This is a genomic window from Haloterrigena sp. KLK7 (assembly GCF_037914945.1).
GTDB lineage: Archaea > Halobacteriota > Halobacteria > Halobacteriales > Natrialbaceae > Haloterrigena > Haloterrigena salinisoli.
On sequence record NZ_CP149787.1, the window covers coordinates 1,740,865 to 1,964,489 of the forward strand.

230 protein-coding genes, 1 tRNA gene and 1 pseudogene (2 of these 232 only partly in view) are annotated in these 223,625 nt (G+C 66.7%); 100 read left to right on the forward strand and 132 right to left on the reverse strand.

Going from position 1 to position 223,625, the window contains the following annotated elements:
• The 4 genes from WD430_RS08545 to WD430_RS08560 all read right to left on the reverse strand — a co-directional run.
• Positions 1–639: the 5' portion of a DUF58 domain-containing protein gene (locus WD430_RS08545; protein WP_339105595.1), read on the reverse strand. Its footprint begins 474 nt before the window's first position; 639 of the gene's 1,113 nt are visible here — the first part of the coding sequence; it begins with the start codon at positions 637–639; the stop codon falls past the left edge of the window.
• Between the two features lie 2 nt (positions 640–641).
• The gene (locus tag WD430_RS08550) at positions 642–1,616 is read right to left on the reverse strand and encodes an AAA family ATPase (RefSeq protein WP_339105596.1); all 975 of its coding nucleotides are present in this window, start codon (positions 1,614–1,616) and stop codon (positions 642–644) included.
• A gap of 229 nt (positions 1,617–1,845) precedes the next feature.
• Positions 1,846–2,040: a cold-shock protein gene (locus WD430_RS08555; protein ID WP_008893525.1), complete on the reverse strand. Its 195-nt coding sequence runs from the start codon at positions 2,038–2,040 to the stop codon at positions 1,846–1,848.
• A gap of 106 nt (positions 2,041–2,146) precedes the next feature.
• On the reverse strand, positions 2,147–2,521 hold the full coding sequence (locus WD430_RS08560; RefSeq protein ID WP_339105597.1) for a hypothetical protein: 375 nt from the start codon (positions 2,519–2,521) through the stop codon (positions 2,147–2,149).
• Positions 2,522–2,652: 131 nt separating this feature from the next.
• Here WD430_RS08560 and WD430_RS08565 point away from each other — a divergent pair, with 131 nt between their 5' ends.
• The gene (locus WD430_RS08565; protein ID WP_339105598.1) at positions 2,653–2,847 is read left to right on the forward strand and encodes a hypothetical protein; all 195 of its coding nucleotides are present in this window, start codon (positions 2,653–2,655) and stop codon (positions 2,845–2,847) included.
• A gap of 26 nt (positions 2,848–2,873) precedes the next feature.
• Here the strand turns inward: WD430_RS08565 and WD430_RS08570 are convergent, their stop codons facing one another.
• From WD430_RS08570 to WD430_RS08605, 8 genes are all read right to left on the reverse strand, one after another.
• Entirely contained in the window at positions 2,874–3,902 is a 1,029-nt protein-coding gene (locus tag WD430_RS08570) for a 5,10-methylenetetrahydromethanopterin reductase (RefSeq protein WP_339105599.1), read from the reverse strand.
• A 159-nt stretch (positions 3,903–4,061) separates the two neighbouring features.
• Positions 4,062–4,910: a methyltransferase domain-containing protein gene (locus WD430_RS08575; RefSeq protein ID WP_339105600.1), complete on the reverse strand. Its 849-nt coding sequence runs from the start codon at positions 4,908–4,910 to the stop codon at positions 4,062–4,064.
• A 100-nt stretch (positions 4,911–5,010) separates the two neighbouring features.
• Complete coding sequence (locus tag WD430_RS08580; RefSeq protein ID WP_339105601.1) at positions 5,011–5,781, reverse strand: coenzyme F420-0:L-glutamate ligase; 771 nt, start codon at positions 5,779–5,781, stop codon at positions 5,011–5,013.
• 66 nt (positions 5,782–5,847) lie between these two features.
• Positions 5,848–7,563, reverse strand: coding sequence for a hydantoinase B/oxoprolinase family protein (locus WD430_RS08585; RefSeq protein ID WP_339105602.1), 1,716 nt, complete (start codon positions 7,561–7,563; stop codon positions 5,848–5,850).
• Entirely contained in the window at positions 7,560–9,689 is a 2,130-nt protein-coding gene (locus tag WD430_RS08590; protein ID WP_339105603.1) for a hydantoinase/oxoprolinase family protein, read from the reverse strand. Before WD430_RS08590 ends, WD430_RS08585 begins: the two co-directional genes overlap by 4 nt.
• 4 nt (positions 9,690–9,693) lie before the next feature.
• Entirely contained in the window at positions 9,694–10,899 is a 1,206-nt protein-coding gene (locus tag WD430_RS08595) for an Nramp family divalent metal transporter (protein ID WP_339105605.1), read from the reverse strand.
• 154 nt (positions 10,900–11,053) lie between these two features.
• Positions 11,054–11,596 carry a ribbon-helix-helix protein, CopG family gene (locus WD430_RS08600; RefSeq protein WP_339105606.1) on the reverse strand — a complete coding sequence of 181 codons (543 nt, stop codon included), beginning with the start codon at positions 11,594–11,596 and terminating at the stop codon, positions 11,054–11,056.
• 110 nt (positions 11,597–11,706) lie between these two features.
• The gene (locus tag WD430_RS08605) at positions 11,707–12,261 is read right to left on the reverse strand and encodes a metallophosphoesterase family protein (protein WP_339105607.1); all 555 of its coding nucleotides are present in this window, start codon (positions 12,259–12,261) and stop codon (positions 11,707–11,709) included.
• Between the two features lie 61 nt (positions 12,262–12,322).
• On the opposite strand from WD430_RS08605, the gene WD430_RS08610 reads away from it, so the two are divergent.
• Entirely contained in the window at positions 12,323–13,774 is a 1,452-nt protein-coding gene (locus WD430_RS08610) for an NUDIX domain-containing protein (RefSeq protein WP_339105608.1), read from the forward strand.
• A gap of 222 nt (positions 13,775–13,996) precedes the next feature.
• Positions 13,997–14,926 carry a D-2-hydroxyacid dehydrogenase gene (gene ddh / locus WD430_RS08615; RefSeq protein ID WP_339105609.1) on the forward strand — a complete coding sequence of 310 codons (930 nt, stop codon included), beginning with the start codon at positions 13,997–13,999 and terminating at the stop codon, positions 14,924–14,926.
• 21 nt (positions 14,927–14,947) lie between these two features.
• On the opposite strand, the gene WD430_RS08620 is transcribed toward ddh, so the two are convergent.
• Positions 14,948–16,132 (reverse strand): polysaccharide deacetylase family protein, encoded by a 1,185-nt coding sequence (locus tag WD430_RS08620; protein ID WP_339105610.1) that lies wholly within the window; start codon positions 16,130–16,132, stop codon positions 14,948–14,950.
• A 197-nt stretch (positions 16,133–16,329) separates the two neighbouring features.
• Here WD430_RS08620 and WD430_RS08625 point away from each other — a divergent pair, with 197 nt between their 5' ends.
• The gene (locus WD430_RS08625) at positions 16,330–16,845 is read left to right on the forward strand and encodes a GNAT family N-acetyltransferase (protein WP_339105611.1); all 516 of its coding nucleotides are present in this window, start codon (positions 16,330–16,332) and stop codon (positions 16,843–16,845) included.
• Positions 16,846–17,125: 280 nt separating this feature from the next.
• On the opposite strand, the gene engB is transcribed toward WD430_RS08625, so the two are convergent.
• Together engB and WD430_RS08635 are read right to left on the reverse strand one after the other, a co-directional pair.
• Positions 17,126–17,743: a GTP-binding protein EngB gene (gene engB / locus WD430_RS08630; RefSeq protein WP_339105612.1), complete on the reverse strand. Its 618-nt coding sequence runs from the start codon at positions 17,741–17,743 to the stop codon at positions 17,126–17,128.
• A 51-nt stretch (positions 17,744–17,794) separates the two neighbouring features.
• Positions 17,795–18,268 carry a hypothetical protein gene (locus tag WD430_RS08635; protein WP_339105613.1) on the reverse strand — a complete coding sequence of 158 codons (474 nt, stop codon included), beginning with the start codon at positions 18,266–18,268 and terminating at the stop codon, positions 17,795–17,797.
• 143 nt (positions 18,269–18,411) lie between these two features.
• Between WD430_RS08635 and WD430_RS08640 the strand changes: the two genes are divergently transcribed.
• A complete protein-coding gene (locus WD430_RS08640; protein ID WP_339105614.1) occupies positions 18,412–19,704 on the forward strand; it encodes a TIGR00341 family protein in 1,293 nt (430 codons plus the stop codon).
• 121 nt (positions 19,705–19,825) lie between these two features.
• On the forward strand, positions 19,826–20,590 hold the full coding sequence (locus WD430_RS08645) for a flagellin (protein ID WP_339105615.1): 765 nt from the start codon (positions 19,826–19,828) through the stop codon (positions 20,588–20,590).
• A 60-nt stretch (positions 20,591–20,650) separates the two neighbouring features.
• Here the strand turns inward: WD430_RS08645 and WD430_RS08650 are convergent, their stop codons facing one another.
• On the reverse strand, positions 20,651–21,010 hold the full coding sequence (locus tag WD430_RS08650) for a hypothetical protein (protein ID WP_339105616.1): 360 nt from the start codon (positions 21,008–21,010) through the stop codon (positions 20,651–20,653).
• Positions 21,011–21,034: 24 nt separating this feature from the next.
• On the reverse strand, positions 21,035–22,024 hold the full coding sequence (locus WD430_RS08655) for an NOG1 family protein (protein ID WP_339105617.1): 990 nt from the start codon (positions 22,022–22,024) through the stop codon (positions 21,035–21,037).
• An 81-nt stretch (positions 22,025–22,105) separates the two neighbouring features.
• Between WD430_RS08655 and WD430_RS08660 the strand changes: the two genes are divergently transcribed.
• Positions 22,106–22,510, forward strand: a complete 405-nt coding sequence (locus WD430_RS08660) for a DUF5518 domain-containing protein (RefSeq protein ID WP_339105619.1) — start codon at positions 22,106–22,108, stop codon at positions 22,508–22,510.
• Between the two features lie 217 nt (positions 22,511–22,727).
• On the opposite strand, the gene WD430_RS08665 is transcribed toward WD430_RS08660, so the two are convergent.
• From WD430_RS08665 to WD430_RS08680, 4 genes are all read right to left on the reverse strand, one after another.
• On the reverse strand, positions 22,728–23,072 hold the full coding sequence (locus tag WD430_RS08665) for a four-helix bundle copper-binding protein (protein ID WP_339105620.1): 345 nt from the start codon (positions 23,070–23,072) through the stop codon (positions 22,728–22,730).
• Positions 23,073–23,493: 421 nt separating this feature from the next.
• Positions 23,494–23,778: a phosphoribosyl-ATP diphosphatase gene (hisE, locus tag WD430_RS08670; protein WP_339105621.1), complete on the reverse strand. Its 285-nt coding sequence runs from the start codon at positions 23,776–23,778 to the stop codon at positions 23,494–23,496.
• Positions 23,779–24,246, reverse strand: a complete 468-nt coding sequence (locus tag WD430_RS08675; RefSeq protein ID WP_339105622.1) for a bifunctional nuclease family protein — start codon at positions 24,244–24,246, stop codon at positions 23,779–23,781.
• Positions 24,247–24,566: 320 nt separating this feature from the next.
• The gene (locus WD430_RS08680; RefSeq protein ID WP_008893559.1) at positions 24,567–24,761 is read right to left on the reverse strand and encodes a cold-shock protein; all 195 of its coding nucleotides are present in this window, start codon (positions 24,759–24,761) and stop codon (positions 24,567–24,569) included.
• Between the two features lie 274 nt (positions 24,762–25,035).
• On the opposite strand from WD430_RS08680, the gene WD430_RS08685 reads away from it, so the two are divergent.
• Positions 25,036–25,731, forward strand: coding sequence for a class I SAM-dependent methyltransferase (locus WD430_RS08685; RefSeq protein WP_339105623.1), 696 nt, complete (start codon positions 25,036–25,038; stop codon positions 25,729–25,731).
• A 158-nt stretch (positions 25,732–25,889) separates the two neighbouring features.
• Here the strand turns inward: WD430_RS08685 and WD430_RS08690 are convergent, their stop codons facing one another.
• From WD430_RS08690 to pdxT, 4 genes are all read right to left on the reverse strand, one after another.
• Entirely contained in the window at positions 25,890–26,219 is a 330-nt protein-coding gene (locus WD430_RS08690) for a HalOD1 output domain-containing protein (protein WP_339105624.1), read from the reverse strand.
• A 42-nt stretch (positions 26,220–26,261) separates the two neighbouring features.
• Entirely contained in the window at positions 26,262–27,410 is a 1,149-nt protein-coding gene (locus WD430_RS08695) for a bacterio-opsin activator domain-containing protein (protein ID WP_339105807.1), read from the reverse strand.
• A 156-nt stretch (positions 27,411–27,566) separates the two neighbouring features.
• Positions 27,567–28,547: an acetamidase/formamidase family protein gene (locus tag WD430_RS08700; protein ID WP_339105625.1), complete on the reverse strand. Its 981-nt coding sequence runs from the start codon at positions 28,545–28,547 to the stop codon at positions 27,567–27,569.
• 136 nt (positions 28,548–28,683) lie between these two features.
• A complete protein-coding gene (pdxT, locus tag WD430_RS08705) occupies positions 28,684–29,313 on the reverse strand; it encodes a pyridoxal 5'-phosphate synthase glutaminase subunit PdxT (protein WP_339105626.1) in 630 nt (209 codons plus the stop codon).
• 306 nt (positions 29,314–29,619) lie between these two features.
• Here pdxT and WD430_RS08710 point away from each other — a divergent pair, with 306 nt between their 5' ends.
• Positions 29,620–30,945 carry a citrate:proton symporter gene (locus WD430_RS08710; RefSeq protein WP_339105627.1) on the forward strand — a complete coding sequence of 442 codons (1,326 nt, stop codon included), beginning with the start codon at positions 29,620–29,622 and terminating at the stop codon, positions 30,943–30,945.
• A 116-nt stretch (positions 30,946–31,061) separates the two neighbouring features.
• On the opposite strand, the gene WD430_RS08715 is transcribed toward WD430_RS08710, so the two are convergent.
• Positions 31,062–31,916, reverse strand: coding sequence for a VOC family protein (locus tag WD430_RS08715; RefSeq protein WP_339105628.1), 855 nt, complete (start codon positions 31,914–31,916; stop codon positions 31,062–31,064).
• Positions 31,917–32,049: 133 nt separating this feature from the next.
• The gene (locus tag WD430_RS08720) at positions 32,050–32,211 is read right to left on the reverse strand and encodes a preprotein translocase subunit Sec61beta (RefSeq protein WP_339105629.1); all 162 of its coding nucleotides are present in this window, start codon (positions 32,209–32,211) and stop codon (positions 32,050–32,052) included.
• Positions 32,212–32,337: 126 nt separating this feature from the next.
• Between WD430_RS08720 and WD430_RS08725 the strand changes: the two genes are divergently transcribed.
• On the forward strand, positions 32,338–32,607 hold the full coding sequence (locus WD430_RS08725; protein WP_339105630.1) for a thioredoxin domain-containing protein: 270 nt from the start codon (positions 32,338–32,340) through the stop codon (positions 32,605–32,607).
• Positions 32,608–32,675: 68 nt separating this feature from the next.
• On the opposite strand, the gene WD430_RS08730 is transcribed toward WD430_RS08725, so the two are convergent.
• The 3 genes from WD430_RS08730 to WD430_RS08740 all read right to left on the reverse strand — a co-directional run bounded on the left by WD430_RS08730 (position 32,676) and on the right by WD430_RS08740 (position 36,325).
• A complete protein-coding gene (locus tag WD430_RS08730; RefSeq protein WP_339105631.1) occupies positions 32,676–33,404 on the reverse strand; it encodes a hypothetical protein in 729 nt (242 codons plus the stop codon).
• Positions 33,405–33,491: 87 nt separating this feature from the next.
• Complete coding sequence (locus WD430_RS08735; protein WP_339105632.1) at positions 33,492–34,235, reverse strand: SDR family oxidoreductase; 744 nt, start codon at positions 34,233–34,235, stop codon at positions 33,492–33,494.
• Positions 34,236–34,795: 560 nt separating this feature from the next.
• Positions 34,796–36,325 (reverse strand): carboxypeptidase M32, encoded by a 1,530-nt coding sequence (locus WD430_RS08740; protein ID WP_339105633.1) that lies wholly within the window; start codon positions 36,323–36,325, stop codon positions 34,796–34,798.
• Positions 36,326–36,625: 300 nt separating this feature from the next.
• Here WD430_RS08740 and WD430_RS08745 point away from each other — a divergent pair, with 300 nt between their 5' ends.
• The 3 genes from WD430_RS08745 to WD430_RS08755 all read left to right on the forward strand — a co-directional run bounded on the left by WD430_RS08745 (position 36,626) and on the right by WD430_RS08755 (position 39,513).
• Positions 36,626–36,994 carry a hypothetical protein gene (locus WD430_RS08745; RefSeq protein ID WP_339105634.1) on the forward strand — a complete coding sequence of 123 codons (369 nt, stop codon included), beginning with the start codon at positions 36,626–36,628 and terminating at the stop codon, positions 36,992–36,994.
• Between the two features lie 165 nt (positions 36,995–37,159).
• The gene (locus tag WD430_RS08750) at positions 37,160–38,074 is read left to right on the forward strand and encodes a universal stress protein (protein ID WP_339105635.1); all 915 of its coding nucleotides are present in this window, start codon (positions 37,160–37,162) and stop codon (positions 38,072–38,074) included.
• A gap of 239 nt (positions 38,075–38,313) precedes the next feature.
• Positions 38,314–39,513: a hypothetical protein gene (locus WD430_RS08755; protein ID WP_339105636.1), complete on the forward strand. Its 1,200-nt coding sequence runs from the start codon at positions 38,314–38,316 to the stop codon at positions 39,511–39,513.
• Here the strand turns inward: WD430_RS08755 and WD430_RS08760 are convergent.
• The gene (locus tag WD430_RS08760) at positions 39,508–39,837 is read right to left on the reverse strand and encodes a hypothetical protein (protein WP_339105637.1); all 330 of its coding nucleotides are present in this window, start codon (positions 39,835–39,837) and stop codon (positions 39,508–39,510) included. The genes WD430_RS08755 and WD430_RS08760 overlap by 6 nt on opposite strands.
• 239 nt (positions 39,838–40,076) lie before the next feature.
• Here WD430_RS08760 and WD430_RS08765 point away from each other — a divergent pair, with 239 nt between their 5' ends.
• Positions 40,077–41,507, forward strand: coding sequence for an aryl-sulfate sulfotransferase (locus WD430_RS08765; protein ID WP_339105638.1), 1,431 nt, complete (start codon positions 40,077–40,079; stop codon positions 41,505–41,507).
• Between the two features lie 93 nt (positions 41,508–41,600).
• Here the strand turns inward: WD430_RS08765 and WD430_RS08770 are convergent, their stop codons facing one another.
• Together WD430_RS08770 and WD430_RS08775 are read right to left on the reverse strand one after the other, a co-directional pair.
• Complete coding sequence (locus tag WD430_RS08770; RefSeq protein WP_339105639.1) at positions 41,601–42,917, reverse strand: TIGR00341 family protein; 1,317 nt, start codon at positions 42,915–42,917, stop codon at positions 41,601–41,603.
• A 113-nt stretch (positions 42,918–43,030) separates the two neighbouring features.
• Positions 43,031–43,555, reverse strand: coding sequence for a VTT domain-containing protein (locus WD430_RS08775; protein WP_339105640.1), 525 nt, complete (start codon positions 43,553–43,555; stop codon positions 43,031–43,033).
• Between the two features lie 124 nt (positions 43,556–43,679).
• On the opposite strand from WD430_RS08775, the gene WD430_RS08780 reads away from it, so the two are divergent.
• Positions 43,680–44,201, forward strand: a complete 522-nt coding sequence (locus tag WD430_RS08780; protein ID WP_339105641.1) for a metal-dependent hydrolase — start codon at positions 43,680–43,682, stop codon at positions 44,199–44,201.
• On the opposite strand, the gene WD430_RS08785 is transcribed toward WD430_RS08780, so the two are convergent.
• Positions 44,142–44,639, reverse strand: coding sequence for a metal-dependent hydrolase (locus WD430_RS08785; RefSeq protein WP_339105642.1), 498 nt, complete (start codon positions 44,637–44,639; stop codon positions 44,142–44,144). The two genes, WD430_RS08780 and WD430_RS08785, sit on opposite strands and share 60 nt — an antisense overlap.
• 95 nt (positions 44,640–44,734) lie before the next feature.
• Positions 44,735–45,754, reverse strand: a complete 1,020-nt coding sequence (locus WD430_RS08790) for a lysylphosphatidylglycerol synthase transmembrane domain-containing protein (RefSeq protein WP_339105643.1) — start codon at positions 45,752–45,754, stop codon at positions 44,735–44,737.
• Between the two features lie 219 nt (positions 45,755–45,973).
• On the opposite strand from WD430_RS08790, the gene WD430_RS08795 reads away from it, so the two are divergent.
• From WD430_RS08795 to WD430_RS08810, 4 genes are all read left to right on the forward strand, one after another.
• Entirely contained in the window at positions 45,974–47,611 is a 1,638-nt protein-coding gene (locus tag WD430_RS08795) for a sulfatase (protein ID WP_339105644.1), read from the forward strand.
• Positions 47,612–47,762: 151 nt separating this feature from the next.
• On the forward strand, positions 47,763–48,623 hold the full coding sequence (locus WD430_RS08800; RefSeq protein ID WP_339105645.1) for a hypothetical protein: 861 nt from the start codon (positions 47,763–47,765) through the stop codon (positions 48,621–48,623).
• An 84-nt stretch (positions 48,624–48,707) separates the two neighbouring features.
• Entirely contained in the window at positions 48,708–49,697 is a 990-nt protein-coding gene (locus WD430_RS08805) for a glycosyltransferase family 4 protein (RefSeq protein ID WP_339105646.1), read from the forward strand.
• Positions 49,698–50,801, forward strand: coding sequence for a glycosyltransferase (locus tag WD430_RS08810; protein ID WP_339105647.1), 1,104 nt, complete (start codon positions 49,698–49,700; stop codon positions 50,799–50,801).
• Between the two features lie 88 nt (positions 50,802–50,889).
• On the opposite strand, the gene WD430_RS08815 is transcribed toward WD430_RS08810, so the two are convergent.
• The gene (locus WD430_RS08815) at positions 50,890–52,089 is read right to left on the reverse strand and encodes a M20/M25/M40 family metallo-hydrolase (protein ID WP_339105648.1); all 1,200 of its coding nucleotides are present in this window, start codon (positions 52,087–52,089) and stop codon (positions 50,890–50,892) included.
• 194 nt (positions 52,090–52,283) lie between these two features.
• Here WD430_RS08815 and WD430_RS08820 point away from each other — a divergent pair, with 194 nt between their 5' ends.
• Positions 52,284–54,161, forward strand: a complete 1,878-nt coding sequence (locus tag WD430_RS08820; protein WP_339105649.1) for a PINc/VapC family ATPase — start codon at positions 52,284–52,286, stop codon at positions 54,159–54,161.
• A 265-nt stretch (positions 54,162–54,426) separates the two neighbouring features.
• On the opposite strand, the gene WD430_RS08825 is transcribed toward WD430_RS08820, so the two are convergent.
• The gene (locus tag WD430_RS08825) at positions 54,427–54,585 is read right to left on the reverse strand and encodes a M48 family metalloprotease (RefSeq protein ID WP_407067143.1); all 159 of its coding nucleotides are present in this window, start codon (positions 54,583–54,585) and stop codon (positions 54,427–54,429) included.
• Between the two features lie 265 nt (positions 54,586–54,850).
• Here WD430_RS08825 and WD430_RS08830 point away from each other — a divergent pair, with 265 nt between their 5' ends.
• Entirely contained in the window at positions 54,851–55,741 is an 891-nt protein-coding gene (locus WD430_RS08830; RefSeq protein ID WP_339105650.1) for an NAD+ synthase, read from the forward strand.
• Between the two features lie 76 nt (positions 55,742–55,817).
• On the opposite strand, the gene WD430_RS08835 is transcribed toward WD430_RS08830, so the two are convergent.
• From WD430_RS08835 to WD430_RS08865, 7 genes are all read right to left on the reverse strand, one after another.
• Positions 55,818–56,231, reverse strand: coding sequence for a hypothetical protein (locus WD430_RS08835; protein WP_339105651.1), 414 nt, complete (start codon positions 56,229–56,231; stop codon positions 55,818–55,820).
• Positions 56,232–56,280: 49 nt separating this feature from the next.
• The gene (locus tag WD430_RS08840; RefSeq protein WP_012944628.1) at positions 56,281–56,574 is read right to left on the reverse strand and encodes a helix-turn-helix domain-containing protein; all 294 of its coding nucleotides are present in this window, start codon (positions 56,572–56,574) and stop codon (positions 56,281–56,283) included.
• A 303-nt stretch (positions 56,575–56,877) separates the two neighbouring features.
• Positions 56,878–58,053: a DUF5305 domain-containing protein gene (locus WD430_RS08845; RefSeq protein WP_339105652.1), complete on the reverse strand. Its 1,176-nt coding sequence runs from the start codon at positions 58,051–58,053 to the stop codon at positions 56,878–56,880.
• A gap of 143 nt (positions 58,054–58,196) precedes the next feature.
• The gene (locus WD430_RS08850) at positions 58,197–59,372 is read right to left on the reverse strand and encodes a signal peptidase I (RefSeq protein WP_339105653.1); all 1,176 of its coding nucleotides are present in this window, start codon (positions 59,370–59,372) and stop codon (positions 58,197–58,199) included.
• Positions 59,373–59,498: 126 nt separating this feature from the next.
• Positions 59,499–60,686, reverse strand: coding sequence for a CARDB domain-containing protein (locus WD430_RS08855; protein ID WP_339105654.1), 1,188 nt, complete (start codon positions 60,684–60,686; stop codon positions 59,499–59,501).
• A gap of 39 nt (positions 60,687–60,725) precedes the next feature.
• Positions 60,726–61,271 (reverse strand): hypothetical protein, encoded by a 546-nt coding sequence (locus WD430_RS08860; RefSeq protein ID WP_339105655.1) that lies wholly within the window; start codon positions 61,269–61,271, stop codon positions 60,726–60,728.
• Between the two features lie 641 nt (positions 61,272–61,912).
• The gene (locus WD430_RS08865) at positions 61,913–62,626 is read right to left on the reverse strand and encodes a hypothetical protein (RefSeq protein ID WP_339105656.1); all 714 of its coding nucleotides are present in this window, start codon (positions 62,624–62,626) and stop codon (positions 61,913–61,915) included.
• Between the two features lie 153 nt (positions 62,627–62,779).
• Between WD430_RS08865 and WD430_RS08870 the strand changes: the two genes are divergently transcribed.
• The 5 genes from WD430_RS08870 to WD430_RS08890 all read left to right on the forward strand — a co-directional run bounded on the left by WD430_RS08870 (position 62,780) and on the right by WD430_RS08890 (position 68,220).
• Positions 62,780–64,303 (forward strand): vWA domain-containing protein, encoded by a 1,524-nt coding sequence (locus WD430_RS08870; RefSeq protein WP_339105657.1) that lies wholly within the window; start codon positions 62,780–62,782, stop codon positions 64,301–64,303.
• A 167-nt stretch (positions 64,304–64,470) separates the two neighbouring features.
• Positions 64,471–65,007 (forward strand): hypothetical protein, encoded by a 537-nt coding sequence (locus WD430_RS08875; protein ID WP_339105658.1) that lies wholly within the window; start codon positions 64,471–64,473, stop codon positions 65,005–65,007.
• A gap of 108 nt (positions 65,008–65,115) precedes the next feature.
• On the forward strand, positions 65,116–65,904 hold the full coding sequence (locus WD430_RS08880) for a hypothetical protein (RefSeq protein WP_339105659.1): 789 nt from the start codon (positions 65,116–65,118) through the stop codon (positions 65,902–65,904).
• A gap of 163 nt (positions 65,905–66,067) precedes the next feature.
• Positions 66,068–66,403 carry a hypothetical protein gene (locus WD430_RS08885; protein WP_339105660.1) on the forward strand — a complete coding sequence of 112 codons (336 nt, stop codon included), beginning with the start codon at positions 66,068–66,070 and terminating at the stop codon, positions 66,401–66,403.
• A 2-nt stretch (positions 66,404–66,405) separates the two neighbouring features.
• Positions 66,406–68,220, forward strand: a complete 1,815-nt coding sequence (locus WD430_RS08890) for a ribosome biogenesis/translation initiation ATPase RLI (protein ID WP_339105661.1) — start codon at positions 66,406–66,408, stop codon at positions 68,218–68,220.
• Between the two features lie 8 nt (positions 68,221–68,228).
• Here WD430_RS08890 and WD430_RS08895 read toward each other — a convergent pair whose 3' ends face one another.
• Together WD430_RS08895 and WD430_RS08900 are read right to left on the reverse strand one after the other, a co-directional pair.
• A complete protein-coding gene (locus WD430_RS08895) occupies positions 68,229–69,086 on the reverse strand; it encodes an aldo/keto reductase (RefSeq protein WP_339105662.1) in 858 nt (285 codons plus the stop codon).
• A 75-nt stretch (positions 69,087–69,161) separates the two neighbouring features.
• Complete coding sequence (locus WD430_RS08900) at positions 69,162–69,683, reverse strand: archaemetzincin family Zn-dependent metalloprotease (protein ID WP_012944620.1); 522 nt, start codon at positions 69,681–69,683, stop codon at positions 69,162–69,164.
• 39 nt (positions 69,684–69,722) lie between these two features.
• On the opposite strand from WD430_RS08900, the gene WD430_RS08905 reads away from it, so the two are divergent.
• From WD430_RS08905 to WD430_RS08920, 4 genes are all read left to right on the forward strand, one after another.
• Positions 69,723–70,127 carry a UPF0146 family protein gene (locus WD430_RS08905; RefSeq protein ID WP_339105663.1) on the forward strand — a complete coding sequence of 135 codons (405 nt, stop codon included), beginning with the start codon at positions 69,723–69,725 and terminating at the stop codon, positions 70,125–70,127.
• A gap of 130 nt (positions 70,128–70,257) precedes the next feature.
• Positions 70,258–70,950, forward strand: a complete 693-nt coding sequence (locus WD430_RS08910) for a DUF3267 domain-containing protein (RefSeq protein WP_339105664.1) — start codon at positions 70,258–70,260, stop codon at positions 70,948–70,950.
• 139 nt (positions 70,951–71,089) lie between these two features.
• Positions 71,090–71,971: a TIGR01548 family HAD-type hydrolase gene (locus WD430_RS08915; RefSeq protein WP_339105665.1), complete on the forward strand. Its 882-nt coding sequence runs from the start codon at positions 71,090–71,092 to the stop codon at positions 71,969–71,971.
• A gap of 81 nt (positions 71,972–72,052) precedes the next feature.
• Positions 72,053–72,301 (forward strand): hypothetical protein, encoded by a 249-nt coding sequence (locus WD430_RS08920; protein ID WP_339105666.1) that lies wholly within the window; start codon positions 72,053–72,055, stop codon positions 72,299–72,301.
• Between the two features lie 113 nt (positions 72,302–72,414).
• Here WD430_RS08920 and WD430_RS08925 read toward each other — a convergent pair whose 3' ends face one another.
• On the reverse strand, positions 72,415–73,254 hold the full coding sequence (locus WD430_RS08925; RefSeq protein ID WP_339105667.1) for a glycerophosphodiester phosphodiesterase family protein: 840 nt from the start codon (positions 73,252–73,254) through the stop codon (positions 72,415–72,417).
• A gap of 263 nt (positions 73,255–73,517) precedes the next feature.
• Positions 73,518–74,561, reverse strand: a complete 1,044-nt coding sequence (locus tag WD430_RS08930; RefSeq protein ID WP_339105668.1) for an LLM class flavin-dependent oxidoreductase — start codon at positions 74,559–74,561, stop codon at positions 73,518–73,520.
• Between the two features lie 132 nt (positions 74,562–74,693).
• Here WD430_RS08930 and WD430_RS08935 point away from each other — a divergent pair, with 132 nt between their 5' ends.
• The 4 genes from WD430_RS08935 to WD430_RS08950 all read left to right on the forward strand — a co-directional run bounded on the left by WD430_RS08935 (position 74,694) and on the right by WD430_RS08950 (position 77,352).
• Positions 74,694–74,951, forward strand: a complete 258-nt coding sequence (locus WD430_RS08935; protein ID WP_339105669.1) for a hypothetical protein — start codon at positions 74,694–74,696, stop codon at positions 74,949–74,951.
• 126 nt (positions 74,952–75,077) lie between these two features.
• On the forward strand, positions 75,078–75,746 hold the full coding sequence (gene npdG / locus WD430_RS08940; protein ID WP_339105670.1) for an NADPH-dependent F420 reductase: 669 nt from the start codon (positions 75,078–75,080) through the stop codon (positions 75,744–75,746).
• A 193-nt stretch (positions 75,747–75,939) separates the two neighbouring features.
• Entirely contained in the window at positions 75,940–76,902 is a 963-nt protein-coding gene (locus tag WD430_RS08945; RefSeq protein WP_339105671.1) for a cobalamin-binding protein, read from the forward strand.
• Positions 76,903–76,908: 6 nt separating this feature from the next.
• Entirely contained in the window at positions 76,909–77,352 is a 444-nt protein-coding gene (locus WD430_RS08950) for a desampylase (protein ID WP_339105672.1), read from the forward strand.
• Positions 77,353–77,531: 179 nt separating this feature from the next.
• On the opposite strand, the gene WD430_RS08955 is transcribed toward WD430_RS08950, so the two are convergent.
• The 4 genes from WD430_RS08955 to hisS all read right to left on the reverse strand — a co-directional run bounded on the left by WD430_RS08955 (position 77,532) and on the right by hisS (position 81,598).
• Positions 77,532–79,028: a sulfatase-like hydrolase/transferase gene (locus tag WD430_RS08955; protein ID WP_339105673.1), complete on the reverse strand. Its 1,497-nt coding sequence runs from the start codon at positions 79,026–79,028 to the stop codon at positions 77,532–77,534.
• A 102-nt stretch (positions 79,029–79,130) separates the two neighbouring features.
• On the reverse strand, positions 79,131–79,664 hold the full coding sequence (locus WD430_RS08960) for a DoxX family membrane protein (RefSeq protein ID WP_339105674.1): 534 nt from the start codon (positions 79,662–79,664) through the stop codon (positions 79,131–79,133).
• Positions 79,665–79,795: 131 nt separating this feature from the next.
• On the reverse strand, positions 79,796–80,194 hold the full coding sequence (locus tag WD430_RS08965) for a hypothetical protein (RefSeq protein ID WP_339105675.1): 399 nt from the start codon (positions 80,192–80,194) through the stop codon (positions 79,796–79,798).
• Positions 80,195–80,293: 99 nt separating this feature from the next.
• Positions 80,294–81,598 carry a histidine--tRNA ligase gene (gene hisS, locus WD430_RS08970; protein ID WP_339105676.1) on the reverse strand — a complete coding sequence of 435 codons (1,305 nt, stop codon included), beginning with the start codon at positions 81,596–81,598 and terminating at the stop codon, positions 80,294–80,296.
• A 195-nt stretch (positions 81,599–81,793) separates the two neighbouring features.
• Between hisS and WD430_RS08975 the strand changes: the two genes are divergently transcribed.
• On the forward strand, positions 81,794–82,882 hold the full coding sequence (locus WD430_RS08975) for a HAMP domain-containing sensor histidine kinase (RefSeq protein ID WP_339105677.1): 1,089 nt from the start codon (positions 81,794–81,796) through the stop codon (positions 82,880–82,882).
• Between the two features lie 12 nt (positions 82,883–82,894).
• Here the strand turns inward: WD430_RS08975 and WD430_RS08980 are convergent, their stop codons facing one another.
• The 4 genes from WD430_RS08980 to WD430_RS08995 all read right to left on the reverse strand — a co-directional run bounded on the left by WD430_RS08980 (position 82,895) and on the right by WD430_RS08995 (position 84,863).
• A complete protein-coding gene (locus WD430_RS08980; protein ID WP_339105678.1) occupies positions 82,895–83,281 on the reverse strand; it encodes a hypothetical protein in 387 nt (128 codons plus the stop codon).
• A gap of 77 nt (positions 83,282–83,358) precedes the next feature.
• Positions 83,359–83,955: an asparagine synthase-related protein gene (locus WD430_RS08985; protein ID WP_339105679.1), complete on the reverse strand. Its 597-nt coding sequence runs from the start codon at positions 83,953–83,955 to the stop codon at positions 83,359–83,361.
• Entirely contained in the window at positions 83,955–84,302 is a 348-nt protein-coding gene (locus tag WD430_RS08990; RefSeq protein ID WP_339105680.1) for a DNA-binding protein, read from the reverse strand. The genes WD430_RS08985 and WD430_RS08990 overlap by 1 nt, the downstream gene beginning before the upstream one ends.
• Before the next feature lie 105 nt (positions 84,303–84,407).
• Positions 84,408–84,863 carry a 30S ribosomal protein S19e gene (locus tag WD430_RS08995; protein ID WP_339105681.1) on the reverse strand — a complete coding sequence of 152 codons (456 nt, stop codon included), beginning with the start codon at positions 84,861–84,863 and terminating at the stop codon, positions 84,408–84,410.
• Positions 84,864–85,029: 166 nt separating this feature from the next.
• Here WD430_RS08995 and thiL point away from each other — a divergent pair, with 166 nt between their 5' ends.
• Complete coding sequence (thiL, locus tag WD430_RS09000; RefSeq protein WP_339105682.1) at positions 85,030–85,941, forward strand: thiamine-phosphate kinase; 912 nt, start codon at positions 85,030–85,032, stop codon at positions 85,939–85,941.
• 37 nt (positions 85,942–85,978) lie between these two features.
• Here the strand turns inward: thiL and WD430_RS09005 are convergent, their stop codons facing one another.
• From WD430_RS09005 to WD430_RS09015, 3 genes are all read right to left on the reverse strand, one after another.
• Positions 85,979–87,133 carry a site-2 protease family protein gene (locus WD430_RS09005; RefSeq protein WP_339105683.1) on the reverse strand — a complete coding sequence of 385 codons (1,155 nt, stop codon included), beginning with the start codon at positions 87,131–87,133 and terminating at the stop codon, positions 85,979–85,981.
• 253 nt (positions 87,134–87,386) lie between these two features.
• Positions 87,387–87,632 carry a hypothetical protein gene (locus WD430_RS09010; RefSeq protein WP_339105684.1) on the reverse strand — a complete coding sequence of 82 codons (246 nt, stop codon included), beginning with the start codon at positions 87,630–87,632 and terminating at the stop codon, positions 87,387–87,389.
• Between the two features lie 249 nt (positions 87,633–87,881).
• Complete coding sequence (locus WD430_RS09015; RefSeq protein ID WP_339105685.1) at positions 87,882–88,712, reverse strand: molybdopterin synthase; 831 nt, start codon at positions 88,710–88,712, stop codon at positions 87,882–87,884.
• A 323-nt stretch (positions 88,713–89,035) separates the two neighbouring features.
• Between WD430_RS09015 and WD430_RS09020 the strand changes: the two genes are divergently transcribed.
• From WD430_RS09020 to WD430_RS09035, 4 genes are all read left to right on the forward strand, one after another.
• Positions 89,036–90,058, forward strand: a complete 1,023-nt coding sequence (locus tag WD430_RS09020) for a CapA family protein (RefSeq protein ID WP_339105686.1) — start codon at positions 89,036–89,038, stop codon at positions 90,056–90,058.
• 137 nt (positions 90,059–90,195) lie between these two features.
• Complete coding sequence (gene pyrH / locus WD430_RS09025; RefSeq protein WP_339105687.1) at positions 90,196–90,921, forward strand: UMP kinase; 726 nt, start codon at positions 90,196–90,198, stop codon at positions 90,919–90,921.
• Entirely contained in the window at positions 90,918–92,585 is a 1,668-nt protein-coding gene (gene lysS / locus WD430_RS09030) for a lysine--tRNA ligase (protein ID WP_339105688.1), read from the forward strand. Before pyrH ends, lysS begins: the two co-directional genes overlap by 4 nt.
• A 79-nt stretch (positions 92,586–92,664) precedes the next feature.
• Positions 92,665–94,488: a site-2 protease family protein gene (locus WD430_RS09035; RefSeq protein ID WP_339105689.1), complete on the forward strand. Its 1,824-nt coding sequence runs from the start codon at positions 92,665–92,667 to the stop codon at positions 94,486–94,488.
• 93 nt (positions 94,489–94,581) lie between these two features.
• On the opposite strand, the gene WD430_RS09040 is transcribed toward WD430_RS09035, so the two are convergent.
• Entirely contained in the window at positions 94,582–95,160 is a 579-nt protein-coding gene (locus tag WD430_RS09040) for a PadR family transcriptional regulator (protein ID WP_339105690.1), read from the reverse strand.
• Positions 95,161–95,358: 198 nt separating this feature from the next.
• Between WD430_RS09040 and WD430_RS09045 the strand changes: the two genes are divergently transcribed.
• Positions 95,359–96,921, forward strand: a complete 1,563-nt coding sequence (locus WD430_RS09045; protein WP_339105691.1) for a heme-binding protein — start codon at positions 95,359–95,361, stop codon at positions 96,919–96,921.
• A gap of 68 nt (positions 96,922–96,989) precedes the next feature.
• Here WD430_RS09045 and WD430_RS09050 read toward each other — a convergent pair whose 3' ends face one another.
• Positions 96,990–97,163 (reverse strand): hypothetical protein, encoded by a 174-nt coding sequence (locus tag WD430_RS09050; protein WP_339105692.1) that lies wholly within the window; start codon positions 97,161–97,163, stop codon positions 96,990–96,992.
• A 97-nt stretch (positions 97,164–97,260) separates the two neighbouring features.
• Here WD430_RS09050 and WD430_RS09055 point away from each other — a divergent pair, with 97 nt between their 5' ends.
• Positions 97,261–97,719 (forward strand): hypothetical protein, encoded by a 459-nt coding sequence (locus tag WD430_RS09055; protein WP_339105693.1) that lies wholly within the window; start codon positions 97,261–97,263, stop codon positions 97,717–97,719.
• Between the two features lie 149 nt (positions 97,720–97,868).
• On the opposite strand, the gene WD430_RS09060 is transcribed toward WD430_RS09055, so the two are convergent.
• Complete coding sequence (locus WD430_RS09060) at positions 97,869–98,252, reverse strand: DUF5611 family protein (protein ID WP_339105694.1); 384 nt, start codon at positions 98,250–98,252, stop codon at positions 97,869–97,871.
• 132 nt (positions 98,253–98,384) lie between these two features.
• Positions 98,385–99,389 (reverse strand): hypothetical protein, encoded by a 1,005-nt coding sequence (locus WD430_RS09065; RefSeq protein WP_339105695.1) that lies wholly within the window; start codon positions 99,387–99,389, stop codon positions 98,385–98,387.
• 173 nt (positions 99,390–99,562) lie between these two features.
• On the opposite strand from WD430_RS09065, the gene WD430_RS09070 reads away from it, so the two are divergent.
• The 7 genes from WD430_RS09070 (at position 99,563) to WD430_RS09100 (ending at position 104,709) form a co-directional block, all read left to right on the forward strand.
• Positions 99,563–99,862: a DUF6432 family protein gene (locus tag WD430_RS09070; RefSeq protein ID WP_339105696.1), complete on the forward strand. Its 300-nt coding sequence runs from the start codon at positions 99,563–99,565 to the stop codon at positions 99,860–99,862.
• A gap of 39 nt (positions 99,863–99,901) precedes the next feature.
• A complete protein-coding gene (locus WD430_RS09075; protein ID WP_339105697.1) occupies positions 99,902–101,032 on the forward strand; it encodes an aminomethyltransferase family protein in 1,131 nt (376 codons plus the stop codon).
• Between the two features lie 77 nt (positions 101,033–101,109).
• Positions 101,110–102,297, forward strand: coding sequence for an MFS transporter (locus tag WD430_RS09080; RefSeq protein ID WP_339105698.1), 1,188 nt, complete (start codon positions 101,110–101,112; stop codon positions 102,295–102,297).
• A 77-nt stretch (positions 102,298–102,374) separates the two neighbouring features.
• Positions 102,375–102,794: a hypothetical protein gene (locus WD430_RS09085; protein WP_339105699.1), complete on the forward strand. Its 420-nt coding sequence runs from the start codon at positions 102,375–102,377 to the stop codon at positions 102,792–102,794.
• 99 nt (positions 102,795–102,893) lie between these two features.
• Positions 102,894–104,237 (forward strand): TIGR00341 family protein, encoded by a 1,344-nt coding sequence (locus WD430_RS09090; protein ID WP_339105700.1) that lies wholly within the window; start codon positions 102,894–102,896, stop codon positions 104,235–104,237.
• Positions 104,234–104,425: a hypothetical protein gene (locus tag WD430_RS09095; RefSeq protein WP_339105701.1), complete on the forward strand. Its 192-nt coding sequence runs from the start codon at positions 104,234–104,236 to the stop codon at positions 104,423–104,425. The genes WD430_RS09090 and WD430_RS09095 overlap by 4 nt, the downstream gene beginning before the upstream one ends.
• 23 nt (positions 104,426–104,448) lie before the next feature.
• Positions 104,449–104,709: a hypothetical protein gene (locus WD430_RS09100; protein ID WP_339105702.1), complete on the forward strand. Its 261-nt coding sequence runs from the start codon at positions 104,449–104,451 to the stop codon at positions 104,707–104,709.
• Positions 104,710–104,719: 10 nt separating this feature from the next.
• Here the strand turns inward: WD430_RS09100 and WD430_RS09105 are convergent, their stop codons facing one another.
• Complete coding sequence (locus WD430_RS09105) at positions 104,720–106,153, reverse strand: MATE family efflux transporter (protein WP_339105703.1); 1,434 nt, start codon at positions 106,151–106,153, stop codon at positions 104,720–104,722.
• Positions 106,154–106,236: 83 nt separating this feature from the next.
• Positions 106,237–107,328 carry a geranylgeranyl reductase family protein gene (locus WD430_RS09110; RefSeq protein ID WP_339105704.1) on the reverse strand — a complete coding sequence of 364 codons (1,092 nt, stop codon included), beginning with the start codon at positions 107,326–107,328 and terminating at the stop codon, positions 106,237–106,239.
• 174 nt (positions 107,329–107,502) lie between these two features.
• Here WD430_RS09110 and WD430_RS09115 point away from each other — a divergent pair, with 174 nt between their 5' ends.
• Both WD430_RS09115 and WD430_RS09120 read left to right on the forward strand, forming a co-directional pair.
• Complete coding sequence (locus tag WD430_RS09115) at positions 107,503–108,327, forward strand: cyclase family protein (protein ID WP_339105705.1); 825 nt, start codon at positions 107,503–107,505, stop codon at positions 108,325–108,327.
• Positions 108,324–109,319: a fumarylacetoacetate hydrolase family protein gene (locus WD430_RS09120; RefSeq protein WP_339105706.1), complete on the forward strand. Its 996-nt coding sequence runs from the start codon at positions 108,324–108,326 to the stop codon at positions 109,317–109,319. Before WD430_RS09115 ends, WD430_RS09120 begins: the two co-directional genes overlap by 4 nt.
• Positions 109,320–109,385: 66 nt before the next feature.
• Here the strand turns inward: WD430_RS09120 and WD430_RS09125 are convergent, their stop codons facing one another.
• The 16 genes from WD430_RS09125 to pstB all read right to left on the reverse strand — a co-directional run bounded on the left by WD430_RS09125 (position 109,386) and on the right by pstB (position 122,381).
• The gene (locus tag WD430_RS09125) at positions 109,386–110,099 is read right to left on the reverse strand and encodes a DUF5828 family protein (RefSeq protein ID WP_339105707.1); all 714 of its coding nucleotides are present in this window, start codon (positions 110,097–110,099) and stop codon (positions 109,386–109,388) included.
• A 173-nt stretch (positions 110,100–110,272) separates the two neighbouring features.
• On the reverse strand, positions 110,273–110,908 hold the full coding sequence (locus tag WD430_RS09130) for a GTP-dependent dephospho-CoA kinase family protein (protein WP_339105708.1): 636 nt from the start codon (positions 110,906–110,908) through the stop codon (positions 110,273–110,275).
• A gap of 7 nt (positions 110,909–110,915) precedes the next feature.
• The gene (gene spt4 / locus WD430_RS09135) at positions 110,916–111,113 is read right to left on the reverse strand and encodes a transcription elongation factor subunit Spt4 (protein WP_339105709.1); all 198 of its coding nucleotides are present in this window, start codon (positions 111,111–111,113) and stop codon (positions 110,916–110,918) included.
• Between the two features lie 2 nt (positions 111,114–111,115).
• Entirely contained in the window at positions 111,116–111,691 is a 576-nt protein-coding gene (locus tag WD430_RS09140) for a DNA-directed RNA polymerase (RefSeq protein ID WP_339105710.1), read from the reverse strand.
• Between the two features lies 1 nt (position 111,692).
• Positions 111,693–112,085: a PIN domain-containing protein gene (locus WD430_RS09145; protein ID WP_339105711.1), complete on the reverse strand. Its 393-nt coding sequence runs from the start codon at positions 112,083–112,085 to the stop codon at positions 111,693–111,695.
• Positions 112,086–112,114: 29 nt separating this feature from the next.
• Complete coding sequence (locus WD430_RS09150) at positions 112,115–113,347, reverse strand: translation initiation factor IF-2 subunit gamma (protein ID WP_339105712.1); 1,233 nt, start codon at positions 113,345–113,347, stop codon at positions 112,115–112,117.
• A gap of 245 nt (positions 113,348–113,592) precedes the next feature.
• Positions 113,593–113,820 (reverse strand): hypothetical protein, encoded by a 228-nt coding sequence (locus tag WD430_RS09155; protein ID WP_339105713.1) that lies wholly within the window; start codon positions 113,818–113,820, stop codon positions 113,593–113,595.
• 323 nt (positions 113,821–114,143) lie between these two features.
• Positions 114,144–114,290: a hypothetical protein gene (locus tag WD430_RS09160; RefSeq protein WP_339105714.1), complete on the reverse strand. Its 147-nt coding sequence runs from the start codon at positions 114,288–114,290 to the stop codon at positions 114,144–114,146.
• A gap of 311 nt (positions 114,291–114,601) precedes the next feature.
• Positions 114,602–116,239, reverse strand: coding sequence for a phosphate ABC transporter permease PstA (gene pstA, locus WD430_RS09165; protein WP_339105715.1), 1,638 nt, complete (start codon positions 116,237–116,239; stop codon positions 114,602–114,604).
• 49 nt (positions 116,240–116,288) lie between these two features.
• On the reverse strand, positions 116,289–117,230 hold the full coding sequence (pstC, locus tag WD430_RS09170; protein WP_339105716.1) for a phosphate ABC transporter permease subunit PstC: 942 nt from the start codon (positions 117,228–117,230) through the stop codon (positions 116,289–116,291).
• Between the two features lie 46 nt (positions 117,231–117,276).
• Positions 117,277–118,239, reverse strand: coding sequence for a PstS family phosphate ABC transporter substrate-binding protein (locus tag WD430_RS09175; protein WP_339105717.1), 963 nt, complete (start codon positions 118,237–118,239; stop codon positions 117,277–117,279).
• A gap of 286 nt (positions 118,240–118,525) precedes the next feature.
• Positions 118,526–118,969: a low molecular weight phosphatase family protein gene (locus WD430_RS09180; RefSeq protein ID WP_339105718.1), complete on the reverse strand. Its 444-nt coding sequence runs from the start codon at positions 118,967–118,969 to the stop codon at positions 118,526–118,528.
• Positions 118,970–118,987: 18 nt separating this feature from the next.
• Positions 118,988–120,148 carry an ACR3 family arsenite efflux transporter gene (arsB, locus tag WD430_RS09185; protein ID WP_339105719.1) on the reverse strand — a complete coding sequence of 387 codons (1,161 nt, stop codon included), beginning with the start codon at positions 120,146–120,148 and terminating at the stop codon, positions 118,988–118,990.
• Positions 120,141–120,584 carry a metalloregulator ArsR/SmtB family transcription factor gene (locus WD430_RS09190; protein ID WP_339105720.1) on the reverse strand — a complete coding sequence of 148 codons (444 nt, stop codon included), beginning with the start codon at positions 120,582–120,584 and terminating at the stop codon, positions 120,141–120,143. Before WD430_RS09190 ends, arsB begins: the two co-directional genes overlap by 8 nt.
• A gap of 258 nt (positions 120,585–120,842) precedes the next feature.
• On the reverse strand, positions 120,843–121,520 hold the full coding sequence (phoU, locus tag WD430_RS09195) for a phosphate signaling complex protein PhoU (protein ID WP_339105721.1): 678 nt from the start codon (positions 121,518–121,520) through the stop codon (positions 120,843–120,845).
• A gap of 6 nt (positions 121,521–121,526) precedes the next feature.
• Positions 121,527–122,381, reverse strand: coding sequence for a phosphate ABC transporter ATP-binding protein PstB (pstB, locus tag WD430_RS09200; protein ID WP_339105722.1), 855 nt, complete (start codon positions 122,379–122,381; stop codon positions 121,527–121,529).
• A 205-nt stretch (positions 122,382–122,586) separates the two neighbouring features.
• Between pstB and WD430_RS09205 the strand changes: the two genes are divergently transcribed.
• Both WD430_RS09205 and WD430_RS09210 read left to right on the forward strand, forming a co-directional pair.
• Entirely contained in the window at positions 122,587–123,582 is a 996-nt protein-coding gene (locus WD430_RS09205) for a phosphate uptake regulator PhoU (RefSeq protein ID WP_339105723.1), read from the forward strand.
• Between the two features lie 75 nt (positions 123,583–123,657).
• Positions 123,658–124,686, forward strand: coding sequence for a DUF5787 family protein (locus tag WD430_RS09210; protein ID WP_339105724.1), 1,029 nt, complete (start codon positions 123,658–123,660; stop codon positions 124,684–124,686).
• Positions 124,687–125,035: 349 nt separating this feature from the next.
• Here the strand turns inward: WD430_RS09210 and WD430_RS09215 are convergent, their stop codons facing one another.
• The 5 genes from WD430_RS09215 to WD430_RS09235 all read right to left on the reverse strand — a co-directional run bounded on the left by WD430_RS09215 (position 125,036) and on the right by WD430_RS09235 (position 130,175).
• On the reverse strand, positions 125,036–126,136 hold the full coding sequence (locus tag WD430_RS09215; protein ID WP_339105725.1) for a Gfo/Idh/MocA family oxidoreductase: 1,101 nt from the start codon (positions 126,134–126,136) through the stop codon (positions 125,036–125,038).
• A gap of 42 nt (positions 126,137–126,178) precedes the next feature.
• Positions 126,179–126,688 carry a hypothetical protein gene (locus WD430_RS09220; RefSeq protein WP_339105726.1) on the reverse strand — a complete coding sequence of 170 codons (510 nt, stop codon included), beginning with the start codon at positions 126,686–126,688 and terminating at the stop codon, positions 126,179–126,181.
• 88 nt (positions 126,689–126,776) lie between these two features.
• Positions 126,777–127,607, reverse strand: a complete 831-nt coding sequence (locus tag WD430_RS09225; protein WP_339105727.1) for an MBL fold metallo-hydrolase — start codon at positions 127,605–127,607, stop codon at positions 126,777–126,779.
• A gap of 255 nt (positions 127,608–127,862) precedes the next feature.
• Positions 127,863–128,645: a histidinol-phosphatase HisJ family protein gene (locus WD430_RS09230; RefSeq protein WP_339105728.1), complete on the reverse strand. Its 783-nt coding sequence runs from the start codon at positions 128,643–128,645 to the stop codon at positions 127,863–127,865.
• A gap of 96 nt (positions 128,646–128,741) precedes the next feature.
• Positions 128,742–130,175, reverse strand: a complete 1,434-nt coding sequence (locus WD430_RS09235; protein WP_339105729.1) for an ATP-binding protein — start codon at positions 130,173–130,175, stop codon at positions 128,742–128,744.
• Positions 130,176–130,343: 168 nt separating this feature from the next.
• On the opposite strand from WD430_RS09235, the gene WD430_RS09240 reads away from it, so the two are divergent.
• The 4 genes from WD430_RS09240 (at position 130,344) to WD430_RS09255 (ending at position 132,441) form a co-directional block, all read left to right on the forward strand.
• Entirely contained in the window at positions 130,344–130,712 is a 369-nt protein-coding gene (locus WD430_RS09240; RefSeq protein WP_339105730.1) for a universal stress protein, read from the forward strand.
• A gap of 2 nt (positions 130,713–130,714) precedes the next feature.
• Positions 130,715–131,275, forward strand: a complete 561-nt coding sequence (locus WD430_RS09245; protein ID WP_339105731.1) for a GNAT family N-acetyltransferase — start codon at positions 130,715–130,717, stop codon at positions 131,273–131,275.
• 184 nt (positions 131,276–131,459) lie between these two features.
• Positions 131,460–132,275, forward strand: coding sequence for an alpha/beta hydrolase (locus WD430_RS09250; protein WP_339105732.1), 816 nt, complete (start codon positions 131,460–131,462; stop codon positions 132,273–132,275).
• Between the two features lie 96 nt (positions 132,276–132,371).
• Positions 132,372–132,441: transfer RNA gene (locus tag WD430_RS09255), tRNA-Gly, on the forward strand.
• Positions 132,442–132,581: 140 nt separating this feature from the next.
• Here WD430_RS09255 and WD430_RS09260 read toward each other — a convergent pair.
• The gene (locus WD430_RS09260; RefSeq protein ID WP_339105733.1) at positions 132,582–133,043 is read right to left on the reverse strand and encodes a universal stress protein; all 462 of its coding nucleotides are present in this window, start codon (positions 133,041–133,043) and stop codon (positions 132,582–132,584) included.
• A gap of 102 nt (positions 133,044–133,145) precedes the next feature.
• Here WD430_RS09260 and WD430_RS09265 point away from each other — a divergent pair, with 102 nt between their 5' ends.
• Together WD430_RS09265 and WD430_RS09270 are read left to right on the forward strand one after the other, a co-directional pair.
• Positions 133,146–133,610 carry a universal stress protein gene (locus tag WD430_RS09265; protein WP_339105734.1) on the forward strand — a complete coding sequence of 155 codons (465 nt, stop codon included), beginning with the start codon at positions 133,146–133,148 and terminating at the stop codon, positions 133,608–133,610.
• Positions 133,611–133,754: 144 nt separating this feature from the next.
• Positions 133,755–135,041, forward strand: coding sequence for a phosphohydrolase (locus tag WD430_RS09270; protein WP_339105735.1), 1,287 nt, complete (start codon positions 133,755–133,757; stop codon positions 135,039–135,041).
• 324 nt (positions 135,042–135,365) lie between these two features.
• Here WD430_RS09270 and WD430_RS09275 read toward each other — a convergent pair whose 3' ends face one another.
• The 6 genes and pseudogenes from WD430_RS09275 to WD430_RS09300 all read right to left on the reverse strand — a co-directional run bounded on the left by WD430_RS09275 (position 135,366) and on the right by WD430_RS09300 (position 139,440).
• Positions 135,366–136,058 carry a hypothetical protein gene (locus tag WD430_RS09275; RefSeq protein ID WP_339105737.1) on the reverse strand — a complete coding sequence of 231 codons (693 nt, stop codon included), beginning with the start codon at positions 136,056–136,058 and terminating at the stop codon, positions 135,366–135,368.
• Between the two features lie 98 nt (positions 136,059–136,156).
• Complete coding sequence (locus WD430_RS09280) at positions 136,157–136,591, reverse strand: DUF5807 family protein (RefSeq protein ID WP_339105738.1); 435 nt, start codon at positions 136,589–136,591, stop codon at positions 136,157–136,159.
• Between the two features lie 187 nt (positions 136,592–136,778).
• Entirely contained in the window at positions 136,779–137,468 is a 690-nt protein-coding gene (locus WD430_RS09285) for a twin-arginine translocation signal domain-containing protein (RefSeq protein ID WP_339105739.1), read from the reverse strand.
• A gap of 285 nt (positions 137,469–137,753) precedes the next feature.
• Positions 137,754–138,193 (reverse strand): annotated as a pseudogene (locus WD430_RS22600) (hypothetical protein).
• 25 nt (positions 138,194–138,218) lie between these two features.
• Complete coding sequence (locus WD430_RS09295) at positions 138,219–138,815, reverse strand: archaellin/type IV pilin N-terminal domain-containing protein (RefSeq protein WP_339105741.1); 597 nt, start codon at positions 138,813–138,815, stop codon at positions 138,219–138,221.
• A 1-nt stretch (position 138,816) separates the two neighbouring features.
• Entirely contained in the window at positions 138,817–139,440 is a 624-nt protein-coding gene (locus tag WD430_RS09300) for an archaellin/type IV pilin N-terminal domain-containing protein (RefSeq protein ID WP_339105742.1), read from the reverse strand.
• 469 nt (positions 139,441–139,909) lie between these two features.
• Between WD430_RS09300 and WD430_RS09305 the strand changes: the two genes are divergently transcribed.
• The 8 genes from WD430_RS09305 (at position 139,910) to WD430_RS09340 (ending at position 147,648) form a co-directional block, all read left to right on the forward strand.
• Positions 139,910–141,070 carry a FlaD/FlaE family flagellar protein gene (locus tag WD430_RS09305; RefSeq protein ID WP_339105743.1) on the forward strand — a complete coding sequence of 387 codons (1,161 nt, stop codon included), beginning with the start codon at positions 139,910–139,912 and terminating at the stop codon, positions 141,068–141,070.
• 23 nt (positions 141,071–141,093) lie between these two features.
• Complete coding sequence (locus WD430_RS09310; RefSeq protein ID WP_339105744.1) at positions 141,094–141,531, forward strand: flagellin; 438 nt, start codon at positions 141,094–141,096, stop codon at positions 141,529–141,531.
• Between the two features lie 3 nt (positions 141,532–141,534).
• Entirely contained in the window at positions 141,535–141,996 is a 462-nt protein-coding gene (locus WD430_RS09315) for a flagellar protein G (RefSeq protein WP_339105745.1), read from the forward strand.
• Entirely contained in the window at positions 141,993–142,721 is a 729-nt protein-coding gene (locus WD430_RS09320) for an ATPase domain-containing protein (RefSeq protein WP_339105746.1), read from the forward strand. The genes WD430_RS09315 and WD430_RS09320 overlap by 4 nt, the downstream gene beginning before the upstream one ends.
• A gap of 1 nt (position 142,722) precedes the next feature.
• The gene (locus WD430_RS09325; protein WP_339105747.1) at positions 142,723–144,402 is read left to right on the forward strand and encodes a type II/IV secretion system ATPase subunit; all 1,680 of its coding nucleotides are present in this window, start codon (positions 142,723–142,725) and stop codon (positions 144,400–144,402) included.
• A gap of 49 nt (positions 144,403–144,451) precedes the next feature.
• Positions 144,452–146,185 carry an archaellar assembly protein FlaJ gene (gene flaJ / locus WD430_RS09330; protein ID WP_339105748.1) on the forward strand — a complete coding sequence of 578 codons (1,734 nt, stop codon included), beginning with the start codon at positions 144,452–144,454 and terminating at the stop codon, positions 146,183–146,185.
• A 167-nt stretch (positions 146,186–146,352) separates the two neighbouring features.
• Positions 146,353–146,811: a FlaD/FlaE family flagellar protein gene (locus tag WD430_RS09335; protein WP_339105749.1), complete on the forward strand. Its 459-nt coding sequence runs from the start codon at positions 146,353–146,355 to the stop codon at positions 146,809–146,811.
• A 336-nt stretch (positions 146,812–147,147) separates the two neighbouring features.
• On the forward strand, positions 147,148–147,648 hold the full coding sequence (locus WD430_RS09340; protein ID WP_339105750.1) for a helix-turn-helix transcriptional regulator: 501 nt from the start codon (positions 147,148–147,150) through the stop codon (positions 147,646–147,648).
• Between the two features lie 151 nt (positions 147,649–147,799).
• Here the strand turns inward: WD430_RS09340 and WD430_RS09345 are convergent, their stop codons facing one another.
• On the reverse strand, positions 147,800–148,237 hold the full coding sequence (locus tag WD430_RS09345) for a hypothetical protein (protein ID WP_339105751.1): 438 nt from the start codon (positions 148,235–148,237) through the stop codon (positions 147,800–147,802).
• A 20-nt stretch (positions 148,238–148,257) separates the two neighbouring features.
• The gene (locus WD430_RS09350) at positions 148,258–148,662 is read right to left on the reverse strand and encodes a 30S ribosomal protein S6e (protein ID WP_339105753.1); all 405 of its coding nucleotides are present in this window, start codon (positions 148,660–148,662) and stop codon (positions 148,258–148,260) included.
• 395 nt (positions 148,663–149,057) lie between these two features.
• Between WD430_RS09350 and WD430_RS09355 the strand changes: the two genes are divergently transcribed.
• The 6 genes from WD430_RS09355 to WD430_RS09380 all read left to right on the forward strand — a co-directional run bounded on the left by WD430_RS09355 (position 149,058) and on the right by WD430_RS09380 (position 153,376).
• Positions 149,058–149,342: a hypothetical protein gene (locus WD430_RS09355; RefSeq protein WP_339105754.1), complete on the forward strand. Its 285-nt coding sequence runs from the start codon at positions 149,058–149,060 to the stop codon at positions 149,340–149,342.
• A gap of 85 nt (positions 149,343–149,427) precedes the next feature.
• The gene (locus WD430_RS09360) at positions 149,428–150,132 is read left to right on the forward strand and encodes a TetR/AcrR family transcriptional regulator (protein ID WP_339105755.1); all 705 of its coding nucleotides are present in this window, start codon (positions 149,428–149,430) and stop codon (positions 150,130–150,132) included.
• Positions 150,129–151,124 carry a hypothetical protein gene (locus WD430_RS09365; protein ID WP_339105756.1) on the forward strand — a complete coding sequence of 332 codons (996 nt, stop codon included), beginning with the start codon at positions 150,129–150,131 and terminating at the stop codon, positions 151,122–151,124. Before WD430_RS09360 ends, WD430_RS09365 begins: the two co-directional genes overlap by 4 nt.
• A 10-nt stretch (positions 151,125–151,134) precedes the next feature.
• Positions 151,135–151,485 carry a hypothetical protein gene (locus tag WD430_RS09370; protein WP_339105757.1) on the forward strand — a complete coding sequence of 117 codons (351 nt, stop codon included), beginning with the start codon at positions 151,135–151,137 and terminating at the stop codon, positions 151,483–151,485.
• A 39-nt stretch (positions 151,486–151,524) separates the two neighbouring features.
• The gene (locus WD430_RS09375) at positions 151,525–151,956 is read left to right on the forward strand and encodes an SHOCT domain-containing protein (RefSeq protein ID WP_339105758.1); all 432 of its coding nucleotides are present in this window, start codon (positions 151,525–151,527) and stop codon (positions 151,954–151,956) included.
• A gap of 130 nt (positions 151,957–152,086) precedes the next feature.
• On the forward strand, positions 152,087–153,376 hold the full coding sequence (locus tag WD430_RS09380; protein ID WP_339105759.1) for an MBL fold metallo-hydrolase: 1,290 nt from the start codon (positions 152,087–152,089) through the stop codon (positions 153,374–153,376).
• Here WD430_RS09380 and WD430_RS09385 read toward each other — a convergent pair.
• On the reverse strand, positions 153,368–153,877 hold the full coding sequence (locus WD430_RS09385) for a TIGR03668 family PPOX class F420-dependent oxidoreductase (protein ID WP_339105760.1): 510 nt from the start codon (positions 153,875–153,877) through the stop codon (positions 153,368–153,370). The two genes, WD430_RS09380 and WD430_RS09385, sit on opposite strands and share 9 nt — an antisense overlap.
• 113 nt (positions 153,878–153,990) lie before the next feature.
• Here WD430_RS09385 and WD430_RS09390 point away from each other — a divergent pair, with 113 nt between their 5' ends.
• From WD430_RS09390 to WD430_RS09410, 5 genes are all read left to right on the forward strand, one after another.
• Positions 153,991–155,205: an MFS transporter gene (locus WD430_RS09390; protein ID WP_339105761.1), complete on the forward strand. Its 1,215-nt coding sequence runs from the start codon at positions 153,991–153,993 to the stop codon at positions 155,203–155,205.
• A gap of 62 nt (positions 155,206–155,267) precedes the next feature.
• The gene (locus WD430_RS09395; protein ID WP_339105762.1) at positions 155,268–156,056 is read left to right on the forward strand and encodes an aldolase/citrate lyase family protein; all 789 of its coding nucleotides are present in this window, start codon (positions 155,268–155,270) and stop codon (positions 156,054–156,056) included.
• Between the two features lie 2 nt (positions 156,057–156,058).
• On the forward strand, positions 156,059–156,784 hold the full coding sequence (locus WD430_RS09400; protein WP_339105763.1) for an SRPBCC family protein: 726 nt from the start codon (positions 156,059–156,061) through the stop codon (positions 156,782–156,784).
• An 11-nt stretch (positions 156,785–156,795) separates the two neighbouring features.
• A complete protein-coding gene (locus WD430_RS09405) occupies positions 156,796–157,962 on the forward strand; it encodes a zinc-dependent alcohol dehydrogenase (RefSeq protein WP_339105808.1) in 1,167 nt (388 codons plus the stop codon).
• An 80-nt stretch (positions 157,963–158,042) separates the two neighbouring features.
• Positions 158,043–159,506 carry a lipase maturation factor family protein gene (locus WD430_RS09410; RefSeq protein WP_339105764.1) on the forward strand — a complete coding sequence of 488 codons (1,464 nt, stop codon included), beginning with the start codon at positions 158,043–158,045 and terminating at the stop codon, positions 159,504–159,506.
• Positions 159,507–159,584: 78 nt separating this feature from the next.
• Here WD430_RS09410 and WD430_RS09415 read toward each other — a convergent pair whose 3' ends face one another.
• Positions 159,585–159,980 (reverse strand): DUF393 domain-containing protein, encoded by a 396-nt coding sequence (locus WD430_RS09415; protein WP_339105765.1) that lies wholly within the window; start codon positions 159,978–159,980, stop codon positions 159,585–159,587.
• Between the two features lie 114 nt (positions 159,981–160,094).
• Here WD430_RS09415 and WD430_RS09420 point away from each other — a divergent pair, with 114 nt between their 5' ends.
• The 3 genes from WD430_RS09420 (at position 160,095) to WD430_RS09430 (ending at position 162,112) form a co-directional block, all read left to right on the forward strand.
• The gene (locus WD430_RS09420; RefSeq protein WP_339105766.1) at positions 160,095–160,283 is read left to right on the forward strand and encodes a hypothetical protein; all 189 of its coding nucleotides are present in this window, start codon (positions 160,095–160,097) and stop codon (positions 160,281–160,283) included.
• 159 nt (positions 160,284–160,442) lie between these two features.
• On the forward strand, positions 160,443–161,690 hold the full coding sequence (locus WD430_RS09425) for a hypothetical protein (protein ID WP_339105767.1): 1,248 nt from the start codon (positions 160,443–160,445) through the stop codon (positions 161,688–161,690).
• 68 nt (positions 161,691–161,758) lie between these two features.
• Positions 161,759–162,112, forward strand: a complete 354-nt coding sequence (locus tag WD430_RS09430) for a hypothetical protein (RefSeq protein WP_339105768.1) — start codon at positions 161,759–161,761, stop codon at positions 162,110–162,112.
• Between the two features lie 69 nt (positions 162,113–162,181).
• Here WD430_RS09430 and WD430_RS09435 read toward each other — a convergent pair whose 3' ends face one another.
• The 7 genes from WD430_RS09435 to WD430_RS09465 form a co-directional block, all read right to left on the reverse strand.
• The gene (locus WD430_RS09435; RefSeq protein ID WP_339105769.1) at positions 162,182–163,672 is read right to left on the reverse strand and encodes an HNH endonuclease; all 1,491 of its coding nucleotides are present in this window, start codon (positions 163,670–163,672) and stop codon (positions 162,182–162,184) included.
• A 120-nt stretch (positions 163,673–163,792) separates the two neighbouring features.
• Positions 163,793–164,098, reverse strand: a complete 306-nt coding sequence (locus tag WD430_RS09440; protein ID WP_339105770.1) for a HalOD1 output domain-containing protein — start codon at positions 164,096–164,098, stop codon at positions 163,793–163,795.
• Between the two features lie 197 nt (positions 164,099–164,295).
• Positions 164,296–165,195: a phosphogluconate dehydrogenase (NAD(+)-dependent, decarboxylating) gene (gene gnd / locus WD430_RS09445; protein WP_339105771.1), complete on the reverse strand. Its 900-nt coding sequence runs from the start codon at positions 165,193–165,195 to the stop codon at positions 164,296–164,298.
• Positions 165,196–165,489: 294 nt separating this feature from the next.
• A complete protein-coding gene (locus WD430_RS09450) occupies positions 165,490–165,927 on the reverse strand; it encodes a hypothetical protein (RefSeq protein ID WP_339105772.1) in 438 nt (145 codons plus the stop codon).
• 125 nt (positions 165,928–166,052) lie between these two features.
• Positions 166,053–166,517, reverse strand: coding sequence for a copper resistance protein CopD (locus WD430_RS09455; protein WP_339105773.1), 465 nt, complete (start codon positions 166,515–166,517; stop codon positions 166,053–166,055).
• A 78-nt stretch (positions 166,518–166,595) separates the two neighbouring features.
• Positions 166,596–167,150, reverse strand: coding sequence for a metal-dependent hydrolase (locus tag WD430_RS09460; protein WP_339105774.1), 555 nt, complete (start codon positions 167,148–167,150; stop codon positions 166,596–166,598).
• Between the two features lie 66 nt (positions 167,151–167,216).
• Complete coding sequence (locus tag WD430_RS09465) at positions 167,217–167,699, reverse strand: deoxyuridine 5'-triphosphate nucleotidohydrolase (RefSeq protein WP_339105775.1); 483 nt, start codon at positions 167,697–167,699, stop codon at positions 167,217–167,219.
• Positions 167,700–167,943: 244 nt separating this feature from the next.
• Between WD430_RS09465 and WD430_RS09470 the strand changes: the two genes are divergently transcribed.
• Complete coding sequence (locus WD430_RS09470) at positions 167,944–169,917, forward strand: aconitate hydratase (protein WP_339105776.1); 1,974 nt, start codon at positions 167,944–167,946, stop codon at positions 169,915–169,917.
• 178 nt (positions 169,918–170,095) lie between these two features.
• The gene (locus WD430_RS09475) at positions 170,096–171,019 is read left to right on the forward strand and encodes a TIGR03571 family LLM class oxidoreductase (RefSeq protein ID WP_339105777.1); all 924 of its coding nucleotides are present in this window, start codon (positions 170,096–170,098) and stop codon (positions 171,017–171,019) included.
• 31 nt (positions 171,020–171,050) lie between these two features.
• Here the strand turns inward: WD430_RS09475 and WD430_RS09480 are convergent, their stop codons facing one another.
• Positions 171,051–171,452 (reverse strand): hypothetical protein, encoded by a 402-nt coding sequence (locus tag WD430_RS09480; RefSeq protein WP_339105778.1) that lies wholly within the window; start codon positions 171,450–171,452, stop codon positions 171,051–171,053.
• Between the two features lie 129 nt (positions 171,453–171,581).
• On the opposite strand from WD430_RS09480, the gene WD430_RS09485 reads away from it, so the two are divergent.
• Entirely contained in the window at positions 171,582–172,943 is a 1,362-nt protein-coding gene (locus WD430_RS09485) for a restriction endonuclease (protein WP_339105779.1), read from the forward strand.
• Positions 172,944–173,253: 310 nt separating this feature from the next.
• Here WD430_RS09485 and WD430_RS09490 read toward each other — a convergent pair whose 3' ends face one another.
• The 6 genes from WD430_RS09490 to WD430_RS09515 all read right to left on the reverse strand — a co-directional run bounded on the left by WD430_RS09490 (position 173,254) and on the right by WD430_RS09515 (position 181,116).
• Positions 173,254–173,793 carry a flavodoxin domain-containing protein gene (locus WD430_RS09490; protein ID WP_339105780.1) on the reverse strand — a complete coding sequence of 180 codons (540 nt, stop codon included), beginning with the start codon at positions 173,791–173,793 and terminating at the stop codon, positions 173,254–173,256.
• A 211-nt stretch (positions 173,794–174,004) separates the two neighbouring features.
• On the reverse strand, positions 174,005–176,605 hold the full coding sequence (locus tag WD430_RS09495) for a heavy metal translocating P-type ATPase (protein WP_339105781.1): 2,601 nt from the start codon (positions 176,603–176,605) through the stop codon (positions 174,005–174,007).
• 119 nt (positions 176,606–176,724) lie between these two features.
• Positions 176,725–178,125 (reverse strand): hypothetical protein, encoded by a 1,401-nt coding sequence (locus WD430_RS09500; RefSeq protein ID WP_339105782.1) that lies wholly within the window; start codon positions 178,123–178,125, stop codon positions 176,725–176,727.
• A gap of 135 nt (positions 178,126–178,260) precedes the next feature.
• A complete protein-coding gene (locus WD430_RS09505; protein ID WP_339102206.1) occupies positions 178,261–178,926 on the reverse strand; it encodes a lactate utilization protein in 666 nt (221 codons plus the stop codon).
• A 93-nt stretch (positions 178,927–179,019) separates the two neighbouring features.
• Entirely contained in the window at positions 179,020–179,328 is a 309-nt protein-coding gene (locus tag WD430_RS09510; protein WP_339102207.1) for an Hsp20/alpha crystallin family protein, read from the reverse strand.
• A gap of 258 nt (positions 179,329–179,586) precedes the next feature.
• Positions 179,587–181,116, reverse strand: coding sequence for a sulfatase (locus WD430_RS09515; protein ID WP_407067115.1), 1,530 nt, complete (start codon positions 181,114–181,116; stop codon positions 179,587–179,589).
• Positions 181,117–181,281: 165 nt separating this feature from the next.
• Here WD430_RS09515 and WD430_RS09520 point away from each other — a divergent pair, with 165 nt between their 5' ends.
• Both WD430_RS09520 and WD430_RS09525 read left to right on the forward strand, forming a co-directional pair.
• The gene (locus tag WD430_RS09520) at positions 181,282–182,691 is read left to right on the forward strand and encodes a sulfatase (protein WP_339102208.1); all 1,410 of its coding nucleotides are present in this window, start codon (positions 181,282–181,284) and stop codon (positions 182,689–182,691) included.
• Positions 182,692–182,733: 42 nt separating this feature from the next.
• Positions 182,734–183,702 carry a PfkB family carbohydrate kinase gene (locus WD430_RS09525; protein ID WP_339102209.1) on the forward strand — a complete coding sequence of 323 codons (969 nt, stop codon included), beginning with the start codon at positions 182,734–182,736 and terminating at the stop codon, positions 183,700–183,702.
• A gap of 631 nt (positions 183,703–184,333) precedes the next feature.
• Here the strand turns inward: WD430_RS09525 and WD430_RS09530 are convergent.
• Positions 184,334–185,293 carry a nucleoside hydrolase gene (locus WD430_RS09530; protein WP_339102210.1) on the reverse strand — a complete coding sequence of 320 codons (960 nt, stop codon included), beginning with the start codon at positions 185,291–185,293 and terminating at the stop codon, positions 184,334–184,336.
• A gap of 151 nt (positions 185,294–185,444) precedes the next feature.
• On the opposite strand from WD430_RS09530, the gene WD430_RS09535 reads away from it, so the two are divergent.
• The 4 genes from WD430_RS09535 (at position 185,445) to WD430_RS09550 (ending at position 187,503) form a co-directional block, all read left to right on the forward strand.
• Entirely contained in the window at positions 185,445–185,798 is a 354-nt protein-coding gene (locus WD430_RS09535) for a carboxymuconolactone decarboxylase family protein (protein WP_339102211.1), read from the forward strand.
• 82 nt (positions 185,799–185,880) lie between these two features.
• On the forward strand, positions 185,881–186,768 hold the full coding sequence (gene truA / locus WD430_RS09540) for a tRNA pseudouridine(38-40) synthase TruA (RefSeq protein WP_339102212.1): 888 nt from the start codon (positions 185,881–185,883) through the stop codon (positions 186,766–186,768).
• Between the two features lie 54 nt (positions 186,769–186,822).
• Positions 186,823–187,065 carry a hypothetical protein gene (locus tag WD430_RS09545; RefSeq protein WP_339102213.1) on the forward strand — a complete coding sequence of 81 codons (243 nt, stop codon included), beginning with the start codon at positions 186,823–186,825 and terminating at the stop codon, positions 187,063–187,065.
• A 123-nt stretch (positions 187,066–187,188) separates the two neighbouring features.
• The gene (locus WD430_RS09550) at positions 187,189–187,503 is read left to right on the forward strand and encodes a NifU family protein (RefSeq protein ID WP_339102214.1); all 315 of its coding nucleotides are present in this window, start codon (positions 187,189–187,191) and stop codon (positions 187,501–187,503) included.
• Between the two features lie 33 nt (positions 187,504–187,536).
• On the opposite strand, the gene WD430_RS09555 is transcribed toward WD430_RS09550, so the two are convergent.
• The gene (locus tag WD430_RS09555; RefSeq protein ID WP_339102215.1) at positions 187,537–188,925 is read right to left on the reverse strand and encodes a M28 family metallopeptidase; all 1,389 of its coding nucleotides are present in this window, start codon (positions 188,923–188,925) and stop codon (positions 187,537–187,539) included.
• Positions 188,926–189,097: 172 nt separating this feature from the next.
• On the opposite strand from WD430_RS09555, the gene pepF reads away from it, so the two are divergent.
• From pepF to WD430_RS09575, 4 genes are all read left to right on the forward strand, one after another.
• A complete protein-coding gene (pepF, locus tag WD430_RS09560) occupies positions 189,098–190,909 on the forward strand; it encodes an oligoendopeptidase F (RefSeq protein ID WP_339102216.1) in 1,812 nt (603 codons plus the stop codon).
• A gap of 367 nt (positions 190,910–191,276) precedes the next feature.
• A complete protein-coding gene (pan2, locus tag WD430_RS09565; RefSeq protein ID WP_339102217.1) occupies positions 191,277–192,509 on the forward strand; it encodes a proteasome-activating nucleotidase Pan2 in 1,233 nt (410 codons plus the stop codon).
• Between the two features lie 353 nt (positions 192,510–192,862).
• Positions 192,863–193,339 carry a pyruvoyl-dependent arginine decarboxylase gene (locus WD430_RS09570; RefSeq protein ID WP_339102218.1) on the forward strand — a complete coding sequence of 159 codons (477 nt, stop codon included), beginning with the start codon at positions 192,863–192,865 and terminating at the stop codon, positions 193,337–193,339.
• 71 nt (positions 193,340–193,410) lie between these two features.
• The gene (locus WD430_RS09575) at positions 193,411–193,809 is read left to right on the forward strand and encodes a DUF5811 family protein (protein ID WP_339102219.1); all 399 of its coding nucleotides are present in this window, start codon (positions 193,411–193,413) and stop codon (positions 193,807–193,809) included.
• 485 nt (positions 193,810–194,294) lie between these two features.
• Here the strand turns inward: WD430_RS09575 and WD430_RS09580 are convergent, their stop codons facing one another.
• From WD430_RS09580 to WD430_RS09590, 3 genes are all read right to left on the reverse strand, one after another.
• Positions 194,295–194,690, reverse strand: coding sequence for a DUF6276 family protein (locus tag WD430_RS09580; protein WP_339102220.1), 396 nt, complete (start codon positions 194,688–194,690; stop codon positions 194,295–194,297).
• Between the two features lie 30 nt (positions 194,691–194,720).
• Complete coding sequence (locus tag WD430_RS09585; protein WP_339102221.1) at positions 194,721–195,473, reverse strand: V-type ATP synthase subunit D; 753 nt, start codon at positions 195,471–195,473, stop codon at positions 194,721–194,723.
• A gap of 146 nt (positions 195,474–195,619) precedes the next feature.
• A complete protein-coding gene (locus WD430_RS09590; protein WP_339102222.1) occupies positions 195,620–195,823 on the reverse strand; it encodes a zinc ribbon domain-containing protein in 204 nt (67 codons plus the stop codon).
• A 62-nt stretch (positions 195,824–195,885) separates the two neighbouring features.
• On the opposite strand from WD430_RS09590, the gene WD430_RS09595 reads away from it, so the two are divergent.
• Positions 195,886–196,209 carry a hypothetical protein gene (locus WD430_RS09595; RefSeq protein WP_339102223.1) on the forward strand — a complete coding sequence of 108 codons (324 nt, stop codon included), beginning with the start codon at positions 195,886–195,888 and terminating at the stop codon, positions 196,207–196,209.
• Positions 196,210–196,266: 57 nt separating this feature from the next.
• Here the strand turns inward: WD430_RS09595 and WD430_RS09600 are convergent, their stop codons facing one another.
• The 9 genes from WD430_RS09600 to ahaH all read right to left on the reverse strand — a co-directional run bounded on the left by WD430_RS09600 (position 196,267) and on the right by ahaH (position 206,154).
• Positions 196,267–197,880 carry a long-chain-fatty-acid--CoA ligase gene (locus WD430_RS09600; RefSeq protein WP_339102224.1) on the reverse strand — a complete coding sequence of 538 codons (1,614 nt, stop codon included), beginning with the start codon at positions 197,878–197,880 and terminating at the stop codon, positions 196,267–196,269.
• A 249-nt stretch (positions 197,881–198,129) separates the two neighbouring features.
• Complete coding sequence (locus tag WD430_RS09605; protein WP_339102225.1) at positions 198,130–199,542, reverse strand: ATP synthase subunit B; 1,413 nt, start codon at positions 199,540–199,542, stop codon at positions 198,130–198,132.
• Positions 199,543–199,544: 2 nt separating this feature from the next.
• The gene (locus WD430_RS09610; RefSeq protein ID WP_339102226.1) at positions 199,545–201,308 is read right to left on the reverse strand and encodes an ATP synthase subunit A; all 1,764 of its coding nucleotides are present in this window, start codon (positions 201,306–201,308) and stop codon (positions 199,545–199,547) included.
• Positions 201,309–201,311: 3 nt separating this feature from the next.
• Positions 201,312–201,644: a V-type ATP synthase subunit F gene (locus WD430_RS09615; RefSeq protein ID WP_339102227.1), complete on the reverse strand. Its 333-nt coding sequence runs from the start codon at positions 201,642–201,644 to the stop codon at positions 201,312–201,314.
• Positions 201,641–202,693, reverse strand: coding sequence for a V-type ATP synthase subunit C (locus tag WD430_RS09620; protein ID WP_339102228.1), 1,053 nt, complete (start codon positions 202,691–202,693; stop codon positions 201,641–201,643). The genes WD430_RS09615 and WD430_RS09620 overlap by 4 nt, the downstream gene beginning before the upstream one ends.
• The gene (locus WD430_RS09625) at positions 202,690–203,271 is read right to left on the reverse strand and encodes a V-type ATP synthase subunit E (RefSeq protein ID WP_339102229.1); all 582 of its coding nucleotides are present in this window, start codon (positions 203,269–203,271) and stop codon (positions 202,690–202,692) included. Before WD430_RS09625 ends, WD430_RS09620 begins: the two co-directional genes overlap by 4 nt.
• Positions 203,272–203,294: 23 nt before the next feature.
• On the reverse strand, positions 203,295–203,564 hold the full coding sequence (locus tag WD430_RS09630) for a hypothetical protein (protein WP_339102230.1): 270 nt from the start codon (positions 203,562–203,564) through the stop codon (positions 203,295–203,297).
• A gap of 21 nt (positions 203,565–203,585) precedes the next feature.
• Positions 203,586–205,835, reverse strand: coding sequence for a V-type ATP synthase subunit I (locus tag WD430_RS09635; protein ID WP_339102231.1), 2,250 nt, complete (start codon positions 205,833–205,835; stop codon positions 203,586–203,588).
• The gene (gene ahaH, locus WD430_RS09640) at positions 205,822–206,154 is read right to left on the reverse strand and encodes an ATP synthase archaeal subunit H (protein WP_339102232.1); all 333 of its coding nucleotides are present in this window, start codon (positions 206,152–206,154) and stop codon (positions 205,822–205,824) included. The genes WD430_RS09635 and ahaH overlap by 14 nt, the downstream gene beginning before the upstream one ends.
• Before the next feature lie 157 nt (positions 206,155–206,311).
• Between ahaH and WD430_RS09645 the strand changes: the two genes are divergently transcribed.
• The gene (locus WD430_RS09645) at positions 206,312–206,935 is read left to right on the forward strand and encodes a methyltransferase domain-containing protein (protein ID WP_339102233.1); all 624 of its coding nucleotides are present in this window, start codon (positions 206,312–206,314) and stop codon (positions 206,933–206,935) included.
• A gap of 45 nt (positions 206,936–206,980) precedes the next feature.
• Here the strand turns inward: WD430_RS09645 and WD430_RS09650 are convergent, their stop codons facing one another.
• On the reverse strand, positions 206,981–207,475 hold the full coding sequence (locus WD430_RS09650) for a type IV pilin N-terminal domain-containing protein (RefSeq protein ID WP_339102234.1): 495 nt from the start codon (positions 207,473–207,475) through the stop codon (positions 206,981–206,983).
• Between the two features lie 1,101 nt (positions 207,476–208,576).
• Between WD430_RS09650 and WD430_RS09655 the strand changes: the two genes are divergently transcribed.
• Positions 208,577–210,937 (forward strand): surface glycoprotein, encoded by a 2,361-nt coding sequence (locus WD430_RS09655; protein ID WP_339102235.1) that lies wholly within the window; start codon positions 208,577–208,579, stop codon positions 210,935–210,937.
• Positions 210,938–211,932: 995 nt separating this feature from the next.
• Here the strand turns inward: WD430_RS09655 and WD430_RS09660 are convergent.
• Positions 211,933–214,884 carry a S8 family serine peptidase gene (locus tag WD430_RS09660; protein WP_407067116.1) on the reverse strand — a complete coding sequence of 984 codons (2,952 nt, stop codon included), beginning with the start codon at positions 214,882–214,884 and terminating at the stop codon, positions 211,933–211,935.
• A gap of 162 nt (positions 214,885–215,046) precedes the next feature.
• Positions 215,047–216,309, reverse strand: coding sequence for a hypothetical protein (locus tag WD430_RS09665; RefSeq protein WP_339102237.1), 1,263 nt, complete (start codon positions 216,307–216,309; stop codon positions 215,047–215,049).
• A gap of 159 nt (positions 216,310–216,468) precedes the next feature.
• Here WD430_RS09665 and WD430_RS09670 point away from each other — a divergent pair, with 159 nt between their 5' ends.
• Positions 216,469–217,776: a hypothetical protein gene (locus WD430_RS09670; RefSeq protein WP_339102238.1), complete on the forward strand. Its 1,308-nt coding sequence runs from the start codon at positions 216,469–216,471 to the stop codon at positions 217,774–217,776.
• 61 nt (positions 217,777–217,837) lie between these two features.
• On the opposite strand, the gene WD430_RS09675 is transcribed toward WD430_RS09670, so the two are convergent.
• On the reverse strand, positions 217,838–218,581 hold the full coding sequence (locus tag WD430_RS09675; protein ID WP_339102239.1) for a hypothetical protein: 744 nt from the start codon (positions 218,579–218,581) through the stop codon (positions 217,838–217,840).
• A gap of 313 nt (positions 218,582–218,894) precedes the next feature.
• Complete coding sequence (locus tag WD430_RS09680) at positions 218,895–219,890, reverse strand: radical SAM protein (protein WP_339102240.1); 996 nt, start codon at positions 219,888–219,890, stop codon at positions 218,895–218,897.
• Positions 219,891–220,095: 205 nt separating this feature from the next.
• On the opposite strand from WD430_RS09680, the gene WD430_RS09685 reads away from it, so the two are divergent.
• Positions 220,096–221,217, forward strand: coding sequence for a DUF373 family protein (locus WD430_RS09685; RefSeq protein WP_339102241.1), 1,122 nt, complete (start codon positions 220,096–220,098; stop codon positions 221,215–221,217).
• Positions 221,218–221,311: 94 nt separating this feature from the next.
• Positions 221,312–222,430: an NAD(P)-dependent alcohol dehydrogenase gene (locus tag WD430_RS09690; protein WP_339102242.1), complete on the forward strand. Its 1,119-nt coding sequence runs from the start codon at positions 221,312–221,314 to the stop codon at positions 222,428–222,430.
• A 63-nt stretch (positions 222,431–222,493) separates the two neighbouring features.
• Here WD430_RS09690 and WD430_RS09695 read toward each other — a convergent pair whose 3' ends face one another.
• On the reverse strand, positions 222,494–223,336 hold the full coding sequence (locus WD430_RS09695; RefSeq protein WP_339102243.1) for a polyprenyl synthetase family protein: 843 nt from the start codon (positions 223,334–223,336) through the stop codon (positions 222,494–222,496).
• 63 nt (positions 223,337–223,399) lie between these two features.
• Positions 223,400–223,625: the 3' portion of a methyl-accepting chemotaxis protein gene (locus WD430_RS09700; protein ID WP_339102244.1), read on the reverse strand. The gene runs 2,474 nt beyond the window's last position; 226 of the gene's 2,700 nt are visible here — the last part of the coding sequence; the start codon falls outside the window, past its right edge — the gene reads right to left on this strand; its stop codon occupies positions 223,400–223,402.

Sequence of the window (223,625 nt, forward strand, 5' to 3'; positions counted from 1 at the left end):
GGACTTCCAGTGGACGTCCCGCAGCGAGTCGCCGCGCTGGTACTCCCGGAGGTGGTCGAACGCCTCGCGATCGCGGCCCGCGATCGCGTCGGTGACCGCTCGAACGTCGCTGCCGGGGCCGGACTGGACGTCGTAGACGCGCGGATAGACGAGGACGGTCGTCGTCTCCTCGTCGGCGAACCGACGCCGGACGAGTCCGAAGACGTCGCTGACGGTGACCGTCGCCGGCCCCAGTCGGTGTTCGCCTCGCTCCTCGAGTCGGACGTCGTAGGTGACGCGGTCGTCGCCCTCGAGGGTCGTCTCGACGACGGCTTCGCCGTCCTCGATCGCGGTCGCCCCGCCGTCGGTGTCGAGCGCCGCGAGGCCGTCGCCGACGGTGTCGCGAACGGTCGCCGAAACCGTCGACGAGGACGCGAGCGCGATCTCGACCGTCCGTCGCTCGCCGTCGAACCCGTCTGGAACGGGCGCGCGCCTGATCTCGGGCCGGTCGGCCCGGGCGACCGTGACCAGTCCGGCGATCAGGACGACCGCCAGCGGGATCACGACGGCGTTGAGCGCGCGCGGCCCGAACTCCCGTCCCATCGCCATCGAGACGACCACGACGAACAGCGCCGTCCAGCCGCGGATCGTCAACCGCATCGTCACTCGACCGGCACGTGCCCGAGGGCGTTTTCGACGACCGTCGCGCCGTCGCGGTCGCGGTCGCTCGTCTTGATCCGGTGGGGGAGGACGACGGGCGCCTCCGTCTGGAGGTCGTCGGGAACGACGTAGTCGCGGCCGTTAGTCACCGCACGCGCCTGCGACGCGCGCAGGAGTGCGATCGTTCCGCGGGGACTGACGCCGACGCGGGCGTGCTCGCGGGTGTAGCCCGCCAACCGCGTCGCGTACTCCCGGACCGGGCGCTCGACGCGCGTTTCCGCGACGGTCTCGCGGGCCGCGACGATCGTCGCGCGGTCGGTCACCGGCTCGAGCGACTCGATGGGGTGGTGACCGACGGTCCGGCCCAGCAGCTCGGTCTCCTCCTCGGGGTCGGGATACCCCAGTCGGAGTTTCTTCATGAAACGATCGAGTTCCGCGAAGGGCAGGTCGTAGGTTCGGTTCGGCTCGATCGCGTTCTGGGTCGCGATGACCGTGAACGGATCGGGCAGCTCGCGGGTGTCGCCGTCGACGGTGACCTGTTCTTCCTCCATGGCCTCGAGCAGCGCCGACTGCGTTTTGGGGGGCGCGCGGTTGATCTCGTCGCCCAGCACGACGTTGCCGAAGACGGGCCCGGGCTGGAACTCGAACTCGCGGTTCTGCTGGTTGAAGACGTTCACGCCGGTGACGTCCGTCGGGAGGAGGTCGGGGGTAAACTGGATTCGACGGAACTCGCAGTCGATCGAGGTGGCGATCGAGCGGGCCAGCATCGTCTTGCCGACGCCGGGGACGTCGTCGAGCAGGACGTGGCCGCGGCCGAGCATCGCCGTCACGACGTGTTCGACCACGCCCTCGTGGCCGACGATCACCTCGGCGACGTTCTCCTCGAGGTCGGCACAGAGGTCCGCGACCGTCGAGACCGCGAGCCGGTCGGCCGACGGCCCGGTATCGGACCGGGACTGCGGATTCGCGTCAGTCATGGCTCGAGTACGTATACGGCGGGGACCCAGTCAAACCGCTCATCAGTACGTCAGTAGTGGCTCTGAAACATATGCTTTGCGTCGACGTCTCATTCGCCCCGCTCCGGGCCGCGAGAGCGCGACGCGTCGACGTCGACACGAAAAACGAGCCCGGTCCGAACGGCACCGACGATACTGCCGCTGCTACCCGGGTAACGATCAGAGAACGATACCACTACACCGAGCCGTCTTACAGGCGTTCGAGGTTCGTCGCGCGGGGGCCCTTTTCGGCCTCCTCGATCTCGAACTCGACCTCCTGACCCTCCTCGAGGTCGGGGCCGCCGACGTCCTCCATGTGGAAGAACACGTCCTCGTCCGCGTCGTCAGTTTCGATGAATCCGTAGCCGCCAGTGTCGTTGAAGAATGCGACCGTACCTTGCGCCATTGCACCTCTATAGAACCACGACGGAAATATAAAGCTTCGGGAGCACACTCGCAGGCACACCCGATATCCCGGCGTCTCGTCGGGCCCAGGTGCCGATTCCCGGGGGTCACCAGGATTTGCAGTCGGGACAGACGAGGTCCCCGTCCTCGCGCCAGACGCGCTCGGTCTCGTCCGCACAGCGGTGACAGGTGTACTCGCCCCAACCGTACGTCGAGAGCCCGGCGTCGCCGCTCGTCCCCTCGTCGGTATCCGCGGCGGGATCGTTCTCGACTGCGCCGTGGTCGGACTCGACCCGTTCCGGGTCGCTGTCATCGGACTCGGACTGTGCCGGACCACTGTCCCTCGAGTCCGAGTCGTGGTCCAACTCCGTGTCCGAATTCGGGTCCGAGTCGGTCTCCGAAGTCGAGTCGCCGTCACGAGCGCCGTCGGCGTCCGACGGCTCCGACCCGCCGAAATCCGTGAGTGTCGCGTCGTCGGTCACGGGCGAACGTACGGCCGGCGCCGGCTTAGTGGCTCCGCTCGCGTCTCGCGGTCGCCGTCTCGGTCGTGCGGACCGCTACCGTGCGACGACGGACCGGCACGGCCAAGTAGCATCGGTGAAAACCCTCGCACATGGACACCGTCACTCCGATGAACGTTATCGTGGACAACCTCACCGAGATGATCGACCTCTTCGGCGACGTCGCGATGGGCCAGGGGCTCGCGCCGCTGCTCGTTCTCGTCGGCGGACTCCTGATCGTCTTCTCGATGGGCGTCTTCGGTGCCCTCACCCTCGGCGCCGTCGGGAGCCTCTTCTCCTCGAGCTGACCCGATCCGACGACTCCGCGCCGGATTCAGTCGGTCGATTCGCCGTCCGTCGCCGTCGCCAGCGCCTCGCTCGCGCGGTCGATCGCGTCCTCGAGGTCGGGCCCCAGCGGCGAGCCGACGACGATGCCGTCGACGTGCTCGAGCGCCGCCTCGAAGCGCTCGGCGACCGTCTCGGTCGTCCCGGCGATGCAGAACGCGTCGATCATCTCGGCGGTAACGAGATCGAAGGCCTCGTTCAGGTCGCCGCGCTCTAAGGCCGCGCTCACGTCTCCAGCCGCGTCGCGGTCGATGTCGTGGCGCTCGAGGACGGGGTCGGCCGCGCCGCCGACGATGAACGCGACGGGCGGCCGGGCCGACTCGCGGGCCGCCCCCTCGTCGCCCGCGACGCTGACGCTCGCGAACGCCAGCGACTCGAATTCGCCGGCGTCGGTCGGACGGTCGGCGAGCCCACGCTCGAGTTCGCCGGCGGCCCACTCGAGGTCCCGCGGGTGGGCCGCGTTGATCAGGACGCCGTCGGCGTGTTTCGCGCTCATCCGGAGCATGTGGGGGCCCTGTGCGCCGACGTAGACCGGAATCTCCCCGGACGGCGGCTCGAGGTTCAGCGAGGCGTCGCGCGCGGTGAACGTTCCCTCGAGGGTGACGGTCTCGCCGGCCCAGAGCTCCCGCGCGAGGTCGAACGTTTCGAGAACGCGCCGGAGCGGCCGATCACGCTCGACCCCGAGATTCGACAGCGAGGAGCGGTCGCCGGCGCCGACGCCGAAGACGGCTCGCCCGTCGCTGACCTCGTCGATCGTCGCCGTCTGCGCGGCGAGTTTCACGGGATGGGTCTCGTAGGGGTTGACGACGCCCGGCCCCAGTCGAATCTCGTCGGTCGCCGACGCCATCCTCGAGAGCACGACGAACGGATCGCGGTTGAAGTAGTGGCTGCTCGCGAAGGCGGCGTCGAACCCCTCGGCCTCCGCGCGGGCCGCCAGCTCGGCGATGCGGTCGGGCGGGTGTTCGGGCGTGAGTTCGATGGCCCAGGTCGCGTCGCCGCTCGAGGCGCGGCCGCTCATTCTCCGATCCCCCACGTGCGTTCCGGCTGTCGGCTGCGGTCGGCGTCGACCGTACGGATCATGTCCGCAGGGTCGGCCAGCGCGGTGAAAAGCCCACCGTCACCGGAGACGGTGGCCGACGTCGCAGACGGGAGTGCGACGGGGAGCGACCGCCGCCGGTTACTCGGCGCGCGCCCGGAAGAACAGCGCCGCACCGCGGCGGTCGAACTCGATCGCGGAGAACCCCGCCGCTCGGAGCGCCTCGCGGAGCTCCGAGACGGTGAACGGTTCCGCGCCGAGCGTCCCTCGAGCGACCGCGCGAACGGGCGCCAGATCGAGCACGTACTCGTCGACGAGCGTCGTGCCGACGAACCGGCCGCCGGGTCGCAGGACACGGTAGGTCTCGTCCAGCGCCGCGGCGACGTCGGGAAGGATATGCAGCGCCCAGCAGCAGGCTACCCGATCGAACGCGTCCGCGTCGAGCCACAGCCGATCGGCGCTCATCCGCGCGAACGCGACTGTTTCGACCCCCTCCCGAGCGGCGTATCGCTGCGCCCGCTCGAGCATTTCCCCGGAGATGTCGACCCCGAGGACGGCTCCGGCGTCGGCCGCGACGCGTCGCGCGATCCGGCCCGTGCCGCAGGCGACGTCGAGCACGGTCAGCGCCTCGGGTTCGCCCTCGCTCTCGCCCTCGTCCTCGTCGTCGCCCTCGATTTCGCACGCGGTCTCGGCTCCGGCCTCGAGGTCGAGCATCGACGCGATCGTCGAGCGATCGTCTCGCGGCGCGGTCGCGCCGCCGATGAAGCGGTACAGCGGCCGGAACCAGACCGGCGTCTCGTAGACGGGCGCCAGTCGGTCGAAGAACGTCTCGTGTGAGGAGTCGCCCACCCCGTCGGGGACCGGAAAACGCGGGATCCCGTCGACGATCGGAATCGTCGCCCCGCAGTTCGGACAGGAGAGTTCGCCGTCCCGCCCCGACAACCGCCGACCGCAGCGCCGACAGCGATACGCCGAATCGATCGCGTCCATCGTCGCGATCTACGACGCCATCGGCCTTGAGTCCCACCGCCGACAGCGCTGACGGCCGGCGCTCGAGACCGCCCTCCAAACAGCGCGCTTCGCGTCGGGCTCAGCCGTCGAACTCCCACTCCCGAAGCGCCTCGCGGACGAGGTCGTTCTCGACGTCTCTGAACAGTTCGTCGCTGCCCCCGTGGTCGCCGAACTCCCAGTCGCGGACGGCCACCGCGGGGACGCCGCCCGCGCCCTCGCCGGTCACGAGGTTCGCGGCGGCGGCGAGTTCGTCGACGACCGACTGGACGGTGACGCCGAGTTCGTGGCCGTCGCGGTCCTCCTCGCCGCGCCAGTCCCGGCTGGCGGGCATGCCGGCCCAGCCGATCGCGACGCCCGTCTGGCCGTGGCGGAACGGCCGCCCGCAGGTGTCCGTGACGACCACCGCGACGTCCTCGATTCCGCGTTCCTCGAGGCCCGCGCGGATGCGCTCGGCGCTCTCGCTGGGCTTTCTGGGCAGTAGCAGGATATCGTGGTCCGGCACGTTCGAGCGATCGATCCCCGCGTTCGGGCAGATGTGGCCGAAGCGCGTCTCGGCCAGCAGGAACGGGACGTCGATCAGCAGTTCGGCGCTCTCGTCGAGCACCGCCTGTGCGAACCGCGGGTCCTTCTCCTCGCCGGCGATCTCCTCGATCCGGTCGGCGATCTCCCGCGCCCGGCCGCTCACGGGGTAGTCCTCGAGATCCGCCGTCCGGCCCTCGGCCTTCGAGACGATGGTGCTCGCGACGGTGAGCACGTCGCCGGGCTCGAGGTCCGTCTGCTCCGCGACGAGTTCGGCGACGTCGTCGCCGGGACGGACCTCTGGCAGGCCCGTCACTGGGTCGAGTTCCATACTCGAGGGTGGGAATGCGGCGACAAAAGGTTGATCGAAACCGTCAGGGGCGAGTCCCGGACTCGCTCACTCGCCGCTCGAGGTCTTCTCGTCCGTCCGATCGCCCTCGAGCGCCGTCTCATCCCGTTCGTCGGGATCCCCATGTCCGCCGCCGCCGGGCGTCCGAACGGTCACGGTCGTCCCGGCGTCGACGTCGACGGTCGTCTTCGCGGAGACGGGCTCTCCGTCGATCAGGTTCTCGCCGGTCGCACCGCTCTCGCCGCCGGCGACGCCCTTCGGCGCGTGGCGCCGGCGCTCGGTCAGCAGCGACACCGTCGCCGGCGTCTCGACGGTGACGGTTCGCTCGAGGCCGAGTCCGCCGCGGAATCGCCCGCGGCCGCCGCTATCGGGTCGGAACGCGTAGCGCTCGACCCGGAGCGGGTATTCCGTCTCGAGGGACTCGACGGGCGTGTTCAGCGTGTTGGTCATGCCGACCTGGACGCCGTCCATCCCGTCGCGGTCCGCTCGAGCGCCGAAGCCGCCGCCGATGGTCTCGTAGTAGGTGAACGACCCGTCCCGCGCGCCGATGGTGAGGTTGTTCATCGTCCCCTGGCCCTGCGCGGGCACGCGGTCGGGGACGGCCTCGGCGAGCGCGGTGAAGACCACGTCGGTCACGCGCTGGCTGGTCTCGACGTTGCCGCCGACCACGGCCGCGGGCGGCTCCGGATTCAGCAGCGAGCCCTCGGGCGCGTGCACGCTGACGGGCTCGTAACAGCCGTGATTCGGCGGGATCTCGGGGTCGGTGAGACAGCGCACGACGAAGTAGACCGCGCTCGTCGCGACCGCAAGCGGCGCGTTCAGGTTCCCCTCGAGCTGGCCGTCGGTTCCCGAGAAGTCGACGTCGACCGTCGCACCGTCGATCGTGACCGCGACCGAGATCTCGACGTCGTCGTCGGTGACGCCGTCGCCCTCGAGGACGTCGGTGGCCTCGTAGGTGCCGTCGGGCAGGGCCCGAATCTCGTCTTCGATCCGCTCTCGGGAGTAGTCGATCACGGCGTCGAACCCGGAGCGAACGGTCTCGCGGCCGTGCTCGTCGAAGAGCGCGGCGAGCCGGTCCTCGGCGCGCTCGTTCGCCGCCCGCTGGGCGCGCAGGTCGGCCCGGCGCTCGCGGGCGTTGCGGACGTTCGCGAGCACGAGCGAGCGGACGTCTTCCCGGGGCTCGCCGCCCTCGACGATCCGCGTCGGCGGGAGGCGGAGCCCCTCCTGGTAGATCTCCCGGGCGCCCGCGGGCATGCTGCCGGGAGTCATTCCCCCGACGTCCGCGTGATGGGCGCGGGAGACGGCGTAGCCGACGATCTCGCGGTCGTCCCCGCGTTCGCCGCCGTCGTCTCGACTCTCGCCGCCCGCCGTTTCGGGTGCAATCGGCGAGACCATCGTCACGTCAGGCAGGTGCGTCCCGCCCCGGAACGGGTCGTTGAGGACGAACACGTCGCCGGGTCGCGGGTCGTACTCGAGGACGGCGTCGACGGCCGCGGGCATCGCGCCCAGGTGAACCGGGATGTGCTCGGCCTGGGCGATCATCCGGCCCTCGGCGTCGAACAGGGCGGTCGAGCAGTCCCGGCGCTCCTTGATGTTCGGCGAGTAGGCGCCGCGGATCAGCGTCTGTCCCATCTCCTCGGCGACGCTTTCGAGCTGGTTGCGCAGCACCTCGAGGGTCACCGGATCGATTCCCTCGGCGTCCGTCGCGTTCGGTTCGTCCGGTTCGGTCGTCGCGTCCGCGGTCTCGTTCGGATCTGGCGTCATTCGGAATCACCCCCTCGCGTCATGACGAGGGTTCCGTCCGCGAGGATCTCGCCCGCCCAGGTCGGCGGGACGACGGTCGTGCTCTCGGCCTGCTCGAGGATCGCCGGGCCGGAGACCGTCGCGCCGGCCTCGAGGCGGTCTCGGTCGTACACGGTCGTCTCGCGCGGCTCGGTCCCCGCGCCGGGGAAGTGAGCGTCTCGCGTTCCGACGAGCGCGTCGCCGGGGCCCTCGTGGCGGACGGTCGGCTCCGACCCCGGAACCGTCGCCGTCGCGCGGAGGTTGACGACCTCGATCGACTCGTCCAGCGCGTAGCCGTAGGCGCGCTCGTGGGCCTCGTGGAACCGTCGCTCGACCGCGTCCGCGTCGAACTCGTCGTCAGCTGACACCGTCAGCTCGAAGCTCTGGCCCGCGTACCGGCAGTCAGCGGCCAGTTCGACTCGCGCCGCGTCCGGATCGGAGGCGTCGGCCAGCACGTCCGCGACGAGGTCGTCGTAGACGGCCTCGGTCTCCGTCGCGTCGGCCGTCTCGAGGTCGACGCCGACCGTCCGCACGGCGTCGTAGCTCTCGTCGGCCGCCAACAGGCCGAACGCCGAGAGGACGCCGCCCGGTCGCGGGACGACGACGCGGTCGACCTCGAGCGAGTCGGCCAGCGCGGCGGCGTGCATCGGACCCGCGCCGCCGAAGGCCACCAGCGCGAACTCGCGGGGGTCGTGGCCGCGCTCGACCGTCACCGAGCGGATCGTCCGGGTCATCGTCGCGTTCGCCACGCGGTAGACGCCGCGTGCGGCCTCGAGCGCGCCGTCCAGTCCGGCCTCGTCGGCCAGGCGCTCGAGCGCGTCGCGGGCCGCTTCGACGTCGAGGGTCATCTCGCCGCCCAGCGCGGTCTCGGGGCCGATGTAGCCGAGCACGACGTTGGCGTCGGTGACGGTGGGTTCGGTGCCGCCGCGACCGTAGCAGGCGGGACCGGGGTCGGCACCCGACGACTTCGGGCCGACGCGGAGCGCCCCGCCGGCGTCGACCCAGGCGATCGAGCCGCCGCCGGCACCGACGGTGTTCACGTCGACCATCGGCGTCCGGATCGGCAGTCCGTCGATCTCGGCGTCGGTCGTCCGCTCGGCTTGCCCGTCTCGGACGAGGCTCACGTCGCTCGAGGTGCCGCCCATGTCGAAGGTGACGAGCCCCTCGACGTCCGCGTCGTCGACGGTCGCCGCGGCGCCGACGACGCCCGCGGCCGGCCCCGATAGGGTCGTCGTCACGGCGTGCTCGCGGACCGTCTCGGGGTCGGCGATGCCGCCGTTGGCCTGCATGATCCGCGGCGCCGGCACGCCCGCCGCTTCGGCTTCCTCGACTAGCCGGCCAACGTAGCGGTCGATCGCGGGTCGCACGTAGGCGTCGACGGCCGTCGTCGACGTCCGCTCGAACTCGCGGAACTCTGCAAGCACCTCGTGGGACGCGGAGACCGGCACGTCGAGCTCCTCGCGCAGGATCTCGGCGACGCGCTCCTCGTTCTCGGGGTCGGCGTAGGCGTGCAGCAGCGAGACCGCGACGGCTTCGACGTCCGACTCGCGCAGCGTCGCCGCGAGGTCTCGGATCTCGTCGGGGTCGACGGGCTCCTCGACGCCGTCGGCCGTCGTCCGCTCGCTCACCTCGAAGCGCCGTTCGCGCGGGACGAGCGGTTCGGGTTTCTCGGCCTCGAGGTCGTACAAGTCGGGGCGGTCCTGCCGGCCGATCTCGAGGACGTCGCGGAAGCCCTCGGTCGTGACGAGCGCCGTCTCCGCGCCGCCGCGCTCGAGCAGCGCGTTGACGGAGACGGTCATCGCGTGGGCGAACTCGTCGATCTCACCGGGATCGATCCCCGCGTCGTCGCAGGCCTTGCGAAGGCCCTCGAGGACGCCCAGGTGTTGCGGGTCGGTCGAGGGCACCTTCGCGGTGACGAGGTCGTCGTCGACGGAGAGCGCGACGTCGGTGAAGGTGCCGCCGACGTCGACACCGATTCGGACGTCGGTCCCGTCGCTCGAGGCGGGCGAGCCGCCGTCGGTGCGGAGCGCGCGGTCGTTCGCCGATTCGGTTCGCGTCGCGTCGGACGCGTTCGCGTCTGTTGTCGTGTGCGTGTTTGTATCCGTCATTCGATTAGAGGAGCAAGACGTCGTAGAGCGTTCGAAGACCGATACCGATCACGACCAGCGTGACGAGTCCGCCCAGCACGTTCTGGAGGGTGCTGTTCGTGTACTCGCCGAGCAGGTCGTCGTTGTTCATCGCGTAGATGAGGAAGACCGCGAGGATAGGCAGCAGGAGGCCGTTGGCGACCTGCGCGAAGACGATGACCTCGACGGGGTTGTAGTCCAGCGCCGAGAAGACGATACCGACGCCGAGGATCGCCATCCAGATCGCGCGGAACCGGGTCGACTGCAGGTCCCGTTCCCAGCCCAGCGCGCCGGCGGTGGCGTAGGCGCCGGCCAGCGGCGCGCTCATCGAACTCGTGAAACCGGCCGCGAAGAGGCCGATCGCGAAGAACGTCAGCGCGTAGCCGCCGAAGACGGGCTCGAGTTGGTCGGCCATCTCGCCGACGTCGCTGATCTGGGTTCCCTCGGGGAACACCGCGGCCGCGGTGACGACGATCGCCGTCGTGATGACGCCGCCGACGATGACCATCGCGATCGTGTCCGTGCGACACTCCGCGAGGTCCGCGGCACCGTCCCACCGCTCCTGGACCGTGCTCGCGTGCAGGAACAGGTTGTAACCGACGACGGTGGTTCCGACGAGTCCGGCGATCAGGTACGCCGACCCGTCGGGAACCGTCGGCACGAGGCCGCTCCCGAGCGCGGTGAGATCGGGCCGGACCATGACGGCGTTGAGTACGAACGCCAACCCCATGACCGTGACGAGGCCGATGAAGACCCGCTCGATCAGTTCGTAGCTGCCCGTCCACAGCAGCCCGGCGGCGACCAGTCCCATGATCGGCCCCCAGACGTTCTCGCTGACGCCCGTGATCGTCGCCAGTCCGGCGGCGCCGCCGACGATGTTCCCGGTCTGGAACGCCGCCGTGCCGATCCCGATCGCGCTCACGACGAGCGTGATCGTCACGCCCCTCGCGAACGGGTTCGAGAACTCGTTTCGAAACGCTTCCCCCAGTCCCTCGTTCGTGATCAGGCCGAGTCGCGCGCTCATCTCCTGGAGGACGATCGTCGCCAGAATCGAGAACGCGATCGTCCACACGAGCAGGTACGCGTACTCCGCGCCGATCACGCTCGCCGTCGTGACGGTTCCCGGACCGACGAACGCCGCCGCAACCAGCGCCCCCGGGCCGATCGCCTTCAGTCGGTCAGCAATACCCATGATGTGTGTCCACACACAGTCTTCGGTGAAACGAGCAAAAGGATTGTTAAGAACCGAACACACGACGGGTCGCGTCGCTCGAGCGAGAACGGACCGCGTATGAAGACGTATGAACTCGTATGACTATCCGTAGTCGGTGAGTATCGAGCTCGAGTCAGTCCGGTCGCTCGGTGACGATCACCTTCGAGACGCCCCGATCGATTTCGATCTCCGTCGGCATGTCGACGGTGCTGCGTTCGATGAACCGGGTCATGAACCACCGAATGGCCTCCGACGGGAAGACGATGTGGTAGACGTCGCCCTCCTCGCGGCGTACCTCGAGGAACCCACAGAAGGAGAGCCACTCGAGCACCTCGCCGACGTTCTCGAACCGCTGGGCGTACTCGCGGGCGTGGTAGTCGGAGACCCGATCGGCCGCCGCGACGAACTCCGGATCGGGGTCGCCGCCGTCGTAGCAGTGCTCGAGGAAGGCGTGTAGAAAGTCGATGTCCAGCAGGACGTGCTCGCCGGAGGTCAGCATCCGGTAGTACTGCTCTAAGTTGTCGCTGGGCCGGCCGCTGGCCGCTTCGAAGTTCGCTGCGTAGAACGTCAGCGCCCGGCGAACGAGCTCGCTCTGTCCGTGATTGGTCTCGGACAGCAGCGCCTCGAGGGCCGTATGCGAGTCCTCGTCGAGCGACACCGTGACGCGTTCGGTCATACCACGACCTCGAACGCGAAACGGGTATAGTTCACGGGATCCGTTGGCGCTCGGACGTCCCGTCGCTCCGTCACTCGGCCACTCCGCCACGCCGCCCTCCGTCGCGACGCTCAGTCGGTCCGCTCCTCGACCGCGAGCGAGCCGTCCTCGACGGTCGCGACGAGCATCGTCGCGCGGTCGGCGGGGCTTGCACCGGTCGCGCTGCCGGGATTGAGCACGCGAATTCCATCGCCGGACGCCGTCCGACCGCCGGCCGCGTCTCGCTCATCACTGTCGACGACCGTATCGACCACTTCGTGAGTGTGCCCGGCGACCGCGACCGGATCGGCGTCCGCGCCGGCTTCACCGCGGACGATCTCGACGACTCGCTCGAGCCAGCCGCGCGGCGACCCGGTGCCGTGGGTGACGACGAACGTCACGCCGCCGACTGTGAGGGTCGCGGTCGTCGGGACGTCGAGCGTCGCGGGGTCGACGTTGCCGCGAACGGCCGTCAGACTCGAGGGACCGCCCGCGAGATCGACCAGTCGCTCGTAGGTCTCGCTCGAGTCGAAATCCCCCGCGTGGATCGTGCGGTCGGCGCGTTCGATCTCGTCGACGACCCAGTCGGGAATCGTCCGCTCTCGAGACGGGACGTGCGTATCGGAGACGATCGCGATGCGCGGCATGGGCGAGTGTCCGACGCCCAGTCCCGAAAGCGATTCCCTCCGGGCGGCCATGGTCTCGCCTATGAGCGAGTCACCGGGCTCCGGTCGCGATCGCGACCGCGACGAGTCCGCCGGCGGCGAATCGGACGCGACGCACGTCGTCACCGCGTTCTGCAGGAACGGCGGCGAGGTCCTGCTGTTGCGACGCAGCGACGCCGTCGGCACGTATCGAGGGCAGTGGGGCGGCGTCTCGGGGTTCGCGGAAGGCCGCCCCGACGAGCAGGTTCGCGTCGAGATCCGCGAGGAGACCGGCCTCGAGGCCGACGACGTCTCGCTCGTCCGCTCCGGGCGGCCCGTCGAGTTCGAAGACACCGACCTCGAGCGCGAGTGGGTCGTCCACCCGTACCTGTTCGACGCGGAGTCCCGCGAGGTCGAGTTGAGCGAGGAACACGACGCCTTCGAGTGGGTCTCCCCGACGGCGATGCTCGACCTCGAGTCCGGACTGGAGGCCGAGAACGCACTCGAGACCGCTGTCGAAGACGAAATCGACGAAACGGTCCCTCAACTGTGGCCCGCCTACGAGCGCGTCGCGCCGACGGTCCGCTCGATCGCGGCCGACGACGAGCACGGAGCCGCCGCCCTGTCGATCCGCGCCCTCGAGGTGCTTCGCGATCGGGCGGGACTGCTCGTCGCCGAGCGTGGCGAGGCGACGTCGTCGCCTCGAGACGACGACCGGGGATCTCGTGAGTTCGGCGCCGACCCCGATGAAGAGCGGGACGAACTCGCCGAACTCGCCCGTCGGCTCCTCGAGGCCCGCCCCTCGATGGCCGTTCTCCGGAATCGGATCAATCGGACGATGGCCGAGGCGGCGGCCGCCGCCGACGACGGTGCCGCCGGCGCCCCGGCCGTCCTCGAGTCGGCGCTGTCGAACGTCGACCGCGCGCTGGCGGCCGACGGCGACGCCGCGGCGACCGCCGGCGATCGGATCGACGGCGCCGTCGCGACCCTCTCGCGGTCCGGCACCGTCCTCGAGGCGATTCGAAGCGGCGACCCCTCGCGCGTGTTCGTCGCCGAGTCCCGGCCGGCGCGGGAGGGGATCGACGTGGCCGAAGCGCTGGCCGCGACCGACGACCTCGACTGTCCCGTGGCGGTCCACACCGACGCGGCCGCGGCGCACGTCCTCGCGAGCGAGGGCGTCGACCGCGTCGTCGTCGGCGCCGACACGGTGCTCCCCGACGGCTCCGTCGTGAACAAGACCGGCACCCGTGGACTGGCGATCGCCGCCGCCCGCGAGGACGTTCCGGTCTCGGTCGTGGCCGCCACCGACAAGGTCTCGACCCGCGAGGACGTGAACCTCGAGTCCGGCGATCGGTCGCTGGTCTACGACGGCGAGGCCTCGCTCGACGTGCTGAACCCGACCTTCGACGTGACGCCCGCCGATTGCGTCGACGAGATCGTGACCGAGCGCGGCGCGCTCGAGACGAGCGACGTCGGGGAGATCGTCGAGGAGTTGCGGGGACTCGAGGACTGGTAGTTCTCGCTCGAGCCGCGGAATCGCTCAGCGCGGTCCATTCGTGGGGTTTTTGCCCGCTTCGACCCTAGACGGATTCGGTGGCGATGACGAAGTGTTACCCCCACTCAGCCCCTTGTGATGAAGCCTTTCACTGAGCCACCATCGGTTCGAGACCCGTAGCGCCCGCTACGGACCGTTCCGTTCGCCCAAACTTTGAACCCCGACTCGAGCGTAGCGCCCGCTATGCAGTTCGAACTCGAGCGACTCGGCGTTCACGACTCGGTCGAGGCGGTGTTTCCGCCGTCGGAACTCGCGGACTATCTCTCGGACCTGTCGATCGCGGTCGACGTGATCAGTGACGACGAGATCGCGGCGTGCGACGCCGTCGTCACCTTGGAGCACCGCGAGGCGTTCCTCGAGTGCGACTGGATCCACTCCATTCAGGCCGGCGTCGACCGGTTTCCGTTCGACGCCTTCGAGGCCAACGACGTGGTATTGACCAACAGCACGGGCATCCACGATCGGACGGTCGGGGAGACGGTCGCGGGCTACCTGCTCTCGTTCTCGCGGCGACTCCACGACCTCATCGCCAACCAGCGGGAGCGCCGCTGGGAGCGCCCCGCGTGGGACGACGGCTTCACGCTGCCCGGCAAGACCGCGTGCGTCGTCGGCACCGGGACGCTCGGCCGCGGCGTCGCGGAGACCCTCGGCGGACTCGGACTCGAGGTGCGGGGCGTCCGTCGGTCAGACGAGCCCGTCCCCGGTTTCGACGAGATCTACACGAACGACCGCCTGCTCGAGGCCGTCGGAGACGCCGACTTCGTGATCGTGACGGTGCCGCTGACCGACGAGACCCGTCACCTCTTCGACGCCGAGGCGTTCGACGCAATGGGCGCGGACGCCTACTTCGTCAACGTCGCCCGCGGCCCGGTCGTCGACGAACCGGCGCTGATCGACGCCCTCGAGTCCGATTCTATCGCGGGCGCGGCGCTGGACGTCTTCGAGGAGGAACCGCTCCCCGAGGACTCCCCGCTGTGGGGGATGGACGAGGTGATCGTCACGCCCCACTGCGCGGCCTATACAGTGGACTACTTCCGCGACGTCGGCGATATCGTCCGCGAGAACGCCTCGCGGCTCGAGACCGGTGAAGCGTTCCACAACCGCGTGGTCTGACCCGCGCTCGACGCGGTCGTCTCACAACCGATCGTCGTCGTCGCCCGCGAGCCGACGATAGGCGGCGGCGCCGGCGAGACTGAGCGTCGCGACCGCGCCCGTCCCTGCCAGAATCGGCGTTTGGTGCTCTCGGATCGCCGACGCGACCCGATCGTCGTCGGCGTCCGATTCGGCCTCGTCGGTCGCACTGGATTCCTCGTCGCTCTCGTCCGACTCCACGACGGGTCCGTCGCCGTCTCCCGTTCGCTCCTCGAGGTCGACCAGCGCCTCGCGGAGCGTCACGATCTCGAGGTCGCGCGCTTTCGCCGCTCGGATCGCGAATCGGATCCGCTCGGGGGTCGTTTCGTCGAACTGACTGTGGCCGACCGCGATGCCGAGGGCGTCGTTCGCGGCGACGTCGTCGAAGAAGGCCTCGATCTCGGCTTCGGTCACCGCGTTCCCATCGATGCTCGAGCGGCCGAGCGCGTGCGGATCGAGTCCGTCGAGCGGGTTCAGGCCGTCGCCGCCGCGGTTCGCGAACGCGGCGTAGTGGTCCCGAACGACGTCCTCGACCAGCCCGTCGCTGCGACCGAACGGCGAGACGAACCCGTCGACCTCGACGCCCAACTCCTCGAGCGCTTCCTTCGAGCCGACGACCTCGTCGCGGATCCGGTCCTCGGTGAAGCGGACGTACGCGGTCTCCGCGTCGAACGACTCGCCGATCGGCTCCGCGAGGTCGAGGTAGATCCCGTCGTCGTCGTTTCGGCCGCCGCCGGCGACGACGTTCTCGACGGTTCGGTCGCCGTCGCTGATCACGATCTCCTCGCCCTCGTGTTCGGCGAGGAAGCTCCCGTCGAGGGAGAGCCGTTCGTCGCCGGCGTCGGCCGGCGCGGTCAGATAGAGGTTGCCGACCGCGACGTGACTGGTCGTGTGGGCCATGATCTCCCAGCCGGCGTCGTCCAGTTCCCGCAGGTGTTCCGGGAGCAGTCCCCAGGAGGTATCGACGTGATCGACGACGGCGGCACAACACGCGGGGACCCCCTCGTCCCGGTGGACGGGGAACGTGTCAGTCCAGTCCTCGCGCCAGCTATCGTCGTACACGAACACGACTCGGCCGTCCGTGTTCGTTTGAGCGGAGCCCGTGACCGCTCCGGTCCCGAGTCCGGCCATCGTCAGGGCGCCCGTCGCGCCGAGCCGACAGACGTCGCGTCGTCCGAGACCGCTCATCGCCGGCCCCCTCGACCGTCGGCCGTTCCGCGTTCATTCCGTCGACGTGTCGAAGCGGACCGAGTGGTCCGTACGCTGTCGTCCATAGCCGTGCCGTCGGCTCCCCGGGTCGTTATTATTATAGCGCTAAGTGCGGTACAACGGACGATTCGGCTCGATCCCCGTACTCGCCGAGCCGATCCACGACTCGACTGACGATGGCTTCACCGCGACTCTCACTCCGCGAGGCGACGGCCGCAGACGCCGAGTCGATCGCCGACGTCCACGAGGCGTCGATCCGCGTCCTCGGTAGCGACGGGTACGACGACGAGCAGGTCCGGGCGTGGCTCGCGAACGTCCATCCCGATCGGTACCCGCTCGAGGAGAACGGGTTCCGCGCGGTCGTCGCCGACCACGAGGGCGACGGCGTCGTCGGCTTCGGCCTGCTCGACTGCGAGCCCGCCGGCCGCGACGATCCGTCGACCGGCGAGATCGCGGCCGTCTACGTCCATCCGGACCACGCGCGGCGGGGCGTCGGTCGCGCGATTCTCGAGGCGCTCGAGTCGGCCGCCCGCGAGACCGGTCTCGAGACGCTCGTGTTGACCGCCTCGAGGAACGCCGTCGGATTCTACGAGCGTCAGGGGTACGAGGGCGTCGAGACGGTCGCCCTCGAGATGCGAGACGACGTGGCGCTGGCGTGTCTGCGGATGCGAACGCGGCTGGTACCCGAGTGAATCGACTACTCGAGTCGGCTGGTGCGAACGCACGAAGCGTCATTCGGCCGGGAGCGAAGCGTCATCTGGCCGGGAGCGCGTCTCGAGTATCGGCGAGAGACGCGCGACCCGGGGAAGGGCAGGCTGTTCCACTGGACTGACCGCGAGCGACCGAAGGGAGCGAGCGGGCCGACGACCGACGTGAAGAGCGCAGCGCGCTCGGAACGGAGAGAGGAGTGCTTTTCATCGAAGTTTTGCCGAGGGCGCGGCTGTGCCGCGCCCGCAGAGCAAAAGTTCGGTTCTAGAAGAACTTGAACAGATCGTCCCGGTTCTGCTCGTGCAAGTGCGTGCGGACGGCCTCGTTGAGGGAGCTGATCTGCCCGTTCTTGGCGGTGATCGGCGCGATGGTCTCCTGCCACTGTTTCCACGGCGGGTAGAGGCCGAGGCGGTCGCAGAGCTCGTTCAGTCGCTCGTCTTTATCGTCGACCTTGTCCATCTTGTTGACGGCGACGACGGTCGGGATCCCGACGTCCCGCAGGAAGTGGAACATCTCGACGTCGTAGGGGATCTCGTCGGGACCGGAGTGGCGGTCGATGATGTCGACGGCGCTCTTGCCGTCGACGACCAGAACCCCGACGAGGATGTCGTCGGCGTACTCCTCGACGTACTGGACGATGTTCGTCTTGATCTCCTCGCGGTACTCCTCGTCGACGCCGCTCATGAAGCCGAAGCCGGGGAGGTCGGTGATGACGAAGTCCTCGGCGGCCCAGTCGTAGTGGTTGGGCTGGCGCGTGACGCCGGGCTTGCCGCCGGTGTCGAACTTGTGGCCGGTGAGCTCGCGCATGAGCGTGGACTTGCCCACGTTCGAGCGACCGACGAGCACCGCCTCGGCCTCGCGGTCGGGTCGCGTATCGAACATACGCCGCCGTAGGGGCGTCGCGGGTTTATACGTCGTGATCGGCCTCGCGGACTAGATGGCCGTCGCGATGAGGGCGCCACCGACCGTCGACGCGACCGCGAGCGCGGCGATCGCGACGAGTCGGGTTCGCGACGGCGACGCCTCGAGGTCGACGTGACGGCTGTCGCGGGCGATCTGGATGCCGACCCACGCGATCGAACCACAGCCGACGAGCAGCGCTGCGTCCGCGAACTGGGCCGTGGTCGCGCCGCCGGTCCAGAGGCTTCGAACGCTCGAGACGGCGACGACGAGCGCCGCGAGGACGTCCGCAGCGCCGACGAGGACGTTCCACGGAAGCGTCACTGGACCGAGCGCGACGCTCTCGCGGACGCCGCCGACGATCGAGAGCCCCCCTGCGACGGCGAGCCCGGCCAGCAGCCCGGCCGTCACCGGATCCGTGACCGCATCGCGCCCGAACGCGGCGAGATAGCCGCCGACGAGAGCCAGCGCCCCGATACCGAACCACGGAGCGAAGCGTCGAATCATATTAGCTGGTTGTCCTGAACGGGAGAAGTAGCTACCGATACGATCGATTGCGAACGACCGGGATCGATCGATCGCCGCGAAATTCGTCGCCTGCGCGGCGAAAGCGCCCCAAGTTATGATCCCGGGGGTACTCAGCCACCCACGTGCGGCTCGTTCAGTTGACAGTACCGACGGGGAAACGGGAGACGATCCTCGAGGCGCTCGACGACCGAGAGATCGACTACGTCCTGACCGACGAGGAGAGCAATCGGGGGTACACCGCGGTCGTCTACTTCCCGCTGCCGGATCCGGCCGTCGAACCGGTGCTCGACGAACTCCAGGACGTCGGCGTCGACGAGGACGCCTACACCGTCGTCGTCGACGCGGAGACGGTCGTCTCGCGGCGCTTCGAGGCCCTCCGCGAGGAGTACGAGAACGGCGACGTCGCGACCGACCGCATCTCGAGGCAGGAGCTGCAGTCCGAGGCGGATTCGCTGACGCCGACGTTCTCGGTCTATACGATCATGACGATCATCAGCGCCGTCGTCGCGACCGCGGGTCTGTTCCTCGATTCGCCGGCCGTCGTCGTCGGATCGATGGTGATCGCGCCGCTGATCGGGCCGGCCCTCGGCGCGAGCGTCGGCTCCGTGATCGACGACGAGGAACTGTTCAGGGAGAGTCTCTTCTACCAGGTCCTCGGGGTCGGCCTCGCGATCGCCGCGGCGGCGATCTTCGCACTGATCGTCAGAGTGACCAACATCGTTCCGCCGTCGCTCAACATCAGTACGGTCGGCGAGATCTCCGAACGGCTCGCCCCGGATCTGCTCTCGCTGGCGATCGCGCTGGGCGCCGGCGTCGCGGGGATCATCAGCATCGCGACGGGGACCGCCGTCGCGCTGGTCGGCGTCATGATCGCGGCGGCGTTGATCCCGCCCGCCGCGGCCGCCGGCATCGCCATCGCGTGGGGCGAGCCGTCCGCGGCGATCGGGGCGACGGCGCTCGTGTTCGTCAACATCCTCTCGGTGAACCTCGCCGGACTCGTGACGCTGTGGTGGGCCGGCTACCGCCCGGAGAGCCTGTTCTCGCTCGGCGAGACGGAGCAGCGCGTCCGGAGACGGGTGGTCGGTCTGGCCGTGATCGTCCTCGTCTTCGCCGTCTTCCTCGGCGCCATCACCTACTCGTCGTACACCGCCTCTACGTTCGAGCAAAACGCCAACGAGGAGGCCGAACTCCTCCTCTCCGAGGGGGAGTTCGCCGAGTACCAGCTCCTCGAGTTCGAGGTGGTGATGGACGAGGACTACCCGTTCGTCAGTCCCCAGCGCGTGGTCGTCACCGTCGGCGGTCCGCCCGGCGAAGCGCCGCCCGAGCTGGCCGATCGGTTACACGAACGGATCAGCCAGCACACGGACGAGGAGGTCGACGTCCAGGTCAGGTACGTCGGGCTCCTCGAACGCTGAGCCGTCCACCTGGTCGGGTTCGCTCTCGTGCTCTCCGACTCCGGTCGCCGGCGACCCAGACGCCGACGGCCGGTAGGATTATCCCGTTTCCGTCCCGTCGTCTCTTCGAGCCCGCTCCCCGATGGTCCGAACCGCCGTCGTCCAGTTGCTGTTGTTCACCGCCGCGATCACCGCTGCGATGCTGTTCGCGGGGACCGTCGCCACGGAGGCCGGACTGTACGCTCAATCGGTCGACGACGAGGGCGACAGGGACGTCGCGACCCTCGATACCGAAATCGCTATCATCAATCATCCCGCGGCCGGGACGACGTACAACGAGACCGGCGACGAACTGACGATATACGTCAAGAACGTCGGTGACGGCTCGCTCGAGCCCGCCGCGGTCGACCTCCTGATCGACGGCGAGTACGTTCGACCCAACGAGACTCGCGTGCTCGAGGGGACGGATCCCGTCTGGCGCGAGGAGGCGGTCCTGGAGCTGACCGCGCCGTCGTCGCTCGAGCCGGGGACCCACCGCGTCGTCGTCGGTACCAACGGGGCTCGAGACCGCCTCGAGTTCGAACACCGGATCGCCTACTGGCTCAGCCCCGCGGGGCAGAACGGAACTGCCGACAGCTGTGACGCCGAGACGTGTACCGTCTCCCTGAACGAGACCGACGACGACGGTCTCACGCTCGAGATGGCGACCGATCCCGATCAGCCGAACGAGTCGGTCTCGTACGCGAGTTCCAATACCACCGTCGCGACGGTCGACCCCGAGAACGGGACGACCGACGCTGCCGGGACCGACTCGACGACGCTCAATCTGCACGAGACCGGAGAGACGACCGTCACGCTCGACGTCGGGTGGGACACCGACGAGATCGTGATCAGGGTCGAAGAATAGCCGAGCAGTAGCCGGTGTAGACGGTTCCGGTGACTGCCTTACCGACGGTGGAGTGGGGCGTTATCGACGGCGCAGTCGCTCGAGATGGCGCAACGGCGAGCCGCCGTCGGCGTCGTCCGAATCCGATTTCGAATCGCCATCGTTGCCGTCGTTCGTACCCGTATCCGTGTGTGCGTCCGCGTTCGTCTCGGATTTCCGTCCGCTTCGTCCGAGTCGGCGCCGAATCCAGGCTCTCGGCCCGCCGATCCGATTCACGAGATACGTCGGGAAGTAGCAGACGAGCGCGCCGAGCGTCAGGTAGAACGCGGCCCACTCGTACCGTCCCGTGCGGACGGACTCGAGTCCCAGAAAGAACATCGGGCCGGCCATCGAGAAGCCGGCGGCGGTCTGGAGCATCCAGAGGATTCCGGGGCCTCTCATCGGTGCGGTACCCGTCCAGTCACGTTACTCCTCGAAGGGGAGTTCGGGCTCGTAGTCGACCGCCTCGATGGCCGCCTCGAGGACCGTCTCGACGTCCTCGCCGGTCTCGACGCTCATGGTGTAGTCGGCGTCGAGTTCGTCGAGCAGGTCCTCGTCCCAGACCTCCCGGCGATCGATCTTGTTCGCGACGGTGAGGACGGGGACGGAATCGAACTGATCGACGATCGAGTCGCGGAGCTCGAGTTGTGACGAGAGGGGGTAGCCACACTCGCCGCTGGGATCGATCATCACGAGCATGCAGTCCGCGAGGTGCTCGATGGCGCTGACCGCCTGGGACTCGATCTCGTTGCGCTCGGCCGGCGGCCGGTCGAGCAGTCCGGGCGTGTCCACGAGTTGATAGCGGAGGTGCTCGTGCTCGAAGTGACCGAGGCCGATCCCCTTCGTGGTGAACGGGTAGGAAGCGGTCTCGCCGCGGGCGCTGGTGACGTCGTTGACGAACGAGGACTTGCCGACGTTGGGGTAGCCGGCGACGACGATGGTCGGCTCGTCGGGGTCGATCTCCGGCAGGTCGCGCAGATCGTTTCGCGACTCGTTGATGTACAGCAGTTCGTCGTCGATCTGCTCGACGATGTCCGCGAGCCGGGCGAAGGCCTGCTTGCGGTGTTTGCGCGCGGTGTCCACGTCGGTCTTGCGCAGGCGGGGCTGGTACTCCTCGTGGATCTCGCGGGCCTTCCGGCTGGCCCACATCACTTCGGAGAGGCTCTGGCGGAGCTTGTCGACGTCGACGATCGCGTCCGCGAGTTCGTAGTAGAACGGGTGGGCGTCGTACTCGAAGTCCGGCCACGCCGTCACCACGTTCTCCAGGTTGTCCGAGATGATGTTGGCCGCCGTCTGGAGCATCGACTGCTGGGCCTCGAGGCCGCGTTTGGCCTTGCCGGCCCGCGCCGCCCGCGAAAACGCCTTGTCGATCAACTCTTCCGACGTGGGCGTCGTCGGAAGGTCTTCGAAAATCATAGCCGTACGTAATACGCGCGCTCTTAAAAGGTCGTTCGTTACGCGCCGTCCCCTTATCGTCGCTCGGCACCTCTCTCGAGTATGACCAATTGGCGCGCCGTGTTTATCGGCTTCCTGCTCGCGACCGTCTTCGGAATCGTCGGGCTCGTCATCCCTGGGATCGGCCAACTCGCCGCGGGACTGATCGGCGGGTTCGTCGCCGGCTACATGGCCGGCGGCGGTCTCGGCAGCGGCCTCTGGCACGGACTGCTCGCGGGATCGCTCGGCGGAATCATCGGCGGCCTCCTCATCGGCGTCGCCGTCGGCCTCGCCGGCCTCGCGCTCGGCCCCGTCGGGGGTGCGATCTCCGGCGCCGCCGGTCTCGGCATCTTGGCGCTCGCCGTCGGGATCTCGCTGGTGATGGCCATAGAGAGCGCGGTCGCGGGAGCCATCGGGGGCATGCTCAACTCCGGCCGTTCCGGCCGTGGCGGGCGGAACGCCTACTAACGGTCGCCCGTTCGAACCGATCGATCACCGCTCGAGCGGCGAGCGGCGATCGACTGCTGTGCGTTTCGGATCGCCTCGAGAACGCATCGTTCGGCGCCGTACCGCAGTCGATCACTGTTCTCCGCGCTCAGTCGTTCGGTAACCGCTTCGCGGGCCTCGTCGGGACTCGCTCGACCGATCCCGGAAGCGGTGTGGACACCGGAACCCAAATCCCGTCTCAGGCCGACGCCATCTCCCGACAGCTCTCGGCGCACTTCGGCAGGATCTCGGCACAGGCCTGACAGTGGTCGTCGTCGTGTTGCTCGCACTCCTCGGCGCACTCCTCGCAGAGGTCCGCACAGATCTCGCCCAGCTCCTCGTGGTAGCCCGAGTTGCGGGCCATGAACCGTGCGTGTAACGAGGCGATATCCGCCACGTCCCGACAGAGTCGGATACAGCGGGCCATTCCGTCCTCGTCCGCGCAGGCGTCGGCACACCACTCGCAGACCTGGGCGGCCTCGAGGCAGTTGTCGATACACTCCTGCATGTGGTCGTCGGCGTGGTCGATCTGTTGGAGCGCCATCGCGTCGACTGACACCCGGAGCAGGCATCAAGCTATGACGGGCGCTTGCAAGGACGAAACCCGCGTAACCGCCGGTATATGACGGAAGTATTCGACCGACGAGGACGCTACTCGACCGGAGCGGATCTACCGGATGGAAACTGAGTGCGGTGGCGCGCGCTGAGAGACAGTGAGCGATCAGCGAACTGGCTCTCGAACCGTGCGAGGGATGAGCGAGTGAGTGGAACGAACGAGCGAATCGGTTGGGGAGGGTGTGGCGACCCCTGTATCCACGGTAGCAGAACGCTTCGTTTCGTTTCAGTTCCACTCGAGATTCCCCAGTACAGTTCCACTCGAGACGCCCCGGTACAGTTCCACTCGAGACTCGAGTTCGACTCCGTCTCGACGCGAGCGAGAACGCCCTCACGCGCGCCTCGAGCCCTTAGCGCCGCGCCTCGAGTTCGGACTCGAGGTCCTCGAGGCTCATCTCCTTCATCGAGAGCAAGACGAGCAGGTGGTAGACGATGTCGGCGGCCTCGTAGGCGATCTCCTCGTCGTCGTCGTCTTTCGCCGCGAGAACGAGCTCGGTCGTCTCCTCGCCGAGTTTCTCCAGCACCGCGTTCTCGCCCTTCTCGTGGGTGAACAGCGAGGCGGTGTAGGAGTCCTCGGGCAGCGTTTCCTTGCGATCCTCGATCACGGCGAACAGCTCCGCGAGCGTGTCGTCCATCTACATGTCACCCGATACGTTGCGAATATCCTCGAGTTGCTCGAACTTTTCGCTCTCGTCGCGGCCGTCGTCGAAGACGTCCTCGGTGACCTCGATCTCGGCGTTCGTGCGGGCCGCGAGCGCCAGCGAGTCGCTCGGTCTGGCGTCGATGACGGTCTCGCCGCGGGGCGTCTGGACGTGGAGATCGGCGATGTAGGTCCCGCCCTGGCCGTCCTCGCGCTGCTCGATCTCGTTGATGACGACGCGATCGATGCGGCTGCCCAGCTCCTCCATCACGTCGAGCAGGAGGTCGTGGGTCAGCGGCCGACCGATGTCGTCGGCCTCGAGGCCGCGGGCGATGCTCGTCGCCTCGTTGAAGCCGATGAAGATCGGGATCACGTCGTCCTCGCCGTCGACGGCGAGGACCACTACCGGAACCGGTCCCTCCGGGGTTCCCGCGACCCGAACGGCGTCGATAGAAGCCTGCATATCGTGACCCTCGCGTGCGAGGGAGAAAACATGTCCGGTCGCGAATGCATGCACGCGAATGAATCCCCACCGGCGCTCGAGCGCCGCGCTTCCGGTCGGCGTACTGGTCGAGCGCCGTACTCCGGCCGTCGGCCGTTCGGTGGTCACTCGACTCGAGGCGGGTACGCGTGCGTTCAGCCGTCCCACATCGTCGGCGCACTCGCTCTCCGGAGCGTCGGAGCGACGTCGACGGTTCGCTCGAGCGATCGCTCTCGGTGAGTTGTGGATAGAAGAAACGAAGTCACGTGCTGCCGCTTCTCAACGACACTGTGAGTCCGTAATTAGTTGCGGACGACGTTCGTCGCGCGGGGGCCCTTGGGAGCCTGTTCGATGTCGAATTCGATCTCGGTTCCTTCCGTGAGGTCCTCGCCGCCAACGTCTTCCATGTGGAAGAACACGTCGTCGTCGGAGTCGTCAGTCTCGATGAAACCGTAGCCGCCTGTGTCGTTGAAGAAGTCAACCTTACCGTTTGCCATTGCGACTAAACGAAGACGGAATACACGGTTAAGTGTTCCGCATTCGTTCGGAAAATGCCGAATCTGGTGTTCGAATATTTCTTAGACGCGCTATTGAGCCACATTTTGTTCATGCACTGTCGGTTGTGCGGGCAATAGCTTCCGATCCGTCGGACTCGCCCGGAGCTTCTGTGGAATCCCCAGTTCGAGCGATCCACCACGAACCGGCCGTCGGCCCCGGTATCGGGACGCGTCTCCCAACGAGGCTTTACGTCTCCTCCGACTGCTAGGTCCTGTGGATTCTAACGATGTTCGGCGTCAGTGGGCGGAGCGGTCCGGCGAGTACTCACCGGAATACTACGCCTACTACGGTCCGAACGAGACGAGCGACGTTATTCTCCGGACCCTCGAGCGATTCGTCGATCGAACCGCGCCGGTTCTGGAACTCGGCTGCAGTTCGGGCCGTCATCTCTCGCACCTCTACGAGAACGGATTCGATTCTCCGGTGGGAATCGAACTCAACGCCGACGCGTTCGACGTCATGGCGGACCACTATCCCGACCTCGCCGCCGACGGGGAGTTCTATCACGCCGCGATCGAGGACGTCGTCCGCGAGTTCGACGACGACCAGTTCGGTGCGGTCTACTCGGTCGAGACGCTCCAGCACCTCCATCCCGACGCCGAGTGGGTCTTCGAGGAACTGGTCCGGATCACGGACGACCTCCTCATCACCGTGGAAAACGAGGGGGAACTCGAGCGGGACGCGACCGACCAGAGCGATACCGAACGGTCCGACCTCGAACGGAACGCGACCGGTCACGCGGAACCGACCGAACCAGAAGACGTGAGTTACGTCAACGACGACTTCCCGCTCTACTACCGCGACTGGAGCGCGATCTTCACCGAGCTGGGCTTCGACGAGGTCGACGTCCAGACGGGCAAGCGGGACACCATCCGCACGTTTCGACCGGCGGCCGCGTCCGATCGCTGACTGTCGCTCTCCGATTCGAGTCGATTTCGGTTCGTTCTGGCTCCCAGGCCGTTCTCGCCGTCGGTCCGTTCCTCGCTTCTGTCGTCTGCTCTCTCGAGCGACCGGATCGAACCCGCTCTGCTCGTTGCGAACCCGCGGGTCGCGACCCGCGACCGCGCTCAGTTCGCTAGCGGCTCGACGGCGATGCGTCCGCCGCTCGAGACGGTCACCTGACAGCCCTCGTAGTCGAAGGAAACTTCGACGGGCCGGTCTCGATCGGCGGTCACGAGGTCGGCGAGGGCTTCGGGGTCGACGGTCCCGTAGAGCGGTGCCATCGCGGTGGGATCGCAGTTCGTGACGGCCGAGACGGCCTCGACGACCGCGACGACCGTGTCGGTCCCGTCATCGAATCGACTGTGAAACGTTCCAGCGGTGGGATCGTACCCCGTGCTCTCATCACTGATCGGTCGGGACGCGGGAGGCCCAGTGTGTGCCGTCTCTTCGCTCATTGCTACCAGTATCGCAGATACGGTGGTAAGCGGTGCCACTGACTAGTCAGTGTTCGCCCGTGCGGACTCCTCGAAGAGGTGGCGGCAGACGGTTCGCTCTGCCTTCCGAAGGTGTTGGTTGAAGGTCTGGCGGGTGACGCCGAACCGGTCGGCGAGCTCGTCGCCGGTGCTCGTCCGCGGCGTGTCGAAGTAACCGCTGTAGTACGCGGCGTCGAGCGCCGCCAACTGCCGGTCGGTGAGCGCGTCGGCGACGATGTCGTAGAGCAGTTGGGGCGAGTAGACGAGTTCCTCGGACACCAGTTCGACGGTGTCGTGAAATCGTCGGATCTCGTCGGCGGCCTGCCGGTGGTCCACGTCGCCGGGCAGCTCGCCGCGGAACCTGACCTCGTCGGAAGCGACGACGATCTCGCGGGGGCGGCCGCCGAGCGCCGAGAACACGTGGGCGACCGTCTCCGATTCCGAGTGCGCTTCGATGCGGTGGTAGCCGTCGACGGAGCTGAGCAACCGCGCGTCGAGGTAGTGGGGAACCTCTTCGACGGCAGTGATGAAGTCGCTCGCGGAGCGGTCCGACGTGCCCATGTACTGGACGGTGGTTCCGTCGGGCAGCGAGACGACGGAGTCGATTTCGATCCGCGTCCGCCCGTCCTCGACCCGAAGCGAGGGCGGGACCGCCGACTCGTCCGCGCGGAACTCGACCAGTCGGACGTGGTCGCTGGTCAATCGCTTCTCGCGTCGCTTCAACGCCGTCACGTCCTCGAAGGCTACGACGACGTACTCGACGGCACCGTCCTCGTCGAACAGCGGAGCGGCGTTGCTCGAGAACCACCGCTCGCTCCCGTCCGGGCGTTCGATCCAGTGTTCGAACCCGAACCAGGGCTCGCCCGATTCGAAGACGCGCACGACGGGGTGGTCGTCCGCGGAGACGGGCGTTCCGTCGTCGTAGGTGATGCGCCACTCGGACGGCTCGTACGGTCGGTCGACGAGGTCCTCGCGCGAGCGTCCGAGCAGCTCCGACGCGCGGTCGTTAGCGTCGACGATCGTCCCCGTCGAATCGATTACGACGGTACCGATCGGACACGCGTCGAAGACCCGTCGCGCGAGGTCCGCGGGCGGCGTTCCCGTCGACTCGTTCTCGGTCGTCCCCGACCCGGACGAGTCGTCGTGAACGTCGCCTGCCGGCGTGTCCGTCATCGCGTTCCCGTCCGCCCGCCGTCCGCGGACGTCGTCTCGAGGCGAGCGCTCGACGTCTCGGTCGGTCGATGCTGGCTCATAGCGTCGGTAGGGGATCGACGGATAAATGCGTACCACTGGTCGTATCGGTTTGCCGGCGCTGTCAGCCCCGTTCCGTCACGTCGACCGATGCCGGTCCGCCGGGAAGATCCGCTCCGGGAGATACGCGGAGACGACCCAATTCGGGGCGTTGACGACCTCGTTGATCTTCAAATCGACGGCGGCCGAGCAGAGGATATAGGCCTCGCTCCGCTCGAGCCCGCGTTCGTCCCGCAGGTGATCGACCATGTTCCGGACGGCGGCTCTGGCGGCCTCCCGCAGGTCGTCGGCGATCCCCGTCGTCCCGTACATCGGCTCGTCTCGACCGCTCGAGGTGAACGGGCCCGTCGTCTCGAACTGCGGCTGGTCGATCGACAGGTCCGACCGGAGGTCGAACCGACAGGTGACCGTCATCGGCGTCTCGATGCCGTTTCCGCAGACCTCGCCGTCGCCCTGGGCGGCGTGGCCGTCGCCGATGCTGAACAGGGCGTCCTCGACCGCGACGGGGAGGTACAGCGTCGACCCCGCCGTGAGCTGTTTGATGTCCACGTTCCCGCCGACCGACCGCGGCGGGAACGTCTCGTGAGCGCCGTCTTCGGCCGGCGCGACGCCCATGATGCCGGGAAACGGATCGAGCGGCACCTCGATGCCGTTCGCGAAGCGACCGACGCCGTCCGCGAGGTCCCAGACGTGCAGCGCCGGTTCGGGGAACTCGTCGGCCAGGAGCCCGAGCTCCGCTTCGCCCGGGAGAACCAGCGTGAACCCCCAGTCCCCGTGTTCGACCTCGAGCAGTTCGACCTCGAGGACGTCGCCCGGTCGAGCGCCCTCGATCGCGACCGGGCCGGTCAGGGAGTGCACCCGGTCGATGTCGAGGTCGGCGACGTCCGCGACCGTCGAGTCGGGACCGAGCTGGCCGCCCGTCGAGTCCGTGCACGTAAAGCGGACGACGTCGCCCGGTTCGATCGTCCGCACCGGCTCGAGACCGTTGTCCCACGCGCTGTGAATCGTCTCGTCGGTGGCGTCGATCTCGTGATCCGGTCGACCGCGTTCGCTGGACATATGCCACTCACACGCCGCGTGACGGGATAAAACGGTCGCTCGGATCAGTCCGGTGACGATCGGTCTCGTCGGCGATCGGACTCGAGCGGTAGTCGAGACCGCCCTCGCCGAGCGCCTTCGTCGCCCGCCGGGCCGACTACTGCGCTCGCTCGAGTCCGGGGACGTCGGCGTCGTCGTTCTCGAAGAAGGCGAGCCCGTGGACGCGGCTGTCGGGGGTGAGTTCGGGGTGGAACGCGGTGCCGACGACCGACCCCTGTTTCACGGCGACCGGCCGGTCGTCCCACGAGGCGAGCACCTGTGCGTCCCCGCTCGCGACGTCGTCGATGGCCGGCGCGCGGATGAATACCGCCGGATAGGGGTCGTCGTCGGCCAGGCCGTCGACCGTCAACGGCGCCTCGAAGCTGTCCTTCTGGCGGCCGAAGGCGTTGCGCTCGACGGAGACGTCGAGCAGTCCGAGTTCCTCGACGCGGTCGTCGTTCGGCTCGCTCGAGGCGACGATCAGTCCGGCACAGGTCGCCAGCAGCGGCTTGCCGGCGGCGACGTGGTCTCGAATCTCGGGGGCGATCCCCTCGCCGTGAAGGAGTCGGGAGATGGTCGTCGACTCGCCGCCGGGCATCGCCAGCAGGTCGCAGTCGGGGACGATCCCGGACTCGCGGATCTCGCGGACGGTGACGTCGCGGTCGCGGGCCGCGGCGGCGCGTTCGATGGCGGCGGCGTGTTCCTCGACGTCGCCCTGGACGGCGACGACGCCAGCGGTCAGTGACATGGCCGCGGCTAGGGAGGGGGACGGCAAAAAGGTCGCGTCACCGGTCGTTCTTCGTCACGTGCAGAACGCAACCGGTTTCTCAACCTCGCTACACCTCCGACCCTCAGTGCCGGCTGGAAGAATGTCTAATCCGCTACTATATGGTGGATCACTGCTGACTATCGAACGAATCACTCGAACCGGAGAGCGGTTCTCACGGCGAGTACTGCCGATAGCGAGAGGGTCGGGCGGACCGCCCGCGCCTCGAGATGCCGTGACTGAACGCAAATAAAATCGTTTTTATATATGTATCATTGATACACGGCTATGATAGACTCTGGCGTATCACTCGGTCTCATCGGATACGGTGCGATCCTCCTCATCCTGTTATTGGTAATCCGAAAGCGACTGTACGTGATCCCCACGTTGATCGTAGTGCCTGTCCTCGCCGCGCTGGTCGCCGGATTCTCGTTTCAGGAGATCGGATCGTTCGCGGAGGAGGGGCTCCAGGGAATCGTCGGTATCACGGCGATGTTCGCGTTCGCCGTCTGGTATTTCAGCATCATGCGCGACAACGGGCTGTTCGACCCGTTCGTCGCGCGGATCGTCGACAGCATCATCGGGAGGCCGGCGCTGCTCACGGTCGGGACCGTCGGACTCGCGATGATGACGCATCTGGACGGCGCCGGCGCGACGACGATGCTCATCACGATTCCGGCGTTGCTACCGCTGTACGACGCGCTCGATGTCGATCGACGGATCCTCGCCGCGCTCGTCGCCCTCACCGCCGGGACGATGAACATGCTCCCGTGGGGCGGACAGGTCGTCCGCGGTGTCGCGGCGATCGATCCGGCGACCGTCTCGAATATTTTCAACCCGATGATCCCCGCACAGGCCGCCGGAATGCTCTCCGTCTTCGGTATCAGCGCCTACTTCGGACGACAGATCCGGAAGGATCTGGATTCCGTCACCGCCTTCGAGGGCGTCGACGAGGAGTCGCTCATCGACGAGGCGATCGACGGTCGCGAGATCGAAATCGACTGGAAGTGGGCCTTCAACCTCCTGCTGACGGTCGCGGTCCTCGGCGCGCTGATCGCCGGCGTCACGTCCCCGGAGGTCTCCTTCATGATCGGCGTCGTCATCGCACTCGTCGTCAACGTACCGGAGTACGAGCGGCAGAAGGAGGTCCTCGAGTCCTACGCGCCGGACGTGATGACGTACGTCGGCATCCTCTTCGCCGCCGGCGTGCTCATCGGCGTGCTCGAGGAGAGCGGGATGATCACCGAGATGGCGAACATTCTGGTCCTGCTCATCCCCGACGCGCTCGGCGCGCACCTCCCGGTCGTCGTCGCGATCGTCTCGCTGCCCGCCCGACTCCTGTTCAGCCCCGACGCCTTCTACTTCGGCGTGCTGCCGGTTCTCGCCGAGACGAGCGCGGCGTACGGTCACGATCCGGTCGCGGTGGTGCGCGCCTCGCTCGTCGGCCAGACCGTCGGCTTCCCCGTGTCACCGTTTACGGGCGCGACGTACCTCCTCATCGGGCTGGCGGGGGTCGAGCTCGGTGAACACATCAAGTTCACGCTCCCGCTCATGGTCATCCCGTCCGGCGTGATTCTCCTCGTCGGGCTGCTGCTGGGTGCGATTCCCCTGTGAACGGCCCCAGCGGTCGCGACCATCGCCGTAGGCCGTCCGGAGAGATGTCCCCGAGTCCACGGCGGTGACGGCTGCCGGTCGACCCGTCCGACGCCGTCGACCGGCTCGCTCGATCGCTATTCCGTCCGCAGTCGAATCCGAATCCCGTCGGGGTCGCCGCACTCGAGACCCTCTTCGCTCTCCTCGACGGTCACGCCCGCGGCCTCGAGTCGATCCCGAATCCGCTCACGCGCCTCGCTCGAGGGAACGACGAGGTCGAACCGAGAGAGGCCGCGAGCGTCGGCCGGCGCGGGACTCGAGCGCCCGTTCCAGGTGTTGAGACCGAGGTGGTGGTGGTAGTCGCCGGCGGCGACGAACAGCGCTTGCGGGGTGGCCGTCTTCACGTCGAAGCCAAGCGCGTCGACGTAGAACGCGCGGGCGGTCTCGAGCGACGAAACCTCGAGGTGGACGTGACCGAGGGTCGTCCCGTCCGGGACGGTGTCGCCGACTCCGTCGTCGGCGGCGGCCGCGACCGACTCGAGGTCGAGCGGCCACGAGCCGATCTGGATGCCGCCCTCGCCGTCGCGGGGCCACTCCGCTCGCGGGCGGTCGCGGTAGAGTTCGACCCCGTTCCCCTCGGGGTCGTCGAGGTAGAGCGCCTCGCTGACGCCGTGGTCGGACGCGCCGGTGAGCTCCCAGCGATCGCGGACGCGGCCCAGCGCGTCCCCCAGCGCCTCGCGGCTGGGGAGCAGGACGGCGTTGTGATAGAGTCCCGTGGCGTCGGCCGGCCGCGGTCGGGCGTCCGGCGCGTGTCGTAACTCGAGCAGCGGCGCGTCGCCGGCGCCGAGCACCGTCACCGACGCGTCCCGCGAGCGCACCGAGAGGCCGATCACGTCCCGGTAGAACGCCACCATCGCCGATTCGTCGCTGACCGTCAGTACGCTCCGACCGAAGCGAGTCGCCGCCGGCAGCGGGTCCCGAAAGTCGCTCATACGGTGGATACGCGCCGCTCCCATATAGGCTGTCTGACCGCGCAGTCAGATAGCGAGCGAGCCGCGAGCGGCCGATAGCGGAGCGATACCGCTGCTCGAGCGCGGTAGTGGGTGTCGAGAAGTGGGCGTCGGTCTACGAGACGAACGTCAGCAGCTGTACCAGCACCCCGATCATCACGCCGGTCGCGATGACCGTCTTGGGGTCGATTTTGATCGCATTCGAGTCCTCGGAGTCGAAGTACCGGACGAGTCCGGCACTGGACATCAGCCCACCGCTGTTCTGTCCTTTATCCATACCCGCCACTATGGGCCGGTGGAACTAAATCTTTCGTCCGGCGGTATCACTGGCGTCACTGCTTGCGGCAATCGTATACCGGTGGGAAACCCTTATGCGCGCCGCGTCGGAACTAGCGATGAACCGATGACTGTCACACTCAAGGACTTCTACGCTGACTGGTGTGGCCCCTGTAAGACCCAGGACCCGATCCTCGAGGAGCTCGAGGAGGACTGGGAGGGCCGATTTGAGGTCGAGAAGATCAACGTCGACGAACAGCAGGACGTCGCCAACGAGTACCAGGTTCGCTCGCTGCCGACCCTGATCATCGAGAACGACGACGGCATCGTCGAGCGCTTCGTCGGCGTCACCCAGCGCGACGACATCGAGGACGCGCTCGAGTCGGCCGGCGCGTAAGCGACCGGGCTCCTCGAGTCTCCGTTTTCGCGAGAACACGTCCCGACCAGCGGCGCCGCTGGCGTCGCCTACGGTTCGTCCGAGTCGATGTCGTCGGCACCGGTCTCGCCGTCGGACGCGGGCTCGTCGTCAGCGCCGAACGTCTCGTCGGCCGGCGGCTCTTCGGTGGCGCCGAACACGTCCTCCGAGTCCGCCTCGTCTGTCTCGTCTCGCTCGTCCGTTTCGCCCGTCTCGTCGACGGGGATCTCCTCGTCGGCGTCCACCTCGGCGGCGTCGCTCCCGTGAATGACGTCCGTTCCGTCGGCTATTTCGACGGTGGTGACGGTGTCCGCGTTCGTCCCCGATTCTCTCGCCGCCGATTCCTCGAGGTCGAACTCGTCGGTGGCGAGCTCGTCGCCGCCGACGCTGACCGTTCCGTCCTCGATCTCGATGACGACACCGTCCTCCTCCGGTCCGCGACCGATCAACTGATTCGCGGTCGACTCGACCTCCTGGTTGACCGACCAGACGAACCGCAGCACCGACTCGAGTTCGTTGCCGGCTTCGCGGACGCCGCGCTGGGGGGAGAGTTCGCCGAAGCTCCGGGCGCCCTCCGGGTGGAGGTACTGGATCGGGTGGTCGTTCGGAACCTCTCGCAGGTCGACGTCGAACGACCAGACGTAGGGGAGCAACTGGATGGCATACCCCTGCGGTTTCGGCGCTTTGCGACCGATGGCCGTCGAGGCGACGCCGATGGCCGTCGATCCCGAGTCGGTATCGTAGTAGACGCCGGGAAGGCCGGGTATCGAAACACGCATACGCGAGCCAAGGGGTCGGCTACGGGTGAGTCTACAGCCGGCACCTGCTACCTCACTTTTAAGTGATTTCCGGCGACCGACGCCCGTTCAGAAGCCGTCGGCGAACTTGTCCCGGCGGTTGACGTCGATCTCGCTGATACTCGAGCCCTTCCGACTCGCGGCGAAGCGAATCGCCTCGGCGACCTCCTCGGGGTCACTGGCCTCGTCCTCGTCGAAGACCTCCTCGAAGGTCGACCCGTCGGTGGTCTCGAACTCCGAGCGCACCTCGGCGGGGTTGACCACGGTGACGCCGACGCCGTCGTCGCCGACCTGCGCCGCGACGCTCTTGGCGAAGCCGCGGGTCCACCACTTCGTCGCTGCGTACACTGGATTGAACGACCGCGGGTACTGACCGGCGAAGCTCCCGACGAAGATCAGGTGGCCGTCGCGCTCGCGGACGTGCGGGATGGCGGCCCGCGTCGCGTAGAAGAGGCCGTCGACGTTCGTCTCCTGCATCGTCTCGTAGTCGTCGGTCGACATCGATTCGACGTCGCTGCCCCGCGAGAGCCCCGCGTTGTTCACCAGCACGTCGATCCCGCCGAAGGTCTCGACCGTCTCCTCGATCAGCGCATTCACGTCGTCCTCTTCGCGGACGTTCGTCGGAACGACCAGCGTCTCGACGCCGTGCTCGGCCTCGAGGTCGGCCGCCAGTTCCGTCAGGCGGTCCTCGCTGCGGGACGCGAGGACGACGTCGGCGCCCGCGGCGGCGAACGCGCGGCAGGTCGCCGCGCCGATGCCCGCGCTCGCGCCCGTGACGATCGCCGTCCGCTCCGTGAGGTCGGTCGCAACCATAGTCGATACTCACGCGAGCGACCCCTAAAACGCGCGGGTTGCGGCACGCTCGTCGCCGCTCGCCGACTATCTCGGGGGCCGTTTCCACTCGAGTACCGTCAGCCTCGAGGCCGAGTCCAACCCGGTGACGGTCCGGCTGTTGGACCGGCATCTGGCATCTGGCGGTCGTCGTCACCGCCTACTGAGATTCACCGTGACGGGCGTCGGCCTGTTCGCGGTCGCGAACAGCGTGACGGTGATCGCGTTCGGTGAAGGACTGTTCCGATGGCACGTGGCTGGGTTGGGACCGTTCTCGTCGACGGTTCCGTGGTCGAATCCGATAACGGGACTCCCACGACTCGTGGCAACGACGACTCGTGGCAACGGGGATTTCCACACCCTCCCCAACCGATTCGTCCTCACTGCGTTCGGTCGCTCATCCCTCGCGGATCGAGCCGCGGCTCACTGTGCGTTCGCCGCGGCTCCGCGCGCCATTCTGCCGCTCGAAAGGAGGAGAGACACGTGGGCTCGAGCACCGGCTCGAACGCTACTCCGAGAACGGACGGCCTGATTCAGCCGCGTCAGTAGCCCTCGAGTTCGTACAGGTCGCCGTACTTCGAGGTGACGTACTCGAGGAAGTGGTCGGCGGTCAGTTCCTCGCCGGTCGCGCGTTCGATCAGCTCCTGAGTCGTGTACCGCTTGCCGTGCCGGTGAACGTTCTCGCGGAGCCAGCCGTTGAGTTCGTCGAAGTCGCCCTCGCGAATGTCGTCGTCGAAGTCGCCCAGTTCGTCCTCGGCGGCGGCGTAGAGCTGTGCGGCGAGCACGGAGCCAAGCGAGTACGTCGGGAAGTAGCCGAAGGAGCCGTGGGACCAGTGGATGTCCTGCAGGCAGCCCTCCGCGTCGGTCTCGGGCCGGACGCCGAGGTACTCCTCGTACTTGTCGTTCCAGACCTCGGGGACGTCTTCGACCGCGAGGTCCCCCCGAATCAGGTCGCGTTCGATCTCGAAGCGGATCACGATGTGGAGGTGGTAGGTGAGTTCGTCCGCCTCGACGCGGATGAGGTTGTCGTCGTACACCTGATTGGCGGACTCGTAGGCCGCCTCGGGCGAGACGTCCTCGAGGGAGGGGAACCGCTCGCGGGCGATCGGCAGGAAGTGCTCCCAGAAGGGACGGGAGCGGCCGACGTGGTTCTCCCAGAGCCGCGATTGGGACTCGTGGACCGAGAGGTCCCGCGCTTCGCCCAGCGGGGTGCCGTAGCCCTCGTCGGGAAGCCCGAGCGTGTAGTTGGCGTGGCCGAACTCGTGGATCGTCGACGTGATCGAACCCAGCAGGTCGTCCTCCTCGAAGCGGGTCGTCACGCGGGCGTCGAACTGCGTCCCCGAGGAGAACGGATGCGGCGCGGTGTCCAGCCGACCGCGGTCCCAGTCGTAGCCGAGCGAGTCGAGGACGTCGCGGGCCAGCGCCTCCTGATCGTCGTCGTCGAACTCCCCCGCGAAGGCCTCGGTCTCGAGGTCCGTGTCGCTCTCGTCGATCGCGTCGATCAGCGGCACCAGCTCCTCGCGCAGGCGTTCGAGGACCCGTTCGGCCGTCTCGAGGTCGATGTACGGCTCGTAGTCCGAGAACAGCACCTCGTAGGGGTCGGCGTCGGGGTCGATGTGATTCGCGTACTCCCGTTTCAGCTCGACCAGCTTCTCGAGGACGGGCGCGAACTCCTCGAAGTCGTCGTTCTCCTTGGCCCGCTTCCAGGCCGGGTGGGCGTTCGTCGTCGCCTCGGAGATCTCCTCGACGAGGGCCTGCGGGACGCTGGTCTCGCGGTCGTACTTGCGCCGGACCTCGCGGACGACGGCGGCTTGCTCCGCCTCGAGGTCGCTGTCTTCCAGCTCCTCGAGCAGCTCGCCGGTCTCGTCGGCCGTCAGCAGTTCGTGGCTGATCGAGGACAGCGCCGAGAGCTGTTGCGCTCGGGCGGGGGTCCCCTCGTCGGGCATCACGACTTCCTGGTCCCACTGGAGGATACCCGACGCGTTCGAGACGTTCGCGATCCGCCGCACGCGCTCTTCGAACGCCGCGTAGCTGTCGTCGGCCGCCTCGTGCTGGGCCTGATCGGTCGCCATGGGCGACTGCTACACGCGGGCGCCGTATCAACGTCGCGGTTCCGGCGGTTTCACGGCCCTCGTCGTCGCGCCCGGTTCGGGTCCCCGCTGTTCGCGAGCCGTCGACCGAACCGCCGCTTCGACCGACCCGATCGGTCGCCTCGAGTCCGCCGAGCGAGAGCTGTCGCGATCGATGACAGTGCCACCGTCGTCTCATCGGCCCGTTGCGGCGATGTGTCTCCGATATCTGCGACCGATGACCGATGTATAGAACTTGCAAGCAGTGGACTGTTCGGGCCATCTGACGTGTATTCGGGTACAATGGTCGCTGCATCACCAATCGGATCGGCAATCGTCTTCATCGTGAGCCTGCTGATCGGTGCACTGGGAATCTACATCGGCGCCCGCGTCATCGTCGGGTCCGACGATTACGACCACGCGATCGTCACCGCGTTGATCGGCGCGATCGTCTGGGGACTCGTCGGCTTCTTCGTGGGCTGGATACCCCTGCTCGGGCCGTTGCTGGCGCTGCTGGCGTACATCGCCGTGATAAACTTCCAGTACCCCGGCGACTGGACCGCCGCGGCGATGATCGGTCTCGTCGCCTGGGTGACGGTCCTGGTCGTCCTCTACGGCCTCGCCGCGCTCGGGATCACCGCCTTCGACGCCGTCGGTATCCCCGGCGCCTGATCGCGTCTCCGTGGCGATTTCGGTGTGTTTTCCCCGGCTTCGGCCCGGTTCCCGGGCCAGTTCGGTGTCCGCGACGGAAATCACCGCGCTTCGAACGGCCGGATAGTACGCTTCGGGCAGCCAGTAGTCCCATAGACGTAAACGGATCCACGCCGAATCACGACCATGGACACTCGCATTCTCGTTCCGACCGACGGGAGCGACTCCGCGAGGGCGGCCCTCGAGCACGCGCTCGACATCGCCGCCGATCAGGACGCGATCGTGCACGTCCTCAACGTCGCGGACACGAACGAGCCGAGTCTCACGCGTCTCGGCACGCAAGTCGTCGACGCCTTAGAGGAGGAGGGCGAGGGGATCGTTTCGGCGGCCGCCGAACTGGCCGAAGAGCGCGGCGTGCCCGTCAGCACGCACGTCGTTCAGGGCGAACCGCGCGAGACGATCGTCCGGTTCGTCACGGCCGGTAGTGACGAGTCGCAGCCGGACCACGCGGACGGCGTCGCGTTCGATTTCGTCGTCATGGGCGCCCACGGCCGACGCGGACTGGGAGAGTACATCCTCGGCAGCGTCACGGACTACGTCGTCAACCGGAGCGAGGTGCCGGTGCTGACGGTTCGCGCGGCCGACGACGCGACGGTGACGTATCCCTATACCGACGTCCTCGTGCCGACCGACGGGAGCGTTCACGCGACCGCGGCGGTCGAACTCGGAGCGCGGTTCGCCAACCGCTGTGGCGGAGCGTTGCACCTGCTGTCGGTCATGGACGAACTGCCGGAAGTCGCCGACGCGGAAACGGCTCCGCTCCCCGAGCAACTCGAGGAGAACATCCAGGAGGTGCTCGACGACGACGCGGCGACCGCCGAGGCGGCGGGCGCCGGCGACGTCAGGACCGCCATCGCGACCGGCTCGGTGCCTCGAGAGGTCATCTCGTACGCCGACGACGAGGAGATCGATCTCATCGTCATGGGCACCCACGGCCGGACCGGTCTCGACCGGCACCTGCTCGGCAGTTTCACGGAGCGCGTCATCCGCACGTCGCCGGTTCCCGTTCTCACGACGCGTCGCCCCGACGAGATGGACTGAGTCCGACCGTTCGCGATCGGACCGGTACCGCGATCAGTTCGAGTTCGAAAAGCGGACAGTCACCGCCAGCGCACCCGACAACGGAGACGAGAAAGCCTATAAGCGGACCGGAGAGCGTCCTACGTAGCCAACTGACGGGTCCGACCCGTCGTTCTACCGATGGACACTCGAACGATCGCTGACGGGGGTGACCGGCCATCGAGCGACAGACGCTGATCGCTCTCGGAGCCGTCGCCGTCGTGCTCGCCGTGCTGGCCCTCGGACCGACCGCCGCCACGTCGTCGGGCGGCCACGCGGCCGACCGACAGGAAACGCTGGTGACTACCGAGGGCGAGTCGTCGCTGTGGCCGTACACGAGCAGCGGGACGAGCTTCGAGGAGCGGACGCTCGCGATCAACGTGCTGATCAGCGGCGATCCGGCGGAGACGCGCCGCCACCTGGAAGAACGGAGTCGCGGCGACTGGAACGAGACCGCGCCCGAAGAGGAGGACGTGAGCGAGACGGACTCCGAGGAGGTCGTCGGGACCGAAACGGCCTGGAGCAGCGCCGACGGCTCGACGCGGTACGTCTACGTCTCCACGGACGACGAGTCGGCCGAGGGCGTGTGGCTCGACGAGAGCTATCAGCTCCACGACGGCGACTATCTCGGCTCTCGCGAGCACATCCGCGCCTACGAGTCGCCCGATCCCGACGAGGAGTGGACCGCGATCCAGGCCCACAGCGAACACTGGGACTGGTTTCGACTCAGTCACACGGTCGACAGCGCCGAGGACTCACAGCGATACGTCGAACGCGAGTTCATGGATCGGCGATACGTGTCGAACGTCTCGCGCGTTCACCTGGGCAACGGCCGCGGCTTCGATTCCGACGGCTGGGTGACGGTCGTCGACCTCGAGAACGGCGGACCGCCGTTCCACTTCGCGCTCGTCGGCCTCCTCCCGGGCCTGCTGCTCGCGAGTCGAGTATCGACGCGGACCTCGTTCCCGAATCCGCTCGCCGCTCGCATTCCCCGCGCACTGCGATTGGCGGGGTCGCTGCTCGGCCTCTACCTCTTCGTTCGGTTCGGCGCGATCGCCGTCGAGGGGCGACTCGAGGGGATCGATCCCCGGTTCATCGCGGCGGCGTTCTATCCGCTGCTCGCCGTCGGCTTACCGGTCTGTACGTACTACTTCGCGCGGTCGCTCGACCGGCCGACGGCCTTCGCGGCCGGTTCGATCGGCTTCGCGATCGCGATCCTCTTCGATTACACGCTGCTCGGCGTGACGCGGCTCCCGCTCAACGTGCTCGTCCATCGGTTCTCGACCGCAGTCGCGCTCGGATTCATCGCCGTCGGGGCGTCACACACCGTGCGGGTCGATCCGGAGAATCACGATTTCGTGCGCCTCGGCGCGCTCCTCTGGGTCGTGACGTTACTCGTGCCGCTACTTCGATTCCTATAGCCCTCGACCGCCCGGCGGCGACTCGAGGTCGTCGGGGCTCACGTACGGGCGCACCCACGGGGACGTCACTTGCGTGTAGCCGACGACGCCCACGAAGGTGGCGAGGTAACACAGCCAGCGGGGGACGCCGAACCCCTGCATCCAGATCGTCATCACCAGCGCCCAGCTGGCCAACACGATCGTGTCGCGACAGATCCGTTCGCCGTTGTGTCGGAGGTACGCCCCCAATCGGCGGCGTCGAGACTCGAGGACCGGACGACCGTCGTCTGCCGGATCGGTGTCGGCGCGTTCCGTCCCGGGCTGGAGGGGTTCCGTTTCGCTCACCGTTGGTGCGGTGGTTCGGGAGCGTTCGCATACGCTTTTCGGTCGCGAAAGCGCTCCGGAGCGGCGTGAGACGCGGCGAGGCTCGCCGCGAGCGGGGTCTGAACGGCTACCGTGCACTCCCCCCGTTTCGGGCGTCGACGGTGCTGACGTAGTAGTTAAAAAAAGCACTAATACCTCGCTCCGGAAAGGAAACCTGATGGGTACCCAGCTGACGTTTCGAGACTCGAGGGTGATCGACCGTGGCTGACCGTTCGCAATCGCCGCTCGCGGCCGGTCGGTCGGGAATTTCCCGCGCCCGGTCGGCGCTCTCGCGGAATTACCTCCGCGTCGCGTTCCTGGCCGTCATCCTCCTCTCGGCCGCCGTCGTGGCGAACGCGTCGATGAGCGACGATCTCTCGACCGCGTCCGCGGCGGACGTTCCAGAGGCACCGGAGACGGAGAACCACACGGTCGTCACCGAGTCGGGACGGGCGGGAACGATCACCGCCTACGCGCCCGACGGCGAGGTGCTGTACTACAACAACACGCGCACGAAGTACTTCGACGTCGACCCCGTCGAGGGCGATCCGTTGACCGTCGAGTACACGGCGACGGACACGATCCACAGCGAGGGGCCGACCTGTAGCGCTCCGCCGTGTGCGCGAAACGTCATCGAGCGCGCCGACCTCGAGACCGGCGAGGTCGAGGTCGTCTACGAGCGCTACGATTACAAGGAGACCGCCGGCGAGTGGCACGACTCGGACCGCATCAACGAGACGCACGTGGTCGTCGCCGACATCGTCGCCGACCAGGTCTTCATCGTCAACACGGAGACGGAGGTCGTCGAGTGGCTCTGGGACGCCCAGAGCGACTTCCCCGTCGAAGAGGGCGGCCCGTACCCGGAGGACTGGGCCCACATCAACGACGTCGAGTACATCGACGAGGGCCAACACGAGGGTCGCATCATGGCCAGCCTCCGGAATCAGGATCAGGTCGTCTTCCTCGATCGGCAGGAAGGCTTAGTCGAGGACTGGACGCTCGGCGACGAGAACGACTACGACGTCCAGTACGAACAGCACAACCCCGATTACATCCCCGAATCGCAGGGCGGTCCGGCCGTCGTCGTCGCCGACTCCGAGAACGGTCGCGTTCAGGAGTTCCAGCGCGAGGACGGCGAGTGGAACCGCACTTGGCAGTGGGAGGACGATCAGATCCAGTGGCCCCGCGACGCCGACCGACTCCCCAACGGGAACACGCTCATCGCCGACAGCCACGGCAACCGCGTGATGGAGGTCAACGAGTCCGGCGACATCGTCTGGGAGGTTGCATCGACGCTCCCCTACGAGGCCGAACGACTCGAGACCGGTCCCGAGAGCGAGGGCGGGCAGAGCGCGGCCGAACTCGGCCTCGAGTCGCGAACCGCCGACGAGAGCGGCGGCGGCGGCGAGAGCAGCGGCCTCTTCGGTTTCGATCCGCTCGGTTGGGCCGGTGACTTCCTCGAGAACATCCTGCCCCACCGGATCCACAACGGACTCCTCTTCGCGTCGCCGGTCTGGATGGGCTCTTCCGAGTTCGCCGCCGTCGGCATCGCGATCCTGACCGGACTGGCGTGGATCGGCCTCGAGACCAGATGGAAGCTCCGCGACGCCGGCGTCCGGTTCCGACTGCCGTTCTACCGGCGAGGCGACTGATACCGCCCGGTAGCGCTGTCGGGTCTCCGCTCGTTCGATCGGCCGTCGGTTCTCGAACTCTCGTGGAACCCTTCCCGAGCGGAGTCTCAGGGATTAGCCTCGCCCGACGTAGTACACGACGACCTCGGCGCGATGGGACTCGACGAGCGGTCCGGTCGGCAACCGAATCGCCGACTCGGCGCGGATGCTCGCTCGAGACCGGATCTCGTCGCCGATCCGCGGCGGCTCGGTGCCGACCGGATACGAGACGCGAACGACGATCCGTTCCGGCTGGCGGATCGGGACCGGATCGTCGTACTCGACCGCGATATCGATGAGCGCGAGCTCGTCGTACTGGGGCGACTCGACGATGTCGGTCACGTCCTCGTTCACGTCCTCCTCGTACACCCCGGTTCGGTAGGTGTCGTAGGTCACGACCCCGAGAAACGCCGAGAGGACGACGATCGTGACGACGAGGGCGACGGCGCGCTTTTCCGTCGCGACGCGGGCCTCGTCCTGTTGGAACCAGTCGTCCGGCCGATACCCCTTGTACCAGAGGACGGCGAGACTGGTGATGTTGATCGTGAGGATGTTGACGAGCACGAGGACGGTCGCGGCGATAGCGACTTCTGGCGCGCCCCACGCGATACCGATGCCGACGACGCCGAGGGGCGGCACGAGCGCGGCGGCGATCATGACACCGACGAGGGCGGCCGACGTGCCCGCAGTGAGCGTCCACGCGCCCGCTACCCCGGCGCCGATTGCGATCGCGAGTGAGAGTAAATCCGGGGTCAAACGGCCCTGAATTTCCGCTATCTCGAAGATGTCGAACATCGGTGAGACGAGCCCGGTCGTCCTGACACCGAACGCGAAGACGACCGCGGTGAGGATGCCGACGCTCAGCCCGACCGCCTGAAGCTTGATCCCGCGCCGGAACAGGGCGCGGTCGTTGATGACCGTGCCGACGCTCGCGCCGAGCGCCGGGCCGATCAGCGGGGCGATCACCATCGACCCGACGACGACCGCCGGCGAGTCGAGCAACAGGCCGGCGGTCGCGACGACCACGCTCATGATCGTCATGACGAGGTACGTATTGAATCTGGGCGTGAGATCCTTCGCTTGGGCCTGTAGCTCCTCGCGGGAGATGCGCCCGGTGTTCTGCGCGTATCGCTGCTCGAGTTCGTCGTACTGCTCGGAGACGACGGTCTCCGCCTCGACGACCACAGTGTAGGAATCCTCCTCGAGCCCCGTGTTCCGGAGTTCGTCGAGGACGGACTCGACGGCGGGCGCCGGCAGCGGGAACGTAATCACGACCGAGGGCTCCTCGCGACTCTCCTCGTCGACGAGGGTGTAATCGAGCCCTTCGTCCTCGAGCGTCTCCTCGACGGCGTCCCGCTTCTGTCTCGGGATCAGGATTTCCACGAGCCGCATGGTCGCACGTCCACAATGCCGTGGAAAAACGTTCGTCCGGCATCGCGTCGCATCGGTGCGGAACCGTGGGGTGGTCTCGGCTACGCGAACCGACCGCTCGAGCGTCCGCCGCGCTAGAAGGCCAGCAAGTAGCCGCCGAACAGGTAGAGCCCGGCGAGGATCGACTGGAAGGAGAGCGATCCGAGCGCCGACAGGGCGACGAACGTCCGGCCGTCCATCTCCGAGAGCCCGGCGGGAACGGTGAGCAGCCCTCTGACGACCAGCATCGTGTTACTGGCGGCGACGGCGATCCCGCCCCAGCGATCGAACCAGCCGTCGAAGCGCTCGAGTCGCGACTCGGTGAGCGGGAACCACCGCTTCTGGATGACGTACTCCCGTCCGGCGCGACGGACGAGACAGAACAGCAGGAACTGCCCGAGCGTCGTGCCGACGACCGCGACGGCGACGATCGCGACCGTCTTCGGAATCGATGACCCCATGAGCGCCAGCGCGGACGGGACGACGAGTTCGCTCGGCATGAACCGCAGCATCATCGCGCCCTCGAGGATACAGATCCCGAGCAACACCGCGAACGCGAACTCCGACGCGAACAGCGACTCGAGCCAGGTCGGCATCCCCTCGAGCTGCAGCGGTACCATATCCCGGTCCTATTCCCTCCCGAATGTAAGCGTTGTTGGTTCTCGTAGGTCCTCGATCGCCGCCCCCTCCTCGAGTGTCACCGGGCCGCAATCTATGTGGGGATGCCGTCCGAAGGTCACGCCGATGGACGCGACGCGAGTCCTGTTTCTCACCGGCGCGTTCGCGACCCACGCGGTCGTCGGCTACGCCCTCGTTCGAGGGTTCAGCGACGCCGATCCGCGACTCGGCGTCGTCCTGGGACTCCTCCCGGACGCCGACTTCCTGTTCCCCGCGGCGTGGGGGTGGCCGCTGGTCCACCGCGGACTCACGCACACGCCGCTGTTCGCGGTCGCCGTCGTCGCCGGCGCGTACGCGATCCGTCGGGACCGGACGGTCGCGCTCGCCGTCGGGCTGGGGATCGGGTCGCACCTCGCGATCGACTCCCTCTCGTCGAAAGGCATCGACTGGCTGTTCCCGTTCGCAGCGACCGCGGGCCCCGGGGTTCCGATTCACGGACCGACGGCGACGGCGGCGCTCTGGACGGCGTCGATCGGCCTCCTCGCGTGGCGGGCGGAGGGCTCGCTCGCCGCGTCGGTACGCGGCCGATCAGACCGCCGGACCGACCGTTCCGAGCCGTCCGATCGTCAGGCCGAGCGACGCGAGTAGCGCGGTCGCTCCGAGCAGGAGGAACGCCCGATTGATCCGGCCGTTCTTGGATTTGAACCAGTCGAGCGTGACGTGGTACCGCGAGAGCGGCGCGAAGGGGCTGATCCCCATCGGCGTCACGACGTCTCCCGCGAGGTGGGCGACGATGCTGCCGGTCCCGACGACGAACCCGAACCGGAAGGCGAGCGGCGTCGAGCGAGCGACCTGCGCCGTCGCGACGCCGGCGAGCAGGCCGACGAGGAGGGCGAACCAGATCGTGTGGGTCGGCCCGCGGTGGGGAATCCGCGGCAGCGGCTGGTCGATATCGGGGAGGTTCGCCAGTCCGACGGCGAGGACCGCGCCCAGAAGCGCCATCTCGAGCGACCAGACGCGGCTCACCGGCGGGACGAACGGAGCGTACAGGAGGGCGTTGAATCCGACGTGGCCACCTCGGTACATGCGTGTCGACGATCGACCGTCCGTGCCGGACGGGGATCAACCGCTCGGTCGTCCGTTCCAACGAGGAGCGATCGTCGGTCTCCGGGCCGCGACGGTCACTCGAGGGCCTTGACGCCGAACGCGGACACCGACAGACCGCCGATCAGGACGGGCATCCAGTAGATCGCCCCCCGGAAGATGAGCACGGCCGCGGTGATCACGGACGCCTCGATGCCGGTCGTCGGCACGAGCAGCGTGACGAACGCGGCCTCGATACCGCCGAGTCCGCCGGGAAGCGGGGCGGCTCCCGCGAGGTTCGCGAGCGGGATCACGAACAGCAGGACGTACAGCGGGACGGGCTCTCCCAGCGCGGCGAACGCGGCCATGAGCGCGACCGTCTGAAAGAGCCAGCCGGCCAGCGAGAGTCCGACGACGGCCGAGAGTCGCCACCGATCCGTCCCGACGCGCTCGATGTTCTCGAAGAACCGGCCCATTCGATCCGCCAGATCCGCCTCGAGCGTCTCGCTCTGGAAGCGAGCGAGCCCGAGTCGACTGAGACGGGGGGCGATGAGAGCCGGGAGACGTTTGATGATCGCCTCCCGGTACCGCCAGACGACCGCCATCACGAGGACGATGGCCGCGATCAGCACGACCGCCGAGCCGACGGCCGTCTCGAGGCGCTCGGCGACGGTGGCGGTGGTCGCGTAGTAGCCGACCCCGACGAGGATCAGCGAGACCGAGGGGACGACGTTGAGCACGTCGACGCTCGCGATGCCGGCGAGGCCGGTCTCGTAGCGCGCGTCGGAGACCTTCGAGATGAGCAAGGCGGCGACCGGTTCACCGCCGGCCTGCCCGAACGGGGTGACGTTGTTGGCGAAGACGGCGCCGGCGTAGACGAAAAACGCCTTGCCGATCGGCAACTCGACGTCGAGGGCGACCAGCACGGTCCGGAGCATCAGGCTCCACGCGGCCAGCCAGCACAGCGCGAGGGCGAAGGTCGCGACGACCAGCGAGGGCGTGGCCGAGAGCAACGAGTCGATGACGTCGCGCGCGCCGACGGCGAAGAACAGCACGGCGAAGACGGCGATCGTCCCGAAGCCGCCGATGAGCAGTCTCCGCCGGTTTCGCTCGTTCATAGCGGACGTGGATCGTCAGCGGACTTGAAACGTCTGATTACCGTTGGCGAACGACCGGAACGAAATCATCCAATACAGCCCCGATCCGGGCCGAAAATCGACCACATCGCCGGTTACGGGATGGACCGGCCTCCCAGCGCTCTTTTGCTTGCTACCAACCCGCAGACTGGCTCGGACAGTTGGCGCGTTTTATTTGGATGGACTCAATTGTCCTCCGTAATGGACGACACGCAGCAATCCAACGTGCTCTTCGTCGTGTTGGACACGGTCCGGAAGGATCGCCTGGGTCCGTACGGCTACGAGCGGGGGACGACGCCCGAACTCTCCGCGTTCGCCGAGGAAGCGACCGTCTTCGAATCGGCCATCGCGCCCGCGCCCTGGACGCTGCCGGTCCACGCCTCGCTGTTCACCGGCCGGTATCCGAGCCAGCACGGGGCCGATCAGGGGAGCCCGTACCTCGAGGGCGACGCCACCCTCGCCGCGGTCCTCTCGGCGGCCGGCTACGACACGGCGTGTTACTCCTCGAACGCCTGGATAACCCCCTACACCGGCCTCACCGACGGGTTCGACGCGCAGGACTCGTTCTTCGAAGTCCTCCCCGGCGACGTCCTCTCGGGGCCGCTGGCCAGCGCCTGGCAGACCGTCAACGACAACGACTACCTCCGCGATCTGGCGTCGAAACTCGTCAGGCTCGGCGCGATGGCCCACGAGAAACTCGCCAGCGGCGAGGGGGCGGACACGAAGACGCCGTCGGTCATCGACCGAACGAAGTCCTTTATCGACGACAGCGAGAGCGACGAGGGCTGGTTCGCGTTCGTCAACCTGATGGACGCCCACCTTCCCTACTACCCGCCCGAGGAGTACCGCGAGGAGTTCGCCCCCGGCGTCGACCCCGGCGAGGTCTGCCAGAACTCCAAGGAGTACAACTCGGGCGCCCGCGACATCGACGACGAGGAGTGGGACGACATCCGGAGCCTGTACGACGCCGAGATCGCCCACATGGACGCCGAACTCGGACGCCTGTTCGACTGGCTGCGCGAGACCGGTCAGTGGGAGGAGACGACCGTCGTCGTCTGCGCCGACCACGGCGAACTCCACGGCGAACACGACCTCTACGGCCACGAGTTCGCCCTCTACGACCAGCTGATCAACGTCCCGCTGCTGGTGAAACACCCCGCCCTCGAGGCCGACCGGCGCGACGACCTCGTCGAGTTGCTCGACTGCTATCACACGGTCCTCGAGGCACTCGACGTCGATCCCGACGACGCGCTCGCGCCGACGGACGACGTCTCCGTCACCGGCCGCGATTCGACGCGATCGCTGCTCTCGAGCGAGTATCGCGCCTTCGAGGGGGCCGCGGAGCCGGATCCCGGACAGCGCGCGGTACTCGAGGCCGCGGACGGCGAGACGTCCGGCGACAGCGAGGGACGAAGTCCCTCGAGCAGCCGGACCCAGTCCGGCGACGACGACTACGCGTTCGTCGAGTACGCCCAGCCGGTGATCGAACTCCACCACTTGGAGGAGAAGGCCAGCGAGGCGGGGATCGAGCTGCCCGACGACCACCGCGCCTACTCCCGGCTGCGCGCGGCCCGCAGCACCGACGCGAAGTACGTCCGCGCGGATCGCATCCCCGACGAGGGGTACCGACTCGACGAGGACCCCGCGGAATCGACGCCCGTGGATCCGTCCGACGACGAGGTCGTCGCCGACACTGAACGCGCGCTCGCCCGCTTCGAGCAGGCCGCCGGCGGCGCGTGGATCGACCCCAGCGAGACGGACGCCGAGGACGCCGACGCGTTGGCCGAGGCCGACGAGGAGACTCGCGACCGCCTGCGCGAACTCGGCTACCTCGAGTAACGGGCGCTCCGGATCGTCTCGAGTAACAGCGTCCGAATTCGACGCCCAGATCCCTGTTTACGAGCCGATACTGATCGGAACGGGAAAGTTGCGGTGACTGTCCGGACACCAGTAAGCATACGTTTGTCGACTCGAAACCCCAACCCAACCGATGGAGGACCAGCATTTCCTCGAGTCAGAGTGGGACTACTGTCTGGTGCTGGACGCGTGCCGGTACGACGTGTTCCGCGACGTCTATGACGAGTATCTCGACGGGACACTCGAAAAGCGATGGAGTACCGGCTCGTCCACGCCCGAGTGGGCGTACCGGACGTTCACCGACGAGCACGATATCGCGTACTTCTCCGGAAACCCGTTCATCAACGACCTCGGAATCCCGCTGAACGAACTCAAGTGGGGCGCCAGCTGCGACTACGAGTGGACAGCGTCCGAACACATCAGCGACGTTTTCGACGTCTGGAAGTCAGGCTGGGATGACGACCTCGGAACGGTCCCGCCGGAGGGGCTGGCGGAGGCGTTCCGAAACAATCGAGGCGCCGTCGAACGGGCCGACCGGACGGTGCTCCACTACATGCAGCCCCACGCGCCGTACCTCTCCCGCGGGAAGGGACAGAAGCTCAAGCAGATCCAGAAGGGGATCCGGCGACAGGAGGAAGCCGAGAAGGCGACCGACGGCGGGGACGGCACGCTCTCGTCGATCAGCGACACGATCCGACCGAAAGTGGAGAGTCGACTCGAGGACAGCGAACTCGCGCAGAAAGCGGGCCTCTGGCTCGAACTCGATCCGACGGACCTCGTCAAGAACGGCACGCGGGAGGCGGCGCTGGAACTCTACGAGGAGAACCTGCGGATCGCTCTCGAGGCCGTCGCCGACTTGATTCCGGAACTGGACGGGAAAGTCATCGTGACCGCCGACCACGGCGAGGCCTTCGGCGAGGAGGGCGTCTGGGAACACCACATCGAGACGCACATCCCGCCGCTCATGGAGGTGCCGTGGCTCGAAGTCGCGTAACGTCCCGCCCCGCCCGACGTTCCTGCACCGTCCCATGATCCCACCGAGCGCGACCGAGTTCACCACAGCCACGAGACAGTCGAGATGAAGATCAGCCACTACTTCGAACTCGAGGAGCACGTCACCGGCGGTATCCACGAGTCGGTCGTCCACCAGCGGAAGATGCTGGACCGGCTGGATCTGGAGTACACGACCGAGCCGACGCTGGACGCCGACGTCCTCCACTGCAATCTCATGGGTCCGCGCTCGGTCTGGTACGCGCGGCGGGCGCGGTCGCGGGGGATCCCCGTCGTCGCGCACACCCACGTCACCGCCGAGGACTTCGGGGACAGCTTCCGGTTTACCAACGCGATCGCCCGACCGCTGAGACCGTACCTCGAATGGGCCTACGGGCAGGCCGACGCCCTCGTCTGTCCGTCGGAGTACAACCGGCGGCTGATCGAGACGTACGCCGACGCGCCGACGACTGTCGTTTCGAACGGCGTCGACGGCGAGAAGCTCGACGGGTTCGAGTCGCTCGAGGCGGAGTACCGCGAGCGCTACGATCTCGAGTCGCCCACCGTCTTCCTCGTCGGCCACGTGATCAAGCGCAAGGGCCTCGAGACGTTCGTCGAACTGGCCCGCCGACTGCCCCACCTGGACTTCGCGTGGTTCGGCCCGCTTGACCTCTCGCTCAAGGGCCGTGAGACGACGCGGCTCATCGAGGAGTCTCCGGACAACTGCACGTTCACCAGCTACATCGACGACGTCCGCGGCGCGTTCGCAGCGGGAGATATCTTCTGTTTCCCCACCTACGAGGAAAACGAGGGGATCGCGCTGCTCGAAGCGATGACGGCCGGCAAGCCGATCCTCGTCCGCGACATCGAGACGTTCTCCTGGCTCGAGGACGGCGAGGACTGCCTGAAAGTGGCGGCGTCGGACGCCGGCGTCGACGCGTTCGCGGACGCCATCGAGCGACTCGAGGATCCCGACCTCCGGGAGCGACTCGGATCGAACGCGGCCGAACGGAGCGAGGCGTTCTCGCTCGAGTCGGTCGCGAACCAGTACCGGACACTTTACGACGAGGTGACCTGAATGAAAATTGGGTTCTTCACGGACAGTTACTTCCCCGAAATCGATGGCGTCACGTATACGATCAAACTCTGGCGAGAGGAGCTCGAACGGGACGGACACGAGGTGTACGTCGTCTACCCGGACGGCGACTACGAGCCCGGCGATCGCGAGGTCCCGGTCAGATCGGTGTCGAACCCGTTCTACCCCGGCTATCGGATCCCCGTGTTCAAACGGCCGTCGACGCTCCCCGAACTGGACGTCGTCCACTGTCACGGGCCGGCGACGGTCGGCATGCTCGGTCGGTACTACGCCCGGAAACACGACCTGCCCGCGGTGTACACCCACCACACGCCGATCGAGGAGTACTTCCACCAGAACGTCAAGTTCGAGTCGGTCGCCAACGCGCTCTCGAAACTGTACGTCCCGATGGAGAACGCGTTCCTCCGGAGTTTCGACATCGTGACCGCTTCCACGAGCCGAATCGAACGCGACGTCGAGCACGTCCAGCTCCCGGTGGGCATCGACATGGAATTTTTCCAGCCGACCGACGAGGACTGGTACCCCGATCGGACGGTGATCGGCTACAGCGGTCGGCTCAGCATGGAGAAAAACGTCAGCGAGATCCTCCGCCTCGCCGATGCGCTGCCGGAGTACGACTTCGTCATCGTCGGCGACGGCCCCTATCGCGACTGTCTCGAGCGCGAGGCCCCCGACAACGTCGAGATCCGCGGCTTCCTCCCCCGCGAAGAGTTGCCGATCTTCTACTCCTCGATCGACGCCTTCGTCACCGCCTCGACGGCCGACACGCTCGGGCTCTCGACGCTCGAGGCCAACGCCTGTGGCACGCCCGTCGCCGCGACCGACGTGCCGCCGTTCGACCGAACGATCGGCTCCGACAACGGCGAGCGGTTCGCGTACGGCGATTGCGAGGCGATGGTCGACGCCGTCGAGACCTGTCTCCGGATGGACCGCGACACCAGAGCGGCTATCGAGCGGTACGACGTCCGGCACACGCTGGACCACCTCGAGCACCTCTACCGCAACGTCCGGTCCTCGGCGAACACGTCCCCGACCGACGTCACCGACGAGTGGTTCTCCGACGATTCGCACGGCTCGCCGAAGTGAGTGGCCGGCGACCCGATACGAACGACCCGTTCGGAGAGACGGGACGACGGAACCGTTCGGCGATACCGTCTCGATCCGTTCTGCGACCCTATCTCGGCCAGGTTTCCGCCACCCGCCGGTAGGTCTCCCGACACCGCTCGAGGACGGCGACGGAGACGCTCTCGTCTTCGGTGTGGGCCTCGCCGGGTTCGGCGGCGCCGCAGATCACGCACTCCGTGCCGGCGTCGGAGAGCCATCCCGCGTCGGTCGCGTGGGGTTTGGTCACGTGCTCCGGCGTTTCTGCCTGTGCCGCGTCGGCCGCCTCGAGGACCGTCTCGGCGAACGCGTCGTCACCACAGCGCATCGGCGGTAGGTCCTGGTCGACGGTCCACTCGACGCCCTCGAGGTCGGTCACGCGTTCGAGGGCGGCTCGCTCGCCCGGAACGGTCCGTTCGTCGACGGTCAGGTCGCAGCGATCGGGGACGACGTTCATCGCCGAGCCACCCTCGATCTCGGTGACGACGAGGCTCCCCTCGAGGCGCTCGCCCGCCGCCTCGATCGACGGGGGCTCGAGATCGCGGACGCGGTCGACGGCGTCGGTCGCGCGGTAGACGGCGTTCTCGCCGGCGCCGACCTCGCTGGCGTGGGCGGCCTCCCCGCGGGCGGTGATCGTGCTGCCCCGCCGTCCCTTGTGGGCGACCGCGACGTCGGTGACGCCCGGACCCGAGTAGCCCGTCGAGCCCTCGCCGACGATGGCGTAGTCGGGGCCAAACCCCCGGTCGATGGCGTGGCGCGCGCCGACGCCGCCGACCTCCTCGCCGACGAAGCTCGCGAAGACGAGTTCCCTCGCTCCGGCTTCGTCTCCGTCTCCGTCACGACCCGCGGTTTCGGCTCCGGCTCCCGCTCCCTCGCCGCTCCCGATCGCGGCGTCGCGAAACGCGAGCATCGCGGCCGCGACGGCGCCTTTCATGTCCGCCGTCCCGCGCCCGTAGAGCCGGCCGTCCCGTCGCTCGACGACGTACTCGTCGCCCTCGAGCTGTGCGTCGGCCGGCTCGACGACGTCGTGGTGACCGACGAGCGCCAGCGATCGTCCCGTCGTCGTCTCGCCTCCCGAACGCGCACTCGAGTCCGCGTCCGAACCTGCGTCCGCGCCCACCCGCCGGCGGGCGATCACGTTCCCGACCTCGTCTCGCGCCACGTCGGCGTCGGTCTCGCGGCGGAGCCACGCTTCGATGTAGTCGCCCGCGGCCGTCTCGTCCTCGTGGCTGGGGATCGAGACGAGCTCGCGGGTCAGATCGACGACCTCCATGGACGAGTCGTCGACGGGCGGCGAGTTGAGGCCACCGGTCGCGATCGGTGAGGCAACCATCCGCCTCCTATCGAGCGCGAAGACTCTCTCGAGCTCGAGCGCATCGAATACGGGGACTACGGACGTCGCAGATCCCGCCGCTGCGGCTTTCGCAGGTGGAACACCCTTATAGGCGTCCGTCGACCAGTTAGCGTATGAACGTCGTGCCGGATACGAGCGTGGTCATCGACGGCCGCGTCTCGGCGACGATCGACGATGGGCAGTTCGAGGGAGCGACGATTTCGGTGCCGGAAGCCGTCGTCGCGGAACTCGAAGCGCAGGCGAACGACGGGATCGACACCGGCTGGGACGGGCTGGAGGAACTCCAGCGTCTCGCCGACCTCGCCGACGAGGGCGTCATCGAACTCGAGTACGTCGGCGAGCGGCCCAACGCCATCGAGCGGGGCCACGCCTCCGAGGGCGAGATCGACGCCCTCATTCGGGACATCGCCGAGGACCTCGGCGCCACCTTCCTGACCAGCGACGTCGTCCAGGCCGAAGTCGCCCGGGCGAAGGGGCTCGACGTCCAGCACGTCTCCCCCGAAACACGCGAGGTGGAGACGCTCACCGTCGAGAACTACTTCGACGACCAGACGATGAGCGTCCACCTCAAGACGGGCGCCGTCCCGAAGGCCAAGCGCGGCGAACTCGGCGAGATGCGCTACGAGCGGATCGCCGACGAGCCCCTCGACGAGGCGACGATGGACGAGTACGCCCGCGAGGTCGTCGACGCCGCGAAGGAGTCCTCCGAGGGCTTTCTCGAACTCTCGGAGCCGGGCATGAAGATCGTCCAGTTCCGCGACTACCGGATCGCGATCGGCCGACCGCCCTTCTCCGACGGCATCGAGATCACCGCCGTCCGGCCGATCGCCCAGACCGACATCGAGGACTACGAGAACGCCGACGAACTGAAAGAACGGCTGCTCGAGCGCCAGCGCGGCGTGCTCATTTCGGGCGCCCCCGGAGCAGGGAAGTCGACGTTCGCGCAGGCGGTCGCCCGCTTCATCTCGGATCACGACTACGCGGTCAAGACCATGGAGAAACCGCGGGACCTGCAGGTCGGCCCCGACATCACCCAGTACACCGAACTGGGCGGGCAGATGGCCAAGACGGCCGACGCCCTGCTGATGGTCCGGCCCGACTACACGATCTACGACGAGGTCCGCAAGACCGACGACTTCGAGGTCTTTGCAGACATGCGGCTGGCGGGCGTCGGCATGATCGGTGTCGTCCACGCGACGCGACCGATCGACGCCCTCCAGCGACTGGTCGGCCGGGTCGAACTCGGGATGATCCCGCAGGTCGTCGACACCGTCGTCTACATCGAGGCCGGCGAGGTCGAGACCGTCTACGACGTGAAGACCGAGGTCAAGGTCCCCGCCGGACTCACCGAGGAGGACCTCGCTCGGCCGGTCATTCAGGTCACGAACTTCGAGACGGGCGACCCCGAGTACGAGATCTACACCTTCAACCGCCAGGTCGTCACCGTCCCGCTCAAAGACGAGGACGGCGGCCCCGCAAACGAGTCCGGCGTCGATCGGATCGCCAAACAGGAGATCGAACGGGAGATCCGCTCGATCGCCCGCGGCTACGTCGACGTCGAACTCAAGAGCCAGGACAAGGCCGTCGTCTACGTCGAAGAGGACGACATCTCGACGGTCATCGGCAAGGGCGGCGGTCGCATCACCGACGTCGAGAACCGCCTGGGAATCGACATCGACGTCCGGACCCACGACGAGAACCCCAACTACGGCGCCGGCGGGGGCGGCGGCAGCGCCAGCGCGGACGGCGCCGGTGCCAGCGGTTCCCAGGCCGGACAGATGGTCACCCCCGAGATCACCTCGCGACACATCGTCATCCCCGTCGACGGCAACCACGGCGAGACCGTCGAGGTCCAGGCCGGCGGCGAGTACCTCTTCACCGCGACGGTGAGCCGCGGCGGCGAGATCCAGGTGTCTCGAGGGAGCGCGATCGCCGACGAGTTAGAGCAGGCGATCGATCGAAAGGAGCCGGTGACGGTCGTCCCGTCATAAGGGATCTTGCCGCGAGGGGTGCGCGGTTCGGAACGAACGAAGTGAGTGAGAACCGCGAGAATGCGAGCGGCCTTTTTAGCGTAGCTTTTTGGAGGAGTGGTGAGCGAGTGAAACGAGCGAACCCGACGAGAAAAAGGTACGTGTGCGAGATCGAGGTGTCTCGAGGGAGCGCGATCGCCGACGAGTTAGAGCAGGCGATCGATCGGAAGGAGCCAGTGACGGTCGTTTCATAGAGAACCGTCCTGCGAGCGAAGCGAGCGGCTTCTCAGCGTAGGTTTTCGGACTCGAGCCACTGGGTGATCGTCGGCAACAGCCGGGCGACGGCCACCAGCTTCGCGTCCCGGTTCTCGAGGGAGGCGAGTTCGTGGGCCAGCACCGCCTCGAGTTCGTCGTCCTCGAGCGTCGCGAGCAGTTCGCTGGTCACGACGACGCGAGCCGCTCCGCGGTCCGCGAACGGGATCGATACGGCGGAGCCCGGATGTGTTGCAGTTCGCCATCCCAACTGTTGGCGAATACCTGTATTCTCCGGCGAACGACGTACCACCGCGGTGGACGTTTACGGATTACCGATCGGTATCGGTTTCCGTTCGGACATCATGTGGCGGATTGTCTATTACTTATTTAAGGATAAAGCATATATACGAGACGAATGTCTGAATCCAGTGTACAACAAATGGTGGTTGATCGCTATGGGCGCTGAGAGGAAGACGATCGTCGATGCTGGAATCGGGCGTACGACCGGGTCGTTCATCACGGATCGACCGGGACTCGAGCTGGTCCGCTCGCGGATCATCGACGACATTCGGACGACGGTCGAGGACGCGGGCGCCGCGGGCGTCGTCGTCGCGATGAGCGGCGGGATCGATTCGACGGCGACCGCGGAGCTGGCCGTCGAAGCCCTCGGGAGCGACAAGGTCCTCGGACTCGGGCTCCCCTGCCACAAGAGCGAGCGGGTCGGCGTGAGCGAGGCCAGAACGATCGCGGAAGGGTTGGGCATCGACTTTCGCGAAATCCAACTGCGACCGATCCTCGAGGCGTTCGAGGAGACGGTCGCGAGCGAACTCGACGCAGGGGAGGACGCGGACGCCCGTCCCGACGAGCGAAACCACGCGCTCGGCAACGTGATCGCACGGTTGCGGATGTGCTGTGCCTACTACGCGGCGAACCGCCAGCGCCGGCTCGTGCTCGGCACCGCCAACCGCTCCGAGTTGCTGCTCGGCTATTTCACCAAGCACGGCGACGGGGCGGCCGACGCGTACCCGCTCGGCGACCTCTACAAGACCGAAGTGCGGGCGCTCGCGAAGCGAATCGGCGTTCCGCGACGGATCGTCAGCAAGGAGCCGACGGCGGGATTCTGGGCGGACCAGACGGACGCCGACGAACTCGGCGCCACCTACGACGTCATCGACCCGCTGTTGCAGCGGCTGGTCGACGAGAACCAGTCGATCGGCGACGCCGCGGCGACGCTCGATATCGATCGCGAGACGGCCCGATCGATCGCGTGGCTCTGTGCCGAAACCGAACACAAGCGGTCGACGCCGCCGACGCCCGGCATCGCCGACCGCGGCGTCGAGCGGTAGCAGCTGGCCGGTGACCGCCGCGAACGCGGTCCCGCCGTGCACCGGACGCGACCCCAGCGGAAGCGCCACGCCCCCGTCAGCGGCCCTCGAGATCCCGGTACAGATCCGTGTTTCGCCACCAGAACAGTCCCCAGGAGAGCATGAATCCGACCGCCATGGCGGTGACATCTCTGACGAACGGCGGGAGTCCTCTCCCCTCGATCGCGACGAGTACCATGCCCGCTCCGATCGCTGCGCCCATGATGACGAACACGAGATCGCCGACGATGTGTTCGCGCGAATGGTTCCAGTACTGTTGGCGGTCCTCGTCGTACCAGATGCCGACGTAGATCAACACGGGCGCCATCGACGTGATGACGGTAACGACGTGGTACCGCTCGGGAACTCCCGCCGGACCGAGGACGGCCAGATTGAACGCGTTCGCGGCGACCGCCATCGCGAACAGCCCCAACAGGAGCCATCCCCATCGCGGAAGCGTCTCCTTGTCCATATCGGTGGACGATCACCGACCGAAAATAATCCTCCCGGTTTCCGCGCCGTTATTCGGCGCAGCAGGCGTCCTTTTTCGGGGACTCCTCGACGCCGTTTCCGTCGGCCGCCACCGGCTCCTCGAGTCGATAGAGGCTCTGGCGAGCGTCCGCAAAGTAGATATCCTCGTCGACGATCCCGATCTCCTCGAGGCGCTCGAGCGCGTAGCGGACGGTCCGGGCCGACAGCATCGATTCCTCGACGATCTGTTTCTGGGTCAGCGGCCCGTCGTACTCGAGAACCTTGAAGACCAGTTTGGCGCTCGGTGGCAAATCTTCGATGTCCTCCCCGTCGGTCTCTGCCATATTACGAATCGAAAGCTCCCAGCAGCATAAAAGTTGAGCCTTACGAACCGTGAACATCGTAAAAGTTTCCAACAAATTCTAACCGGTAAAGTGGGTAGTGAAGGTCTATATTCTCCGATATCGGTATTTGACTCGATGGTCAGGGGTCGGTGAAATTTGGGACGATCGAGAGAAGCGCGGCGATCGACCGTCGATTCACCGTCCCGATATCCCAGTGAGTCACCGGAACCGCCAGCGATAGCCGTCGGACGCCGAGGACGTCCGTCGGAGACGCAGTCGGCCGCGATATCCCGTTCCGCGCTCTCAGAGTTTTCGCCAGACGTCCTCGTCGTCGTCGAACCCGTCGTCCGGATCCGAGAACTCGTCGCCTCCCTCGAGTTCGAGTTCCTCCGGGGACAGCGGCGCGTCGGCGTCGACGACCGCGGATCCGTCGTCGAGGTCCATCTCGGGCCAGGCCGTTTCCTCCCACAGTCCGCGATCGCTGTAGTAGTAGACCACGCCGTCGTTGACGACGGCGAACAGCCCGCGTTGCGTGTCGTGGACGACCCGTTCGTTCGTGTCGATCGCGACGTCGACGACGTCCTCGAGGGTGTCGAGCGAGACGTGGTAGTCGCCGATCCACATCGGGATCGACCCCCGGGAGATCCACTCGGCGTAGCGCCGCTCGTGGACGGCCCGGCGGGCGGCCGCCTGGTCGATCGGCGAGCGACGGGCGACGACGGCGGCGCCGGCCAGCGAGAGCGTCCCGAGCAGCGAGAGGCCGCCGATCAGCGCGAGGTTCCGCGACTCGGTCGTCTCCGTCGTTCCCGTCCGGTAGGTTCGGTCGTCCGACGTCGACAGCGAGTCCGCCAGCCAGTAGGCGTCGTCGGTCACCTCGAGCGTCGTCGACGTCTCCTGTACCCTCTGTCCCGCGCCCGTATCGTAGGCGGCGCGGAACTCGAGGCGGACGTCGACGTTCCCGACGCCGGACACTTCGCGTTCGATCTCGCGTTGCCGTTCCCGAACGGACTCGACGTCGACGGTCGCGTTCGATCTCGCGACGCCGTTCTCGACCGTCGGTGACTCGTCGACGAGCGTCCTGGTCTCGTTCCAGAACGCCGTGCCCTCGCGAACCGCTTCGAACCGCAGGGTCAGTTCGTGGCTCACGGTCCCGTCGTCGATCGGCGTCCCCGCGGTCGCGTTCGTCAGCCTGGTCTCCGAGCGGAGCGTCAGGTCCGGCGACGCGTTCAGCATGTAGACCCCGCTGTTCTCGAGCCGATCGCCCTCGTTCCAGAGCGTTCCGTTCTGCACGACGACGGCGCTCGTCTCGACGTCGCTCGAGACGCGTTCGTCGGCGTACTGGTGACTCGTCGACGTCGACGGGGTCGCGACGGCCCATCCCGAGGCGAGAAACGCGAGGACACCGATCGCGACGAGGGTGATAGCGATCGACCGCCCGTATTTGGCGAGCAACAGGTCGAGACGCGGATTATCGATCACGTGTTAGACACCCCAGCCGAGGCCGTCCCGTACGGCGTTCGTTCCCCAGTTCGCCCGCACCGATCCCGAGACCGAATGCGCGGATGCGTTCGTTCATTCATGCGATCCGACCATTATAACGATGGTGGCCACGGGCGAGCGGCTCACTCTCGGAGCCACTCGCGCACTTTCCGCTCGAGGCGAGTCGATACCGGGACGTGATCGCCCGCGGAGCGAACGCGCAGATCGTCGTGGCCGAAGACGACGAGGACGATCGCGACGGCGATGCCGACGATGACGCCGTTGACCGCGGCGATCGCGGCGAGCGGATGCAGTCCGTGCAGCCAGACGATCACCGGCGGCGGGAGTACCGCGAGATAGCGGTACTCGCCGACGTGGCGCGTGTACGTTCCGGTCTCGCCGGGTGCGGTCAGCGAGACCGTCGTCTCCCCGCTCGAGCGGATCCCGACGGTCTGCGTGGCGGGGTCGATCGCGACGTTGTTGCTCTCGGCCTCGTGGACGGCCACGACGGGGAGATAGCCCGCGTTGTCGACCGTGCGAGCGAGTTCGGTCGTCTCACCGGGGGCGATCACCTGCGGATCGTCGGTCGGCGAGTCGGTACTCACGAGTTCGTACTCGGCGGTGCCCGCGGGGACGACCATCGCCGCGGTGGCGAAAGTCACGAACACGAGCAAGACCAGCCCCAGCGCCGTCCAGAACGCGATCACGTTCTCCCGGGAGCGCGACCGTCGCGTCTCGCGTCGCGCCGGGCCGAGTCGCTCGAAGACCGTCCCGAACCCGAGCAGGGCGACGCCGATCGCGACGAGAGCGGCGCCGATCCCCTCCGCGTCGGCGGTCGTCGTCAGTCCGATCACCGGCGCGACGGTGCCGTAGGCCGACTCGGCGACGCCCCGGACGCTCGTGACCGCCGTGCCGAGATGCGGGATCGTCACGACCTCGCCGTTCACCTGCCAGGCTTTCGCGACGATCTGTCCCTCCGTGACGTGGGGTTCGCCGCCGTCCTGATCGGTAAAGGGATTGGCGTCGCCCTTGGTGACGTACCCTTCGTCGGTCTCGTCGACCACGCGGTGGGTCGTCAGGCCGCCGCCGTTGAGGTCTCGGGCCTCGAAGACGACGACGTCTCCCTCCTCGACCGAACTATCGGCGAGACTGGGGATCGCGACGAACCCGTCGCCGGCGTCCATCGCCGGCTCCATGCTGCCGGTCGCGACGTAGCCGAGCAGGATCGGCTGCCCGAGGAGTTGTCCGACCAGCAGCAGAACGATGACGAGTGCGACCGCCACCCCCAGCGCTCGCTCGAGTAGCGTCGCCTGCGTCATCGTTCCCCCTCGAGGATCGTCATCGGTAGCTGCCCATTCGATTGAGACCGTGGTTCGAACTGGGCTCTCTTAACGTTCCCGACCGGATCCTGATTCCGGAGCATGTCTCTCCTCACAATCGGATCGTTATCGGCCCGGGACGATCGCCCAGCGCCGGTTCGCAGCGACGCCCAGAAACAGGACCCCCATCGCCAGCGGCGGTGCCAGCGCGGCCGTCGTCGCGGCCGACAGCTGCCGATCCCGGATCAGGGGCGGCTCGGGCTCCGAGACGGTGACCGACCCGGCATCGACGCCGCTGATCGACAGGTCGTACGTCCCGGGAGCGTCGAACTGCCGCTCGAACGTCACCGTCTGCTCGGCTCCCGGCCGAACGACGACCGTTCTCCTGTCGACGACGATCCCGTCGACCGCCAACTCGAGGGTCCGCTCGACTGACTCGGCCGTCGGGTTCCTGACGGTCGCCGAGACCGTCGTCCGATCGCCCCGGGTGAGTTCGGCGTCGGCGGTCGTCGCCTCGCCGATCTCGACCGACGGCCCCGTGACGGTCACGCGCTCGCTGCCCGCGCCGTCGACGCCGACGTCGTAGCTACCGGGCCACTGCAGCTCTCGTTCGAAGGTGACCGTTCGCGTCTCGCCGCCCCCGATCTCGACCGTCCGGCTGTCGACGACGGTTCCGTCGACGGTCAGCGTCGCGGTGTGTTGCTTCGTCGCGTCTCCCCTATTCCGGTAGGTCGCTTCCACCGTTATCGACTCGCCGGCCTCGAGGCTCGTCGGGTCGACCGTGAGGGACTCGAGGGTGACGCCGTTGGTCGTGTCGTTTTCGTCCGTTCTATCGTCGGTATCGGTATCATCGCCATCGTCGGGATCGTCGCCGTCGTCCTCGTCGGTGACGTGTACCGTGAACGTCTCCGTCCCCGCGTGAGCGACGCGGGTATCGACCGCGACGCTGACGCTGATGGTATCGCCAGCTGATGGCTCGAGCGGGCTCGATTCGGTGATCTCGGCCGTGGGGTCGTCGTATTGGTAGAACTCGAGGCCCTCGACGTCGTTCTCGATCCAGACCCGTTCGACTGCGTCGTCGGTTATCGTAACGGTGAACACGTCGTTCGCAGTGGTGATTGCGCGATCGTTGAGGGCCTCGAGGTTGAGTCTGATCTCGCCGTCGTCAACCGTTCCGTACTGGGTGTCGGTCGGCTCGAGAATCACGCTGTCGGTAGTAGGACTCTCACCGACCGTGATCGCCGCCGTCGGAACTACGAGTGCGAAGAGAAAGCAGATCGTAGCAACGACGAGCAGAATCCGTGGAGTGATCATATGCACTAGCGATGTACGCACGGAGAAACGTCGCGAGATTCAGCTATTGTCTATCGCTTCAATCACCATCGAACTGTTCGTCCACGGGACTGAAGCATCTCCGACACTAGTATCGTCGCGAAGATTGAAAACGAGATCATATTTGACAGTGTCTCCCGGTGAAAGACCGGAGAAACCACCGGCCCCATCGTTTGTTGTCGCCGAAGCCGTATCATTTGCTACCAACTGGATATCGGCTCCACTCGGGCTAGGATCTGAAGCTGCAGTAGTAATCGAGGAAGATGCATCGGTATCATCATAGACGTCAATAGAATAGGACGTTCCGTTTGCGCTACTATTCACCGTGATCGCAAGTACCTCTTCAACAGTCGTTACTGCGCTTACATTCAGGTTCTGTCCGGTAATATTAATTGAGTCGTTTCCATCGCTCGTTATCGCACTGGATGATGTATCGACTGACAGTTGAATATTGCCAGTACTATCATCTGTAGTGCTGATACTTACAGAACGTTCCGCTTCCACACTACTAAACGCACCCGTACCGAGAGCGGCTCCGCCGCCCGCGACAATCGTTCCCAGTCCCACTAACACGTTGCGTCGATTCATTCTCATGGTTATGATTACCGTTCGACCGTCCCGGTCGTCCCCGCCTCGAGGCGGGGATCCGGTGCGCGGTTCTTACTCCCACCGTGGAACGCCACCCACTTTGTATTAGGTCGCCAGAAACACCGAAAGCTCGGTAATACCCTATTTCAAGACAGTCTTGAAAGATAATGGATCGGTCGCTATCGGCGCTATATCTCTGCCAGAGCCCGTCTGGACCGGTTTATCGCGGAGAATTGCCGTAAACCGGTAACAGTCTGCGTCTGACCACACTATTCAGCTCGAGGAACCATTATCCTATCAGAGATGGTATCAACATACATTACATTTTATAACACAGTGATGAATACGGATTAGTAATGGGACGGATTGGTAGCAAAACTGGACTCTCTCACTCCGGACGGGATGACCGGGGGGCGAGCCCGCAGTTGGGGATCGTATTGCTGTTCGTAATGGTATTCATCGGCGCAACGACCGTATACATCGTCGGGATAGGGGCCCTCGATGCCGCTGAATCGCAGGCCTACGGCGAACAGAGTCAGCAAGAACTCCGGCAGCTCGATTCCACGATATCGTCGCTTGGATGGCAGGACGATACCCCGAAAACAGTCCAGTTCAATGAGTTAGACGGGGAATTGGTTTCCGACGGTCAACTCGAGGTGACTGTATCGGACGGATACGTGAACGATAGTCGCTCGATGGAGTTGGAGACGCTGGTCGCGACCGACAGAGGTGGCAACGAGTTCGCGTACCAAGCCGGCGGGATCTGGGACGTTTCCGGCGATCGAGCGACCGCCGTCTCGAATCCGAACCTCCGATATTACTACGAGTCGACTGATGACGGTCGTGCCGGACGAGTCGATATCGAACCGGTCACGCTCACGGGAACCGTCGGTGCGGGCGAGCATACGGTTCGGGAAGTTCCGAACCCCGATACCGACTCGTTCGAAACGCTCGGACGGGACCTCGAGGTCGTCAGTCGTACCACGGTCGAGGTTTCCGGGTCGTCCTACCATCACGGGTGGTATAACTTTCTGAAAGACGAATTCGACGCGACGGATGCCGACAACTGCGAGGTCTCCGGTCCGATCGATGAGAACATTATCTGCCACGACGAATCGACGGAGACGGTTACGGTAGTCGCGAACGTCGATGGCGAGAAACCCCTTCGCGATCTCGTCGACATCGAACCGACGGTGTACGGCGGACTCCACATCGACGGTGAAAGCGGGACTCTGCGATCGTCGGTTTCGGTGAACGCGTACCAAAATCACGATGCGGACGGCGAGGTCTCTCCCGGTCTCTTGCTCGCGAATTACGACGAATTCTACCTTCACAATCACGCCGATATCGAAGGTATCCCGGTCGTGAACGGTCGACTGGGTTCGAAAGGGAATCCAGCGATTTCACCGATCGGCTACGGTGTCACGGTCAATGGAACGCCTCAAGGCGAATCAGAGAGCGGTAAGAGCCTCTATCGATTAGATTCCGTGAACGAAGGGAAAGGTGACGGTGTCGAAGGAAGGGCTCTCGCAACTGAACTCTCGCAACCGTACGCTGACGTCGCTCCGATAGACGATGAGATCGATCGCCTCTTGACGGCGTACCTCTCCGATAATCCGTCAGCCAGCGGTGACGTTTCCGCGGGACTGTACGAGGGGGAAACCGGTATCGATTCAACTGACTCCTCCGATGGAAACGTCCACGTTGGAATTGACGGCGATCTCGATCTCTCGAACGTCGAGGTCGCCGGAGAAAACCGAACGAACTTCTACGTCGACGGCAACGTTGACCTCTCGGACGTCGAGATCGAATCCGACGATCGGGCGGACGCGCTGTGGGTGTACGCCACCAGCGATTCGACGATCACCATCGAGGACGACTTTCAGGGGGTCGTATACGCCCCGGGTGCCGACCTCGAGATCGAGGACGACGTGACCATCGACGGGGCCGTCGTCGCCGGCGATGCGACCGACCGCACCGACGCGATCGAGATCGGCGACGGCGTTCAGATCAACTTCGATAGCTCGCTGCGGAGTGCGACGCCGTTTTCCGGGGAGGACAAGGACCTGCTGTTCGAGTACAGCGACACGCGGGATCCGGTCGACGTGTCGTTCGTTCTCGATCGATCGGGATCGATGGGGCCCCACAATCCGGCGTCCTGGAACGCATACGCTCCCGATTACGAGATCGCCATCGGTGAGACGTGGGAGCCGATCCCGACCGACGAACCGTTCAGAAACACGCACGACTGGAAGGCTATCCAGGTCCGAGACGATAACGGGACGACCAGAACGCTCGAGCCAATGGAGTTTGCCCACCCAGATGACTGGACAGCGGTTCGGATCCATCCCCGGGAATATTCCTACTATGGATCCGCAGCCTCAATCGGCGTCTACCCTCACCCGGGGAACGATCCGACGGGCCAGCGAGTTGAGGCGACCAAGAACGTCATCGACGCACTGGACCCCGATGCCGACCGGGTCGGAGTCTACGACTTCGCTAGCAGTGGCAGGGCTCTCCACCCCCTCAGCGATGATCTCGAGGGGGCGAAAGAGAGCGTCGTCGGTACCGCCTACGGTGGAACGAACATGGCTGCCGGGCTGGAAGCCGCACTCAACGATTACACCGCCCGCGGTACCGATGACCGCGAACGTATCGTTATCCTCCTAAGCGACGGTAAGAACTCTAACAGCGCCAACGACGAGCGGATGGACGACCTGGTCGACCGGTCGGACGACCTCGATTACACCCTTCACACCGTCGGTCTCAAGGGCCTCGAGCACGGCTCGATACCCGAGGGCAAACTCGAGCGGTGGGCGAGTGAGACCGGTGGGAACTACTACCAGACTGCCGATCCCGAAGAGCTACTCGATCTCTTCGAAGAGATCGTCGACGAGGAGATCGACCTCGAGATGGATACGCAGATGCAGATCGCCGTGAACTACGAGACAGCGGATACTGCTACCTACGCGGTTCAAATTTCCGACCGAACCGTAGAGATCGACCGTTGATAGGTATCGATTCGTCTCACAGCCGTAACGGGCCGAATCGAGAGGCACTGTACGGTGCTTCCCCCTCGGTTAGAAAGCCACTGTAGAGCGGATGAGCCATTCGTATTTCGCGGCAATAAGCATTATGTACCGGAAATTCATCTTTTCTATAGAGTACGAACGAGTCAATGGCAACACAGATGGGGGGTAATTCGGATCGGGGAGAGATCTTCGAGCTCCTGAGTAACCATCGGCGACGATACGCGATCCACTACTGCAAGCGCGAGGGCGAGCCGGTCACGCTGGGGGACCTCGCCGAACACGTCGCCGCCTGGGAACTCGACAAGGAGGTCGAGGAGATCACGTCCGCCGAACGAAAGCGGGTATACACGTCACTACAGCAGACGCATCTGCCGACGCTCGAGCGGGCCGACATGATCGAGTTCGACGACCGGACGATCGAACTCACCGACGAGGCCTCGGAGTTAGACGTCTATCTGGACGTCGTTCCGTCGGATTCGATTCCCTGGGGACTGTACTATCTGGGGCTGACCGCCCTTGGAACGGTCGTGATGGCGGGGCTCTGGCTTGAGGTCGTGCCGACGGAGGCGGTTCCCGAACTCGGCTGGGCGACGCTTGTGTTCGCGCTGTTTGCGGTGTCGGCGGTCGTGCACGTGGTACAGAGCCAACGGATGCGGTTGGGTGAGATGGAGCGTCCGCCGTGATGCCGGGACAAACGCAACACCCCATCGCGGAACGAGCAATCGTTTCAGGACCGATACGTATCGAGTACCACGATGAACGGGGGATGTGCGATGGGCAATAGCGCTCGCATGACGCGACGGTCGGCGCTTTGTTTCATCGGCGGTGGGACGGTCGTCGCTGCGTCCAGTCGATTCGAGACATTCGGATTCTCGAACCTTACGGCGGTACGCAGGACAACGGTGAAAACCGCCGACGATAGCGACGCGTTGCTCGGGCTTTTCGTCCCCGACTCTATCGAACGGAAGGGTCGAAGTCTGCTCGTCGAAATAACGAACAACCTCGCTACCGATATCGACGGAACCGTCTCGCTCTCTACTGACGACCACGAGAACGTGTCGGGCGGAACGCTATACGGTCCGAGCGGTGATTCAGGGGTGACGGTCTCGTTTTCGTTAGCCGCGTCGACCGAGAGCTCGTCCGATACGGCGACCATCGAAATAGACCCCAACAACTCCGAAGGGCGAATCCCCTTCACGATCGTTGCAACCGCTTCAGACTCGAGAGTTTCGTTCGAAGCGACTCGCGAAACGGAGTCGATGAAGAATCCCGATGGAAGCGGCGTTACGATTACCAACTCGGGACAGTTCAAGGTGAGGCACAGCCGGAATTACTGGCAAGTCAAGAAGGTCGCAGTCACTTCCGACGAATTCCGACTCGATCGAGTCGAGTACGAAGTCAGTGATAGTTCGAATTCCGTTGTCGGAACGCACGTCGACGGTGCTAGCGGCACAACGTACAACTCCGGAGACATCCGAATCGATCCAGATGACGGACAGGTATCCAAGGGAGACTATACGCTACGGATTACCGCCTATGATCGAGACGGTAATTACGATATCGCGATAACGACGAACTAGAGCGGCGTGTATCGGTAGATGTCGAGTCAGCCCGTTCAGTAGCCCGGGTTTCAATTGGTTCGGTTCCACGGAACATCGCTTCGAGTTCAGCACTAGTGGCGGCGAAAACGGAGTCGATAGCGAATGCGAACGCCTTTTTAGCCCCGCTCCCGGAGTTCCATCCATGTCGACCGAATCGATCAGTGACCGACGCGAGCACATCCGCTCGATCAGCGTGACAGCGCTGGCTGCCCTGCTCGGCGTTGCGACGGGGTTCGTCTCCATGATGCTGGTGGGCGACGTGTCGTCGGTCGAGGCGGCGAGCCAGGCCGCGAACGACACGCGAGCGCTCATGCTCGTGGCCGGAGCGATCCTCGCTCAGTTCGTCCTCTACGACTTCACGAGCATTTACAACGACGACGAGTTCGGGCCGAAACACTACCTGTTCATCGTGTTTATGACGTTCTCCCTCTGGTTCGTGACGTGGGGGATCCTGCTCACGACGGAGGCCGCCGCGTAATCATGGCTGACGACAGCATCGCCGTCGTAGACCTCGATCGGTGCCAGCCCGACCGCTGTAGCTACGAGTGCAAGAACTACTGCCCGCCCAACCGAACCGGAAAGGAGTGTATCACCCTCCGCGGCGAGGAGGCCGACGAGGGCCAACCCGACCAGATCCACATCTCCGAGGAGATCTGTCTGGGCGAGACCTGCGGGATCTGCGTCGAGAAGTGTCCGTTCGACGCCATCGAGATCATCAACCTGCCGGAGGAGTTGCAGGACGATCCCGCCCACCGCTACGGCGAGAACGCCTTCTCGCTGTACGGACTGCCCGCTCCCCAGGAGGGGCAGGTCACCGGCATCCTCGGTCCCAACGGGATCGGGAAGACCACCGCCGTCCGCATCCTCGCGGGGGAACTCGAGCCCAACCTCGGCCGCCACGAGGAGTCGCCGGGCTGGGACGAGGTCCTCGAGGCCTACCGCGGCACGGAACTGCAGGACTACATCGCCGACGTGCGCGACGGCGACGTCACGATCGCACGGAAGCCCCAGTACGTCGACCAGATCCCGAACAGCTTCGACGGCAACACCCGCGAGTTGCTCGAGCAAACCGACGAGCGCGGTGCCCTCGACGAACTGGTCGAGCGGCTCTCGATCGGGCCAGTCATGGAGCAGTCGATCGACGACCTCTCGGGCGGCGAACTCCAGCGGGTCGCCATCGCGGCCACGCTGGCCCGGGACACGGACTTCTACTTCCTCGACGAGATCACGCCCTACCTCGACATCGGTCAGCGCGTGACGGCGGCGCGACTGATCCGAGAACTCGCCGAGGAGGAGGATCGGTCGATGCTCGTCATCGAACACGACCTCGCGATCCTGGACCTGCTCGCCGACACGCTCCACGTCGCCTACGGTGAGCCCGGCGCGTACGGCGTCATCACCGCACCGAAATCGGTCCGCAACGGGATCAACGAGTATCTCTCGGGCTACCTCGACAACGAGAACATGCGGATCCGCCCGGACCCCATCGAGTTCGAGGAGCACGCGCCCCGGGCCGCGTCCCGCGGCGACACGCTCGTCGAGTACCCCGACCTCACCAAGAGCTACGGCGACGGCGAGTTCTCCCTCGAGGTCGAGGGCGGCGAGATCCGGGAGAACGAGGTGCTCGGCATCGTCGGTCCGAACGGGATCGGGAAGTCGACGTTCGCGAAGCTGTTGACCGGCAACCTCGCGCCCGACGAGGGCGACGCCGATCTGGACCTCGATATCTCGTACAAACCGCAGTACGTCACCATCGACCAGCACATGCGGGTCGACGCCTTCCTCTCCTCCATTACGGACCAGTTCGGCTCGTCCTACTGGAACACCGAGATCGCCCAGCCGCTCCAACTCGAGCGGATCATGGAGCAGAACCTCTCGGACCTCTCGGGCGGGGAGCGCCAGCGGGTCGCCATCGCGGCCTGTCTCTCCGACTCGGCGGACCTCTACCTGCTCGACGAGCCCTCCGCGCACCTCGACGTCGAACAGCGCGTGCAGGCGACCAGTGCGATCCGACGCTACGCCGAACAGCAGGACGCGACGGTCATGGTCATCGACCACGACATCTACATGATCGACCTGCTCGCCGATCGGCTGATGGTCTTCGACGGCGAACCCGCCGTCCACGGCCGCGCCGGCCAGCCCCAGCCGATGCGCGACGGGATGAACGAGTTCCTCGCGAACCTCGAGGTCACGTTCCGCCGCGACGAGCGCACCTCGCGTCCGCGGATCAACAAGCCTCAGTCGCAACTCGACAAACAGCAGAAGCAGGACGGCGAGTACTACTACGCGCCCTGATCGCGCGTCTATTCTCTATCGAGATCGTCGAGTCGCGCCAGTTCCTCGTCGGTCAGATCGACCGACGTCGCGGCGACGTTCGCCTCGAGGTGCTCGAGGCTCGCGGTTCCCGGGATCGGGATCGTAACGTCCGAGCGTTCGAGCAGCCACGCGAGCGCAATCTGGTACCGCGACGCATCGTGCGCGTCGGCCACGTCGTCGAGAACGTCGTTCCCGTCCTCGAGGGTCGCCTTGTCGATCGGCGAGTAGGGAATGAATCCGATACCGGCGTTCTCGCAGACTGAGAGGACGTCCTCCTGATCGCGATTGGCGACGTTGTAGTAGTTCTGGACGGTCGCGACGTCTGCGACGTCGCGAGCGCGCTCGAGTTGATCGGCGTCGACGTTGCTCAGTCCGATGTGGCGGACGATCCCTTCGTCTTTCAGCTCGGCGAGGGCGGTCACCGAGTCTTCGATGGGCACGTCGGGATCCGGCTTGTGGTACTGGTAGAGATCGATCGTCTCGGTCTCGAGTCGAACGCGGCTGCGCAGCGCCGCGTTCTTCAGGTACGCGGGATCACCGCTGACTGTGGTGCTCGCGTCCGGTTGTTTGAGAATACCGCCCTTGGTCGCGACGACGACGTCGTCGCGGTCGACGTCGATCGCCCGCCCGACGACGCACTCGCTCGAGCCGTTGCCGTACATGTCCGCGGTGTCGACGAAGTCGACGCCGAGCTCGACCGCGCGCTCGAGGACGCTCTCCGCGGCATCGACGTCGTCCGGCCAGTACATATTGTTCGACCCACCGAGGCTCATCGCGCCGAACCCGAGCCGGTGGACGGTCATCTCACCGCCGATATCGAACGTCTCGCTCTCGTTGACTCCCATGCGTTCTCCTCGACCGAACTACGACACTGCTACTGATAGCTCTGGCTCTCGAAAACCGGCGGGGAAACCGATCCGCTAGCTAATCAGACGCTGACAGCTCCCGCAGAGGTTCTCCTCCTTGATGTCGACCTCGCGGACCGTCGGCGAGAAGTTCATCACGCAGCGGTTGTTGTCGCAGTGCTCCAGGCCGTAGGTGTGGCCGATCTCGTGGACGATCTCCTTGCGAACGCGGTCCTCGAAGATGTCCTCGGCGCTCTGGTTCGAGAAGCCGCCGTCGCTCGAGGTCTGGAGGCGGTAGGTCGAGACGACGCTCCCGCTGCCGTCGAGATAGGCCAGGCCGAAGACGTAGTTGCGACGCCGGTAGAAGAGATCGTGGGGCGTGATCGCGATGTTTTTCGTCCCGCGGCCGACCCGTTCGGCGAGCTGGATGAACGTTTCGGCGGCGTACTGGTTCCGGTCGGCGTCGTAGGCACCGTTCGGGACCGACTGCGAGTCGTTGACCGAGACGTCGCAGTCGTAGACCGATCGCAACGCGGCGGAGGCCGCCCGCTTGACGTTCGCGGGGACGTTGCCGACCGGCACGATATCGACGAGCATGGCAAGGGCTATGGCCGCGGGTGGCATAAACGTCCCGCCGTGGCCCACTCTCGCCGGAACTCGGAGACGCTGCTCGAGACCCTGGCCGAATACGATCGACTCGTCGAGATCGGAATCGGTCGCCGGACCGACGTGGCGGCCGCGCTGGCCGAACGCGGCGTCGCCGTTACCGCGACCGACGTCCACGACCGTCCGGTACCCGACGGCGTGCGGTTCGTCCGCGACGACGTCGTCGATCCCGATCCGGCGGTCTACGCCGCCGCCGATGCGATCTACGCGTTGAACCTCCCGCCGGAACTCCACCGACCGGCGCTCGAGGCCGCCCGCGAGGCCGACGCCGCCCTCCTGTTCACGACGCTGGGCGGCGACCAGCCCGCGATCCCGGTCGAACGGCGGACCGTCGAAACGGGGACGCTGTACGTCGCTCGAGCGATGGATCGGTGAGCGGCCGCGATCCCGGTGCCGGCAACTGTCGAGTGGCACCCACTCGAGGACGGCCGGAACGCAATCGCGACCGACGTCCGTTCGTTCACGGTCGAAGGAATTACCTCTATTCACGATAGTTCAGTGACCAATGATCCCCGGCTCCGTCCCGGCCATCATCCTCGCCGTTCTCGCCCTCGTCGTCCTCGTGGCGCTCGTCGCCGTCGTGAGCTCGCTGTCCCGACTCCTGTTGCGACTCCTCGCGGCACCCGGTGTCGTCGTCCACGAGTTCGCCCACGAGCAGGTCTGTCACCTCGTTGGGGTCCCCGTCGCCGAGGTGGCCTATTTCCGGTTCGGCGATCCGCCGGGATACGTCCGCCACGCCCAGCCCGGCCGGTACCGCGACTCGTTCGCGATCAGCGTCGCCCCGTTTCTCGTCAATACCCTCGTCTCGGTCGCGGTCTTTCTCGGGTTCGCCGCGCTCGCGTCGTCGCTGGGAATCGCGGACGCCCTCGCCCTCGCGACCGCCGACCCGACCGCGGCGGTGACCGCGCTCCGTGATCGTCTCGCGGCGGCCTCGAGCGGCGCGCTCGCGCTTACGGCCGCGCTGGGATGGCTCGGCCTCGCGGTCGGGGTGCAGGCGTTCCCGAGCACCGGCGACGCGTACACGCTCTGGACGCGCTCCCGGTCGGAGTGGCGCCGGACGCCGGTCGTCCTGCTCGGCGTCCCCGTCGTCGCCGTGATCTACCTCGCGAACCTGCTCTCGTGGCTGTGGGCCGACGTCCTGTACGCGCTGGGGCTCTGTCTCCTCGCGTTCTACGCGGTCGGCGGACTCGGGTTCTGAGGCCGCACGGACGCCGAGCGATCGCGGTGCGCGGTCGATCGCGTCCCGTAACGGCGGTGTGGACGGCAGTCTCGGTCGCGACGCGAGCGCGTGAGCGGAATCCGACCGCCTTTACCTTCGGCGGCCCGTCTGGACGGGTATGAACGCAGACGCCGTCGTGTTAGACGTCGACGGAGTGCTCGTCGACGTCGCCGACTCCTACCGACGCGCGATCGTCGACTCCGTCGAGCGCGTCTACGACCGAACGATCCGCAAGGCCGACATCCAGCAGTTCAAGGACGCCGGCGGGTTCAACAACGACTGGGAACTCACCTACGCCGCCGCGCTCTACGTGCTCGCCACGAGCGAGGGATACGGCGAGTCGATCGACGACTTCACGGACGAGATCGCCGCCCGCGGCGGCGGCCTCGAGGCCGCCGAGGACGCGATCCGCGCCGACCTCGGCGCGCGGGCGACCCAGCGCGTCCTCGAGCGGTGGGACCGCGAGCGGCTCCGCGACGTCTTCCAGCAGCTGTACCTCGGCGCCGACCTCTATCGGGGCCTCGAGGGCGGCGAGCCCGATATCGAGACGCGCGGATTCATCCACGACGAACCGGTCCTGCTCGAGGAGGCGACCCGGGACGCCCTCGTCGAGGACGACGACCTCGCAGTCGGCGTACTGACGGGCCGGCCGGCGGCCGAGGCCGAGATCGCTCTCGAGCGCGTCGGTCTCGAGGCGGTGATCCCCCTCGAGCATCGGTTCACGATGGACGACTGGGAGGAGGGCAAACCCCACCCGCGGGCGCTGACGACCCTCGCGGAGCGATTCGACGCCGATCGGGTGGTCTTCGTCGGCGACACGCTGGACGACGTCCGGACGGCGAACAACGCCCGTGAGGCGGACCCGGAGCGGGAGTATCACGGCATCGGCGTCCTCACGGGCGGCCTGACGGGTGCGGAAGGGCGACAGAAGTACGAGGCCGAAGAGGCGTCCGCCGTCCTCGAGTCGATCAACGAACTCCCGGAACTGCTCGAGTCGTAGGCTCCCCGGTCGTTCTCCCGGCCTTTCTCTCAGAATCCAAACCGAACGCATATATGGCAACTCGGGGAGAAATTACCATCGATGGCGACGACACTCCGATCGAGCGTCGACACGGTCCTCGCCGATGCCAACCGAGCGTTCGGCACCTTCGTCGGACTGCTGTGGGTCTGTCTCCTCGTCGGACTGCTCGTCGCTCGAGCGGCCGCGCCGGCGTCGTCTGAACTGGTTGGACCGGCCGAACTGGGCCTGTCCGCGGCGTTCGTCGCGGCCGCTCTCGGCACGACGTGGCTCGAGGGCGGCGGCTACGAGCGGCTCGGGGCGGGTGGCTGACCGACGACCGCGTCGCCGCGACCGTCGCGATTGGGGTCCAGCTCGCGGCCTGCTGGCTCGGCTTCACGACCGACGTCTCCCGACCGCTGTCGACGTGACCGTCCGATGATAGATTACGACGAGTCGCTCGAGTCCGTTCCGAGTCCCGGATAGTCGGCGACGATCCCGTCGACGCCGGCGGCGGCCAGCGCCTCGAACTGGTGCCAGTTCTCGGCCGTCCAGACGTTGACCGTTCGCCCCTCGGCGTGGGCTTCCTCGAGGATATCGACCTCGGGTGTAGCGTCACTGAACCCGGCGTACTCGGTGGTCGCGAGCGGCGTCCCGGCGATCGCGTTTCTCGGCGGGTGGATCGCCTCGCAGTCGTACCGGCGGGCGATCTCGAGTCCCGCCTCGAGGTCGTCCCAGACGAGCGTCGCGGCGGCGTATCGCGGCGCGACCTCGCGGACGGCCGCGAGCGCGCCCTCGCAGAACGACGAGAAGAGGAGTTCGCCGTCGAAGGCCTCGCAGTCCTCGATCACGCGCTCGACGAACGGCGTCCAGACCGCACGGCGCTCGTCGCGCTCGGCGTCGGGGAGCGACTCGGCGACCCGCAGGTCGGTCGTCCCCGGGTTCTTCAGTTCGACGTTGACGCCGATCGTCTCGGGGATCGCCTCGAGCAGTCCGGCGAGCGTCGGGACCGGTTCGTCAGTGCCGAGGACGCGCGCCGTTCGGAGGTCCTCGAGCGACGTTTCCCAGACGTACCCCGACGAATCGGTGAGCGGGCGACCGTCGCGGGCGCTGGTGCCCTCGAGGCGCTCGTCGTGGATCACGACCGGCGTGCCGCAGGCGGCCGGCTGGACGTCGATCTCGAGCATCGCGGCGTCGTGGTTTGCGGCGGTCTCGACCGCTGCGATCGTGTTCTCGGGCGCGACGCCGGCGTAGCCGCGGTGGGCGATGACGGCTGGCTCTGCCATAGGTGAGTGACGACGGCGCGGCTAATGGAGGCTGCGTTCTCTCGGATGACTGTCTCGGGCCACAGTTCGACGACTCGAGGAAACGGACCGAACGCGCCGCTCGTCCCGGCAACGGGGAGTGCCACACCCTCCCCAGCCGATTCGCTCGTTCGCTCTGCTCACTCGCTCATCCCTCGCGCGCTCGTATCGACCGCCCTCGTTTTCACTCGGACGGTCGACAGCGCGCGCCACCGCTCTCCAATTGTCCAGTCGGTCTCTCGAGGCTATTCGCGCGACTCGAGTCCGACGGCGTCGGCGAGCAGCTCGTGCGAGCGCAGCGTCGTCTCGGGATCGGCGTGCTGGCTCTGGATCACGACCTCGTCCACGCCGGCCTGGGACGTCAGTTCCTCGAGGATTTCTCGGGCCGTCGACGGACTGCCGGAGAGGTGGCGGGGCCACTCGCCGGGCGCGATGTCCGTCGACGACATCGGCTCGGGAACCCCGCCGAGGACGTCGATCGCGCGGTCGACCGACCTGATCGGGAGGCGGTCGACCCGTCCGTTTCGAAGCAGTCGCGACGAGGCCTCGGCGACGGCGCGGAGCCGCGCGGCCTCCTCGTCGGTCTCGGCGCAGGTCAGGTTTACCGCGATGGCGCCGCGCGGCTCCTCGGGGCTGGCGCCGTGCGCGGCGGGGTCGAAGTGCTTCCGGTAGGTCTCGAACGCCTGCACGGCCGGTTCGGGGCGGATGAACGCGGCGAAGGAGTACGGCAGTCCCAGTTCGCCGGCGATCTTCGCGCTCGCTGGACTCGAGCCGTGGACCCAGATTTCCGGCGCGGAGTCGCCAGCGCGGGGCACCTCGAGGTCGCGGAACGGGTGGTCGCCCTCGAATCCGCCGTAGAGGTGCTTGACGACCTCGTCGATCTTCTCCGCCTGATCGTCGCCGGTCCGCCGGCGCTGGCTGCGATCCGGCTGGAGGGCGAGATCGCTCGCCGGGTTCCCCGTCGCCCGCCCCAGTCCGAGGTCGATGCGGTCGGGCTCGAGCGCATCGAGGACGCCGAACGTCTCCGCGACCTTGTACGGGCTGTAGTGGTTCAACAGGACGGTCCCGGAGCCGACCCGGATGTCCTCGGTCTTCGCGGCCACGTGCGGAATCAGTACCTCCGGCGTCGTGCTCGCGACCGAGTCGGTGAAGTCGTGGTGTTCGGCCACCCAGAACCGCGAGTAGCCGAGCCGTTCGGCCTGCCGGGCGCGTTCGACCGTGTGTTCGAACGCTTCCGTCGCGGTGCCGTCCTCCGGCATCGGTGCGAGATCGACGATCGAGAGCTCCATACCGGACGGTGGGGTCAGCGCGGGAAGTGTGTACGCTTTCGGCGAGCCCTTGCCGACTCTCGGTCGGCCGGCGATGCCGGGCCGACCACTGACGGCCCAGCATTCACCCCGCTCGCTCCCGAAGTCGCTTCCGTGACTGGAACTACCCTCGAGGACGTCGAACGGAGCCTCGATCGCGCGGCCGACCTCGAGACCGAGGAAGCGGTGTCGGTCCTGCGGACCGCCCGTCAGGACATCGAGGACCTGGGATCCGATCCGGACGTCGACGAACAGCGACGGCGGGACCTCGCGGAGCGCCTCGACCAGCGGATCCGCGAGGTGAAAGAGCGCGACGCGTACGACAGCGGACTGGGCGCGGCGATGAATCCCGAAGACGACGAAGCGCCCTGAGGCACTCGGGATCGGACCGTCGGTCCGCGAGTGAGTCGATCCGTCCGACGCCGTGGCCGTCCGAGAACCCGGCGAGATCGGCCGGCCTCCACCCCTTTTATTCGGGAGCCGTCCGCAGAGTCGGGTATGCGAATCGCACTACTCGGCGGAACCGGCGATATCGGGCAGGGGCTGGCCCTGCGCTTTGCACGCGATACGGACCACGAAGTACTCATCGGCTCGCGAGACCCCGAGAAGGCCCGCGACGCGGTCGAGACCTACGAGGGGAATCTCGAGTCCCGCGGCGCCGACGCGGACGTCAAGGGCTTCGCGAACGAGATGGCGGCCGACCGAGCCGACGTCGTCATCCTCAGCGTGCCGCCGTACTACGCCGGCGACACCGTCGACGCGGTCGCGGACAGCCTCGATTCGGACACGATCCTGGTCACCCCCGCGGTCGGCATGCAGGGCGACGAGGACGGCCTCCACTATCACCCGCCGGGAACCGGCAGCGTCACCGAACTGGTCGCCGACCGCGCGCCCGACGAGGTACCAGTGGTCGGCGCCTTCCACAACCTCGCGGCCGACGCGCTCTCGGACCTCGACAACGACCTCGATCTGGACACGCTCCTCGTCGCGGACGACGACGACGCCAAGGAGACCGTCCGCAACCTCGCCAACGAGATCGAGGGCCTGCGCGCGCTCGACGTCGGCCCCCTCGCGAACGCCGCGGAAGTCGAGAGCGTCACGCCGCTGGTCATCAACATCGCGAAGTACAACGACGACCTGCACGACGTCGGCGTTAAATTCCACTAACGAACTTTTACTCTGTGTGCGGTCGCGGAGCGACCGCACTCGGTAAAACTTCGATGAAAAGCACTCCTCCTTCCCCTTCAGCCGCGCACAGCGCGGCTTTCGGGTCAGTCGTCGGCCCGCTCGCTCCCTCTGGTCGCTCGCGGTGACCGTTCCTACGCCACCGCTTTTGATCCTACGCGACCTACGGAGAACCATGCGAATCGTCACGACGCTCCCCTCGGCGACCGAAACCGTGGCCGCGCTCGGCCTCGAGCCGGTCGGCGTTTCCCACGAGTGCGACTACCCGCCCGCCGTCGAGTCGCTGCCGTCGGTCACCGACTCGAGGATCGACGCCGACGCCTCGAGTAGCGAGATCGACCAGCAGGTGCTCGAGACCGCCGACGACGGGGGCGTCTACGACGTCGACACGGACCTCCTCGAGTCCCTCGAGCCGGACCTGATCGTCACGCAGGGGATGTGCGACGTCTGCGCGGTCGACGAGGTCGTCATGGCGGACGCCGTCGAAGAAATTGATGCGGACCCCGAGATCCTGACCACGGACCCCCACAGCGTCGCGGACGTCCTCGAGGACCTCGAGCGAATCGGCCGCGCCACGGGACGCGAGGAACGCGCTCGAGCGGTCCGCGCCGACCTCGAGTCCCGGATCGATGCGATCCGAGGACGAACCGCCGAGGCCGACCTCGCGGGCGACGACCGTCCCCGAGTAGCGATCTTCGACTGGACCGACCCCGTCATGGTCGCGGGCCACTGGACGACCGATCTGGTCGAGTGGGCCGGTGGCGAGTACGGGCTGGCCGACGCGGGGGACCGCTCGAGTCCGCGCGAGTGGTCGGAAATCCGCGAGTACGACCCCGAACTGATCGTCGTCGCGCCCTGCGGCTTCGGCCTCGAGCAGACCGCCGCGAACGCCGCGGACCTCACCGAGCGCGAGGGGTGGGACGATCTCACTGCCGTCCGCGAGGGCCGCGTCTGGGCGATGGACGGCCACCACTACCTGAATCGGCCCGGCCCGCGGCTGGTGGACACTCTCGAGGCGCTGGCGCCGATCGTTCAGCCGGACTTATTCGACGAGGAAACACCGCCCGTCGCGCTCGAGAAGATCGCGGTGCCGTTCGAGCGGGTGACGGAGCGCCCCGATCTCGAGGCGGAGGCGTAGCTACCGGTGACCGGTTCCGATCCCGAACTCGTCGTCCCGGCCGAGATTCGTGACGCGATCCTCGAGCGCGCTCGTGAGGGCGCTCCCGAGGAGAGCTGCGGGATCTTCGGCGGCGACTTCGAGCCCGAGGGACGGAGTCGGGTTCGCTCGCAGTACCCTGCCGAAAACGTCGCCGAGACGCCGCGAACGCGGTATCGAATCGATCCCGAGGAACAACTCGCGATCTTCGAACGCCTCGAGGACCGCGGCGAGGAGATCGTCGGCTTCTACCACTCCCATCCCCGCGGGCCGCCGCGACTGAGCGCGACTGATCGAGCGCAGGCGACGTGGCCCGATCGGTCCTATCTGATCGTCTCGCTCGAGCCCCTCGAGATCGGGTCGTGGCGATGGCGTGAAGCGGAAGCGAGTGGCGAGAAACGGTTTACGCGCGAACGGATCGTACTCGAGTGAACGCCGTCGGTCGCGACGAGCGCCCTGCTATCGTGGCAACGGGGAATGCCACACCCTCCCCAGCCGATTCGTTCGCTCGCACGCTCGCTCACTCATCCCTCGCGCAGTTTCGTGCCGCGGTTCGTTATTCACTCACCGCGGCACAGCGCGCGCCACCGTACATATCTCGGCTGGAACGGTTACGACGCGTCCTCGAGCACGTCCGGAACCCATCCCTGATTCGGGTCGTCGGTCTCGCGCATCCACTCGATCAGGCGCTCGCGCATCCCCTCGCGGGCGTCCGCATACGCAGGGTGGTCGATCAGGTTCTGCAGTTCGGCGGGATCGGCCTCGAGATCGTACAACTCGTCGATATCGGGGCCGTTGTAGACGTACTTGTAGCGCTCGGTGCGGACCATCCGCTGGGTGTAGAGGCCGAACTCGTCGCCGTGGTACTGGGCGAAGGTGGAGTCGGGCCACTCGTCGGGAACGTCGCTCGAGTCGCCGCCGGCCTCGAGCAACGGAACCAGACTCCGCGCGTCGAACGATTCGGGGACGTCGACGCCGCCCAGCTCGAGGAACGTCGCCGCGAGATCGTGCAAATGCACTGGCGCTTCGCAGGTCGAACCGGGCTCGACGACGCCGGGCCAGCGCACTTGGAAGGGGATCCGGTAGGTGTCGTCGTACATCAGCGGGCCCTTGTTGAACTGGCGGTGGTTCCCCACGAAGTCGCCGTGGTCGGAGGCGTGGACGACGGCCGTCTCGTCGGCGAGACCGCGCTCCTCGAGCGCCTCGAGGATCCGCTCGAACTGGTCGTCGATCAGCGAGACGAACCCCCAGTACTTCGCGGTGGCCTCCGCCCAGTGGTCCCACTCGAGGCCGTCAGCGCCCCGATAGCGATGGAAGTTCTCGTGGACCTGCGGCTTCCCGTCGTAGGTCTCGGCGTAGCTCTCGGGCGGCTCGATCTCGTCGGGGTCGTACATCGAGGCGTAGGGCTCGGGGACGACGTAGGGATGGTGAGGGCCGTAGAAGTCCGCGCGGTGGAAGAAGGGGTCGCCGCCGTTTCCGTCCCCTCCGCCGCTACCGCCGTCGGCGTGCGCTTCGATGGCGTCGATCGTTCGCTCGGCGAGGAAGTATGCGCGAGTCTCCTCGACGTCTACGGGCGTCTTCGCTGCGACGAACGTTCCCTCGCTCGTATCCCGCGGGTCGTCGCCCGTGTAGAGTTCCTCCTCGAGGTCGACCTCGCCCAGCGGGACGCCTCGCTCCTCGCGGTACTCCCGGAACGCCTCGTCGATGTTATCGTGGTGTTTGTCGCTGCCGCCCAGATAGTCGAACCCGAAGTCCTCGGGCGTCTGGTCGCGGCCGACGTGCCACTTTCCGGTGTAGCTGCACCGGTAGCCCGAATCGGCCAGCAGTTCCGAGAACGTCGGTAACTCCGGCGGCAGATTGGGCCGGATCGCGTCGGCTTCGTGGCTGTTGTTGAGCATCCCGTGACCGTGGGGAAACAGCCCCGTCATCAGCGAGGCGCGGGCGCTCGTACAGATGCTGATCGGCGTGAACGCTCGCTCGAAGCGCACGCCCTCGCTCGAGAGTCGATCCATCGCCGGCGTCTCGACCGGCGGTCCGTCGGGCGCCGTACAGTCGTATCGCTCCTGGTCGGTGAGGACGAACAGAACGTTCGGGCGGCTATCGGCCATCGGGCGTCGTACACCGACGCCGTAGTTAATGGTCGGCCCTGCTACGGAGCGGACCGGCGGTCGAAAGAATACGACAGGCGTGAGCCGCGCTCCGCCACGCCATCAGCCGAGGAGGTAGCGCAGCCGCGGTCGCCGGCGGACGAACTCGGCCTCCTCGAGGTAGGCGTCGACGCCGAGGATCCGGCCCGCGGCGAAGACCCCGATGAGCACGAACATGAGGAGCCCGAGCAGGTCCCCGTTGACGTAGCCGTGCGCCCAATCGGCGTTGCCCAGGTAGAACAACGTCATCAGGACGCCGCCGAAGAGGGCGGCCAGGCGCACGAGCGCCCCGAGGACGAGCCCCAGTCCGATCAGGAACTCGCCGGCGGGGATCATGACGTTCGTGAACTCGAGCAGCCAGGGCGTCCCGACGACGAACTCGAACAGCGGCGCGATCGGCGTCTCGGCGTTCGCGAGGAAGCCGGCCGCGTCGAACGGCTCCCCGGCGACGAACGCGAACTTCGTCCACCCGGCGTGGAGGAACCAGTAGCCGACGACGAGCCGGATCAACACCAGCGTGTATCCCGCGGCCCCGTCGGCGTACTCGAACTCCTGGCGTCTCCCCAGCCACCGAACCGTCGCTTCGTTAGTTGCCATTGGCGGTCACCTTACAGTCACTACTCGGTGCTATACGGGCTTAAGACGGTCTCAGATTCCCGGTCGAGTGGAACGAACGCGAATCTCCCCTGCAATAGAGGTAGTTTAAGAGCGCGATCCGAAATCGCCGGTCACGAGCGGTCTTCGAACGGCGGACCTCCCTGCTCGCCGGCGTCATCACCGGCGTCGATATCGGTCGTCTCGACGAGCATCCAGACGCCGGAGACGTAGCCGAAGTACGCCAGCCCGAACGCGAGCATCGCCGCGCCGACGTGAAACGCGTCGGTGATCCCCTGTCCGATCGCGAGCACGCTGAACGTCGTCACCCCGCTGAACGCGGTCCCCGCGGTACTGTTCGGCGGGCTCGCCAACTGACGGACCTCCGGACGCAGAACGATCGCGATCCCGACGGCGTAGACCTGTCCGATCCCGGCCAGCAGGAGCACCGAACTGTCCGTCAGTCGAGCGAGCCCGGCGACGATCCCGCCGGCCGCGAGAAGCGCGAGCGCGTAACGGATCGAACGGCGCATTGACGTCACGTTCGCAGAACGTGTTGGTAAACGTACTGATAACGACCCGAGACACCGGAATATCGAGACCACCGGTTCGCTCCCTTGAGCGCCGTCAGTTTACGCGAAGTCGTCGTACGTCGGCCGCTCCCTGTCGCCGGGGAACTCGTCGACCGGCGCCTGCGTCTGGTCGCCCGATTCCATGTCCTTGATCGTCACCTCGTCGTTCGCGAGGTCCTGCTCGCCGGCGACGACGACGGTCTCGGCGTTGATCGAGTCGGCGTAGTTCAACTGCGACCCGAAGGAGCGATCCGCGACGTCGGTCTCGACGACGTGGCCTCGTTCGCGGAGGTCGCGGACGATCCGGGCGGCCTCGGATCGCGTGTCGCCGATCTGGAGGACGTAGTAGTCGGTCGTGAACTCCTCGTCCGGCCAGACGTCCGCCCGCTGGAGGAGCAGCGACAGCGGCGCGAGTCCGGGCGCGACGCCAACGGCGGGCGTCGGCTGGCCGCCGAAGCTCTCGATCAGGTCGTCGTAGCGGCCGCCGCCGAAGACCGACCGGGAGACCTCGCCGGTCGAGTCGAAGCACTCGAAGACGACGCCGGTGTAGTAATCGAGTCCGCGGGCGGTCTCCAGCGAGAGCGTACAGTACTCGCGGGCGCCGAAGTCGGCCGCGGCCTCGAGCACGTTCTGGAGGTTCGTGACCGCTTCCTCGACGCGGTCCGTACCGGCGAATTCGACGAGTTCGTCGAGATCGTCCTCGCCGACCGCGAGCAGGTCGTCGAACTCGGCGGCCTGATCGTAGCTGAGGCCGGCCTCGACGAGCAGGTCGTGGTACTCGTTGTGGCCGATCTTCTCGGACTTGTCGACGGCGCGGATGGCCGCGTCCGTGTCCACGTCGGCGTCGAACGACTCGAAGAGCCCGCCGAGGATGTCGCGGTGGGAGACGCGGAACTCGAACTCCTCGCCCGTGAGGCCGAGGTCAGTCAGCGCGTCGGCGGCGAACGCGAGAATCTCGGCGTCGGCCTCGGGCTCCGAGGAGCCGAAGATGTCGACGTTGGTCTGGTAGAACTCGCGGAACCGGCCCTGCTGAACCTGCTCGTAGCGCCAGAACGGCCGCGTCGAGACCCACTTGATCGGCTTCGAGAGCTCCTGCTGTTTGGCGACGACCATCCGCGCGACGGTCGGCGTCAGCTCGGGCGTCAGCGCGACCTCGCGGCCGCCCTTGTCCTCGAACGCGTAGAGCTCCTCGACGATCTCCTCGCCGCTCTTGTCCACGTACATCTGGGTGCGCTCGAGCGCGGGGGTTCCGACCTCCCGGAAGCCGTACCGTCGCGCCGCGGCCTCCAGGCTGTCGATAACCTCTCGGCGCGCCCCCATCTCGGCGGGATAGAAATCGCGAAATCCCTTGAGGTGGTCGTACATGTCTCCCGATTCGTTCAGGCCGCGCTTCAAACTGTCCTTTGTCGCTCGGGCACCGATTCACTTCCCGTCAGCGGCCGTGCGTTCGGCGTTCTCGCCGTCGCCCGTTTGGTTCGGCTGATAGCGGCATTAGTTCGACTCGCTTCGCGCCGAGATTCACCAGTAACTTGATATCTCTCTCCGTGCTGAGATACGCCCGTGCAACGGCTCGACGAGGACGACTGGGTCGCCGACGTCGGCGAACAGCTTCCGGTCTCGCCGCTGTCGGTCCTCGGTCTCGTTCTCGCCGCCACCATCGGCGTTCGGATCGCCGGCGAGACCCTCTCGACGAAGACGCTCCTCGAGAGCGTCTTCCCGTTCGCGATCGCGACGGCGGTCGTCCTCGCCGATCGGTTCCTCGTCGCGCAGGACGTCTCGGTGCGGGACAGACTCACCGTCTTCGCGTACGGTCTCGGCGGCTTTCTCGCCGCGTTCATCGTCGCGGCGCTCCACCTCTATATCGCCTATCTCGACGGACTCGGCGCTCGGTCGCCGCTGTACCTGCTGTTGATGAGCGGGACGATGGGCGTCGGTGCCGGCACCGTCGCCGGAATCTACGACATCAAACAGCGGGCCGCGACCCGCGAGGCCCGCCGGCAGAGCGAGCGCTTAGAGGAGTTCGCGAGCGTCGTCAGCCACGACCTGCGGAATCCGCTCAGCGTCGCGCGCGGTCGCCTCGATGCGGCGTTCCGGACGGGTGAGGCGAAACACCTCAAAGAGGTCGACGCCGCCATGACGCGGATGGACGAGCTGATCGAGGAGTCGCTGTCGGTCGCCCGCAGCGGGACGCAGGTCGAGGAGACCTACGAGGTGCCGCTTTCCGAACTCGCCGGCGACGCGTGGTCGTCGACGGCCACCGGCAATGCGAGTTACGAGGTCGTCGATCACCGAACGCTGCAGGTCGATCCCCTCCGGGCGAAACAGCTCTTCGAGAACCTCTTCCGGAACGCCGTCGAACACGGTTCGACGAGCCCTGCTTCGCAGGCTCAGCAGGATTCGCTCGAGCACGGCCGGGACGACGTCACCATCCGCGTCGGTCCCTGCTCGGGGGGATTTTTCGTCGAAGACGACGGCCCCGGGATTCCCGAGGGCGAACGCGAGCGGATTCTGGAGCAGGGGTACTCGACGTCCGAGGAGGGGTCCGGACTCGGGCTCGCGATCGTCCGGGCCATCGCGGACGCCCACGGCTGGTCCGTGACGGTCACCGAAAGTGAGACCGGCGGTGCGCGGTTCGAGTTCACTCGCTAGTGTCGTCGTCGTTCACGTGGGTTTGCCGTAGCCGGTGTACTTCAGTATCAGGTAGGGGGGAAGACCGGCGACGGCGAAACAGAGGGGGAAGACGAATTCGGACGAGACGTCGGTGAACGCGGAGAGTGAGAGCAGCAGCCCCGTCGCGACCAGTGCGAACGCGGCGAACAACGCGTTTTCGGCGGTGACCAACCCCTCTCGTCTGACGGCGATATACAGCGAAACGACTACGAGGACGGCCGTCCCGCCGAGAGCGGCGACGAGCAGCCGAAACCACCCCATTAGGAGACCGATCCAGAACCCGATCCCGACCGTCACGTACGCGGCTGCGAGCGCCGTCGTCGCCGTCCGTCCGCTGAAAAACTCGCCATCGTTCGTTTCGGATCGATTAACACACATATTTCTAGACTAGTCCGTCGTAGTAAATAGGTTGGTCCCGACGGGGTTCACGGGAACCTGAATTTCCGCTCTCCCCGCTATTCCCGCCGAACGCCCGTCACGTACGTCTGCGTGTGATCGGGGAAGCAGTCGTCGACGGCCTCGCGGCCGCCCTCGTCGGCGATGATCGTCCGGAGTTCCGCCTCGTAGTCGGCCCGATCGATCTCCTCGCTCGGCCCGACGGTCACCTCGAGTCGCGCCTCGACCAGCCGATCGACGGCGGTGCGGCCGAAGCCCGACAGCGGCGCGATGTAGTCGACGCCGTGGCGGTCCTCTAAGCTCTGTGCCTGGGCCCGAGAGATCGTCGGCACGCGGTCGTCGCGTCGCGTGCCGTCGGCGATGGCGTCGTACTCGCGCTCGGCCAGTCGCTCGAGGACCTGCTGGTGGAGCTGCTGGATGCCGTTCCGCGGGAAGCCGTCCTCGCGGATCTGCGCGGCGGCCTCGCGGGCGACGTCGGGGTCCAGCTGGAGCCGTTCGAAGTCGAAACCGGCGGCGTCGGCCGTCTCGCGGGCGTGTTTCCAGTCGTCGCTGATGCCGAAGTGGGCCGTCACCAGCGTGACGTCGTAGAACTCCTCGAGGAGAAGGGCCGCGAGCGTCGAGTCCTTGCCGCCGCTGTAGAGCAGTCCCAGCTCCATCAGCGCCGCTTGATGTCGAAGCTCTGGGAGTCGGGTTTCAGCTCCTGGAGGAGCTGTTTCATCTTCTCGTCGTCGATCTTCCCCTGCATGCGGCCGCTGCGGGCCAGGCTGATGACCTGCCGTTCGACCTGCTCGCCGAACTGCGGCTTGCTCATCTTGACCGTGTTGAGCCGCTTGCGGGCGTCGTCGGTCAGGTGCTGGCGGAGGACGGCCTTCTTCTGGGCCTCGGCCTGCTGCTGGGCGGCCTCCTGCGAACCGCCCTGCTGGTTCTCGGCTTGCTCCTGCAACTGCTCCATTTTCTTCTGTCGCAGCTCTTCGAGTTTCTCCTCGTCGGGTGCGTCGCTCATTGCTATCACGATTGTTGTTTCGCGCGGCGGAAAATGATTTCGGACGACAGGCGATACTGTCGGCGTTCGAGGGGTGTTCGGCGTGAAAACTGGATTCGTCTCGCGTTACGCGTAGCGCTCGAGTTCCGGACGGTCGAGCTCTTCGAGAACCTCGCCGGCGGTGTCGTCGAGGAGGCTCTGTCCCTCGGGAGTGATGCGGCGACCCTCGCCCTCGGCGGTCTCGACGAGGTCTTCCTCCTCGAGCTGCTGGAGGATCGTTCGGATCAGGTTCTTCGAGCCGTCGGTGCGCTTGTCGGGGGCGACCTGGTAGCGGTTCGAACCGCCCTTCGCGCCGCCGTACTCCGTCGAGAGTCGCTCGACGCCGACGGGGCCGCGGTCGGAGACCTTACGCAGGAGGCTCGCGGCGCGGGTCGCCCAGAAGTCCTCCTGTTCGGGCGGGAGTTCGCGGTCCACGCCACTCTTCGCGAACTTGCCCCAGTCGGGTTCGTCGAGCCGTTCCTCGAGATCGTCGGCGAGCGCCTCGATGAGGTCGTCCGCCGGAACGTCGTACATCGTAGCCATTGGCGTGTGGTTTCCGTCCGCCGCATTTAAGGCCATCGTTGTCCCGCGCAGCGGCGGCGTGGCGACCGCTCGCAGGGGTTCCGTGATCGGCGGGCGAGGCGGCGCCTCGAGACGCCCAGACGTCCCAGTCCGGGCGGTTTTTCGTGTTGGAATCGAAACGGGACGTATGGACGAACGCGCCGCCCTGTCGCTGCTGGAGGGCGAACTCGAGGCCGCCGGTGACGACGCGGCCGTCGTCGACGAGTTGGTCATCACGACGGACATGCTCCACGAACGGACGGACTTCCCGACGGGGACGACCCGCTATACGGCGGGCTGGCGAGCGGTCGGCGCGTCGCTGTCCGACGTCGCCGCGATGGGCGCCGACGCCACCGCCGCGGTCGCGGCCTACGCGGCCCCCGAATTCGACCGCGACGAACTGCTGGCGTTCGTTCGCGGCGCACGCGACGTCTGCGACCGCATCGACGCCACGTACGTCGGCGGCGACCTCGACGGCCACTCCGAGTTCACCGTCTCGACGACCGCGGTCGGCCGGAGCGACGACCCCGTTCGCCGCAGCGGCGCCGAACCCGGCGACCTGCTCTGTGTCACCGGGACGCTGGGCCGCAGCGCGGCCGGCCTCGAGCTGTTCGAACGCGGCGCTCGAGACGAGAGCGAGGACGCGACCGAACGAGCCAACGACCTGTTTCGCTTCGAACCGCGAGTCGCTGCCGGCGCGGCGCTCGCGCCCCACGCGACGGCGATGATGGACTCGAGCGACGGGCTCGCCCGCTCGCTCCACCAGCTCGCCGAGGCCAGCGACTGCGGTTTCGCGGTCGAATCGGCGTCGGTCCCGGTCGCCGAGGCGCTTCGCGAGGTGGCCGACGACGGCGCCGACGGCGAGACGGCCCTCGAGCGCGCGATCACCTTCGGCGAGGACTTCGAGCTCGTCGCGACGCTTCCGGAGTCGGCGCTCGAGACGGTGCGAGCGGCGATCGACGTCGACCTCTCGGTGATCGGGTCGGCCACCGAGCCCGTCGAGGAGATCACGCTGGACGGCGAGCAACTCGCGGATCGCGGCTATACGCACGGCAAGTAGCGCGCCGCGGACGGCGCTTGCCCGTCGTCGCTCGTCGCTACTGGACGACCTCGAGCGGGACCGGCATGAAACAGAGGAGCCCGAGCCCGAACGTGACGACGCCCAGCACCTGTCGACCGGTTCCGAGTCGGTCGTCGGTGACCGGATGCGCCGCGCCCGCCGACGCGAGGAGCGTGGTCAGGAACCCCCAGAGGAGCCAGACGAACACCGCCTGCACGCCGTGGTCGCCGATGTAGTAGAGGTAGCCCGCGAGGGCGAACAGCGCGCCGGGAACGAGCGCGCTGATCGTCTCGTGGAGGTCGCCGACCATCGCCCGGAGGATGTGACCGCCGTCGAGCTGGCCGACGGGAATCAGGTTGAGGAAGGTGACGAACATGCCGACCCAGGCGCCGATGACGACCGGATTGACCGACATCGCCGGATCGCCTCGGTACAGCGGGCGGTCGAACGCCGCCGCCAGCAACTCGAGCAACGGCGGATAGCCGAGCCGCAGTTCGATGGCGTTCGGATCGGTGACGACCGACTGCGGCGCGGTCACCGGCGGCAGATGGAGGCCGATGATCGTGACGGCGACGGTCGCGACCAGTCCGGCCAGCGGACCGGCGACGCCGATGTCGAACAGGGCCTTCCGGTTCGGAATCCGGCCTTTCATCCGGATGACGGCGCCCATCGTCCCGATGAGCGTCGGGACGGGGATGAAGTAGGGCAGCGAGGCGTCGACGTTGTGGTACCGACTCAACACGTAGTGGCCCATCTCGTGGATCCCGAGGACGCCGAGGATCGCGACGGTGAACGGCCACGCGTGCCAGATCGCTTCCGGGTTGGCGAACGGATCGATATGGTACCAGTTCGCGCCGGCGAACAGCGTCGACAGGATCGTCGCACACAGCAGCGCGATGTTCGTCCACGGGATCCCGTCGATCCCGACGCTAATCGGCTCGGCGACGAGGACGTACTCGCCGTGGCGCGTGGTCAGCTGGGGGTCGTATCCGGCTTCGCGGAACGCGGGCCACAGCTCCTCCATCGCTCGTTCGGGGTGGACACGCGGATCGCCGTAGTACACCAGTTGTTCGCCCTCGGCCCGCATCTCGTAGACCCGAAAGACCGACTCGATGCGCTCGAGCGGCGGGCCGTCCCCGGGGTGGTCGTCGTCGATCGACGGACCGAACCCGGGTACGTCGGCGTCGTCCATCATCCGTGATTGCGGGCCCCCAGCGTATAAATCGACTGTCGTCGGCAGGCCGGACCGTCTTCAGTGAGACGGGACTCGCGCAACTGGACACATTCTCGGACGGAAAATCGAACGAACGGGAAGAGAGACCGGACAAGAACGGGCCGACCGCCGTCGGAGCGGCCGGCCGGCAGGGCGTTGCACGGCTCGAGGGGCGTTCGTCACGCCGCTCGAACGGCGGGCCGGTGACCGCTCGGTCGCGGCGAGGGCACGATCAGGCCGGTGCGACGCGCCAGGTGGTCGCGCTCGTGTACGACCACTTCTCGATCTCGAGTTCGGTGGCGGACTCCGAGAGTTTGACCATCAGCGCGCCGATCTCCTTGGGGGACATCCCGACGTCGTCAGCAATGAACTTGCCCTTGAAGTAGAGCTCTCCGTCTTCGGCGCGGTCGCGGAGGTAGCGTTTCAGGCGTCGTTCCTTGCTTTCCGTGGAGGGTTGGGCTGTCGTGCTCATTGACATCCACGGCTTGTCGGTGGGATATGTTATAAAGGAAGGATGGTTAGCGAAATTTCGGTTGTGTTCAGCGATCTGGGGGGTAACGGACGTTTTATTCTCGAAGTCGTGACTATTTATCGAACGACGAGAGGGCTCGAGACCTTTTATAACCGTCGCTAACTTATTATCGCAGATCCAATTATCATGGGTGATAGAGTGTCTCCGTCCGAGCGGCGTGACCTATTTTGAACGGAATATTCATGAAATCAAGTACTAGCTTCGCTCGTGCACCCAGAACTCGTCCTCGACCGTCACTTCCTTCTTGAACAGCGGGACCTCGTCTTTCAACCGATCGATGCCGTCCTCGACGGTTCGAAACGCCTCCTCGCGGTGTCCGGCGAGGACGACGACGAAGACGATGTCCTCGCCGTCCTCGACGACGCCGGTCCGGTGGTAGAGTTCGACCTCGAGGACGCCGTCGCGCGCCTCGAGATCCGCCTCCAGAGCGGCCATGCGCTCGTCGGCGACGCCCTCGTACTTCTCGAACTCGAGGTACTGGGTGCGCGCGTCGTCCGCGTCATCTTTCGCGCGGACGCGGCCAGTAAAGGTCGCGATCGCCCCTGCCTGATCGGCCTTGGACGAGCGTTTGACGCGATCGACCAGCGAGTGGAGGGTCTCGTGGGGCTCGCGCGACTCGAGTTCGGCCGCGACGGCGTCGGGATCGAGATCGCCGGGCTCGTCGACGGCCGCGATGACGTTCCCCTCGCCGTCCGCGTCGTCCGTCCCGACGACGACCGTCGGATGACGGAGGTCCTCGACCCCGACGACGACGGCGTACGCGCAGCCGGTCGCCAGCCGATCCAGGGCGTCGCCGACGCCCAGTCCCGTCCCCGAGGCGGCCCAGTCGCCGTCGGCGCCCAGCTCGTAGCTGACGTCGCCGCCGACCGTCGTCGAGTCGTGGACGGCCGTTCCGTCCGCGATCGTCGCGTCGTACCTGACGACGCCGACCCGCCCCTCGCGCTCGAGCCGATCGACGAGGCGGTCACAGACCCGCTCGACGGCGTCGCGGTCCGCGCCGCGGTCGCAGATGCCGAGTACGTGCATGTTCGAGACATGGCGGCGTCGGGGTTTGTAGCTATCGCTGAAAGCCCCGCGCGAGTGAGCGCCGAGCCCACTCGCGCGTCCCTCACAGTCCCACCGAAAGCCCCGATCCGCTGGCGCTTGCGCCAGCGGATCGCCCCTTTCAGTCCCGCCCGTCCGGGAGCCGAAGCCGATCAGTCACCCGCAGCGCCGAAGACGGTCGCTACTCGCAGCGCCGAGATCGGAGCGCCGCTCGAGCGAGCGATCAGGCCGATCCGCCGTCGCGTCACGGAATCCGAGGCGGTGCGGTGCTCCGGAATTTTGGGTGTGGATCACGAACGGTCCGTATGACCCGTCGAATCGGCTTCACCGGCGACGTCATGCTCGGCCGACTGGTCGACGATCGCCAGCGCGAGCGGTCGGTCGACGCGGTCTGGGGCACCGTCCTCGAGCGACTCCGCGGACTCGACGCGCTCGTGATCAACCTCGAGTGCGTTCTCTCGACGCGCGGCCGCGAGTGGCGGCGGACCCACCGGCCGTTTCACTTCCGCGCGGACCCCGACTGGGCGATCCCGGCGCTCGAGCGGGCCGGCGTCGACGTCTGTGCGCTCGCGAACAACCACGTGCTGGACTACGAGGCGGTGGCCCTGCGCGACACGCTCGAGGGCCTCGACGAGGCGGGAATCGCGCGCACCGGTGCGGGGGAGACGATCGACGAGTCGCTCGAGCCGGCGGTCGTGACGGTCGACGGCGGCGCGAGAGGGGGGACTGGCGACGAGCTCGAGCTGGCCGTCGTCGCGTTTACCGACAACACGCCGGAGTACGCGGCCGACGAGGAGTCACCGGGGACCGCGTGGATCGATATCGATACCGACGACGCGGAGGCGAAACGACGGGTTCGCGAGGCGCTCTCTCGCGCACGCGAATCGGATCCCGATCTACTGGTCGCGTCGCTGCACTGGGGACCGAACATGGTCACCGAACCGCCCGAGTCGTTCCGGGAGTTCGGCCGCTGGCTGATCGAGGACGGCGTCGACGTCGTGCACGGCCACAGCGCACACGTCTTCCAGGGAATCGAAGTCCACGACGGCCGCCCGATCATGTACGATACGGGCGATTTCGTCGACGACTACGCGGTCGACGACGAGCTGCGCAACGATCGGGGATTCCTGTTCGAACTCGACGTGACCGCGGACGGGGTTCCGACCGAACTACGGCTTCGTCCGACGGAGATCGACGGCTGTGCGGTTCACGAAGCCGGACCCGCGGCCGCCGAGTGGGCCCGCGACCGAATGCGCGAGCTGTCGGCCCCCCTCGGGACCGAGTTCGAGCGCGACGGGGAGGCGCTGGTGCTATCGCTCGAGTCGTAGGGACCGGTGCTCGAGTCGTTCAGCCGCCGCTTCGGGTCCGGCTTTCGCCCGCGAGAACCGTCCCGTGAGAGTGAGACACGCGCGGCGGTCCGGAGTTGGCAACCCTTAAGATAGCAACCCGGTTACACCGGGGTAGTATGAAAGTGGTCGTCTCTATCGGCGGAAGCGTGCTCGTGCCCGAGCCGGGCGCGGATCGGGTCGCCGAGCACGCCGCCGTCATCGAAGACCTCATCGCGGAGGGCTGTCGGATCGGGGCCGTCGTCGGGGGTGGCGGCGTCGCTCGCGAGTACATCTCGGCCGCCCGCGACCTCGGGGCCAACGAGATCGAACTCGACCAGCTCGGAATCGACGTCACCCGGTTGAACGCCCGCTTGCTCATCGCCGCGCTGAGCGAGGAGTCCGTGACCGCGCCGGCGCTCGATTACGAGGAGGCGAGCGAGGCGCTGCGCCGCGACGACATCTGTATCATGGGCGGCGTCGCGCCGGCCCAGACCACCGACGCCGTCGGGGCCGCCCTCGCGGAGTACATCGACGCCGATCTCCTGGTCTACGCGACGAGCGTTCCCGGCGTCTACAGCGCCGATCCCAACGAGGACGACGACGCGACCAAGTACGACCGCCTCTCCGCCGCGGACCTGGTCGACGCCATCGCCGGCCTCGAGATGAACGCCGGCGCGTCGGCGCCGGTCGATCTGCTGGCTGCGAAGATCATCGAGCGCTCCGGCATGCGAACGATCGTCCTCGACGGAACGGATCCCGATCGGATCGCGCGGGCGATCCGTCACGGCGATCACGAGGGGACGGACATCGTTCCCGAGGGTGCCGGCGCGGAACCGACCTACTGGGCCGCCGACGAGCAATGAGCGACGAGCGTCCCTACACGCTGCAACGCGACCTCGAGGAGGACGAGCGCCACGCGTTCTGGGCGGATATCGTCGCGGACCAGGTGGAGTCCCGAAATCCCGAGGAGCCGATCGTCGTCAAGGGCGGCATCTCCCCCTCCGGCGTTCCGCACCTCGGGAACGTCAACGAGATCATGCGGGGCTACTACGTCGCCGAAGTCCTCCGCGAGCGGGGCCACGAGGTCCGGCAGGTGTTCACCGCCGACGACCGCGATCCCCTCCGCAAGCTCCCCCGCACCCTCTGTGACCTCGAGGGGAATCTCGTCGATCTCGGCGAGGTCGACGCGGGCGCGCTCGGACGCAACCTCGGCGCCCCGTACACGGACATTCCGGACCCGTTCGGCTGCTGTGACTCCTACGGCGACCACTTCTCGACGATCATCCAGGACAGCGCCGACGCCGTCGGCGTGCCGATCGACCTGGTGTCGAACACGGAGATGTACGAGAACGGCGACCTCGAGGACGTCACTCGCTTCGTCCTCGAGCACCGCGATCGCGCACGCGAGGTCCTCTCCGAATACCAGGACAAGGTCGACGCGAACGGCGATTACGTCCCGTTCAATCCGATCTGCGAGGAGTGCGGTAAGATCACTGAGACAGTCACGAGCGTCGATTTAGACGCCGGCGAGGCCGGCACCGTCGACTACGAGTGTACCGATATGGACGCCGGCGACCAGACGATCGACGGCTGCGGCCACGAGGGCACCGCCACGCTGCGGGAGGGGAAACTCCCGTGGCGCTTCGAGTGGCCCGCCCAGTGGCAGGTGCTGGGCGTCGACTTCGAGCCCTTCGGCAAGGACCACGCCGAGGGCTCCTGGCCCAGCGGCCAGGACGTCGCGCGAAACGTCCTCGAGATCGAACCCCCCGTCCCGATGGTCTACGAGTGGTTCACCCTCGAGGGCGAGCCGTTCTCCTCCTCGGAGGGGAACGTGATCCTCGTCTCGGACGTCCTCGAACTGCTCGAGCCCGAGGTGCTGCGCTACTTCTTCGCGAAGGACCCCTCGAAGGCCCGGGACTTCAGCATCGAGCGCCTCGACCAGCTGGTCGACGAGTTCGACCGCCTCGAGGCGATCTACTTCGACGAGATCGAGGCCGACGAGGACGAGGAGGCGTTCGCGGAGCGGGTCTACCCGCTCGTCGTCGAAGAGCCCAGCGAAGAGCGGATCCGCCTTCCGTACACGTTCGCCGCCGTGCTCGGGATGACCGACGACCCCGACCTGCGCGAGGAGATCGCCCGTCGGGAGGGACACGTTCCCGACGACGCGCCCGAGTGGGCCGTCGAGGACGCCCTCGCGCGGGTCGAGAAGGCCCGCAACTGGGCCCGGCGGACCGAAAACGAGTTCGACTACGAACTCAAGCGCACCGAGATTCCCGACCACGACTTCGACGCCGCGACCGAGGACGCCCTCGCGGAACTCGCCGACTTCATCGAGGAGGGCCACGAGCCCGACGAGATCCAGGGCGAGATCTACGAGACCGCCAGGCGCCACGACGTCGACGTCGGCGACTTCTTCGGGGCCGGCTATCGCCTCTTCTTCGACGAGGACCAGGGACCGAAGCTCGGTCCGTTCCTCGCGAAGGTCGATCGCGAGTTCGTCGTCGCCCGATTGCGCCGGGAACGGTGACCGCACGGGCCTCGAGTCTGCCGTTCAGCCGACAGGACAGACAAAAGCCCTTTGAGAACGCCTCCCGGAGATAGGAGCGATGGACTACGGTTTCCCTGCTGTCGTCTCGGTCCCCGAACTCGCCGGCTCGGAGACGCTCACGTGGGTCGTCGCCGGCCTGCTCGTCTACTGGTTCGGGATCATCGCGCTCCGTCGAGCGGAGCTGTTGCCGTCGTACGTCGGCACACAGGGGCCGATTCTGACCTTCCACACCAAGCGCGGCCGGCAGTTTCTCGACCGCCTCGCGAAGCCCAGACGGTTCTGGCGCGCGTGGGCGAACCTCGGCGTCGGGATCGCTATCGTCGTGATGGCGGCGATGTTCGTCGTCCTCGCGCTCGGGGCGGTCTCCGCGGTGACGTCGCCGCAGCCGGCCAGTAGCATCAATCAGCCGCGAAACGTCATCCCGTTCCCCGGCGTCAACGACTTCCTGCCGGTGTCGGCGACGCCCGGGATCGTTACCGGACTGCTGGTCGGACTGGTCGTCCACGAGGGCGGCCACGGCTTGCTCTGTCGCGTCGAGGACATCGAGATCGATTCGATGGGCGTGGCCATGCTCGCGTTCGTCCCGATGGGCGCGTTCGTCGAGCCCGACCAGGAAGGCAGTAAGGAGGCCTCTCGCGGCGGCCAGACGCGGATGTTCGCCGCCGGCGTCACCAACAACTTCGCGGTGACGATCCTCGTCTTCGGCCTGCTGTTCGGACCGATCGCCGGATCGATCGCCGTCGCCCCGGGCGCCGCCGTCGGCGGCGTCGCTCCCGACTCGCCCGCGGCCGACGCCGACATTCAGCCGAACGATCGCATCACCGCCGTCGGGGGCGAACCCGTCGAGACGAACGACGACCTCGGAGAGCGACTGGAGGCCGCCGAGGGCGATCGGGTCGAACTCGAACTCAACGGCGAACGGACGGTGACGGTCGAGCGCTCGCTGCTCGTGACCGCCGCGATAGAGAACGGGCCGACCGGGCTGCAAGTCGGCGATCGGATCCTCGAGGTCGGGGGCCAGACGATCGCGACCGAACGCGAGTTCTTCGACGCCGTCGGCGACGACGAGCGCGCCACCGTGACGATCGAACGCGACGGGCGGGAACTCGAGCGCGAAATGCCGATCGGTGCCGCCGTCACCGTCACCGACGACGGGCCGCTCCAAGACGCGACCGGGTCGCTGGACGAACCGCTGATAATCACCCGATTCGACGGCGAACGGACCCACACCTACGACGAGCTCATCTCGCTGGTCAAGGAAAAGGAGACCGGCAGCGAGATCACCGTCGAGGGCTATCTCGACGGGGAGCGCGTCGAGTACGAGGTCACGCTCGGTGAGCATCCCCGCGACGGCGGGAGCTATCTCGGCGTCGTCGGTAACTCCGGAACGTCCGGCGTCGAACTCAACGGTATCGGCGTCCAGCTCTACCCCGCCGAGGACTACCTGGCGATTCTCGGGGGCGGGAACGGTCCCGACAACGCCCTGATGAACTCGTTCGTCGGGAAGATCGTCCTCGCGGTGATGCTCCCGGTCAGCGCCGTGGCCGGCCTCCTCCCGTTCAACTTCGCCGGCTTCACCGGTGGCGTCCAGAACTTCTACGAGGTACAGGGGACGCTCGCGGCGCTGGGCGACGGGACGGTCTTCTTCGTCGCGAACCTCCTGTTCTGGACCGGCTGGATCAACGTCCAGCTGGGCTTTTTCAACTGCATTCCGGCGTTCCCGCTCGACGGCGGCCACATCCTCCGGACGAGCACCGAGGCGATCGTCTCGCGGCTCCCCTTCGAGACTACCCGCGGGCACGTCCGCACCGTCACGACGGCCGTCGGGCTGACGATGCTCGGGAGCTTCGTCCTCATGCTGGGGGTCCCTCTCCTCCAGTAGCCGAGGTCAGCCACGCGAGCCGTCGCTCTGTGCGACTCTCGGAAGACGACCGCTGCCACTGAACCCGTTCGGTACCGCGCTCGTCGCCGGCGATCACGACTCCTCGGGGTTCGAGGCGTCGTCGGCGTCGGCCGGCGCTCCCGCGTCTCCGTCCGCCGACTCGATGCCGTGGCGCTCGTAGAACTCCTCGGGCGTCGCCTCGATGCGCTCGAACTCGGCGTCGAAGTAGCGTTCGTGGTGGCGGGCGAGCTGTTCGACGATCCACGCGCTGCAGGACTCGTCGAAGCGCCACTCGCCGTCCCGATCGGGGATCTCGAACCGATCGTCCGTCGAGAACGCCGCGTAGACGTGAAAGAAGCCGAGGATGACGTCGGCGAAGTCGCGGGCCTTTTCGGTACAGCTCTCGCGCCGATCCGCGAGTTCCGCGTGGCCCGCGTCGGTGAGCTCGAAGTACTTCCGGTCGGGCTCGTCCTCGCGGTCGATCCGCTCGGCCCACCCCTTCTCCTCGAACTTGTAGAGGATGGGGTAGACCGAGCCGTAGGACGGCTCCCAGTGACCGCCGCTGATCTCGCGGATCTCCTTCAGTATCTCGTAGCCGTAGCGGGGCTTCTCTTCGAGCAACTCGAGGACGAGATAGGCGATAAGTCCCTTCGGCGGCCCACTTTTCCGCATGTGGTCGCGAGTTAGACGGGCACACGGAAAGGCGTTCTGTCGCCGGGGGAGCCCCTCGAAACCCGTCGGCGAAGCCGCCGACCCTGACGCCGGGAACCGAACGCGTTCGGCGTCCAGTCCCGCGCTCGCGCCGGTCGACCGCCTGACCGTCGAACCGAAATCCTGTCCTTCTTGGCCTCGCCGTCCCAATCGCCGCACATGGAACGACGGCAGCCGCCACAGACCGAAGAGGGTTGGTACGTCCTGCACGATTTCCGCTCGATCGACTGGGACGCCTGGCGAGACGCCCCGGAACGCCGGCGCTCGCGGGCGATCGAGGAGGGGATCGACTACCTCGCCGCCGCCGAGTCCGCCGCGGACGCCGAGGAAGGCGAGTCGGCGACGTTCGCGGTGCTCGGCCACAAGGCCGATCTCCTCGTCCTCCACCTCCGCCCGACGCTGGCCGACCTCGACGCGTTAGAGCGTCAGTTCGAGGGGACGGCGCTGGCGGAGTTCACCGAGCGCGCCGACTCCTACCTCTCGGTGACGGAGGTCTCGGGCTACATGTCCCAGGACTACTTCGACGACGACGCGGAGGTCGAGGACACCGGTCTCGCGCGCTACATCGAGTCCCGGCTCAAACCCGAGATTCCCGACAGCGAGTTCCTGAGCTTCTACCCGATGAGCAAGCGCCGCGACTCCGAGGACAACTGGTACGACCTGCCGTTCGACGAGCGCGCGGAACACCTCTCCTCGCACGGCGACATCGGCCGGGACTACGCCGGCCGGGTCACTCAGATCATCTCCGGCAGCATCGGCCTCGACGACTTCGAGTGGGGCGTCACCCTGTTCGGCGACGACCCGACCGACGTGAAGGAACTGCTCTACGAGATGCGCTTCGACCCCTCGAGTTCCCGCTTCGCCGAGTTCGGCCGGTTCCTCTCGGCCCGCCGGTTCCCGCCGGAAGACCTCGGCGCGTTCCTCGACGGCGAGCGGATCCCGCGGGAGGGCGAGGACGCTCACGGCGGCCACCCCCACGCGAGCGGTGAGAGCGGTGGGCACCACCACGGCGATTCCGACGGCCACCACGGCCACGGTGAGTCCGACGGTCACCGTCACGGCGACTCGAGTTCGAGCGACCGCGGCGACCACGGTGGCTCCGGCGGTCCGCACGGCGACGACGACGAGGACCTCCGCAGCGAACTCGAGGACATGGGCGTCTACGCCGGCCAGCCACACGGCGAGGACGTCCACGCGGTCGTGCTCTACTCCGCGGCCGACTCCGACGAACTGTTCGAGGAGGTCGACGGCCTCCGCGGCAACTTCGATCACTACGATACGCACGTGAAGACGGCCGTCTACGAACCGCAAGACGGCGGCGACGACGGCGAAACCGCAGTCGTCAGCCTCTGGGAGACCGAACGGGCCGCGAGCACCGCGGCGGGATTCCTCGCCGATCTGCCGGATATCGTCCGCCAGGCCGGCGACGACGAGGGCGACTCCTGGGGCACGATGGGGATGTTCTACTCCGTCAAGCCCGAGCACCGCGGGGACTTCCTCGGTACCTTCGAGGAGGCCGGCGAGCTGCTCGCGGAGATGGAGGGCCACCGCAAGACGGACCTCCTGATCAACCGCGAGGACGAAAACGACATGTTCATCGCCAGCCGCTGGGACTCCCGCGAGGACGCCATGCAGTTCTTCCGTAGCGACGCCTTCTCGGAGGCCGTCGAGTTCGGTCGCGACGTCCTGACCGACCGGCCGCGCCACGTCTTCCTGGCCTGAGTCCGGCCGAACCCGACGCGTTCCGTCTGCTTCACCTGTTTTTCGCTCTCGAGGCGCGAGACTCGAGACTACTCTCCGCCGTCGTAGAAGAAGTAGCCGGCCAGTCCCGCGATCCCCAGTGCGAGCGTCAGATACGGCCAGTTACCGGCCTCGCGATCGGTCAGTGCGGCGTGGCCGGTGACGAAGATCGCGAACCCGACGTGGGCGACGAGCGTCGCCGTCAGAAAGGCGGCGAGATCCATACCGGTGGATTCGACGGCGCGACAATAGCCGTTTCGGAGCGTCGCCTCTCAATGCCGGGAAAAGGCACTCGAGGGGCCTCCGAATACCGTCGCTCTAGTGAACCGACGTACGTTCCTCGCCGTGGTGCCGTCGAACGCCCTCGCGGGATGTGCGACCCGCCTCGGACTCGCCGACCGCGTCGAGATTACGCGGAAGTCCGTTCGGCTCCATCCGTGGAACGGCGACGAGCCGATCGATGCAGTCGTGCGACGCTACGATCCCGACGCGGGGGTCTCCTCCGACGACGACCCGCACGAGGCGGTCGCCGACGGGATCGATCCCGACGAACCGCTCGTCGTCTCCGACTCGGTGGCCGATCGGCTCGCTGCCGAGTACGAAATCGTCGAGTATCGGATCGCCGCCTGCACTCTCGACGCCGACGGCGACTGCCGGGAGACGACGCTCGTCCGCGAGGACTTCAACGCGGTCGAGGCCGGCGACGTCGTCGATATCGTCAGCCGCAGCTCCGGCGCCGGGTTGGTCAACGTTCACGAACGACGCGAGGAGCGCGACTAGTCGTCGCTCTCGACCGCTCGAGACCGCACGTAGCATCCGAGACCGCAGTTCCTCCTCCGAAAACGGTCCCTATTCGTCACGAGAGGCTCGACTCGTCGCGAAACGGTGGCTGCTCTCCCTCGAGAGTGTCGACTGTCCGATGTGAAACCTCAGAAGTCGTGGTCGGGATCGTCTTCGACGGATCGCTTCATCGAGTCGCGACGGGCCTTGGCGTCTCGAGCGGTCGCCTCGAGCAGGAAGTCGTTTTTGATGTCGACGGCGTCGGCGGCGGCCTCGAGCTCCTCGGGACCGAGCTCCGTCGGATCGCGCTCGTAGAACTCGACGCCGAGTTTGTCCTTCTTGCCGGAGTACTCGACGGTCCCGACGACGATCTTCTCGAAGACCGGGTTGTCGGGTTCGCCGACGACGTAGAGGTCGCTCCCCTTGTACTCCTCGGTCCCCGTGATAGTGCCGAAGTACTCCTCGACCGTCGACTCCATATCGGGGATTCGCTCCTCGAGATACTCACCGCGACGCATCTTGTACTCCTTCATGGATTGGAGATGCACGGCGGAGTGTTTACCTCTTTTCATAGCCGACGTTACGATCGGCCAACACGCGCCTCGAGTAACACTGACGGGCGCGCGCCGGTCGGCACCGCGGTCGCGGTTGCGGGCGGAGACCTGTCAGCGACGCTCCCGTTCGCCGAGGTACCCCTTCCGACAGTCGGGACAGATGTCGCCGGCGCGCAGCGAGCCTCGGTCGCCGTCCGACACGTACTCACACCGCGGACAGTAGAACTCGGTCGGCACGTCCTCGCGCGGCCCGTCGCTCTGGCTGGGTGCGGGAGCCGACGCCGCGCGTTCGATTCCGCTGCCCGACGCGGCCCCGTTCTCGGGCGATTCGCCGCCCGTCGCTGTACCCGCGTCGTCCGACCCCTGCGTTTCGGGTGCGCTCGGCGGCTCCGCGGTCACGGATCTGGCGTCCGCCGCCGCGGTCGGTTCGCCGCTTCCGCCGGAGACGGTGCCGGTGTCGTCCTCGAGGACGACCGCGTCGTCGGTCACCGGCTCGTCGGGTTCGACGGGATCCTCGAGTTCGGCGTCGATCACGGTGTCGTCCTCGCGGTCGCCCTCGTCGCCGGAGTCGGGCCACCCGGACGGTTCGGTCTCGCTTCCGACGGGCGGACCGACGTCGTCGGAGTCGGGCCACTCGCCGTGGTCGCGCTCGCGATCGACGACGGGATCGTCGTCATCGTCGTCGAGAATCTCGCCGTCGTCGGTCACCGGATCGCCGTTCTCGTCGGTCGGCACGTCGAAGTCGTCGGTCGACTCGTCCGCGGCGGCCGCCGGTTCGCCCGCGTCGGCGTCGATGAAGTCGGCGTTCCCGTCGTCGCTGTAGCCGCCTTCCGCGGCCGGATCGGTGGGTGGTTCGACAGTCTCGGCGTCGCTGTCGGGTATCGCTGTCTCGGATTCGGGTTCGGGTTCGGATTCGGGGGGGAGCGAATCGACGTCCGTCGCGGCGGAGAGGCTCGTGACCTCCGTGTTCTCGCTGAGGATATTCCGATCGCCACAGCGGGCACACTCTTCGTACTCCTGGACGGTTACGACGACTTCGCTGCCCCGCTCTTCGCGCTCGTGTTCGACTTCGGGGTCTCCGTAGTCGTGTCCGAGCAACGAACATCGAAGGGCCATTGTCCCACCGTACCCAGTCATCACATAAAAAACGTGCTGCCTCCGGGAACCGATCGTGACGGCGACGCGACCGATCGCCGGCGAGGCGATCGCGTTCGGTTCCAGCGCGACGCCGGTTCCAGCGACCGAGCAACGACAAACGTCAAATCCCCGGTCGTTGAATACGCCGACGAATGAGAGCAAAGCGGGAGTACCGGGACCGGGCGGGGACACAGGTGGCGGTACTCGACGCGCTCGTCGATCGGGCCGACGAGGGGATGAGCGTCTTCGAACTCCGGGCGGCCGTCGAAGTCGATATCGACGAACTCGAGACGGCCCTCTCGACGCTGAAGGAGGACGGGTTGATCGTCGTCGAATCCGGGGGCAGCGAGACCGTAATCAAACCCGACGACCGGGTCATTCCCGAAGCGCCGACCGACGAGAACGACGACCAAACGATCGGCGAGTGGCTTCGCGATCGACTTCCCTTTTGAATCGAAACGCCTGAGGAGGTCAGGCACCTGCACAACGGTATGACCGTTATCGAGGCTATTCACGCGGAGCACGGGGCCGCGTTCGGCGAGCGCGACGGCCGGACGATCGTCGAACACTTCGGCCGCCCGGAGCGGACCCATCGGGCGGTCCGCAACGGCGTCGGCCTGATCGAGATGGCCTACGGCGTCGTCGTGGTCGAGGGCGACGATCGACTCGAGTACGTCGATAACGTCGTCTCGAACCGCGTGCCGGCCGAGGACGGCCGGGGCTGTTACGCGCTCGTCCTCGATCCGCAGGGCGGAATCGAGATCGAACTCTACGTCTACAACGCGGGCGAGCGACTGCTCCTCTTCACGCCGCCCTCGGAGGCCGAGCCGCTGGTCGAGGACTGGTCCGAGAAGGTCTTCATTCAGGACGTCGACATCCGCCTCGCGACCGATGACTACGCGATCTTCGGGATCCACGGCCCGACGGCGACCGAGAAGGTCGCCAGCGTCCTCAACGGGGCCGCCTCGCCCGACGAGCGCTACTCGTTCGTCCGCGGGACGATGGGCGACGAGGGCGTGACCGTCATCCGCACCGACGCGCTGACCGGCGAGGAGAGCTACGAAGTGATCTGCGCGGCCGACGCCGCCGAAGACGTCTACGACATTCTCGAGACCCAGGGGCTCAACGCCGCCCCCTTCGGCTACCGCACCTTCGAGAGCCTCGCGCTCGAGGCCGGCTCCCCCCTCTTCGAGACGGAACTCGAGGGGACGCTCCCGAACGTACTCGGTCTGCGGAACGCTCTCGACTGGGAGAAGGGCTGTTACGTCGGCCAGGAGGTCGTCTCCCGCGTCGAGAACCGCGGCCAGCCGAGCCGGCGGCTGATCGGGCTCACGCTCGAGGGCGCCGCGAGCGACGCGGACGGAGACGACGGGGACGAAACCCCAGCGATTCCCGACGCCGGTGCGGCCGTCTTCGACGGCGACGCCTCGGTCGGCGAGGTGACCCGCGCCGGCGAGAGCCCGCTGCTCGAGGACGTCATCGCGCTCGCCGTCGTCGACTACGGCCTCGAGAGCGACTCCCTGACGGTCCGGGTCGGCGGCGAGGAGGTTCCCGCGTCGGTGACCGAGTTGCCGTTCGTCGAGGGGTCGGATCGGTCGGACCGGCTGCCCGCGTATCAGTAACCCGATCGCCGTGCCAGGTCGCCCCGAACCCGATTCGAAACAGAACGTTTTCGCCGGGCGGAGGGAAACGATTCGCCGTGACGAACGACGAGACGGAGCGGCCCGATAGCCGACGCAGCTGGCTCGTGGCGGTCGCCGGCGCGATCGGCATGGTGTTCACGTTCGGCACGCCGTTCTCCTACGGGATCCTCCGGGACCCGTTCAGCGAGGCCTTCGCCGTCTCGCCGGTCGCGCTCTCGAGCGTCTTCTCCGTCATGCTGTTCACCTTCTTCATCGGCGCCGGCGCGGTCGGCGTCTTCGCCGCGCGACTGTCGGCCCGGCCGGTGATCCTCGCCTGCACGGCCGTCACCGGCGCAATCGCGCCCGCGCTGTACGTTACGGGATCGTACCTCGGGCTGGTCCTCGTGTTCGCACTGCTCGGCCTCGCGCTCGGGACGGTGTACGTCCTGCTCGCGTCGATCGTCCCGCGCTGGTTCGACGAGCGCCGCGGCGCCGCGACCGGGCTGATCTTCGTCGGAAACGGGTTGGGGCTGTTCCTCCTGCCACCGATCTGGCAGGCCGTCATCGCGCGGTTCGGGGTCCGTCGAGGATTCTTCGCTGTCATGGCGGCCACTACGGTCGCGTTCCTCCTCGCCGGGCTCACGTGCCGACGTCCGCGGTGGACTGACGGAGCGACATCGGCCGGCGGCGACGTCCTCGAGTGGATCCGCCGGTTGGCCGGGACGCGAACGTTCCGACTGCTGTTCGTCGGCATCGCGCTCGCGTTCTCGTGGTACCAGCTGCTCGCCGCGTTCGCGGTCGACCTCTTCGCCGCCCGCGGGCTGACGGCCGCCGGGGCCTCGACGGCGTTCGGACTCGTCGGCGGCGTCAGTATCATCTCACGGATGGGCGGCGGGTACATCGCCGACAGGGCCGGGGCCAGACGAGCGTTTCTCGCCTCGCTTCTGTGTGCGGCCGCCGGCGTTCTGCTGCTCTTCGCGCCGCAGTTCCCGGTGCTCGCCGTCGGCGTCTTCCTGCTCGGGATCGGACTCGGCGGGACGGCGACGCTGTACATCCCGCTGTTGATGGGGATCTACGGCGCCGACAGGGACACCGCCATCGTCGGCACGTTCAACGTCGCGATCGGAACCAGCGCGCTGGCGATGCCGCCGCTCGGGACCGCGAGCGTCGCGTACACCGACGGCTACGCCCTCGCCGTCGTCCTCACGTTCGTCGTTACCGTCGCCTCGTTCTGGGCGATCACCGTCGGGACGCGACGTTCCTGAGACGTCGCTTCCGTCCGCGCTCGGCGGCCGGAACTGGCCAGCCCCACCCTCAAGGCCGGCGCGACTGACGTTCTCGTATGGGCTCGAGTAGCGACACCCCGATCGACGCCGCCACCGACTTCGAGGAACTGGCCGCACGCCTGCGCACGCAGTCTGACAACGCGCCCGGCTCCGACACCGAGCGCGTGACCATCCGCTCGCTCGAGGGCGTCACGTCCGACGCGCTGTCGGAGTTGCTCGAGGCGGAGGAGAGCGAGGGCACCGCGCCGGGCGAGCTGGTCTTCGTCCTCTCGCGGGCCAACGCCGAACTGCTCGTCGAGCGCGAGTTCGACATCGACGACGTCGACGAACTCGAGGACGTTCTGGGACAGACGGTTCAGGTCGAAGACGAGATGCCCGACGACACGATCCTCCTGTTGGATCCGGACGCGGTCGACGGCGAGGAGATCGACGATCCCGACGCCATCGCCTGCGGGATCGTCGGTACCGACGACTGACGCCGGTCGAACGAGGCGCTGCGGTCTCGCCTTCCCCACCGCCCATCGCCCGTCTCCTGCCGCCCGTACTACTTTCTACGGATCCGCTGTGGCCACGGTATGCGCTATCTGGAGGTGACGGTTCCCGAGGGGAAGCGAGCGACCGTCCTCGAGATCCTCGAGGACGAGGGGATCGACTACGTCGTCAGCGACGAGACCAGCGGCCGGGGCTACGCCGCCGTCGTCCGGTTTCCGGTCCCGACGCGGGCCGTCGAACCGCTCCTCGATCGGCTGACGCGGGCGGGGATCGGCGACGAGGCCAGCGTCGTCGTGATCAACGCGGAGACGGTCCTCTCCGAGCAGTTCTCGACGCTCCGGGATCGGTACAGTCAGGGCGGTCAACTCGGCGCTCGCACCTCGCGGCAGGTGTTGCGCACGAAGGCCGACGAACTCACGCCCCCGTTTTCGATCTACGCGGTCATGCTGCTGATCAGCGCCGTCGTCGCCACGGCCGGGCTGCTGGCCGACTCGCCGGCGGTCGTGATCGGCGCCATGGTCATCGCGCCCCTGCTCGGGCCGGCGCTCGCAGCCAACGTCGGCATCGTCACCGGCGACGCCCGCCTCAAGTCGACCGGCTTCACCTACCAGGCCATCGGGGTGGCGATGGTCGTCGTCGCCTCGATCGGACTCGCGACGCTCGCCCGGTTCGCCGGCCTCGAGCCCGCGGGGGTCGACATCGTCGTCGCCACCGAACTCGAGGAGCGGGTCGCGCCCAACCTGTTCTCGCTGGCGGTCGCCCTCGGCGCTGGGATTGCCGGCATCCTGAGCCTCACGCGGGGGTTCTCGGAGGCCATCGTCGGCGTCATGATCGCCGCGGCGCTCATTCCGCCGTCGGCCGCGGTCGGGATCACGGTCGCCTGGGGGATGTCCGGCGCGGCGATCGGCGCCGCCGTCCTCGTGATCGTCAACCTCCTGTCGATCAACCTCGCCGCGCTGGCCACGCTGTGGATCGCCGGCTACCGCCCGCAGGGGCTGTTCGAGGTCTCGCCCACGCGGACGCCGACGTACACCTACGCGGCGATCTTCGGGGTCGGGTTGCTGGTGCTGGCGGCGCCGCTGGCCGGCGTCACGCTGCTGGAGTTCCACACGACCGAACTCGAGTCGGCGGCCGAGGACGAGGTCGACGCGGTGCTCGCGGAGCCACAGTACGACGGCCTCGAGTCGGACGACGTCGCGGTCGAACTCGACGGCGACTACCCGATCCAGTCGGTCGAGCGGGTCGTCGTCACGGTCACCGGTCGGAATCCGGACCCGGAGTCGGGGCTGGCGGACCGCCTCTACGAGGAGATCAGCCCCCACAGCGACGAGTCGCTGATCGTCGAGGTGCGGTACGTCGTCGCCGAGGAGCGCGGCGACGAGTCCGAGACGCAGCGGGTGGCGATTCGGACCGCGGACGGGACGTGAGCGAGGAACGTCGGGCGGTCCTCGAGGGAATCGCCGCCGCGCAGGACCGCTCGATCGCGGCCGGCCGCTACGGCGACTTCCCGGGACTGAACGAGGATCCCGCGCGGTCGCTCTTCGGCGACAACTACGACCGACTCGTCGCGACCTGCTCCCGAGTGAGGGGTCTCTCGACGAGGAAACCGTTTTAGTGTAGCAGCAATAACACGTTCGTATGGTCCGGAGTATCCCGCGAAATCGGTACGTCGCCCGATCGACGTGGACGACGCTGAGTTGCGAGACGCTGGCGTTGCTGACGTCCGTCGCAATTATCGCGCTCTCGGCGTCACTTCTCACGGCGTCGATGGGCGCACCGGAAGACGTCGTCACGATCGGAGTCGCGGCCGTCGGCACGGTCGCCCTCGGACTCGCGCTCGTCCGGCTCTTCACCTACCTCGAGGCCAACGGACTGCCGGTTCTCGAGCGGTCGCAGTAGCGCCCGTCGATCACTGTTCTGCGGTCTCGGATGACGGTCGATACCGCCGACTCACGACCTTCCAGCGGCCGCTCCGGAACAGCCAGTAGTTGATCCCGCCGGGGACGGCGGTCTCGAGCAGCAAGGCGAGATAGAGGCCCGCGACGTCGAGCGCGGTCACCAGCCCCAGCGCGGCCGCCGGGAGGGCGAAGCCGTAGCGACCGACCAGCGAGGCGACGAACGGCCACCGCGTGTCACCGGCGCCGAGCAGCGCGCCCGAGGCGGCGCCGTCGATACCGAACCCGATCGAACTCACGGCGCCGACGGCGACGAACGCGCTCGCGAGCGCGAGTCCGTCCGATCCCACGAACAGGCTCGCGATCGGATCCGCGAACGCGACGACCAGGACGGCGATCGTCGCGTAACAGAGCGCCGAGAGCCGGATGATCCCCATGCCGTAGGCGCCGGCCCCCGCCTCGTCGTTCGCGCCGAGTCGCTGGCCGACCAGCGAACTCGCGGCCAGCGAGAGCCCCCAGTTGACGCTGTTGATCAGCGCGCGCACCCGTCGGCCGACCTCGAGGGCGGTGACGACCACTGGACCGAAGGAGCCGGCGACCCACAGCAGCGGGAAGACGACGATCCCCTGGGCGAGCCGGCGGCCGATCTCCGGCGCGGAGATCTCGACGAGCTGGGCCAGCAGCGTCGGCTCGAGCCACGGTCCCGAGCGCGTGAGCGGAACCGGGCTGGATTCCATCCCGAGGACGCCGTAGGATCGGCCGACCATCCCCCACGCGAGGACGACCGTCACGAACCCCGTCGAGAGCGTGGTGCCGATCGCCGCGCCGGCGACGCCCAGGCCGAACCCGAAGATGAGCAGGCCGCTGATGAGGATATTGAGCGCGGCGCCGCCCGCGCGGGCGACCATCTCCGTGAACGTGTCGCCGACGCCGGTGTAGGTGCGGCTGGCGATCAGGTTGAGCAGTTCGAACAGGACGGCCGGCGCGACGTAGGTGAGGTAGGTCGCGCCGTGTGCGATCGATTCCGGCTCGGCGTCGAACAGCCCGATCAGCGGGTCGGCGAGGAGCAGAAACGCGGCGGCGAGCGGGAGCGCGATCCCGACGGCCAGCAGGACGCTCTGGGTGACCACCAGCGAGGCGCGGCCGGTCTCCGCGCCGCCGTAGTTCTGCGAGACGAGGCTGACGGTGCCGCCCGCGAGCCCGAGTCCGAGCATCGTGACGATCTCCCAGAACGCGAGCGCGTAGGCCAGCCCCGCGGTACCGGCCGTGCCGACGGCGACGCCGACCATCGCGAGGTCGGCCGTCTGCTTGGACATGATCGCGAAGCCGGTGACGATCCGGGGCCACGCGAGGTCGACGGTCGGGCGGAACCGCTCGGCGTCGATGATCCCGCAACGCTCGAGCGTTCGCGCGAGGAACGCGACGACGGTCGTCTGCCACCCTGCCATCCCTCGGTGGTTTCCCGAGCGCGCCCTTCCGTCTGTCGTCTACGGCTCGAGGACGCTGGACCGACGGATCGCTGCCGGATCCCTCAGCGGAGCAGTCGCGAGACCATCGCCCGCAGGTGCGACGGGGAGACGAGCGACGTCGGACGGTCCATGTGGACGCCGATCTCGCCGGCGAGCGCGCCGAGGCCGACGTGCTGGACTGGCTCCGGGAGCGAGTAGGCCCGGCGGAGCCAGTGGCCCAGTTCCTGCTCGCGCTCGAGGTCCTCGCGCCAGGCGCGTTCGTAGGCCGCGAGCGTCGTCGGCCGATCGGGATCGATCTCGCGGACGGCGTGGTCGGCGCTGGTCATGCCGTAGAGGATGCCCCCGCCGGTGAACGGCTTGGTCTGGGCGGCCGCGTCGCCGATCAGGAACGCGCGGCGGGTCGTCACGCGGTCGGGCGGCCCGATCGGGATCGCGCCCGAACAGCGGTGCGAGACGTCGATCTCGTAGCCGTCGATCAGTTCCTCGAAGTGCTTGGTGACCTGCACGCCCGGCGGCGCGGCCAGTCCGTACTCGACGCCCGCCGACCCCCGCGGGATGCGCCACGCGAAGAACGTCGGCGCGGTGAGGTGGACGTCGACGAAGTCCTGGTGGTCCTCCTCCTCGGAGAACGCGAGGACGCCGTGGAGCAACTCCTCGGGTTCGGGCAGTCCGAGTTCCTCCCGAACCCGCGAGCGCGGACCGTCACAGCCCGCGAGCATCTTCGCCTCGAACTCGAGGGCGCCGTCGGGACCGCTGGCGACGACCTCGACGCGGTCGCGGCGCTCCGTCACGTCGGTCACGGTGTGCTCCTCGCGGACGTCCGCGCCGGCCTCGCGGGCGAGGTCCGCGAGGTGGCGGTCCAGTCCGACGCGGTCGATGACGTTCGAGGCGACCTCCCGCTTGTAGAAGGGGTAGGCCTCGCTGCGCGGCCCGCCGACGTGGAACCGGGCGCCGTAGATCTCGTTCTGGAACAGCTCCTCGCGGGCGCCCTCGCCCGTGAACTCCCAGACGTCCGTGCTCACGTGGCCGGAACAGGCCAGCGGCTCGCCGACCCGCCCCTTCTCGAGGGCCAGCACGTCGTACCCTTCCTCGGCGGCTCGGCGAGCGAACCGAGCTCCCGGCGGGCCGACGCCGACGACGACGAAATCGTACATGTCCAGCACGTTCACGCCGGGCAGTAAATAGTTTCTCGAGATTCGCTCGCCGCTGCCGTCGCCCGCGAAACTCGCATCGTCCGTCGTCCGCGACGGTGGCCCGACGCTCGAGCGGGCCGCGTTGACGGCCGCGGTGCACTTACTTTCAAATGCTAGCTTCCAGTCGTGGCTACTATGAGTGAATTGTTGACATCCGACGATGCCGCGCTGATCGACCTGAGCATCGGCCTCGAGGACGGGCCGCCGAGCGAACCGATGCCGCCGTCGATCGACGCCTTCGACCACGAGGTCGGCGCCGAACGGCTCGCCGAGAACCTCCGGGAGCTGGGCCACGACGTCGATGCCGAGGATTTCCCGGCGGGGATGGGACTCGCGTGGGAGGACCTCGAGGTCATCCCGCACGCGGGCACCCACCTCGACGCGCCGTGGCACTACGGCCCCGAGGTCGACGGCGAACCGGCGAAGACGATCGAGGAGATCCCCCTCGAGTGGTGTCGCGGGAACGCCGTCGTCCTCGATTTCCGGTGGATGGATCCGGGCGAGGAGATCGGCGTCGCCGACCTCGAGGAGGCCCTCGCGGCCCTCGAGCACGACCTCTCGCCGGGCGAGATCGTCCTGATCCAGACCGGCGCCGACGAGCTGTGGGGCACGCCCGAGTACCTCACGCAGTTCCCCGGCATGAGCGCCGAGGGAACGAAGTTCCTCGTCGAGCGGGGGGTGAAGGTGATCGGAACCGACGCCTACGGCTTCGACAAGCCGTTCGCCGAGATGGGCCGACGGTACGTCGACTCCGGCGACGAGTCGGAGCTGTGGCCGGCCCACTTCGCCGGTCGCGAGGTCGAGTACTGCCAGATCGAGAAGATGGCCAACCTCGACGCGCTTCCGCGGCGGACGGAGGTGCCGATCGTCGCGTTCCCGATCAAGATCGAGGGCGGGAGCGCTGGCTGGGTCCGTCCGGTCGCTTTCGTCGAGGAGCACGAAACGGCGGGTGAAGCATGAAACTCGCCACGTTCGAGGTCGAGACCCCCATCGGCCCCGTCGAGCGCATCGGGGCCGTCGCCGAAGCGACCGAGGACGAGGACGCGCCCGCGGGAGCCGCGACGCTGGTCGACCTCACCGCCGCCTACGGCGCCGCCCTCGAGGCCGAGGGCGAACCCGCACCGGCCGATCTCGCGCGGGCGCACGTCCCGCCGGAGATGATCGCCTTCCTCGAGCGCGGCGATCGGGCGATCGAAGACGCCCGCGAGGCCCTCGAGTACGCGGCCGAGACAGACGCCGAGCGCGGCCCCGGCGGCGCGAAACTCCGGTACGAGCCCGACGAGTACGACCTGCTCGCGCCCCTTCCTCGCCCCAACTCGCTGCGGGACTTCATGGCCATCGAGGAGCACGTCGAAAACAGCATGGACGGCGAGATCCCCGACGTCTGGTACGACCTGCCGGTCTATTACAAAGGCAACGCCGACAGCGTCATCGCGCCCGGCGAGACGATCCAGTGGCCCGCGTATTCCTCGATCATGGACTACGAACTCGAGATCGCGGCCGTGATCGGAACGCGGGGTCGGGACATCGACGCCGAACATGCGGAGGAGCACGTCGCCGGCTACACCGTCTTCAACGACTTCAGCGCACGCGATATCCAGGGCGAGGAGATGGCGGGTCGACTGGGTCCGGCGAAGGGGAAGGACTTCGCGAACGGCCTCGGTCCCTACGTCGTGCCCGCCGACGACATCGACGTCCTCGAGGCGCCGATGACCGCCCGCGTCGACGGCGAGGTCTGGTCCGAGGGCACCGTCGACGAGATGTATCACTCCTTCGCCGACATCATCGAACACGTCTCGCAGTCAGAGACGCTCCACCCCGGCGACGTCATCGGCAGCGGCACCGTCGGCGAGGGCTGTGGCCTCGAGTTGGGCCGGTTCCTCGAGGACGGATCGACCGTGGAACTCGAGATCGAGGGGATCGGCGCCCTCGAGCACGCGGTCGTCGAGTGACCGACGGCCCCGTGCACCGATTTCCAGGTGGCGCGTCGACCGTCTCACCGCGCGGAGGCGGATCGCTCAGGTCGTCGTCGAACGCGACTGATCGCCGAGTTCCGGCGGTACCTCGGCGCCTTCGATCGCTTCGAGGGACTCGGTGTTCTTCTCGACGTCGACGTGCCAGCGGTCGATCTCGTCCTCGTATCGCCCGAGGAGGGTCGAGACCTCCGCTCTGAGCGCGTCGTCCGTGACGTTCACCTCGAAGCTGAACCGATCGCCGTCGTCCCCGATCGGCCGCTGGACGTTGGCACTGATGAGTTCGTTATCGAAATAACACGGTGCGAGCTGCGTCATGACGTGTCGGTAGACGCTCTTCTCGACGGTTCGAACCGCTTTTCGGCTCACCGAGTCGGCCGCTCGCGCCGCGCGGTCGAGCGCCTCGGTTCCGTTCTCGACCGCCTCGTCGACCTCGCGGTCCTCGAGCGCCGCGTACGACGCCGACAGCTTCTCGCCGGCGGCCTGTAGGTCCTCGTCGGGTTCCGCCCCCTCTCGCTCGCCTTCGCCTTCGTCGACGCTCGCCTGTTCGGCGGTCTTCTCTTTGACGTCTCGCTCGAAGTCCTCGTGGGCCTTCGGGCGCCACTCGTTCCACTCGTCGAACGCGGCGGCGAACCGACCGTCGTCTCCGTCGTCGGTTTCGACATCGAGTTCTCGAAGCGCTTGGGTGATTCGCTCTCCGTGTTCGACTACCGTCCCCCAGTCACCGCCTACTTTGAATCCGGAGATGCTCTCTTCCACGATAGCTGAATATAGGAGATCAGCAGTATAAGCGCTCACACCCGGAGATATTTGGTACTCGGCTCAGTGACCGGTGTCTGGGACCAGTCAGTTTTACGATACTAGGCGGATTACGGATACCGTACCGGCTATCGGACGGCGGGAGAGCGGACGGGGATCGGACCCTACGAGACCTAATCGCCGGTCGCCTCGAGTAGCTCCCAGAAGCGATCGACGTCGCCCTCGAACCGGTCGAGCAGCGCTCGCATGTCCTGCCGGTGTTCCTCGGTGACTTTCACGTGGACCATCCCCTCGTCGGGCTGGCCGTAGACGACGCTGCCGCCCTCGGGAGCGGCGACGATCGCCGGCAGGGCGACCAGATCCTCCTCGCCCTCGACGAGGATCGTCGTCGGCTCGTCGCGGGCCAGTCCCTCGAGGAGGGCCTCGACGACCGCCTGCGAGATCTCCGCGGGCGGGTTGACGACCTCGACGGTCGTTCCCTCGGTGACGGTCTCGCGGATCTCCTCGTCGACGGCCGACCGCTTGGTCCGCTCGTCGACGAGCGCGACGTCCGGCGGGCGACCCGCCTGCAGGAAGTGGTAGGTGACGACGTCGCCGACGGCGATCAGCGGGCCGTCGACGTCCTCGAGAAGCCGGTCGGCGTCGGTCTCGATCGGTCCCATCGGCTCCTTGAGTTCGTGGCGGAGCTCGTCGGGCAGGACCAGTAACTGCTCGTCGATATCGGGAGTCGACGCCGCTCCGTCCGCATCCGCGTTTGCGTTCGCATCCGCGTCCGCGTCCGTCTCCGCGGGAGAATCGTCGCGGGTCACGGCACCGTTAGCGGACTTTCAGCGCGTACGCGCCGGGCTCGGTGACTTGCATCTCGGTGGCGATCTCGCTGTCCTCGGGGTGGGCGATGACGACGTAGCCGGCCCAGTCCTCGGTCAGCGACGAGGAGTTACAGCTCTCGCAGGTGTCGTTGTCGGGTTCGTTGACCCGGTGACACTCGCGACAGACGAGGCGATCCGATGCCATGGTTACTCACCCTCGGCCGTCGTCGCTTCGCGTTTCTCGTGTTCCTCCTCGAGCCAGCCGTGTTTGCCCAGGCCGGGCTGTTTCGCGGTGAGGCCGATCTTCGAGTCCCGCGGGTTGCGCTCGTCGATGCTCTTGGTGACGATCCGGGCGCGGACGGCGTCGTCGACGCCGAGCGCGCGGTCGGACTCGTTCGAGGAGAGCCGCTGGTTCTCGCCGTCGAAGGCGAGGTACTCGTCGCTGATCTGCGAGACGTGCAACAGGCCGTCGACCGGGCCGATGCCGACGAAGGCGCCGAACTCGACGACTTCGACGACGGTGCCGTCGACGACTTCCTGCATCTGCGGATCGAAGGTGACCGCGTCGAACTCGGCCTCGTAGTAGACGCCCGGACGGTTCGGGAGGACGGTCCCCTCGCCGATGTCGTGGACCTCGGTGACCGAGACGACGCTGCCGACCTCCTCGTCCATGCGCCCCTCGAGTTTGTCCTGCAGCAGTCGCTTCACGAGGTCCGGCGAGACGTCGCCGAGCTCCTCCGGCGGTACTTCTACCGTGTCTTTCAGTTTGACCCGTTTGTACATTCTATGGTTGAGTGATCGCTAACTTGTTTCTCCCGCGTAATGCAATTACCGGTACACTCGCCTCGAGCACCCGGTCGCGCAGCGGGCGATCGTTCGTGACGACGTAGTCGACGACGTCCTCGCGGGCGAGTTCGACCAGCGCGTCGTCGGCGTACGACGCCTCCGTGTCGACGACGAGACAGCGCTCGGTCGCCAGATCGTGGCCGACGTTCGCGGCCGTTCCCTCCTCGCCGCCTTTCTCCGAGAGGCGACGGAGTTCTTCGAGGACGGCCTGCGGGGCCGTCGGCTCGAACGAATCGAGTAGCCGCTCGAGTTCGTCGAACAGCCGCACGTCGAGTTCGACGGGCATCATGAGCGCGCTCGTGTCGAGGGCGACCTGCGTCGGCGTAGCCATTCGTTATGGATGTCTCGTCGTCGGTCGTATTATTCGGTGAGCGTTCCGAGTCCGATCAGCCGCCAGCGCGCGCCGATGCGGCGGTTGATCGCGATCTTCGCGCCCGGTTCGGCGGCGACGGGTCGCTTGAGGTTGACCTCGCACTCGCCCTCGCGGGCGCTGGTGACGGCGCCGACGGTCGTCGCCGTGCCGACGGTCATCATCAACGGTTCGCCGGTGCTGATCTCGTCGACCGTCTCGCCGCTCTCGGCGCCGACGACGCGCTCGAGGAGGTCGACGTCCATCGTAAAGGACTGCCAGGTCGGCGGGAGCGAGCCCGACGGACCGGCGAGTCGGCCGGCCAGCGCGTCGCCTTTCGTCAGCGAGGGATCGAGACCGGTTCCGACGCCGAGCAGGCCGCCCGGCGTGACGGTGTCGACGGTCTCTCCGCCGGCCTGCAGCGACCGAACCGTCGTCTCGATCGGCACGTACTCGGTCTGGCCGCCCTCCTCGACCTCGCGGCCGGGGCGGATCTCGATCTCGTCGCCGACCTCGAGTTGGCCCTGCACGAGGCTACCCCCGAGGACGCCGCCGGCGAGGTCCTTCGCGCTCGTCCCCGGCTTGTTGATGTCGAAGCTGCGGGCGACGTGCATCCGCGGATCCGCGTCGGGATCCCGCTCTGGCGTGGGGATCTCCTCCTCGATGGCCTGAATCAGCAGATCGAGGTTGACCTCCTGCCCGGCCGAGACCGGAACGACGGGCGCGCCTTCGGCGACGGTTCCCTCGACGAACTCCTGGATCTCCTCGTAGTTCTGGCGGGCCTGATCGCCGCTGACGAGGTCGACCTTGTTCTGGGCGATGACGATGTTGTCGATCCCGATGATGTCGAGCGCCATCAGGTGCTCCTCGGTCTGGGGCTGCGGAACGGGCTCGTTGGCGCTGACCACCAACACGGCGCCGTCCATCAGCGAGGCGCCCGACAGCATCGTCGCCATCAGGGTCTCGTGACCAGGGGCGTCGACGAACGACACGGTCCGCAGCGGCTCGCTTTCGGAGCCGTCCGGACACTCCTCCTCGACGGTGTAACATTCGGGTTCCTCGAGTCCGTCACAGTAGCGGAACGTCGCGTCCGCGTAGCCCAGCCGGATGGAGATACCGCGTTTCATCTCCTCGCTGTGCTGGTCCGTCCACGACCCACTGAGTGCTTGCACCAGTGTCGTCTTGCCGTGGTCGACGTGACCGACGAGCCCGATGTTCACCTCCGGTTGTCCATTTCCTTCCATAAGACGATGAGTAATCTTGGCTGTAGCTTCCCCCGTGCGCTTGATAAAGGTTGCGAGCTATCCGCGTCCGAGAGGTCGATACCGGCGCGCCGGCATCGGCCGTTCGTCCACGGATACCCGACCGTCAGGAGACGCGTCGTGACCGACGGGCGCTGCGAGCGACAGACAGCGCTCGCGGGTCCCGGTCGTCGAATCTCGTTTCCTGCCACTCGCGCGGCGTCACCGCCGGTCGCGGTCCGTCGCCGTCAGCGAACGTCCTCGAGATCGACGACCGCCGACAGGTCCGCCGATAGCCAGTGGGTGATCCGTTCCTCATCGGAACACTCCCGCGGCGTGATCGTACACCGGTCGGGACGGTTCCGGTAGCGAACGACGAGACATTCGAGCGGTCGTCGGTCGTCCGCCTCGTCTCCGGCACTGGCGAGTCGCTGTCCGATCGTGCGGTCGTCGTATCCGTTTGCGGATTCGCTCATGAATTGGGTGCCTCGGATGGTCCGTACGCAATTGACCGTCGGAAACGCACAAAGCCGCTTCTAGTTGAGGTATTGAGTCCTCGGTAGCCGCTCGAGGTAGTCCGTACCGACCGGCTCGGGCGGATCGAACGTCGGCACCTCGGCTCGAATCGCTTCGGCGCGGTCGCTCTCTCGTTCGCAGCACCGTGCGCTCGATGCCGGAGACAGCCGAGACGGCCGAGACTGCCGTCTCGAGGTCGATTCAGCTGGACGAAAACGACAGGGTGGAGGTAGGGGTGGGGATGCGCGCAACGGGTGCTCCGTGCGGCTCGCCAGTCGCGCTCTCAGCGGGCCGGCTGGACCGGTCGGCGCTCGAGTAACGCTTCGGCGATGGCCTGCTTCCGGTGGCTGGTCAGCACGTGGGTGTAGACGTCGGTTTCGGACTCCCCCACGAACGTACAGAGTGGGCAGGTTTCGATCTGGTCGGGCATCGCGCAAACCAACGTCGAATTGGCATAAGGCGATTTCTAGGAGCGGTATAGGACGGTTCCGGGGCGACTATAGCACTACTGTGTCGGGCCGACGAACCGACGGCTAGTCGGTCGGTCAATTCACCGGTAAACCGGCCGAAGAGAGCGTTCGTGAACTGCTCGCGGACGAAACCTCTCGTTGCGGCGCGGGTTCGGACAGTCGCTCGGCAGCGCCGCTGATACCCCTCGCGAGTCAGCACCTGAACTCGCCGGTGCTATAGTCCTCGACACGATTCGCCGTCGTCGGTGTTTCGGGTGTCCTTTCGAATCGTTCAGTCGTTTCTTTGGTACTTGTTGCGAAGCAGGATCGCGGTGCCGTTCATCATCAGCAAGACGATGAGCAGGACGAGGACGCCGGCCGCCAAGACGCCGTGATAGAAGTCAGGCTTGGCCAACTTCGCCCACGAGTAGAGTTGCCGCGGCATCGCGCTGAACAGTCCGTAGAACGAAGTCGGCGAGATCCGAACGACTGCCGCGACGCCGACCATCAGCAGCGGCGCCGTCTCACCGATCGCGCGACCGAACGCGAGGATCGTCCCGGTCAGAATACCGGGCATCGCTCGCGGTAAGACGACGCTGCGGGTCGTCTGCCACTTCGTCGCGCCCATCCCGTAGGCCGCCTGCCGCTGGGAGTCGGGTACCGCTCGGATCGCCTCTTGGGCGGAGACGATGACGATCGGCAGAATGAGCAGTCCGACCGTCAGTCCGCCGACGATGACGATCCCGGGCCGGAACCCGCCCGAGTTGACGAATAGGACCAGGCCGAGCAGTCCGTAGACTACCGACGGCACGCCGGCGAGATTCGCGATGTTGATCTCGATGAGTTCGACGACCGATCCGAGCAGTCCCTCGTTCGGCGCGTACTCCTCGAGGTAGATCGCGGCGCCGACGCCCACGGGAAACGCTGCGACGGCGACGACGATGATCATCATCACCGATCCCACGAGCGCGGGATAGATCCCCGCTTCCCGCGGGGTCGTGTTGTGAACGGAGGTCAGGAACTCCCAATCGAGCCAGATGTCCGGCCCGGTGAACCCGACCGCGTCGACGACGACGGCGCATGCGACCGCACCCGCCGCGAGTACGACCGGCAGCGCGAGTCCGGAGACGCCCTCACCGCGTCTGAACACTCCTTCGACGTACAATCCGACGGGGACGCCGACGACCGTGGTCAGCAGGAGCCACGTCGTCCACGAGACGCCGGCGATCGGCCCGACGACGACGCCGAACGCGGCCGCGACGACCGTCGCGCCGCCGGCGATCAGGCCCGCGCGCTCGCTCTCGCGGGCGCTGCGGACGTACCAGCCGGTCGCCAGCGCGACCGGAACCACGAACGTTCCAAGCAGCGATAACGGCGCCGCCGGAAGGACCGGAAGCGACAGGAGCAGCGACCGGAGGCTCGGCACGAGTCCGGGGACTCCAACGAGCGTGAACACGACGGCGATCACGGTGATCGCGGCCCGCTCGAACGCGCCGGACTCTCGAACTCGATCGTGGAGTTCGAGCACGCCGTACGCCACGAGCGCCGAGACCGTGAGGGCGAGCCACTCGTGCGGGCTGACGATGTGTCTGAAAACGATGCCGACGCCGCCGGCGAGCAGCGTCGCGGCGACCGGTAGTCCGACCGCCGTGTACGCGACTTCGCCCGCTCGCGGATCGAAGCGATAGTAGTAGATCGAGAGGGCGATCCCCGGGACCACGACGGTCGCGACGAGCGTCGCCCACCAGCTCGGATCGGCCGACGCCGGTTCGATCGCGTCGACCGCGACGTAGACGAGGAAAACGAACACGAGGAAGAGCGAGAGCAACGTGGCGCCGAGGCAACTGGCTTTGAACAGCTGTCCGCGGAGCTGACTCACCTGTCCGTCCGCACCGAACCAGGCGCCCGTCGACTCGTCGGTCGTCGCCATCAGCGGTTCACCTCCGTCGCGGTCGTGCCGTTCGCGGTGGTGGCTCGGTTCATTGGTACTCCTCCCGGTAGCGTGCGGCGATGCGGTTGCTGAGTAGGTTCATGGTGAACGTGATCACGAACAGCGTTAGCCCGATCGCGAACATGGAGTAGTAGCCGGGGGTTCCGCCGGACAGGTCCGTCGTGACCGCCTGCACCATGGCGGCGGTCATCGTCTGGCCGGAGTTGAAGAGATTCGCGAACGGGTTCGACGGGTCGAACATGCGCGCCATACTCCCGCCGGCGACGACGACGATCATCGTCTCGCCGATCGCCCGCGAGAGCGCGAGGATGTACGACGAGAAGATTCCCGAGACCGACGCGGGGATGACGATCTTCGTCGTGACTTCGAACTTCGTGGCGCCGAGGCCGTACCCCGCCTGACGGAGCGAGTCCGGCACCGCGCTCATCGCGTCCTCGCTGATCGAGGAGACCATCGGAATTATCATGATCCCGACCATGATCGACGCGGAGAGCAAGTTGAACAGGCTCACCCCGAGTCCCAACTGCTGGAGCCACGGCGTCAGGTAGACGAGCGCGAAGAATCCGTAGACGACGGTCGGAATCCCGGCGAGGATCTCGAGCGCCGGTTTCAGCACCGACCGCATCCGATCGCTGGCGTACTCGCTCAGATAGACCGCAGCGGCGGTGCCGATCGGTATCGCGACGAGCGCCGAGACGATCGTCACGGTGAGCGTGGCGCTCACCAGCGGTAGGATGCCGAGAATCGGGTTTTCGCCCCGCAGGACCCACCTCGTTCCGGTGAAGAACGAGAACGGGTCGTACATTCGAAAGAATTCGATGGTGTCGATCGCCAGTGTGACGATAATGCTGATCGTAACGAAAACTGTCAGTGCCGCACACCCGAATAACAGCCCGTGGTACAACCGTTCCTTTGCGTTCCGTGCGTTCGCCGATCGCGTCAGATCGGCTTCTATCGATGTCTCACTCATTTTCTGTTCGGTTTCCTCCTCCGGAAAATCGAATCGGTTGCTCGCGTTACTCGCCCGTCGCGTCTTCGAGCTTGCTCATGTTCTCGTCGACCATATCCTGGTTCGCCGGGACGTAGCCGACCTCGTCGGCGATCCAGTCAGCGCTCGAGTTCTCGAGGTAGAACTCGACGAAGTTATAGACCGGATCGCGATCGAGGGATTCCTCGGCGGGGTAGATGAACAGCGGTCGGGCCAGCGGATACGAACCCTCGCTGGCCGCCTGCAGACTCGGGGCGGTCGGATCGTCGCCCTCGCTCTCTGCGATCTCGAGGGCTTTGACGCGGTCCTCGTTTTCGGAGTAGTAGGCGTAGCCGAAGTATCCCATCGCGTACTGGCTGTCCTCGAGACCCTGAATGATGGTGTTGTCGTCCTCGGTGCCCTCGTACTCGGTTCGGTGACTGCCGCCGTTGACGTTCTCGGTGAACCAGTCGTAGGTCCCTGAGGTCGTGTCGGGGCCGTAGAGTTCGATTTCTTCGTCGGGCCAGTCGGACTCGACGTCGGACCACGTGGTGACGCTGTCGTCGCTCCAGATCTGTGCCAGCTGGTCGAAGGTCATACTGTCGACCCAGTCGTTGTCGTTGCTGACAGCTACTGTGAGCGCGTCGCCACCGATGTGCATCTCGATCGGCGTGACGTCGTTCTCGGCACAGTGGTCCTCTTCCTCCGACTTGATCTTGCGCGATGCGCCGTTGATGTCGGCGTCTCCGGGACAGAAGTGGTTCTCGAAGCCGCCACCGCTCCCGGTCGAGTCGACCGTGACGTTGACGTCCGAGTTCTCGTCCATAAACCGCTGGGCCATCTCGTCGGAGATCGGGAAGACGGTACTCGAACCCTTGACGATAACTTCACCGTTGTCGTTCCCGTCGCTCGTTTCACTGCACCCCGCAATAGCGGCCGTACCCATAGCACCGGTCGCGGCGATGAACTTCCGTCGCGATACTGCGTCGCGTCCGAACTGGTTGTCTGCCATCACCAGAAGGCAGCCACAGTTCATAAAAAAGCGATGCTATGACTAATATATATTCGTACGTAGTTATATATCTCGATATTGGCCAATCGGTACGTCAGTTGAATGCGGCACATATGGGTACTCCATGAGGCTGAAAAGGCCTATCTGGTTGTCTACCTTCACGACCAACATTCAGTCTAAATGTGTAACAGTTCTCCAACTACGGTCGAAATGAGAATTCTATATACCCGAGTCGGACCAGCGGTTCGGAACTGGTGTCGGATCGCACGGTACGATCCGGATTCGGCTACACGTCCTCGAGCTCGTCGAACAGCGCCGTTACCCGCCGTTCGACCTCGTCGCGGATCTCGCGGACTCGTTCGGACTCCTTCCCGCCGGGATCCTCGAGCGCCCAGTCGCGGACGTCGACGTCGTCGCCGACCGTGCCGACGTCGAGCGTCGAACAGCCCATGGTCGCGACGTAGTCACAGGACCGCAGTTCGTCGATCGCGATCTCTCGCGGGGTTCGGTCCGAGAGATCGAACCCGGCGTCGGCCATCGCCTCGAGAACGCCGTCGTGGACCGCGTCGGCGGGGTCGGTACCGCCGGTCAGGATCTCGACGCGGTCCTCGAGGCCGCGTTGCTCACGCTCGCGTTCGGCGAATGCGGTGGCCATCTGGGAGCGGCCGGCGTTGCGGACGCACACGAAGGCGATACGGATCGTGTCGGTGGAATCGCTGGTAGCTGACATCGTTGGCGTGGGTAGTCGTTAGTCGTCGGTGGGCGTCTCTCGAGTCGATACGGTCGGTTCGCCGGCGTCGCTACTGCCCCAGTCCAGCCTCCGCTGGAAGGACAGCGCGACGTAGACCAGCGCGAGCAACACGGGGACCTCGATGAGCGGTCCGACGACGGTCGCGAAGGCGACGCCGGAGCCGACGCCGAAGACGGCGACCGCGACGGCGATCGCGAGCTCGAAGTTGTTCGAGGCCGCGGTGAAGCCGATGGCCGTCGTCGTCGAGTAGTCGGCGCCGACGCCCCGGCCCATGCCGAAGCTCACGAGGAACATGACGACGAAGTAGATCGTCAGCGGGACGGCGATCAGCAGGACGTCCGCCGGCGCGGCGACGATGTTCTCGCCCTGGGTGGCGAACATGACGACGACGGTGAACAGCAGCGCGACCAGCGTCAGGGGATCGATCGTCGGAACGAACTCCTCGTCGTACCACTCCTCGCCCTTCGCTCGAGTCCCGATGTAGCGGGTGAGGATGCCGCCCGCGAAGGGGACACCGAGGAAGATCGCGATGGCGTAGAACACCTGTTCGGGCGAGACGTTGAACGTCGTGATCTCGGCAGCGAGTGCGTCCATGCCGAGTACCGGCGGCAGGTACAGCGCGAAGAACCAGACGTAGACGCCGTAGGTGACGATCTGGAACAGGCTGTTGAACGCGACCAGTCCGGTCACGTACTCGGTCGATCCCTCCGCGAGTTCGTTCCAGACGAGCACCATGGCGATACATCGGGCCATCCCGATGAACACGAGCCCGAGGAAGTACTCGGGGCGCGCTGGGAGGCCGGGGACGAGTCCGCTGAAGAAGAACACCGCGAGCCCGAACATCAGCGTCGGGCCGATGAGCCAGTTCTGGACGAGGCTCAAACTGAGCACGCGCCAGTTGCGAAACACCGTCGGCAGCCGTCCGTAGTCGGCCTTCGCCAGCGGCGGGTACATCATGGCGACGAGCCCGATCTCCACGAGGTGCAGGTCCCGAATCGGCTCGGTCACCGACGGGGCGACGTGGCCGAGGCCGACGCCGACGGCCATCGCGGCGAAGATCCAGACTGTCAGGTACTTATCGAGGACGTCCATCGACCGCGGGTCGCCGCAGGCCTCGCATCCGCAGTCCGGTCCGTGTTCGTGAGTCGCGTTACTCATCGCTCACGCTCCCATTCTCGTCGCCTGTACTCCCCGCGGCCGCACCGCTGACGCTCCCCTCGAGGACCGTCACGAGCGCGACGGCGCGGTTGGTCGCCCGGTACTTCTTCCAGCGGCCGTCCTTCCGGCCGTCGACGAGTCCAGCGTCGACCAGATTCGAAAGGGCGTGGCTGAGCCCGCTCTCGCTGACGTCGACGACCGCGTTGAGTTCGCAGACGCACAGTTCCTCCCCGGCGGCCGCGAGGACGCGAACGAGCGTATAGCGCGTCTCGTTGGCCAGCGCCGAGAGCACGTCCAGTTCGGTTTCGACTCGAGCCGTCCCGATCGTCTCCTCGAGCGCGTCGAGTTCGTCGAGGCGACACTCGAGGTCCTCGCTTCGGCACTCGCCGAGCTCGTCCTCGAGGTATCGCTGTAGTCGGTCCGTCGCTTGTGCCATCGCGAGACACTTGAGCAGATGTTCAATTAGTCGTTTCGGTGATCGCGTTCCGGTAATTTCGGAGGATGAGTATACTATCCGTGACTACGGATCAGGTCTGGGATACCGACGTATCTATCCGGTGCGTACACTGACCACATCCAGGTACACCGACGATATTAATTGAGGAGAAGCTAAATCAGAAGTGGTATCTGACGGCCACGCTTTCGAGGCGTCGGGCGGTCGAGTGGAAACGGCCCAGCGGCGGCACCGATCGTCTCAGTAGATCAGTTCGTCGTCGTTCTCGACCATGTACAGCGTCCGCGCGGCGATGTTGACCGCGTGGTCGCCGACTCGCTCGAGGTCCCGGATCGTCAGCAACAGCCGCGAGACCTCGTCGAAGAGCGCGTCGGGGGTGAGCCCGATCTCCGCCTCGAGCTCGGTCTCGAGGAGGTCCCGAACGACGAACTCGCTGGCGTTCTCACAGAGGCGATCGATCTCGTCGTCCTCGGCCGCGACGTCGCGGGCGCCGGTCGCGTCCCCGTCGGCGTACGCCGCCATCGCCGCCGCGACCGTCTCGACGACCCGCTCGCCGATGTAGCCGATGTCGACGTCGGCGTAGCGCCGTCGCTCGACCCGTTGGGCGTACTCCGCGAGGTTGACGGCGAGATCGGCGATCCGTTCGAGATCGGTGATGATCTTGAACGAGGCGGCGATAAAGCGCAGGTCGCTGGCGACCGGCTGCTGGAGCGCGACCAGCTCGATACACGTCTGCTCGATCTCGAGGTAGCGTTCGTTGATCGCGTGATCGCCCGTGATCACGGCGGCCGCGAGCGTGTCGTCCTGCGTCTCGAGGGCGGTCAGCGCGCGCTCGAGTCGGTCGCAGACGCGGTCGCTCATCTCGAGGACGTCCTCGCGAAGCCGCTCGAGCCGTTGCTGATACTCGTTCCGGGGCATGTCCGGTCAGCCGAACTTGCCGGTGATGTAGTCCTCGACGCGGTCGTGTTCGGGGTTCTCGAAGATCTTCTCGGTGTCGTCGAACTCGACGAGTTCGCCGCCGGTGAGGAAGACTGCCGTCTTGTCGGAGATACGGGCGGCCTGCTGCATGTTGTGGGTGACGACGACGACCGTGTACTCCTCGGACAGCTCCTCGATCAACTCCTCGATCTTCGCGGTGGCGATCGGGTCCAGCGCCGACGCCGGCTCGTCCATCAGGAGGACCTCCGGGTCGGGGGCGATCGCTCGCGCGATACAGAGCCGCTGTTGCTGGCCGCCCGAGAGGTCCAGTCCGCTCGAGTCCAGTTGGTCCTCGACTTCGTCCCACAGCGCGGCCCGCTTGAGCGCTCGTTCGACCGCTTCGTCGACGTCCTTGTCGCTTCCCTGAACCCGAAGCCCGAAGGCGACGTTGTCGCGAATGCTCTTGGGAAACGGGTTGGGTTTCTGGAAGACCATCCCGATCTTCCGCCGTAGGGCGACGGGGTCGACGTCGTCGTCGTAGACGTTCTTCCCGTCGAAGTACAGCTCGCCGTCGACGCGAGCGATGTCGATCAGATCGTTCATCCGGTTGATCGAGCGCAGGAACGTCGATTTCCCGCAACCCGAGGGACCGATCAGTGCCGTCACCTCCCCCTCGGGAATCTCCATGTCGATGCGCTGGAGCGCCCGATCGTCCCCGTAGTAGACGTCGAGGTCGCGCGCCTCGAGGGCGATCGACGCCGGCTCGGTTTCGGTCTCGGTCGTCGTCGGAGCGTCCGGTTTCGATTCCGAAACCGTCTCGTCGGTGGTGTGGAGTGACCCGGTCGGTGCGTCAATTCCCATTTGGCTGCGCTACCGGTGGCGTAACTAAATATGCAGCTATGTCTCCTATATAGATCTATGTTTGAGTACTTTTGTTGGGATATAGGTATGTTTCTATTTGAACAGTATATGAGAGAATATAGCGGAATAGGGGCCAAATACGCGACTATAGATTTTCTCTATAGACTCGGGTAGATTTATGTTGTATCCATAGAAAGCGTCTCATATGGAGACCCGAAAGGTCCAGGTGACCGGCGGATCGACGTACACGGTATCGCTTCCGAAGACGTGGGCTACCGAGAACGATATCAGTAGCGGTGCCACGGTCGAGATCTACTCGGAGGACGATACGCTACTCGTTACCCCCCAGCGCGACGCCGACCACCAGGAGGGGACGCTCGACGTCTCCGCTCTCGAGAACGAACAGCTCGTTCGGGCCGTCCTGACGATGTACGTCAGCGGCTTCGACGTCATCCGCCTCGAGTCGGGCCGCATCACGACCGACCAGCGACGGGCGATCCGCAGCGCCGTGCAGGGACTGGTCGGCGTCGAGGTCGTCGAGGAGGGGACCGAGAGCGTCGTCATTCAGGACCTGCTCGACTCCTCGGAGCTCTCGATCGTCAACGCGGCCACGCGCATGCGCCTGATCGCGACCTCGATGCTCGAGGACGCCGTCACGGCCCTCGTCGAGAACGACGACGACATCGCACAGGACGTCATCGAGCGCGACGACGACGTCGACCGCCTCTTCCTGGTCGTCTCGCGGATCTTCCGCGCGACGCTGCGCTCGCCGCGGGCCGCCGAAGGGCTCGGCGTCTCCCGCGAGGACTGTTTCGACTTCCACTCGAGCGCCCGCCAGCTCGAGCGGGTCGCCGACCACGCCGTCAAGATCGGTCAGATCGCGAAGAAACTCGACGAGATCCCCGAGGACGTCGCCGAGGCCCTGCTGGAGGTCCACGACGACGTCGCGACCATCCTCGAGAAGTCGATGGACGCGCTGTTCGCCGAGGACAGCGACGAGGCGACCGACCTCGGTCATGACGCCCTCGCATCGGTCCGCGATATCGACGAGCACACCCGCCGCATCGACGACATGCTCCGGGAACTCGAGCCGGTACAGGCTCAGTCGCTGGGACTGATCGTCGACTCGCTGTCCCGAAGCGCCGACTACGGCGGGAACATCGCCGAGACCGCGCTGCAGAAGGCCGCGCCGCGGCCGTAGTCGGTCAGCGGGTCGCCGAGGCGACGCGGTATCGATATGCAGACGCTTTTGCTCGCGCGTCCCCACCGACTGTCCGTGAGCGAATTCGCGTTCGAACTCGAGCTGTGTGCCCGCCTCGAGGAGCGCAACGAGGGGATCGTCGCCCGCCAGCTCGGCGCGAGCGTCGCTGATCCCGGCGGGCGGATCCTCGACGTCGTCTGCGTCGAGCCCGGCCCCGAGTTCGACGAGCGCACCGCGATCACGAGCGAGACGATTCCCGACGCGGCGATCGCGGCCGACGTCGGCACCGGCCGCGCCCGCTACCGGTCGGACGCGTTCGACTGCCATCCGAACCGCGCGCGGCGAGCGACGGAACGCGCCTGTGAGATCGGCTTCTTCGAACGCGAACTCCGCAACGGTCGCGACTCCGTCCGTCAGACCGCTCGCTACCCCGACTGGTACGGCCGCCTCGTCGGCATCGAGAACAAACCCGACCTCGAGCGACCCGGCGACCTCGAGGCCCAGTTGCGGACCGACGTCAGCCTCGCGCTGGTCGACGAGGTCGTCCTCGCGACCGAGAGCTACGTCACGCGCGCGCACCTGAACAGGATCCCCGACGAAGTCGGCGTCTGGCGCGTCCACCGCGAGGCCGATCCGGGCGACTCGAGCGGTTCCGACGGCGACGACACCGCGCTCGAGATCGAGGTCGTCCGCGAGCCGACGCCGCTTCCCGTCGACGAGCCCGGGATCGAGCCCCTCGAGTTCCGTCCCGGACGCACCGAGATCGCCGTCGTCGACGCCGAGGCGAAGGCGCGAGCGCGCCGCCGGATCGCCGAACGCGCCTACGGCAAGGGCTGGCGGACCTACGGGTTCCCCGACTGTGAGGCCTGTCGGCCGGACGACTCGAGCGGCGCGACGCTGCCTCACTGCGCGTGGAAGGGGCGCGTCGTCGACGCGCAGTCGGAGTGTGGCCCGTCGTGTGACGGGTACGAGCCCGCGGCAGGGTCGGACTCGGCGTCGGAATCCGAAACCGACCTCGAGGCCGAGCGCGACCGCCGAACGCCCTGGGTGGCGGAACCGGAGGGGAAACGGCGCCGCCAGTCCGGACTGGATCAGTTCGGCTGAGTCGGGCCGATCGACGGCTCCTCGCTAGCGTTTGCTGTTTTCGATGACCGGGCCAGAAGCAGTGAAACCGTCCGCTCACGCTGGCGGCAGGGAATCGCCACACCCTCCCCAGCCGCTTCGCTCACTACGTCTGCTCACGGCGTGTCACGCCGTTCGCATGGTATGCGGGACCTTCGGTCCCGCACTATTCGCTCAGCCCTCGCACGATATCGTCGGCCGTCCTCGCTGACGCTCGACCGGCCGACGGCGCGCGCCTCCGCACAGCGGACGCTCTCGGAGCACCGGTTTCAATTCGAATCGTCGTAGCGGTCTGATTTCCCTCTCATCAAGCGTTAGATATCAGCTGCAGTCAATCCGCGATCGATTCCGGGAACGCCGGCGGCAGCGGCTCGGGGCGATCGACGCTCGTCTCGAGGGCGACGTGACTCCCGGTTTCCGACGCCTCGCGTATCCCGTCGAGAATCTCGAGCACGTGAGCGGCGAGGGACCCGGTCGTCCGGTGGTTCCAGTCGCCGCGGACCGCGGCCGCCAGGTCCGCGACGCCGGCGCCTCGTCCGTCGGTGTACTCGTGGGTCAACTCGACCTCTTCCGTCGCGCCGTCGCCCGAAGCGAACTCGACGGGACCCTCGAACCGATTCGGATCCGGGAGCCGGAGCGTCCCCTCGGTGCCGTAGATCTCGAAGGCGGGGGAGGCGAACGTCGATCGCCCGGGCGCGTCGAAGCTCATCAGGACGTTCGCGGTCGCTCCGTCGGCGAAGTCGATGACCCCCGACTCGTGGGTGGGGACGTCGACGTCGATGGTCTCCCCGCGGCGAGGATCGCTCGTGATCGTCCGCTGCTCGACGGTGCGGGCGGTCGACCCGGTGACCCGATCGGCGGGGCCGAGCACGGAGACCAGCGCCGTCACGTAGTACGGCCCCATATCGAACAGCGGGCCGCCGCCGCGCCGGTAGTAGAGGTCGGGCGACGGGTGCCAGCTCTCGTGTCCGCCCGACGCCCAGACGGCCGTCGCGCCCACCGGCTCGCCGATCAGTCCGTCGTCGATCGCCGACCGGACGGTCTGCAGCCCCGCACCCAGGAACGTGTCGGGAGCCGATCCGACCAGCAATCCCTCCGCGGCCGCGGTCTCGAGGATCGCCTCGGCCTCCTCGACGCTCGCGGCCAGCGGTTTCTCGACGTAGACGTGCTTGCCCGCCGTCAGGACGTCGCGACAGGTCTCGTCGTGGACCGACGGCGGCGTCAGATTGACGACCAGTTCGATCTCGTCGTCGTCGAGCATCCCGTCGGGATCGGACGCCCGCAGGCCGTACTCGTCGGCCGTTTCCCGCGCTCGCTCCGCGTCGATGTCGGCGCAGGCGATGATATCGTACGCGTCGAACCGATCGTCCGCACCGAGGTACGCGTCGCTGATCGTCCCACAGCCGAGGACGCCCGTTTTGACTGGCTCCATACGTTCCGTGCCGGTCAACGGGCGAAAAAAGGCATCGGTCGACTACTGGCTCTCGACGACCCGGAACCCGCCGGTGAACTCCTCGCCGTCGGCGTCGCGGCTGCCGTAGCGATACGCGCCGGGGACCGTAAAGAGGCGATCGAACTCGTCGCCGCCGGACCGGTCCTCGACCGTCTCTTCGTCCACTTCCTGGTCCCAGATACACCCCTCGGGGATGTCGATCGGATAGGGTTCCGTACTCGAGCCCGTCCACTCCCAGACGAGGAGCGTCTCCGGATCGATCTCGAACGCCGCGGGCTCGAAGTCGTTCCCCTCGGGATCGACCGTGATCGTTACCTCGTCCTGCCCGGTGCGGTCCGCGAGGTCGGCGTCATCGAGGGCCGCCGAGGCGTTGCGTTCCGCTGGTTCCTCCGATCCGTCGGTGCCGTTCGACTCGTTGGCGCCATTCGACTCGTCGAGGGCATCGGATCCGTCCTCGGTCTCACCGAGACAGCCCGCGAGCGCGGCGGTCGCCACGGTCGTCCCGACGACGCGCCGTCTGGTCCACTCCATGGGTATCAACGGCACCTCGAGACGTTTGAGTGTCAGGACCGACAGGGTCTCGTGACCGTTCGATCGCCGAGCACGTCGACCGCAGCGACTACTCGAGGCGGTACTGCTCGCCGTCGACCGCCAGCGGCTCCTCGAACGCCTCGTCGACGGGATAGTAGTGTGCGAGGTGGACCAGTCGCGTCCGTTCGGCGTTCAGTTCGGCGGCCAACTCGAGGGCCCCTTCCCGGGTCATGTGTTTCGTCCCGAACGTCCGGGGGACGCCGTCGTCGGTCTCGTGGCGGCCGCCGATCGGGTGGTACTCACAGAGGTGGGCGGGGACGATGGCGTCGGCCAGCAGCAGGTCGGGATCTGCCAGCACCTCGCGGGACCCGTCGGGTACGTTGTAGCTCGTATCGCCGGAGATCGACAGCTTCGCCCCGGTCACGGGGTCTTCGATCGCGAGCCCGTAACAGACCAGCGGCGGGTGTTCGACCGGCACCAGGGTGACGTCGAACCCGCAGACGTGAATCGTCTCGAGCGGCGTCGTCGGGCGGACGGTGATCGGCTCGAGGTAGTGGTAGTCGTCGCGGACCGTCTCCGCGACGCTCTTCCCGGTCTCGGGGTCGGTCTCGTCTGCGGCGTAGACGTCAAGCGAGTCGAAGACGCGGAAGACGTTGCCGAGACCGTCGAGGTGGTCGAAGTGGATGTGGGTGATGACGGCGGCGTCGGGCAGCGACAGGTCCTCCTCCCGGAGGAACTGATAGCGGAAGTCGGGGCTGAAGTCGATCAGCAGCGACTCGTCGATCCGCTCGTTCTCGACGTGGACGGAAAACCGGGTGCGCTCGACGCCGCGCTCGCGGGCGGCCTCGCAGGTGTCGCAGTCGCAGCCGACGGTCGGCGTGCCGGTGGTGTCGCCGGTGCCGAGCAGGGTCACGCGCATCGACGCGGCCACCTCCCCGGAGTAGTCTCGACGGGAGCGAGAACGGGCTGTGGTGCGATTCGATCCTCGAGGCCGTGTTCGTCGACTCGTCGTCGCGGATGCAGACGGATCGCGTTGCCGTCGGCCGCCGCGTCGTCCCGTGGCGATCCATCGCTCATCGAGGTGTGATTAGCAGCCGTCGCATAAAGGGTATTCCCCCTCGGGCGGGCCTCCCGTCCCCTCCCTCAGTCGGCGCGGTCGGCGCGTCGCGTCCCCTCACTCCAGCCCCGGCGGCGCGACCGGGTCGATGCCGTGCTCGGCGAGGTACTCCTCGAGGAAGGTCGCTCGCTCGCCGATCTCGTCCGGGCTGTGGGAGTCCGACCCCACGGTGAGGGGCACGTCGTACGATCGCAGCGTCTCGAGGAACGGTTCGGACGGGTGGACGAGCGCCATATCGGAGACCGCCCGCCCGGCGTTGATCTCGGGGATCGTCCGGGAGTCGGCGAGCGCTTCGGCCACGCGTTCGTAGTGGTCGATCGTCGCTCGCCCGCGAAGCGACGCCGTCCGCTCGATCAGATCGAGGTGAGCCGCGACGTCGAACAGTTCCGACTCGACGAGCGAGACGAGTTTCTCGAAGTAGTCGTCGACGATCCCGTCCAGTTCCGTCTCGGTCAACTCCGCGAAGTTACCGGGTACCTGTACGTTCAGCCCGTCGACGCCGTGGACGCTGCCGATCGTGTAGTCGAAGTCTGCCTCCTCGAGAAAGTCGCGGATCTCGCTCTCGTCGCGCGGATCGTAGTCCATCTCGACGCCGTCGTAGATCTCGACCGCGAGGTCCTCGCGCTCGCGCTGCGTCTCGATGGCCCGGCGGCGCCGCTCGTAGGTCAGGTCCAGATTGAAGCCGTAGACGCTCCGGACGGTCGCGGGCTCCTCCCGCGACGAAACCGTACAGTGATCGGTGAGCCCGATTCCCTCGAGGCCGGCCTCCTCGGCGGCCTGTACCATCCCCCGCAGAAATCCCCCGTCGGAGTAGTTCGTGTGGCTATGGAAATCCCGCATACGGAAACGACGCCGGGCGCGCAGTTGTCAGTTACGCCCGGCCGCGCGTCGTGGGACTCGCGATGCGGCGCGTCGCGGGTGACTGTCGGTAGAGCGTCAGTGGTCGTGGTCGTGATCGTGGTCGTGGTCGTGCGAGTGACCGCTCGGCTCGCCGCCGTCGCTCGCTTTCCCGAGATCGCCGCCGGCGACCAGCGCGTCGTGGTCGCCGCCCATCATGTCCATGTTCTTCAGCGTGTCCCGCTCCTCGAACTCCTCGACGGCGTTGAGCAGGTCCTCCTGTGTCAGCGTCGTCCGGTCCTCGGTCAGGGCCTCGAGGACGGCCTCGCGGAGCACCATCCGGAGGTCGCTGCCGGTCAGCCCCTGTGTCGCCTCGGCGATGAGTTGCGGATCGAACTCGTCGATCTCCATCCGCCGGGTGATCAGCGAGAGGATGTCCGCCCGCATGTCGTTGTCGGGCTTGGGGAAGTTGATGATCTCGTCGAACCGCCGCCAGGCGGCGTCGTCCAGTTGATCGGGGTGGTTGGTCGCGCCGATCAGCAGGACGTCGTCCTCGATCAGCGAGATGTTGTCGATGCTCTTGAGCAGGGTGTTGACGGCGCGCTTGAGCGCGGCGTGTTCGTCGCTGCTGCGGGTCTTGGCGACGAAGTCGAACTCGTCGATGAACAGGATACACGGCGACAGCCGCTTGGCGACCTCGAAGGTCTTGTCGACGTTCTTCGCGGTCTCGCCTAAGTACTGGCTCGTGATCATCGAGAGTTTGACCTCGACGAACGGCAGATCCATGTCCTGGGCCAGCGCCTGAGCAGTCGAGGTCTTCCCGGTGCCCGGCGGCCCGACGAACAGCAGTTTCCCGATCTCGCGCAGGCCGATGTTCGAGAGGTAGTCGCGGTGTTCGATCGCCTTGGAGATCTTGTCGAGTTCGTTCTCCTGGTCCTCGGTGAGGACGAGGTCGTCGAGGGACATGTCGACCTCCTCGGGCGCGCGGACCTCGACGAGGTCGAGCATCTCCTCGTCTTCCTCCTCGTCGAAGTACTCCTCGAGGAGACCGTCGATCCAGACGCGATCGGCCTGGATCGGCCGGTTTTGCTCCCGGGCCTCCTCGTGGGTGACGTCGAAGTTCTCGCCGAACTCCTCGTGGTCCGCGAAGTGTTTCGCCAGCGTCGGGTTCTCGCGCAGTCGATCGTCGTCGACGCGATCGACGAACCACTGCTCGGCCATTCCCTGCTGGGCGAGGGTGATCGTCCCCGAAAACTCGTCGCGTTCGGTGAACATCAGGTCCGAGACGGCCTCCCAGGGTCGGTCGACGTCGGTCGCCTCCCGGGCCGTCGTCGTCGTCACCGAGAGCGGGCGACTGATGCCGGCGGGAGTGCGTCCCGACTCCTCGTCATCGTCGCCGTCGCTCTCGACGCCGCCGGTCCAGAACACGCGGCGATACGACGGCGGCAGATCGTTCTCGTCCAGCGTTCGGTCGTCCGAATACACGCTCGTCGTGAGCAGGAACTCCACGACATCGAGCGCCGCATCACTCATTCGGTCAACGTACTCACCACACGTTCTTAACGTCGTCGTCCTGCGCAAGGTCTGCGGTGCCGTTTGGCACGGTCGCACTCGAGTGCGAGTGCGCGGTCCGCCGTCTCGAGGAAGCGCCGGTCCGACTGCGGCACAACGGTTTTCGTCCATCGGCGCACATGCATGGGTATGAACGTCTTAGTGGGCCTCGTCGGGAGCGACGAATCCCTCAAAACCCTCCGGCAGACGATCGAGCGCACGCGGGAGGTCGGGGACGACCTCACCGTCGCCATCGTCGAGAAGCCCGAGTCGAAACGCTCGCAGGCGGAGATGGTCGAACGGACCGAGGAGCTGCTGGCCGAGGCCGAGATCGACGCCGAGATCGTCACGCTCGAGGGCGATCCCGGCAGCGCGCTGGTCGACCACGCCGAACAGGGCGAGTTCGACCAGCTCGTCATCGGCGGCGGGACCCTGAGTCCGATGGGCAAGATCCAGCTCGGTCCGATCACCGAGTTCGTCCTGCTGAACGCCCCGACGACCGTCAAACTGGTGCGATAACGATGGCCGGAACGAGACCGTATCCGGACGAGCCGGCCGGACCGTTCCCCTCGCCGCCGACGACGACCGAGGACCGCGAGGGTCGATCGATCGAGATCCGGGCCACGAACGACTTCGCGGAGACCCTCGAGGACGTCGTCGAGATGTACGTCGCGTTCGATCCCACCGACCGGGCACAGGGGATCCCGCCGACCGGCGAGTCCCGCATCCGCAACTGGCTCGAGACGATCGCCGAGGAGAGCGTCAACGTCGTCGCCTACCACGGCGAGGACGTCGTCGCCCACGCGATGCTCGTCCCCGACACCGACGATCCGTCGGCGATCGAGGCCCGAAGCGACGTCGAGTGGGAACTCGCGATCTTCGTCCTCCAGGAGTACCAGCGGGCCGGAATCGGGACGAAACTGCTCGAGCACCTGCTCGGTCACGCCAGCGACATCGGGATCGAACAGGTCTGGCTGACCGTCGAACGCTGGAACAACCCCGCGATCGCGCTCTACGAGCGGGTCGGCTTCGAGGCGACCGGGACCGAGAGCTTCGAACAGGAGATGGCGATCCGAGTGTAGAAGTCACCACCCCGTTGCGCTACCGTCCGCTCGAGTACGTGACTCACTGCTTTCCCGCCGTCTGACCGAGTGGAACGGACGCAGACGAACGAGGGATCGGCCCGGTCCCGAGCGGACGAATTGACACGCGCGTTATCCTCCGTTAGTATTACCCACCCAACACGAAAACGAGACACCGGTAGCGATGGAGGCGGAGTACGAGCGGCTGTTACCGGAGGGATGGACGATGGATTCCGTCCGCGCGAACGGTGTCGACCTCGGCTACTACCGGACCGGTAGCGGACCGGCCGTCGTGATGGCACACGGGTTCGGCGAGAGCGGTCTGCGATGGGTCCCGCTCGCGGACGATCTCGCTGCCGACTACGAGGTGGTCGCGTACGACGCCCGCGGCCACGGCCGGTCGGACGCGCCCGAGACCGGCTATCGCCTTGACGACCGCATCGCGGATCTGCGCGGCCTCGTCCGCGAACTCGGTCTCGACGATCCGATCCTGCTCGGGCATTCGATGGGCGCGGCGACCGTCGCGTGGACGGCCGCGAGACACCCCGATCTCCCGCGAGCGATCGCCCTCGAGGATCCGATCGGGCTCCACGAGCGACCCGATCGAGACCCCGACGAGCGGGTCGCGATGGCACGAGAACGACGGGAGGAGGTCGTCGACTCGACGGTCGAGGAGTTGGTCGAACAGTATCCGAACGAGGACCCGGTTCACGCTCGACGCCTCGCACTCAGCGCACTCGACTGCAGCCCGGAAACGGCCGGACGGCTCGCACGCGAAGAGTTCCCCGCACCTCACGCGGAGACGTTTTCCGAGATCGCCTGTCCGGCGCTCGTGTTGCGGTCCGACGTCGACCTCGAGCGTCGCCTCGAGGACGTCGCCGCGGTCGACTCGCTTCGAGACGGGCGATTGGTCCACGTTCCGAACGCCGGCCACCACGTCTTCGACGACGAGTACGACACTGCATACGCCGAACTGCGGACGTTTCTCCGGAGTCTGTGATTCGTCGGAGCCCAGTGGGTATCCCAGCGAATCGCTGAGTGAGAACCGTCCCGCACTTATATCGAGAACGTCGGTGGCGTATCGGATGCAGTCGGCGTGGCGGTGGTGTAGCGTAACACACGCCCGTTCCACGGGTGTGCCGAAGGTTCGAATCCTTCCCGTCACATCCCTTCTCGGGGTTCGTCACTCGTCCAGAGCCGACGCTCTGCGGAGCGCCGCCGGTGAAAATTCCCGTGTTCGTCCCGTTGGTTCGGATCCCCTCGAGTCGCTCGCTCTCCGTAGCGTTCCGCCATCGCACTCCCGTACTCACACCGACAGGACGGGCTGACTCGCGTAGGAGAGCACGTACTCGGCGGCCCGCTCGAGGACTTCGGCCGACGCCGTTTCGGTGACCGGTTCCCTGGGCAGGACGATGAAGTCGGCGTCGACGGCGTCGGCGGTGTCGAGGACGACGCTGCCGGGGTGGCGCGTCTTGCGCGTCTGCGAGAAGCCGTCGTCGACCGACGTGACGAGGGGAACGTCCGCCTCCTCCGCGATGGCGCCGATATCCGCGAAGAAGCCCTGCGTGTCCTCCGCGACGGCGTCCTCCTCGAGGGTGCCGGCGTTCATTCCCTGGATGACGCCGCGGCCGAGCACGTACAGCGCGTGGACCTCGGCGTCGTAGCGATCGGCGACGGCGACGGCGTACTCGACGGCGGTGGCGGACTCTTCGCTCCCGTCGACCGGCGCGAGTACGGTATCGACGGTAACCGGCTGGCTGGCGACCATACGCGGTGGTGTGTCCCCCGTCACAAAAAAGCCATCCCACGAGCGCCCGCTCGCGGGGCGGAGCCGCCGGTGTTTAAGCCGTCTCGGCCGTAACCCCCGTGCATGTTCGATACGGTCGTGGTCGCCACCGACGGCTCCGAGAGCGTCAAGCGGGCCGTCGACGTCGCGCTCGATCTCGCCGACCGCTTCGACGCCGAGGTCCACGCCCTCTCGGTCGTCGACGCCAGCGAGGTCGACGCCTCACCCGAGCAGCTCCGGGACGAACTGCGGACCGCCCTCGAGACGACCGCCGACGCCGCGCTCGCCACCGTCGAGGAGCGCACCGACGCGGACCTCGAGATCGATACCGCCGTCCGCGAGGGGCGGCCGGCGGCCCAGATCTGCGAGTACGCCCGCGAGATCGACGCCGACCTGATCGCGACCGGGACCCGCGGTCGCCACGGCGAGAACCGCCTCCTGTTAGGGAGCGTCGCCGAACGGGTCGTCCGGACCTCGCCGGTTCCCGTCCTGACGGTTCGACAACTCGAGCCCGCGGGCGAGGGCGAGGACGCGGCCGGTACCGCCTGAGTCGCGATCGGCGGGCGACGGGCGGCGACGCCGTCGTGTCTCGGCGACCAACGGCCCACCGGCATCGCGTCTCGAGGCCGACGGTGCGCCGCCTCGACGGCCGAGACCGGCGATTACTTCCGGACCCGTCACGCAGTCGTTTCCATGGACGAAGATCTCATCGACAGCGGCGACCTCCCGATCGCCCGCAAGTCCGTGCTGCCGGGAACCGGCTTCTTCCTGCCCGACGCGCTCGAGGAGGACGTCGAGGACGAGCAGGCCGCGGCCGCCCTCGAGGGTGCCGAGGTCGCGGTCATCGCCGACCCCGACGCCGACGGGTTGGCCTGCGTCGCCCTGCTCCGCGAGGCCTACGACGATATCCGGAACGTCCCGGAACCGGACGACGAGGACGACGCTGACGACTCTACTGACGCCGACGTGCCGACCGACGCCGCGGACGCCGCCGACGCCGTCGACGACGCCGACGAAGTGACGGCGGGACTCACCGGCGAGGCCGTCGATCCGCTCGAGGAGCCCGAGCCCACGCCCCACGAGGTGGCGCTGATCCCCGCCAGCCCCCACGACGTCGAGGACGCGCTGGCCCGCGTCGCCGAGTTCGGCGACGAGGGGATCGATATCTACGTCTGCGATCTCGCGCCGGACAGGTACGAGTACGTCGAGGAGGAACTCGACGCGGCCCTCGAGACCGGGGACCGCGTCGCGTGGTACGACCACCACCAGTGGGGCGACGACGTCGCGCAGGCGGTCCGCGACGCCGGCGTCGACCTCGTCGTCGGCGACTCCGACGAGGAGTGTTCCGCCGACGTCGTCTACCGCTCGCTCGAGTACGACTTCTCGCCGATGTACGAGGAGTTGGCCGCCGTGACGCGGGACCACGACCTCTGGCTGCGCGAGGATCCCCGCAGCGACGATCTGGCGGACTACGCCTACTGGACCGATCCCGCGGAGTACGTCGAGGTCGTCCGCGAGTACGGCGTCGACCTCCCCGAGTGGGTCCGGGACTACCTCGCCGAGCGCCGCGAGGAGAAGGAGGCGCTGATCGACCGAGCGCTGGCCCGCGCGGAGTTCCGCGAGATCGGCGACTATACGGTCGGCGTCACCTACGGTCGCTGTTCGCAGAACGAGGTCGCCGAGGGGATGCGCGAGCAGGGCGCCGACGCCTCGGTGGTCGTCAAACCCGCCGGCTCCGCCTCGATCCGCGGCACGGACGCGTTCGACCGCTGCCACGAGGTCGCGGGGAAGGTAAACGGCGGGGGCCATCCCAAGGCCGCCGGCTGCAAACCCGACATCTACGACGACATGCTCGACTACGCGAACCACTGGACGTCACGCGGCGCCGTGACGAAACAGGTCATCCTCGACGCGTTCCGCGAGGTCGTCGCGGACGAGAGCGAGGACGCCGACGCCGATTCGGCGACCGACGAGACGTAAGCGGACGGAGAAGCGGACGAAAAGCGGACGGCCGATCGAGGCCGTCGCGGCCGATCCGAGAGCGCGAGCGTCCTCCTGCTATCGGTTCCGCTTCTCTCGCTCCACGGGATCCCAAACGACTTTGGAATGATCACTAATAGGGAGACTATCTATCGTCTACGTACGGCAGGATCGCCTTCATAACCACTTGGCCGTGTCGAACCCGAGCTCCTGCATCCTGCCGGCATCCTCCCCGTCAATAGCTGCTCCCACTCCCATCCACATTTCCACCGATTTCGTACGACTGCTCGCGTCAAATTTGGTACCGCTGAGAGAACGTACCCGTTACCGCTGGGCGACGTACCGCATCACGAGCTGCAGGACGTGGACGAAGACGCCGGCCACGGCGACGTAGACGCCGATCGTCTGGAGCGCGACCGAGGCGTCGCGGTGGTCTCGGACCTTCCAGATCTCGTAGCCCAGTCGGAGCAGGAATCCGAGGAAGATCAGGGCGAACCCGGCCAGCAGGACGGGCTGGACGAACGTGCCGACCAGGATCGCGACGAGCCCTCCGATGAACGCGTAGCCCGCGTACGTCCCCCAGCTCTCGAACGTCTTCGAGCGCGCGTAGACGTAGCCGGAGATCCCGGCGGTCATGAGCGCGACGACGACCGCCGTTATCCCGAGAATCGTCAGCTGACTCTCTCGCGGGGCAAACCGGAGCACGCCCGCTCCGAAGATCCCGAACGCGAGTTGCAGGAGTACCATCCCCACGAAGGCGATTCCCATATTTCCGCCCTCGACGCCCCGCTGAGCGACGAACTGGCCGGCCATGATCGCCGCGCCGTAGACGACCGCGCCGATGATCGGGGCCGCGAACAGGTACTCGTTGACCTGCGCTAACGGCGTCGTCGCGATGGCGTACATCACCGCGACGTTGATCGCCATCAGAATGCTCGCGCCGCCGATCACCCGGACCTCGCGACTCGAGAGGCCGAATCCCCGGCCGGTCTCGTGTGGCGTTTCGAACGAGCTCATAGCCCGAATCTAGCCGCTCGGGCCGCAAAAGCGTGCGCCTTACCGCTGAAACGGTCGTGTGGGCCGCCCGCGAATCGCGTGCGGGCGATCCCGCCGAATCAGTCGTCGGCGTCGGGGACGTTCCACTTGTCCGAATACGCCGTGCCGCACGTACACCGCGCGTACGCGTGGACGACGTCGCCCTCGGCGTAGATGCCGCCGACGTCCTCGTTCTGTTCCTCGGCGAAGGCGAAGACGAACTGGACCGCGTGGTCCTCGTCGGCCGGCGCCTCCGGACACTGTCCGCCGGTGAGGTCGTCGTCGATGATCCCCTCGAGTTCCATTGCGGACTTGGCGAACTGCATCGCTTGCGTGCCGGTCGCCGCCTCGAAGGCGTTGCGGCCGCGCTCGCCGTCGACGACGATCAGGACGCCGTCCTCGACGCGCTCGCCGAACTCGGCCAGGCGGTCGTCGGAGACGTACGAGTCGGCCAGAAACAGCGCCACGTCCTCCGGCCGCTCGCCGGCCAGAAATTCCGCGCGTGCATCGGTCATGGGCCGGGATTGGCGCTCGAGGTGGAAAAAGGACCTCATCGAGGGCGAGCGGGACTCGAAGCCGCTGCCCGACGCCGAGAGGCGATCGATGCGGCCGCAACCGATCCCGGTCGAGGCTGTGACTCGGGAGGACGTGCGTTCTCGGGACCGTGTGATCGATACCGTTCGGGTTCGACTGCCGTCTCGGTTAGTTCTCGTCGGAGTCGTTCGCATCGGCCTCGGTCCCGTTGTCGAGGTCGGATTCCGCCTCGCCGTCCTCGAGGTCGGACTCGTAGACTTTCGAGTTCATGATGTTGTTCCAGAGCGTGACCTGGCCCATATCGACATTGCCGCTGCCGTCCGTTTCGTTCCCCGCGGATTCGTTCGATTCGTTGCCGGGTTCAGACTCGACGTCGTCGGCGATCGATGACTCGTCGCTCGAGCCGTCCCCGTCGGGGCCGTCGTACTTGCGGATCCACTCGGTGTTGATTCCCCAACCCACCGCCTGCCCGTCGAACGGGTTCGAAATCTCGGCGTAGAGGAATTCGACCGACGATCCGCGCTGAATAAGCGCTCGCTTGTAGATCTCGTAGACGATCGTGATCTCCTCGTCCGACTCCTCGACGGTCTCGGCCCCGGAGCGGTAGGTCAGATAGAGTTCGTCGCCGTCGCGAAGCAGTTCGTCGACCGCGACGTCGTTCTCCTCGAGGAAGTAGTAGAACTCGCCGGGCGAGCCCTCGCGCGGTTCGGACGGGTCTTCGGATTCGATTCGCGTCATGCCCGACGAGCCGCCGGCGAGGGCGCCGAGACAGCCGGCGGTCGCGACCGTCGCAACCGTGCCGGCGGCGACGCCGAGAAACCGTCGGCGCGAGGGGACGCTGGAGGGATGGGTTGGCATACGAGTCGCTCTCGCCGGCACTCGCAAAAAGACCCGGACGATATCGAGCCCTGAGTCGCGGACTGATTCGTACCGTGAGTCGACTCGAGCGACGCTCTATACGGAACGTCGTGATCGGACCCGTCAGCGCCAACTCGCCAGTAGCGATCCGATGAATGGGATGTAATAACAGAACGTTCGTCGACCGCTCGATCGCAATCCGCAAACGGAGCGGAAAATCCGCAATCCGCCGAAACGAGACACGCCGTATTCCTGTATTCTCTGTTTGTGTGTCGCCGACGGCGCTCAGACCTCGAGATCGGACGCGGCCAGCATGACCTGCAACGCCTCGCTGGGCGACATGTCGTCGTCGAGCTGGCCCGCGTACCAGGTCAGGAGGTCCACGAACACCTCGCGGACGTCGTTGGACGTCGCGCGGTGGTGTGCGATCTCTCCGTCGGTCTTCAACGCGATATCGACCCCGTGTGGTTCGGACGCGTCGGCGAGTGCGTGATGCGTGCGTGCGTGATCGCCTGACTCGCCGTGGACACCCTCAGCGGACGCCTCGTCCGCTGGCGGTGCGTCTGCGGCCTCGAGGGCCCAGACATCTCCGTGCGCTTCGAGCCGGATCCATCCGACCGAACGAGATAACGGTTCTCGCCCAACTCCTCGACGTGATCGTCTTCCAACTGCAGCTCGTCGGGGGCGAGGACGCCGTCGTCGTGCTCGAGTGGATCGGGGGTCATTGGTTGTCAGTCGTGTGTGAGGTGGTTAGACCTCAACAACGCTCTTGTCGCCGAAGGTGTTCGGTACGGTCACACCGTACGTGTACTGCGCGCCGGACTGATCGACGATTTTGATCGTTGCGTCCGAGCCAGTTGACAGTCCGCTACCTTCAATCTCGACAGTGTCGATGAGGATTTGCATCCGTTCATCGGTTTGGATTAGTGACTCACCGTCGTTACCGTTGATACCATTCGTTGCGAACGACGTGTCGTCCGCAGCGGATATGTCATTGGCTGTATCGCTGTAGGTGAGTGCAACGTCCTCGTTGTCGCTCGTATACTGGACCGTCGCCGACGTGATGTCGATAGCGTTCGACCCGGCCGACTTCTTGATAGTCAAGTTTAGTGCCGTAACGTTCTCGTTGCTGTCCGTCATTCCGACTGCGTGAACAACATCGATTTGATTGGCGACTTCTTCCTGTGTCTCGGAGCCGGTGTTGGATGCCTGACTCTGCAGGACACCGGCAGTATTGATCAGAACACCCGCCGCGATCGCCGCGACGAGGACCATCGCGATGAAGACGATAAGGGTACCGATACCGACCTGACCGCGCTCATCGTTTTCGGTGGTGGGTTCGAACATCTTAGACCTCCACCACGTTCTTGTCACCGAAGGTACTCGGCACGCTCACGCCGTACGTGTACTGGGCACCGGACTGGTCGACCAGCTTGATGGTCGCGTCGGAGCCACCGGGGAGCCCTGTAGCGTCACCGGCACCCTCAGTACCCTGCTCAATATCATTCACCTGAATGGTGAGCACGACACGCTGTTCGCTGCTCGTCAGCGAGTTGTCCTCGTAGGTATCAACTCCACTAGTGGTATAGACAGTATCGTTAGCGTTAGTGACGTTATTGCCGCCGTGAATAAGTGTCTTAGATTTGTCATCGCTGGTGTATTGAACTGTCATCGAGGTCAGATCGATGGCGTTCGAGCCGGCTGACTTCTTGATCGTCAGGTTGACCCTGTCGACTGCCTGATTATCACCACTTGTGCCGACCTCACCAATTGCGTGGACGACGTCGATCTGGTTGGCGACTTCCTCCTGCGTTTCGGAGCCGGTGTCGGACGCTTGACTCTGCAAGACACCCGCTGTATTGATTAGTACCCCTGCTGCAATCGCTGCGACCAGCACCATCGCGATGAACACGATGAGGGTACCGATACCCACCTGGCCACGTTCTTCGTTGTCTGTTATTGCTTCGAACATAGTGCGTACACCCTGCATGCCGGCCTCGCCCCCACGCGTCACACCGCACGCGACACGCTCGAGCGCCCACATCCATGCGGACGTTCCCCACCGACCTGACGGGCCGAGCCCGTCGCTCCCTCCGCGGGCGTGGCGACGGGACGTCGGTCGTGTCCCGTCGAGGGTCGGTGGATGGCGAGAGTGGTGGCATCACAGTATCTGGGGATGCACCCCGGTCGGGACAACGAATAGTCGGACTATCAAGCTCTGTACCATTTCGGGCGGCGTATCGAGACTCGACTCACGACTCGAAACGCGGCGCGAACTCGAGCGTACACCTTTAGGACCCTACCCGCTACTGAGGAGTAGTATGAGTCTGCAACGTGTAACTGGGGACACGCCGCCCGTTGTCGGCGTCCTCGAGCCGGTTGCCGCCCTCGAGTCGACTGCGACGAACGTTCTCCCGAGTTACGAGCGCGTGTAGGAGACCATGAATTTCGGACTCGCATCCCTCCGCGAACTCATCGAAGACTTCCTCACGAACAGCGGCGGTCGCCGCGGCCGCCAGCGCGAGCAGCGACGGGAGGAGAGCGACGAGTTCGACGGCGAGCCCGATTCCGAGTCCGTGACCGACGCGCAGTCTCGAGAGACCGATCCGTCCGACCCCAACCCCGAGTCCGGGTCGACTGAGAGCGACAGTAGCGGCGGTAGCAGCGGTGGCAGCGGCTTCTTCGGCCGCGGATCGAGCGACGACGAGGACGACATCGACGACCTCTTCTATCGAATCGAAGAGCTCGAGGCGGAACTCCAGGACAAGGAAAACGAGCTGGGGTCGGTCCAGGACTCGCAGCAACACGTCGCCGAGCAGGTCGAGGAGATGAACGATCGCGTCCAGCGCCTGCTGGGCGTCTACGATCAGGTGACCGACGACGTGAACCCGTTCACCGGCGAGGGCGAGGCCCAGAGCGGCTTCGGCGTCTTCGGCGAGGACGAGACGAGCCGCGACGACGCCTCGAGCGCGCCCGGAATCGAGAGCCGGCTCGCCGCCGACCCGACGACCGACGAGACGGTCTCGTTCGACGACCTCAAGGGCGCGATCGAGGACGCCGCGGCGGCGCAGTCGTCGGACGGCGAACGGATTCCGTTCGACGAGGACGACGGCGACGAGACGGACGATACGCGCGTCGAAGTACAGGCGACCGACAGCGTCGACGAGCCAGAGACAGCGGCGGACGCCGCCGGAACCGACGCGGGCGCCGATGCCGACTCGAGCGACGACGGCGAGTCCGACGACGATCCGGACGACGCGACGCTGTCGACGCTCGCGGACACGTACGCGACGGACATCATCGTCTTCGAGTGGCTCACCCAGCTGGTTCGGACGGGCGGGTCGGCCGCGACGCTGCGGGCGATCTCCTACTACGCCGAGATCGGCTGGATCGGCGACGACGTCGAGACGCACCTCGAGGACGTCCTCAGCGGCCCGGATCTGGACATGCACGTCGATCCGGGCTCGGCGCCGGAGGAACTGACCGCCGAGGATCACGCCGACAGCTACACGTACATCATGAAGCTCCGGGAGATCCACGAAACGAAAGCCGAGGTCCAACCGGACCCCGACCGCGCGCCCGAATCGGAGCTGGGGCCGTGACCCCCCGATCGAGGTGACCGAACGTGGGATTCAGCACCAGTGGCGCGACGGCGATCCTCTTCGTCGGCATGCTCGTGGCCGTCGGGATCGCCTACCCGGTCGTCCAGACGGCCCACGAGGAGCGCACGACGGCCGTGGACGACCGCGACGATCGGGCGCTCGAGATGCGCAATACGGCGATCGACCTCGAGACGGCGAGCTACGACGGGAGCGCACTCACCGTGAACGCGACCAACACCGGTTCGACGACGCTGACGGTTCCGGCGACGGATCTGCTCGTCGACGGCGCGTTCGTAGCCGACGGCGAGTGGACGACGGCGACGGTCAACGGCACGGCCGGTCGAGAGTCCTGGCAGCCCGGCGAGCGGCTTTCGATCACCGTCACCGCGGACGACCGGCCGGACAGGGTGAAGCTCGTGACCGAGTACGGAATCGCCGCGACGACGACGGAGGTGAGCTGATCGATGGCCGGCGATTCGGTCTCGACGCTGATCCTGTTCATCGCCGCGATGCTCGTCGCGGCCGGGGTCGCGGGGACGCTCGTGACCAACGTCAACGATATCAGCAACTCGATCGACACCTACAGCGGCGACGTCAGGGACCAGATCGACACCGACATCGAGATAATCAGCGACCCGGGCAGCGACGCGGTGTACAACGGGACCGAGGAGGCCGTCACGGTCCTCGTCAAGAACACCGGCGAGAAGACGCTCGCGAGCGACGGGAGCGATCTGGACGTGCTACTCAACGGAGAGTACGTCCAGCGGGACGCGATAACGGTCGAACTGCAGGGTAATACCAGCAGCTGGCGGCGCGGCGACGTCGCCGAACTGCGGTTCGACGCGTCCCTCGAGACGGACGCCGAGCACCGGATCGTCGTCAGCACCCACGGCGACGAGGAGACGCTCGAATTCTACGTACCATGACTGACTATCACTCAATCGGACTGACGGGGCGGGATCGCGTGAACAACGCCATCGGCGGCGGCATTCCCGAGGGCAGCGTCGTCCTCATCGAGGGAGAGGACGGCGCCGGCAAGAGTGCGCTCTCCCAGCGGTTCTCCTACGGGATGGCTACCGAGGACGCCTCCGTCACCTACATCTCGACGGAACTCGAGTGCTGGGAGTTCGTCCAGCAGATGAACTCGCTGTCCTACGACGTCGTCGACCTCCTGTTGAACGAACAGTTGCTGTTCCTGCACGCGAACGTCGACACGCACGACAGAGGGCGGAACCGCCAGCTGCTGGCCCGCTTCGCGAGCGCCGAGACCCTCTGGAAGGCCGACGTGGTCTACGTCGACACGCTCTCGGCGCTGTTGCGAAACGATCCCAACTACGAGGCGGTCACCGACGAGGGCGACGAGGACCACGTCATCCAGCGGCTCGTTACCTTCCTCCGGCACGTGACCACGCGGGGCAAGACGGTCGTCCTGACGATCGATCCGACGAGCGTTCGCGACGACGCGCTGCGGCCGCTGCGGAACGTGGCCGACGTCTACTTCCAGATCGAGACGAACGCGGTCGGCCAGGAGATCCGCCGGAAGATTCTCGTTCGTCGGTTCCAGAACATGCGAAACCCCGTCGACGATTCGATCGGCTTCAACGTCCAGCAGGGCCGGGGAATCTCGATCGTCAGTAGAACGGTGGCATAACATGTCCGATTTCGGCACCGCACGACTCGAGAACGAACTGGACGCACTGGCCGACGAGTACCCGCACCTGCGGGAACACCTCGAGTGGTTCTACGAGGAGTACAACGAGTATCCGAAACTGATCGACGAGCCGTCGGGCGAGTGGGAGTCCGATCGGCCGAACGTGATCTACGAGGCCGAGGCACCGATCTTCTGTCACGTCTACGGCGACCTCGGCATCAGTACTACCTACTACTGCGTCGAGCCGACCCTCGAGGGAGCGGACAAGGAGCTGTACGATCGAATCCGGCGACGGATTCTGGACAAGAGCGTCACGCGACCGGCGCCCGGCGACAACGACGAGTTCGAGGAGCATCTCGACGAACTGCTCGACGACGTCGTCGAGGTGACTTCGGGGCTCACCGGCCAGTCGATCGGTCGGCTCAAGTCCCTCGGCACCAGCAAGATCTCCCTCTCGCGGGACCAGTTCGATCGACTCCGGTACCAGCTCCAGCGGGACATCGTCGGGCTCGGGCCGCTGGAACCGGTGATGGTCGACGCGGCCAACGAGGACATCCACGTGATCGGTCCCACGCAGTGTTACCTCGATCACGGCACGTACGGGATGATCGAGGCGACGGTCGACTTCGGCACCCCCGCGGAGTTCGAGCAGTGGCTTCGGAACATGGGCGAGCGGATGAACCACCCGGTCAGCGACTCCGATCCGGTGATCGACGCGACCCTGCCCAACGGCTCGCGTATCAACATCATCTACTCCGACGACGTCTCCGTTCAGGGGCCCTCGATGACGATCCGTCAGGGGGAGGACATTCCGCTGTCGATCCTCCAGATCACGAAGTGGGGGACGCTCAGCCCGGAACTGGCGGCGTATCTGTGGCTCTGCCTCGAGAACGAGCAAACGGTGTTCGTCGTCGGCGAGACGGCCTCCGGGAAGACGACGACGCTGAACGCGATCCTCTCGTTCATTCCACAGGACTCGAAGATCTACACGGCGGAGGACACGGCGGAAGTGTTGCCGCCCCACGACACGTGGCAGCAACTCCTGACGCGCGAGGGGTCGGGCGACGAGTCGGCCGACGTCGACATGTTCGATCTGGTCGCGGCCGCGCTCCGTTCGCGCCCCGACTACATCATCGTGGGCGAGGTCCGCGGGGCGGAGGGACAGATGGCGTTTCAGGCGGCCCAGACGGGTCATCCCGTCATGCTCACGTTCCACGCTAGCGACATCGTCTCGATGATCCAGCGCTTTACCGGGGCCCCGATCAACGTCCCGGAGACGTTCATGGACAACTGCGACGTCGCGCTGTTCCAGAACCGGGTCAAACAGGGCGACGACGTCCTCCGCCGGGTCACTTCGGTCCAGGAGATCGAGGGCTACTCCGACTACGAGGGCGGCGTCGTCACTCGGCAGGCGTTCAAGTGGGACCCCCGCGACGACGAGGTCGCCTTCACGGGTCGAAACAACTCCTACGTGCTGGAAGAACAGATCGCGACCCTGCTGGGCTACCAGGACACCCGCGAGATCTACGACGAACTCGATCGGCGCGCGGAGATCATCCGCCAGCTCATCGACGCCGACGTGCTCGGCTACCACGAGGTCAACGAGGCCATCGCCGGCTTCCAGCGCGACGGCGTCGAGGGACTGCCGATCCAGATCCGCGGTCTCAACCAGTTCGCCTGACGCGTTTCCCGTATCCCGCTTCAACCCCTCCCCCCTAGATCCCACCCCTATGTCGACGGAATCAGAATCGGAACCCCAGCCGACGCCGGACATGAGCGCTCGCTCCCTCCTCGAGTCGCTCAACGCGGCGTACGCGAACATGGGCATGTCCACCGGACGATACCTCCTGCTCGCGATCGCGCCCGGGTTCGGACTGTTCATCGCCACAGTGGTACTGGTGGTCGTCCTGGACCTCTCGCTGTTGGTCGCACTCCCCGTCGTCCTGCTCGGACTGCTGGCGATGGTCGTCGCCGTTATCTACCCGAAACTCGCTCAGGACCGCAAGCGAAAGCAAGTCCGGCAGCGCTTTCACCTCTTCTTGACCCACATCACCGTCCTCTCGATGACGAACATCAACCGCGTCGAGATCTTTCGGACCCTCGCCGAGGAGGACGAGTACGACGCGCTCGCCGAGGAGATGGGCTATCTCGTCGCGCTGGTCGACACCTGGAACCAGAGTCTGGACGACGCCTGTCGGCTGCGGGCCAAACAGACGACGAGCCCCCTCCTGACGGACTTCCTCGAGCGACTCGCCTACACCGTCGGCGGCGGCCAGCAGATCAGCGAGTTCCTGATGGACGAACAGGACACGATCATCCAGCAGTTCGTCACCCGCTACGAGTCGGACCTGGCGAAACTCGACGTGATGAAGGAGCTGTACATGTCGATGATGCTGTCGGTGGCGTTCGTGCTCGTGTTCGCGATCGTGCTGCCGATTCTGATCGGAATCAATCCGACGCTGCTCATCGGCGGGACGATCGCCATGTTCGCGATCGTGCAGGTGGGGTTCGTCTACGCGATCCACGTCGTCTCGCCGTACGACCCGATCTGGTACATCGAGGAGACGGCCGGACGCGGTCCGCTATCGCGGATTCCCCGGGCGCTGGCGATCGGCATCGGGACCAGTCTCGTCCTCGCGACTCTCGTCTTGCTCGTTCTCCTCGGGATCCTGCCGATCGCCGCCGATCGAATCCCGCTGCCGATTCTGGCGGCGATCCCGGTGACGCCGCTGCTGTTGCCCGGTTGGCGCATGCGCCAGGAGGAAGAGCGGGTCAAGGACCGCGACGCCGAGTTCCCCAGCTTTATCCGCGCGCTCGGGACCGTCGAGGGCGTCAAACAGACCTCGACCGGGAACGTCCTAGAGAGCCTGCGCCGCAAGGACTTCGGGGCGCTGACCGCGAACGTCGACGCCCTCTACAAGCGACTCAACATGCGGATCGACAACGTCCGCTCGTGGCGACTGTTCGCCGCCGAGACCGGCTCCTACCTCATCCAGAAGTTCGGCGACATGTACGTCGTCGGCCGACAGATGGGCGGCGATCCGAAGGTGCTGGGGAACGTGATCAACAAGAACCAGAACGAGGTGCTCAAGGTCCGCGAGAAACGCCAGCAGGCGACGACGACGCTCATCGGCGTCCTCTACGGGATCACGGCCTCGAGCGTCTTCGCCTTCTTCATCGGCCTCGAGATCGTCGAGATCATGATGGACATCACCGCCGAGATGAACATGGACGAGATGAACTCCGCCGCGGGGTCGTTCATGCACACCGAACAGTACAACCTCGTCGCGATCGAGTACCTGCTGATCATCACGATCCTCATCAACGCGATGCTGTCGTCGATCATGATCCGGATCACCGACCGCGGCCACCTGATCAGCAGCCTCGTTCACTTCGTCTTCATGACCTGGCTCGGCGCCGTTATCGCCGTCAGCACGCAGTACATTGTCAACTTCGTGATGTAGGTGCCGTCGGTTCGCGACGACTTCGTCGCCGCGTTCGAGTTCCAGCGGTCTCCCGACGGCGCCGACCCGAACGACTGCGAGGACGACTCAGCGCTCGTAATCGGACGAACCTTCTTGATACTCCCCCGACTGCTATCGATAGAGTCCGGAGACGCCGGCCAGCTACCATGTCAGGATCTAAACCGTATCTCGAGACGCTCGAACGATCGGCCGGGCGGACCGACGCGACCATCCAGTGGGCCCGCTTCCTCGGCGAAACGTTCGGGACGACGGGGGCACTCAACTGCCTGCGTTACTACGAGACCCTCGGCTGGATCAGTTCGCTCGTACGCGAACAGATGGTCTCCTATCTGCGGGGCCTCTCGCTGGGCGAAATCCACAATAAACGGTACGACGAACCCACGTCGCTCGAGTACCCGCTCGAGTCGCTCAGCGGGACGCTGTTCAGCGCCCACGCCCAGAGCCTCGAGTACATCGCGACGATCCGCGGCGACGACCTCGAAGAGCACGTGATGATCGCTCGGATGGCCGACCGACGCGTCGAACGCCGGATCGACGAGGACGACGAGTCCGACGACCCCGACGAGATGGTCAGTATCATCCGCGACGGCCCGTCGACGTATTAACCATTCATTTCACGCGTCGCCACAAAACTTATTAGCGAACTCCGGTCTCGTAGCAAAACCGTTCTACTCTGTGGTGACGATTCTAATTACTGATCGAATACGCTGCTATCGGGGCTCTCAGTTCCTAGCGATCCCGAATGGCCTACAAAACAGTTATTTTATAAATCAGGATAACTTCTAATTACGTAATCCCTGTCTGTTCCGTTCCCTGTCGTTTAATATCTGTCAGTGCCAGGGTCACAGTAGTCGTGACTGGGGCCATCGCCGCCGGCGGCAGTGCGTGGCCGACGAGTGGCTCTCCGGTTCCATTCACGCACCCCCCACTGGTGATCGTTAATGCGTGAGGAAACCCCCAATACCGAGTCCGTCTTCGACGAACTGTCGAGGGCGGCGACTGCGGATTCACAGTCGGAATCGTACGATATCTCCCTTGGAACGACGGCGGAGTCGGCCGAGGACGTCGAGCGCGAGCTCGACGAACTAATGGAGCAGGTCAACGCGGCGTTGCCGACCGACGACGTCCAGTTCGACGAGGCGCTGATCAAGGAGAATCTCGACGAGATCCTCCTGCTGCTGATCGCCCTACACGAGGAGACCCACGGGAAGGAACTGCTCTCGGACCTGACCCATCTCTTCGGTGCCCAACTCAGTCCGGGGACCGTCTATCCGAGCCTCCACGACCTGGAGGACGAGGACGTGCTGTCGATGCACGCGAAGGTCCGAACCAAGGAGTACTCCATCGCCGACGAGGAGTTCGTCAGGGCCACCGTCGAGCGAACGATGGTCCAGCACCTGGCCTTCGGGCTCCTGCTGTACGCGTTCCTGCCGCGACTCTGAGACGCGGCGCGGCGGTCGCTCGCCGAGCGTTCGTGTTCCTCCCTCGATCGAACGAGTGTGACTATGAATGGCCGTAGCGACGCCGTTCGCCGGCCGTCGCTACCGTTCCACGCCATCCTGTCTGTCTCTCCGTCGAGACGGACTCCGGCTGCTACCGGTCCTCGAGGTCCTTCGCGATATCGCTCAGGCTGCCACTCGGCGGTTCGTACGCGTCGTAGTAGGTCGTCTCGCCGGGGGCCCGCAGTCCGTAGAGGAAGTCGGGCTCGACGACGTCGATCAGCACCGAGCCGCCCGTCGACACGCTCCCCTCGTCGATCCACTCGACGAGGCGATCCGTCGCGCCGCTCGGATCGCGCGCCGCGTCCGGCGTCTCGTAGACGCCCGGAATCGTGAGGTCGTCGCCGGTCAACGCCCGTTCGACCCGTCCGAACAGCTCTTCTCCCTCGAGGACGAACCGGACGACCTCGTCGGTCGGAAACGCCTCCCGGTCGTCGGCCGGGATCTCGAGGCGCACGCCCGTCGTCGTCTCCGCGCAGGTCGACCGAACCGTCTGCACTGACGGATGGTCGCTCGCAATTCGATCTGCCATGGCCGAAGAAAACTCGTCGGTTACTCGCCGTCCTCGGCGTCGCCCTCGCCGAGCAGTTCGTCGACGTCGGCGCTGCCGCGGTCGACGATCGAGGCGTTGATCTGTGCGACGGCGTCGGAGACCTCGCGGCCCCGAACCGTGATTCGGCGGCGCTCGCCGTCACGGGACGGCTTGTAGCCCGTCTGGCGCTCCTTCATCAGGACCTCCTTGAGGTTCGTGCCCGCGACCTCGGGGTTCAGCGGTCGACCGGCGTCGTCGGAGCCGCCGGTGATCTCGAGCGTGTAGCCGTCGAGACCGACCGCGCCGCCGTCGACTTCCTCGCCGATCGACTTCCCGATAAACCGGTTCGCGTCCTGTTCCTCCGCTTCGAGCTGATAGGACGACCCGGAGTCGGGGTCGCCGACGACGACAGTGAAACTTGCCATACCCGACGGAAGAGGACCGTCGCTCAAAAGAACATCGATCGAACTTTTGCTCTGCGGGCGCGGCTACGCCGCGCCCTCGGCAAAACTTCGATGAAAAGCGCTCCTCCTTTCCCGACGTTCACTTCGTTCACTCCGGGTCAGTCGTCGGCCCGCTCGCTCACTGACTCGCGGCTTGCGCCGCTCGTCTTTCCGCGGCGCTTCGCGCCGCGCATCCGTTCGCTCGCGGTCGTTACTGGTGAACGCCTGCCCTTCCCCGAGTCGGACGGCTCTCGCGATGCTCGAGCCGTCCTCCCGGCCATCGAGATCGGTGTGGCTCCGCTATCGAACGGTTCGAACCGAGCGTCGCGGTCGTCGCCGCTCGAACAGTCAAGTAGCTGCAACGCCTACGGCGACGCGTGTTCATCGATCCCGGGAAACTCGAGGTCCGCTTGCGCGACGAGTTCGGCGGTACGATGGGCCAGTCCCGCGTGGTCGTCCGACAGGCCGTCGACCTCGCCGACGCCGGCCAGTACGAGGACGACGTCGGGGTGCCGCTGACGAACGACGTCGTCGTCGACGAACTCGCGGACGCGCCTGACGGCCCACCGACCGACCGGTGGAACTGGTGGATCGGCTCGCTCGAGATCGCCTACGGCGACTACGGCCGGTTCGGAATCCAACGATATCGCACGGAGGAGTAGCGGTCGGCGTCGGGGTCCGCCGTTGCTCCGCCCGTCGTTGTTCGAACCGAAACGACTTTCCCTCCGCTGCCTGACCACTCGGTCAGTGACTAGCCCAGACACTCGTGACGCGATCATGGGTGCGACGTACGAGGCCCTCTGCGAGGTCGGCTACTCCGATCTCACCGCGCAGGCCATCGCCGATCGGACCGATCGCAGCAAGTCCGCGCTGTTCTATCACTACGACTCGCTCGACGCGCTCGTCGCCGACTTCATCGAGTACCTCCTCGAGGGATTCGACTCGCGCGTCGCGCGGACGCGAGATTGGCCGGCGCTCGAGCGACTCGCGGTCATCGTCGACTGGTTCCTCTCCGGAGCGGACGACGAGCAGTTGGGCTTTCACACCGCCTTGCTCGAACTCCGGGCACAGGCGCCGTACAACGACGCCTTTCGGGACAAACTCCGCGAGAGCGACGACCGTCTTCGAGGGGCGCTCGAAGAGATCCTCCGCGACGGCATCGAGGAGGGCGTTTTTCGAGACCACGATCCGGCGGCCGTGTCGGCGCTGTTGCTCGCGGCCTTCGACGGCGCGCGGATCCGCCAGTTCACGCTCGGTCGCGACGAGTACCTCGAGGCGGTCAAGACGGAGTCCGTCGATCGGATCGTCGCGGACATCCTCGCACCGGGCGTCGAGTTTCCCGCCGACGTCGACGTCGAGTTCCCGCCCGACGACCGACTCTCGCACGGCGCCGACGAGTCGTCGACCGGCGGTGAACCGCGTTCGGATCGGGACGGCGGATCGTCCGGATGACTGACTTCACCGACCCCGCCGCTGTCGACGACCGCGAGGCCCGACACCACGCCGGCGACGAGTATCGGGACGCCCGGCGTCCGCGCTTCGACGAGACGATCGGCGGGCTGGCGGCACCGATCCGGACGCTGGCTACCGCATCGCTGCCGCCCCGGGACCGATCGCTGCCCGCGACGCTGTGTGCCGTCGCCGGCGAAGTCGGATTCGAGGCCACAGACGCCCACACGCGGTCGGACGCGGACCGTATCGGCCGCCTCCTCGAGCCCGTCACCACGTCGGTCACCCTCCTCGAGGGGTACGTCCGACTCCGCCTCGCGCTGGTGGTGAGCGCCGACGACGGTGCCGATCGCGACGCCCCGATCCGCGCAGTCGACTCGGCGCCCGACTGGCTGTCCGGCCTGCTCGCGGAGGCTCAGTTCCCGGCAGACCGGGACGCCGTCCTCCTGGCGAGCGACCGCCTGCACGCCGGCGCCTACGCGACGATCGCCGACGCGCCGCTCGCGGCCGAGCGGCAACTCGAGCTGTATCGCCTGCTGACCGAGGGGTCGTCGGCGCTCGCGCGTCGGTTCCTGGCCCTGTCCGACGCCGATCCGTTCGACGAACGGCGCGCGGCCATCGACGCCTCCGACGTCGAGGCGACGCTCGCCGAGACCGCCGGTGCGCTCGGCGCGGCCGTCGTCGACGCGCCGACCGAAACACGGACGGCGCTGCGGACCTATAGCCACGCGGTGATGACTGCACTCACGTCTCGGTCGCCGAACGCGTCCGATACCGATCTCCGGTCGCGCGCCGTTCGCGTCCTCGCCGGCGAGACGGTCGCGCGAGCGGCGCCGAGCGACGAGAACGGCACCGACGATCCGGTCGTCGAGTCACACCTCGAGCGGGCCCGCGAGGCGCTCGCGTCGCTGACCGGGGCCGTCGAGACGACCGGTGACGGTCCGACACCGCTCGATCGGCTCGAGCGCGCAACGCGGCTGCCGTTTTCCGGGTGAGTCACGACCGATGAGCGACGGCGAACTCTCGCGACCGATCTGGCCTGCGTATCCCCTCTCGGCGTTCGTCGCCGGGCTCGGCCACTGCTATCTGGGCGAGTGGAAACGCGGAGCGAGCTGGTTCGGACTGTACGTCCTCGCGCTCGCCGTCCTCTCCGCTCGGTCCCTGTCGGGCGCGTTCGACGTGAGCGAGCCGTTCCTCGTCACGGCGCTGCAGTTCGACTCGGTGAGCTATCTCGACGTCGCCGTCCCGCTCGCCGTCCTGATCGTCTGCCTACTCGACGCGTACCTCATCGGACTCACGAAGCGAACGGCCCCCCTCGTGGCGGCGCCCGGCGAGCCCCGTTCCAACGGCTCCTGACGTCTGTACGTTTTTGTGCGTGTGAACCGAATTACAGGTATGGCTCGATTCGGATCACTCCTGCTCAAGGGCGCCGGCGCCCTCCTGCTCGCGCTCGTCGTCCTCAGCGTCATCGCGACCGTCGTCGGCATCGTCCTCTCGGTCGTCGCGACCGTCGTTACGGCCGTCGTGACGCTCGCACTGCTCGCCGTCGTCGTCCTCGCCGCCGTCGGGCTCGTCTCCCTGCTTCGGGACGACGGGGGCGGGAACGACCTCGAGGCCGCGTACGGAAGCGACGGCGCCCGATCGACCGACGGTCGCGAGGAACGCCTCCGCTCGCAGTACGTCGACGGCGAACTCAGCGAGGCCGAGTTCGAACGGGAACTCGACCGGATCCTCGAGGACGGACACGGTCGAACCGACGGTCTCGACGCGCGGCGCTCGCGCGACTCGACGACCGCGAGCGATCGGACGCGGCTCTGGGATCGGTAATCGCGGCGTCGCGCCGTCGCCGACCTGCCACCGTCGGTCCGCTGCGGCCCTGCCGTCGTTGGTCCGCCGTCGCCCTGACGCCGCATCGATTTTGAAACCCCTTATTCGACTCGAGGACGCAGTGCGAACGATGGAGCTCCGATTTCTCGGCGGCGCTCGCGAGGTGGGTCGCAGCGCGGTCCTCGTGAACGACGCCTTGCTGCTCGATTTCGGGATGCTGACGGCGAACCCGCCGCAGTTTCCCCTCGAGACGCCGACGCCAGAGGCGGTCGTCGTCTCCCACGGTCACCTCGATCACGTCGGCGCCGTGCCGTCGCTGCTCTCGGGCGACGCGCGGCCGCCGATCCACTGGACGCCGCCGACGTACGAACTGACGCTGACGCTCGCTCGAGACACGCTGAACCTCCACGGCGGAACGATGCAGTGTCCGTTCACCGAGACGGACGTCCAGCGCGTCACGCAGGTCTCGCAGACCCACGGCTACCGCGAGACGTTCGAGGCGGCCGGCCACGAGGTGACGTTCTACAACGCCGGACACATTCCGGGTAGCGCGCACGTGCTCGTCGACGACGGCGAGACGCGACTGCTCTATACTGGCGATTTCCACGTCGACGATCAGCGGGGCGACGTCGCCTCGAGTCGCGCGAACGGGCCCGAAGCGGCCGTGGGCGGCCAGCGGCTCGTTTCGGGATCTACCGCGCGCCCCGACGCCGATATCGTCCTCTGTGAGAGCACCTACTCCGACGTCGAACACGACGACCGGGCCGTCGTCGAGGAGCGATTCGCCGAGAGCGTGCAGACGACCCTCTGGGAGGGCGGCACGGTCGTCGTCCCCGCGTTCGCGATCGGCCGCACCCAGGAGCTGATGCTCGTCTGCGACGCGCACGACATCCCCTGCTACGTCGACGGGATGGGGAAGCGAGTGACCGAGATGCTCCGCCAGTATCCCGGGTTCGTCCGGGACGAAGAGGCGTTTCGACGGGCGATCTCCCACGCGCGGTTCGTCACCGGCCGAAACGGGCAGCGGAAACGCATCACCGATCAGAAGGCCGCGATCATCACCACCAGCGGGATGCTCTCCGGCGGGCCCGCCATGACCTACATCCCCGAGATCCGGGCGAACCCGATGAACAAGATCGCCATGACCGGCTACCAGGTCGAGGGCACCCCCGGCCGCGACCTCCTCGAGACCGGGAGCGCCGAGATCGACGGCCGCCGGATGCCGATCAGCGCGCAGGTCGAACAGTACGACTTCTCCGCGCACGCGGATCGGGACGGGATCCTCGAGTTCCTCGAGTCCTACCGGGACAGCGAGGTGCTGATCAACCACGGCGACCGCTGCGAGGCGTTCGCCGAGGAGTTGCGCGCCGACGGGTTCGACGCAGCGGCGCCCGAGCGCGGCGATACCGTGTCAGCGTAGTCCCGTTCGTTCCGAGTCGTCGCCCCACTCCGCGTACTCCTCGAGCGAGCCCCACGAGCGCGTCCGCTCGACGCGGATCTCGAGAACCGCGCGCTCGGCGAGGTCGTGGTCAGCGTACTGATTGTACTTCGACTCGAGGGCGGCGACGGCGGCGTCGTGAATGGTATCAGTGCCGCGGTCGGCCTCGATGACGGCGGCGCGGCCCCGGACCTGCACCCACGCGAGCCGCGACCAGTCCTCGCTGTAGTAGTCGGCGAGCACGGTCGCGTGCGGGTTCGTCCGTACGTCGCGGACGCGCCGGAGGTCGCGGGTCGACTTCGGTTTCTCGTCGACCGCCGAGACGACTCGGAGGTCGCGATCGGAGTCGGACGCCGAGTCGCCGCCGGCGTCCTCGAGCACCGCGTAGCAGATCGGTACCGCGTGGGGACGACCGTCACCGTCGGCCGTCGCCAGCGTCGCGACGCGGGCGCGCTCGAGGACGGCTCGCTCTTCGGGCGTCATATCGAACGAACGACGCCGACGGGGAAAACGGTCGGTGCCGCCCGTCAACTGAACCCGGGGCTATCCACCGGAAGAGCAAACTACTCGAGTGACCCGACACTCACTCCGTCCGAATGGGTCGCTCGAGCGCCGGCTACCGTCGGGAGTACGGACTCGTCGCCCTCGGCGCGCTGAGCTACACCTGTCTGATGTTCGTCTGGTTCTCGCTGCCGGCGTACCTGTCGGTGATCATCGACGACGCGGGGCTCTCGAGCACGCAAGCGGGGATTCTCACGGGCACGGTGCCGCTGACCTACATTCCGCTGGCGCTGTTCTCCGGCGTCGCCGTCGATCGAATCGGTCCGGGCCGGAGCCTCGCGGCGGGCGTGCTGATCTACGGGAGCGCACAGATCGTCCGCAGCGCCGCCTCCGGCTTTCCGTCGCTGTTCGCCGCGACGCTACTGCTCGGCGTCGGCGCGACCGCCATCACCTTCGGGCTCCCGAAACTGGTCGGGGTGTTGTTCCCGCCCGAGAAAACCGGACGGCCGTCGGCTATCTACCTCGTCGGCGCGTCGACCGGCTCGGCGCTCGTCTTCGCCGTCGGACGGCCGATACTGGGGCCGTGGCTCGGCGGCTGGCGACCGCTGTTCTTCTGGAGCGGCGTCGTCGCCGTCGCCTACGGGCTCGTCTGGACGGCCGTCACCCGCCGGGAGGGGATCGACGGCCGGATGGCCGACGACGACTCCTTCTCGCTCGAGTCGGTCGCCGCGGACCTCCGGGTGGTGCTCTCCCACCGCGAGCTCCGGCTGGTCGTCGTCATCGGGACGATGTACCTGCTCCTGAACCACGGCCTGCAGGGATGGCTCCCGACGCTGCTCGAGTCCCGGGGGCTCGCGGCCGGCCCGGCCGGCCAGACCACGAGCCTGCTGGTGGCGTCCACCGTCGTCGGCGTGCTCATCGTCCCGGAACTGGCCGACCGCTACGGACTGCGACGGCCCGCCCTGATGGCCTGCGGCGCCGTCGCGTTCTGCGGCGTCAGCGGCGTGATCGTCGGCGGTACCGGGCCGCTGGTCCTCGCCGGCATCATCGTCACCGGGATCGGCGTCGGGGGAATCTCGCCGCTCGTCCGGGCGATCCCGCCGGACCTCGAGGGGATCGGCGCCCGCCTGACCGGCACCGCGGTCGGCTTCATCTTCGCCGTCGGGGAGATCGGGGGCTTCTTCGGGCCGGTACTCATCGGGGCGCTGCGCGACGCGACCGGTTCGTTCGTCCCCGGACTGGTTCTTCTCGCCGGCGGCGGGCTCGTCGTCGTCCTCGCCGGCGGACTGTTGCACGCCCAGACCGGGTGAGATCCGCGAAGACCGGTATTTGCCCCGCGAACGTTTATTGGCGTCCTTCTGGACCACCTCCTATGGCGACATCGCCACGAACGAACCGCCTCCAGCAGACGCTCGCGGACGGCGACGTCGCGCTCGGCGTCCTCGAGAACGCGTACGACCCGACGCTGGTCGAGTTCTACGGCGAACTCGGCCTCGACTTCGTCTGGATCGACCTCGAACACGCGGGGCCGAGCCCGTTCGACGGCGACCGACTCGAGGACCTGGCTCGGGCCGCGAACGTGACGGGGACGGAACTGCTCGTCCGATTGCCCGAACCCGATCCCGGAATGGTCCGGAAGACGCTCGACGCGGGCGTTCGGTCGCTGTTCGTCTCCCGGATCGAGTCCGCCGACGAGGTGCGGCGGGCGATCGAGGCCTCGCGGTTCGAGTACGACGGCGACCCCGGCAAGCGCGGCTTCGCGAGTCCCCGCGCGAGTCGCTGGGGGACGACCGACGACTACGCGGGCACCGAGGACGACGAGATCGTCGTCGGCGTGACGATCGAGAACCCGACCGCGGTCGACAATCTCGACGAGATCCTCGAGGTGCCGGGGCTGGGGTTCGTCTTCGCCGGCCCGCTGGACCTCGCGGTGTCGCTGGGTCACCCCGGCGAGCCGACCCACGACGAGGTCGAGGAGCGCGTCGAGGAGATCCGCGAGGCGGCCCTCGAGGCCGACGTCCCCCTCGGCGGGCTGGGCTTCGGGATGGACGACGTCAACGAGAAGGCCGAGTCGGGCTACCAGATACTGAATCTGGGGAGCACGACCGGCGCGCTCGGCGGTGCCGTGCGTTCGTGGCTGAACGAATACGGAGGTGCCTGATCATGTCCGAGTACTCGTTCGATTCGGCGGCCGACGAGGTATCGAATTCGATGCACCCGGGAGCGGACGCTAACGGGTCCCGATGGCGACGAGCGGGCAGCGTCGCCCTCGGCGGCGCGCTCGTCGCGTTCGGGCTCCGGCGCCGCTCGCTGGGCGGGACGGCGATCGCGCTCGTCGGTGGTTTCCTCACCTACCGGTCGCTCAGCGGCTATCTGACCGACGCCGGCGGTACGGAACCGGTCGAGCGATCGATCACGATCGGCGAATCGCCGGACGAACTGTCCGACCTCGCACGCGATCCCGAGACCCTCGAGCGCATCGTCGGCCACTTCGCCGAGGTCTCCGAGATCGACGACGACCGCTCTCGGTGGAGCGCGGGCGGCCCGCTCGCCCGGGAGCTGTCCTGGGAGATGCGGATCGCAGTGGACGAGCCCGGCGAGCGACTGCGCTGGGAGACGGTCGCCGACGACTCGAGCGGCGCGCTGTTCGACTCCTGGTCGCTGTCGTTCGACGAGGCCCCGGGCGACCGCGGGACGGAGGTGACCCTCGAGGTTCGCTTCGACCCGCCGGGCGGGACGGCCGGCAGCGCGGCAGTCGAGCGGCTCGACGTGGTCCCCGAGTCGCTGATCGGCACGGCGCTGGACCGCTTCAAGAGCCTCGCGGAGACGGGACAGATACCGACGACCGAAAACAGACCGTCCGAACGCGGACGGGGTGATTTCCTATGACCGACGAAACGATGCAGGCGCTCACGTGGCACGGCGAAAAGGACGTTCGAATCAGTGAGGTTCCCCGGCCCGAGATCGTCGAGCCGACCGACGCGATCGTCGAGATCACGGCCACGGCGATCTGCGGCTCCGACCTCCACCTCTACAACGACAGGATGCCCGGCATGCGCGAGGGCGACGTGCTCGGCCACGAACCCATGGGCGAGGTGATCGAGGTCGGCGACGAGGTCGAGAGCCTCGAGCCGGGCGACCGCGTGGTCGTTCCCTTCACGATCAGCTGTGGCTCCTGTTGGTTCTGCGAGGAGGACCTGTACTCGCTGTGTGACAACTCGAACCCCAACGCGGAGATGGCCCGCAAGATGATGGGGCAGTCGCCGGCCGGCCTCTTCGGCTACTCCCACCTGCTGGGCGGCTACGCCGGCGGACAGGCGGAGTACCTGCGAGTCCCCTACGCCGACGTCGGCCCGATCAAAATCGAGTCCGATATCCCCGACGAGCAGGTGCTGTTCCTCTCGGATATCTTCCCGACGGGGTACATGGCCGCCGAGAACGCCGACATCGAGCCGGAGGACACGGTCGCCGTCTGGGGCTGTGGCCCCGTCGGTCAGTTCGCCATCCAGAGCGCGTGGATGCTCGGCGCGAACGAGGTGGTCGCCATCGACCGCGTCCCCGAGCGCCTCGAGATGGCCAGCCAGCACGGCGACGCGACCACGATCAACTACGAACACGCCGACGTCTACGATCGGCTGATGGAGTTGACGGGCGGTCGCGGCCCGGACCGCTGTATCGACGCCGTCGGCACGGAGGCCCACGGGACGGGCCTCGACGGGATCTCGGACCGCGTGAAGGAGGGCGCGAAACTGCAGGACGACCGTCCGTACGTCCTCCGCGAGGCGATCAAGTGCTGTCGGAAGGGCGGCACGCTCTCGGTCCCCGGCGTCTACCTCGGGCGCGCGAACATCCCGTTCGGGCCGCTGATGAACAAGGCGTTGACGGTCAAGACGGGGCAGACGCACATGCAGCGCTACCTCGATCCGCTGCTGGGGAAGATCGAGGAGGGCGAGATCGACCCCTCCTTTATCATCTCCCATCAGGTCGGCCTCGAGGACGGCCCGGAGATGTACCAGACGTTCAACGACAAGGAGGACGACTGTATCAAGGTCGTCATGACGCCCTGACCGTACGGTAGTGCTGCGAATCGAGCCGTCAGCCGAAGAACGCGTCAGGTCTTTGGCGCTTCGTGGACTGACGCCCGACTATGTTCCACGGTGAGGCGTTCTGGCTCGTTCGCTTCCTCTTCCAGCGGGGGCTCGCGTTGCTGTACCTACTCGCCTTCCTCGTCGCCGCCTTCCAGTTCCGGCCGCTGGCCGGCGAGGACGGTCTGCTGCCCCTCGAGTGGTACGCCGAGGGCGCCGACTTCCGTGAGCGGCCGAGCCTCTTCTACTTCGTTCCGAGCGATCGCGCGATCGCCGTCGTCGCGTGGACCGGCGTCGTCCTCTCGGCGCTGGCGCTGCTGGCGGTCCCGTACTGGCTCCCCGAACCGTACCCGACACCCGTCTCGATGGCGCTCTGGGTCTTCATGTGGGCGCTCTACCAGTCGTTCGTCAACGCCGGGCAGACCTTCTACGGCTACGGCTGGGAGTCGATGCTCCTCGAGACGGGCTTCCTCGCGATCTTTCTGGGGGCCGGAGCGGTCGCGCCGCCGGTCGTGATCCTCCTGTTGCTGCAGTGGGTCCTCTTCCGCAACATGTTCGGTGCAGGGCTGATCAAACTCCGCGGGGACGACTGCTGGCGGGACCTCTCGTGTATGGACTACCACTACGAGACCCAGCCGATTCCGAACCCGTTGAGCTGGTTCGCACACCACCTCCCGAAACGATTTCACCGATTCGAGACGTTCGGTAACCACGTCGTCGAGCTGTTGATTCCGTTCCTCTACTTCGCGCCACAGCCCGCCTCGTCGCTGGCGGGGGCGGCGACGATCGGCTTCATGGGCTGGCTCATGCTCACCGGGAACTTCGCGTGGCTGAACGCGCTGACGATCGTGCTGGCGATCGCGACGTTCAGCGACGGCGCCCTCGAGGCCGTCCTGCCCGTGACGGCGCCCGAAACGGTAGCGACGCCGCTGTATCTCGAGGGCGCGGCGATCCTGGTCGCGATCGTCGTGATCGCGATGAGCATCCGGCCGGTCGAGAACATGCTCTCGGAGAGCCAGACGATGAACACGGCCTACGACCCGCTGCACTTGGTCAACACCTACGGCGCGTTCGGCTCGATCACGAAGGACCGCTACGAGCTCGTGATCGAGGGGACGGCGGACGAGGAACTCACCGAGGACACGGAGTGGCGGACGTATCGGTTCAAGGGGAAGCCGACCGACCTCGAGCGCCGGCCGCCCCAGATCGCGCCCTACCACCTCCGGCTGGACTGGCAGCTGTGGTTCGCCGCCATGGCGCCGTCGCCGCGCCGCAGCCCGTGGTTCACTCGCTTGCTGGCGAAACTGCTCGAGGAGGACGAGGGGACGCGGTCGTTGCTGGCCGAGGACCCTTTCTCCGAACGCGAGGAGTCGCCGACGCATATTCGCGCGGTTCGGTACCGGTATCGGTACACGACGCCCGAGGAACGGGACGAGACCGGCCGGTGGTGGAACCGCGAGCGCGTCGGGACCTACGTCGCGCCCGCGTCGCTCGAGGAGCTGCGGCTTCGCGGACCGGGGCTGTGAGCGGACGGCTGCGCTGACCGGACGTCGCAGCCGATCCGCTCGGGCGCCCGGCGACCGATTCACTGCCCGGCGTCCGACTCACTGCTCGTCGTCCGACTCCCGCCGTGCCGGCGGCGTCTTCGACATCAGTTGGCCCCACGTGTCGCGGTTGTCCGCCACCTGCCGGTACCCCCACTCGCGCAATCGGTTGTAGTCCCTGAAGTTCCGGAGGAACTCGACGGCCTCGGTGACCGGGCCGCCGCCGTCGTACCGGCGCAGCGCCTCCTCGATCGACGCCCCGCAGGAGTAGATTCGATCCGCCGTCACGAGGTGCGAACACTCCTCGTAGTACTCGGGCAGGCGCTCGCGGAGTTCGGGGTACTCCGACAGATCGCTGAATCCCACGACGCGGAGCTCCGTCCGCTCGTCGAAGTAGTCGGCCCACCACGTACAGAAGCCGCAGTCGTCGTCGTAGACGAGGGTCGGCTCGAGCATGGATCGGGGTACGGGCTCGAGACACAAACCGCTGTCTCGGATTCGCGTCGGCTGCGGACTCGAGGCGGCTCGCGAACGACCGGATACTTGGGTCGGGGCGGTGAACGCGGGCGTATGGAGCGGTTCGTCCGACTGATCGTCGCCGGCGGCGTCGTCCTCGTCGGCGCGCTCTGGCTCGTCGACCTGGTTGCACGGGGCTCACCGCAGTGGATCGTCGGGATCGCGCTCGCGATTCTGGGCTTCGTCGGCGTGATGGCCGGAATCTTCAGCGAACTCGAGTCCGGAGCCTTTCGCGTCGACTGACGAATTGGACCGTTCGGAACCACCTCCGTGAAAGGGACGAGGTCTCTCGAGTCCCTTTCATTCCCGCCCGCCGGTGGACCGCCGAGCCGGCAGTAACACGGGGGGCGGTGGGAGCCGATTCGTCGCAACATTATTGGGACCGGTGACCAATCAGGAGCCATGAGTAGCGCGGCCGACTCGCTCTCGGAACCGCAGGTGCTGGCCCACACCAAGCGGCGGCTCTTTCCGACCGAGGGCGGCGAGGAGCGGTCCTACGTCGTGGCCGACACGCAGTTCTCGCGGGACGAGTGGCTCCCCGGCCGCCCCATCGAGCCGGCGATCCGGGACCGGCTGGCGCCGTTCAACCACGTACGGATCGGCGGCGGCTACCCGGACCTCGTGGGCGTTCGGACCCTCGAGTCAGAGCTGCTGGCGGTCGAGCGGCTGGGCGACGAGCCGCCGCTGATCGCCATCGAGGCGAAGGGGTACGCCAGCGGCGGCGTGGACACGCGACGCGGGATCGTCCAGGCTTACGACCGCCTCCACGAGGCCAACGCGGCCTACCTCGCGGCGCCGGCGGCGGCGATCACGGAGACCGACCGGACGCTGGCACGGGAGCTGAACGTCGGCGTGTTCGGCGTGGACGCCGCCGGCGGGGTCGAGGCGCTCGAGGTGCCCCGAATCGTCGGCAATCGAACCTCGAGCGAGGCGACGGCGTTGCGGTTTCAGGCCGGCGCGCAGGGCGTGGCGGACAAGTCGTTCGGGCTGAACCATCCGAAGAACTACCTCGGCTATCCGTTGGCGCACTACGCCGACGGCGAGACCGCGGCACTACTGTCCGAGTACGAGGTCGTGAGCGCCGTCGACAGCGCCCGGCAGGGCGCCGCGTTCCTGGGACTGATCGAGGACGGGCCGCGGGGCGTCGAACTGACCTCGCTCGGGCGGGAGGTCGTTCGGTTCGCGACGGCCCGCCGCGGCTCCGTCGAGGCGGCCCTCGAGGAGTTCCAGGACTGGTACCGATCGCGGAAACGGTTCGTCGACCTCGCGCCCGGCTGGGGCCAGCTGGCCCGTCGCGTCGTCTTCGAGTATCCGGCGACGGAGTTGCTCGTCACCGAACTGCAGGCGATGCACGACGACTGGCAGCCGTCGCCGTCGCTCGTCGATCTCGTCGTCCACCTCCACGAGACCCATCCGACATTCACCGTCGAGCTGTTCCTCCGCGGGGACGACGACGTGCGGCGGCGGGCGTTGACCGAGGACGGAGAACTACGGCGGGAGGCGCTCGCGGACGGCGAAGTCTACCACGCGCCGACGGTGTTCCAGCTGAAGGCGATGCTGTACCACACCGGGATCCTGACCGAGCGCGGGGCGGAACCGCATCGACTCGAGCCCCTCGAGGACGTCTGGGCGCTTCGCGAGCCGGTCTGACCTCGAGGATCGCCGGCGATCGACGCTCCTTCCCCGTCACTTTTCACGCTGTTCGGCCAGTATCAACCATGACCCACGGGCTGGAGCCGACGGAGGAGTACGACGGCTCGATTACGGTGCGGCTCCTCGACGACGAATCGGGCACCGAGGAGCTCCGCTGTTCGTCCTACGAGGACGCGATCGAACGCGTCAAGGAACGCGGGGACGCGGTCACGGCGGCGAAGATCGTCGACGGGGACGGCTCCGTCGTCTTCACCTCCGCCGAGATGGACATCGACGACTGGGAGAGTATCTGGCAACGGGAGAAGCGCCGGCAGTCGGTACACGTCGAAGACCGCGACTGTCCGTACGACAGCGTCTCCTGTTTCGCCGACGATCTCTGCGTGCAGTGCCAGATCGATAAAGTGCGGGACGGCTACTGAGTTCGCTGTCGGCCACCGAACCGTCTCTACCGATCGAACGGGTCGACCCGCTCTCCAGCGAACGGCCCACTACGGCGATTCGAACCCGTGGCGCGCTCGATGCGCGGCCAAGAACTTCGCGTGCGGCCGTTCCGCTTCCGCCGAGGGGAGCGTCAACTTCTCGCCCTCGAGTCGCGCGAACTCCTCGTACCCCTCGAGATCGGGGCGGTCGGCGACCAGCACGCGGTAGTCGTCGGTCACCGCGAGCCAGCCGGCGTCGAAGGCCCAGTGGTGGAGCCGACAGAGCGCGAGGCCGTTGCGGACGTGATCGCGGCCGTTCTCGCGCTTCGGATAGACGTGCGCGGCTTCGATATCGACCGTTCCGGCGGGCGACTCGCGGGACGTCCCACAGATCGCACAGCGCTGATCGTAGGCGTCTCTGACCCGCTTCGCGAAGGCGCTCGAGCGGACGCGCCGCTGCGTCGCGGTGAACTCGTCCGCGTCCGCGGTGAGCGGCGGTTCGCTCTCGTCGAGGTCGTCGCTCGCGTCGCTCTCGGCCGACTCACGCTCGATTTCGGTGTCGCCGTCGACCACCGAGTCCGCGAGCGTCTCGAATTCGGCCGGATCCTCGATCTCGAGCCGTTCCATCGTGAACCGATAGACGAGTCGCTCGCCGTCCGGATCGGTGACGTACTCGGCGCCGACGACGTCGATCAGCCCCTCGTATCGGAGCCGATCCGCGTCCGCCGGCTGGTAGAAGAAGTAGACCGGCGCGACGCCTCCCTCGGCGCGGTCGACCAGCGCCCGATTCGCGGGCGTCAACTGCTGGTCGCCCTTCGCGGGAACGCCCTCACCGATGTACGTGAAGCGCTCGCCCTCGAGGTCGTCGCCGTACGGACCGTCCTCGCGAGCCTTCACGATGACGTACGCCAGCTCCCCGTCGTCGCCCGTCCGCGGGTTGATCCCCTTGATGTAGGAGCCGAAACTCGTCTCGAACGCCGCCTCGAGGTCCGACTGCGCGTAGTCGGCCCCGCGCTCGAGGGTCGGCAGCCCGGACGCGACTCGCCGAGCCAGCCGTTCTCCGCTCTCGGTCAGCGAATTCAGCCCGTCAGACCGCTCGACGTAGCCGAGGCTCTGCAGCCAGCCGCGATGTTGCGCCGGACCCGCGGGATCGGTCCAGTCGAACTCCGGATGGTCGGCCGCGATCGCGTCGCCCAGTTCGGCGTCCGTCTGCGGCCCCTCGAGCAGCGCCTCGAGAACCGTCTCGAACCCGCGGACGGTCTCCGTGAGCGCGTCGAACAGGATCGCGGGGTCCGACTCCGAGACCCACCGAATCCCCCGATCGGTGAGCGTGACCCGTTCGTCGTCGAGCGCGAGCAGCCCGATCGACTCGAGGAACCGCAGCCGGTCGGTGATCCCCGCGTCGCTGGTCGCCCGCGTGTTGGCCTTCACCCACTCGAGCGCCCCCTCCAGATCCGGGTCCTCGGTGAGAACGTGGTGGCAGAACTCCTCGAGGACGACCGTGTAGTTCCCCGCACCGCCGAAGAACCGGACGGCGATATTTCGTTTCTCTTCACCCATTTACGTGGCTACCGGTCGAACTCACGAGAGATAAACGGTCTGGACGGTCTCGAGAAGTAACTGGACGAAAATAACGAGTCGTCACTCGATCGAACGCCGGAGTACGATCGCGAAAACGGCCTACAGGGAGGGTCCGGTACCGGTAACTCCGGAGGATCGATCGTTACCGATGGTGACGGGTTCGAGCGAGATCTCGGTCCCGTCGCCGGTCCCGTCGACGACGACGGTGTGACCACAGTACTCGAACTCGAGCGACGAGAAGCCGGAACTCGAGGAGAGCGAGTCGATGACTTCGGGATCGATGACGTCGTAGAGGGGGTCGAGTTCGATCGGATCGGCCCCCTTCGCGGCGGCGACGAGTTCGATAACGGCCATACTCGGGTCCTCACCGCTGTCCACCACTGTCGTCGACTGCTGGGAGTTCATAACTCATGCTGTCGGGACCGGGAGTAAAGAAAATGACTCAATTTTTCGCACGGAGTAGGACACGCAAAATCAGAGTCCGATCGAACGGACTGTCGAGATCGTCGCTACCCCCTGGAACTCGCTCGCGCAGAAGTATTTCGAACATCCGTATATGTACTTCGGAACCACGTGCACGTTTACGGGGGTTGTACGTCCCGTCAGTCGCGTCGCGGGACCTCGTGGCGGCCGAATCCGTATCGGAGTCGGTTCGCGAGCCGTCGGGAGAACCGACCGTCGTCGGCCCGCGAGCCGAATCGCTCGGAGAGCGCCGTGTAGATCAGCGGCAGCGGCACCTCCTGCTCGAGGGCCTCCTGGACGGTCCAGGTGCCCGTCGAGCCGCCCTCGACGCGATCGGCGACGGTCCCGAGGTCGTTGCCCTCCTCGCGGAACGCCTCCTCGCAGAGCTCGAGGAGCCACGACCGGATGACGGCGCCGTTGTTCCAGACCGAGGCGACCGACTCGAGGTCCAGGTCGTACCGGCCCTCGTGGAGGAGTTCGAAGCCCTCGCCGTAGGTCTGCATCAGCGCGTACTCGACGCCGTTGTGGATCATCTTCACGTAGTGGCCCGAGCCGGCGGGCCCCATGTGCTCGTGGCCGTCGGGACCGGTCGCGACCGCGTCGAAGACGGGCGTCAGTTCGTCGTAGGCCCACTCGGGGCCGCCGACCATCAGCGAGAAGCCCAGTTCCGCGCCCGCGGGGCCGCCCGACGTCCCGCAGTCCAGATACGCCGCGGGACAGGACTCCGCGCGGCGCACGGAGTCCTCGAAGTAGGAGTTGCCGCCGTCGACGACGACGTCGTCGCCGTCGAGGTGGCCCTCGAGTTCCTCGAGGGTCGCGTCGACGGCCTCGCCGGCGGGGACCATCAGCCAGATGCGCTTCTCCTCGCCGAGCCGATCCGTGAGATCGGCGATCGAGTCGGCCGGTTCGGCGCCGGCGTCGGCGGCCGTCGCGACGGCCTCGGGTTCGAGGTCGAAGGCGACGACGTCGTGGCCGGCCTCGAGGGTGCGGTCGACGACGATCTGTCCCATGCGTCCGAGTCCGATTACGCCCAGTTCCATGGGGACCACTCGACGGGGCGGTGAGGTAGTGGTTGTGATTTCGCGGCCCCGGCCGCGTCCCGGTGTGCGGGCTCGAGCGCGTTCCGATGGCCGCTCGAGCGCATCGCGATAGACTACTCGAGCGCGTGGCGTACGCGTCGTCTTCGAGGGACCGACGCGCTGGCGTCGCGCCGGCGCGGTGTCCGCTGACGAAGGACGAAGCGACTGGCCGCTAACGGCGGTCGTGGAACGAACTGAGAAGCACTGCTAGAAACCCGCTCGCGAACAGTGTGCGAACTCGAGACGTCCGACCGATCAGTGCAGCGGTTCCTCGAGTCGGGCCCAGCCGATCGCGTCGAGGACGACGATGCGGTCGTTGTGGTGGACGTACACGCCGTTGTACTCTCCGCCGGAACCGCTGTAGTAGGGGAGGGCGCCGCGGACGGTGTCGACGACGGACCAGGCGCCGTCGCGGTCGATCGTGACGTGTTCCCATCGGTCGCGCGCGTCGTTGCGGACCGCGCGGTCGATGGCGCGTCGCGCGCCCGGAACGTCGCCCAGTCGCTGGGAGGTGCTGTCGATGACGGTCGCCCCGTCCGGAACCTCGCCGCGGCCGATGACTCGTGCGCCGAGGTTCGCTTTCGATTGCGACGGAGAATCGGTGCGCTGACCCGAGCGAAGTGCGTATCCGGCGACTGCGGCCGTACCCACCGCGAGCAGCGACAGCGCCATTTCTTTGCCCCTGATCATCATGCGAGTACCTTACAGTAACTGACTAAGTATCTTTCGCAAGAATGTCCGATTCTTGTTGGGTTCCGGACGACACGATTGCGATCGTGAGTTTCTCCGTTCGATCGTCGGTAGCCGCCTGACGGGCCTCAGAGGAGACGAACGGCGTTCGTCGTGATCGCGCCGCCGACGACGAGCAGCGCGACGGCGACGACCGCCCCCGCCCGATAGAGCGGGAGCGCGTTGGCCGCCGGTTCGCGGAGCTTCTTCCCGTTGAGTCCCGTCTCGAGTCGCTTCGCGCCGACTTCGACGAGACCCGCCAGGAGCGCCCAGAGGACGACCATCGCGAGCACCAGGTGTCCGTTGGTCGTCTCGAAGAGCGTTTCCGACGTGTACCGATGTCCGGCGAGGTGGCCGCCCGAGAGGAGCAAGACGAGGGCGCTCACGCGCGAGATAGTTGTCAGTTTCCCGGAGATCGCCTCGAGGGGTTTCGTCGTGTTGAACGCGCCGTCCCGTGCGAGGGGCAACACGACGAACGCGACGTAGAAGACGCTGCCGGCCCAGATCCCGGCGAATATCAGGTGAATCGTCTGGGCGAGGAACACATCAACCATACCGACTGCCTCGGAGGGCTGGAGTATCAGCGTTCCGACTCGCGGCCGAGCGCGTCGCCGACTCGGGCGACGCCTCCGTCACTCGAGCCAGTCGGGGAGCCACGCGACCAGTCGTCGCCGGAGCGCGGCGTAGACGATCGAGAGGGCGACGCCGACGAGCACGACGACGGCGATCGGGCCGCCGAAGACCAGCAGCGCGGGCACCGCGAGGGCGGTCGCGAGCGCGGCGTCTTCGGGGGCGCCGTCGTACCGGATCCAGCGCCGCGGCCGGATCCACCGACCGCGGACGTGGTCGTAGACGGCCCGCTCGTGTCGGTGGTTCCACGGGTCCATCTCGGGACCGCTGCCGACGGCGTCGCTGACCGCGTGGAGCCACGCGGCGACCGCGAACGCCGCGAGCGCGACGGTCGCGCTCGAGGGGACGACGACGGCGAGACCGACCGCGGGAGCGGCGACGGCGGCGCCGGCGACTGGGAAGTGAAACGTCCGGCGGTGGGCGAAGACGAGGTCGAAATCGGGGGCGAGCCCGCCCAGCACCGCCCCGACGGCCAGCGGCGTCGCCAGTTCCGGCAGCAGATACGCGACGGGCGCGACGACGGCGAGTCCCGCGAAGACGTGCGTGGTCACCATCATCGGTGCGACTCCCTCCGACGGGCGGTCGCAAAAGAGTACGCGAACCGGCGCTCCGCCGCCATCGATTCACTCGAGGCCTTCGCCCTGATAACTCCCGTCGTAGACGCTCTCGTGGTCGGCTTCGGCGAGGACCAGCTGGGCGATCCGGGCGCCGCGTTCGATCTCGATATCGTGGTGGACCTGCAACAGCCCCTCGCCGCGTCCCTGGTAGCCGGCGTCCCAGACGGCCGTGTTGAGCATACAGGAGTTGCGCATCAGCGACGAGCGCGGGTAGACGAACCCGACGTGCCCTTCCGGGATTTCGATGCGCTCGCCGTAGCGAGCGACGTAGGCGCCCTCCGGCAGGTAGTAGGTGTCCGGATCCTTCTGTTCGAGCTCCTCGAGCGGACGGGCGACGCGGTCGCCGATCTGCTTACCGTCCCGGCCGATACGGCCCGGCTCGAGCTGTTCGAAGACGACGTCCAGCGTGAGATCGACGCCGTTGGGCTGGATCTGGTCGTCGGCCGTCGGCGAGACGTGCTCGGCGACGAACGTGCCGGAGCGGAACATATACGCCAGACGCCCCGGGACGGAGAAAAGCGTATCCGTTCGGGACGGCCCGTTCGGGACGGCCACGCGTGGCATGCCGGGCGGTAGCGGGACTCGGCGATTCGGCGGTCGCGCACCGCGTGACGTCCGTCCACTCGCCCGGCAATACTTACGGGGAAACTGTCGTGTTTGCCGCGCTCTCCCCCGCGCTGGCTCGCGGAAACACGCTGGATTTATCACGACGGAAAGCCGAGTTTTGGGTGCTATGGGACAGACTCTCACCGAGAAGATTCTCGACGACCACCTCGTCGAGGGCGAACTCGAGACCGGCGAGGAGATCGGGATCGAGATCGACCAGGTGCTCACTCAGGACACGACCGGCACGATGGTCTGGCTCCAGTTCGAAGCGATGGGACTGGACGAGGTCCAGACCGAGATCGCCGCTCAGTACTGTGACCACCAGACGTACCAGTTCGACTTTAAGAATACCGACGACCACCGTTTCCTCCGCTCTGCGGCCGGTACCTACGGCGCATATTTCTCTCGCCCCGGTAACGGCATCTGTCACAACGTCCACCGCGAGAACTTCGCGGCGCCCGGCAAGACGCTGCTGGGTTCGGACAGCCACACCCCGACGCCCGGCGGGCTCGGCGAACTCGCCATCGGCGCCGGCGGGATCGACGTCACCGTCGCCATGGGCGGCGCACCGTACTACATCGAGATGCCCGAGATCGTCAACGTCCGCCTCGAGGGAGAGCTTCCCGAGTGGGCGACGGCGAAGGACGTCATCCTCGAGATGCTCCGTCGCCTCTCCGTCAAGGGCGGCGTCGGCAAGATCCTCGAGTACACCGGTCCGGGCGTCGAGACCCTGACCGCGCCCGAGCGGATGACCATCACCAACATGGGCACCGAGCTCGGCGCGACCTCGTCGATCTTCCCGACCGACGAGCAGACCAAAGACTACCTCGAGCGCGTCAACCGCGGCGACGAGTACGAGGAGCTCCAGCCCGACGACGACGCCGAGTACGACGACGAGATCGTCGTCGACCTCTCCGACCTCGAGCCGCTGATCGCTCAGCCCTCGATGCCGGACAAGGTCGTTCCCGTCCGCGAGGTCGAAGGCCAGTCCGTCGACCAGGTCATCGTCGGTTCCTGTACGAACGGCGGCTACGAGGACATCCTCCCGGCCGCGAAGATGCTCGAGGGCCGCGAGGTCAACAAGAAGACCGAGATGATCGTCGCGCCCGGTTCGAAGCAGGCCTCCGAGATGCTCGCCCGCGAGGGCTGGGTCGCGGAGATGATGGCCGCCGGCGTCAACTTCTCCGAGGCCACCTGCGGTGCCTGTATCGGTATCGGTCACGTCCCCGCCAGCGACTCCGTCTCGCTGCGGACGTTCAACCGCAACTTCGAGGGCCGCTCGGGTATCGAGGACGACAACGTCTTCCTCTGTTCGCCGGAGGTCGCCGCCGCCGCGGCGATCAAGGGCGAGATCATCGATCCGCGCGACCTCGCCGAGGAAGAGGGCGACCTCGAGGCGCCCGGCATCGAGCTCCCCGACGAGTACGACGGCTCGAAGACGGACCTCATCACGCCCGACGAGGCCGTCGACGACGAGCTCGTCAAGGGCCCGAACATCGGCGACGTCCCGCTGAAGGACCAGCTCGACGCCGACATCTCGGGTGAGGCCCTCCTGAAGATGGAGGACAACATCACGACCGACCACATCATCCCGGCGACCCAGGACATCCTGATGTACCGGTCGAACATCGACAAGCTCTCCGAGTTCACCCTCTCCCGGGTCGACGACACGTTCGCCGAGCGCGCCCGAGAGGCCGACGGCGGCGTCCTCGTCGCCGGCGAGAACTACGGCCAGGGCTCCTCGCGAGAGCACGCCGCGATGTGTCCGATGTACCTCGGTATCGAGGCCGTCCTCGCACAGAGCTTCGCGCGCATCCACCGCGCGAACCTCTTCAACTTCGGCATCGTCCCGCTGACGATCGACGAGGACACCTACGAGGACATCGACCAGGGCGACGAGATCGAGATCGTCGACGACGTCTACGACGCCGTCACCTCCGGTCAGGAGGAGTTCACGGTCCGCGTCAACGGCGACGAGGAGTACACCGCTACCCTCGACGCCTCCGAGCGCGAACGCGACATCCTCGCGGCCGGCGGCAAGCTCGCCTGGACGAAAGAACAGGCCCAGGGCGGCAGCGGCGCCGCGCCCGCCGACGACTGATCGGCGACGACTCGGCCGTCACCACCGTTTGATTTTCTCCTTCTTTCGATGCGCGCTCGAGCGTAGCGGTAGCGCTCGCCGCGGTTCGGACTCGAGTGACGCACGGAGCCGGCTCCGAGAGCGACCCCACGGGCCGACAGCGTCACCGTCTTGAGCGAGCGGCCGATAGCACGAGCGAATGCCATCCGGAGGACACGAAAACGCCGGCTATCGGCGCCTGTTCGACGGCGACGGGCTCTCGTTCGGCGCCGGCTTCCCGCTGACGGGAGCGAACCGCTCGACGCCCGATATCGAGGCCGAACTGCGACTCGCCGAACGCGCCGAGGCGGTCGGGTTCGACGGCCTCTGGGCGCGGGACGTTCCGACCTACTGGCCGAAGTTCGGCGATGCCGGCCAGACGTTCGATACGTGGCCGTGGCTCTCTCACGTCGCGGCCCGCACCGACGACATCGCGCTCGGGACCTCGAGCATCGTCCTCACGCTCCGCCACCCGATCCACGTCGCGAAGTCGGCCGCGACCGTCGACCGACTCTCTGACGGGCGACTCGTCCTCGGCGTCGCTTCCGGCGACCGCGACCCCGAGTACCCCGCCTTCGGCGTCGACCGCGAGGAACGCGGCCGCGCGTTCCGCGAACGGTTCGAGGCCGTCCGGACGATCTGGCGCGAGGACTTTCCCGAACTCGAGGGCGAGTGGGGTACCCTGGAGGGCGACCTCGAGGTCGTCCCCGACCCGACGAGCGAGACGGTCTCCCTGTTGCCGACCGGGAACGCCCGCCAGTCCCGCGAGTGGATCGCCGAGCACGGCGACGGCTGGTTGTTCTATCACCTCCCGGAACGCACGCTGGAGGACTACCTCGTCGACTGGCGCGAGGCGGCCGGCGAGAAGCCGTTCGCCATCGCGGTCCGCGTCGAGTTCGCCGACGACCCGACGGCCGACGCCGAACCGCTCCATCTCGGCTTTCGGGCCGGTGTCGAGTGGTTTCGGGACTACTTCCGGCGACTCGAGGAGTACGGCCTCGATCACGCCATCGTCGGGCTCGAGAACGACGACCGCGAGGCCGCGCTGTCGACGTTCGCCGACGAGATCATGGGTGAACTGTAACAGTCGCGGGCGCTCGCGACGCGATAGCGTCTCAGTCCTCGCCGTCCGCCCGATCGCGCAGCCGTCGCTTCTGGCGGCGTTCGGTCACGTGATCGATCCCGTCGGCCAGCTCGTCCCTGACCTCGGTCTCGAAGGCGTCGACCTCCTCGAGGAACTCCGCGGAGAACTCCTCGACGAGTTCGAAGGTCCACTGGTCGCTGACCGCGCCGGCGGGGAGGTGGTCGTCCCGGAGGGCGTCGGCCCACTCCTCGTGGCCGGCCTCGCGGAGGGCCTCCTCGGCGTCGCTCATCCGATCCATCGCGTGGCCGAGGTCGTGGTGGAACTCGAGCAGGGTGCCGTACGCCCGGTGAACGTGCTCGATACCGAGCTGGAGTTCGTGGAGCGCGTCCTCCTCGGCGTCGCTCAACTCGAGGTCGTCCGGGTCTGTCGTCATAGGGGTCGGACCACGGACGCGATAAAAGCGCTTGGGCCAAACAGTGTCCGCGCCTGCCGTCGATTCTCACGGGCGATACTCGGGCCGCAACACTCTCGGCGGTCGACTCGAGAGCGAGTCGTGAACGCGATGGCGATACTCGACGACCTCTCGGGCTACGAGTTCGAGGACCTGATGGAGGACGTGTTTCGACACTGCGGCTACGAGAACGTCCGGCAGTCGCGGCGGACGGCCGACGAGGGACGGGACGTCCTGATGGAAGAGGTCGTCGACGGCCGCCGCCGGGCGGTCGTCGTCGAGTGCAAACACACGGCGACCGTCAGCCGGCCGGTCATCCAGAAGCTCCACTCGGCGGTCGCGACCTACGACTACGACGGCCCGGTCCGGGGGATGGTGGTGACGACCGGCCGGTTCACCGACCCCGCACGCGAGTACGCCGCGAATCTGGGATCGAACCGAGAGGGCGGCGTCGAACTCCTCGACGGCCAGGACCTCCGGGAGATCGGCGAGGAGATCGGGTTGGACCTCTACAACGGCCGGATCGAGATCCTCTGCGAGGAGGCGCTCCGGCCGACCCACCCCACCGCCGGTCGGGACGCGCCCGTCTTCGAGGCCGTCCGCGAGATCGAGAACCTCGAGGCCGCGACGATTCCGACGCCCGAGACGACGGTCGAACTCGAGCCGATGGTCACGATCCGCGCGACGACCGACGCGACGTTCGAGACGTCGGTCGGCGTCGTCCACCGGATCGACGAGGCGACCGACCTCGCGATCCGCGCCGACCGCGACGAACCGCGGGTCGCGACCGGCGACGTTCGCGATCTCGTCGCGAACGCCTCGGCGTCCCGAATCGACCTCGAGTCGGCCGGCCTCGAGTCGACGTTCGACGGGGTCGAGCGTCGTCGGTTCGGGCAGACCGAGACCGAGTACAAGGAGTGGGCCGTCGACCGCCTCCGGCAGGCACAGACGACGACGGTCCAGTACACGGGCGGCAACAACGTCGACTACGAGAAGACCTGCACCCCCAAGCGGTCGGACGTCTCGATTCGGGAAATCGATCCCGTCTACGTTCCGCACGTCCGCTCCCGACTCTCGCTCGGCGAGTACGACTACCGGTACGCCTACCGCGCCGCCGGCCCCTCGCGGGCGACCACGCGAAACGACCTCCAGGAGTGCGTCCACTGCGGGACGGCGGGTGCGAGCGAGACCTACACCTACTGCGACAACTGCGGGAGCGTCAACTGCGAGGAGCACGTTCGGACGGAGCGACTCGAGGGCGACCCCGTCTGTACCGGCTGTGCCGTCACCGAGCGCTTCGCGCTCAAGACGAAGTACTTCTACGACGAAGCCAACCTCGAGGCCTTCCGCGAGGAGTACGCGGCCATGCCGGTCCACGAGAAGGCCACGGAGAACGCCCCGCTGGCCGTCGGAAGCGTCCTCTGTGCGCTGCTCGCGGCCTTCCTCGTCGCGAGCTCGGTCGGCCTCGTGTGAACTCGAACTCGCGTCCCACGTTTCTCGACGACGCGTTCGGATACCGACCGAAACGAGTACTCCGGACTTCGTCTCGGTTCGACTCGATCTACACGCGTGCGGTGGCGCGCGCTGTCGCGCGGTGAAGCCGACGGCGAACCGCGCCACAAACACGTGCGAGGGATGAACGAGCGAACTCGTGAGCGAGTGAATCGGCTGGGGAGGGTGTGGCAATCCCTGTTGCCAGCGGGAGCACTGTTCTTGCTTCCGTCCTCGGCCGATACTCGTCGATAATTGTCGAGCGGTCGAGCGTCACTGACCGAACAGCCCCTTACTGTACCAGTGACGAGAACTCGAGTGCGAACTCCTCCACTGCCTCCCAATCCGTGTACTCGTAGTCGCGAGACGTGTCCGTATCGCTGCCCGCCTTCCCGGCGATCCGGCGCATCACGACGCGTTTCAGCAGGCCGTACTCGCTGTACCTGAGCGCGCCAGCGACGGACAGCGTGCGGTCGGGTTCCCAGCCGGTCTCCTCGAGGAACGCCTCGAGCATCTCCCGCGCCGGCTCCCGATCGTCCGGATCCGCGTGCGCCGCGGTCAGACTCACCGAGAAGAACGCCGACGGGCGGCGATGCAGCGCCTCGAGGTGGTCGCGGACGAACTCGCCGACGTACTCCTGATGGGCGCCCATATGGATCGACGCCCCGACGATCACCCCGTCGTAGTCGCCCGGCTCGAGGGCCGCCGGCGGATGCTTCGCGTGGACCAGCGTCGCGTCGCGTCCCTCGGCGGCGAGCGCGTCGCCGATCCGCTCGGCGATCGCCGCCGTCTGCCCCTCGCTCGTCCCGTACGCGACGAGAATTCGGGCCATCACCGCCCACCACGAATCCGCTCGCGTCGGTGGCACTCGAGTCGACGGCTCTCGATTCGATGGCTCGCGATCCGATCGCCTCGAGTTCGATCGTTCTCGAGTCGAAGCCCCGCCAGTTCGGATCGAGACGCGAACGCGGTCATACGACGCGTTCACCGAACGGGGCTATTAACCACTAGCCCGGGACGTCCTCGAGCGGCCTCCACCCCGCTCACTCGTCCGCGAGCAGCCCGCGCAGGGAGTTGCTGACGATCAGCAGCCCGGTGACGGTCAGCGCACCGGTCGTGACGACCGGATTCAACAGGCCCGCCAGCGCGACGGGGATCACGATCGCGTTGTAGCCGAGCGCCAGGCCGAGATTCTGGACGACCCGACGGCGGGCGGCCCGCGCGAGGGCGAAGGCCTGCTCGACCGCGCCGAGGTCGTCCTCGACGATCGCGAGATCGGCCGCGTCGGCGGCCAGCGCCGTCCCGCCGCCCAGCGAGAGTCCCAGATCCGCCGCCGCCAGCGCCGGCGCGTCGTTGGTGCCGTCGCCGACCATCGCCACGCGACCCTCGGCGCGCAGCCGGCGGATCGCCGCGGTCTTGCCCGCGGGCGGGACGTTCGCGAAGACCCGCGTGACGCCCGAGTGCTCCCGGAAGCTAGCCGCAGCCGAGCCGTCGTCGCCGGTGAGGACCACGACGTCGACGCCCTCGTCGGCCAGCGCCGTCACCGTCTCCGTCCACTCGGGTCGGGGCTCGTCGCCGACGACGATGAGCCCCTCCGCGCGGCCGTCCCGACCGACGACGACGGGCAAGTGGCCGGCCGCCCGCGCCTCGGCGATGCGTTCCTCGAGGCCGTCCTCGAGGTCCCAGCCCCGCTCTCGGAAGAGGTCGGGGTGACCGACGAGGACCCGCTGGCCGTCGACGATCTCGTCAGAACGCCCGCGTTCTGACGGCTCATCAGACGGAGTCTGATAAACGCCCTCGACGCCGGTGGCGTGGCGCTCGAACTCTCGGACCGTTCCGGATTCGGCGCCGTCATCGCCGTCTGCGACGTCGTCGACGACGCCGCCGTCGGATCGGTGGTCCGACGTGGATTCCCTCGAGTCGCCGAAGGCGTCCGCGATCGCCGCGGCCGCCGGATGCGAGGCCCGTCGCTCGACCGCGGCGGCCGCTCGCAGGAGGTCCTCGGGCGCGTCGGCCTCGAGGACGGTCATCTCGCCGGTCGTCAGCGTCCCCGTCTTGTCGAAGACGACGACGTCGATCTCGCGCAGGCGCTCGAAGACGCTCTCGTCGAAGACGACGATGCCGCGCTCGAGGGCGTCGCGGATGCTCGAGGCGATCGAGACGGGGGTCGCGAACGCGAACGCCCACGGGCTGGCGGCGATGAGCGCCAGACAGACGGCCGCGGCGACACCGATCGCGGTCCCCTCGAGGACGACGGCGGCCAGCCCCGCGACGACGGCCGCGGCGACGACGATCGGAAGGGCGGTGCCGGCGAGCGCGTCGGCCCGGCGCTGGACGCCGTGGTCCGCGCTCTGGAGGTTCCAGACGGTCCGCGTCAGTCGATCGATGCTGCTGGTCGTCTCGTCGTCGACGGCGACGACCGCGGCGCCGTCGGTGACGACCGAGCCGCCGATCACCGGCTCGCCCTCGGTCTTCGAGACCGGTAGCGACTCGCCGGTAACGACCGCCTCGTCGACGGTACACGTCCCCTCGGCGAGGCGGCCGTCGACCGGGATGCGCTCGCCAGCGCGAACGAGCAGGCGGTCGTCGGCCGCGACCTCCGCGACCGGTACCTCCCGCGTCGCCCCGTCGGACTCGAGGACGCGCGCCGTGCCGACCTGCGAGATCGTGAGATCGGTCAGCCGGTTCAGGGCGTCGCGTTTGACCGTCTCCTCGTAGAAGATCGCGCCCATCACGACCGCGGCGACGAGGATCGTCAGGTCGAAGTAGAGGTCCGGCCCGCCGCGGACGAAGGCGATCCCGCCGGCGGCGTAGGCGGCCACGATGGTCAGCGTCGCCAGCAGGTGCGTGCTCGGCTCGCGGAGCTTCAGGCTCACGTACGCCCCCCGCAGGAGCGGCCGGCCGGTCAGGTAGAGAATGGCGCCGGTCATCCCCATGAACAGCGGGGCGTAGAGGCTGACCTCGTCGCTGTTGAACTGCTGTGCGAACTGTTCGAACAGCCAGTAGTCGGTGAACGCGGCGAGATACATCGGATAGAACGTCGTGACGTACGGCACCAGCAGAAACGAGCCGAAGACGATCCCGACGATGTAGCGCACCTCGAGGACGTTCTCCGAGCGACGCTTCCGGACTCCCTGCATCTCGCGCGACCGGCGGGTCGTGCTCTCCTCGCCCGCCGCGTCGTCGTCCTCGGCGGCCTCCTCGCGGCGGTAGGCCGTGTAGCCGGTCGTGCTCAGCGCGTCCTCGAGCGCCTCGGCCGCGATCCGATCGGGGTCGTGATCGACCCGGACCGTCTCCGTGACGTAACTGGCCGCCGCGTCCGCGACGCCGTCGCGGTTCTCGGCGACCGACTCGAGGTACGACTCGCACTGGGCCGAGTGCATCCCGTCGATTCGGAAGAACGACCGCTCGAGGTCCGCCGCTCGATCGCCGTCGGCCGTTCCGTCCGCGGTAGCTGTCTCGTCCGCGTCGACTGGTCCGTCCGCGCCGCCCTCGCCGACGCCGAGGTCCGCGGCGATGTCCCGACAGCCCGTCGAGCAGAACGGGCCGTCGGCTCCCGCGTCCGCCACCGGCTCGCCGGTCGACTCGTCGAGCGCGGTTCCGCAGAGACGACACCGCTCCCGGTCCGTTCGCGTTTCGCTCACTGTCCGAACAGTCGGACTCGAGGATCATAACGCTGTCAACCTCGAGCGACGACTGCCATCGGTCCCCCCTCGAGCGACGACTGCCATCGGTCCCCCCTCGAGCGACGATCGTTCCCTCCTCACCCTCGAGTGACGATCGTTCCGTCCTCGCCGACCGCGACCGCTCGCGCCGCACCGAGCGAAACGGCCAGCAGCGCGCCGGACGCGTCGATGTCGGTGCGCTCCCAGCCGGCGGCCGCACCGCCGCGCTCGTGGACCGCGCCGTCGGCCGCACACGCCATCGCCCGTTCCTCGCGGCGGTCGATCCCGGTCAGCGCGTCGTCGGCGACCCGTTCGGGCGTCCACGTCGGGCCGTCGTAGCGGTGGACGACGCCGTCGTCGGCGCTCACCAGACAGTCGTCCCGTCCCGCGGTGGCGACGTCGGTGAGCGTCCCGTCGGCGCCCTCGAGTCCGACCCGCTCGAACGACTCGCCGCCGTCGGTCGTCTCGTAGACGCCGTCGTTGGTGTCACAGCAGTAGCCGACCGCGTCGTCGGCGAGCGCGACGCCGGAGAGACTCGAGCCGCTGCCGGGTTTCTCGGGGCCGGTCCACTCGAGGGCGCTGCCGTCGCCGTCGGCGTCGTACGCCCCGCGGAGCACGGCCCCGGAGCCGTTGATCAGGAGGACCGTCTCCGCGCCGCTCGCGCCCCCGACGGCGACGCCCAGCCAGTTGTCGGTGATATCCTCGGGGGCCGTGAAGTCCGTGTGGCGGCCCGTCTCGGCGTCGATCCGTCCGAGCGCGCCGCTGTCGCCCGCGACCCAGACCGCCTCGCCGTCGGCCGTCGCGTCGACTCCGCGGAGGTCGTTGCTCCCCGCAGCGGGGCCGTCCTCGAGGAGAGCGGTCCACTCGTCGCCCGCGTCGGCGAGGACGACCCCGCCGTCGCCGACCGCGTAGGCGGCGCTCGAGTCGGCGGTGTCGTCGGCTGCGGCGACCGCGACGTCTCGTAGCGTCGCGTCCGTCGGCGCCTCGACGGTATGCCACTCCGGCTCGGATTCGGGTTCCGATTCCTCTCGAGCGTCTCGAGCCGCGGGATCTGCCGTCTCATCGGCCGCGGTCGATTCGCCGTCGTCGCTTGAGGGCGGTGACTCGAGCGCGTCCGTCGTATCCGTCGCGTCCGGTTTGGAACGGCTCGATGGCGACGGGTCGGATCCCGTGCGGGGCCGCTCCGGTTCGACTTCTCTGTCCGGCTCCGGCGTGTCGAGTTCCGGCTCGGATTCCGCTGGCGATTCGTCGCGCTCGGGTTCCGACGCGTCGCGGTCCGCGTTCGGGCGGTCGTCGCCTCGGCCGTGGCGCAAGTAGAGCACGATCGGCGGCACGACGTACGACGCCAGCGCGAGCGCGGCGAACCAGCGGTGGACGATCGTCAGCGTCCCGAACGCGGTCAGGCCGGCCGTCGCGACGGCGTGGATCCACGTCTTCGTGTAGGACCGGTAGAAGGGAACGAAGCCGCCGGTCTCGAGGGGCGCGTTCTCTGATGACATCGAATGTTCGGTCGCGGTATCGGTCGGCGTTCGATCGGTCGGCTCGAGTCCAACGTATCGGACTCGCGAGCAAAAGGATGCTGCAGGCACGCGCACGACGGCTTCGCGGGCCGTCCTCGATGCCGTCCCGTCCGGTCAGAACCCGTGATCGCCCTCGAGCAACACGAGCTGGGTCCGGTCGTCGACGCGCTCGTACTCCATCGAGACGAGCTTCCCGACGACGCTGCCCTGCCCGTAGACCTCCTCGGCGCGGGCGTCCTCGAGCGGGTACGCGTACTCCCGGACGCGTTCGACGGCTGCCTGGAAGTCATCGACGATCTTGTTGGTCGAGCCGACCAGCACGAGGTCCTTCGCGCCGAAGGCCCACGCGCCGACGCCGTTGCCCAGGGCGTTGGCCCCGAGCAGTTCGCCGGACTCGGCGATGGCGTTGACGCTGTCGAAGAAGACGTCCGCCGTCGTCGCCTCGCGGCGGGCCTCGGAGCGCTCCTCGTCGTCGTCGATCTCCTGCACCTTCGCGCCGAGGTACTCGAACCCCTCGGCGTCCTCGAGGTCGTCGGTGAAGCCGATCTCTTCGAGGGTCGTCGAGTGGCCGTCCATCACCGTCGCGCCGTCGGGAATCTGCTCGCGGAGATGCTCGCGGGCGTCGTCGCCGTCGTCGAAGACGTGGACGTCGATATTGCGATCCTCGACGTTCGAAACGACGGTCTCGATCGTCTCCTCGTCCGGATCGGTATCGAATCTCGACGGGTCCACCTCGAGGTCGTCGACGAAATCGTCCTTCGTGTAGTAGTCGTCTCCCATGTACGCGGTCGTTCGGCGGCCCGACGGGACAAACGTGGGCCTTGTAATACCGGCAACAGAGGCAGAAGGACGCCTATCGCTGTCGCCGGGCGCCTATCGGGTTCGGCGACGCGTCGTCTCGAGCGAGACCGTCAGCACGCCGTTGTTGTAGACGGCGCTGCGGTCGTCGCCGAAGGCCCACCGCGAGGGGATCGACGCCAGCGGCGACAGGATGCGGGCGCAGCGCTCGTCGTCGCGGTCGATCGCGATCCGGACTCGAGTCGCTCCCGCCTCGACGGTGAGGTCGTCGATCTCGGCCGGCGAGACGTCGGCGACGACCGCGAGGCGGTCGGCGGTGTGGTCGTGGAGAATTCGGACGGGAAACGGGAAGGGCGTCGTTTCGGCGGCACCGAACGCGGACATGCGACGACGGTTCGACTCGAGCGGCAAACGTCTCCGCGTGTACGACTGGTCGCTTGATGACGAGACGGATCGGACGTCGCTGTGACTCACCGTCCGTTCGTCGTGTGGCTCCGGACCACTGAACGCCGGTCGCTTAGCCCGAAGTGGAGCGGGGTGGAGAGTGGCGATACTGATCGACCGTCCCTCCTCGAGAGTCGCGTCTCGAGTGCCCAGTCCACGCGACCGACACAGGTGCGTACGAACCCGACAGTCCCGATCTCAGAGATATCCCAGATCCGCCAGTCGCTCCTTGGTCCCCTCGCGCATCTCGACCTCGCCGCTTTCGCCGGCCTCGGCGAGCGGGTCGAACCGTTCCTCGAGGCGCCGCTGCATCGCCCGCACCTGCTCGGGCTCCCGTGCGGCGATGTCGTCGCGCTCGAGCGGGTCGGTCTCGACGTCGTGGAGCCGTTCGGAGCCGTCGTCGCCGCGGACGTACTTGTACTCGCGCGTGCGGACGGCCCGGAGGCGACGGTCGTACTCGTAGACCCGGTCGGGGAGCTCGTCGAAGCGGGCCTCGAGGCGGTCGATCGAGGGCTGGGGGGCGACGTACTCCGCGAAGACGGCGTCTCGGGGCTCGTCGTCCGAGTCGGGATGGAACGAGCGACTGGACCACTGCGCGCGCAGTTCGGGGTCGTCGATCCCGGCGGTCTCGAGCAGCGTGGCGGGGAGGTCGAGCAACTGGACGAGGTCCTCGCGCTGGCCGCCGTCGGTGAAGGGGCCGCCGTGGCAGACCAGCGGGACGTTGATCAGGGTGTCGTAGAGGTTGTACTGGTGGCCGAAGAAGCCGTGGTCGCCGATGTGCTCGCCGTGGTCGCCGCAGACGACGAGCAGGGTGTCCTCCCACTCGCCGGCGTCCTCGAGGGCCGCCCGGAGCCGCCCGAGCTGCTCGTCGACGTAGGCGAGTTCGGCTCGGTAGAGTCCGCGGAGCAGGGCGAAGTCCCGTTCGGAGAGGCCGTAGTCGTCGCAGTCGTAGGCCCGTGGGTCCTGTCGGAGGGCCATCGCCTCGTCGACGCTCGCGCCGTCGGGGAGAAAGCGCTCGGCGTACTCGCGGGGCGGATCGTACTCGACGTGGGGTTCGATGAAGTTACAGAACAGGAAGAACGGACGGTCGCCGTCGCGGTCGTCGAGCCAGTCGGCGATCCAGGTCGTCGACCGGTCGGAGCCGTCGTCGCCCGCGGGCTGGAGGGCCTCGCTGTAGAGGATGTTCGCGGCGTTGACCAGCGGGTTGCCGTCGAAGAGTCGGTTCCGGGTGGCCTGGAGTTTCTCTCGGAGGTCCTCGCCGCGGACGACCGCGCCCATGTCCGCGTCGGACTGGATGTACTGCCAGCCCTTCCGCAGGTCGTCGAAGCCGCGGTCGAAGCCGAACTCCTCGGTGATCCAGGTGTTGTTCGAGACGCCGATGGTCTCGTATCCGGAGTCGGCGAAGGACTCCGGGAGGGTCCGCAACTCGTCGTCGAGATAGGTGTGCCCGCCGTGGGTGCCGTGCTCGGAGGGGTAGGTCCCGGTGAACATCGAGGCGTGGGACGGGAGGGTCCAGGGCGCGGTCGCGAAGGCGTTGTCGAAGGACGTTCCCTCGTCGGCGAGTCGGTTCAGTTCCGGCGTCGTCTCCGGACCGGTGCTCGTCGCACGCGCCGTATCGAGGACGACGAGTGCGACGTTCCGCACGCTGGGATGTGACTTCGGATCACGTCCGTTGGCCGACGCCGCGTCGACGTCTGTAGAATCGGATGAATCAGCTGACTCAGCCATACTGCCGTCTACTCCCACCCATGAAGGGAAGGCCACCAGCCCGGAGTATGCAGGTGGTACACGTTATTGAAACACGTTCCAGTCGCCGATATTCTCCCTCGAGAGAGCCTCTCTCGGACGGTCGGGTCCAAATCATTACTCCCCTCGTCGCCGTAGACGGCGGCCATGCCACCGCATATCGTGATGGTTCACTGCCACGATCTGGGGAAGTACGTCGGGTGTTACGGTGCGGCCGTCGACACCCCCAGAATCGACGCCCTCGCGGCCGACGGCGTTCGATTCGATCGCCACTTCGTGACGGCGCCGCAGTGCTCGCCGAGTCGCTCGAGTCTGATGACCGGCCGTCACCCCCACCAGAACGGGATGCTCGGACTCGCCCACGGCAACTGGGAGGTCGGCCCCCACGAGCGGTTTCTGCCGGAGTTACTCGGCGAGGCCGGCTACGAGACGCACCGCTTCGGGCTCCAGCACGTCACCGAGTACCCCGAGCGACTCGGCTACGATCTGACGCACAACGAGGAGTCCCTGACGAGCGAAACCCCGACGTCGGTCCACGAGGGCGCCCGCGCACGCACCGTCGCCGGCGACGTCGCGACGTTCCTCGAGTCGGGAGACCGCGACGACCCGCTCTTCGCCTCGGTCGGCTTCTTCGAACTCCACCGCGTCGCGGAGGACGGCGGCTTCGGATTCGAGGGCGAGCGGTACGATGCACCCGACCCGGACGACGTCGATCCGCTCGAGTTCCTCCCCGACCGGCCCGGCATTCGGTCGGATATCGCCGAGATGAACGGCATGGTCCGGGCGATCGACGACGGCGTCGGGACGATCGCCGACGCCCTCGAGAACGCGGGACTGGCCGAGGACACCCTCCTCGTCTTCACGACCGAGCACGGGCTGGCGATGCCGCGCGCGAAGGGCACCTGTTTCGACGCCGGCATCGAGGCGGCGCTCCTGATGGCCCAACCGGGAACCCTCGAGGCGGGTCGGGTCGTCGACGACCTCGTGAGCAACGTCGACGTCTTCGCGACGCTGCTCGATGTCGCGGACGCGCCGGTTCCCGGTGTCGACACCGACGGCGACGGCATCGCCGGGCGGAGTTTCGCGCCGCTGTTGTTCGACGGCGAGAACGGGTTCGACGGGAGAGCCGCGTACGAGCCGCGCGATCGGCTCTTCTCGGGCATGACCTGGCACGATCGATACAATCCGATTCGGTCGATCCGAACGGATCGCTGGAAGTACATCCGGAACTTCTGGCACCTCCCCGTCGTCTACATGACGACGGACGTCTTCTGCAGCGACGCTGGCCGCGAGGTCCACGAGGAGTACTACGGCGAACAGCGACCCTACGAGGAACTGTACGACCTCGAGGCCGACCCGCTCGAGCGGGAGAACCTCGCGGCGGGGGACGACCCGGACGATCCGGCGACCGAGACCGTTCGCGATGAGCTTCGAACGGACCTGCTCGAGTGGATGGACGCGACCGGCGACCCGCTGCTCGAGGGTCCCGTGCTGCCGAACAACTGGGAGACGGTCCACCCGCGGCTGGAGGACGACCGCGACGACATCCGGCGGTAATCCCGACCGATATTTCTCCCTCGCGGACGAATTCGAACGCGAATGCCCGACGTCGTGTGTCTCGGCAGCGTCAACCTCGACCGGACGTGGTACCTGCCGGCCGAACGGATCCGGGACCTCGAGGCCCGCTACGACTGGTTTCCGGCGGCCGGGGAGACCGTCCGCATCGAGGGGAGTCCCGACCTTCCCGCCGGCGTCCTCGAGGACGCCCAGTACCGAACCGCCGTCGGCGGCAAGGGGTCGAATCAGGCCGTCGCGGCGGCCCGCGCTGGAGCCGACGCCGCGTTTCTCGGCTGCGTCGGGCGCGACGCGGACGAGTACGGCGTCCGCGAGACCCTCGCCGACCGCGGGGTCGCCGTCGACGGCGTGACGACCGTCGGTCGCGAGACGGGGAAGGCGTACGTCTTCGTCGACGAGGGCGGCGAATCGTGGATCGCGATCGTCGGCGGCGCCAACGACGCGGTCGACGAGGGGTACGTGGATCAGGTCCTCGAGCGGGTGCTCTCCGCCGACGCCGTGCTCCTCCAGAACGAGATTCCCGTTTCGACGGCGAACGGCCTGCTCGAGCGCCTCGAGACCGACGAAAACGCGTCCGGGCGGCCGACGGTGGTCCTCAATCCGGCCCCGGCCGACGGCGCGGATCCGCTGGTCGACCGTGCGGCCGTCGACGTCATCGTCGTCAACGAGGCCGAGCACGCGGCGCTCGAGGACTGCCTCGCCACCGTCGACGCGACGGTCGTCCGAACGCGCGGTGCCGACGACGTGATCGTCAGCGACGGCGATGCCGGGAACGTCGACTACCGCATTACGCCGCCGACCGTCGACGCAGTTGACGCGACCGGCGCCGGCGACGCCTTCTGTGGCTACCTCGCGGCGCTTCTCGGCGAGGGCGAGGGACTCGAGCGAGCCGTCGAAGCCGCGACCGTCGCGGGCTCGCTCGCGACCGAGACCGAAGGAGTCCAGAACGCGATTCTCGACCGCGAAACGGTCGAACGAGAGCGAAACTGCTGACCGCGGGATAGACGTACCGTCATCGTGAGCGGCGATCGACCTGAGCGGCGTTCCGAATCCGTGACCAGTGCGCCGTCGATATCTTCGCCAGTCAATCCAGCCGAACGCGCAGTACCCGTGAGGTAACCGGCGTACGGTGGCGCGCGCTGGCGCCCAGTCGAGTGACAACGAGACTTGGCGTCAAAACCGTGCGAGGTCTTCGCGAGTATCACGAGCAAATGGCTTGGAAGACGCGAAGCGTCTTCCAGTGGATGAGTGAGTGAACGAAGTGAGCGGGCGAATCGGCTGGGGAGGGCGTGGCGATTCCTCGTTGCCAGATCGAGCAGGGCGCTTCTTTTCACCACCGTACGTGTCGAGTGCCCTGTTCACTTCGTTCGTAGATTCATCGACGTGTTCGAAAAAATCCGTAATGAAGCGCCGCGTTCTGCTATCGTAGCAACGGGGAGTTCCACACCCTCCCCAGCCGATTCGCTCACTTCGTTCGCTCATCCCTCGCGCGGTTTTGCCGAGCAGCCTCGCTACTGCTCGGCTGCTCGACAGCGCACGCCACTGCACGCCGGTCCTTCGATCAGCGGCGGCGAAGGATGTCCACTGAGCAACGAGTACCTCGAGAGACGCGCTCCGTCGAGAATCAGTCGCTCATTTCCGGTTCGGTCCGCTCGAGCACGCGCTCGAGCGATTCACTCACTACCTCCCGATACCGCTCGTAGTCGGCCTCGAGCGCCACCTCGCCGGTGGCCGACGCCCCGGTCACGCCGTTCTCGTCGACGACCAGCGCGCCCCGCGCGAGGTCGCCGTCCGCACCGACCTCCATGGGATAGCTCGCGGTCTCGAGCACGCCGTCGTCGATCAGTTCGGCGAGCACGAGCGCGTCGTGGATCGCCGCGGACTCGATGCCGTAGCGCTCGAGGCGGTCGGCGTCGTAGTAGGTGAGCCACTCGTGGAGCGATCGTTCCAGTGCCGTGTCCCCAGTGAGCCCGTCGACCCGCTCGGGCGGGACCGCGGCCCGCGTCGTCACGTCCAGTCCGACGGCCGTCGGCTCGCAGTCCCGAACGACGCGGCGGGCGGCGTGGGGATCGGTGTGGAAGTTGGCCTCCGCCAGCGGCGTGACGTTGCCCGACGCGAAGGCGGCTCCGCCCATGACGACGAGTTCGTCGAGCAGTTCGGGGAGTTCGGGCTCCATCGCGTGGGCGAGCGCGACGTTCGTCAGCGGGCCGATCGCCGCGAGCGCGAGGTCGCCGTCGTGTGCGCGGGCCCGCTCGACGATGTGCCGTGCGGCGTGGCCGTCGACGGGCTCGGTCGCCGGCCCCGGATCCGGGAGGTCGCCGCGGAGTCCGCCCTCGCCGTGGATCTCCTCGCTCGTCTCGAGGTCGACGAGCAGCGGCCGGTCCGCGCCCCTCGCGACGGGGACGTCCGTCCGGTCGACCGCCTCGAGGATCGCGCGGGCGTTTCGCGTCGTGTCGTCGACCGGCGCGTTCCCGTGGACGGTCGTCAGCCCGACGACCTCGAGGGACGCGTGCTCGAGGGCGGCCAGGAGCGCCACGGCGTCGTCGCAACCCGGATCCGTATCGATCAGCACGGGGCGGCTCATACGGGATGTGTCCGGGCTTCCGGCGGATAAGCGGCCGGATCGCAGTCGCCGGCGTGGTCGGCGACCGGCGAGCGATCCCGTCGGTCCGCGGAACCGCCCGGAGACGTTCCGCCCAACCATTAACGGTGTCGGTGATGACGGGACGCACGTCATGTCCGATGCCGTAGACGAAGTCGAGAATCCAGCTGAGGAACTGCCGTCGACCGCCGGCGAGTTCGCCGAGGAGTTCCCCGAGGTCTGGGAGCAGTACTCCGAGCTGGGCGAAGCCTGCGCCGCTGCGGGCCCGATCGACGACGAGACGAAACGGCTGGTCAAACTCGGGACGGCCGTCGCCGCCCAGTCGGAGGGGGCCGTTCACTCTCACGTCCGCCGCGGACTCGACGAGGGTCACGACCCGGAGGCGCTCGAGCAGGTGGCCGTCCTCTCGATCCCGACGGTCGGCTTCCCGCAGGCGATGGCAGCGCTGAGCTGGATCACGGATATCACGCGCGACGACGGAACGTAGCGGTCCGACCGTCAGCCACCGGCGGAGTCCCCACGGACGGCGGTCGACGGCCCTAACACGCTGGCCGCCCACCCTCGAGTCGATGCCGACTCGCGCGTTCCGGATCGCCTACGACGGTACCGGCTACCACGGCTTCCAGCGCCAGCCCGACGTTCCCACCGTCGAGGACGCGATCTTCGACGCTCTGCGCGAACTCGGCGTCCTCGCTGCGGACGCCGACAGGCCCGACGGCTACGCCGCCGCGGGCCGCACCGACGCCGGTGTCTCCGCGCTCGCCCAGACGATCGCTCTCGAGGCGCCCGACTGGCTGACCCCACGAGCCCTGAACGCGGAACTTCCCGCCGATATCCGCGCGTGGGCCGCCGCTGACACATCTCCGGAGTTCCACGCGACCCACCACGCCCGGCGCCGCGAATACACCTATCACCTGTACGCGCCGCTGGCGGACTCGAGTCGGCGCGAGCGATCCGAGGCGATGACCGAGCGCGCCAGCGCTCGAGGCTCTCTCGAACAAAACGCCGTCGACGACGACCGCGTTCGAGCCGCCTGCGATGCCCTCTCGGGAAGCCACGATTTCCACAACCTCACGCCGGACGATCGCAACACCGAGCGCTCGCCGACCCTCGAGGCGACCCGCGACGGCGACTTCCTCGTCGTGACCGTCACCGCCGGCGGCTTCGCCCGCGAACTCGTTCGCCGCCTCGTCTCGCTCGCTCGTGCGGTCGGAATCGGTGACGCGCCCCTCGAGAAGGTCGATCGCGCGCTCGACGCCGACCCCCTGCCCGGTCACGAGGGCGTCGCGCCGGCGCCGCCGGAGCCGCTCGTGCTGACCGCCGTCGACTATCCGAATCTCGCGTTCGAGATCGACGAGGTAGCGGCTGCGAGCGCGCACGAGATCTTCCGCGAGCGCCGGATCGAGCGCCGGACGGGGGCTCGAGTCGCGGGCCAGATAACGGACGGCGTCCGGTGATCGGCGCGATCGGCGGACGGACGCTTTTCACGATCGAGGCCGACAGTTCGGCGTATGGAACTGTCGCCCGAGGAGTACGGTGCCTACTGGCGGGGCTCGATCCGCGTCGCGGCGGGCGTCTGTATCGTCGTCTTCGGCTCGGAACTCGTCTCGCCGCTGCTGTCGGGGCCGACCGCCGGCGCGATCGGGCTCGCGGTCTTCCTGTTGGCCGCGCTGATCCTCGCGGGCTCGTTCGTCGCGATGCTCGGCGTCGCCCGCGTCGTCCGGACCGCCGTCGACGCGGAGATGCGCGGTTGACGGTCCGGGCAGCCTCGAGTCGATGTAGCTCGACTCGAGGTGGTCCACCGATTCGCCTCGAGATCCACGCCGGTGAACCGGTCCGTGAACAGAGATATATCCCTCCGGTCCCTCGCCTCGGGTATGAGCGAGTCCGCCCAGTCCCCGGAAGACGAGGTCCGCGAAGCAGTGTCGCTGTTCCTGCAGCGTAACTTCCCGCAGATTCAGGCCCACGGCGGCGATTCGTCGATCACCGCCGTCGACCTCGAGGAGGGGAGCGTCGAGATCAACCTGACCGGCGCCTGCAGCGGCTGCGGCGTCAGTCCGATGACGACTCAGGCGATCAAGCGTCGCCTCCCCGGCGAGGTCGACGAGATCGACGCCGTCTCGGTGACGACCGGCTTCGACGGGCTCACGGAGGGGACCTCGCGGGACATCTCCGACGACGTGCCGTTCTGATCCTCGCGGTTCCGCCTCGGAGCCCCGTTTCGGTCAGTCCCACGAATCGGGCCAGATCTCGGCGGCGCGCATCCCCGGTTCGTACTCTTGTTCTCGCAGTCGCTCTTGGAGCACCGTCGCGTCGACCCGCGGCACCTCGGTCTGGGTGAGCGCTCGGACTAGCAGCGCCGTCAGCACGGCGTGCTCGCGCAGGTTTCGGCGGTCCACCTTATCGCGCGTGTCGGCCGTCGTGTGCCCCCAGCCGCGGCCGCGCTCGCCGCCCTCCGGCGGCTCGCTGTGGAGTTGTAGCGCCGGCACGCCCGCCCGCAGGAACGGCCAGTGATCGCTGAACGGGTGAGGGTCCGGCTCGTGGACGATCGGCTGGCCCGCCGCCGTCGTCACGTCTTCGGCCAGTTCCTCGAGCGGCTCCGACCCGTGGGAGAGCGCCCGCAGGTTTCGGAACCGGCCCGCGCCGTCGACGTTGACCACCGCGCGGACCGACTCGAGGGCCAGTTCGTCGGCCATCGCCTCGGCGCCCAGCAGGCCGATCTCCTCGCAGCCGACGCCCGCGATCCGGACCCGACAGTCGAGGTCGGCCTCGAGGGCCGAGAGGACCGCCGTCGCGCCGGCGACGGTCGCGATCCCACAGCCGTTGTCCAGCGCCCCTTCCGTGATGTCGTGGGCGTCGTAGTGGGCGACGACGAGCACCTCGTCGTCGGTGTCCGGGCCAAGGGTGCCGTGAACGTTCTGACTCGAGCCGTCTTCCGTCGACGCGTCGACGCGGATCCGGGCGCGAGCCCCCCGCTCGGCGTAGTCGGTCAGCCAGTCGTGCGTTTCGGCGCTGACGCCGACGCCGGGGACGGCCGCCTCGGCGTCGAACTTCAGCGCCCCCGTCGGGGGCAGCTGTCCGGGGATATGATTGGCGAAGACGAAGGCCTCCGCGCCCGCGGCGACGGCGTGGCCGAACTTCTCCATCCGGTGGACGAACCGCTGCCCCCGCGGCGTCGTGGTGCTGGCGACCGCGATCGCCCCCTGCAGGTCGGCCTCGGCGAGTTCCTCGGGCGTCCCGTAGCCGACGTCGACCAGCGGCCCCTCGACGTCGCCGGCCGGCGAGTACGGGAGCGCGATCGCCTCGAACGACCGCTGCGGGGTCGTCTCGGCGTTCGATCCGTCGTCCGCCTCGCTCTCCGCCGGCAGCACCGCGAACTCCGTCGTCCCCCGCTCCCAGTACTGCATCGGAAACTCCTGGATCGACACGCCCTCGAGGCCCGCGTCGGACAGCGTTTCGCGGACGATCTCGGCGGCCCGGCGCTCGCCGGACGAGCCGCCCATGCGGTGGGGGAGCTCGGTCAACCGCGTCACCAGCTCCCAGCCTCGGTCGTCGGTCCAGGCGCGACCGAGCGCCCGCTCGAGTCGCTCGTCGATGTCGATTCCCGCCTCCATGGCCACGGATTTTCGCTCGAACGGGATAGGTGTCCGGGCGGCGATACACGGGCGGAGACGGCGCGTGGCGGCTGTTCGACTCGCCCGACGGCTCTCGCCCGATCGCGACCCCGCGACTGCCGGCGGTTCGCCGTCCGATACGCTTTACCACCTACGTTCCGAAACGCGTCGTATGAGTTCCGTTCCCGAACGCTCCGAGGTCGACGAGGAATATACGTGGGACCTCGAGAGCATCTACGCGACCGACGACGACTGGGAGGCCGCCTACGAGGCGGTCGCCGAGCGCGTCGACGAACTCGCGGCCTACGAGGGGCAGGTCACCGACGACGCCGAGACGCTCCTCGACGTCCTCCAGTTGCGCGACGAGATCATGCGCGAGGTATCGACCGTCGCCGCCTACGCCCGCATGCGCCGCGACGAGGACACGACCAACCAGCAGTACCAGGCGCTGACGGCCCGGGCACAGTCGCTGGCCGCCGACGCCCAGTCCGCGGCGTCGTTCATCGATCCCGAACTGCAGGAACTGACCCGCGAGGAGTTCGAGGCGATGGTCGACGAGGAGTCCGACCTCGAGACCTACGACCACTACGTCGACGACGTCCTCCGGATGAAACCCCACACCCGCTCGGCGGAGGTCGAGGAACTGCTCGCCGACCTGAGCGAGGTCACGGGGGCGACGGGCGAGGTCTACAACATGCTCGCGAACGCGGACATGGAGTTCCCCACCGTCGAGGATCCCGACGGCGAGGCCGTCGAGATCACCCAGAGCAACTTCGTCAACCTGCTCAAGCGGCCCGACCGCGAGTTCCGGCAGACGGTCCACGAGGAGTACTACGACGAGTGGTCGGCCATGCGAAACACCGTCGCCTCGGCCTACAAGAACAGCGTCAAGGCCGACGTGAAGACCGCGCGGGCCCGAAACTACGACACGGCTCGCGAGGCGGCTCTCGACGGCCCGAACGTGCCGGTCGACGTCTACGACACGCTCGTCGACACCGTCCACGACAACATCGATAAACTCCACCGCCACGCCGAACTGAAGGAGCGAGCGCTGGACGTCGACGACCTGCAGATGTGGGACGTCTACATGCCCCTGACGGGCGACGAGGGGCCCGACCTCGACTACGACCAGGCCACCGAGTACGTCGTCGAGTCGCTGGCCCCGCTGGGCGAGGACTACCAGTCGCGAGTCGCCGAGGGACTCGAGTCCCGCTGGGTCGATGTCTACGAGAACGAGGGCAAGCAGTCGGGGGCCTACTCCGGCGGCACCTACGACACCCAGCCGTTCATCCTGATGAACTATCAGGACGACATCTCCTCGATGTACACGCTGGCCCACGAACTCGGCCACTCGATGCACTCCGAGCTCACCAAGGAGGAACAGCCGTTCGTCTACTCGAGCTACGAGATCTTCGTGGCGGAGGTCGCGAGTACGGTCAACGAGGCCCTGCTGACGAGCCACCTCCTCGAGACCGTCGACGATCCCGAGTTCAAGAAACACGTCTTGAACGAGTTCTTGGAGCGCGTGCGCTCGACGCTCTACCGCCAGACGCTGTTCGCGGAGTTCGAACACGAGACACACCGTCTCGAGGAGGACGGCGAGCCGCTGACGGCCGACCGACTCGACGAACTCTACCGCGGCCTGAAGGAAGACTACTACGAGCCCGCGGTCGTCGACGACCGCATCGCCCGCGAGTGGATGCGCATCCCCCACTTCTACCGGGCCTTCTACGTCTACCAGTACGCGACCGGCATCTCCGCGGCGCTGGCCATCGTCGACAACGTGCTCCCCGACGGCGCCGGCGGCGAACCGAATCGGGAGGCCGCCGAGGACTACCTCGAGTTCCTCCGGCGGGGCTCCCGCGAGTACCCGCTCGAACTGCTGCGGATCGCCGACGTCGACATGAGTACGTCTGATCCGATCGACCGGGCACTGGAGACGTACGGCCGGCGACTCGAGGAGATGGAAGCGCTGATGGAGTAACTCGAGTTGGCCGGCGACTCGAGCAGTCGATCCGCGCTCTCCTCCGCCCTCGGTTCCGTCTCGCTTTTTCCGGCGCGTCTCTCGTACCGCCGCGCTATCGGCCGTTTCGAGCGGTGCGCGACGGCCTGACGGTCCGGATACTTCCGACGGATGCCGCTTCGCCCGATTCCTCGCTCTCGAGCGAAGCGGCATCGAACCGTCCGGTTTCGAGTCGACTCGAGACGCCCGCTCGAGTCGCCGTCGTCGCTCGTGTGTCCAGTTCTGAGACACCGCATATCGCAGGGTTGAGCCAGCGTTCGCGGGATTCGAAAAGCATCCGGGACCCAAAGGCACATTTATCGTCGGGGACTTACCAGCGTACGTCAGGATGTCTCGAAGCCCGTCTATCCCCGACCGACCTCACCGCGATATCGATCCGGATCTCCCCGACGACGAGCGGCTCGAGGCGCTCCGCGATCACTATCAGGATCTCGTGGACGTCAACGAACAGCTTTCCGAACAGCTGGACGACGCCGACGAGCGCCGGGAACAACTCCGCGAGCGCGTCGACCGCATCGAGCGCGAAAACGAGACGCTCAAGAGCTCCTCGCTGTACATCGCCACCGTCGAGGACGTCCTCGAGAACGAGGAGGTTATCGTCAAACAGCACGGGAACAACCAGGAGGTGCTGACCGACGTCTCGCCGCGGATCGTCGAGCAGATCGAGCCCGGCGACCGCGTCGCCGTCAACGACTCCTTCGCGATTCAGACGGTGCTCAACGCCGAGACCGACGCGCGGGCCCAGTCGATGGAGATCACCGAGCGGCCCGAGGTCACCTACGCCGATATCGGCGGGATCGACGAGCAGGTTCGGGAGGTCCGCGAGGCCGTCGAACAGCCGCTGGCCGAACCCGAACTGTTCGACGAGGTCGGTATCGAACCGCCCAGCGGCGTCCTGCTCTACGGCCCGCCGGGGACGGGCAAGACGATGCTCGCCAAAGCGGTCGCCAACGAGACCGACGCCACCTTCATCAAGATGGCCGGCTCCGAGCTCGTCCGCAAGTTCATCGGGGAAGGCTCGCGGCTCGTCCGCGACCTCTTCGAGATGGCCCGCGAGCGCGAACCCGCCATCATCTTCATCGACGAGATCGACGCCATCGCGACCCGCCGCTCCGAGTCCAAGACCTCCGGCGACGCCGAGGTCCAGCGGACGATGATGCAACTGCTCTCGGAGATGGACGGCTTCGAGGCCCGCGGCGAGATCCGCATCATCGCCGCCACCAACCGCTTCGACATGCTCGACCGCGCCATCCTCCGGCCCGGCCGGTTCGACCGCCTCATCGAGGTGCCCGAACCCGACCGCGACGGCCGCGAGCAGATCCTCGAGATCCACACCCGCGGCATGAACGTCGCCGACGACGTCGACTTCGCCGCCCTCGCGGACGACACCGAGGGCTACTCCGGCGCCGAAATCGAGAGCCTCTCCACCGAGGCCGGCATGTTCGCTATCCGTAACGACCGCAATCAGGTCACCCACCAGGACTTCGTGGAGGCCCTCGAGAAGATCGAAGAGGACGACTCGAGCGACGTCATTTCGTCGCCCGGGTACTTCTACCAGTAACGAACTTTTGCTCTGCGGGTGCGCCTGCGGCGCACCCTCGGGAAAATCTTCAAAAGAGCGCGAAGCGCTCTTTTGGACCTCGCGGGATCTTTGATCCCGCTTAGCTTCGATGAAAAGCACTCCTTCCTCCGTTCGCTCCTTACAGTCGCTCACATCGGTCGTCGGCCCGCTCGCTCGGCCTTCGGTCTCGCTCGCGGTGGATAACGGTGTGATCGCCTGCCCTCCCCCGACTCGCGGCGCCCTCAGTTCTTCGGGCGCCGCTCGTGGCCACTGACTCCGTTCTCGTCACTTCGAGTTCTCTCGAGTCACTCCCGGATCGCAACGCCTTACGCCGTCCGGCCCCGAGGTCGGGTATGAGCACGATTCGAGTCGTCTGGGGGTCCGCGTCGGCGCCGACAGCGATGGCCTCCTACGACGCCGCGCTCGCCGACGCCGGCGTCGAGAACTACAATCTGGTCGCCGTCTCCTCGGTGATCCCGGCCGACGTCGACGTCGAGGCCGTCGGAACGGCGCCCGACCTCGGCCCCGTCGGCGACCGACTGACCGTCGTCGAGGCTCGAGCCACTACCGCGGGGCCGGGACGGGTCAGCGCGGCGCTGGCGTGGGCCCGATCGGCCGAGGGTCCGGGGCTGTTCTACGAGACGGCCGGCGAGACGGATCGGGACGACGTCGAACGCCGCGTCCGCGAGGGACTGGCTGCCGGGCAGGAACTCCGGGACTGGCAGTTCGCCGACCCGCAGGTGGCCGTCGAGAGCCAGCAGGCCGAGTCGGGGGCGCACACGACCGCCGTCGTTCTCGCGGTCTACGGCGAGAGCGAGCCGATCTGTTGACGCATTGTCGGGATTTCCCGAAAGCGAATCCTTTTGATGCGTCGGTGCGTTGCTACCAGTACACACTTCTCATGAACGGAAATACGCCGTACGCCGGGCTGCCGGGAGAAACGGGTGCTGGTCAGCGTGCCGCGGCGGACGTTCCGGACCTCTCGCGGACGCAGAAACGCTCCCTCCACCGCGACGTCTCCCGAATTGCCGCTCGAACCCGCGACTTCCTCCCCGACGAATACGTCGTCGACTCCGAGGTCTCCCAGAGTATGACCGGCCCGCAGGTCACCGTCGCCGTGCGTCCGCCGATCGGGCACGCCGTCAGCGCCGGCTTCACGCCCGACCTCGAGGAGGTCGCGGCCGGCGACGCGGTGATCTCCGCCGACGAACGCGACGAAGTGGCCCGGGGACTGGCCGCCAGCGCCGCCCTACAGGTCAAGCAGGCGATCAGCGACAACGTGACGCCGACCGCGAAGTAGCCGTCTAGCGTCGTCGCCGCTTCTCGAGGAACCGGACGCGAGTAGTCGCCACTCCCGCGATCGGGATCACCAGTGGTTCGACCGTGAGTTCCCTTCGAGGTACTCTCCCGAGGGACGAAGAGATCGGTAGCGCCGAGCGCACCGAGGACGGAACGACTGCTTCAGCGTGGCAACTGGGAATCGCCTCCTCCTCCCCAACCGATTCGCTCACTTCGTTTCACTCCGTTCACTCATCCCTCGCGCAGTGTCGTCGCCCGGTCCTCGTTTTCGTTCACGGCTCACGCTGTTCGCCGTTCACTTTCGAGGTGCTCACTTCGTTCGCACCTCGCTTTCCTCGGACACGGTCGACAGCGCGCGCCACCGCACGCCTGCTTCCCGTCGGAGTGATCTGTAGTCGCAAACCCTCTCGGATCTGGGCTGCTATCGAACGGCGAACTCCGAACACTACCGAACGAATCGGAACCGCGGCGTGGAGTTACGGACGATCAGTACAACAGTTGCTCGAGCTGGTGTCGCCGCCGCTCGAGGTCGATGTACGGCTCGACGTCGGGATCGTCGAGCAGTCGATCGAGTACGAGCAGGGGATCGGTTCCCGCGCGTTCGACGGCCTCGAGGAGGTCCTCGATCGCGGCTCGGTTCGTCGCGAGCGACGAACACAGGTCCACGGCGAGCGCGAACGGGACCGCGGCGTCGGGGTCGGTGGGGTACGCGTCGCTGACCCGCGTGAAGTCCGGTTCCTCGAGGGGGCCGGCGCCTTCGGGATCGACGTTCAAACAGCGGGTACAGAGCGTCCCGGCCGGCGACTCACCCGGCGCGTGCTCGCGGTACTCCTCGGGAATCGAAAAGACGACCGTCGGTGAGCTACATGCCGTACAGGCCATGGTCGTATCGGATTCGCGGACCGAGTGCGATCAGTCGCCGCCCGGAACGCCGCCCGCGGTCGACTGCTCCATGTCGGGTTCGGCCGTGTCTCCGCCCTCGTCCTCGGGAGCCACTTCGTCTTCTGCTTCTTCCTCGGCCTCTCGCTCTTCCTTCTCGGCCTGCTCTTTCTTCTCCTTGATCTTCTTCAGGCGGAAGGTCTCCTCGCGTTCCTGCTCCTCGAGTTTCTGCTCGATGTACTCCTGGCCTTCGTAGAGGTCGGGCAGGAGTTTGAACTCGAGGGCGTTGACGCGGCGCTTGGTGGTCTCGATCTCCCGGAGCATCTTCTTCATCGCCGTCTCGACCTCGGCGGCGAGGATGATGCTCTCCAGCAGGTCCTCGTAGGCCTCGGCGGCCTCGTCGATGCGCGCGGAGGTCCCCATGATCCCGTAGCCGCGCTGATCTAAGCTCTTCGAGACGCGCGAGGACTCGATCTGGGGCACGACCACGCCCATGATGTTCTTCGATTCGGTGGTGATCTCGGGGTGTTCCTGGAGCGCGGCGGCGGCCCCGCGGACGGCGACGTCGCCCTCCATGGCTCGGGCCATGTTGATCTTCTTCTGGGCGTCCTCGTAGTCCTGTGCGAGGTCCCCGCGGACGTCCTGGGCCTTGTCCAGGATGTCCATGAACTCCATGATCAGCCCGTCCCGTTTCTTCTCGAGCGTCCCGTGTCCCCGCTCGGAGAGTTCGATCCGATCCTCGATCTCCATCAGGTTCTTGCGGGTGGGCTTGACGTCCTTGGCCATCTTGTGGAGGGTTTGCGCCCCCAGTCGGATAACTGTTTACAGTTTTGGCGGGTATCGGCCGACGAGGCGCCCCTCGGTACGGGTCGGGTCCCGTCTGAGCCGGACGCCGAGACAAACCGAGGAACTCCTGACGGCACTCGAGAACATCACCCGAGGAAGAGATCGACCATGTTCCCCGACGTCTGGCCGCGGTAGAGTTCCGAGTAGCCACAGTCCGTACAGCTCACGACCATAAACTGCCGATTCTGTATGTCGAAGAGCTTCGACAGTCCCGTCCCGCTGGTCGCGATCTCGTCGATCTCCGTCTCGGTGTGGTCGCACTTGGGACAGCCGCGGTCGTCGCCTTTCATACGTCCGCATTCGTGTTAGAGTCCAAATGTTTTGTGCTCGCGGCCCGTCGGATCGACCAGTGATGTCCGGCGCCGTCGTCATCGTCTTCCTCCTGTTCGCGATCGCCGTCCCGCTGGCGCTCTGGGTCGCGATCGAGAACGAGACGACGGATCTGACCGTCGTCGACCGTGCGGAAGCCGAGCGGATCGCAAAAGAACGCGCTGGTCGGGGTCGGTCGCGAGCCGACTCGAGCGACGATCCAACTGCGAGCGCGAACACAGCTACCGACGACCGCGAGGAGGAACCCAACCGTCGGTCACGGACCGACGATCGATCCTCGACGGAGCGAGACGAGCAGTGGGGAACCCGCTCGGACGAGTCAGATCGCGACGATCGGTGGCGGTAGTTAGTTCTGCGCGACTATTCCGGGTTCCCCCGGACGAATGGGGTGTGACCGAACCCGTTATCCCTGCCCGACCATCCGATCCTCGTCCTCCCACTCCTCCTGGCGGAGTTCGTACTTCTGGATCTTGCCGGTCGCCGTCGTCGGCAGTTCCTCGACGAACTCGACCTCGCGGACCACCTTGTAGCCCGCGAGATTGTCGCGCGTGTAGTCGACGAGTTCGTCGCGGGTCACGCTCGGATCGTCCGGATCGCCGTTGCCCGGCACGACGAAGGCCTTCGGCGTCTCACCCCACTCCTCGCTGGGGGCCGGAATGACGGCCACGTCCGAGACCTCGGGGTGGTCGAACAGCGTGTCCTCGAGTTCGATGCTCGAGATGTTTTCGCCCCCCGAGATGATGATGTCCTTCTTGCGGTCCTGGATCGAGATCATCCCGTGCTCGTCGACGACGGCGAGGTCGCCGGTGTGGTAGTAGCCCTCGACGCGGTCGTTGAACGCCTCCTCGGTCTCCTCGGGCTTGTTCCAGTACTTCTCCATGACCTGGTTGCCGCGGACGACGATCTCGCCGATCGAGGCGTCGTCGCGCGGGACGTCGTTCCCGTCCTCGTCGACGACGCGGATCTCGGTGCCCAGATAGCCCAGTCCCTGGCGCTTCTTGATCGCGAACCGGTCCGAATCGTCGTCGTCGAACGTGCGCCGCGCGTCGGAAGTGGTGATCAGCGGTCCCGTCTCGGTCGCGCCGTAGACGTGTTTGAGGTACCAACCGAACTCGTCCTCGACGGTCCGAATCGTCGCTTCCGGCGGGGCCGACCCCGCAGTTGCGATGCGAACGTCGTTGGCTCCGGTCGTCTCCGGATCGTGTTCCTCGTAGTAGTCGATCAGCAGGTTCAGCACCGTCGGCGCACCGCACATGTACGAAATGTCCTCCGTCTGCACCGCCTCGAAGATGTCCCCGGCGTCGACGCCGCGGGTGCAGACGTGTTTCGCGCCGATCCCCGTCACGGCGTAGATGTGGCCCCAGCCGTTGACGTGGAACATCGGTAGCGTCCAGAGATAGACGTCGTCGTCCCGCAGCTCCTGGTGGGCCGTGACCAGATAGGCGTGGAGCGTCTCCGAGCGGTGCGTTCGGCAGACTCCCTTCGGATCGCCCGTCGTCCCCGAGGTGTAGTTCATCGTGATGATCTCGTCCTCGTCCATCTCGGGGCGGTCGTACTCGGTGCCCGCGTCCTCGAGCACGTCGTCGAACTCCTCCCACTCCCCCTCGACGGCGTCGGCGTCGTTCGTGATGAACGTCTCCGTCGGCACCTCGTCGCGGATCGGCTCGATCTTGTCCGCGAAGTCGTAGTCGGCGTAGATGGCGTCGACCTCCGCGTCCTCGAGCATGTACGAGAAGTCCTCGGGCGTCAGCCGATAGTTCAGCGGCGTGTGCACCGCGCCGAGTTGCATGCTCCCGTAGGCCGCCTCGAGGTGGTAGTGCGTGTTCGGGTCCAGCACCGCGACGCGGTCACCCTTCTCGATGCCCCGCTCCTGCAGCGCCGCCGAGAACCGGTCGGCGCGCTCCCCGAGTTCGTCGTAGGTGTACCGTTCCCCCGTGGTCGCGACGACCGCCTCCTCGTCTCCGTAGTGCGTGCGCGCCCGATCGAGGAAGTCCGTCACGAGCAGTGGCTTGTGCATACGCGACGTACGACATTAACGATAATTAAGTTCATTTCGGTTCGTTCCGGACTGTGGCGTCGATCGATACGTTCGGAAGCGGCTTCGCTTCGGCTCGGGCGTCGCTCGGCTTCGTCGCTGGGTGAGCGGTCGACGCAGTGTCACACGCTCGAGTGGATCAACGAGCGCGACTCGCATCCGTTCGTTCCGGTCGACGGACCGGCGGCTCGCGTCTCGAGCGACCGAAAAAACGAAACCGCAATCGAGGACTCAGTCGGCCTGAACGGCTTCCGGCTCCTCTTCGCGGTAGTGCTCCTCGATGAGCTCCTCGTCGATCCGGTTGAGCTCCGCCTTCGGGAGCATCGAGAGCAGGTCCCAGCCGAGCTCGAGGGTCTCGTCGATCGAGCGGTTGGTGTCGTACCCCTGCTGGACGAACTCCTCCTCGAAGCGGTCGGCGAAGTCGAGGTACTTGTTGTCGCGCTCGGAGAGGGCTTCGCGACCGACGATGTTCACGAGGTCGCGCAGGTCCTCACCCTCCGCGTAGGCGGCGTACATCTGGTCGGAGACGTCGCCGTGGTCCGCGCGGGTCAGGCCCTCGCCGATCCCGTCGTCCATCAGCCGCGAGAGGCTGGGCAGGACGTTAACCGGCGGCTCGATCCCCTGACTGTTGAGGTCCCGATCCATCATGATCTGGCCCTCGGTGATGTAGCCGGTCAGGTCCGGAATCGGGTGGGTCTCGTCGTCGCCGGGCATCGTCAGGATCGGAATCTGGGTGACCGACCCTTCCTTGCCCTCGATACGACCGGCGCGCTCGTAGAGCTGCGCCAGGTCGGTGTACATGTAGCCGGGGTAGCCACGTCGGCCCGGGACCTCCTCGCGTGCGGCGCCGATTTCGCGCAGCGCCTCACAGTAGTTGGTCATGTCCGTCAGGATGACCAGCACGTGGTAGTCCTTCTCGAAGGCCAGGTACTCGGCCGTGGTCAGGGCGAGTCGCGGCGTGACCTGCCGCTCGACTGCGGGGTCGTCCGCGAGGTTCATGAAGACGACCGAGCGCTCGAGCGCGCCCGTGCGCTCGAAGTCGTCCATGAACTCGTTGGCCTCTTCGGCGGTGATCCCCATCGCACCGAAGACGACGGCGAACTCGGAGCCGTCACCGTCGCCGCCCTCGTCCTCCTCGGGCACGGTGGCCTGTCGCGCGATCTGGAGCGCGAGTTCGTTGTGGGGCAGCCCCGACGCGGAGAAGATCGGCAGCTTCTGGCCGCGGACCAGCGTGTTCATGCCGTCGATGGCTGAGACGCCGGTCTGGATGAACTCCTCGGGATACTCCCGGGAGTAGGGGTTGATCGCTTTGCCGACGATGTCGTGTCGTTCGTCGGGGACGATCTCCGGGCCGCCGTCGATCGGGTTCCCGGAGCCGTCGAGCACCCGCCCGAGCAGATCCTCGGTGACGGGCATCTTCATCGTCTCGCCCAAGAAGCGAACGGAGGCGTTGCGGTCGATCCCGCCCGTCCCTTCGAACACCTGGATCGAGACGAGCCCTTCGCTCGATTCCAGCACCTGGCCGCGCAGCGTCCGCCCGTCCTCGGTCTCGATCTCGACGATCTCGTCGTAACCGACCGGTTCGTCGACCTCGGCGAACACCAGCGGACCGCTGATTTCCGTGATTGTCTGGTACTCTTTCATTGTTAGTACAGTGCTCGCAGTTGTTCCTGGAGGTCGTTCTCGATTTCCTCGATGAACGACTCCCACTCCTCGGCGGTGCCCATCCGGTTGAGCCGCGGGGTGGCGTCGACGTCCGTGATCTCCTCGACCGGAACGCCGGCCTCCAGCGCCTCGAAGGCCTCGTCGTTGAACGTCTTGATGGCCTCGAGCATCCGGTAGGTCTTCTCGGGTTCGCAGTAGGTGTCGACGTCGTGGAGCGCGTTCTGCTGGAGCCACGCCTCACGCAGGAAGCGCGCGACCTCGAGGGTCAGCTGCTGGTCCTCCGGCAGCGCGTCCTTGCCGACGAGCTGAACGATCTCCTGGAGTTCGTCCTCTTCGTCGAGCACGTCGACCGCCCACTGGCGGATGTCCGACCAGTCGCTCGCGACGTTGCTCTCCCACCACGGGTCCAGCTGGTCCTTGTACAGCGAGTAGGACTCGTTCCAGTTAATCGAGGGGAAGTGTCGACGCTCCGCGAGGTCGGCGTCCAGCGCCCAGAACGTCTTGACGATACGCAGCGTGTTCTGGGTAACCGGCTCGGAGAAGTCGCCGCCGGGCGGCGAAACCGCGCCGACGACCGAGATCGATCCCTCGTCACCGTTCATCAGCTGGAACTTGCCGGCGCGCTCGTAGAACTCCGAGAGCGACGCGGCGAGGTACGCGGGGTACCCCTCCTCGCCGGGCATCTCCTCGAGTCGGCTCGAAATCTCGCGCATGGCCTCTGCCCACCGGGAGGTGGAGTCGGCCATCAGCGCGACGTCGTAGCCCATGTCGCGGTAGTACTCCGCGATCGTGATGCCCGTGTAGATACACGACTCGCGGGCCGCGACGGGCATGTTCGACGTGTTGGCGATGAGGCAGGTTCGGGCCATCAGCGGGTTCCCGGTCTGCGGGTCGGGCAGTTCCGGGAAGTCCTCGATGACCTCGGTCATCTCGTTGCCGCGTTCGCCACAGCCGATGTAGACGACGATGTCCGCGTCGGACCACTTGGCGAGTTGCTGCTGGGTGACGGTCTTCCCGGAGCCGAAGGGTCCGGGAATCGCCGCCGTCCCGCCCTTCGCGAGCGGGAACAGGCCGTCCTGCACGCGCTGGCCCGTCACCAGCGGTTCGGTCGGCGTCTCCTTGTCACCGGCGGGCCGGGCTTCGCGGACCGGCCACTCCTGGTGCATCTGGATCTCCTCGCCGTTGTCGAGTTCGACGACGGTCTCCTCGACCGTGAACTCGCCGTCACCGACGGTGGTGACCTCGCCGCCCTCGTAGTCCGGCGGCACCATGACCTTGTGGTCGATGGTGACGGTCTCCTCGACGACGCCGACGACGTCGCCGGGTTCGACCTCGTCACCGGGCTCGACCTCGGGAGTGAACTCCCACTGCTTCTCGAGGTCGATCCCCGGGGCGTCGACCCCGCGGTCGAGGAACGCCGTCCCCATCTTCCCCTCGAGGACGTCGAGCGGGCGCTGGACGCCGTCGTAGATGGAGTCCAGCATGCCGGGTCCGAGGTCGACGCTCAGGGGCTCGCCCGTGTTCTGGACGGGTTCGCCCGGGCCGACGCCGGAGGTTTCCTCGTAGACCTGAATCGTGGTCAGGTTCCCTTCGATCTCGATGACCTCGCCCATCAGTCCTTCGTCGCCGACGTAGACGACGTCGTTCATCCGGGCGTCGAGGTCCGTGGCGGTCACGACCGGACCGCTCACGCTTTCGATTACACCGTCTTCGTCGACGGATTCGATGTCTTCTGCCTGGCTCATAGTTTACTGTTGTTCGTCCTCGTCCATCAGGTCGATCCCGATCGCGCGTTTGATCTGCTCGCGCAGTCCGCCGCCACCGGTTCCGCTCCCGATCGTGACGACGACCGGCTCGACGCTCGTCTCGACTTCCTGGCGCACGTTGCGCGACAGGTACTCGAGGTCGTCGTCGTGCATGACGACGATTCCGACGCCGTCGTCCTCGAGAACCGCCGTCGCCGCGTCGTCCAGTCGGTCGTCTTTCTCGTCGTCCGGGACGTTCTCGAACCGCCGGACTCCCGCGAGGCGAAAGCCGGTGGTGAACTCCGGACTGCCGACGACTGCGATTTCCTGACTCATAGGATCACCAGCTCCTCTTCGATCTCGGTTTCGTCGAGGCCGACCTCGCGACCGCGCGCGATCGCGCGGATGTTCTCGACCTCGCGCTCCTTCGCGAGGATGTACGAGAGCACGGCCGAAACGGACACCGGGTGGATACTCGAGAGGGTGTCCGCGTACTCGAGCAACGCAGCGTCTAGTGCGTGCTCGAACTGGATAAGGCTGTCAGCCTCCCGCAGGCGAGAGAGCGCCTCCGAGAGCCGGTCGCCGTAGCGGCGGTTGTCGGCGATGTGGTCGACGAGCCCGTCGTAATCGCCGACGAGCCGGTTCAGATCCGAGCGGTCGAACAGCACGCCGCCCTCGATGTAGTAGGTCGCGGGGTCGAGGTCGGCGCCGCTGCGTGCGAGTCGCAACGCGTTGCGAGCGTTCCGGAAGTCGATCTCGGCCTCGAGGAACTCGACGTACTTCGCTTCCGGTCCTTCGCTCGGTTCTCCGAGATCTGCGAGCAGGTTCTCGTAGAACGCCCTGTCCAGGGCGTTCTCGAGGGGAACGAGCGCGCCGCTCTCCTCGAACTCATCGTAGGCCACCGAGAGGGGCTCGTCGTAGATCGTCCCCGACAGCACCTTGATGGCGTCCTCGATCGTGTCGACCTCGAGGAGCCGTTCGATCGTTCGATCCTCGAGTTCGCCGGCGCGGATGAGGTCCGTCCGGATCTCCTCGGGATCGGTATCGGTGTAGATCCCGCGGATGATCGTCTTGAGGTTCCAGACGTCGAACTTCCGGAGGTATCGAGCGATCAGGTCGTAGAGTCGCCCCTCCGACCAGTCGAGCAGGTCGTCGAAGTGTTTGGCGAGATTGCGGTTCAGGGCGAACTCGATCAGATCGACGCCCGAGAACCGCGTTCCGAGCTCGTTGATCTCGCGTTCGTATTCGGTCTCCTCCATGAACCGCGCGATCTCGCTCGGCCCCATCCGGATCAGCTTGCGGTAGTCTTCGTCCGCGAACAGCGACGCTCGCCGCGATCGCACGCGAGCGTTCACGTATTCCGGATTCGAGGCACCTGCGCTCATTGTTCGAAGAGTCGGTTGCTGATATCCCGGAGGTTGTCTTCCCACACGTCCTCGAGCACCGAGTCGAACGTGTTGTTGACCCGGACTCGCGACTGGTCGCTCTCGACGACGACGCCGCCGAGACACTCGTACTCGCCGGCGTACTCGTAGCCGTCGTAGTCGTCGACGATCGACTCGAGGAGCGCTCGGTCGTCGGCACGACCGTAGACGTTGACGTCGTCGCCCTCGTCGAACTCGTCGCTGGCGGCCTCGAGCAGGTCGCGGGTGAGCTCCTCGCGCTCCTCGCCCTCGAGGCCGGCGAGTTCGTCCTCGACCTGCTCGCGGACGTCGCCGAGCACGTCGCGTCGGGCCTCCAGGCGCTTCTGTTTCGCCTCCAGCTTCGCACTGGAGAGGCGCTGTTCGCGAAGCTGCTCGATCTCGCGCTCGACCTCCGCTTCGGCCTCCGTACGGAGCTCCTCCGCGTCCTCCTCGGCGGCCGATTCGATCTCCTCGGCGCGCGCTTCGCCCTCGGCGCGGATGTCCTCCGCACGCGCGTGGGCCTCTTCTCGAATGTCTTCTACGACTGTGTCCAAACTCATTGTGAAAGAAGGGGTGAATGCGGTTACGCGCCGACGATGAAGACGACGACCAGCGCCAGGATCACGAGCGTCTCGGGAAGGACGGTCATGATCAGGCCCGGAACGAACAGGTCGTCGTCCTCGGCGAGCGCTCCGACGGCGGCAGCGCCGATACCGCGCTCCGCGTAGCCCGATGCGAGCGCGGCGAGTCCGACGGCGAGCGCGGCCGCACCCGCGTCGGTCAGGAACGGACTTTCTTCGACGGTACCATTCTGCAGGACGATGTTTGCGGCGTCTGCGGCGTTTTCGATCATGGTTAGTGTTTTGTAGGTTCGTTAGTTTCCGCTGTAGTTTCGATCGTGTCCGAACGGTTCGTAGTTCTCCCCACCGCCATCATAAAACTTGTTAAAGAACTCGACGTACTCCAGGCGTACGGCCTGTAAGCCGGCGCTTGTCACGCCAAGCGCTAGCACGACGAGATGGCCGACGATGAGGATGACGAGGCCGCCGATGAGTGCTGCGGTCCCGGAGTGCATGAGACCGTTGAAGATCACTTCGGCGCCCTCGCCGTAGTGTTCGCTGACGTAACTCGGTTCGTGGGTCCGCAGGAAGTGGAACGCGCCGTCCGGATCCCGGTACGCGCCGAAGAACAGCAGGTTGACCACGAACGCCATTCCGGCCTTCGCGAGCAACACTGCGCCCATTCGGGTGTACGAGAAGACGTTGACGACGACGTCGAGGAACTCGACTGCCTCGACCGGTTCGCTGACGATCAGCAGAGCGAAGCCGATCAGGAAGACGAGGAGCGGTGCCGTAAGCGGGAACTCGGCGAATCCCAGCGGGATCGTTACGAGTTCCCACGCCGGGAATCCGGTGAAGCCGATCGGGAACGGCCCGTCGCTGGCGAACGTCGTGAACAGGAAGTCCGGCTTCATGCCTTCGGCTTGCGCCGAGAAGATCCAGATCCAGACGCCGTTGAGCATCAGGATCCACGAACCGCTGTGGAAGACGGCGTCTTTGAAGCCGTGGCTCAGGTTCTCGTAGAAGTCCAGGATGTACCCGATGTTCAGGTGGACGAGCCCGGCCAGCACGCTGACGACCATCCAGCCGAGCGCGAAGTCAGCGGCCGCCGGCTCGAGCCCCTTGTTGAGCGGCAGGAGTTCCGAGTGGAACACGTCGTGCCAGAGGACTTCGCCGAGGATGTGCAGTCCGAATATCTCGCCGTAGATGACGCCGAAGAGGACCGTGAACGCGCCGGCCCAGATGGCAACGCCACCGAGGCTGGTGATCCCCTGGCTGTCGAACTGCGTGGCCATGTAGGCCCCGATGGCCATGTACATGATCCCGTACCCGACGTCGCCGATCATGAAGCCGAAGAAGGCCGGGAACGTCAGGAACAGGAAGATCGTCGGATCCAGTTCGCTGTACTTCGGTCGGTTGACCGCCTGTACCAGCACCTCGAACGGTTTGGCCAGCGAGGGGTTGTTCTGAATGACCGGCGGTTCGTCGCCCATCGTGACCGCCGAGCCGCCGTCGGTCACCGCCTTCTGCGGTTCCTCGTCGGCATCGGCGGCGGTCTCGTCGTCCTCGTCGGCCGCGGACGGCGCTCCCTTCTGGACCTCTTCCGTGTGGGAGTGTGCGCCGTGGCGGTCGTAGTCCGCTCGCTCTAACTCTTCGACCTCGACGCTATCGCCGACGGCGTCGGAGAGCGACGCGACGAGTCGGTCGTACTCCGCGGTCGGGATCCAGCCCTCGGCGATGAACGCGCGGTCCGTCGTCGCGAACTGCAGCGGCGCTTCCGCCTGCTGGACCTCGATCGTCAGCTTCTCTTCGACCCGCAGGAGGAAGCTTCCCTCCTCGGCTCGGATCTCCTCGAGGTCCGCTTCGATCTCCTCGCGTTCGTACTCGAGTTCCTCCTTGCGTTCCTCGAGGTCGGCGACGTACGCGCTCGGACTCTGGTCGGTCTCGGGCACCTCGTGGCGGGTGAACTCGACGCCGACGAGCGCGTCGTCGATCGGGTTCTCGTCTGCGTCCTCGGTGGGTGCGGCCACGACGGCCACCACGTCGCCACCGGTGAACGTCTCGAAAGCCCGGATGTCGTCGGACGCGGCGACGGCCGCCTCGATATCGTCGACCGGCCCCTCGCCGACGACGACGTCGACCGTCTCGTACCCCGCCAGGAGATCGAGGTCGATCCCCAGTTCCGCGAAGGGGGCGATGCGGTCGATCCGCTCCTCGATCTGCCGGAGTTCGTCGGTGACCTCGCTTCGACGGTCGTCGAGGTCGTTGATGCGCGTCCGAATCTCCTCGAGCCGGTCCTCCCAGTCGTCGCCGAGCCGTCCCGCTTCGGGCTCGACGTCGGACTCGGACAGCTCGAGGGCGCTCTCGAGCGCTCGGACGGTCACCAGTTTCTCGGAGGCGTTCTCGGCGCCCTCGATCGGGTCGCCGTTGTCGAACCCCTCCCACGAGCCGTCGTAGTCCGAGAGGTGGACCAGGCTGAGCTCGTGAACCGTCTCGATGACCGCGGGCATGACGCCCTTGGAACCGGTCACCGAGACCTTGCTCATCCGTTCAGGTCTGAGCATGAATGTCCTCCTGGAACAGTTCGACGACGTGATCGGTCACTTCGTCGACCCGCTCTTGGGCGTGCTCGGCGAGCGCCTCTCGCTCCTGCTCGCCCTCCTCGAGGACTCGTTCACACTCGGCGTCGATCTCCTCGCGTGCCTCCTCGAGGCGACGCTCTTTGAGCTCTTGCGCCTCCCGTTCCGCTTCCGAGCGAATTTCCTCGGCTCGTTTCCGGGCCTCGGCGATTCGCTCGTCGCGGTCGTTCTCTGCCAATGCGACGATCTCGTCGGCCTCTTCCTCCGCCGACTGTATTCGTTCGAGAACCTCTGGCCTCGGCATACTCTAAGCGCTTGGAAGTTTGCGAGAGCGCGTATATGGTAGTTGCGAAAGAGAGCCAGCCGTTGTTCGGGTTCGATCGGCCGAAGCTATCGATTACTCGACCGCGACGACCGGCCGAACAGTAGACATATCCCGGTCGGTGCGAAAGCAGCCGTTAATGGGAATCCTCGAGAACAAGACCCGGGCTCGACTGTTCTACAAGTACCTCTCGAAGGTCTACGACCAGGTCAATCCCTTCATCTGGAACGAGGAGATGCGCACCGCGGCGCTCGATCTGCTGGACCTCGAGTCCGAGACGACGGTGTTGGACGTCGGCTGTGGCACCGGCTTCGCGACCGAGGGGCTGCTCGAGCGCGTCGACGAGGTGTACGCGCTCGACCAGAGCGACCACCAGCTCGAGCAGGCCTACGAGAAGTTCGGGAAACGCGCCCCGCCGGTCCACTTCCACCGCGGCGACGCCGAACGCCTCCCCTTCGCGACCGACACGTTCGACGTCGTCTGGTCGTCGGGCTCGATCGAGTACTGGCCGAACCCGATCCTCGCGCTGCGGGAATTCCGCCGCGTGCTGAAACCCGGCGGCCAGGTGCTCGTCGTCGGGCCGAACTATCCCGACACCGTCCTCGCACAGAAACTGGCCGACTCGATCATGCTCTTTTACGACGAGTACGAAGCCGACCGGATGTTCAAACGGGCCGGCTTCGAGGACGTCAAACACGCCTTCCTGGGGCCGTCGTACAACCCCGAGGTCGCGATCACGACGATCGGTCGCGCGCCCGAGTGAGATCTCTCGTCGGGCGGATCGACCGAGTCTGATATCTCTGCGCTTTCAGTCCGCCGTCGCCTCGAGTCGCGTCACAGTCGTCCCGTCGACGACGACGGTGACCGACACCGTATCGCCCGATCGAATCGCCGGGTCGTTCGTTCCGGCAACGCGAAGCGTCGCCGTCTCGCCGACCCGCCACTCCGAATCGGTTTCGGGGTTGAACGGCCCGCTGGGCGCACCCCGGTATCCGTCGGCGCCGACGAACGGCACCGGCGGCTGGTGCTCGAGTCGATCGCCGTTCACTGCGATCTTCAGGTCGAGTTCCGTGACGGTGATCGACTCGCCGCCGACGTGCTCGAAGGTCAGTTCCGACCGATCGGCGTCGGCCTCGAGGTCGAACGCGGCGTTGGGGCCGGACTCGAGCACGGCGGTCCCGGCGAACCCCATCCCGACGGCGACGGTGGCCGCCAGCGCGACCGTGATCGCGAGGAGCGCGAGGACGCCGACGACGGGTGCAACGGCGCGGGTGGGTGACTCGAGCGAGGATTCGGCGGGCACGCCACGGGTTCGCCGCGTGCTGGTAGATAAAGGCACGGACGGGCGTACTGATCAGAGGGGCTGCTTAGTCGAGGCCGTTCCCTCGAGGATGGCCCAACAGTGGACCGGACATCGCCACTCGCCAGTCCACTTCTATCGATCCGTTCGGGGCGGCTCGAGGCCGGTCTCAGGAGTCCGACAGCACAGGGCGAGGTCCGGTGGATGGGGAGACTGGCGTGACGGCGATGACGGGCCGTCCACAGCGCGGGTACGCGACGCGTGACTGAGTACCGCTCGCGACTCGAGTCGCAGCAGTCCCATCGTCGATGTCCCGTCCTGGAACGGGAGTACCCTGTGACGGCTCCGCTCGAGTGAGACTGGTAGCGAGACGATCGTCGTGCGAGGCCTGTCTGCCTCGAGGGGTCCGATATCCGTGTGTTTCAGTGCGTTCCTCTCGCGGTCGATTTCGGACCCTCTGCCGAGTACTATGGACTTGCTAGCTCCGTATCGCTACTCGGGAGTGGCGCGAATCGCATCGTGGCATTCGATCGCGGTCCCCGCCCTTCGAATCGCGGCTCACGTCTCGGACTCGAGTCGGGCGTGTGCGCGCTCGAGCAGCACGGCGGTCAGTGCGCCGATGGCCGTCGAGGGTTGCCGACGATTATTGGGCTTCTAATACGCCCGCGCGTAGACCACTAAGCTCGACTGACTGATCCAATAGATTAGGGCTCGCAGTTCGTCTCGAGAGTGCTACTAATCATTTCCCGATACTTATATTGTAAATTTAGTTTCACCGAAGCTGAGACACTCGGATTACCATCCGAATAACCCCGCGTTCACCAATCTCTTTTTTATATAACTACCCTCGAGTATCACCCAATTATCGGAAGTTACTCGATCTCGTTAACACGGCTAAACGCCGTCCGGAAGCGGTGTAATGCTCGGTTACGGTTCCGGTATCTGACGTGGAATGACCAGAAAGCTTATTATAAACACCTCTTAATGGTGAACTACCCCTACCCATCCGGGGTAAGCTCCGATTACGGCTGCACACTCGTGCCGCGATCGGGCTTCCCCGACGAATCGCACGCAAAACAGCAGACAACGAACATAACAAACTAAATGACACGCAACAACGAACCATCATATCGCGAAAAGGGACGCTCGCTGTTCCTGGCCGCGCTTATGGTGATGTCGGTTTTCGCCATGTCCGCAGCGTTCGCGGGCGGGGCGGCCGCGGCAGAAGACGAACCGGATGCGAAGTACACTTCCCTTAGCGACCTTGACAACTCACTCGTTTACGCTGGTCAGACCGTTCAGGTCGACCTCTCTGATGAAAACGTCACAGAGGGCGACGATGTCCAGATCCGCGTCAAGGACGGTAGCCCGGTGGTCCTTGAGACGGCCGACGGGAACTCGACCATCACGTTCGACACGGCAGATCTCGACACCGGTGAATACGAACTGACCGGTGACAACATCTCGACGGACAACTCCTTCGAGGTTGTCGTCCAGAACGTTGACGCCAGCTTCAGCGGAGACACCATCACGAACGGTGACAGCGACTCGCTCGATCTGAATATTGAATCCAGCCTCCGCAACCAGTACAACGTCACGGTCAACGCTGATGGTCTCAACCACGGCGAACTCGCGACGCTCTTCAACGTCTCTGAGGATCCTGACGCTAGCGATGACGACCCGGTCGTCATCCCGGATGCAGAGAACACTGAAACGCTCGAGGACCTCACGTTCGAGAACGTCGAGACCGGAGACTACACGTTCGACATCAATGTTGTCGACACGACCGCATCGGACACCGCTACGGTGTCTGTCGCGGAAAAGGGCTCCGTTAACGTCGACTTCGAGAATTCCGTCACTTCGGTCAACGAAGGCGATAAAGTTGACCTCAAGATCAACTTCCAGAACACCGCTGACGACGCAGAGCTCGTCCTCGGTGGCGAGGATGTTGGTTTCGAAGTGAACGCAACTGTTCTCAACCCTGAAAACAGCAACACCGCTACCGTGACGGTCGATACGTCCGCACCTGGTTCGAACACCAGCGATGTTCTCAGCGGTGATGTTGAGAACGTCAATGTGAGTCAGGATATCGCTCGTGACAAACTCGCGACGGGCGAGTACGGCATGGAACTCGACCTCACTACCGGCATCGCGTCGGCTATCGGCACGCTCGACGTGAACTCTCACGAAGAGCCTTCGCTTGAAGGTACGTACGTAACTGGCGACTCCTTCACCGCTGGTAGCACCAGCCCTGACGACGTCCGAACGACGAGCGGAAGCGTGGTCGCGGAAGGCGATACGATCATCGCCGTCTACGAGGGCGTTGGCTTTAACGGCGATTACGCCGACAACGATTCGAACGACTCCGACAATGGTTGGAGCGCAATCATTGAGGAGAGCGAAGCGGCCCTGAACCAAGAGCCCATGACGCTGGACGAGAGTGACAGCGGCATTAGCATGGAATGGGACGAGGACGCAGGTACGTACACGATCGCTATCGACACGTCTAACGCAAACGTCAGTGTCAACGAGGCCTACGATATTTCGCTCCGCCTTGATGCGAGCGAGAACAAGTACTTCGACGCCGAGGACTACGAGAACGACTACGTCTTTGATGTCGGAACGCAGTTCGAAGTGACTGACCGCACGGTCGACTTCGCTCACGAAGCGAACGCGGACGGTCAATTCGAGATCGAACAGCAGGACGACGGTACGGTCACCATCATGGGTGAGGGTACCGCTGCAGACGGTGCGGAGTACACTGTTTCCCTCCGTAGCGACGAAGCCAACGAGCTCCTGACGCAGCAGGTCGAACTCGAGAACGGCGAATTCGCCGCCGAGTTTAACCTGAGCGAATACGAGTCTGGCTTCGAATTCACGCTCGACATCCAAGGTAGCGACTACGACGGCGAACGTCGGAACGCTGTCCTCGTCGCAGGCGACGAGCCTGCAGAGGCTTCGTTCGAAACCACGGATGTCAGTGCACCTGACAACGTCACCGTTGGCGACGACGCCACCCTCGACGTCACCGTCGAGAACGTCGGTGACGCCGCAGGTAACACCACGGTCACCGCCACGATCGGTGGCGAAGAGGTCTCCCAGGACGTCTCGCTTGACGCTGGCGCCTCCCAGACCGTCTCCTTCGACTTCGACACCAGCGAAGCGGGCGACATCGAGTGGTCCGTCGGTGACGAAACCGGTACGCTGACCGTCGAAGAGCAGACTGACGACTCGGACAACTCGGACGACTCCGACGACTCGGACGACTCCGACAACTCGGACAACTCGGACGACTCCGACAACTCGGACGACTCCGACAGCTCGGACGACTCCGACAGCTCCGACAGCTCGGACGACTCCGACAGCTCCGACAGCGAGGACGACGGCACGCCCGGCTTCGGCGTCGCTGTCGCCGCTATCGCGCTGCTCGCCGCCGCCATGCTCGCACTCCGACGCGAGAACTAAGGCTGCGACGCACTCGTTTGAACCACCGACCTCGCGGTGAGGTCGACCCTGCGGTACGCTGATTTTTTCTTGAACGCTACACCCCAAGCGATAGCGCCGTCCACAACCCGTCGTGGACGCACTCTTTTCGCGATCGGTGCCGTCACCGTGACGGCGACCGATTCCGTGCCGACTGCTCGAGGCCTCGCCATCGATAGCCCCGACAGTCGACGACTCGCTTTGCACCACTTCGGATACGCTCACTGACCCGGCCTCGAGTCCAGCACACTAGCAGTAGCCGGACCGAAGGGACAGCGCACTGCGTCGGTAGCCACGAGCGCTGACCGAGCGCTCTGCGGAGAGGCGTCCCGATCCCTTCCGTTACCGGCCAGTACGCTTACTTTCCGATAGCCGAATGTGCTATCCGGCGAGGTACGGCTCGCTGTCGTTGTCAACGGAAGCCGACGCACTGAGGCAACTGCCTCGCCACGGATCGAGATCGGCCGACCGTCTATTCGGCACCGGTTCGATTCCGATCGTCGATCTGGCGACACACTAGCGTGCGGATGGGGGACTCCACGACAGCAGCCACCGGCTGCTGTTTTCACGCGTCGGCGATCGCTTCTCGAGATGTATCTGCATTTCCTACACGAGTACAGAGAATCGAGACTGTTCAGCCGATATGGGGATGAATCGGTGGACCCGAACTGGTACGGGGACACGTTCTGTACATCCGGGCAACTGGGAATCGCCACACCCTCCCTAACTGACTCGCGCAGAGTTGTGCCGCGGTTCGGTGTCGGCTCACGGGTCGCTTCGCTTCCCGTTCGCCTCGTCGAGGTCCTCACTTCCTTCAGACCTCGCACTCCTCGCCGCGACACAGCGCGGCCACCGTACGCCGGTTTCCCGTTCAGAGCGAGACATCGCGGCACGTGCCCAGCAGTTGCTACCGGAGTCGATTCGCTCAGTCGAACCGGTATCCTCAGAAAATTTCGCTCTATCCTCAGAAAACGAAGCTATCTCCGCGTACGCGTGACACCGACGGCGAGCGTCGCCAGCACCGCAATCATACCCATTGTGACTCCAAACCCGGGAACGCCGTCGTCGGCCGCCGACATCGTCACGGTGACGGACTCGTTTGCCTCACTCGAGACCGACCCCGTCGTCACGGTCTCCGACTCGTAGCCCTCCGCGTCAACGCCCACCGTGTATTCCATCCCGGTTCCGGGAACGGTCACCTCGAGCGTCCCATCTGAATCCGTCTCAGTGGCGACCGCGAACGAGGTACCGTCCGGGCGTTCGATCGTGACGGTCGCGCCGTCGATCGGCTCACCGTCCTCGTCGACGACGGACACCGACAGCGTCGCGTCGCCCTCGAGAATCGCCCGTTCGGTCGCCGTTTCGTTCGAGTCGCTCTCCATCGAGAGCGTCTCGCTGACGTAGCCCGCCGCGGACACGTTCACCGCGTACTCGTCGCCGCCGGGGAGGGGAGCGATGCGGTACGTTCCCTGGTTCGTGTGAACGCCCGAATACGTCCCCCGTCGACCGGTCGCTTCGATGGTCGCGTCCGAGATCCCGTCGCCGAACTGCGCGTCCTCGAGGGCCACCTCGAGCGCACCGTCTCCGTCGAGTGGGACCTCGACGACCGCCGTCTCTTCGCTCGAGACCGTACTCGACTCGGTCTCCGACTCGTATCCCTCGGCCTCGGCGCAAACGGTATACTCCTCGTCGGTTCCCGGCACCGTGACCGCGATCGTCCCATTACTGTCCGTCGGTTCGGCGACATCCAACGAGGCGCCGTCCGAGCGTTCGATGGTGACGGTCGCGTTGGAGATTGCCGTTCCCGTCACCGCGTCTTTCGTTGCAATCTCGAGCGTCGCGTCACCCGATAGCTGGAGCCGCTCGGTGACGCGTCGCCCCGGTTTCGTCATCGTCACGTCGCGCTGGCGGTCGTGGTATCCCGGAGCGGTCGCGGTCAGCGTGTACTCGCCTCGAGTGGGAACGTTCCCGGCGACGTAGGTCCCGTCGCCCTGGTGGCTCACCGGATACGTACCGTCCCAGGTAGTCGCTTCGACGGTCGCGTTCGCGATGCCGCCGCCGAACTGCGCGTCGTCGAGAGTCACCTCGAGTTCCCCGTCACCGGCGAGCGACACGTCGACCGTCGTCGTCTCGTCGGCCGGAACGAACGACGTCTGGGCGGTCGTCTCGTAGCCGTTGGCGGCGACGGTCAGCGTGTACTCGCGGTCGCCGGTGATCCCCTCGAGTTCGTACCGGCCGGACAGATCGGTCGTCGTCTCGGAAACGGCCCCGTCGGCGCTCTCGAGAGTGACGGTCGCCTCCGCGATCGGCTCGTCCGTCACCGTATCGGTCACCGTCCCCTCCACGGTCGCGAACGAGCCGGCCTCCTCGAGGGCGGCGACCGCGTCGACGATTCCGTGGCCGTATCGGGTGTCCTGATCGTCGGACCCGCTCCTCGGCTTCGTGGCCGTCTCCGTCAGTGCCGCCCTGATCTCGGCGGGCTCGAGGTGTCGGTCGGTCGCTCCCTGCACCAGTGCGACTACGCCCGCGACGTGGGGCGTGGCCATGCTGGTCCCGCTCTTTCGAACGTAGCCGCCGTCTGGGGACGCGCTGAGGACGCGTTCGCCGGGCGCCGTAACCGTCGGAACGACGTAGCTGCTGGGCCACTCGGACGGCGCGTGCCAGCCCCACGCGTCGCGGGTATCGACGACCGCGCCGCTCGAGAAGTCGGCGACGCGTTCGTTCTCGTCGGTGGCGCCGACGCTGATGGCGTCGTAGACGTTCCCCGGCGACGAGGAGACGCCGTCGCCGCCGTTTCCGGCCCCGGCGACGACGACGGTGCCGCTGGCTTCCGCGTTCCGAACCGCACGAACGTACGTGCTGGTGTACCCTTCGGAACCGAGGCTCAAACTGATGACGTCGGCCCCGTTCTCGATCGCCCACTCCATGCCGTCGATCACGTCGGACGTGTAGCCGACGCAGCTCCCGCCGGTACAGTCGGTCAGGACGGCGCCGGCGAGCAGGTCCGCCTCGGGCGCGACGCCGATCTGCGTTCCGCTCGCGTCGCCGCCGACGATCGTCCCGGCGACGTGGGTCCCGTGGTCGTTGTAATCCATCGGCGTCGACGATCCGCCGGAGAAGTCCCGCCACGCGTCGACCGTCACATCGGGATGGGAGTCATCGACGCCCGTATCGAGGACGGCGACCGTCGCTCCGTCTCCGCGGGCGCCGTACCTCTCTCGTGTCGCGGGCACAGAGAGCCGCTCGAGGCCGTAGGTGTATTCGTTGCCGAATCCCACCGTCGCCGTAGTCGTCGGGTCGGCCGGTGATGACCCATTTGTCGCCGGCTCAGCTGTCGACGACGCGTTCGAAGCTGTTGACAATGCGTTCGCGCTCGTCTCGATTCCCGGGCTCGCCGTCGCGTTACTCGATCCGTCAGTCGCCGCCCCCGATGCGAGTTCCACGGCGGCGTCAGCGTGGATCTCGACGACACCGTCGATCGCACCGACCGTCTCTAACGACACGCGATCAGTGTCGACCGACACCAGCGCAGCGTTTGCGAGCCAGAACTGTCGCTCGATATCGAGTCCCGCCGTCGTCTCGGCCGCGTGCTCGAGAGAACTCTGCGTCCCGTCTGTAGCGGCCTGTAACGTCGTCGGTTTCACTTCACCAGATACCGTCGTGGCCGTTCGGCTACTCTCGAGTCGGACGATTACCTCCACGACACCGTCGGCGTCCTCGAGTGTCGGATCGATACGTGCCGGCTCCGATCGTTCGACCGAAGTCGTGCCGTTGATCGGCGGCTGGGTGTTCGCATCATCCGTCGCGGTTACGCCCTCGATTGGAGCGGCTCCAGCCGCCAAACCGATTGGAAACAGCAGCGAAGTACAGAGAAGCGCCACCAGAGAGAGCACGAGAAGCCGGCGGCAGCCTATCGAAAAACCATACATTAAGCACTAACAGAGAGTCACGCGATATAAGCAATCTGGCTACTGACCCTCGCACCGATCTCACTGGTTCAACGAAATCCAGCGTCGATTATCCGAGCTCAGCCCTATCTACGCCAGTAAACCATTATCTGGAGAACAACGGAAGGCCTGACAGTCACTCTGTTACCGTCTTGCAAATTCGATCGCTTTCAGCGACTCTGATTCTGTTCGGACGGTTAACTCGAACCCGTCAGTCGGTGGCACCAACCAGAGTTCGCCGTTCGCATCGGTCTCGCCGATGACGGTACCATCGACGACGATCGTCGCGTCGACTGGTGCCCCATCGTCCGACTCGGTAACGGTAATCTTCGCCGGTGCGGTATCCGGTGTTCGCTCGAATGTCGCAGTCAGATTGGCAGTGGACATCGAGTCGGCAGACTCGATCGGGATTGAATCGAGATCGAGCGTCTGTCGCTCGTGGTAGACGGCATTTGCACCGCCGCCAAAGTAAACCGTGAGATGCCCTTGATCGTGGGACATTGCCTGGACCTGATAGAGTTTGTTCGTTTCGTGTTTGATCGTGTAGGTTCCGGACGTCGTCTCAAATGCCCACGGATACAGTTCCTGTGCGGTCCTCCGTGCCTTGTCCATCGTCCCGATCTGGTCGGGTCGGTCCCGCACACGATTGTCGTACCGAGTCGTCTCTCGAATGTACGTGTCGCCGTCGAGCGTCGAAAGCGTTAGTCCATTCGACGCGGACTCGAGTAGTATCATCGGAGTGGCGTCTGCTGACTCGTCTGATTCGTCGACGCCGCGAAGCGAACTCTCGATATCCGTACGAATTGGACTGCGATACACCTCGAGTTCGGCAGCGAACGCTTCGACTGAGTCTGATATATCGACAATTCCATTGGACTGTCTGTCGAGATCATCCAACGCCTGCTGTAGAACCCGTGCCTCGTAGTGATTTCGCGCAAGGGTTCGCAGCACCTCATCCTCGCTGGCCTCGCCAGCGGCGTGAGCCGTGACTATTTCCCGTTCGCGCTCACGGAGGTCTTCGATGCGCTCTTCGATACGTTTGAGTTCTGCATTGATGGCTTCAGTACGATTTTCGTTGCCTTCGATATCCGTTAAGGACGTCTCTAGCGCGTACATCCGGTGATCAGTGCGGATCGATTCGTCGTGGCTCGCGACCATGAGGCCGAAATCGAGCGTTAGATTAGCGTACGTTGTCTCCCCGTCTCCCTGAAGGACGAGCCTGTTCGGCGTTCCTTCGAGTTGGGCGTGGTCGCCTTCGACCGAGACGGCCGAGTTCTGAAACCGGAACGTCGTCTCGTTGTCATCGGCATTAGTTGCGATGCTGGACGATCCAGCGGTTCCAACTGCCGAAACCGGAAGTGAGAGGGCGAGGAGCACGGCGAGAGCGATCGGAACCGTGTGTCTCATTGGGACTGTCTTTTTTCCCGATGTACAAAAAGGAGTCGCCCGATCGTCCGGGTCAGTAACCCATACTTACGTCGACTCGAGACCGTTCGGAGACCGTAGTAACGTACCATTGTTTGGATGGAAAGGGTTTTTTCCCCTGCGGTTAACCAGTTGGTACGTATGCGGTTATCATCCGCTGTTGCCCTCGCCCTGGCGTTCCTCCTTGCTGCGCTCACCGTCGGGACGGTCGTCGTCGCTCCGGTGACGGCTGCAGCCCCTAGCACAGACGGATCTTCCGCTTCTTTCCAGTCCCAACCCACCGCGTCTGCCCTCGAGTCGTCGGTACAAGACGGCAATGAGTACAATCCGGAACGAGCCGATACCTGGCAGGTAATCCGTCTCAATGTGACTGAAAGCGGTGACGTCCGCTGGACGATCGAGAGTCGATTCTATCTCTCGGCCAACGAAACCGACGCCTTCGAACAGTACGCCGAGGCCGTTTCGAACGGCGACCGCGGTGGTGGTTATGACGTCGATCAATATGACCAGTTCCGTGTCGATGCCGAACGCTCTACCGGTCGCGAGATGGCTTTCGAGAACGAACGTTGGAATGAGCCGCGGACGGAGCCCCTCGTTAGCGAGGGTTCGGGCAGCGACGACCGGAAACTGGGTATTATTTCCTACTCGTTCACTTGGACGAACTTCGCAACCGTTGACGACCAGCGGATCCACTTCGGCGACGCGTTCGTGACCGACAACGGCGTTTGGCTCCCCTTCCTCGATGACGGTCAGCGATTGGTCATCGAGTCGCCAGCTAACTACGGCATCGACACTGCACCTGCGGAGGTCCAGAACGGGGCCGTCGTTTACGATGGCTACCTGAATTTCAGTAAAGCGGACTTCCAGATGGTGTTCCTTCGGAGTTCCAGTACGTCGACTCCCGGGGCCAGTCCCGGACCCGAACCACCCAGCGAGTCAGCGTCGTTCGTCACGGTAGAGCGCGTCGCCGCCGCGTTCGGCGGTTTCGTCCTGGTGATCGTGGTGGCGTCGCTGGCTATCAGTCGCTACCAGCGGTCGGCGTGGTTCGACGACGCGTCGGCCACCGGCAAGTCTCCCGCCGGTACTGCGCGTCCCCGGTCGACCGAGACCGACGGGTCGGGCACTGCCGCCGTCGCGAGGAGGGATGATCCGGCGGGTATCGAACACGAGTTCGACGAAACCGAAGCCGTCAACGACGGCCCCGCCGCGGATGGTGACGGGTCGATCGACGACGAACTCCTGAGCGACGACGAGCGGGTGCGGCGACTGCTCGAGCGAAACGGCGGGCGGATGAAACAGGCGACGATCGTCAAGGAGACCGGCTGGTCCGACGCGAAAGTCTCGCAACTCCTCTCGGAGATGGACGACGACGACCGGATCCAGAAGCTTCGGATCGGTCGCGAGAACCTCATCACCCTTCCGGACGTCGATCCGACCGAGGTCGACTGATCCCCGCCGGACCGACAGCGTGGTCGGTTACGACTAGTTGACGCTCGTCGTCGATTCGTTTTCAGTTGTTTCCGTCCGTTCCTGACTCGTTAGCGGAGGTACCGTCCGTCTCCGACTCGTCATCAGCGCTATCGTCCGTCCCCGGATCGAAATCGACCTCCGTCGAATCGGCGTCGTAGATGTCGTCCCAGTCCTTGTCCTCGTCCATCAGGAAGACCTCGACGGTCAGCGATCCCTCGCCGAACTCCTCGATTCCGGCCGGTCGGACGTCGATGTGGAACGTGCCGTTCTCTTCCATCCGGACCTCGCCCGTCCGCTCGACGATCTTCCGGTTATCCGGTCCCTCGTTGATCTTGACGAAGAAGTACGGCTCGCCGATCACGTCGCCGTGTTCGGGCGGATCGACGTTCTCCATACTCGTGTTGGCGACGACCTCGAGGTTGAAGTTCGAGTAGCCGTCACCGTCTTCGGCGGGTTCCGTATCGACGACCGAGATGTCTTCGATCCGGTCTTCGCGCTTGTTCTCTAGCGGCCGGTTCGGCTCCTCCGGCGGCCGCCACTCCGCGGTCGCCGTATCGTCTTCGTCGGCGGGGTCAGTCGCCTCGTCTTCGTCGGTGGTGTCCGTCACGTCCGTCCCGGTTCCGTTGCCATCTTGGGCGTTACCGTTCTCCGACGTGATGTTCGTCTCGTTCTCTGCGTTCGTCTCGTTGGGCGAGTCGTCGGTCGTTACCCCCTCGAGGGCGGCACACCCTGACAGGGCCACGAGCAACGCAACCGCAACGACAGCGAGCGTTCGGAATTGCATCGTGACCGGTCGTACCGAGGCGTGGCCCATTATTACAATCCCGATAAGTGTCGTTTTCCGAAACGAGGGATACTGTTGATTATACGCGCTCGAGCGGCTACTACGGAGTAATTGAACGCAGCGAAACGATCATTATGGGGTTCACAAGCGGCGCGAATCGGACGGCCGACGGGTCTTCGACGGGGTCGCTCGCTTCGCTTGCGAACCGCTCTTCAGAAACGCTCGGCCAAAACGGCCCCGCTCACTCGCTTCGCTCGCTGGCGAGACGCACACGAAAACGGGAGAACGCCGCGACGTCAGTCGTGCGGGGGCGTTACGCCAACGGCGTCCGCTCGACGACCTGCCCGTCGTACGTCGGGTACTGCTCGACGATTTCGCCGTCCTCGAGGTCGCCCTCTTCGATCATCTCCTCCAAGAGCCACCAGGCGACCTCGACGTGGTTCGTTTTGACGGTGTAGAACTCCTCGGGCACGCCGAGGGCTTCGAACTCTTCTGGTTCGGCGCGGGTCTTACCGTAGACGAGCGTGCCGTCGTCGGTGATGTCGTCGAACTCGCGGCGGATGTTCCGCGCCATGCGTTTGAGTCGGCGGCGGTGCTGGGCCGCGTCCTTGAACACGGAGGTACAGAAGTAGACCTTCTCGTGGTCGCCCATCACCTCGAGGATCTCCTCGCGGGAGCCCTCGACGGCGCTCATGTGGTCCTCCTTGAGCTCGAATCCCTGTTCCTGCATCCGACGGTAGTTCCCGTCGCTCATCTCGAACTCGTTGACGTTACAGAAGTCGGCGGCGCCCTCGTCTAAGAACTCGAGGAACTCCTCCTCGGCACGGATACCGGGGATTTCGAAGGCGGGGGTCAGCCCCTCCTCGCGAGCGACGTAGAGGATCTCCTCCCACTCGGTCCCGTGGAGGTCGCCCCACTGTTCGTACGGCGGGTGGAAGCGAATCTCGTCGAGGCCGGCCTCCGAGAGGCGGCGCATGTTCTCGCGGCCGCCGGTGATGCCCGTATAGAGGTGGGTGTGGTGGTCCTCGCCGAACTCGTCTTTCAGCAGTTCGAGGTAGTGGCAGGTCCGATCGAGGGCCTCCTGGGGCTCGCCGCCGGTGATCGACGTCCCCAGCGCGTCCATGCGCTTTGCCTCCGTGATGACGTCCTCGTCGTCCTCGACGAGGCGTTCGTTGGCGTAGACGTCGGTGACGTTCTTGCGGTTCTCGCCGAGGGGGCAGTAGAAGCAGTCACGCTGGTCGCAGTAGCCGTAGACGAACAGCACCATCTTGCCGCCTTTCGCGCACTGCTCACAGCCCTTCGAGATCATTCGAGGAAACGTAATGGTCCGACTCACAAAAGCCGTGCGAAACGCGGTTCCCGCTCGTCTCGTCACCGTGGGCCGCTGTCCCGCGGCACGTGCCACCGCGATCGGCCCCGTCTCGAGAGCCGCTCGGTCTTCCCTCTCGAGGGTCGTCCGGGGAATTCTGTCGTCCCCAGAAGATGGAAATACCCCGCGGTCGAACGTTCGATAGATGCTGCTTGTCCTCTGTGTCGACCTCGACGACGACCTCGGTCGCAAGACCGGCTTCTCGACGCCGGTGATCGGTCGCGACCCCGTCGAGGAGGCGGCCGTCGCGCTGGCGACCGAAGACCCGGAGGACTCCGACGTCAACGTAATCTTCCAGGGGTTACACGTCTACGACGATCTCGCCGACCGCGACGAGAGCGTCGAGGTCGCCGTCGTCACCGGCAACGACGAGGGCGACGTGAAGGCCAACCGCGAGGTCGGCGACGAGGTCGATACGGTCCTCGCGAGTCTCTCGACGGCGGAGGACGTCACCGCGCTCGTGGTCACCGACGGCGCCCAAGACGAGTCCGTCATCCCGATCATCCGCTCGCGGGTCCCCATCGACGGCGTCCGTCGCGTCGTCGTTCGACAGGCCCAGAACTTGGAGTCGATGTACTACACGATCAAGCAGGTGCTGAACGATCCGGAGACGCGGGGGACGGTGTTGATCCCGCTCGGCATCCTCCTGTTGATCTACCCGCTCGCCCTCGTCGGGACCGTCCTCGACATGCCCGGATTCGTGCTGGGGACGACCTCGGCGCTGCTGGGGCTGTATCTCATCTCCAGGGGACTCGGGCTGGGCGACCGCCTCGACGCCGCCGTCGAGCGCGCCCGCCGGTCGCTGTACGCCGGTCGGACGACCCTGCTCGCCTACGTCGTCGCCGCCGCCCTGTTCGCCCTCGGCGGCGTCAGCGGCCGGAACGAACTCGAGGCCGTCCGCGAGGCGACGCCCGGTGAGGTCGGCGTTCCCGTGATGCTCTCCGCGCTCGTCTACGGGTCGATCCAGTGGATCGCCGCCGCGGGGGTCACCACCAGCCTCGGACAGATCACCGACGAGTACATCGCCGGCTCCCTCGAGTGGCGCTACCTCAACGCGCCCTTCTACGTGCTCTCGATCGCGATCGTCCTCTACGCGGTGAGCGCGTTCTTCCTCGGCGAGGTCGGGATCAGCTTCCTCGCGACGGCGCTGACAATCGGCACGCTCCTGGGAATCGCGAGCACCCTCGCCTTCGCCGTGGTCGAATCCCGGTACGCGGACGACGACGCCGAGGACGCGAGCGGGACGCGGTCGGCCGACCGCGTCTGACCCTCGCCATCGTCGTTCCGCTCGAGTCGGTCGGTCGCGTCACCGGTCGAGACACCCCAAAGCTTCATTCCTCCGGTCGGCCTCGGCTTCCCCCATGGAGATCGATGCAGCGGTCGTCGAGGAGGAGGGCGGCTCGTTCGATATCGAGTCCGTCGAACTCGAGTCACCGCAGGACGACGAGGTACTGGTCCGCGTCGTCGGGGCCGGCGTCTGTCACACCGACCTGATCGTCCGCGATCAGCTGTATCCGACGCCGTTGCCCGCGGTATTGGGTCACGAGGGGTCCGGCGTGGTCGAATCGGTCGGTTCGAACGTGAGCAGCGTCGAGTCCGGCGATCGCGTGGTGTTGAGTTTCGACTACGATGACGACTGTCACAGCTGTCGCGACGGCCATCCCGCCTACTGCGAGTCGTTCTTCGAGCACAACTTCGGCGGCCAGCGACCCGAAGACGGCACGTCGCCGCTCTCGCGGGACGGCGAGCGAATCAGCGGCCGATTCTTCGGGCAGTCGTCGTTCGCGACCCACGCCATCGCGACCGAGCGCAACGTGGTTCCGATCGAGGACGGCGGCGACGTCCCGCTGGAACTGCTCGGCCCGCTGGGCTGTGGGATTCAGACCGGCGCCGGCGCCGTCATCAACTCGCTGGATCCGCAGGCCGGATCGTCGATCGCGGTCTTCGGAGCCGGCTCCGTCGGCCTCTCGGCGGTCATGGCCGCGGATCTGAAGGGCTGTACGGAAATCGTCTCGATCGATCTGAAGGAGAACCGGCTGGAGAAAGCCGCCGACCTCGGCGCGACCGAGACGATCGACCCCGGATCGGTCGACGACGTCGTCGCGACCGTCAGCGAACGCACCGACGGCGGTGCCGATTACGCGCTCGAGACGACCGGCGTCGCGGACGTCGCCGAACAGGCGGTGGCGACGCTCACGCAACGCGGGACGCTCGGTCTCGTCGGCGCGCCGCCGCTGGGGACCGAAGCGAGCTACGACGTCAACGACCTCATCCTCAACGGGCGCTCGATTACGGGGATCGTCGAAGGCGATTCGAACCCGCAGGAGTTCATTCCCGACCTCGTCGATCTCTACCGACAGGGTAAGTTCCCGTTCGACGAACTCGTCACCTACTACGACTTCGACGAGATCGAACAAGCCGTCGAGGACTCCGAGAGCGGCGAGACGATCAAGCCCGTGTTGCGGATGAGCGAGCCCTGATCGCTCGAGGGTCCCGCCTCCGTAGTGCCGATCGGTCGTGTCGACCGTAGCCGCTGCGTTCGGCTACTGTTCGCGCTCGACGACGAACTCCGCCAGTTCGACCAGATAGTTTCGGGCCGTCGGGTCGGCGACCTCGACCCGATCGAGGGCCTCGATCGCTCGGTCCGATTCGGCTCGAGCGCGGGCGTTGGCCTCGTCGGGGGTGAGATCGGTCACCTGAACGACCGACGGTCGCTCGAGGGCGGCGTCGTGGCCGGTCGGCTTACCCAGTTCGTCGGGGTCGGCGACCGCGTCCAGGACGTCGTCGCGGATCTGAAAGGCGACCCCGACCCGTTCGGCGTACTCGCCGAGCGCTTCGACGGTGACCGCGTCCGATCCGGCGGCGATCGCCCCCAGTTCCGCGGCGGCGCGAAACAGCGCGCCGGTCTTCCGTCGCGCCAGGGTCATGTACTCGGCCTCGGTCTCGGGCTCGGCGGACAGCTCCGTCGCCTCGCCGATGCCGAGTTCGACCATCGCCTCGGCGACGACGCGGGTGGCGTCGGGATCGGACGAGAAGAGGGCGAAGGCCTCGCCGAGCAGGCCGTCGCTCGAGACGATCGCCGGGCCGTAGCCGAACTCGGCCCAGGCGCTGGTCGTCCCGCGGCGAAGCTCCGAGCGGTCGATGATGTCGTCGACGACCAGCGACGCGCTGTGAACGAGCTCGATGCCGACGCCGAAATCGATCGCCTCCTCGGCCCGGCCGCCGACGGTCTCACAGGCCAGCACGGTCACCATCGGACGGACGCGCTTGCCGCCGGCGAGCGCCGTGTGGCGCACTTCGTCTCTGAGCGCGTCCGGCTCGAGGCCGTCGACTACCTCGACGAGCCGCTCCTCGATCAGCGCCCGACGACGCTCCAGCAATTCCATCACACGCGCTTAGGACGGGGGTGAAAAGTACGTGACGGTTTAGCGGTGGAGTGGTTGGGCCGCTTACTCGTCCTCGAACTGGCTGAACGTGAACCCGTTCCCGCCGTCCGCCGACTCGTCACCGTCGTCTTCCGTGCCGTCGCGAGCCGACTCGGCGTCGGCTGTCGCGTCGGCTTCACTGCCGTCCGTTTCCGTCTCCATGCCGGTCTCGGTCTCGGCCTCGGTAGCATCGATTTCGGCCACACCGGCTCGGTGGGACGTCTCGGTCGTCCCGTCGTCACGGTCGATC

Bases quoted from the DNA above. Each gene is read 5' to 3' on its own strand.
- WD430_RS09660 (WP_407067116.1), bottom strand. From the start codon at position 214,884: ATGTATGGTTTTTCGATAGGCTGCCGCCGGCTTCTCGTGCTCTCTCTG.
- WD430_RS09405 (WP_339105808.1), top strand. From the start codon at position 156,796: ATGCAGGCGCTCACGTGGCACGGCGAAAAGGACGTTCGAATCAGTGAG.
- WD430_RS09350 (WP_339105753.1), bottom strand. From the start codon at position 148,662: ATGGCAAGTTTCACTGTCGTCGTCGGCGACCCCGACTCCGGGTCGTCC.
- WD430_RS08780 (WP_339105641.1), top strand. From the start codon at position 43,680: ATGGACGCGACGCGAGTCCTGTTTCTCACCGGCGCGTTCGCGACCCAC.
- WD430_RS09295 (WP_339105741.1), bottom strand. From the start codon at position 138,815: ATGTTCGAACCCACCACCGAAAACGATGAGCGCGGTCAGGTCGGTATC.
- WD430_RS08730 (WP_339105631.1), bottom strand. From the start codon at position 33,404: ATGCGTGTTTCGATACCCGGCCTTCCCGGCGTCTACTACGATACCGAC.
- pstA (WP_339105715.1), bottom strand. From the start codon at position 116,239: ATGGCGACGACCGACGAGTCGACGGGCGCCTGGTTCGGTGCGGACGGA.
- WD430_RS09050 (WP_339105692.1), bottom strand. From the start codon at position 97,163: ATGGATCTCGCCGCCTTTCTGACGGCGACGCTCGTCGCCCACGTCGGG.
- WD430_RS09390 (WP_339105761.1), top strand. From the start codon at position 153,991: ATGGGTCGCTCGAGCGCCGGCTACCGTCGGGAGTACGGACTCGTCGCC.
- WD430_RS08750 (WP_339105635.1), top strand. From the start codon at position 37,160: ATGGACACTCGCATTCTCGTTCCGACCGACGGGAGCGACTCCGCGAGG.
- WD430_RS09475 (WP_339105777.1), top strand. From the start codon at position 170,096: ATGCCATCCGGAGGACACGAAAACGCCGGCTATCGGCGCCTGTTCGAC.
- WD430_RS09100 (WP_339105702.1), top strand. From the start codon at position 104,449: ATGGTCCGGAGTATCCCGCGAAATCGGTACGTCGCCCGATCGACGTGG.
- WD430_RS09010 (WP_339105684.1), bottom strand. From the start codon at position 87,632: ATGTCAATGAGCACGACAGCCCAACCCTCCACGGAAAGCAAGGAACGA.
- WD430_RS08645 (WP_339105615.1), top strand. From the start codon at position 19,826: ATGGTCCGAACCGCCGTCGTCCAGTTGCTGTTGTTCACCGCCGCGATC.
- hisS (WP_339105676.1), bottom strand. From the start codon at position 81,598: ATGTACGACCACCTCAAGGGATTTCGCGATTTCTATCCCGCCGAGATG.
- WD430_RS09315 (WP_339105745.1), top strand. From the start codon at position 141,535: ATGGCCGGCGATTCGGTCTCGACGCTGATCCTGTTCATCGCCGCGATG.
- WD430_RS08945 (WP_339105671.1), top strand. From the start codon at position 75,940: ATGCGAATCGTCACGACGCTCCCCTCGGCGACCGAAACCGTGGCCGCG.
- WD430_RS09550 (WP_339102214.1), top strand. From the start codon at position 187,189: ATGAGCGAGTCCGCCCAGTCCCCGGAAGACGAGGTCCGCGAAGCAGTG.
- WD430_RS08835 (WP_339105651.1), bottom strand. From the start codon at position 56,231: ATGGACAAGGAGACGCTTCCGCGATGGGGATGGCTCCTGTTGGGGCTG.
- WD430_RS09675 (WP_339102239.1), bottom strand. From the start codon at position 218,581: ATGCAATTCCGAACGCTCGCTGTCGTTGCGGTTGCGTTGCTCGTGGCC.
- WD430_RS09485 (WP_339105779.1), top strand. From the start codon at position 171,582: ATGGCGATACTCGACGACCTCTCGGGCTACGAGTTCGAGGACCTGATG.
- WD430_RS09020 (WP_339105686.1), top strand. From the start codon at position 89,036: ATGACCCGTCGAATCGGCTTCACCGGCGACGTCATGCTCGGCCGACTG.
- WD430_RS09220 (WP_339105726.1), bottom strand. From the start codon at position 126,688: ATGGAGTGGACCAGACGGCGCGTCGTCGGGACGACCGTGGCGACCGCC.
- WD430_RS08565 (WP_339105598.1), top strand. From the start codon at position 2,653: ATGGACACCGTCACTCCGATGAACGTTATCGTGGACAACCTCACCGAG.
- WD430_RS09605 (WP_339102225.1), bottom strand. From the start codon at position 199,542: ATGAAAGAGTACCAGACAATCACGGAAATCAGCGGTCCGCTGGTGTTC.
- WD430_RS08655 (WP_339105617.1), bottom strand. From the start codon at position 22,024: ATGATTTTCGAAGACCTTCCGACGACGCCCACGTCGGAAGAGTTGATC.
- WD430_RS09490 (WP_339105780.1), bottom strand. From the start codon at position 173,793: ATGGCCCGAATTCTCGTCGCGTACGGGACGAGCGAGGGGCAGACGGCG.
- WD430_RS08875 (WP_339105658.1), top strand. From the start codon at position 64,471: ATGGCAACACAGATGGGGGGTAATTCGGATCGGGGAGAGATCTTCGAG.
- WD430_RS08915 (WP_339105665.1), top strand. From the start codon at position 71,090: ATGAACGCAGACGCCGTCGTGTTAGACGTCGACGGAGTGCTCGTCGAC.
- WD430_RS09410 (WP_339105764.1), top strand. From the start codon at position 158,043: ATGTTCCACGGTGAGGCGTTCTGGCTCGTTCGCTTCCTCTTCCAGCGG.
- WD430_RS09555 (WP_339102215.1), bottom strand. From the start codon at position 188,925: ATGGAGGCGGGAATCGACATCGACGAGCGACTCGAGCGGGCGCTCGGT.
- WD430_RS08910 (WP_339105664.1), top strand. From the start codon at position 70,258: ATGATCCCCGGCTCCGTCCCGGCCATCATCCTCGCCGTTCTCGCCCTC.
- WD430_RS09040 (WP_339105690.1), bottom strand. From the start codon at position 95,160: ATGCGGAAAAGTGGGCCGCCGAAGGGACTTATCGCCTATCTCGTCCTC.
- WD430_RS09090 (WP_339105700.1), top strand. From the start codon at position 102,894: ATGCGCTATCTGGAGGTGACGGTTCCCGAGGGGAAGCGAGCGACCGTC.
- WD430_RS08805 (WP_339105646.1), top strand. From the start codon at position 48,708: ATGAAGATCAGCCACTACTTCGAACTCGAGGAGCACGTCACCGGCGGT.
- pyrH (WP_339105687.1), top strand. From the start codon at position 90,196: ATGAAAGTGGTCGTCTCTATCGGCGGAAGCGTGCTCGTGCCCGAGCCG.
- WD430_RS09035 (WP_339105689.1), top strand. From the start codon at position 92,665: ATGGACTACGGTTTCCCTGCTGTCGTCTCGGTCCCCGAACTCGCCGGC.
- WD430_RS09335 (WP_339105749.1), top strand. From the start codon at position 146,353: ATGTCAGGATCTAAACCGTATCTCGAGACGCTCGAACGATCGGCCGGG.
- WD430_RS09340 (WP_339105750.1), top strand. From the start codon at position 147,148: ATGCGTGAGGAAACCCCCAATACCGAGTCCGTCTTCGACGAACTGTCG.
- WD430_RS08770 (WP_339105639.1), bottom strand. From the start codon at position 42,917: ATGCGGCTCGTGGAAATCCTGATCCCGAGACAGAAGCGGGACGCCGTC.
- WD430_RS08920 (WP_339105666.1), top strand. From the start codon at position 72,053: ATGGCGACGACACTCCGATCGAGCGTCGACACGGTCCTCGCCGATGCC.
- pepF (WP_339102216.1), top strand. From the start codon at position 189,098: ATGAGTTCCGTTCCCGAACGCTCCGAGGTCGACGAGGAATATACGTGG.
- WD430_RS08625 (WP_339105611.1), top strand. From the start codon at position 16,330: ATGGCTTCACCGCGACTCTCACTCCGCGAGGCGACGGCCGCAGACGCC.
- truA (WP_339102212.1), top strand. From the start codon at position 185,881: ATGCCGACTCGCGCGTTCCGGATCGCCTACGACGGTACCGGCTACCAC.
- WD430_RS08720 (WP_339105629.1), bottom strand. From the start codon at position 32,211: ATGGATAAAGGACAGAACAGCGGTGGGCTGATGTCCAGTGCCGGACTC.
- WD430_RS09685 (WP_339102241.1), top strand. From the start codon at position 220,096: ATGCTGCTTGTCCTCTGTGTCGACCTCGACGACGACCTCGGTCGCAAG.
- WD430_RS08590 (WP_339105603.1), bottom strand. From the start codon at position 9,689: ATGACGGATACAAACACGCACACGACAACAGACGCGAACGCGTCCGAC.
- WD430_RS09345 (WP_339105751.1), bottom strand. From the start codon at position 148,237: ATGGCAGATCGAATTGCGAGCGACCATCCGTCAGTGCAGACGGTTCGG.
- WD430_RS08840 (WP_012944628.1), bottom strand. From the start codon at position 56,574: ATGGCAGAGACCGACGGGGAGGACATCGAAGATTTGCCACCGAGCGCC.
- WD430_RS09115 (WP_339105705.1), top strand. From the start codon at position 107,503: ATGAGTGAATTGTTGACATCCGACGATGCCGCGCTGATCGACCTGAGC.
- WD430_RS08885 (WP_339105660.1), top strand. From the start codon at position 66,068: ATGTCGACCGAATCGATCAGTGACCGACGCGAGCACATCCGCTCGATC.
- WD430_RS08820 (WP_339105649.1), top strand. From the start codon at position 52,284: ATGAACGTCGTGCCGGATACGAGCGTGGTCATCGACGGCCGCGTCTCG.
- WD430_RS09105 (WP_339105703.1), bottom strand. From the start codon at position 106,153: ATGGCAGGGTGGCAGACGACCGTCGTCGCGTTCCTCGCGCGAACGCTC.
- WD430_RS09225 (WP_339105727.1), bottom strand. From the start codon at position 127,607: ATGCGCGTGACCCTGCTCGGCACCGGCGACACCACCGGCACGCCGACC.
- WD430_RS08665 (WP_339105620.1), bottom strand. From the start codon at position 23,072: ATGGCGCTCCAACAGATCGACCACGCCGACGACCACATGCAGGAGTGT.
- spt4 (WP_339105709.1), bottom strand. From the start codon at position 111,113: ATGGCATCGGATCGCCTCGTCTGTCGCGAGTGTCACCGGGTCAACGAA.
- WD430_RS09575 (WP_339102219.1), top strand. From the start codon at position 193,411: ATGAACGGAAATACGCCGTACGCCGGGCTGCCGGGAGAAACGGGTGCT.
- WD430_RS08700 (WP_339105625.1), bottom strand. From the start codon at position 28,547: ATGTCCAGCGAACGCGGTCGACCGGATCACGAGATCGACGCCACCGAC.
- WD430_RS09505 (WP_339102206.1), bottom strand. From the start codon at position 178,926: ATGGGAGACGACTACTACACGAAGGACGATTTCGTCGACGACCTCGAG.
- WD430_RS09160 (WP_339105714.1), bottom strand. From the start codon at position 114,290: ATGCCCGACCAGATCGAAACCTGCCCACTCTGTACGTTCGTGGGGGAG.
- WD430_RS09420 (WP_339105766.1), top strand. From the start codon at position 160,095: ATGGAGCGGTTCGTCCGACTGATCGTCGCCGGCGGCGTCGTCCTCGTC.
- WD430_RS09430 (WP_339105768.1), top strand. From the start codon at position 161,759: ATGACCCACGGGCTGGAGCCGACGGAGGAGTACGACGGCTCGATTACG.
- WD430_RS08830 (WP_339105650.1), top strand. From the start codon at position 54,851: ATGGGCGCTGAGAGGAAGACGATCGTCGATGCTGGAATCGGGCGTACG.
- WD430_RS08995 (WP_339105681.1), bottom strand. From the start codon at position 84,863: ATGGCTACGATGTACGACGTTCCGGCGGACGACCTCATCGAGGCGCTC.
- WD430_RS08580 (WP_339105601.1), bottom strand. From the start codon at position 5,781: ATGGAACTCGACCCAGTGACGGGCCTGCCAGAGGTCCGTCCCGGCGAC.
- WD430_RS08810 (WP_339105647.1), top strand. From the start codon at position 49,698: ATGAAAATTGGGTTCTTCACGGACAGTTACTTCCCCGAAATCGATGGC.
- WD430_RS08635 (WP_339105613.1), bottom strand. From the start codon at position 18,268: ATGATTCGACGCTTCGCTCCGTGGTTCGGTATCGGGGCGCTGGCTCTC.
- WD430_RS09415 (WP_339105765.1), bottom strand. From the start codon at position 159,980: ATGCTCGAGCCGACCCTCGTCTACGACGACGACTGCGGCTTCTGTACG.
- WD430_RS08735 (WP_339105632.1), bottom strand. From the start codon at position 34,235: ATGGTTGCGACCGACCTCACGGAGCGGACGGCGATCGTCACGGGCGCG.
- WD430_RS09280 (WP_339105738.1), bottom strand. From the start codon at position 136,591: ATGACCGATGCACGCGCGGAATTTCTGGCCGGCGAGCGGCCGGAGGAC.
- WD430_RS08620 (WP_339105610.1), bottom strand. From the start codon at position 16,132: ATGAGCGGTCTCGGACGACGCGACGTCTGTCGGCTCGGCGCGACGGGC.
- WD430_RS08585 (WP_339105602.1), bottom strand. From the start codon at position 7,563: ATGACGCCAGATCCGAACGAGACCGCGGACGCGACGACCGAACCGGAC.
- WD430_RS09365 (WP_339105756.1), top strand. From the start codon at position 150,129: ATGACTGACTTCACCGACCCCGCCGCTGTCGACGACCGCGAGGCCCGA.
- pdxT (WP_339105626.1), bottom strand. From the start codon at position 29,313: ATGTCACTGACCGCTGGCGTCGTCGCCGTCCAGGGCGACGTCGAGGAA.
- WD430_RS09525 (WP_339102209.1), top strand. From the start codon at position 182,734: ATGCCCGACGTCGTGTGTCTCGGCAGCGTCAACCTCGACCGGACGTGG.
- WD430_RS08690 (WP_339105624.1), bottom strand. From the start codon at position 26,219: ATGAGCGAAGAGACGGCACACACTGGGCCTCCCGCGTCCCGACCGATC.
- WD430_RS08575 (WP_339105600.1), bottom strand. From the start codon at position 4,910: ATGGACGCGATCGATTCGGCGTATCGCTGTCGGCGCTGCGGTCGGCGG.
- WD430_RS09515 (WP_407067115.1), bottom strand. From the start codon at position 181,116: ATGGCTGAGTCAGCTGATTCATCCGATTCTACAGACGTCGACGCGGCG.
- WD430_RS09455 (WP_339105773.1), bottom strand. From the start codon at position 166,517: ATGGTTGATGTGTTCCTCGCCCAGACGATTCACCTGATATTCGCCGGG.
- WD430_RS09155 (WP_339105713.1), bottom strand. From the start codon at position 113,820: ATGAGCGAATCCGCAAACGGATACGACGACCGCACGATCGGACAGCGA.
- WD430_RS09240 (WP_339105730.1), top strand. From the start codon at position 130,344: ATGAACGTCTTAGTGGGCCTCGTCGGGAGCGACGAATCCCTCAAAACC.
- WD430_RS08775 (WP_339105640.1), bottom strand. From the start codon at position 43,555: ATGGTACCGCTGCAGCTCGAGGGGATGCCGACCTGGCTCGAGTCGCTG.
- WD430_RS09260 (WP_339105733.1), bottom strand. From the start codon at position 133,043: ATGGTCGCCAGCCAGCCGGTTACCGTCGATACCGTACTCGCGCCGGTC.
- ddh (WP_339105609.1), top strand. From the start codon at position 13,997: ATGCAGTTCGAACTCGAGCGACTCGGCGTTCACGACTCGGTCGAGGCG.
- WD430_RS08965 (WP_339105675.1), bottom strand. From the start codon at position 80,194: ATGCGCCGTTCGATCCGTTACGCGCTCGCGCTTCTCGCGGCCGGCGGG.
- WD430_RS09480 (WP_339105778.1), bottom strand. From the start codon at position 171,452: ATGACGACAGACCCGGACGACCTCGAGTTGAGCGACGCCGAGGAGGAC.
- WD430_RS09180 (WP_339105718.1), bottom strand. From the start codon at position 118,969: ATGTCAGCTACCAGCGATTCCACCGACACGATCCGTATCGCCTTCGTG.
- gnd (WP_339105771.1), bottom strand. From the start codon at position 165,195: ATGGAACTGGGCGTAATCGGACTCGGACGCATGGGACAGATCGTCGTC.
- WD430_RS09435 (WP_339105769.1), bottom strand. From the start codon at position 163,672: ATGGGTGAAGAGAAACGAAATATCGCCGTCCGGTTCTTCGGCGGTGCG.
- WD430_RS08795 (WP_339105644.1), top strand. From the start codon at position 45,974: ATGGACGACACGCAGCAATCCAACGTGCTCTTCGTCGTGTTGGACACG.
- WD430_RS08550 (WP_339105596.1), bottom strand. From the start codon at position 1,616: ATGACTGACGCGAATCCGCAGTCCCGGTCCGATACCGGGCCGTCGGCC.
- WD430_RS09670 (WP_339102238.1), top strand. From the start codon at position 216,469: ATGCGGTTATCATCCGCTGTTGCCCTCGCCCTGGCGTTCCTCCTTGCT.
- WD430_RS09620 (WP_339102228.1), bottom strand. From the start codon at position 202,693: ATGAGCGCAGGTGCCTCGAATCCGGAATACGTGAACGCTCGCGTGCGA.
- npdG (WP_339105670.1), top strand. From the start codon at position 75,078: ATGCGAATCGCACTACTCGGCGGAACCGGCGATATCGGGCAGGGGCTG.
- WD430_RS09235 (WP_339105729.1), bottom strand. From the start codon at position 130,175: ATGAGTGATGCGGCGCTCGATGTCGTGGAGTTCCTGCTCACGACGAGC.
- WD430_RS09060 (WP_339105694.1), bottom strand. From the start codon at position 98,252: ATGAAGGAGTACAAGATGCGTCGCGGTGAGTATCTCGAGGAGCGAATC.
- WD430_RS09625 (WP_339102229.1), bottom strand. From the start codon at position 203,271: ATGAGTTTGGACACAGTCGTAGAAGACATTCGAGAAGAGGCCCACGCG.
- WD430_RS09615 (WP_339102227.1), bottom strand. From the start codon at position 201,644: ATGAGTCAGGAAATCGCAGTCGTCGGCAGTCCGGAGTTCACCACCGGC.
- WD430_RS09645 (WP_339102233.1), top strand. From the start codon at position 206,312: ATGGGAATCCTCGAGAACAAGACCCGGGCTCGACTGTTCTACAAGTAC.
- WD430_RS09065 (WP_339105695.1), bottom strand. From the start codon at position 99,389: ATGGCCCTTCGATGTTCGTTGCTCGGACACGACTACGGAGACCCCGAA.
- WD430_RS08660 (WP_339105619.1), top strand. From the start codon at position 22,106: ATGACCAATTGGCGCGCCGTGTTTATCGGCTTCCTGCTCGCGACCGTC.
- WD430_RS08890 (WP_339105661.1), top strand. From the start codon at position 66,406: ATGGCTGACGACAGCATCGCCGTCGTAGACCTCGATCGGTGCCAGCCC.
- WD430_RS09270 (WP_339105735.1), top strand. From the start codon at position 133,755: ATGGACGAAGATCTCATCGACAGCGGCGACCTCCCGATCGCCCGCAAG.
- WD430_RS09375 (WP_339105758.1), top strand. From the start codon at position 151,525: ATGGCTCGATTCGGATCACTCCTGCTCAAGGGCGCCGGCGCCCTCCTG.
- engB (WP_339105612.1), bottom strand. From the start codon at position 17,743: ATGTTCGATACGCGACCCGACCGCGAGGCCGAGGCGGTGCTCGTCGGT.
- WD430_RS09595 (WP_339102223.1), top strand. From the start codon at position 195,886: ATGTCCGGCGCCGTCGTCATCGTCTTCCTCCTGTTCGCGATCGCCGTC.
- WD430_RS08790 (WP_339105643.1), bottom strand. From the start codon at position 45,754: ATGAACGAGCGAAACCGGCGGAGACTGCTCATCGGCGGCTTCGGGACG.
- WD430_RS09695 (WP_339102243.1), bottom strand. From the start codon at position 223,336: ATGGAATTGCTGGAGCGTCGTCGGGCGCTGATCGAGGAGCGGCTCGTC.
- WD430_RS08785 (WP_339105642.1), bottom strand. From the start codon at position 44,639: ATGTACCGAGGTGGCCACGTCGGATTCAACGCCCTCCTGTACGCTCCG.
- flaJ (WP_339105748.1), top strand. From the start codon at position 144,452: ATGTCGACGGAATCAGAATCGGAACCCCAGCCGACGCCGGACATGAGC.
- WD430_RS09690 (WP_339102242.1), top strand. From the start codon at position 221,312: ATGGAGATCGATGCAGCGGTCGTCGAGGAGGAGGGCGGCTCGTTCGAT.
- WD430_RS08850 (WP_339105653.1), bottom strand. From the start codon at position 59,372: ATGACGCAGGCGACGCTACTCGAGCGAGCGCTGGGGGTGGCGGTCGCA.
- WD430_RS09465 (WP_339105775.1), bottom strand. From the start codon at position 167,699: ATGTTCCGCTCCGGCACGTTCGTCGCCGAGCACGTCTCGCCGACGGCC.
- ahaH (WP_339102232.1), bottom strand. From the start codon at position 206,154: ATGCCGAGGCCAGAGGTTCTCGAACGAATACAGTCGGCGGAGGAAGAG.
- WD430_RS09655 (WP_339102235.1), top strand. From the start codon at position 208,577: ATGACACGCAACAACGAACCATCATATCGCGAAAAGGGACGCTCGCTG.
- WD430_RS08675 (WP_339105622.1), bottom strand. From the start codon at position 24,246: ATGCAGGCTTCTATCGACGCCGTTCGGGTCGCGGGAACCCCGGAGGGA.
- WD430_RS09570 (WP_339102218.1), top strand. From the start codon at position 192,863: ATGAGCACGATTCGAGTCGTCTGGGGGTCCGCGTCGGCGCCGACAGCG.
- WD430_RS08605 (WP_339105607.1), bottom strand. From the start codon at position 12,261: ATGCCGCGCATCGCGATCGTCTCCGATACGCACGTCCCGTCTCGAGAG.
- WD430_RS09630 (WP_339102230.1), bottom strand. From the start codon at position 203,564: ATGATCGAAAACGCCGCAGACGCCGCAAACATCGTCCTGCAGAATGGT.
- WD430_RS08595 (WP_339105605.1), bottom strand. From the start codon at position 10,899: ATGGGTATTGCTGACCGACTGAAGGCGATCGGCCCGGGGGCGCTGGTT.
- WD430_RS09510 (WP_339102207.1), bottom strand. From the start codon at position 179,328: ATGTCCGCGTTCGGTGCCGCCGAAACGACGCCCTTCCCGTTTCCCGTC.
- WD430_RS08570 (WP_339105599.1), bottom strand. From the start codon at position 3,902: ATGAGCGGCCGCGCCTCGAGCGGCGACGCGACCTGGGCCATCGAACTC.
- WD430_RS09530 (WP_339102210.1), bottom strand. From the start codon at position 185,293: ATGAGCCGCCCCGTGCTGATCGATACGGATCCGGGTTGCGACGACGCC.
- pstC (WP_339105716.1), bottom strand. From the start codon at position 117,230: ATGAGTGAGACATCGATAGAAGCCGATCTGACGCGATCGGCGAACGCA.
- WD430_RS08745 (WP_339105634.1), top strand. From the start codon at position 36,626: ATGGTCGCTGCATCACCAATCGGATCGGCAATCGTCTTCATCGTGAGC.
- WD430_RS09380 (WP_339105759.1), top strand. From the start codon at position 152,087: ATGGAGCTCCGATTTCTCGGCGGCGCTCGCGAGGTGGGTCGCAGCGCG.
- WD430_RS09425 (WP_339105767.1), top strand. From the start codon at position 160,443: ATGAGTAGCGCGGCCGACTCGCTCTCGGAACCGCAGGTGCTGGCCCAC.
- WD430_RS09045 (WP_339105691.1), top strand. From the start codon at position 95,359: ATGGAACGACGGCAGCCGCCACAGACCGAAGAGGGTTGGTACGTCCTG.
- WD430_RS09300 (WP_339105742.1), bottom strand. From the start codon at position 139,440: ATGTTCGAAGCAATAACAGACAACGAAGAACGTGGCCAGGTGGGTATC.
- WD430_RS08680 (WP_008893559.1), bottom strand. From the start codon at position 24,761: ATGGCAAACGGTAAGGTTGACTTCTTCAACGACACAGGCGGCTACGGT.
- WD430_RS09250 (WP_339105732.1), top strand. From the start codon at position 131,460: ATGGAGGCGGAGTACGAGCGGCTGTTACCGGAGGGATGGACGATGGAT.
- WD430_RS09520 (WP_339102208.1), top strand. From the start codon at position 181,282: ATGCCACCGCATATCGTGATGGTTCACTGCCACGATCTGGGGAAGTAC.
- WD430_RS09400 (WP_339105763.1), top strand. From the start codon at position 156,059: ATGTCCGAGTACTCGTTCGATTCGGCGGCCGACGAGGTATCGAATTCG.
- WD430_RS08815 (WP_339105648.1), bottom strand. From the start codon at position 52,089: ATGGAGGTCGTCGATCTGACCCGCGAGCTCGTCTCGATCCCCAGCCAC.
- WD430_RS08880 (WP_339105659.1), top strand. From the start codon at position 65,116: ATGACGCGACGGTCGGCGCTTTGTTTCATCGGCGGTGGGACGGTCGTC.
- WD430_RS08695 (WP_339105807.1), bottom strand. From the start codon at position 27,410: ATGACGGACACGCCGGCAGGCGACGTTCACGACGACTCGTCCGGGTCG.
- pstB (WP_339105722.1), bottom strand. From the start codon at position 122,381: ATGGGAATTGACGCACCGACCGGGTCACTCCACACCACCGACGAGACG.
- WD430_RS09460 (WP_339105774.1), bottom strand. From the start codon at position 167,150: ATGATGGTGACCACGCACGTCTTCGCGGGACTCGCCGTCGTCGCGCCC.
- WD430_RS09665 (WP_339102237.1), bottom strand. From the start codon at position 216,309: ATGAGACACACGGTTCCGATCGCTCTCGCCGTGCTCCTCGCCCTCTCA.
- WD430_RS09590 (WP_339102222.1), bottom strand. From the start codon at position 195,823: ATGAAAGGCGACGACCGCGGCTGTCCCAAGTGCGACCACACCGAGACG.
- WD430_RS09325 (WP_339105747.1), top strand. From the start codon at position 142,723: ATGTCCGATTTCGGCACCGCACGACTCGAGAACGAACTGGACGCACTG.
- WD430_RS09635 (WP_339102231.1), bottom strand. From the start codon at position 205,835: ATGCTCAGACCTGAACGGATGAGCAAGGTCTCGGTGACCGGTTCCAAG.
- WD430_RS08610 (WP_339105608.1), top strand. From the start codon at position 12,323: ATGAGCGAGTCACCGGGCTCCGGTCGCGATCGCGACCGCGACGAGTCC.
- WD430_RS09015 (WP_339105685.1), bottom strand. From the start codon at position 88,712: ATGCACGTACTCGGCATCTGCGACCGCGGCGCGGACCGCGACGCCGTC.
- phoU (WP_339105721.1), bottom strand. From the start codon at position 121,520: ATGCCCCGGAACGAGTATCAGCAACGGCTCGAGCGGCTTCGCGAGGAC.
- WD430_RS08725 (WP_339105630.1), top strand. From the start codon at position 32,338: ATGACTGTCACACTCAAGGACTTCTACGCTGACTGGTGTGGCCCCTGT.
- WD430_RS09230 (WP_339105728.1), bottom strand. From the start codon at position 128,645: ATGCGGGATTTCCATAGCCACACGAACTACTCCGACGGGGGATTTCTG.
- WD430_RS08985 (WP_339105679.1), bottom strand. From the start codon at position 83,955: ATGGAGCTGGGACTGCTCTACAGCGGCGGCAAGGACTCGACGCTCGCG.
- WD430_RS09075 (WP_339105697.1), top strand. From the start codon at position 99,902: ATGACCGTTATCGAGGCTATTCACGCGGAGCACGGGGCCGCGTTCGGC.
- WD430_RS09275 (WP_339105737.1), bottom strand. From the start codon at position 136,058: ATGAGCTCGTTCGAAACGCCACACGAGACCGGCCGGGGATTCGGCCTC.
- WD430_RS09450 (WP_339105772.1), bottom strand. From the start codon at position 165,927: ATGATGATCAGGGGCAAAGAAATGGCGCTGTCGCTGCTCGCGGTGGGT.
- WD430_RS09535 (WP_339102211.1), top strand. From the start codon at position 185,445: ATGTCCGATGCCGTAGACGAAGTCGAGAATCCAGCTGAGGAACTGCCG.
- WD430_RS08800 (WP_339105645.1), top strand. From the start codon at position 47,763: ATGGAGGACCAGCATTTCCTCGAGTCAGAGTGGGACTACTGTCTGGTG.
- WD430_RS09245 (WP_339105731.1), top strand. From the start codon at position 130,715: ATGGCCGGAACGAGACCGTATCCGGACGAGCCGGCCGGACCGTTCCCC.
- WD430_RS09320 (WP_339105746.1), top strand. From the start codon at position 141,993: ATGACTGACTATCACTCAATCGGACTGACGGGGCGGGATCGCGTGAAC.
- WD430_RS09440 (WP_339105770.1), bottom strand. From the start codon at position 164,098: ATGAACTCCCAGCAGTCGACGACAGTGGTGGACAGCGGTGAGGACCCG.
- pan2 (WP_339102217.1), top strand. From the start codon at position 191,277: ATGTCTCGAAGCCCGTCTATCCCCGACCGACCTCACCGCGATATCGAT.
- WD430_RS09385 (WP_339105760.1), bottom strand. From the start codon at position 153,877: ATGACGCCCGAAGAGCGAGCCGTCCTCGAGCGCGCCCGCGTCGCGACG.
- WD430_RS09205 (WP_339105723.1), top strand. From the start codon at position 122,587: ATGGAGACCCGAAAGGTCCAGGTGACCGGCGGATCGACGTACACGGTA.
- WD430_RS09395 (WP_339105762.1), top strand. From the start codon at position 155,268: ATGGCGACATCGCCACGAACGAACCGCCTCCAGCAGACGCTCGCGGAC.
- WD430_RS09370 (WP_339105757.1), top strand. From the start codon at position 151,135: ATGAGCGACGGCGAACTCTCGCGACCGATCTGGCCTGCGTATCCCCTC.
- WD430_RS09140 (WP_339105710.1), bottom strand. From the start codon at position 111,691: ATGTACAAACGGGTCAAACTGAAAGACACGGTAGAAGTACCGCCGGAG.
- WD430_RS09545 (WP_339102213.1), top strand. From the start codon at position 186,823: ATGGAACTGTCGCCCGAGGAGTACGGTGCCTACTGGCGGGGCTCGATC.
- WD430_RS08900 (WP_012944620.1), bottom strand. From the start codon at position 69,683: ATGCTCGTCGATATCGTGCCGGTCGGCAACGTCCCCGCGAACGTCAAG.
- thiL (WP_339105682.1), top strand. From the start codon at position 85,030: ATGGACGAACGCGCCGCCCTGTCGCTGCTGGAGGGCGAACTCGAGGCC.
- WD430_RS08715 (WP_339105628.1), bottom strand. From the start codon at position 31,916: ATGAGCGACTTTCGGGACCCGCTGCCGGCGGCGACTCGCTTCGGTCGG.
- WD430_RS09305 (WP_339105743.1), top strand. From the start codon at position 139,910: ATGAATTTCGGACTCGCATCCCTCCGCGAACTCATCGAAGACTTCCTC.
- WD430_RS09110 (WP_339105704.1), bottom strand. From the start codon at position 107,328: ATGTACGATTTCGTCGTCGTCGGCGTCGGCCCGCCGGGAGCTCGGTTC.
- WD430_RS09500 (WP_339105782.1), bottom strand. From the start codon at position 178,125: ATGTCATCAGAGAACGCGCCCCTCGAGACCGGCGGCTTCGTTCCCTTC.
- WD430_RS09145 (WP_339105711.1), bottom strand. From the start codon at position 112,085: ATGGCTACGCCGACGCAGGTCGCCCTCGACACGAGCGCGCTCATGATG.
- WD430_RS09585 (WP_339102221.1), bottom strand. From the start codon at position 195,473: ATGGCCAAGGACGTCAAGCCCACCCGCAAGAACCTGATGGAGATCGAG.
- WD430_RS09470 (WP_339105776.1), top strand. From the start codon at position 167,944: ATGGGACAGACTCTCACCGAGAAGATTCTCGACGACCACCTCGTCGAG.
- WD430_RS09005 (WP_339105683.1), bottom strand. From the start codon at position 87,133: ATGGACGACGCCGACGTACCCGGGTTCGGTCCGTCGATCGACGACGAC.
- lysS (WP_339105688.1), top strand. From the start codon at position 90,918: ATGAGCGACGAGCGTCCCTACACGCTGCAACGCGACCTCGAGGAGGAC.
- WD430_RS09610 (WP_339102226.1), bottom strand. From the start codon at position 201,308: ATGAGCCAGGCAGAAGACATCGAATCCGTCGACGAAGACGGTGTAATC.
- WD430_RS08555 (WP_008893525.1), bottom strand. From the start codon at position 2,040: ATGGCGCAAGGTACGGTCGCATTCTTCAACGACACTGGCGGCTACGGA.
- WD430_RS09215 (WP_339105725.1), bottom strand. From the start codon at position 126,136: ATGGAGCCAGTCAAAACGGGCGTCCTCGGCTGTGGGACGATCAGCGAC.
- WD430_RS09150 (WP_339105712.1), bottom strand. From the start codon at position 113,347: ATGGAAGGAAATGGACAACCGGAGGTGAACATCGGGCTCGTCGGTCAC.
- WD430_RS09120 (WP_339105706.1), top strand. From the start codon at position 108,324: ATGAAACTCGCCACGTTCGAGGTCGAGACCCCCATCGGCCCCGTCGAG.
- WD430_RS09070 (WP_339105696.1), top strand. From the start codon at position 99,563: ATGAGAGCAAAGCGGGAGTACCGGGACCGGGCGGGGACACAGGTGGCG.
- WD430_RS08925 (WP_339105667.1), bottom strand. From the start codon at position 73,254: ATGGCAGAGCCAGCCGTCATCGCCCACCGCGGCTACGCCGGCGTCGCG.
- WD430_RS08740 (WP_339105633.1), bottom strand. From the start codon at position 36,325: ATGGCGACCGATCAGGCCCAGCACGAGGCGGCCGACGACAGCTACGCG.
- WD430_RS09190 (WP_339105720.1), bottom strand. From the start codon at position 120,584: ATGGCACAAGCGACGGACCGACTACAGCGATACCTCGAGGACGAGCTC.
- WD430_RS08710 (WP_339105627.1), top strand. From the start codon at position 29,620: ATGATAGACTCTGGCGTATCACTCGGTCTCATCGGATACGGTGCGATC.
- WD430_RS08650 (WP_339105616.1), bottom strand. From the start codon at position 21,010: ATGAGAGGCCCCGGAATCCTCTGGATGCTCCAGACCGCCGCCGGCTTC.
- WD430_RS08600 (WP_339105606.1), bottom strand. From the start codon at position 11,596: ATGACCGAACGCGTCACGGTGTCGCTCGACGAGGACTCGCATACGGCC.
- WD430_RS09680 (WP_339102240.1), bottom strand. From the start codon at position 219,890: ATGATCTCGAAGGGCTGTGAGCAGTGCGCGAAAGGCGGCAAGATGGTG.
- WD430_RS09175 (WP_339105717.1), bottom strand. From the start codon at position 118,239: ATGGCAGACAACCAGTTCGGACGCGACGCAGTATCGCGACGGAAGTTC.
- WD430_RS08955 (WP_339105673.1), bottom strand. From the start codon at position 79,028: ATGGCCGATAGCCGCCCGAACGTTCTGTTCGTCCTCACCGACCAGGAG.
- WD430_RS08930 (WP_339105668.1), bottom strand. From the start codon at position 74,561: ATGGAGCTCTCGATCGTCGATCTCGCACCGATGCCGGAGGACGGCACC.
- WD430_RS09285 (WP_339105739.1), bottom strand. From the start codon at position 137,468: ATGCCAACCCATCCCTCCAGCGTCCCCTCGCGCCGACGGTTTCTCGGC.
- WD430_RS08855 (WP_339105654.1), bottom strand. From the start codon at position 60,686: ATGATCACTCCACGGATTCTGCTCGTCGTTGCTACGATCTGCTTTCTC.
- WD430_RS08980 (WP_339105678.1), bottom strand. From the start codon at position 83,281: ATGTGTGTTAATCGATCCGAAACGAACGATGGCGAGTTTTTCAGCGGA.
- WD430_RS08960 (WP_339105674.1), bottom strand. From the start codon at position 79,664: ATGGCAACTAACGAAGCGACGGTTCGGTGGCTGGGGAGACGCCAGGAG.
- WD430_RS09085 (WP_339105699.1), top strand. From the start codon at position 102,375: ATGGGCTCGAGTAGCGACACCCCGATCGACGCCGCCACCGACTTCGAG.
- arsB (WP_339105719.1), bottom strand. From the start codon at position 120,148: ATGAGTAACGCGACTCACGAACACGGACCGGACTGCGGATGCGAGGCC.
- WD430_RS08895 (WP_339105662.1), bottom strand. From the start codon at position 69,086: ATGGGAGTCAACGAGAGCGAGACGTTCGATATCGGCGGTGAGATGACC.
- WD430_RS08990 (WP_339105680.1), bottom strand. From the start codon at position 84,302: ATGAGCGACGCACCCGACGAGGAGAAACTCGAAGAGCTGCGACAGAAG.
- WD430_RS09600 (WP_339102224.1), bottom strand. From the start codon at position 197,880: ATGCACAAGCCACTGCTCGTGACGGACTTCCTCGATCGGGCGCGCACG.
- WD430_RS09265 (WP_339105734.1), top strand. From the start codon at position 133,146: ATGTTCGATACGGTCGTGGTCGCCACCGACGGCTCCGAGAGCGTCAAG.
- WD430_RS09580 (WP_339102220.1), bottom strand. From the start codon at position 194,690: ATGGCCTGTACGGCATGTAGCTCACCGACGGTCGTCTTTTCGATTCCC.
- hisE (WP_339105621.1), bottom strand. From the start codon at position 23,778: ATGGACGACACGCTCGCGGAGCTGTTCGCCGTGATCGAGGATCGCAAG.